The organism is Amycolatopsis rubida (genome assembly GCF_900115345.1).
Taxonomy (GTDB): domain Bacteria; phylum Actinomycetota; class Actinomycetes; order Mycobacteriales; family Pseudonocardiaceae; genus Amycolatopsis; species Amycolatopsis rubida.
In genome coordinates this window covers 1-201,624 of record NZ_FOWC01000016.1, presented here as the reverse complement: position 1 = coordinate 201,624, position 201,624 = coordinate 1, and the positions used below count along the sequence as shown (strand labels likewise).

Annotated in this window: 188 protein-coding genes, 2 tRNA genes and 5 pseudogenes; 123 read left to right on the top strand and 72 right to left on the bottom strand. The window is 71.1% G+C overall.

The features are described from left to right. Together BM362_RS39085 and BM362_RS39080 are read right to left on the bottom strand one after the other, a co-directional pair. The coding region (locus BM362_RS39085; RefSeq protein ID WP_208865467.1) for a peptide-methionine (S)-S-oxide reductase at positions 1-101 on the bottom strand (101 nt) is incomplete at its 3' end. 38 nt (positions 102-139) lie between these two features. Beyond that, complete coding sequence (locus BM362_RS39080; RefSeq protein ID WP_067595310.1) at positions 140-1,027, bottom strand: LysR family transcriptional regulator; 888 nt, start codon at positions 1,025-1,027, stop codon at positions 140-142. Positions 1,028-1,111: 84 nt separating this feature from the next. Here BM362_RS39080 and BM362_RS39075 point away from each other — a divergent pair, with 84 nt between their 5' ends. Further along, positions 1,112-1,966 (top strand): EamA family transporter, encoded by an 855-nt coding sequence (locus BM362_RS39075; RefSeq protein ID WP_244287422.1) that lies wholly within the window; start codon positions 1,112-1,114, stop codon positions 1,964-1,966. Positions 1,967-1,998: 32 nt separating this feature from the next. Here BM362_RS39075 and BM362_RS39070 read toward each other — a convergent pair whose 3' ends face one another. After that, positions 1,999-2,316 (bottom strand): winged helix-turn-helix domain-containing protein, encoded by a 318-nt coding sequence (locus tag BM362_RS39070; RefSeq protein ID WP_093576553.1) that lies wholly within the window; start codon positions 2,314-2,316, stop codon positions 1,999-2,001. Continuing rightward, the gene (locus BM362_RS39065) at positions 2,313-2,807 is read right to left on the bottom strand and encodes a hypothetical protein (RefSeq protein ID WP_167545595.1); all 495 of its coding nucleotides are present in this window, start codon (positions 2,805-2,807) and stop codon (positions 2,313-2,315) included. Before BM362_RS39065 ends, BM362_RS39070 begins: the two co-directional genes overlap by 4 nt. 93 nt (positions 2,808-2,900) lie before the next feature. Between BM362_RS39065 and BM362_RS39060 the strand changes: the two genes are divergently transcribed. Then, entirely contained in the window at positions 2,901-3,530 is a 630-nt protein-coding gene (locus tag BM362_RS39060; protein ID WP_093576565.1) for a DsbA family oxidoreductase, read from the top strand. A 48-nt stretch (positions 3,531-3,578) separates the two neighbouring features. Here the strand turns inward: BM362_RS39060 and BM362_RS39055 are convergent, their stop codons facing one another. Further along, complete coding sequence (locus tag BM362_RS39055; RefSeq protein WP_067595320.1) at positions 3,579-4,070, bottom strand: histidine kinase; 492 nt, start codon at positions 4,068-4,070, stop codon at positions 3,579-3,581. Between the two features lie 54 nt (positions 4,071-4,124). Between BM362_RS39055 and BM362_RS50840 the strand changes: the two are divergent. Then, positions 4,125-4,553: pseudogene (locus tag BM362_RS50840) on the top strand (nuclear transport factor 2 family protein); the annotation flags it as partial. A 212-nt stretch (positions 4,554-4,765) separates the two neighbouring features. Here the strand turns inward: BM362_RS50840 and lepB are convergent. Together lepB and BM362_RS47105 are read right to left on the bottom strand one after the other, a co-directional pair. Continuing rightward, positions 4,766-5,650, bottom strand: coding sequence for a signal peptidase I (lepB, locus tag BM362_RS39045; RefSeq protein ID WP_093576552.1), 885 nt, complete (start codon positions 5,648-5,650; stop codon positions 4,766-4,768). Positions 5,651-6,190: 540 nt separating this feature from the next. Beyond that, complete coding sequence (locus tag BM362_RS47105) at positions 6,191-6,391, bottom strand: hypothetical protein (protein WP_143132610.1); 201 nt, start codon at positions 6,389-6,391, stop codon at positions 6,191-6,193. A 105-nt stretch (positions 6,392-6,496) separates the two neighbouring features. Here BM362_RS47105 and BM362_RS39035 point away from each other — a divergent pair, with 105 nt between their 5' ends. Both BM362_RS39035 and BM362_RS39030 read left to right on the top strand, forming a co-directional pair. Continuing rightward, positions 6,497-7,060: an HD domain-containing protein gene (locus BM362_RS39035; RefSeq protein WP_093576550.1), complete on the top strand. Its 564-nt coding sequence runs from the start codon at positions 6,497-6,499 to the stop codon at positions 7,058-7,060. Positions 7,061-7,129: 69 nt separating this feature from the next. Further along, a complete protein-coding gene (locus BM362_RS39030; protein WP_093576549.1) occupies positions 7,130-7,564 on the top strand; it encodes a L,D-transpeptidase in 435 nt (144 codons plus the stop codon). A gap of 83 nt (positions 7,565-7,647) precedes the next feature. Here the strand turns inward: BM362_RS39030 and BM362_RS39025 are convergent, their stop codons facing one another. Beyond that, positions 7,648-8,805 (bottom strand): NAD(P)/FAD-dependent oxidoreductase, encoded by a 1,158-nt coding sequence (locus BM362_RS39025; protein ID WP_093576548.1) that lies wholly within the window; start codon positions 8,803-8,805, stop codon positions 7,648-7,650. Further along, the gene (locus tag BM362_RS39020) at positions 8,802-9,119 is read right to left on the bottom strand and encodes a bifunctional 3-phenylpropionate/cinnamic acid dioxygenase ferredoxin subunit (protein WP_067595338.1); all 318 of its coding nucleotides are present in this window, start codon (positions 9,117-9,119) and stop codon (positions 8,802-8,804) included. Before BM362_RS39020 ends, BM362_RS39025 begins: the two co-directional genes overlap by 4 nt. A 280-nt stretch (positions 9,120-9,399) precedes the next feature. On the opposite strand from BM362_RS39020, the gene BM362_RS39015 reads away from it, so the two are divergent. Beyond that, entirely contained in the window at positions 9,400-10,524 is a 1,125-nt protein-coding gene (locus BM362_RS39015; RefSeq protein WP_067595340.1) for an aromatic ring-hydroxylating oxygenase subunit alpha, read from the top strand. A 126-nt stretch (positions 10,525-10,650) separates the two neighbouring features. Here BM362_RS39015 and BM362_RS39010 read toward each other — a convergent pair whose 3' ends face one another. Beyond that, positions 10,651-11,313 carry a GntR family transcriptional regulator gene (locus BM362_RS39010; RefSeq protein WP_198545674.1) on the bottom strand — a complete coding sequence of 221 codons (663 nt, stop codon included), beginning with the start codon at positions 11,311-11,313 and terminating at the stop codon, positions 10,651-10,653. A gap of 71 nt (positions 11,314-11,384) precedes the next feature. Between BM362_RS39010 and BM362_RS39005 the strand changes: the two genes are divergently transcribed. The 8 genes from BM362_RS39005 (at position 11,385) to BM362_RS38970 (ending at position 20,922) form a co-directional block, all read left to right on the top strand. Continuing rightward, positions 11,385-12,629 (top strand): sarcosine oxidase subunit beta family protein, encoded by a 1,245-nt coding sequence (locus BM362_RS39005; RefSeq protein WP_093576547.1) that lies wholly within the window; start codon positions 11,385-11,387, stop codon positions 12,627-12,629. 8 nt (positions 12,630-12,637) lie between these two features. Next, complete coding sequence (locus tag BM362_RS39000) at positions 12,638-12,916, top strand: sarcosine oxidase subunit delta (RefSeq protein ID WP_009078042.1); 279 nt, start codon at positions 12,638-12,640, stop codon at positions 12,914-12,916. Further along, positions 12,913-15,672 carry an FAD-dependent oxidoreductase gene (locus BM362_RS38995; RefSeq protein ID WP_093576546.1) on the top strand — a complete coding sequence of 920 codons (2,760 nt, stop codon included), beginning with the start codon at positions 12,913-12,915 and terminating at the stop codon, positions 15,670-15,672. Before BM362_RS39000 ends, BM362_RS38995 begins: the two co-directional genes overlap by 4 nt. Further along, the gene (locus BM362_RS38990) at positions 15,662-16,210 is read left to right on the top strand and encodes a sarcosine oxidase subunit gamma (RefSeq protein ID WP_093576545.1); all 549 of its coding nucleotides are present in this window, start codon (positions 15,662-15,664) and stop codon (positions 16,208-16,210) included. The genes BM362_RS38995 and BM362_RS38990 overlap by 11 nt, the downstream gene beginning before the upstream one ends. Next, positions 16,207-17,052 carry a formyltetrahydrofolate deformylase gene (gene purU / locus BM362_RS38985; protein ID WP_093576544.1) on the top strand — a complete coding sequence of 282 codons (846 nt, stop codon included), beginning with the start codon at positions 16,207-16,209 and terminating at the stop codon, positions 17,050-17,052. Before BM362_RS38990 ends, purU begins: the two co-directional genes overlap by 4 nt. Positions 17,053-17,071: 19 nt before the next feature. After that, positions 17,072-19,495 carry a GcvT family protein gene (locus tag BM362_RS38980; protein WP_093576543.1) on the top strand — a complete coding sequence of 808 codons (2,424 nt, stop codon included), beginning with the start codon at positions 17,072-17,074 and terminating at the stop codon, positions 19,493-19,495. Positions 19,496-19,512: 17 nt separating this feature from the next. Beyond that, on the top strand, positions 19,513-19,995 hold the full coding sequence (locus tag BM362_RS38975; RefSeq protein WP_093576542.1) for a hypothetical protein: 483 nt from the start codon (positions 19,513-19,515) through the stop codon (positions 19,993-19,995). A 138-nt stretch (positions 19,996-20,133) separates the two neighbouring features. Then, positions 20,134-20,922, top strand: coding sequence for an aldo/keto reductase (locus BM362_RS38970; RefSeq protein WP_067595354.1), 789 nt, complete (start codon positions 20,134-20,136; stop codon positions 20,920-20,922). 127 nt (positions 20,923-21,049) lie between these two features. Here BM362_RS38970 and BM362_RS38965 read toward each other — a convergent pair whose 3' ends face one another. The 6 genes from BM362_RS38965 to BM362_RS38940 form a co-directional block, all read right to left on the bottom strand. Further along, the gene (locus BM362_RS38965) at positions 21,050-21,736 is read right to left on the bottom strand and encodes a substrate-binding domain-containing protein (protein ID WP_093576541.1); all 687 of its coding nucleotides are present in this window, start codon (positions 21,734-21,736) and stop codon (positions 21,050-21,052) included. An 89-nt stretch (positions 21,737-21,825) separates the two neighbouring features. Beyond that, positions 21,826-22,758 (bottom strand): 3-methyladenine DNA glycosylase, encoded by a 933-nt coding sequence (locus tag BM362_RS38960; protein WP_093576540.1) that lies wholly within the window; start codon positions 22,756-22,758, stop codon positions 21,826-21,828. A 76-nt stretch (positions 22,759-22,834) separates the two neighbouring features. Beyond that, a complete protein-coding gene (locus tag BM362_RS38955; RefSeq protein WP_093576539.1) occupies positions 22,835-23,878 on the bottom strand; it encodes a hemolysin family protein in 1,044 nt (347 codons plus the stop codon). Further along, on the bottom strand, positions 23,875-25,200 hold the full coding sequence (locus tag BM362_RS38950) for a hemolysin family protein (RefSeq protein WP_067595361.1): 1,326 nt from the start codon (positions 25,198-25,200) through the stop codon (positions 23,875-23,877). Before BM362_RS38950 ends, BM362_RS38955 begins: the two co-directional genes overlap by 4 nt. 501 nt (positions 25,201-25,701) lie before the next feature. Then, complete coding sequence (locus BM362_RS38945; protein WP_244287421.1) at positions 25,702-26,256, bottom strand: TIGR03086 family metal-binding protein; 555 nt, start codon at positions 26,254-26,256, stop codon at positions 25,702-25,704. Positions 26,257-26,327: 71 nt separating this feature from the next. Then, positions 26,328-26,915 (bottom strand): TetR/AcrR family transcriptional regulator, encoded by a 588-nt coding sequence (locus tag BM362_RS38940; RefSeq protein ID WP_037814298.1) that lies wholly within the window; start codon positions 26,913-26,915, stop codon positions 26,328-26,330. A 170-nt stretch (positions 26,916-27,085) separates the two neighbouring features. On the opposite strand from BM362_RS38940, the gene BM362_RS38935 reads away from it, so the two are divergent. The 4 genes from BM362_RS38935 to pip are packed head-to-tail and all read left to right on the top strand — an operon-like array spanning position 27,086 to position 29,949. Beyond that, complete coding sequence (locus BM362_RS38935; protein WP_067595363.1) at positions 27,086-27,418, top strand: hypothetical protein; 333 nt, start codon at positions 27,086-27,088, stop codon at positions 27,416-27,418. A 33-nt stretch (positions 27,419-27,451) separates the two neighbouring features. Then, the gene (locus BM362_RS38930) at positions 27,452-28,237 is read left to right on the top strand and encodes a WXG100 family type VII secretion target (protein WP_067595365.1); all 786 of its coding nucleotides are present in this window, start codon (positions 27,452-27,454) and stop codon (positions 28,235-28,237) included. A 24-nt stretch (positions 28,238-28,261) separates the two neighbouring features. After that, a complete protein-coding gene (locus tag BM362_RS38925) occupies positions 28,262-28,990 on the top strand; it encodes an ESX secretion-associated protein EspG (RefSeq protein ID WP_093576563.1) in 729 nt (242 codons plus the stop codon). Positions 28,991-29,001: 11 nt separating this feature from the next. Further along, complete coding sequence (gene pip / locus BM362_RS38920) at positions 29,002-29,949, top strand: prolyl aminopeptidase (RefSeq protein WP_093576538.1); 948 nt, start codon at positions 29,002-29,004, stop codon at positions 29,947-29,949. A gap of 73 nt (positions 29,950-30,022) precedes the next feature. On the opposite strand, the gene BM362_RS38915 is transcribed toward pip, so the two are convergent. Beyond that, positions 30,023-31,222: a Glu/Leu/Phe/Val dehydrogenase dimerization domain-containing protein gene (locus BM362_RS38915; RefSeq protein ID WP_067594356.1), complete on the bottom strand. Its 1,200-nt coding sequence runs from the start codon at positions 31,220-31,222 to the stop codon at positions 30,023-30,025. A gap of 120 nt (positions 31,223-31,342) precedes the next feature. Between BM362_RS38915 and BM362_RS38910 the strand changes: the two genes are divergently transcribed. From BM362_RS38910 to BM362_RS38860, 11 genes are all read left to right on the top strand, one after another. Next, a complete protein-coding gene (locus tag BM362_RS38910; RefSeq protein ID WP_067594353.1) occupies positions 31,343-32,269 on the top strand; it encodes a LysR family transcriptional regulator in 927 nt (308 codons plus the stop codon). Positions 32,270-32,744: 475 nt separating this feature from the next. Next, complete coding sequence (locus tag BM362_RS38905) at positions 32,745-34,073, top strand: glutamate-cysteine ligase family protein (RefSeq protein WP_244287420.1); 1,329 nt, start codon at positions 32,745-32,747, stop codon at positions 34,071-34,073. Beyond that, positions 34,070-35,419 carry an ergothioneine biosynthesis protein EgtB gene (gene egtB, locus BM362_RS38900; protein ID WP_067594350.1) on the top strand — a complete coding sequence of 450 codons (1,350 nt, stop codon included), beginning with the start codon at positions 34,070-34,072 and terminating at the stop codon, positions 35,417-35,419. The genes BM362_RS38905 and egtB overlap by 4 nt, the downstream gene beginning before the upstream one ends. A gap of 4 nt (positions 35,420-35,423) precedes the next feature. Continuing rightward, positions 35,424-36,188, top strand: coding sequence for an ergothioneine biosynthesis protein EgtC (gene egtC, locus BM362_RS38895; protein ID WP_093576537.1), 765 nt, complete (start codon positions 35,424-35,426; stop codon positions 36,186-36,188). Further along, positions 36,185-37,156, top strand: coding sequence for an L-histidine N(alpha)-methyltransferase (egtD, locus tag BM362_RS38890; RefSeq protein WP_067594344.1), 972 nt, complete (start codon positions 36,185-36,187; stop codon positions 37,154-37,156). Before egtC ends, egtD begins: the two co-directional genes overlap by 4 nt. Beyond that, positions 37,149-37,619 carry a nitroreductase family deazaflavin-dependent oxidoreductase gene (locus BM362_RS38885; protein ID WP_198545656.1) on the top strand — a complete coding sequence of 157 codons (471 nt, stop codon included), beginning with the start codon at positions 37,149-37,151 and terminating at the stop codon, positions 37,617-37,619. The genes egtD and BM362_RS38885 overlap by 8 nt, the downstream gene beginning before the upstream one ends. A gap of 166 nt (positions 37,620-37,785) precedes the next feature. Further along, a complete protein-coding gene (locus BM362_RS38880; RefSeq protein ID WP_093576536.1) occupies positions 37,786-38,190 on the top strand; it encodes an Imm7 family immunity protein in 405 nt (134 codons plus the stop codon). A gap of 42 nt (positions 38,191-38,232) precedes the next feature. Continuing rightward, positions 38,233-39,858 carry an alpha/beta hydrolase gene (locus BM362_RS38875; protein ID WP_167545594.1) on the top strand — a complete coding sequence of 542 codons (1,626 nt, stop codon included), beginning with the start codon at positions 38,233-38,235 and terminating at the stop codon, positions 39,856-39,858. A 117-nt stretch (positions 39,859-39,975) separates the two neighbouring features. Then, positions 39,976-41,115: an EfeM/EfeO family lipoprotein gene (locus BM362_RS38870; RefSeq protein WP_093576534.1), complete on the top strand. Its 1,140-nt coding sequence runs from the start codon at positions 39,976-39,978 to the stop codon at positions 41,113-41,115. Continuing rightward, positions 41,112-42,272, top strand: a complete 1,161-nt coding sequence (locus BM362_RS38865; RefSeq protein ID WP_093576533.1) for a Dyp-type peroxidase — start codon at positions 41,112-41,114, stop codon at positions 42,270-42,272. The genes BM362_RS38870 and BM362_RS38865 overlap by 4 nt, the downstream gene beginning before the upstream one ends. A 17-nt stretch (positions 42,273-42,289) precedes the next feature. After that, a complete protein-coding gene (locus tag BM362_RS38860) occupies positions 42,290-43,894 on the top strand; it encodes a phospholipase C (protein WP_067594332.1) in 1,605 nt (534 codons plus the stop codon). A 350-nt stretch (positions 43,895-44,244) separates the two neighbouring features. Here the strand turns inward: BM362_RS38860 and acnA are convergent, their stop codons facing one another. Beyond that, the gene (gene acnA / locus BM362_RS38855; RefSeq protein WP_202507642.1) at positions 44,245-47,070 is read right to left on the bottom strand and encodes an aconitate hydratase AcnA; all 2,826 of its coding nucleotides are present in this window, start codon (positions 47,068-47,070) and stop codon (positions 44,245-44,247) included. 342 nt (positions 47,071-47,412) lie between these two features. On the opposite strand from acnA, the gene BM362_RS38850 reads away from it, so the two are divergent. Beyond that, a complete protein-coding gene (locus BM362_RS38850; RefSeq protein WP_067594220.1) occupies positions 47,413-48,792 on the top strand; it encodes an NlpC/P60 family protein in 1,380 nt (459 codons plus the stop codon). Here BM362_RS38850 and BM362_RS38845 read toward each other — a convergent pair. After that, entirely contained in the window at positions 48,782-49,576 is a 795-nt protein-coding gene (locus BM362_RS38845; protein ID WP_093576532.1) for a GNAT family N-acetyltransferase, read from the bottom strand. The genes BM362_RS38850 and BM362_RS38845 overlap by 11 nt on opposite strands. 104 nt (positions 49,577-49,680) lie before the next feature. On the opposite strand from BM362_RS38845, the gene mobA reads away from it, so the two are divergent. The 4 genes from mobA to BM362_RS38825 all read left to right on the top strand — a co-directional run bounded on the left by mobA (position 49,681) and on the right by BM362_RS38825 (position 53,400). Then, positions 49,681-50,235 carry a molybdenum cofactor guanylyltransferase gene (mobA, locus tag BM362_RS38840; protein WP_067594216.1) on the top strand — a complete coding sequence of 185 codons (555 nt, stop codon included), beginning with the start codon at positions 49,681-49,683 and terminating at the stop codon, positions 50,233-50,235. Between the two features lie 112 nt (positions 50,236-50,347). After that, complete coding sequence (locus BM362_RS38835; RefSeq protein WP_067594212.1) at positions 50,348-51,412, top strand: AAA family ATPase; 1,065 nt, start codon at positions 50,348-50,350, stop codon at positions 51,410-51,412. A gap of 76 nt (positions 51,413-51,488) precedes the next feature. Beyond that, positions 51,489-52,370: a DUF58 domain-containing protein gene (locus BM362_RS38830; protein ID WP_232792023.1), complete on the top strand. Its 882-nt coding sequence runs from the start codon at positions 51,489-51,491 to the stop codon at positions 52,368-52,370. Positions 52,371-52,419: 49 nt separating this feature from the next. Continuing rightward, complete coding sequence (locus tag BM362_RS38825) at positions 52,420-53,400, top strand: VWA domain-containing protein (RefSeq protein ID WP_093576531.1); 981 nt, start codon at positions 52,420-52,422, stop codon at positions 53,398-53,400. Positions 53,401-53,404: 4 nt separating this feature from the next. On the opposite strand, the gene BM362_RS38820 is transcribed toward BM362_RS38825, so the two are convergent. The 6 genes from BM362_RS38820 to BM362_RS38795 are packed head-to-tail and all read right to left on the bottom strand — an operon-like array spanning position 53,405 to position 58,649. Next, positions 53,405-53,866, bottom strand: coding sequence for a tRNA (cytidine(34)-2'-O)-methyltransferase (locus BM362_RS38820; RefSeq protein WP_067594197.1), 462 nt, complete (start codon positions 53,864-53,866; stop codon positions 53,405-53,407). Positions 53,867-53,874: 8 nt separating this feature from the next. Next, on the bottom strand, positions 53,875-54,300 hold the full coding sequence (locus BM362_RS38815; protein ID WP_093576530.1) for an acyl-CoA thioesterase: 426 nt from the start codon (positions 54,298-54,300) through the stop codon (positions 53,875-53,877). 16 nt (positions 54,301-54,316) lie between these two features. After that, positions 54,317-55,258, bottom strand: a complete 942-nt coding sequence (locus BM362_RS38810; protein WP_093576529.1) for a TAXI family TRAP transporter solute-binding subunit — start codon at positions 55,256-55,258, stop codon at positions 54,317-54,319. Continuing rightward, complete coding sequence (locus BM362_RS38805) at positions 55,255-56,643, bottom strand: sensor histidine kinase (protein ID WP_067594192.1); 1,389 nt, start codon at positions 56,641-56,643, stop codon at positions 55,255-55,257. Before BM362_RS38805 ends, BM362_RS38810 begins: the two co-directional genes overlap by 4 nt. Positions 56,644-56,646: 3 nt before the next feature. Next, complete coding sequence (locus BM362_RS38800) at positions 56,647-57,312, bottom strand: response regulator transcription factor (RefSeq protein ID WP_067594189.1); 666 nt, start codon at positions 57,310-57,312, stop codon at positions 56,647-56,649. A 14-nt stretch (positions 57,313-57,326) separates the two neighbouring features. Beyond that, positions 57,327-58,649 (bottom strand): MFS transporter, encoded by a 1,323-nt coding sequence (locus BM362_RS38795; protein WP_093576528.1) that lies wholly within the window; start codon positions 58,647-58,649, stop codon positions 57,327-57,329. Between the two features lie 167 nt (positions 58,650-58,816). Between BM362_RS38795 and fabG the strand changes: the two genes are divergently transcribed. After that, a complete protein-coding gene (gene fabG / locus BM362_RS38790) occupies positions 58,817-59,521 on the top strand; it encodes a beta-ketoacyl-ACP reductase (protein WP_067594179.1) in 705 nt (234 codons plus the stop codon). A gap of 39 nt (positions 59,522-59,560) precedes the next feature. After that, a complete protein-coding gene (gene fabI, locus BM362_RS38785; RefSeq protein ID WP_067594359.1) occupies positions 59,561-60,328 on the top strand; it encodes an enoyl-ACP reductase FabI in 768 nt (255 codons plus the stop codon). A 50-nt stretch (positions 60,329-60,378) separates the two neighbouring features. Here fabI and BM362_RS38780 read toward each other — a convergent pair whose 3' ends face one another. Together BM362_RS38780 and BM362_RS38775 are read right to left on the bottom strand one after the other, a co-directional pair. After that, entirely contained in the window at positions 60,379-61,548 is a 1,170-nt protein-coding gene (locus BM362_RS38780; protein ID WP_067594176.1) for a Cmx/CmrA family chloramphenicol efflux MFS transporter, read from the bottom strand. Positions 61,549-61,893: 345 nt separating this feature from the next. Beyond that, complete coding sequence (locus BM362_RS38775; protein ID WP_093576527.1) at positions 61,894-62,478, bottom strand: TetR/AcrR family transcriptional regulator; 585 nt, start codon at positions 62,476-62,478, stop codon at positions 61,894-61,896. An 87-nt stretch (positions 62,479-62,565) separates the two neighbouring features. Between BM362_RS38775 and BM362_RS38770 the strand changes: the two genes are divergently transcribed. After that, positions 62,566-63,609: a ferrochelatase gene (locus BM362_RS38770; protein WP_067594164.1), complete on the top strand. Its 1,044-nt coding sequence runs from the start codon at positions 62,566-62,568 to the stop codon at positions 63,607-63,609. 132 nt (positions 63,610-63,741) lie between these two features. On the opposite strand, the gene BM362_RS38765 is transcribed toward BM362_RS38770, so the two are convergent. Continuing rightward, the gene (locus tag BM362_RS38765) at positions 63,742-64,539 is read right to left on the bottom strand and encodes a hypothetical protein (protein WP_093576526.1); all 798 of its coding nucleotides are present in this window, start codon (positions 64,537-64,539) and stop codon (positions 63,742-63,744) included. A 100-nt stretch (positions 64,540-64,639) separates the two neighbouring features. Between BM362_RS38765 and BM362_RS38760 the strand changes: the two genes are divergently transcribed. Next, positions 64,640-66,037, top strand: coding sequence for an ATP-binding protein (locus BM362_RS38760; RefSeq protein ID WP_093576525.1), 1,398 nt, complete (start codon positions 64,640-64,642; stop codon positions 66,035-66,037). Beyond that, positions 66,037-67,995, top strand: coding sequence for a vWA domain-containing protein (locus tag BM362_RS38755; protein WP_093576524.1), 1,959 nt, complete (start codon positions 66,037-66,039; stop codon positions 67,993-67,995). Before BM362_RS38760 ends, BM362_RS38755 begins: the two co-directional genes overlap by 1 nt. A 69-nt stretch (positions 67,996-68,064) precedes the next feature. Here the strand turns inward: BM362_RS38755 and BM362_RS38750 are convergent, their stop codons facing one another. Further along, complete coding sequence (locus BM362_RS38750) at positions 68,065-69,378, bottom strand: cytochrome P450 (protein ID WP_093576561.1); 1,314 nt, start codon at positions 69,376-69,378, stop codon at positions 68,065-68,067. Between the two features lie 117 nt (positions 69,379-69,495). On the opposite strand from BM362_RS38750, the gene BM362_RS38745 reads away from it, so the two are divergent. Both BM362_RS38745 and mshC read left to right on the top strand, forming a co-directional pair. Further along, on the top strand, positions 69,496-70,260 hold the full coding sequence (locus BM362_RS38745; RefSeq protein ID WP_093576523.1) for a MerR family transcriptional regulator: 765 nt from the start codon (positions 69,496-69,498) through the stop codon (positions 70,258-70,260). Between the two features lie 81 nt (positions 70,261-70,341). Further along, positions 70,342-71,580 carry a cysteine--1-D-myo-inosityl 2-amino-2-deoxy-alpha-D-glucopyranoside ligase gene (gene mshC, locus BM362_RS38740; RefSeq protein ID WP_067585650.1) on the top strand — a complete coding sequence of 413 codons (1,239 nt, stop codon included), beginning with the start codon at positions 70,342-70,344 and terminating at the stop codon, positions 71,578-71,580. A gap of 70 nt (positions 71,581-71,650) precedes the next feature. Here the strand turns inward: mshC and BM362_RS38735 are convergent, their stop codons facing one another. Then, positions 71,651-73,276 (bottom strand): ABC-F family ATP-binding cassette domain-containing protein, encoded by a 1,626-nt coding sequence (locus BM362_RS38735; RefSeq protein WP_093576522.1) that lies wholly within the window; start codon positions 73,274-73,276, stop codon positions 71,651-71,653. A 245-nt stretch (positions 73,277-73,521) separates the two neighbouring features. Between BM362_RS38735 and BM362_RS38730 the strand changes: the two genes are divergently transcribed. The 4 genes from BM362_RS38730 to BM362_RS38715 all read left to right on the top strand — a co-directional run bounded on the left by BM362_RS38730 (position 73,522) and on the right by BM362_RS38715 (position 76,827). Further along, positions 73,522-74,112, top strand: coding sequence for a dienelactone hydrolase family protein (locus BM362_RS38730; RefSeq protein WP_232791769.1), 591 nt, complete (start codon positions 73,522-73,524; stop codon positions 74,110-74,112). 83 nt (positions 74,113-74,195) lie between these two features. Continuing rightward, positions 74,196-74,780 (top strand): ArsR/SmtB family transcription factor, encoded by a 585-nt coding sequence (locus BM362_RS38725; protein WP_067585641.1) that lies wholly within the window; start codon positions 74,196-74,198, stop codon positions 74,778-74,780. Beyond that, the gene (locus BM362_RS38720; RefSeq protein ID WP_067585638.1) at positions 74,777-76,033 is read left to right on the top strand and encodes an MFS transporter; all 1,257 of its coding nucleotides are present in this window, start codon (positions 74,777-74,779) and stop codon (positions 76,031-76,033) included. Before BM362_RS38725 ends, BM362_RS38720 begins: the two co-directional genes overlap by 4 nt. Further along, positions 75,997-76,827: a metallophosphoesterase family protein gene (locus BM362_RS38715; RefSeq protein WP_067585635.1), complete on the top strand. Its 831-nt coding sequence runs from the start codon at positions 75,997-75,999 to the stop codon at positions 76,825-76,827. The genes BM362_RS38720 and BM362_RS38715 overlap by 37 nt, the downstream gene beginning before the upstream one ends. A gap of 319 nt (positions 76,828-77,146) precedes the next feature. Here the strand turns inward: BM362_RS38715 and BM362_RS38710 are convergent, their stop codons facing one another. Next, the gene (locus BM362_RS38710; RefSeq protein WP_067585632.1) at positions 77,147-78,058 is read right to left on the bottom strand and encodes a PAC2 family protein; all 912 of its coding nucleotides are present in this window, start codon (positions 78,056-78,058) and stop codon (positions 77,147-77,149) included. A 151-nt stretch (positions 78,059-78,209) separates the two neighbouring features. Here BM362_RS38710 and BM362_RS38705 point away from each other — a divergent pair, with 151 nt between their 5' ends. From BM362_RS38705 to hisG, 3 genes are all read left to right on the top strand, one after another. Beyond that, positions 78,210-78,896 carry an HAD family hydrolase gene (locus BM362_RS38705; RefSeq protein WP_255366189.1) on the top strand — a complete coding sequence of 229 codons (687 nt, stop codon included), beginning with the start codon at positions 78,210-78,212 and terminating at the stop codon, positions 78,894-78,896. A gap of 64 nt (positions 78,897-78,960) precedes the next feature. Then, the gene (locus tag BM362_RS38700; RefSeq protein WP_027927607.1) at positions 78,961-79,224 is read left to right on the top strand and encodes a phosphoribosyl-ATP diphosphatase; all 264 of its coding nucleotides are present in this window, start codon (positions 78,961-78,963) and stop codon (positions 79,222-79,224) included. 35 nt (positions 79,225-79,259) lie between these two features. Then, positions 79,260-80,105, top strand: a complete 846-nt coding sequence (gene hisG / locus BM362_RS38695) for an ATP phosphoribosyltransferase (RefSeq protein ID WP_093576521.1) — start codon at positions 79,260-79,262, stop codon at positions 80,103-80,105. 75 nt (positions 80,106-80,180) lie between these two features. On the opposite strand, the gene BM362_RS38690 is transcribed toward hisG, so the two are convergent. From BM362_RS38690 to BM362_RS38680, 3 genes are all read right to left on the bottom strand, one after another. Continuing rightward, positions 80,181-81,116: a ParA family protein gene (locus BM362_RS38690; RefSeq protein WP_067585626.1), complete on the bottom strand. Its 936-nt coding sequence runs from the start codon at positions 81,114-81,116 to the stop codon at positions 80,181-80,183. 62 nt (positions 81,117-81,178) lie between these two features. Further along, complete coding sequence (locus BM362_RS38685) at positions 81,179-81,970, bottom strand: thioesterase family protein (RefSeq protein ID WP_067585623.1); 792 nt, start codon at positions 81,968-81,970, stop codon at positions 81,179-81,181. Beyond that, complete coding sequence (locus tag BM362_RS38680; protein ID WP_067585620.1) at positions 81,970-82,860, bottom strand: RecB family exonuclease; 891 nt, start codon at positions 82,858-82,860, stop codon at positions 81,970-81,972. The genes BM362_RS38685 and BM362_RS38680 overlap by 1 nt, the downstream gene beginning before the upstream one ends. Before the next feature lie 246 nt (positions 82,861-83,106). Between BM362_RS38680 and BM362_RS38675 the strand changes: the two genes are divergently transcribed. The 4 genes from BM362_RS38675 to BM362_RS38660 all read left to right on the top strand — a co-directional run bounded on the left by BM362_RS38675 (position 83,107) and on the right by BM362_RS38660 (position 87,332). Next, a complete protein-coding gene (locus BM362_RS38675; RefSeq protein WP_067585617.1) occupies positions 83,107-83,844 on the top strand; it encodes an AraC family transcriptional regulator in 738 nt (245 codons plus the stop codon). Positions 83,845-83,963: 119 nt separating this feature from the next. Beyond that, on the top strand, positions 83,964-85,109 hold the full coding sequence (locus BM362_RS38670; protein WP_093576560.1) for a 4-hydroxybenzoate 3-monooxygenase: 1,146 nt from the start codon (positions 83,964-83,966) through the stop codon (positions 85,107-85,109). 156 nt (positions 85,110-85,265) lie between these two features. Beyond that, the gene (locus BM362_RS38665; RefSeq protein ID WP_093576520.1) at positions 85,266-86,420 is read left to right on the top strand and encodes a M50 family metallopeptidase; all 1,155 of its coding nucleotides are present in this window, start codon (positions 85,266-85,268) and stop codon (positions 86,418-86,420) included. Between the two features lie 81 nt (positions 86,421-86,501). Then, a complete protein-coding gene (locus tag BM362_RS38660; RefSeq protein WP_093576519.1) occupies positions 86,502-87,332 on the top strand; it encodes a tRNA (adenine-N1)-methyltransferase in 831 nt (276 codons plus the stop codon). Here BM362_RS38660 and BM362_RS38655 read toward each other — a convergent pair. After that, complete coding sequence (locus BM362_RS38655; protein ID WP_093576518.1) at positions 87,329-87,787, bottom strand: hypothetical protein; 459 nt, start codon at positions 87,785-87,787, stop codon at positions 87,329-87,331. The two genes, BM362_RS38660 and BM362_RS38655, sit on opposite strands and share 4 nt — an antisense overlap. Then, entirely contained in the window at positions 87,788-88,699 is a 912-nt protein-coding gene (locus BM362_RS38650; protein WP_093576517.1) for a hypothetical protein, read from the bottom strand. Between the two features lie 338 nt (positions 88,700-89,037). Between BM362_RS38650 and arc the strand changes: the two genes are divergently transcribed. Next, positions 89,038-90,840: a proteasome ATPase gene (gene arc / locus BM362_RS38640; RefSeq protein ID WP_067585601.1), complete on the top strand. Its 1,803-nt coding sequence runs from the start codon at positions 89,038-89,040 to the stop codon at positions 90,838-90,840. Positions 90,841-90,897: 57 nt separating this feature from the next. Here the strand turns inward: arc and BM362_RS38635 are convergent, their stop codons facing one another. Next, positions 90,898-91,803 carry a DMT family transporter gene (locus BM362_RS38635; protein ID WP_067585598.1) on the bottom strand — a complete coding sequence of 302 codons (906 nt, stop codon included), beginning with the start codon at positions 91,801-91,803 and terminating at the stop codon, positions 90,898-90,900. A gap of 120 nt (positions 91,804-91,923) precedes the next feature. Here BM362_RS38635 and BM362_RS38630 point away from each other — a divergent pair, with 120 nt between their 5' ends. The 3 genes from BM362_RS38630 to BM362_RS38620 all read left to right on the top strand — a co-directional run bounded on the left by BM362_RS38630 (position 91,924) and on the right by BM362_RS38620 (position 93,969). Then, complete coding sequence (locus BM362_RS38630; protein WP_067585595.1) at positions 91,924-92,262, top strand: hypothetical protein; 339 nt, start codon at positions 91,924-91,926, stop codon at positions 92,260-92,262. A gap of 95 nt (positions 92,263-92,357) precedes the next feature. Then, positions 92,358-93,281 (top strand): aldo/keto reductase, encoded by a 924-nt coding sequence (locus tag BM362_RS38625; RefSeq protein WP_093576516.1) that lies wholly within the window; start codon positions 92,358-92,360, stop codon positions 93,279-93,281. Between the two features lie 70 nt (positions 93,282-93,351). Further along, on the top strand, positions 93,352-93,969 hold the full coding sequence (locus BM362_RS38620) for a hypothetical protein (protein WP_093576515.1): 618 nt from the start codon (positions 93,352-93,354) through the stop codon (positions 93,967-93,969). 154 nt (positions 93,970-94,123) lie between these two features. Here the strand turns inward: BM362_RS38620 and BM362_RS38615 are convergent, their stop codons facing one another. Continuing rightward, positions 94,124-94,645, bottom strand: a complete 522-nt coding sequence (locus tag BM362_RS38615; RefSeq protein WP_067585588.1) for an NUDIX hydrolase — start codon at positions 94,643-94,645, stop codon at positions 94,124-94,126. Positions 94,646-94,685: 40 nt separating this feature from the next. On the opposite strand from BM362_RS38615, the gene dop reads away from it, so the two are divergent. From dop to BM362_RS50835, 5 genes and pseudogenes are all read left to right on the top strand, one after another. Continuing rightward, entirely contained in the window at positions 94,686-96,188 is a 1,503-nt protein-coding gene (gene dop / locus BM362_RS38610; RefSeq protein ID WP_067585586.1) for a depupylase/deamidase Dop, read from the top strand. Between the two features lie 89 nt (positions 96,189-96,277). Beyond that, a complete protein-coding gene (locus BM362_RS38605) occupies positions 96,278-96,472 on the top strand; it encodes a ubiquitin-like protein Pup (protein ID WP_037806475.1) in 195 nt (64 codons plus the stop codon). A 138-nt stretch (positions 96,473-96,610) separates the two neighbouring features. After that, positions 96,611-97,468: a proteasome subunit beta gene (gene prcB, locus BM362_RS38600; protein ID WP_067585583.1), complete on the top strand. Its 858-nt coding sequence runs from the start codon at positions 96,611-96,613 to the stop codon at positions 97,466-97,468. Between the two features lie 61 nt (positions 97,469-97,529). After that, positions 97,530-98,321 (top strand): proteasome subunit alpha, encoded by a 792-nt coding sequence (gene prcA, locus BM362_RS38595; protein ID WP_093576514.1) that lies wholly within the window; start codon positions 97,530-97,532, stop codon positions 98,319-98,321. Positions 98,322-98,537: 216 nt separating this feature from the next. After that, positions 98,538-98,804: pseudogene (locus BM362_RS50835) on the top strand (hypothetical protein); the annotation flags it as partial. Positions 98,805-99,194: 390 nt separating this feature from the next. Here the strand turns inward: BM362_RS50835 and BM362_RS38590 are convergent. From BM362_RS38590 to BM362_RS38575, 4 genes are all read right to left on the bottom strand, one after another. Beyond that, positions 99,195-100,430: an RNA polymerase sigma factor gene (locus tag BM362_RS38590; RefSeq protein WP_093576513.1), complete on the bottom strand. Its 1,236-nt coding sequence runs from the start codon at positions 100,428-100,430 to the stop codon at positions 99,195-99,197. Continuing rightward, a complete protein-coding gene (locus BM362_RS38585) occupies positions 100,423-100,773 on the bottom strand; it encodes a YciI family protein (RefSeq protein ID WP_067585577.1) in 351 nt (116 codons plus the stop codon). The genes BM362_RS38590 and BM362_RS38585 overlap by 8 nt, the downstream gene beginning before the upstream one ends. A 110-nt stretch (positions 100,774-100,883) precedes the next feature. After that, on the bottom strand, positions 100,884-102,104 hold the full coding sequence (locus BM362_RS38580; RefSeq protein ID WP_093576559.1) for an alpha/beta hydrolase: 1,221 nt from the start codon (positions 102,102-102,104) through the stop codon (positions 100,884-100,886). Between the two features lie 285 nt (positions 102,105-102,389). Further along, entirely contained in the window at positions 102,390-103,829 is a 1,440-nt protein-coding gene (locus tag BM362_RS38575; protein ID WP_425285762.1) for a bifunctional phosphatase PAP2/diacylglycerol kinase family protein, read from the bottom strand. Positions 103,830-104,034: 205 nt separating this feature from the next. On the opposite strand from BM362_RS38575, the gene pafA reads away from it, so the two are divergent. The 13 genes from pafA (at position 104,035) to BM362_RS38510 (ending at position 118,219) form a co-directional block, all read left to right on the top strand. Beyond that, entirely contained in the window at positions 104,035-105,393 is a 1,359-nt protein-coding gene (gene pafA, locus BM362_RS38570) for a Pup--protein ligase (RefSeq protein WP_037806466.1), read from the top strand. A gap of 395 nt (positions 105,394-105,788) precedes the next feature. Beyond that, the gene (locus BM362_RS38565; RefSeq protein WP_093576511.1) at positions 105,789-106,826 is read left to right on the top strand and encodes a WD40/YVTN/BNR-like repeat-containing protein; all 1,038 of its coding nucleotides are present in this window, start codon (positions 105,789-105,791) and stop codon (positions 106,824-106,826) included. 155 nt (positions 106,827-106,981) lie between these two features. Then, positions 106,982-107,974 (top strand): helix-turn-helix transcriptional regulator, encoded by a 993-nt coding sequence (locus BM362_RS38560; protein ID WP_093576510.1) that lies wholly within the window; start codon positions 106,982-106,984, stop codon positions 107,972-107,974. After that, positions 107,971-108,951 carry a helix-turn-helix transcriptional regulator gene (locus tag BM362_RS38555; protein ID WP_067585571.1) on the top strand — a complete coding sequence of 327 codons (981 nt, stop codon included), beginning with the start codon at positions 107,971-107,973 and terminating at the stop codon, positions 108,949-108,951. Before BM362_RS38560 ends, BM362_RS38555 begins: the two co-directional genes overlap by 4 nt. A 10-nt stretch (positions 108,952-108,961) precedes the next feature. After that, positions 108,962-109,174, top strand: coding sequence for a bacteriophage holin (locus tag BM362_RS38550; RefSeq protein WP_037370413.1), 213 nt, complete (start codon positions 108,962-108,964; stop codon positions 109,172-109,174). Positions 109,175-109,211: 37 nt separating this feature from the next. Further along, positions 109,212-109,526: a Sec-independent protein translocase subunit TatA gene (tatA, locus tag BM362_RS38545; RefSeq protein WP_067585568.1), complete on the top strand. Its 315-nt coding sequence runs from the start codon at positions 109,212-109,214 to the stop codon at positions 109,524-109,526. An 88-nt stretch (positions 109,527-109,614) separates the two neighbouring features. Further along, positions 109,615-110,589 (top strand): twin-arginine translocase subunit TatC, encoded by a 975-nt coding sequence (tatC, locus tag BM362_RS38540; protein ID WP_067585565.1) that lies wholly within the window; start codon positions 109,615-109,617, stop codon positions 110,587-110,589. Between the two features lie 2 nt (positions 110,590-110,591). Then, a complete protein-coding gene (locus BM362_RS38535) occupies positions 110,592-111,473 on the top strand; it encodes a diacylglycerol/lipid kinase family protein (RefSeq protein ID WP_093576509.1) in 882 nt (293 codons plus the stop codon). Between the two features lie 193 nt (positions 111,474-111,666). Beyond that, positions 111,667-114,432, top strand: coding sequence for a DEAD/DEAH box helicase (locus BM362_RS38530; RefSeq protein ID WP_067585559.1), 2,766 nt, complete (start codon positions 111,667-111,669; stop codon positions 114,430-114,432). A 127-nt stretch (positions 114,433-114,559) separates the two neighbouring features. Then, a complete protein-coding gene (locus BM362_RS38525; protein ID WP_067585556.1) occupies positions 114,560-115,270 on the top strand; it encodes a DUF4333 domain-containing protein in 711 nt (236 codons plus the stop codon). A gap of 51 nt (positions 115,271-115,321) precedes the next feature. After that, a complete protein-coding gene (locus BM362_RS38520) occupies positions 115,322-116,521 on the top strand; it encodes a GNAT family N-acetyltransferase (protein WP_067585553.1) in 1,200 nt (399 codons plus the stop codon). A gap of 37 nt (positions 116,522-116,558) precedes the next feature. Then, complete coding sequence (locus tag BM362_RS38515) at positions 116,559-116,945, top strand: DUF4333 domain-containing protein (RefSeq protein WP_093576508.1); 387 nt, start codon at positions 116,559-116,561, stop codon at positions 116,943-116,945. Between the two features lie 56 nt (positions 116,946-117,001). Continuing rightward, on the top strand, positions 117,002-118,219 hold the full coding sequence (locus tag BM362_RS38510) for a GNAT family N-acetyltransferase (RefSeq protein WP_093576507.1): 1,218 nt from the start codon (positions 117,002-117,004) through the stop codon (positions 118,217-118,219). A gap of 40 nt (positions 118,220-118,259) precedes the next feature. Here BM362_RS38510 and BM362_RS38505 read toward each other — a convergent pair whose 3' ends face one another. Continuing rightward, positions 118,260-119,204, bottom strand: coding sequence for a 5'-3' exonuclease (locus BM362_RS38505; RefSeq protein ID WP_067585545.1), 945 nt, complete (start codon positions 119,202-119,204; stop codon positions 118,260-118,262). A gap of 31 nt (positions 119,205-119,235) precedes the next feature. Continuing rightward, positions 119,236-121,317, bottom strand: coding sequence for an MMPL family transporter (locus tag BM362_RS38500; RefSeq protein ID WP_093576506.1), 2,082 nt, complete (start codon positions 121,315-121,317; stop codon positions 119,236-119,238). A gap of 75 nt (positions 121,318-121,392) precedes the next feature. Between BM362_RS38500 and BM362_RS38495 the strand changes: the two genes are divergently transcribed. The 5 genes from BM362_RS38495 to BM362_RS38475 all read left to right on the top strand — a co-directional run bounded on the left by BM362_RS38495 (position 121,393) and on the right by BM362_RS38475 (position 124,021). Next, positions 121,393-121,803, top strand: coding sequence for a MarR family winged helix-turn-helix transcriptional regulator (locus tag BM362_RS38495; RefSeq protein ID WP_244287419.1), 411 nt, complete (start codon positions 121,393-121,395; stop codon positions 121,801-121,803). Positions 121,804-121,887: 84 nt separating this feature from the next. Continuing rightward, on the top strand, positions 121,888-123,030 hold the full coding sequence (locus BM362_RS38490; protein WP_093576505.1) for a M24 family metallopeptidase: 1,143 nt from the start codon (positions 121,888-121,890) through the stop codon (positions 123,028-123,030). Continuing rightward, positions 123,027-123,479 carry an Lrp/AsnC family transcriptional regulator gene (locus BM362_RS38485; RefSeq protein ID WP_009078207.1) on the top strand — a complete coding sequence of 151 codons (453 nt, stop codon included), beginning with the start codon at positions 123,027-123,029 and terminating at the stop codon, positions 123,477-123,479. The genes BM362_RS38490 and BM362_RS38485 overlap by 4 nt, the downstream gene beginning before the upstream one ends. A gap of 19 nt (positions 123,480-123,498) precedes the next feature. Next, positions 123,499-123,735 carry a hypothetical protein gene (locus BM362_RS38480; RefSeq protein ID WP_037806448.1) on the top strand — a complete coding sequence of 79 codons (237 nt, stop codon included), beginning with the start codon at positions 123,499-123,501 and terminating at the stop codon, positions 123,733-123,735. Further along, entirely contained in the window at positions 123,722-124,021 is a 300-nt protein-coding gene (locus BM362_RS38475; RefSeq protein ID WP_067585532.1) for a hypothetical protein, read from the top strand. The genes BM362_RS38480 and BM362_RS38475 overlap by 14 nt, the downstream gene beginning before the upstream one ends. A gap of 441 nt (positions 124,022-124,462) precedes the next feature. On the opposite strand, the gene BM362_RS38470 is transcribed toward BM362_RS38475, so the two are convergent. Then, positions 124,463-125,539: a GDSL-type esterase/lipase family protein gene (locus tag BM362_RS38470; protein WP_067585529.1), complete on the bottom strand. Its 1,077-nt coding sequence runs from the start codon at positions 125,537-125,539 to the stop codon at positions 124,463-124,465. After that, positions 125,491-127,074, bottom strand: a complete 1,584-nt coding sequence (locus tag BM362_RS38465; protein ID WP_093576558.1) for an amidase — start codon at positions 127,072-127,074, stop codon at positions 125,491-125,493. Before BM362_RS38465 ends, BM362_RS38470 begins: the two co-directional genes overlap by 49 nt. A 115-nt stretch (positions 127,075-127,189) precedes the next feature. Between BM362_RS38465 and BM362_RS38460 the strand changes: the two genes are divergently transcribed. Beyond that, the gene (locus BM362_RS38460) at positions 127,190-127,792 is read left to right on the top strand and encodes a TetR/AcrR family transcriptional regulator (RefSeq protein WP_093576504.1); all 603 of its coding nucleotides are present in this window, start codon (positions 127,190-127,192) and stop codon (positions 127,790-127,792) included. Here BM362_RS38460 and BM362_RS38455 read toward each other — a convergent pair. The 5 genes from BM362_RS38455 to BM362_RS38435 are packed head-to-tail and all read right to left on the bottom strand — an operon-like array spanning position 127,770 to position 131,762. Continuing rightward, complete coding sequence (locus BM362_RS38455; protein WP_093576503.1) at positions 127,770-128,978, bottom strand: RNA polymerase sigma factor; 1,209 nt, start codon at positions 128,976-128,978, stop codon at positions 127,770-127,772. The two genes, BM362_RS38460 and BM362_RS38455, sit on opposite strands and share 23 nt — an antisense overlap. Then, entirely contained in the window at positions 128,975-129,313 is a 339-nt protein-coding gene (locus BM362_RS38450; protein WP_093576502.1) for a YciI family protein, read from the bottom strand. Before BM362_RS38450 ends, BM362_RS38455 begins: the two co-directional genes overlap by 4 nt. Before the next feature lie 15 nt (positions 129,314-129,328). Next, complete coding sequence (locus BM362_RS38445) at positions 129,329-130,039, bottom strand: SDR family oxidoreductase (protein WP_093576501.1); 711 nt, start codon at positions 130,037-130,039, stop codon at positions 129,329-129,331. Further along, the gene (locus tag BM362_RS38440) at positions 130,036-130,890 is read right to left on the bottom strand and encodes an oxidoreductase (protein WP_093576500.1); all 855 of its coding nucleotides are present in this window, start codon (positions 130,888-130,890) and stop codon (positions 130,036-130,038) included. Before BM362_RS38440 ends, BM362_RS38445 begins: the two co-directional genes overlap by 4 nt. A 41-nt stretch (positions 130,891-130,931) precedes the next feature. After that, the gene (locus tag BM362_RS38435) at positions 130,932-131,762 is read right to left on the bottom strand and encodes a helix-turn-helix transcriptional regulator (protein WP_067585511.1); all 831 of its coding nucleotides are present in this window, start codon (positions 131,760-131,762) and stop codon (positions 130,932-130,934) included. A 219-nt stretch (positions 131,763-131,981) separates the two neighbouring features. On the opposite strand from BM362_RS38435, the gene BM362_RS38430 reads away from it, so the two are divergent. After that, the gene (locus BM362_RS38430) at positions 131,982-132,872 is read left to right on the top strand and encodes a glycoside hydrolase family 16 protein (RefSeq protein ID WP_067585508.1); all 891 of its coding nucleotides are present in this window, start codon (positions 131,982-131,984) and stop codon (positions 132,870-132,872) included. 197 nt (positions 132,873-133,069) lie between these two features. After that, a complete protein-coding gene (locus BM362_RS38425; protein ID WP_067585505.1) occupies positions 133,070-138,526 on the top strand; it encodes an RHS repeat-associated core domain-containing protein in 5,457 nt (1,818 codons plus the stop codon). 19 nt (positions 138,527-138,545) lie between these two features. On the opposite strand, the gene BM362_RS38420 is transcribed toward BM362_RS38425, so the two are convergent. After that, the gene (locus tag BM362_RS38420) at positions 138,546-139,442 is read right to left on the bottom strand and encodes a LysR family transcriptional regulator (protein WP_093576499.1); all 897 of its coding nucleotides are present in this window, start codon (positions 139,440-139,442) and stop codon (positions 138,546-138,548) included. A gap of 97 nt (positions 139,443-139,539) precedes the next feature. Here BM362_RS38420 and BM362_RS38415 point away from each other — a divergent pair, with 97 nt between their 5' ends. Then, positions 139,540-140,382: an oxidoreductase gene (locus BM362_RS38415; RefSeq protein WP_093576498.1), complete on the top strand. Its 843-nt coding sequence runs from the start codon at positions 139,540-139,542 to the stop codon at positions 140,380-140,382. Positions 140,383-140,475: 93 nt separating this feature from the next. Here the strand turns inward: BM362_RS38415 and BM362_RS38410 are convergent, their stop codons facing one another. Further along, the gene (locus BM362_RS38410; protein WP_425285760.1) at positions 140,476-142,236 is read right to left on the bottom strand and encodes a hypothetical protein; all 1,761 of its coding nucleotides are present in this window, start codon (positions 142,234-142,236) and stop codon (positions 140,476-140,478) included. Positions 142,237-142,586: 350 nt separating this feature from the next. Between BM362_RS38410 and BM362_RS38405 the strand changes: the two genes are divergently transcribed. Both BM362_RS38405 and BM362_RS38400 read left to right on the top strand, forming a co-directional pair. Continuing rightward, entirely contained in the window at positions 142,587-143,363 is a 777-nt protein-coding gene (locus BM362_RS38405) for a lysozyme (protein ID WP_067585692.1), read from the top strand. Positions 143,364-143,409: 46 nt separating this feature from the next. Then, positions 143,410-143,928 (top strand): hypothetical protein, encoded by a 519-nt coding sequence (locus BM362_RS38400; protein ID WP_167545593.1) that lies wholly within the window; start codon positions 143,410-143,412, stop codon positions 143,926-143,928. A 235-nt stretch (positions 143,929-144,163) separates the two neighbouring features. Here the strand turns inward: BM362_RS38400 and BM362_RS38395 are convergent, their stop codons facing one another. The 4 genes from BM362_RS38395 to BM362_RS38380 all read right to left on the bottom strand — a co-directional run bounded on the left by BM362_RS38395 (position 144,164) and on the right by BM362_RS38380 (position 148,228). Beyond that, complete coding sequence (locus BM362_RS38395) at positions 144,164-144,976, bottom strand: arginase family protein (protein WP_093576495.1); 813 nt, start codon at positions 144,974-144,976, stop codon at positions 144,164-144,166. After that, positions 144,969-145,670 (bottom strand): GntR family transcriptional regulator, encoded by a 702-nt coding sequence (locus BM362_RS38390; protein WP_093576494.1) that lies wholly within the window; start codon positions 145,668-145,670, stop codon positions 144,969-144,971. The genes BM362_RS38395 and BM362_RS38390 overlap by 8 nt, the downstream gene beginning before the upstream one ends. Positions 145,671-145,806: 136 nt before the next feature. Next, positions 145,807-147,309, bottom strand: a complete 1,503-nt coding sequence (locus BM362_RS38385; protein WP_093576493.1) for an FAD-dependent oxidoreductase — start codon at positions 147,307-147,309, stop codon at positions 145,807-145,809. Between the two features lies 1 nt (position 147,310). Continuing rightward, complete coding sequence (locus BM362_RS38380; RefSeq protein ID WP_067585480.1) at positions 147,311-148,228, bottom strand: AurF N-oxygenase family protein; 918 nt, start codon at positions 148,226-148,228, stop codon at positions 147,311-147,313. Between the two features lie 193 nt (positions 148,229-148,421). Here BM362_RS38380 and BM362_RS38375 point away from each other — a divergent pair, with 193 nt between their 5' ends. After that, entirely contained in the window at positions 148,422-148,997 is a 576-nt protein-coding gene (locus BM362_RS38375) for a hypothetical protein (RefSeq protein WP_067585477.1), read from the top strand. Further along, a complete protein-coding gene (locus tag BM362_RS38370) occupies positions 148,994-149,491 on the top strand; it encodes a GNAT family N-acetyltransferase (protein WP_067585474.1) in 498 nt (165 codons plus the stop codon). Before BM362_RS38375 ends, BM362_RS38370 begins: the two co-directional genes overlap by 4 nt. On the opposite strand, the gene BM362_RS38365 is transcribed toward BM362_RS38370, so the two are convergent. From BM362_RS38365 to BM362_RS38345, 5 genes are all read right to left on the bottom strand, one after another. Next, complete coding sequence (locus tag BM362_RS38365) at positions 149,483-150,712, bottom strand: multidrug effflux MFS transporter (protein WP_093576556.1); 1,230 nt, start codon at positions 150,710-150,712, stop codon at positions 149,483-149,485. The two genes, BM362_RS38370 and BM362_RS38365, sit on opposite strands and share 9 nt — an antisense overlap. Next, complete coding sequence (locus BM362_RS38360; protein ID WP_093576491.1) at positions 150,709-151,683, bottom strand: alpha/beta hydrolase fold domain-containing protein; 975 nt, start codon at positions 151,681-151,683, stop codon at positions 150,709-150,711. The genes BM362_RS38365 and BM362_RS38360 overlap by 4 nt, the downstream gene beginning before the upstream one ends. Further along, positions 151,680-152,657: an alpha/beta hydrolase gene (locus tag BM362_RS38355; RefSeq protein WP_093576490.1), complete on the bottom strand. Its 978-nt coding sequence runs from the start codon at positions 152,655-152,657 to the stop codon at positions 151,680-151,682. Before BM362_RS38355 ends, BM362_RS38360 begins: the two co-directional genes overlap by 4 nt. Before the next feature lie 125 nt (positions 152,658-152,782). After that, positions 152,783-153,748 (bottom strand): aldo/keto reductase, encoded by a 966-nt coding sequence (locus BM362_RS38350; RefSeq protein ID WP_093576489.1) that lies wholly within the window; start codon positions 153,746-153,748, stop codon positions 152,783-152,785. A gap of 34 nt (positions 153,749-153,782) precedes the next feature. Further along, entirely contained in the window at positions 153,783-154,892 is a 1,110-nt protein-coding gene (locus BM362_RS38345; protein WP_093576488.1) for a zinc-binding dehydrogenase, read from the bottom strand. A gap of 104 nt (positions 154,893-154,996) precedes the next feature. On the opposite strand from BM362_RS38345, the gene BM362_RS38340 reads away from it, so the two are divergent. Beyond that, on the top strand, positions 154,997-156,358 hold the full coding sequence (locus BM362_RS38340) for an amidohydrolase (RefSeq protein ID WP_208865466.1): 1,362 nt from the start codon (positions 154,997-154,999) through the stop codon (positions 156,356-156,358). Between the two features lie 53 nt (positions 156,359-156,411). Here BM362_RS38340 and BM362_RS38335 read toward each other — a convergent pair whose 3' ends face one another. After that, positions 156,412-157,149 (bottom strand): SDR family NAD(P)-dependent oxidoreductase, encoded by a 738-nt coding sequence (locus tag BM362_RS38335; protein ID WP_093576486.1) that lies wholly within the window; start codon positions 157,147-157,149, stop codon positions 156,412-156,414. 86 nt (positions 157,150-157,235) lie between these two features. On the opposite strand from BM362_RS38335, the gene BM362_RS38330 reads away from it, so the two are divergent. From BM362_RS38330 to BM362_RS38290, 9 genes are all read left to right on the top strand, one after another. Further along, positions 157,236-158,192, top strand: coding sequence for an aldo/keto reductase (locus tag BM362_RS38330; RefSeq protein ID WP_093576485.1), 957 nt, complete (start codon positions 157,236-157,238; stop codon positions 158,190-158,192). A gap of 88 nt (positions 158,193-158,280) precedes the next feature. After that, entirely contained in the window at positions 158,281-159,258 is a 978-nt protein-coding gene (locus BM362_RS38325; RefSeq protein ID WP_093576484.1) for a methyltransferase, read from the top strand. 173 nt (positions 159,259-159,431) lie between these two features. Continuing rightward, on the top strand, positions 159,432-160,955 hold the full coding sequence (locus tag BM362_RS38320; RefSeq protein ID WP_093576483.1) for an ABC transporter substrate-binding protein: 1,524 nt from the start codon (positions 159,432-159,434) through the stop codon (positions 160,953-160,955). Positions 160,956-161,024: 69 nt separating this feature from the next. Further along, complete coding sequence (locus tag BM362_RS38315; RefSeq protein ID WP_067585447.1) at positions 161,025-161,966, top strand: ABC transporter permease; 942 nt, start codon at positions 161,025-161,027, stop codon at positions 161,964-161,966. Next, the gene (locus tag BM362_RS38310; RefSeq protein WP_093576482.1) at positions 161,963-163,789 is read left to right on the top strand and encodes a dipeptide/oligopeptide/nickel ABC transporter permease/ATP-binding protein; all 1,827 of its coding nucleotides are present in this window, start codon (positions 161,963-161,965) and stop codon (positions 163,787-163,789) included. Before BM362_RS38315 ends, BM362_RS38310 begins: the two co-directional genes overlap by 4 nt. Then, positions 163,786-164,601, top strand: coding sequence for an ABC transporter ATP-binding protein (locus tag BM362_RS38305; RefSeq protein WP_093576481.1), 816 nt, complete (start codon positions 163,786-163,788; stop codon positions 164,599-164,601). Before BM362_RS38310 ends, BM362_RS38305 begins: the two co-directional genes overlap by 4 nt. A 106-nt stretch (positions 164,602-164,707) precedes the next feature. After that, a complete protein-coding gene (locus BM362_RS38300) occupies positions 164,708-165,298 on the top strand; it encodes a TetR/AcrR family transcriptional regulator (protein ID WP_067585438.1) in 591 nt (196 codons plus the stop codon). Positions 165,299-165,694: 396 nt separating this feature from the next. Next, positions 165,695-166,423, top strand: a complete 729-nt coding sequence (locus BM362_RS38295; protein ID WP_093576480.1) for an alpha/beta fold hydrolase — start codon at positions 165,695-165,697, stop codon at positions 166,421-166,423. 46 nt (positions 166,424-166,469) lie between these two features. After that, positions 166,470-166,976, top strand: coding sequence for a helix-hairpin-helix domain-containing protein (locus BM362_RS38290; RefSeq protein WP_093576479.1), 507 nt, complete (start codon positions 166,470-166,472; stop codon positions 166,974-166,976). Between the two features lie 151 nt (positions 166,977-167,127). Here BM362_RS38290 and BM362_RS38285 read toward each other — a convergent pair whose 3' ends face one another. Then, complete coding sequence (locus BM362_RS38285) at positions 167,128-167,766, bottom strand: TetR/AcrR family transcriptional regulator (protein ID WP_093576478.1); 639 nt, start codon at positions 167,764-167,766, stop codon at positions 167,128-167,130. Between the two features lie 111 nt (positions 167,767-167,877). Between BM362_RS38285 and BM362_RS38280 the strand changes: the two genes are divergently transcribed. The 13 genes and pseudogenes from BM362_RS38280 to BM362_RS38220 all read left to right on the top strand — a co-directional run bounded on the left by BM362_RS38280 (position 167,878) and on the right by BM362_RS38220 (position 181,270). After that, a complete protein-coding gene (locus BM362_RS38280; protein WP_093576477.1) occupies positions 167,878-169,422 on the top strand; it encodes an acyl-CoA synthetase in 1,545 nt (514 codons plus the stop codon). Positions 169,423-169,433: 11 nt separating this feature from the next. After that, positions 169,434-170,624 carry an acyl-CoA dehydrogenase family protein gene (locus BM362_RS38275; protein ID WP_093576476.1) on the top strand — a complete coding sequence of 397 codons (1,191 nt, stop codon included), beginning with the start codon at positions 169,434-169,436 and terminating at the stop codon, positions 170,622-170,624. Further along, positions 170,621-171,943 (top strand): MFS transporter, encoded by a 1,323-nt coding sequence (locus tag BM362_RS38270; protein ID WP_093576475.1) that lies wholly within the window; start codon positions 170,621-170,623, stop codon positions 171,941-171,943. The genes BM362_RS38275 and BM362_RS38270 overlap by 4 nt, the downstream gene beginning before the upstream one ends. Next, on the top strand, positions 171,940-173,112 hold the full coding sequence (locus BM362_RS38265) for a serine hydrolase domain-containing protein (protein WP_093576474.1): 1,173 nt from the start codon (positions 171,940-171,942) through the stop codon (positions 173,110-173,112). Before BM362_RS38270 ends, BM362_RS38265 begins: the two co-directional genes overlap by 4 nt. A gap of 50 nt (positions 173,113-173,162) precedes the next feature. After that, positions 173,163-173,735 (top strand): TetR/AcrR family transcriptional regulator, encoded by a 573-nt coding sequence (locus BM362_RS38260; protein ID WP_093576555.1) that lies wholly within the window; start codon positions 173,163-173,165, stop codon positions 173,733-173,735. A gap of 100 nt (positions 173,736-173,835) precedes the next feature. Further along, positions 173,836-174,417 (top strand): hypothetical protein, encoded by a 582-nt coding sequence (locus BM362_RS38255; RefSeq protein WP_067585414.1) that lies wholly within the window; start codon positions 173,836-173,838, stop codon positions 174,415-174,417. A gap of 264 nt (positions 174,418-174,681) precedes the next feature. Continuing rightward, positions 174,682-174,822: pseudogene (locus BM362_RS49605) on the top strand (acetate kinase); the annotation flags it as partial. Between the two features lie 50 nt (positions 174,823-174,872). Beyond that, a pseudogene (locus BM362_RS38245) lies at positions 174,873-175,563 on the top strand (phosphoketolase family protein); the annotation flags it as partial. A 130-nt stretch (positions 175,564-175,693) separates the two neighbouring features. Continuing rightward, positions 175,694-176,680, top strand: coding sequence for an Acg family FMN-binding oxidoreductase (locus tag BM362_RS38240; RefSeq protein ID WP_093576473.1), 987 nt, complete (start codon positions 175,694-175,696; stop codon positions 176,678-176,680). A 372-nt stretch (positions 176,681-177,052) separates the two neighbouring features. Continuing rightward, complete coding sequence (locus tag BM362_RS50830) at positions 177,053-177,406, top strand: Rv1733c family protein (protein WP_425285761.1); 354 nt, start codon at positions 177,053-177,055, stop codon at positions 177,404-177,406. Between the two features lie 195 nt (positions 177,407-177,601). Then, on the top strand, positions 177,602-178,048 hold the full coding sequence (locus BM362_RS38230) for a CBS domain-containing protein (RefSeq protein WP_067585409.1): 447 nt from the start codon (positions 177,602-177,604) through the stop codon (positions 178,046-178,048). A gap of 31 nt (positions 178,049-178,079) precedes the next feature. After that, positions 178,080-179,369 carry an ArsB/NhaD family transporter gene (locus BM362_RS38225; RefSeq protein ID WP_093576471.1) on the top strand — a complete coding sequence of 430 codons (1,290 nt, stop codon included), beginning with the start codon at positions 178,080-178,082 and terminating at the stop codon, positions 179,367-179,369. A 110-nt stretch (positions 179,370-179,479) separates the two neighbouring features. Then, complete coding sequence (locus BM362_RS38220; RefSeq protein ID WP_093576470.1) at positions 179,480-181,270, top strand: chloride channel protein; 1,791 nt, start codon at positions 179,480-179,482, stop codon at positions 181,268-181,270. Here the strand turns inward: BM362_RS38220 and BM362_RS38215 are convergent. Further along, the gene (locus tag BM362_RS38215; protein ID WP_093576469.1) at positions 181,267-181,833 is read right to left on the bottom strand and encodes a TetR/AcrR family transcriptional regulator; all 567 of its coding nucleotides are present in this window, start codon (positions 181,831-181,833) and stop codon (positions 181,267-181,269) included. The two genes, BM362_RS38220 and BM362_RS38215, sit on opposite strands and share 4 nt — an antisense overlap. 78 nt (positions 181,834-181,911) lie before the next feature. Between BM362_RS38215 and BM362_RS38210 the strand changes: the two are divergent. Then, positions 181,912-182,437, top strand: a pseudogene (locus BM362_RS38210) (alcohol dehydrogenase catalytic domain-containing protein); the annotation flags it as partial. Between the two features lie 135 nt (positions 182,438-182,572). After that, positions 182,573-183,436, top strand: coding sequence for an alpha/beta fold hydrolase (locus BM362_RS38205; RefSeq protein ID WP_067585397.1), 864 nt, complete (start codon positions 182,573-182,575; stop codon positions 183,434-183,436). 132 nt (positions 183,437-183,568) lie between these two features. Here the strand turns inward: BM362_RS38205 and BM362_RS38200 are convergent, their stop codons facing one another. From BM362_RS38200 to aztA, 4 genes are all read right to left on the bottom strand, one after another. After that, positions 183,569-185,851 (bottom strand): hypothetical protein, encoded by a 2,283-nt coding sequence (locus BM362_RS38200; protein ID WP_093576468.1) that lies wholly within the window; start codon positions 185,849-185,851, stop codon positions 183,569-183,571. Positions 185,852-185,873: 22 nt separating this feature from the next. Beyond that, positions 185,874-185,946 (bottom strand) — tRNA-Asn (locus tag BM362_RS38195). A 14-nt stretch (positions 185,947-185,960) separates the two neighbouring features. Then, positions 185,961-186,032 (bottom strand) — tRNA-Pro (locus BM362_RS38190). Positions 186,033-186,122: 90 nt separating this feature from the next. Continuing rightward, on the bottom strand, positions 186,123-186,830 hold the full coding sequence (gene aztA / locus BM362_RS38185) for a zinc ABC transporter ATP-binding protein AztA (RefSeq protein WP_244287418.1): 708 nt from the start codon (positions 186,828-186,830) through the stop codon (positions 186,123-186,125). A 48-nt stretch (positions 186,831-186,878) separates the two neighbouring features. On the opposite strand from aztA, the gene aztB reads away from it, so the two are divergent. Genes aztB through aztD form a run of 4 tightly spaced genes read left to right on the top strand, consistent with a single transcriptional unit; the run spans position 186,879 to position 191,009 of the window. Next, positions 186,879-187,712, top strand: coding sequence for a zinc ABC transporter permease AztB (aztB, locus tag BM362_RS38180; protein WP_093576466.1), 834 nt, complete (start codon positions 186,879-186,881; stop codon positions 187,710-187,712). A gap of 12 nt (positions 187,713-187,724) precedes the next feature. Next, positions 187,725-188,909 carry a hypothetical protein gene (locus BM362_RS38175; protein WP_093576465.1) on the top strand — a complete coding sequence of 395 codons (1,185 nt, stop codon included), beginning with the start codon at positions 187,725-187,727 and terminating at the stop codon, positions 188,907-188,909. Then, the gene (gene aztC, locus BM362_RS38170) at positions 188,906-189,814 is read left to right on the top strand and encodes a zinc ABC transporter substrate-binding protein AztC (RefSeq protein WP_067585383.1); all 909 of its coding nucleotides are present in this window, start codon (positions 188,906-188,908) and stop codon (positions 189,812-189,814) included. Before BM362_RS38175 ends, aztC begins: the two co-directional genes overlap by 4 nt. A 40-nt stretch (positions 189,815-189,854) precedes the next feature. Next, positions 189,855-191,009: a zinc metallochaperone AztD gene (gene aztD, locus BM362_RS38165; RefSeq protein ID WP_093576464.1), complete on the top strand. Its 1,155-nt coding sequence runs from the start codon at positions 189,855-189,857 to the stop codon at positions 191,007-191,009. Between the two features lie 92 nt (positions 191,010-191,101). Here aztD and BM362_RS38160 read toward each other — a convergent pair whose 3' ends face one another. Next, positions 191,102-191,896 carry an IclR family transcriptional regulator gene (locus BM362_RS38160; protein ID WP_067585377.1) on the bottom strand — a complete coding sequence of 265 codons (795 nt, stop codon included), beginning with the start codon at positions 191,894-191,896 and terminating at the stop codon, positions 191,102-191,104. A gap of 104 nt (positions 191,897-192,000) precedes the next feature. Between BM362_RS38160 and BM362_RS38155 the strand changes: the two genes are divergently transcribed. The 7 genes from BM362_RS38155 to BM362_RS50130 all read left to right on the top strand — a co-directional run bounded on the left by BM362_RS38155 (position 192,001) and on the right by BM362_RS50130 (position 199,078). Continuing rightward, positions 192,001-192,951, top strand: coding sequence for a DUF1177 domain-containing protein (locus tag BM362_RS38155; protein WP_093576463.1), 951 nt, complete (start codon positions 192,001-192,003; stop codon positions 192,949-192,951). Then, entirely contained in the window at positions 192,948-194,288 is a 1,341-nt protein-coding gene (locus BM362_RS38150; RefSeq protein WP_067585371.1) for a cytosine permease, read from the top strand. The genes BM362_RS38155 and BM362_RS38150 overlap by 4 nt, the downstream gene beginning before the upstream one ends. Next, on the top strand, positions 194,285-195,574 hold the full coding sequence (locus BM362_RS38145) for a M20/M25/M40 family metallo-hydrolase (protein ID WP_093576462.1): 1,290 nt from the start codon (positions 194,285-194,287) through the stop codon (positions 195,572-195,574). Before BM362_RS38150 ends, BM362_RS38145 begins: the two co-directional genes overlap by 4 nt. Before the next feature lie 29 nt (positions 195,575-195,603). Further along, positions 195,604-196,338, top strand: a complete 735-nt coding sequence (gene pepE, locus BM362_RS38140) for a dipeptidase PepE (RefSeq protein WP_067585365.1) — start codon at positions 195,604-195,606, stop codon at positions 196,336-196,338. A 236-nt stretch (positions 196,339-196,574) separates the two neighbouring features. Then, complete coding sequence (locus BM362_RS38135; RefSeq protein ID WP_198545434.1) at positions 196,575-197,852, top strand: MFS transporter; 1,278 nt, start codon at positions 196,575-196,577, stop codon at positions 197,850-197,852. A gap of 32 nt (positions 197,853-197,884) precedes the next feature. Beyond that, positions 197,885-198,382, top strand: coding sequence for a MarR family winged helix-turn-helix transcriptional regulator (locus BM362_RS38130; RefSeq protein WP_067585362.1), 498 nt, complete (start codon positions 197,885-197,887; stop codon positions 198,380-198,382). 564 nt (positions 198,383-198,946) lie between these two features. Then, positions 198,947-199,078 (top strand): hypothetical protein, encoded by a 132-nt coding sequence (locus BM362_RS50130; protein ID WP_255366186.1) that lies wholly within the window; start codon positions 198,947-198,949, stop codon positions 199,076-199,078. Positions 199,079-199,137: 59 nt separating this feature from the next. Here BM362_RS50130 and BM362_RS38125 read toward each other — a convergent pair whose 3' ends face one another. Further along, positions 199,138-200,514 (bottom strand): sensor histidine kinase, encoded by a 1,377-nt coding sequence (locus tag BM362_RS38125; RefSeq protein ID WP_093576461.1) that lies wholly within the window; start codon positions 200,512-200,514, stop codon positions 199,138-199,140. Then, complete coding sequence (locus BM362_RS38120; RefSeq protein ID WP_067585359.1) at positions 200,511-201,191, bottom strand: response regulator transcription factor; 681 nt, start codon at positions 201,189-201,191, stop codon at positions 200,511-200,513. The genes BM362_RS38125 and BM362_RS38120 overlap by 4 nt, the downstream gene beginning before the upstream one ends. Positions 201,192-201,624: the final 433 nt, after the last annotated feature.

Here is a 201,624-nt window from a genome sequence, read left to right as displayed (position 1 = left end):
CTGTAGCCGACGCGGGTCGCGGTCACGCCGGGCTGGTGGCGGAACAGCTCCTCCATGCCCCAGAAACACCCGCCGGCCAGAATCGCCTTTTCCGTGGCCATTTCGCCTCCTCCGTGCTCGAACCGCTTCCGCCGCCATGCTAGTCGCCGGGCAGGAGCCCGAGGACGAGGGCGAGCGGCGGCCAGGCGTCGCGCCCGCGCCGGGTGCAGGCGAAGGCCCGCAGCCGGACGTCGGGCCCGGTCAGCGGCAGCACGGCGACGTCCGGCCGGGTCGCCCAGGACTCGGGCAGCAGGCCGACCCCGCCGCCCGCGGCGATCAGGTCCTGGACCAGGTCGAGGTTGTCCGCGCGGTGGGTGAACCGCGGCGCGAACCCGGCCATCGACGCCAGCGTCCCGACGACCGTTTCGTCCGCGCCGTTGCGGGAGTTGCCGATCCAGTCGCGGTCGCGGAACGCGGTGAAGACGTCGAGGGTTCCGGTGCCCCGCAACCGGTTCGCGTCCGCGCGCGGCACCGCGAGACCCCACGGCTCCGCCCACAGCGGACGGACGGCCAGCGACGGGTCGGCGGTCGCGGGCGCGAGGTCGTAGTCGTAGGTGAGGGCGAGGTCGACGTCGTCGGTCCGGAGCTGAGCGAGTGCTTCGGCGGGTTCGTGCTCGCTGATCACGACGCGGACCCGCGGATGCCGCTGCGCGAGGAGATCCGCGACCGGGAGCACCGCGTGCCGCACGCCGGTCCCGAACCCCGCGACCCGCACGGTTCCGGCGGGTTCGGCCTCGGGATCGAGGTCCACCCGGGCGGCCTCGACCGCGCCCAGGATCGTCACGGCGTGCTCGGCGAGCCGTCGCCCGGCGGGAGTCAGGCGCACGCGGCGGCCGTCCGGTTCGAGCAGCGCGACGCCGGTTTCCTTGGCCAGCACCGAGATCTGCTGCGAGACGGTCGACGTTGTGGTTTCGAGCACGTCCGCCACCGCGCGCATCGAGCCCAGCCGCGACAACTCGAGTAGGAACTGCAGCCTGCGGGTCTCCATCCCCCGATTGTCCAGGATATCCGGACGGTACGTCCAGGATTGGCAGGTGAACACGAACGGTCTGGATGCGTTCTCCTGGACAGCGTGCTTCCCTCCACTCCCCGGGCCGGTGTCGCCCTCGCTGTCGGCGCCATGCTGTCCGTCCAGTTCGGACTGGCGGTTTCGGTCAGTCTCGCGAACCAGATCGGGCCGGCCGGCGTCGCGTGGCTGCGGCTCGCGTGGGCCGGTGTGCTGCTCGTGGTGCTGGTGCGGCCGCGGCCGTCGGCGTTCCGCCGCCCGGCGTTGCTGACGTGCGTGGTGCTCGGCTTCGCGACGGCCGGAATGACGATTCTGTTCATGGTCGCGGCGACCCGGTTGCCCCTGGGCACCGCGAGCGCGCTGGAATTCCTCGGCCCGCTGACCGTCGCGATCGTGCGCGGCCGCGGCGGAACCCGGGTGTGGCCGGTCCTGGCGGCGGCCGGAGTGGTGCTGCTGACCCAGCCGTGGCAGGGCGGGACCGACCTGGCCGGCGTCGGCTGCGCGCTCGCGGCGGCCGTCTGCTGGGGCGCGTACATCGTGCTGACGCAACGAGTCGGCGACGAGGTGTCGGGCCTGCGCGGGCTGGCGGTGTCGATGCCGGTGGCCGGTCTGGTCGCCACCGTGGTGCACGCTCCGGCGGTGGCCGGCGAATTGACGTGGCCGCTGGTGCTCGCCGGGCTCGGGCTCGCGGTGCTCGTGCCGGTGGTGCCGTTCAGCCTGGAAATGCTGGCGCTGCGCCGGTTGACGGCGTCGGCGTTCGGGACGCTGATGAGCCTGGAACCGGCGATCGCGCTCGTGCTCGGGCTGATCGTGCTGCACCAGGTGCCGAACGTCGCCGCGGCGGCCGGGATCGCGTTCGTGGTGGCCGCGGGCATCGGCGCGGAACGGACCGGGGCACGGGAGCCGGTTGCGGTCTCGTGAGTGCCTGTGCCGGTTCTCACCGGCACAGGCACTCACGAGTCGTGCGGCCGCGGCGTGCGTTCGACAATGTCCCGCAACGCTTCGACGTGCCCGAGAAATCTTCGCCGCCCGTCCTCGGTAGCGCGGATCGAGGTTTTCGGGACCCGGCCGAGATACTTCCGCTGCTGCTCGATGTGACCGTTGGTGCGGAGCGTCGTGAGTTGCTTGGACAGTGCCGAATCCGAGAGCGACACGGAGTCCCGCAAGAACGCGAAGTCGCACCAGTCCACAGCGGACAGCACGGACATGATGGCCAGCCGGGTGGGGTCGGACAGCAGCCGGTCGAGCCCCGGCGGGGGAGCGGCGGTCATCGATCCCCTCGCCGCCGGGCGACGGCGAGCAGCGCCTGCGAGAGCGCGAACAGCAGGGTGAACGCGAGCCCGAAGAGCACCCCGGCGACGGTGTAGGGGTAGTCGCGCAGTCCGAGCGCGCCGGCGAGATCAGCGGCCGCGTCGGTGCCGTAGCGGGAAAGCAGCCAAGCCGCGGCGCCGCCGACGACCGCGACCACGACGAAGACCCACGGGACGAACTCCTGCCGCTGCTGTACTCCGCGCGCGTGGCTGAGCGGCGCGGACCGCAGCCGCGCGCCGACGGCGAGCGCGATCAGCAGCAGGCCGAGCACGACACCCGCGACGAACTTGCCGCCGTCGAGGTCGACGAAGTCGTTCACCGCGGTGAATCCGGCGGTGACCACGAAAATCACCAGGTAGACCCACCACGGCAGCCGCGCTGCGCGACGTGCGCGGTCTTGGTGGTCCTGAACAGTGGCGAGCGCCTCGGCGGCGCGTTCCTCGTCGGTCATGATGTCCTCCTCGACTACTTGCCTACGTGGAATGTAGCTACTTCTTTCCGCATCGGCAAGTAGTCGGCTCCGGTGGCGCTCTACGCTGGCGGCATGCAGGTGGAAATCTGGAGCGATGTCGTGTGCCCGTGGTGCTACCTCGGGAAGGCGCGGTTCGAGAAGGCGCTGGCCGGGTTCGAGCACCGGGACGAGGTGACCGTGACCTACCGGTCGTTCGAGCTGGATCCCGGTAGGGCCGGGACCGAGCCGTTGCTGGACATGCTCACCGCGAAGTACGGACCGCGGGCGGCCGGGATGGAGCAGCGGGTCGCCGGTCTCGCGGCGGCGGAAGGGCTCGGTTACCGGACGGACCGGGAGATCGGCAACACCTTCGACGCGCACCGCCTGCTGCATCTGGCCCGCGAAAAGGGGCTGGAGAACGAGATGGTGTCCGCGTTGTTCCGCGCGAATTTCGCTGAGGCCCGGCCGGTGTTCACCTCGGACGGTCTGGCCGAGGTCGCCGAGGAGGCCGGATTGCCGCGCGGCGAGGCCGAAGCGGTGCTGGCGGACCCGTCGCGGTACGCGGAGGCGGTCCGGGCCGAGGAGCGCGAGGCCGCGGAACTGGGCGCGGGCGGGGTGCCGTTTTTCGTGCTGGGACGGCGGTTCGGGGTGTCCGGCGGGCAGTCCGCGGAGGTTTTCGCGCAGGCGCTGGAGAAAGCCTGGGAGGCTTCGGCCGGGAGCTGAGCTCCGCCCGGCTGCCGGAGAACAGCCGGGCGTCCCTTCCGGAGCGCTTTACTCCGACCAGGTGCTGAGGCGGTTGAGCAGCCGTTCGAGCACCTGCGGGTCCGCGGTGACCGGTTCGCCGGAGACGGGTTCGTCCACCAGCGTGCGGCGGTCGCCCCGGCGCGGCAGCCGGACCTGCCCGGCGGAAATCCCGCCGGGCAGCGCCAGTTCGCACCACGTGGTGCGGCCGCCGCGCTCGCCGGGGCGCACGCCGATCCGTTCGTCGCGCGGCGGGGAGGGGGCGACGAGGTCGTCGTCGACCTCGATGACGAGCCGGTCTCCGCGCAGCTGGAGCCGTACGGTCACGAAGGCGGGCGCGGACGGGCTGCTCTGGTCGACGACGTCGCCGACGAGCCGGACCGCGGCGTTCGTGACCTGGTCCAGCATCGGCGTCAGGGACCAGTCGGTCAGGATCAGGCGGACGAACAGCTCGGTGCACGGGACCGCGCTCGGCTGCGCCACCAGCCGGAGGTCGTCCACCTGGGTAGTGCGCGTGCTCAAGCGTCACCTTCCTCCTCGGCGAGCGGTCCGATCGGCCGGGACCGTGCGGGCATCATGCCACCGCCGCCGGGACGCGCTGCGGCGGGAGGGCGGTGTCCGGGAGAACCGCAGGTCACGGGTCCGCCGCGGAACTCCTTGTGCTGGCCGGATCTCGGCAGAGCCTGCCCGGTGGGCGATCCAGGACCTGATCACGACCTGCGCCGCGCGCATCGACGCGGGCGATCTGGCCGGGGCGGGCGGGCTGTTCCGCGAGGGCGCCCTGCACCGCGGCGGCGGTGGAGAACTGGTTCCGCGACATCCGGATCATCCATCCCGAGGACCCGCCACGTGACGACGAACGTCCGGATCGCGGCGGGGGAGGACACGGCTTCCGCGCACAGTTGCTTCACCGTTTTCCCAGCCGCGGAAGACCTTCCGCCGCAACCGATCGCGACCGGGCACTACGACGACCGGTTCGTCCGGCGCGGGGACGAGTGGCGGTTCGCCGAACGGACGCCGGTGCCGCGGATGACGCGGCATCTCCGGACGGAGGTCGTGCGGGCGGCCAGTCCGGGCCGGTGCCCAGGTGGTCCAGACCTCGCCGACGTCGGTGCGGGGAACCCTGAAGGAATCAGATTCCCTCAGGGTTCCCCGCACGGACAACGCCGGCGGCGAGAAGCCGACGCAAGGCCCCGCGCCTTCGCCGCCCGCGAAAGTCAGTCCCGGTTGCTCAGCTTCCGCCGCACACCCCGCCCGGCCGCGAGCGCCGGGAACGCCAGCAGCGCCCCGGCCCCGAGCGGGATTCCCCGCTGCCACGCCGGAGCCCCGAGCGCGGCGGGCGCGGCTTGCGGGTCGTGGTCGCTGACACCGCCCCAGCGCGACGGCGGCAGGACGATCACCCGCGCCTTGCCGATGACGTCGTCCACCGGGACGGTGCCGTTGACCCCGCCGCCGCCCTGGCAGCGGGAGTCGCACGAGTTCTCGCGGTTGTCGCCCATCACCCAGAGGCTTCCCTTCGGGACGGTGACCGGGGGGAAGGCCTGCCGCACCGTCGGCGGCTGGTCCAGCCAGTGCACGTACGGCTCGTCGAGCGGTTTGCCGTCGACCAGGACGCGGCCCTGCGGGTCGCAGCACTGGACGGTCTGGCCGCCGACCGCGATCACGCGTTTCACGAAGTCGCGCTCGTCCGGCGGCGCGAAGCCGACCAGGGAACCGAGGCCGCGCAACGTCTTGGTGAAGAAGTTGCCCGGCTCCTGCGGGGCGATCTCGTTCGCGGTCCACGGCTGCGGGCCGCGGAAGACGATGACGTCGCCGGGGGCGGGATCGGTGAAATCGTAGGTGACGCGGTCGACGACGACCCGGTCGCCGAAGCAGCCGTCGCAGCCGTGCAGCGTCGTCTCCATCGACGCCGACGGGATCAGGAACACCTTCGCGACGAACTGCTGGATCAGGATCGTCAGCACCAGCGCGATCCCGATCAGGATCGGCAGCTCCTGCCAGAACGGGCGCTTGCGCCGTCCCTTCCTGGGCGGCTCGTCGGCGCCGGGACGCTCGGATCCGGACTCGCCGGGGGCGGGGACTGGGGGGATCGGGTCGGCCACGCCGTCAGGCTACCCAGATCCGCGCGCCCGGCGGCGGACCGCGCGCGGCCACGATCGGGGGGTCGTGCCGGTGAGCGGGACGGCAACCGGAGGATTCGCCCGCAGGGAAGGAAAACGGGCCGGAACCGGGGGAGGATTCCGGAATCCGGTGGAAGCGGGAGGGCTGGGGCGCGGTTGGCGTCCTCGCGAGACCGGAGCAGCACGCCGGTCGAGCGCGGTCAGCCGCTCGGCGAACTGCGCGACCCGATGGCTCCACGGGTACCGGCGGACGAGTTCGCGGGCATTCTCCCGGATCGCGTGCGCCAGCCCCGGGCTGCTCTCAAGACGGTCCAGCTCCGCAGCGCGGCAAGCGGGCCGACCGCCGGCTCGCCCACGCTTCGAGCAACGCCGTCGGGAAGGTGTCGTTCGGACTGGTCGGGCAGAGCGCGAGCGATCTCGCACTGCGGAGAGCCCGGAATCTCGCGTCGCCGCTGAGATTTCCGGCGATTCCGAGTTTCCGGGCGAGGGCTTCGTATCCGGGCCGTGCGGCACCGTGGCCGATCACCAGCAGGTGCCCGCGGCGGAGACGCATCGCGTGCGGGAGCTGGCCGAGGCCTTTCCCAGCGTGGGTGGGTTCCAGCCGGGCCAGGAAGGACGGTTGCCGCCAACAATGCCTCGGCGGTGGCGCGGTCGACGGCGCTCCGGACGGTTGATGCCGATGGTGGTGACCGGACCGTCGTGCTCGGCCAGCACAGTGCTCACGCGAGGCTTCCTGGGGACGAAGCGGCTGTCCGGGCGGCATGCCACGCCCCGTAGGCTCCGGCACTGGAGCCGGCGCCGGGACCGGCACGGGAAGGGGACTGCGGAATGGACGGCCTGGCCGCGTTCGGGTTCGAGCTGGGGGTGCTCAAGCGGGTCCGCCGCGCGGGCTGGTGGCAGGCGGGAGTCCGCGACCCGGAGTCGGTGGCCGAGCACAGCCTCCGCGCGGCGCAGCTGGCCGCGCTCCTCGCCGCCGAGGAAGGCGCGAACCCGGAGCGCGCGGCGTTTCTCGCGCTGTGGCACGACACCCAGGAGACCCGCACCGGCGACCTGCCGCACACCGCCGCGCCGTACCTCGCGAAGCCGGAACCGAGGGCGATCACGGCGGACCAGACTGCGGGTTTGCCGCGTGCCTCGGCGGAAACCGTGCGGACAGCGGTGAACGAGTACGAAACGCGCGAGACGCCCGAAGCGCGGTGCGCGAAGGACGCCGACAAACTCGAGATGCTTTTCCAGGCTCTCGAATACCGGGCGGCCGGAGTCTCCACAGTGGACGAATGGCTCGCGTCGGCGCAGGCCGGACTCTTCACCGAGACCGCCCGGCGCGTCGCCGAGGCGGCCTTGGCGACGTCGCCGCTGTCCTGGCGGTCCCGTGAGGGATCACCCACATAGGCGCACGTATGGTTTGAAACTGTCCTCGCTGGGAAAGATTCCCAGCACGACCGTCTCGGGAGGCACAGGATGAACCGGAAACTCACGGCAGTGCTGGCCAGTATCGCGGCGATGGCGGCAACGATCGGATTCACGGCAAGCGCGGAGGCGGCGGGACCGCCGTGCGGCGCGCAGGCGAAAGCGTGCTTGAAACTGTCGGCGAACACGGCGTGGCTGATGGACAACGGCAAGGTCACCCGCGGCGGGGTACGCGTGACCGTCGGCAAGCCCAAGTACCCGACCCCGGTCGGCACGTTCCGCGTGCAGTACAAGGACATCGACCACTACAGCAAGCAGTTCCACGGCCCGATGCCGTACTCGGTGTTCTTCACCAACACCGGGGTGGCGTTCCACCAGGGCAGCCTGAAGGTCCAGTCGCACGGCTGCGTCCACCTGTCGCACGCCGACGCGGTGGCGTTCTTCAACGCGCTGCAGCCGGGCGACGTGGTGCAGGTCGTGCGATAACCACCAACACCCGAAAGGCTCTTGATGTCCGTGCGGGCCGCCCTCACGGACCGCTCAAGCCCGCGTCGCCGGGCAGGCGGTGATCACCCGACGGGCATCGGCCGCCGCAGCGCTTGCCGGCGCAGGCGGCCGAACCCCCTCGGGTTGTTGAGCCCGAACACCGCCACGGTCCGGCCGTCGCGGTGGTAGGTGGCGAGGAGGGATTCGTCGTCCGGGCCGCCGTCGGCGAAGCGCACCTCGTCCTCGGGCAAGGGGTGCCCGGCGAGCTGGAGGGTCCCGGCGTACTGATCGGACCAGACGTAGCCGCTCGGCTCGTACTCCCGGACCACCTGCCCGGCCAGCAGATTGGCGACCGCGACCGACGCCTGTTCGGTGGCGTTCGTCCAGTGCTCGTTCCGGGCGCCCGCCGGTCCGTACGCCGCGACGTCGCCCGCCGCGACCACGTTCGGCAGCGAAGCGACCAGGCCGGCGTTGGTGCGCACGCCGTTGCCGACCGCCAGCCCGGAGCCGTCGAGCCACTCGACCGCCGGGGCCATGCCGATCCCGGCGACGACCACGTCAGCGGGCAGCTTCTCGCCGGTTTCCAGCTGCACCCCGGTGACCCGGCCGGCGAGCGTGGAAAGCCCGGCCACCGAAGCGCCGCAGCGCAGGGTGACGCCGTTCCGGTCGTGCAGGCGCGCACAGATCGCCCCGAGTTCCGGCCCCAGCACGCGCGCCATCGGCGTCGGCAGTGCCTCCAAGACGGTGACCTCCAAGCCCAAGCCGTGGCACGTCGACGCCACCTCCGCCCCGATGAACCCGCCGCCCACGATCACCACGCGCGCACCGGGAACCAGCTCCTCGCGCAGGGCGAGCGAGTCGTCCAAGGTGCGCAGAACATGAACTCCGGCAACAGATTCCGTGCCCGGCAAGGCGCGCGCACGGCCACCGGTGGCAAGGACGAGGCCGTCCGCTTCCAGTTCTCCGCCGGACAGGACGAGACGGCCGGTCGAGGGGTCGAGCCGTTCCGCGCGGGTCCCGAGCCGGATGTCCAGCGAGGCGAGATCGTCGGCATCCAGCAGGTCCAGCGACTCGCGCGACGCGGATCCGGCCAGGAAGGCCTTCGACAGCGGCGGCCGGTCGTAGGGGAGATGCGGCTCTTCGCCGATGAGCACCACGCGACCGTCGAACCCCTGGGCGCGCAACTCCTGCGCGGCTCGGGCACCGGCGAGCGAGGCACCGACGATCGCGACCGTTTTCACGCAGCGTCCTCGGCGGCTTCGGCGAGCACGTAGATCACGCCGTCGTGGACCTGCACCTGGTATGTGCGCACCGGCTGCTTGGCGGGCAGGCAGGACGGCATCCCGGTGCGCAGGTCGAAGAGCGCCGCGTGCAGCGGGCACTCCACGAAGCAGCCTTCGAGCCAGCCGTCGGCCAGCGACGCGTCCTGGTGGGTGCAGGTGTCCCCGATCGCATACAGCTCGCCGTCGGCGTTGAAGACGGCGATGGGCTCGGGCCCCGCGATCCGGACGGACTCGCCCGGGGGCAGCTCGTCCACAGTGCACGCGCGCAGCATTGATTCCTCCGAAGCCGGGTGATTGTTGCGTATTGAGGAACACTCGACGTGATACGCAACAGAGTCTGGGCGCGCCGGAGGGGTGCCGTCAAGGGGGCGCGGGGTGGAGTTTTTCGGAGCGCAGTTCCGGATGAAAGCCCTGGTCGAGAGCGGTTCCCGCGAACGGGTGCGGCACCGCCGGGGTGCTTGACAGCGCCCCGGTTGAGCCTCATCTTGTTCCGGAGAGGGCAACAAGACGCGTAATACGCAACTTCGATCGTGTGCGAGAGGAGCCCTGCCGGTGACCGCTATCGACCTCCCGCAGAGCCTGCTGCCGACTCTGCCCGGGCCGCACTACACCGACCCGGCGATCTTCGCCCGGGAGCAGGAGCGGATCTTCGAAGCGGGGTGGTTCTGCGCGGTGCGCAGCGCCGACCTGCCCTCGCCCGGCTCGTTCGAGACCGTGCAAGCCGGTCGCGAAAGCGTGCTGATCGCGCGCGGCCGCGACGGGGCGTTGCGCGCGTTCCTGAACGTGTGCCGCCACCGCGGCGCTCGGCTGTGCACCGACGAGAAGGGTTCGGTGAAGCGTGCTTTCCAGTGCATGTACCACGCTTGGACCTACGGTCTCGACGGAAAGCTCGTCGCCGCCCCGAATCTGACCGGCATGCCGGACGTCGACCGCGTCGAGTACGGCCTGACGGCGGTGCATCTGCGCGAATGGCTCGGCTACGCCTGGGTTTGCCTCGCCGGAGAAGCACCGTCCTTCGCGGACACCGTGCAGGCCGACGTGAGCGCACGGCTCGGCGGTCCCGGCGAGATCGAGGCTTACGGGATCGAGAACCTGTCGCTGGGCCGGCGCATCGAGTACGACGTGCGCGCGAACTGGAAGCAGATCATCGAGAACTTCATGGAGTGCTACCACTGCGCGACGATCCATCCGGAGCTCACCGAGGTGCTCCCGGAGTTCGCGGACGGGTACGCGGCGCAGTATTTCGTCGGCCACGGCGCGGAATTCGGCTCGGACGTCACCGGGTTCACTGTGGACGGCGGCGACGGCGTGCAGCGCCTGCCGGGCGTCGGCGAGCACCAGGACCGGCGGTACTACGCGATCACGATCCGGCCGCAGGTGTTCGTGAACCTGGTGCCGGACCACGTGATCGTGCACCGGATGTTCCCGCTCGCCCCGGACCGCACCCTGGTCCGCTGCGACTGGCTGTACCTGCCGGAGGTCGTGGCATCGGGCGCGGACCTCGACCGTTCGGTGGAGCTGTTCCACCGGGTGAACCAGCAGGACTTCGAGGCGTGCGAACGGTGCCAGCAGGCGATGGGCTCGCGCGCCTACGCCCGCGGCGGGGTGCTGGTGCCGAACGAACACCACATCGGCGAGTTCCACGCCTGGGTGCGCGCGCAGACGGGGGAGTCGTGAGCGGCGATCCCGGTTCTCGCCGGCATGAACACGCACGACCTCGCGCACCGGCAGCCGTCTGTGCGGCAGCCGGGGCTCTCCTGCGTGGTGATCCCGGTTCTAGCCGTGATCACCGCGCACGACACCCTAGATGAGCGCCCGGATCGCCTCCTCAAACCCCGTCACATGCTCCAGCGTCAACGCCGAAGCCTTCTTCGCGTCGCCCTCGGCGATCGCCGTCAGCAGCGGCGAGTGCTCGTCCACGTGCCCGGCCATGCCGCGCAGCCGGGGGAGGAACACGCACCAGATCCGGGTCGCGAGGTTGTCGTAATGGATCAGCGTGTCCTCGAAGAACGGATTGTGCACGCAGCGGTAGATCGCGCGGTGGAGTTCGAGGTCGGTGCGCAGGAGGTCGGCGTTTTCCCTCGGTGTGGCCGAATCCAGCTGGTCGCGCAGCCGGACCAGGCGCGCCCGGTCCTCGTCCGTCGCGCGGGTGGCGGCGGACGCGGCGGCCGTCGGTTCGAGGGTGCGCCGGACCTCGGAGATGTGCGCGAGGTCGGAGATGTTGACGTCCGTGGCGAACGTGCCGCGACGCGGATACGCCACCACGAGGCGTTCGGTTTCGAGGCGCTTCAGCGCTTCGCGGATCGGCGTGCGGCCCATCTCCAGCACGCCGCCCGCCCATTCCTCGTTGATCGGGTCGCCCGGCTTGATGTCGAGCATGACGAGACGGTCGCGCAGGAACTCGTAGGCGCGTTCGGCCAGCGACGGGGCGGCGGCCGGGATGACGTGGTTGACCGGGGTGCGCACCCGGCCTACTCTACAACGAAGATTGATATATCAGTAGTCGACCAGTTGTCCGATACGGGAGGCCAGCCGGAATGACCACGACGGACCAGCCTCGTCCCCCGGGCGCGGACCTTCCGGACCACCCGGATTTCCTGTGGCGGGACCCGGAGCCGCGGCGCGCGTACGACGTCGTCGTGGCGGGCGGCGGCGGGCACGGCCTCGCGACCGCGTACTACCTCGCCAAGGTGCACGGCATCACCAACGTCGCGGTGCTGGAAAAGGGCTGGCTCGCCGGCGGGAACATGGCCCGCAACACCACGATCATCCGCTCCAACTACCTGTGGGACGAAAGCTCCGGCATCTACGAGCACTCGCTCAAGCTGTGGGAAGGCCTCGAAGAAGAGCTCGGCTACCCGATCCTGTTCAGCCAGCGCGGCGTGCTCAACCTCGCGCACAGCCTGCAAGACGTCCGCGACAGCGTGCGCCGGGTGAACGCCAACCGGCTCAACGGGATCGACGCGGAATGGGTCGACGCGGACGGGGTCAAGGAACTCTGCCCGATCGTGAACACCTCGCCGGAGGTCCGGTACCCGGTGCTCGGCGCGACCTACCAGCCGCGCGCCGGAATCGCCAAACACGACTACGTGGCTTGGGGTTTCGCCCGCGCGGCCGCCGCGCTGGGCGTCGATCTGATCCAGAACTGCGAGGTCGCCGGCATCGACACGCGGGACGGCAAGGTCGTCGCGGTGGAGACCAGCCGGGGCCGGATCGCCGCCGGGAAGGTCGCGTTGTGCGCGGCCGGGCACAGTTCGGTGCTGGCGAAGACGGCCGGGATCGACCTGCCGCTGGTGTCGCATCCGCTGCAGGCGCTCGTGTCCGAACTGCTCGAACCGGTGCACCCGACGGTGGTGATGTCGAACGCCGTGCATGTCTACGTTTCCCAGGCGCACAAGGGAGAACTCGTGATGGGCGCGGGCATCGACTCCTACGCGGGCTACGGCCAGCGCGGCGCGTTCCACATCATCGAGGACCAGATGGCCGCCGCGCTGGAGCTGTTCCCGGTGTTCGCGCGGGCGCACCTGCTGCGGACCTGGGCGGGCATCGTCGACGTCACTCCGGACGCGTCGCCGATCGTCGGGCTGACCCCGGTGGAGAACCTGTACCTCAACTGCGGCTGGGGGACCGGCGGGTTCAAGGCCACGCCGGGTGTCGGCGACTGCTTCGCGCACACCGTCGCGAAGGGCAAGCCGCATCCGTACGCCGAACCGTTCACCCTGGACCGGTTCACCACCGGCGCGCTCGTCGACGAGCACGGCGCCGCCGCCGTCGCCCATTAGGAGCCACTGTGCAGCTGATTCCCTGCCCCTGGTGCGGTCCCCGCGAGGAGACCGAATTCCACTACGGCGGCCAAGCCCACGTCGCGTACCCCCAGGACCCGGCGGCGCTGTCGGACGAGGAGTGGGCGAAGTACGTCTTCTTCCGCGCCAATCCGAGCGGCCCGCTCGCCGAGCGCTGGACGCACAGCGCGGGCTGCCGCCGCTGGTTCAACGCCGTCCGCGACACCCGCACCCACGAACTCGCGGCGGTCTACCGCCTCGACGAACCCCGGCCGGTGATCCCATGACCTTCCGCCTCCCCAGCGGCGGCCACGTCGACCGCGACACCCTGCTCCGGTTCGCCTTCGACGGCCGCGAGCTCACCGGGCACCCGGGCGACACGCTCGCGTCCGCGCTGCTCGCCAACGGCGTGCACCAGGTCGCGCGGAGCGTCAAGCTCGGCCGTCCGCGCGGCATCATGGCGGCCGGTGTCGAAGAGCCGAACGCGGTGGTACAGCTGGAAAAGCCGTTCCCCGAACCGATGCGGACCGCGACCACCGTCGAGCTGTACGACGGCTTGGTCGCGCGCAGCCTCTCCGGCCAGGGCCGGTTGGCGGCCGAACCGGACCCGGCGCGGTACGACGCGAAGCACCTGCACTGCGACGTACTCGTGGTCGGTGCCGGTCCGGCCGGTCTGGTCGCGGCTCGCACGGCGGCGCGAGCCGGAGCCCGGGTCGTGCTGGTGGACGACCAGCCCGAGCCCGGCGGTTCGCTGCTCGGCTCGAACGAGTACGTGGACCTCAAACCCGCCGTCGAATGGGCCCGTGCGATCGGCGACGAACTGCGCGCGACCCCGGACGTGGACGTGCTCGACCGGACCACCGCGTTCGGCGCCTACGACGACGGTTTCGTCCTCGCCGTGCAAAACCGCACGTCCGGTGCGGCCCGGCAGCGAGTGTGGCGGATCCGCGCGGCGCGGACCGTGTTCGCGACCGGCGCGCACGAGCGTCCGATCGTGTTCCCGGACAACGACCGCCCCGGCATCTTCCTGGCCAGCGCCGCGCGGACCTACCTGCACCGGTACGGTGTCGTGCCCGGCCGCCGCGCGGTGGTGTTCACCATGGACGATTCCGCCTACGCCACCGCGATCGACCTCGCCGACGCCGGAGTCGAGGTCCCGCTGGTGGTCGACGTCCGCCCAACCGCGCCGGAAAACGCGGCCTGTGCGGAACGGGGGATCGAAGTCCGCACCGGCACCGCAGTGACCGGGACCGAGGGCACTGAACGCGTCACCGGCGTGCGCGTCGCCGGGGAACTGATCCCGTGCGACACGCTCCTGGTCTCGGGCGGCTGGACCCCCGCAGTCCACCTCTTCAGCCAGCTGCGCGGTGCCCTGCGCTACGAACCCGCCCTCGGCGCGTACGTCCCGGACGGCGACCTCCCGACCGCGCGGGTGGCGGGGAGCGCGAACGGCACCCTCGACTTCGCCGGTTGCGTGCGAGAAGGCCGCGCCGCCGCGGCGAAAGCACCGGTGGAAATTCCGCTCCCGGTCTCCGACGCACAGCCGCGCGAACTCGCCCCCGCCGTCGAATGGCAGATCCCCGGCGCGGAGTCCGATGTGGACACCAGCTTCGTGGACCTGCAGCGCGACGCCACCGTCTCCGACGTCCTCCGCGCGACCGGCGCGGGACTCACCTCGCTGGAGCACGTCAAGCGCTACACCACCATCGGCACCGCGCACGACCAGGGCAAGACCTCCGGCATGCTCGCCGCCGGGATCACCGCGGAAGCCCTCGGCGCCGACCTCGCGGACCGCCGTCCGACCACCTACCGCCCGCCGTACACCCCGGTCGCCTTCGCCGCGCTGGCCGGACGGAACCGCGGCGAACTGCACGACCCGGTCCGCGTCACCGCACTGCACTCCTGGCACGTCGGGCACGGCGCGGAGTTCGAGAACGTCGGCCAGTGGAAGCGCCCGTGGTACTACCCGCGGCCGGGGGAGGACCTGCCCGCCGCTGTCCGGCGCGAATGCCTCGCCGCCCGTACCGACGTGGCCATGATGGACGGTTCCACGCTCGGCAAGATCGACGTCCAAGGCCCGGACGCCGCCGAATTCCTCGACCTGCTCTACACGAACCTGATGAGCACGCTCAAGGTCGGCCGGATCCGCTACGGGGTGATGTGCGGGGTCGACGGCATGGTCATCGACGACGGCACCGTCATCCGCGTGGCCGAGGACCGCTTCCTCGTCACCACGACCACCGGCAACGCCGCGATGGTGCTGGACTGGATGGAGGAGTGGCTGCAAACCGAATGGCCGCACCTGCGCGTGTTCGCCACCTCGGTCACCGAGCACTGGGCCACCGTCGCGCTCGTCGGCCCGCGTTCGCGCGAGATCCTGGCCGGGCTCGCGCCGGAGCTGGACGTCAGCAACGAGGCCTTCGGCTTCATGGCCTGGCGCGACGCCGACGTCGCCGGAATCGCCGCGCGAGTGTGCCGGATCAGCTTCTCCGGCGAGCTGGCGTACGAGATCAACGTGCCCTCCTGGTACGGACTCGCGCTCTGGGAAGCGTTGGCGTCGCGGGGAATCACGCCGTACGGAACCGAGACGATGCACGTCCTGCGCGCGGAGAAGGGCTACCCGATCATCGGCCAGGACACCGACGGCACGGTCACCCCGCAGGACCTCGGCATGAGCTGGGCGGTGTCCAAGAAGAAAGCCGGCTTCCTCGGCAAACGGTCCTTCTCGCGGGCGGAAAACCTGCGCCCGGACCGGAAACAGTTCGTCGGCCTGCTGCCGGTCGATCCGACGGTGTTGCTGCCGGAGGGCGCGCAGATCATCGAAACCGCGCACGTCCCGCGCCCGCCGGTCCGCATGCTCGGCCACGTCACCTCCAGCTACCCGAGCGCCGTGCTGGACCGCACCTTCGCGCTCGCGCTCGTCCGCTCCGGCCGGGAACGAATCGGGGAGACCCTGTTCGTCCCGGTCGGCGACGAGGTGGTGCCGGTGACGGTGACCGAATCCGTGCTCTACGACAAGGAGGGGACCCGCCGTGACGGCTAAGACCCTGTCTCCGCTCGCGGAGCACGCGGGCCTGCTCTCCAGTTGCGCACCGGCCGTGCTCGCCGAAGAACGCCCGTTCCTCTCGCAGTTGAACGTCCGCATCCGCGAAGGCCACGACGCCGCGGCAGCCGTGCTCGGCACCGCCCTGCCCGACGCCTGCCGGTTTACCAGCGGCATCGGCGACGTCCTGTGGCTGGGGCCGGACGAGTACCTCGTGCTCGGCGCACCCGCAGGCACCGAAGACGCGCTGAGGGAAGCGATCACCGTCGGCGCGGTGACCGACGTCTCCGCGCAGCGCACCACCGTGCGGCTGGCCGGACCGGCGGCCCGCGACGTCCTGGCGCACGGCTGCGCCGTCGACCTCCATCCGAAGGCCGCGCCGCCGGGCACGTGCGTCCAGACGCTGTACGCCCGCACCGGAATCGTCCTGCTCGTGCGTGACCCGGAGTTCACCGTGCTCGTGCGCCAGTCGTTCGCCCCCTATTTCGCCGCCTGGCTCGCCGACGCGGCGCTGGAATACCGAGAGGAGGAGTCTTGACCCAGTTCACCTTGACCCTGCACTGCCCGGAGCGCTCCGGGATCGTGCACGCCGTGACGACGTTCCTCGTGAGCAACGGCTGCGACATCGTCGAGCACCAGCAGTTCGACGACGACGTGCACGGGGAACTGTTCCTGCGCACCGAATTCACCTGCGCCGGACGGTCCGCTGTGGACGATCTCACCCGCGAGTTCGACGTCGTCGCCCGCGACTACGCCATGCGGTACCGGTTCTCCGACCGCACCCCGGACCGGCTGCTGGTTATGGTGTCGAAGGCCGGGCACTGCCTCAACGACCTCCTCTTCCGCTGGCGCGCGGGCGCGCTCGGCGCGGAAATCGCGCTCGTGGCGTCCAACCACGAGGACCTGCGCCCGATGGCCGAAGCCGCCGGTCTGCCGTTCGTGCACATCCCGGTGACCCCGGCGACCAAGCCGGAAGCCGAACAGCGCCTGCTCGACCTGGTACGGGAACACGCCATCGACCTCGTCGTGCTGGCCCGCTACATGCAGGTCCTCTCGGACGAGCTGTGCCAGAAACTCCAGGGCCGCGCTATCAACATCCACCACTCGTTCCTGCCCGGCTTCAAGGGCGCGAAACCGTACGCGCAGGCTTACGACCGGGGCGTCAAGTACGTCGGCGCGACCGCGCACTACGTGACCCCCGAACTCGACGAAGGCCCGATCATCGAACAAGAGGTGCAGCGGGTCGACCACTCGCACTCGCCGCGCGCGCTCGCGACCGTCGGCCGCGACGCGGAAGCCCTCGCGCTCTCCCGCGCGGTGCGCTGGCACTGCGAACGGCGCGTTCTCCTCAACGGCACCCGGACCGTCGTCTTCCGCTGACCTATCCCAGGGAGTTCTCATGACCCGTGTCGTGATCATCGGCGCCGGAATCGTGGGCGCGAACCTCGCCGACGAGCTGACGCTGCGCGGCTGGACCGACGTCACCGTGCTCGACCAGGGCCCGCTGCCGCTGACCGGCGGTTCGACCTCGCACGCGCCGGGGCTGGTGTTCCAGACCAACCCGTCCAAGGCGATGACCGAATTCGCCGGCTACACCGTCCGCAAACTGCTCGACCTCGGCTGTTTCGAGCAGGTCGGCGGCATGGAGGTGGCGAGCACCCCGGCACGCTGGGAGGACCTGAAACGCAAGCACGGCTGGGCGACGTCGTGGGGCGTCGAGGCGCGGCTGATCGACCCGGACGAATGCGTGCGCCGCTGGCCGATGCTCGACCGCAACCAGATCTTCGGCGCGCTGTACGTCCCGTCCGATGGGCTCGCCGTCGCCTCGCGCGCGGTGGACGAGCTGATCAAACGGGCTTCCTCGCGCGGCGCACGGTTCGTCGGCTCGACCCGCGTGACCGGCATCGAGCAGGCGAACGGGCACGTCACCGGCGTCGAGACTCATGCCGGGGCGGTCCCGGCGGACATCGTGGTGTCCTGCGCCGGATTCTGGGGCCGGGAGATCGGCGAGATGGCCGGCCTGACCGTCCCGCTGCTGCCGCTGGCCCACCAATACGCGAAGACCGGCCAGCTCGCCGAACTGGCCGGGGCAGACCCGGTGTGCCCGGCGCTGCCGATCCTGCGCCATCAGGACCAGGACCTGTACTTCCGCCAGCACGGCGACCGGCTCGGCATCGGCTCCTACGCGCACCGCCCGATGCCGGTGGACAAGTTCGCCGAGCCCGGCGAGATCACCGCGTCCGCGATGCCGTCGATGCTGCCGTTCACCGAGGAAGATTTCGCGCCGTCGTGGGAGGAAAGCAAGCTCCTGCTGCCCGCGCTGGGCCGGACGAAGGCGGAGGAGGGCTTCAACGGCATCTTCTCCTTCACCCCGGACGGCGGCTCGCTCGTGGGCGAATCGAGCGACGTGCGCGGATTCTGGATCGCCGAGGCCATCTGGGTCACGCATTCCGCTGGCATCGCGAAGGCCGTCGCGGAGTCTATTGTGGACGGTCGCTCGGAAACCGACCTGCACGAACTGGACGTGCACCGGTTCGAGGACGTCCAGCTGGCTCCCGAGTACATCCGCGAAACCGCGCAGCGGAACTTCGTGGAGATCTACGACGTCCTGCACCCGTTGCAGCCCCGGCTTTCCCCGCGAGACCTGCGAGTCAGCCCGTTCCACGCCCGGCAGCGCGAGCTGGGCGCGGTGTTCCTGGAGGCGGGCGGCTGGGAACGGCCGCACTGGTTCGAGGCCAACGCGGCCCGGCTGAAGGACCTGCCGCACGACTTCCTCCCGCCCGCGCGCGACGCCTGGGCCGGGCAGTTCCACTCGCCGATCGTGGCGGCCGAGGCCTGGCACACCCGCAACCGGGTCGCGATGTACGACATGACGCCGCTGAAGCGCGTCGAGGTCAGCGGGCCGGGTTCGCTGGAGTTCCTGCAAGGGCTCACGACGAACCAGCTGGCGAAGTCGGTCGGCTCGGTGACGTACACGCTGATGCTCGACGACGCGGGCGGCGTCCGCAGCGACATCACCGTGGCGCGGCTGGAACCGGAGCTGTTCCAGGTCGGCGTCAACGGCAATATCGACGTCGCCTACCTGTGCGGCCGTGCCCCGGAAGGCGTCCGGGTGGTGGACACCACCGGCGGCACCTGCTGCGTCGGCGTGTGGGGCCCGCTCGCCCGCGACCTGGTGCAACCGCTGTCGGCGGAAGACCTTTCGCACACCGGGCTCAAGTACTTCCGCGGCCGCCGGGCGCGGATCGCCGGGGTGCCGGCGACCATCCTGCGACTGTCCTATGTGGGCGAACTCGGCTGGGAGATCTACACCTCCGCGGACAACGGCCAGCGCCTGTGGGACGCGCTGTGGCGCGCCGGGCAGCCACTGGGCGTCATCGCGGCCGGGCGCGGCGCGTTCAACAGCCTCCGGCTGGAGAAGGGCTACCGGCTGTGGGGGACCGACATGACCACCGAGCACGATCCGTACGAGGCCGGGGTCGGGTTCGCGGTGCGCCCGGCGAAGGGCGAGTTCGCCGGGCGGGCCGCCATCGAGGGCCGCAGCGAAGAGGCCTCGGCCCGGCGGCTGCGCTGCCTCACCGTGGACGACGGCCGGACTGTCGTGCTGGGCAAGGAACCGGTGTTCGTGGACGGCGCCGCGGCGGGTTACGTCACGAGCGCGGCCTACGGATACACGATCGGCCGCCCCATCGCGTACGCCTGGCTGCCCGGCTCGGTGGAGATCGGCGACCAGGTGGAAATCGAGTATTTCGGACGGCGGGTCGCCGCGACTGTGGCCGCGGAACCGCTGGTCGACCCCGGGATGGAGCGCATCCGGCGCTGAGCGGAAGGAAACCAGCCATGCGGGACCAGATCGTGAGCGACTTCCTGAACACCCTCGCCCGCCCCGCGATCCCGGCTCCGGCCGGGGCGACGGTCGCGGCGCTCGCCCTCGCCCAAGCGGCGGCACTGCTGAGCCGGGCCGCCGGCGGCGACGCCGAAGCGGACCACCTGACCCGGCATGCGTTGCGGCTGGCGGAGATCGACGCCCACGCCGTCACGCACGACGTGCCCGACCGCGCCCAGCCCGCCGCGGACGTGGTCGCCGCCGCGGGGGAGGTGGTCGGGGTGGCGGAACGCCTGCTGTCCACTGTGGACTCCGCTGCCCTGGCGGACGTTTCCGCGGCGGCGGAAATGGCGCGTTCGTCAGCGATGACCGCGCGAGTCGCGGTCGAGGCCCGGCACGGCGCCCTGCTCGCCGCGGAGCCCGACGAGGTCGCCGAGCGAGCCACCCGGGTCACGGCGGCGGTGCGGGTCGGTGAAGGACTCCTCGAAGGAATCTGATTCCCTCAGTGGCCCTTCACGGACGTCCGGGCAGCGGACTGCGGCAGGGGCCGGAAGCGGCGGCGGGCCGGCAGTGGCAAGATCTGCGGTGTTCCCCAGGAGAGCTGTCCCCGAGAACACCGCAGTGAGGATCGCCGCATGGCTGTGCCGCCCCTGCTCACGCTGAACAATTCGGTCCCCATTCCGCAGCTCGGACTCGGCATGTACCAGGTCCGGCCCGACCAGGTCGCGAAGGTCGTCGCGACGGCGCTCGAAGCCGGGTACCGCAGCATCGACACCGCCGCGATGTACGGCAACGAAGCCGAGGTCGGCGCCGCGGTGCGGGAGTCCGGGCTGCCGCGCGAGGACGTCTTCGTGACCACGAAGGTCTGGAACACCGACCACGGCTACGACAACACCCTGCGCGCGTTCGACCGCAGCGCGGAGGCGTTAGGCCTCGGTCCGGTCGACCTGTACCTGATCCACTGGCCGAAACCGGAGCTGGACCGGTACGTCGAGACCTGGCGCGCGCTGGAACTGCTGCTCAACGAGGGCCGCGTCCGGGCGATCGGCGTGTCGAACTTCGGCGTCGACCACCTGCGCCGCCTGCTCGACGAGACCGACGTCGTGCCGGTGGTCAACCAGGTCGAACTGCACCCGTGGCAGCAGCAGGCCCCGCTGCGCGCCTTCCACGCCGAGCACGGCATCGCGACCGAGGCCTGGAGCCCGCTGGCCCGGGGCCGGAACCTGAACGACCGGGTGATCACCGCGCTGGCGGCGAAGTACGGGAAGACGCCCGCCCAGCTGGTGCTGCGCTGGCATCTGCAGCTGGGGATCATCGCGATCCCGAAGTCGGCGACCCCGTCGCGGATCCGGGAGAACGCGGACGTGTTCGACTTCGAACTGGCCGAGGACGACCTGCTGGCGCTGGCCGAACTCGACTCCTGAGCGGCGGCGCCTGCGAGCCCCACGGCGGGCGCGCTGGCGCAGGGCAGCGCGGTCGGCAGGTGGCCGCCCGCGCCCCCGGACCGCCCCAGCCCGACCGGGGCCGGAGGCGGTGCTGACGTGCCGGGGATCAGGAAGCGCGAATCCCCGCCGCCGCGAAGTCCGCCAGCTGGGCCGGTTCCTTGAGGAACGCCCGGAAGCTCTGCGTGCCGCGCTGCTGGACCTCGTCGATCGACGTGCCGGACAGGCCGACGAACGGGTAGTCCGCGGGCGGCCCGGAGCCGATCGGCATCGCGGGGGAGCCGATGACGTCCGGGTTGGCCTTCGAGAGCTGACCGACCCAGTACGACGATTCGGGGATCCAGCCGTCGGGCAGGCCGCCGATCGTGGCGAGCGAGGACTTGCCGGTGAGCGCGTTCAGCACGGCGGAGGCGGGCTTGCTCTGCACGGCCACGTGCACGCAGCTGCCGTGCACCTGGGTCAGGTCCTGGTTCCAGCGCGCCGCCGCCGCTTCGACCGGCTTGGCGACCTGCGGGGTCACCACGATCCGGACGTCGGTGCGGCCGCCGTTGCAGCTGGCGGCCTGCGCCTCGGCGCGGTTGTTGAGCACGCTGTCGGCCCAGTTCCAGCCGACCACGCCGAGCGTGGCCAGCACCACGAGCCCGACGGCCACAAGAGGCCACTTCGCGATCCGCCTGCGAGGCGCCTTCTTGGCGACGATCCGGTGCGATCCGGTCGTCTCGCTGCGGCCGGCGGGCCGCTTCGGCGGGTCGAGAGGGTGCGGCACCGGCTCCTCGGGCAGGCTGTGACGCCCCATCGTTGTCCTTTCGTGACATGCACAACACGCTCAGTTATGCAATCGAACCGTTATCACTCTATCAGGCCAGCGACCTGCGGTGAATACCGTTACGCAGAGTTGTCAGCTCCGCGGGCGGGCGACCCCGGCACGGGGTCCGGCGGCTGGGCCGGGTCGGCGAGAAGACCGCGGCAGAGGCCGATCAGGCGGGCCCGCAGCGGCGCGGCCCGCTCGGCGAATCCGGCCTGGGCGCGGGCGTAGCTGGCCCGCCCTTCGGCGGTCTCGATCGGCACCGGCCGGTAGCCGTAGTCCGCTAGATCGTACGGGCTGGCCCGCATGTCCAGTTCACGGACGTCCGCGGCGAGCGCGAAACAGTCGCCGACCAGCTCGGCGGGCACGAACGGATCGAGCTTGTAAGCCCATTTGAAAAGATCCATGTTCGCGTGCAGGCAGCCCGGCTGCTCCAGCGCGACCTGCGATTCCCGGGTCGGCTCCAGCGTGTTGCGCGGCCGCGCCGGGCCGGTGAAGAACCGGAACGCGTCGTAATGCCCGCAGCGGATGTCCATCGATTCCACTACCTGGTCGGTCCCGGCCGAGCCGAGCCGCAGCGGGACCTGCGCGTGCCGCACCGAGTCCGCGGGCTCGCGGTAGACCATGGCCCATTCGTGCAGCCCGAAGCAGCTCAGCCGCGGCGCTCGCGACGCCGTGGCCGACAGCAGCTTCAGCACGAACTCGGCGGTGCGCGCCCGGCGGCCGGTGAAGGCCGCCGGGTCGAGCATCACTCCGTCCTCGGTCTCGACGTAGGCCGGACGATCGAGGAACCGCCGCGCGGACGCGCCCGCGAGCACCACGCCCGGACCCGGCTGCCAGCGTTCGAGATGCCCCGGCCGGTGCGAGTAGTAGGTGAACAGAAAATCCAGGACCGGGTGCTTTTCGCCGCGTGCCCGGCGTTCCTGGTGCGGCCCGGTCCACGCGCGCATCCGCTCGGCGTGCGCTCGCTCCCGGGCCTGCCAGTCCGCCTCGGCGAGCACGACCGCGCTCATGCCGCCTCCTTGACGAGTTTCGCGCTGGTCGTCCGGGAGGCGGCATGAGCGCCGATGATGCGCTCGCAAGCTGCGCTCATGCCGCCACGTGGGTGCCGTCGCGCACGGTCCCCACGTATTCCTCGACGAGGTCTTCCAGCGCCACCACGCCGACAGCCGCGCCGGACGCGTCGAGCGCCCGCGCGAGGTGGCTGCCTTCCTTGCGCATGGCCGAAAGCGCGACGTCGAGCCGTGCGTCCGACCGCAGTTCGGTGAGCGGCCGCGTCTTGTCGTCCGGCACCACCGTGGCGGGGTCCTGGCCGACGAGGTCGAGGACGTCCTTGACGTGGATGTAGCCGGTCAGCGAACCGTCGTCGGTGCACACCGGGAAGCGCGAGAACCCGGTGGTGGACACCGCGCGCTCGACGTCGCCGAGCGTCGGCCCGCAGGGGAGCGTGGTGAGTTCCGAGGTGGGCACCAGCACGTCCGCGACGGTCTTGGCGACCGACGACAGCGTCTGCGAAAGCCGCCGGTGCTCGGACTGGTCGAGCAGCCCTTCCTGCCGCGATTCGCTGAGCAGTTCGGCGAGCTCGTCGGAGCTGTACGCGGTCTCCAGTTCGTCCTTCGGCTCCACCTTCATCAGGCGCAGCAAGGAGTTCGCGACGAAGTTGAGGAACGCGATGACCGGGTTCGCCACCTTCACCCACGCCACGTGCACCGGCACGAGCCACAGCGCCAGCCGCTCCGGTTCGGCGATGGCGAGGTTCTTCGGCACCATCTCGCCGATCAGCACGTGCAGCATGGTGATGAACGCCAGCGCGATCGCGAACGAGATCGGGTGCAGCAGCTGGTCGGGCAGGCCGAGCAGGTCGAAGAACCCGGACAGCCGGTGCGCGACCGCGGGCTCGCCCAAGCGGCCGAGCAGCAGCGAGCAGATGGTGATCCCCAGCTGCGCCCCGGCGAGCATCTGCGAAACGTGCTTGCTCGCGTTGATGACGATCTGCGCGCGCGTCTTTCCCTGCTCCAGCAACGCTTCCAGCCGGTCGCGGCGCGAGGAGATCAGGGTGAACTCCGCGCCGACGAAGAACGCGTTGGCCAGCAGCAGGACGACGACGAGGGCGATGTTCAGCCAGTCGCTCACGCGGTCACCCCGCTTTCGGCCGGGCGCACCTGGACCTCGGCGACGCGGTGCCGGTCCATGCTGGTGACCGCGAGCCGCCAGCCGTCGACCTCGACGGCGTCGCCCTCGGCCGGGATGGCGCCGAGCCGCTCCAGGATCAGCCCGGCGATCGTTTCGTAGTCGCCCTCGGGCATCCGGAAGCCGGTGATGTCGCGGACCTCGTCCGCGCGCAGCTGCCCGGACACGAGCCAGCGGTCCGCGCCGAGCTGCTGCGCGGCCGGGGCCTCGCGGTCGTCGTGCTCGTCGCGGACGTCGCCGATGATCTCCTCGACCACGTCCTCCAGCGTGACCAGCCCGGCGGTGCCGCCGTACTCGTCGACCACGATCGCGAGCTGGTAGCGCGAATCGCGCAGCCGGTTCAGCAGGTCGTCGCCGGGCAGCGATTCCGGCACGGTCGGCACCGGCCGCATCGCCGAACGGATCCGCGTGGTCGCCCGGTCGGCGGCCGGCACGGCGAAGGCCTGCTTGACGTGCACCGCGCCCTGGACGTCGTCGAGATCCTCGGTGTAGACCGGGAACCGCGAGAACCCGGTGCGCCGGGAGATGTCGATCAAGTCGTCGATCGTGTCGTCCACGGTGAGCGATTCGACCTGCACGCGCGGGGTCATCAGCTCGTCCGCGGTGCGGTCGCCGAAGCGCAGCGAGCGGTCCAGCAGCTCCGCGGTGGACGTGTCGAGCTTCCCGCTTTCCGCGCTGGAGCGGACGATCGAGCCCAGCTCCTGCGGCGACCGCGCCGAACGAAGCTCCTCCTGCGGCTCGATGCCGAACTTGCGGACGAGGAAGTTGGCGCTGTTGTTCATCAGCGTGATGAGCCAGCGGAACAGCGCGGAGAACCGGGCGTGGTAGCCGGAAACCGCGCGCGCGGTCGGCAGCGGCCGGGCGATCGCGATGTTCTTCGGCACCATCTCGCCGAGGATCATCGACAGGAACGTGGCCAGCACGAGCGCGACCGCCACCGCCACCCCGGACGCCGCCGAAGCGGGCAGGCCCGTGGCGTCGAGCAGCGGGCGGACCAGGTCGCCGATGAGCGGTTCGGCGAGGAAACCGGTGATCAGCGTGGTGAGCGTGATCGCGACCTGCGCGCCGGAGAGCTGGAAACTCAGCGTGCGGTGCGCCTTCTGGACGGTGCGCGAACGCTTGTCACCGACCTGGCGGACATCCGCGTCGACCGTGCTTCGTTCGAGCGCGGTGAGCGAGAACTCGGCGGCCACGGCGAGGCCGGTGCCGATCGTGAGAAGCAGGAAGAGCAGCACGCCGAGCACGGAAAGCAGGACGTGGATCACAGCGCACCGTCCGGGACGGCGGAACCGACGGCGGGCGGGAAGCCGGGTCGATGCGGACCCGGCCCGGTACTGTCACCGGGCGATGGCGCAGCGCGCACGGATGGAAGTCACTCCTCGGCATAGCGGGTTTGTAGTGCGAAGATGCCGACAATCGTACCGGGTCCGGACAGCCGTGCGGCGACAGGACGCGAACCCGGCGCGCGTTTCCGCTCCCGCCGCGGCGGGAACCGCGCTTCCGCCAGCGGCATCCCGGCCGCGGACGTGCGCCCCCGCCCAACGCCGCATCGAGGTTTCCTGAGCAGCGCGGTGCGGAGGGTTCGCGGGAGCGGTGTCTGCCAGGGCTATGCGGAGCACCAGCCGACGAGACACGCCGGGCGGCTTCTCTCCCTCGCCAGCGCGCGAGCCCGCCACGGCAGGGCGAGAACCTCCGCAGGCGCGGTGCGCGAAGCTGCCCCAGGCCGCCGTCGAGCACGTGTGAATGTTCGTGAGGGGAACCGAACATCAGCGCGAGCCACGCGGCCCGGGCATCGGTCCACTGTGGTGGTTCAGCGCGGCCGTCTGCCCAGCAAGGCCACGAGCCGGTCGTGCACTGCGGCCGACCGCGACCGGCGGGTCGAACAGCCCGAGCCCCTGCCAGTCGTCGATCATCGGGCGCAGCACGTCGAGCAGCCGCCGGGCGAGGCTGTCCGGGACCGGGTTCGGGCGGCCGAGCGCGGTGGCGAGGTCCCAGCCGTGGACGGCGAGGTCGAGCGTCATCTGCCAGCCGTATTCCTCGGCGGGCACCAGCCCGAACGAGACGTGCACGGTGCCGCGCAGCGCGCCGGGGGAGAGCCACGCTTCGCGGGCGGCGGCGAACGCCTTCTCCCACCCCGAGAGCGGGTCGTCGCCGAGGACATCGCCGTCGTAGCGGGTGCCGACCTCGTCGAGGGTCGCCCCGGCGAGCAGATGCGGCGCCCAGAGCTGCTCGACGGCCAGATGGTTCACCAGATCGTGTATTGGCCAGCCGGTGCACGGCGTGCCGCGGGCCCAGTCGCCGGGACCGGCGGCGTCGAACACGTCCAGTGCGCTGCCGTGGGGCGGCGAGGAGATGCACAGTGACCACGAACCCGGCTGATCGCGCGGGAACCCTAGCTGCGCGCGCCCGGCCGGTGCCGCCGCACGGTCTCCTCGACCAGGTCCAGCACCGGGCCGAGGTCGTCGCCGGGAAGGCCCATCGCGAGGTGCGACACGAGCCCTTCCAGCACCAGTTCCAGGAACGCGGTCAGCACGCTGACGTCGACGTCGTCGCGCAGGTTGCCGGCCTTGCGCTGCCATTCGAGGCGGTCGCGGGTGGCCTCGGTCAGCTGCTGCGAGCGTTCCGCCCACCGGCCGCGGAACTCCGGGTCGGTGCGCAGCCGCCGCGACACCTCCAGCCGGGTGCCGAGCCAGTCCGCCGGGTGTTCGCTGTTCCCGGCCAGCAGATCGCGCATGACCTGGACCAGGCCCTGTTCGGCGACGACGTCGGCCATCCGCACCGCGTCGTCCTCGGCGAGGGCGAGGAAGAGCGATTCCTTGTCGCGGAAGTGGTGGAAGATCGCTCCGCGCGACAATCCGGTGGCTTCTTCCAGACGGCGGACCGTGGCACCCTCGTAGCCGTAGCGTGCGAAACACACGCGCGAGCCGTCGAGGATCTGCCGGCGGCGTGCGTCGAGGTGATCCTGGCTGACCCGTGGCATCCTGAAATCCTGACATCGAGGACCGGGTTCTCGCAATCCGTACGTACGTACTGTGACGTGACGGCGGAACGGATGTGCGCCGTCACACCGGCGGGTTCTCGGCTGACACGACCGGGCCGGTTGACTACGCTGTGCACATCACGACGTGAGCACCGGAAAAGGGAGCGGCCTTGGTCATCGGCGAGTCGGGCCCTGCGCGCGGCGGTTTCGCCATGGACGCGGCGGAGCTGACCGCGGTCATCCGGTTGTGGGAGGACCAGCTCGGGAAGATCGCCGCCGACGGCCGCGCGATCGACGAGATCCTCGCGGTCTTCGCCGCCCCCGGCGCGGACCCGGCGAGCGCGGAGTACGCCGCCGCCGGGGCGGACTCCCTGCGCACGCTGCGCGACCAGAACGAGGCGCTGCGCCGGTACGCCGCCGGGTACCTCGACAAGCTGCGCACCGCGCGGGACCGGACCGCCGAGGCGGACCGGGCAGGCGCCGACCTCGGTCGCGGCCGGTAAGCGAACGACCCGGCTGCGCACGAAGGGAACCAGGTGGACGGCAAGCAGATCTTCGACAACTTCCGCGGCGGCGACACGTCCGGTTTGCGTGCTGCCGCGGCGAAAGTCCAGGAGCTTTCAGCGGCCTACCTGGAACGCGCGCAGAGCGTGAAAGACCTTCAGGAGCGGATGGCGCGCTCGTGGACCGGCGACTCGGCGGACGCCGCGAAGGCGGGCGCGGGACCGGTCGAGGCCGGGTTCCGGGAGTCCGCCGATCCGCTCGACCTCACCAGCGCGTCGATGGACACCCAGGCCAGCAGCTTCGAAAGTTCCCGGCACGCGGTCGTCGACGTGCCGCCCCGCCCGGAGCGGCCGCAGCCGTGGGCCGGGCCGTTGCAGGCGGTGCTGCCCGCGCCGGCCGCGCCGGCGTCCTTTCAGGACGGCATCGACCGGTTCCACGGCGCGAACGAGAACAATGTCCGGGTGATGGAGCAGTACCACGGCGTCACCGCGAACACCAAACGCGTGCTGCCGAAGCAATACGGCCCGATCGTCCCCGACGGCGCCGCTGTCCGCCGGACCACTTCGGACAGTACGGCCACGCAAACCGCCGCGAGCCACGACCGGAGCGGCCCCGGCGCCGCGGTGCTGCCCGCTTCGGTGAGCGAACCGTCTCAGCGCGGCTCGGCCCCGGCGGCCGGCGGCGCTCCCGTCGCACCGGGCGGCCCCGGCGACGGCCTGCACTGGCGGCCGGAGTACCTCCTCGAATCCGATCCGGAGGGCACGTTCGGGGCGGACGGTTCGGCGACCCAGCCGGTTCTCGGCGACGAGGAGGAGTAGCCGGTGGCCGATCCGGCGGGCCGGGTGGATGTCCCGGTCGAAGCGCTCGCGGCGCTGGCCGAACGCGAGCAGGTGGGCCGGTTGCACGTGACGCTGCGGCCGGATCCGGCGTGGCTGTCGGAAACCGAGCGCGACGAAGCGGCCAAGCGGGTGGACGACGCGCTGGCGCTGGCCGGACTGGTCGACGCACGCGGCCGGGCCACCGTGGACTTCCTCGACTGGCTGCCGCTGCTCGTGCGCCCGGTGGTCGAGTACTACGGCTGGGTCGCGACCGGCGACCGCACGTACGGCGTGCTCGCCGCGGCGAGCGGATTGCAGGCAGTGCTCGCGGTGTCGGACGGCGAACACGTCGGCGTCCAGGAGATCGACCGGGAGCGCGTGCTGGAAACGCTCGTGGAGCAGTTGCCCGCGGTGGGGCCGGGCGGCGGGCACGTGCGCAGCGTGCGCGTCGCGGACCTGACCGAAGCCGCCCGGCGCGGCGAGGACGCTTTTCCGTTGGACCCGGTGCTGTCGGACGTGTTAACCCTGGTGCAGCGTCCGGTGCACGGAAGCGGAGAGCTGTACGCGGGACGACGCGACGATGTCGGCCGGTACGTCCGGCTGGAAGAACCTCTGCATTACGCGGACACGGACTGGGGCCGGTACCTGAGCTACACCGTCGGGGCCGGGCCGGACGCGGAAATCCGGATCGGGCCGGCCGGCCCGGCTGAACTGTGCGGTGCGCTGCGGGTTCTGGAGCGCACCCTGACCTGAGGGGACGCTCGGTGCGCTATCCGGAGATCGAACCGTACGACAGCGGCTTGCTGGACGTCGGCGACGGCCACCAGGTGTACTGGGAAACCTGCGGCAACCCCGGAGGCAAACCCGTGGCCGTCCTCCACGGCGGCCCGGGAACCGGCTGCGGCGAAGGCATGCGCCGATTCTTCGACCCGGACAAGTACCGGATCGTCCTGCTGGACCAACGCGGCTGCGGCCGCAGCACCCCGCACGCGGGCGACACCGTCGCAGCACTGAAGGCGAACACCGCCGGCCACCTGATCGCCGACCTGGAGCTGCTGCGGGAAACCCTGGGAATCAACCGCTGGCAGCTCTTCGGCGGATCCTGGGGCTGCGTACTGGGCCTGGCCTACGCGGAACGGCATCCCGAACGAGTGACGGAAATCGTCATGATGGGCCTGGCCACCGACCGCCGGATCGAAATCGGCCAGCTGACCGGCGGCCTGGGCGAACTGTTCCCGGAGGCCTACGCCCGTTTCCGCGAAGGCGTACCGGAAAACGAACGAACCGGCGACCTGTCAGCGGCCTACTACCGCCTGCTCACGAACCCGGACCCGGCTGTTCACGAGCCGGCCGCGCAGGGTTGGTGCGCTTGGGAATCCGCCATGCTCCCCGGCGTCCCGCCCTCCCCGAAATTCGAAGCCCCCCGCTTCCGCCCGGGCTTCGCCCGCCTGGTCACGCATTACTTCTCCCAAGGCTGCTTCCTGGAAGACGGCGGAATCCTCCGCGACGCGGGCAAACTGGCCGGAATCCCGGTAGTCCTGGTACAAGGCATCCTGGACCTGGGCAACCTGGTCGGCACCCCCTGGCTGCTGGAACGCGCTATCCCGGACGCGGACCTGATCCTGGTGGGCGGCGCGGGCCACACCACCGCCGTCCCCTCCATGGAAAACGCCCTGATCTCCGCAACCGACAAATTCGCCACCCGTGCGTGAGGGGAACCCTGAGGGAATCTGATTCCCTCAGGGTTCCCCTCACACACCACAGCCGGCCCAGGCGAAGAGCCGATCAGGGAATCATCAACGCGGGCGCCCCCACCGGACTCGACGCTTCGGCATTCCGATCCGCCCGAACCACCTCAGCCTGCCGCAAAGCAGTGACCCGAGGCGGAACCCGATCCAGATGCCACTCCGCGAGCACCAACGCCACCTTCGCCTGCATCTCCGTCCGCAACCGCAGGAACGAATCCGCCGGATCCGCCCCGACCTCCCCGAGCAGCAACCACCAAGCCCAAGCCGCGGCCCCGGCATTGGCGATGAAGTCCGGGATCACCGCGACCCCGCGAGCCGACAACGCCGCCTCGGCCTCCGGAGTCGTAGCGGCGTTAGCCGCCTCCACGACCACCTTCGCCTTGACGAGATTCTCGTTGTCCACCCGCAGCGCATAAGAAATAGCCGCCGGAACGAGAATATCCGCGTCCGCGGCCAGCACCGCCTCCCGCGGCAACGACTGGACCCCTTCCGGCAGCCGTCCCCGGTCGACCTCCCCGAAGCGGTCCCGCAACTCCAGCAACGCGGGCACGTCCAACCCCTCCGGGTCGTACAACGTCCCGGCGGCATCCGCGACGGCAACGACCTTCATCCCCGCCTCGTGCAGGTACCAGGCCGCGCCGCCGCCCATCGTGCCGATCCCCTGGACGGCGACAGTCGTCCCGGGAACGGCCCAGCCCCACGTGTTGGCCGCCCCCAGGCAGGCCTGCGCCACCCCGTACCCGCCGATCACGTCCCCGAGCAGCTGCCCGCCGGGAACCGGCGCGTTGAGCCCGGCCTGGACCCGCCGGAGCGTGCGCGCCGGATCGGCCGACCGGCGGATCGCGGCGTGGTACGACTGCTCCAGCCCGAGCGTCGCGAAAACCTCGTCGATGAGGTGCTGCGGCACGCCCAGGTCCTCGGCGGTCACCCAGCTGGCGTCCAGCCACGGCCGCAGGAACTCGCAGAAGCGGGTGAGCACGCCGGTCGCGCGCGGGTCCTTGGGGTCGAAGTCGATGCCGCCCTTCGCGCCGCCGACCGGGAGGTTGAACGCGGCCGTCTTGTTCGCCATGCCGCGCGCGAGGTCGGCCACCTCGTCGACGGTGCAGCCGGCGCGCATGCGCGTGCCGCCGGTGGCGACGCCGGAGACCAGGCTGTGCACGACCAGGTAGCCGTGCGCGCCCGTGACCGGGTCGGTCCACGTGAGCTTCATCAGCGGTTCGGCGATCCGCGGGTCCATCGAGCCACTCACCTCCTCAAGTCCTTGGCAGCGCGCTTCGCCGCCTGCTTCCGAGGGTGCGGCCACTGCGGGGCGCGCGTCTATTTACCGAATCTGGACGAAGTTGTTTAGGGTTCGTACATGGAGCTTTCGTTGCACCGCTTGAGGATGCTCCGCGAGCTGCACCGCAGGGGGACGGTCACCGCGGCCGCGGCGGCGTTGCATTACACCGCTTCGGCGGTATCCCAGCAACTCGCGCAGCTGGAACGCGACGTCGGAGCGAAACTGTTCGAACGGCTCGGCAGGCGGGTCCAGCTGACCGAACTCGGCATTCTGCTCACCGAGCACGCCGAGGAGATCCTGGGCTCGGTCGAGCGCGCGACGCTCGCGCTGGAGGAAGCGCAGGGCTCGATGTCCGCGCGGCTCACGGCCGGAGTGTGGGCGTCGGTGGCGTCCGGCCTGCTGCCGACCGCGCTCACCGCGCTGGCCGCGGACTACCCGGGAATCCAGGTGCGGACGAAGGAACTGGCCCCGGAGGCGACCGCGGACGCGGTGCGGGACGGCACGCTGGACCTGTCGTTCGTCATCGACTACTCGGATGCCCCGATGGAGTGGAGCGACGGGCTGGAGCGCGCGGTCGTGGCGGTGGAACGGCTGCACGCGGCGGTCCCGGCGGGCGCGTTGCCGTCGGCCACGGTGCCGCTCGACGCGCTCGCCGAGCATCCGTGGATCCTGGCGAGCGCTAAGTCCCATTTCGGCCGCGCGATCCGGATTGCCTGCCAGCGGCACGGTTTCCAGCCGAAAATCAATCACGAGGTCGAGGAACAGTCGACCGCGATGGCGATGGTGGGCGCCGGGCTGGGCGTGACCCTGGTGTCCGATCTGGGCCTGCGGCTGCTGCGCCCGCCGGGGATCGACGTCGTCGCGCTGGCCCCGCCGCTGCTGCGGACGGTGTCGATCGCCTATCGCCGCACGGAGATCCGGCGTCCGGCGTTGCATCTCGTGGTGGCGGCCGTGCAGGAAGCCGCGGCCGAGCTGGGGTTGGGGACCGAACCTGCGCTGCCGTGAGCCGGGCGCCGCGGGCCGGGTGCCGGGTAGGCGGCCGCGGACGGTGCCGATCGCCCGTCGCCGCACGGAGAATCGGTGGGTGCGGCGCAGGGAGGCGAGTCGGTGGGTGCGGCGCAGGGAGGCGAGTCGGTGGGTGCGGCGCAGGGAGGCGGAGCTGGGGCCGGGGACCGAGCCTGCTTTGCCGCGGGCTGGGTTGACCGCGGCGTCGGACGCGGGCTGCGACCGTACCGGGATCCGGCCCCCGCTCCGCACCTCGTGGCCGGCGCGGCACCGGACCTGCCCCGATCCGGGTGCCCCGGATGGAGCAGTGCCCGCCAGAGTGACCTGTTCGGCGAACTCCCAGGTCACCCTGGATTACGAGTTCCTTATCGATTGCCTCCGGCGCTTCGCGGCCCTGTTTTTGTCAGACCCCGCGTGTAGCGTCGCGAAGCGACGAGGTCCGGCCCGGCGGACCTCCCGACGCGGACGGCGGCAGATGACTGCAGTGCACGATTTTCCGGACAGATCCGGAAGTGCGGCGAACCGGACCGCGCGGGTGCTGGCCGACCGCGCGGAGGGGGAACAGTACGTCGCGTCGGTGTGTTTCAAGCACGGCCCGCCGAGACTGCTCGGGGTGGAACTGGAGTTCACCGTGCACCACGCCGGCGACCCGGCCCGCCCGCTCGACCCCGATGTCCTCGCCACGGCGCTCGGTCCGCACACCCCGCGGACGCTGCGCCCCGACAGTCCCGCGATCCCGCTCTCGGCCGGTGCGCCGGTGAGCCTGGAACCCGGGTGCCAGGTGGAGATCTCCGCTCCGCCGCAGGCCTCGCTGCGTGCCCTGCACGCGGCTGTGGAGGCCGATCTCGCTCATCTCACCGGTCTTCTCGCCCGCCGCGGCCTCGAACTCGGGGCCGCGGGCATCGACGAGCACCGTCCGCCCCGGCGCGTTCTGCGCACGCCCCGCTACGCCGCCATGGAACGCCGGTTCGCCCCGATCGGGGCGGGCGGCATCACCATGATGTGCAGTACCGCGGGCCTGCAGATCTGCGTCGACGCGGGCGAAGCGCACGAGGTCGCCGCGCGCTGGGCGGCCGCGCACGCGATGGGTCCGCCGTTGCTGGCGCTGTTCGCGAATTCCCGTGTGCACGCGGGATCCGACACCGGATTCGCGTCGGCGCGCTGGCTCGCGGTGATGGAAACCGAACCGGTCCGCACCCAGTCGCCCGAGCCCGGGGAAGACCCGGCGCGCGAATGGGCCCATCGGATGATGGACACGCCGCTGATGGTGTTCCCGCGCGGCGAACGGCCGTGGGACGCGCCGGAGGGGCTGACCTTCGCCGAATGGATCGGCGGCCGGGGCGCGGCCGCCGTGCTGCGCCGCCCGACGGCCGCGGACCTCGACTACCACCTCACCACGATGTTCACCCCGGTGCGGCCGCAGGGCTACCTGGAGCTGAGGTACCTGGACGGGCAGCCGCCGGGGGAATGGCTGCCGCCGGTGGCGCTGGTCGCCGCGCTGCTGGCGAATAAGTCCACTGTGGACAAAGTGCGCGAGGTGTGCGCGCCCGCGGCGGGCCGCTGGGGCGACGCCGCCCGGTGCGGGACGGCCGACGCGCGGCTGGCGGCGGTCGCCAGGGAGCTGGTGGAGCTGGGCATCGCCGAGCTGCCCGCCACGGGCCTTCCCGACGGCACCGTCGCCGGGCTGGCCGCCGGGCTGCGGGCGCGGGCCGCCGGAGTGCCGCGCCAGGACCGGCAAGCAGGACCGAGCACACCGCCGGGCCGGGAGCCCGGCGAACCGGACTCGAGGAGTCAGGAGCCATGAGCACCATCCCCGAACAGAACCCGTTGCTGGAGCTGAGCCCGCAAGACCTGCGGGCGCACGCGGCCGCCGCCCTCACCCGGGCGCGCGAGCGCAGCGTGGCCCTCACCGACGCGGTCGACGACGAAGACCTCGTGCGGCAGCATTCGAAACTGATGTCGCCGCTCGTGTGGGACCTCGCGCACATCGGCAGCCAGGAAGAACTGTGGCTGGTCCGCGACGTCGGCGGCCGGGAGCCGCTGCGGCCGGACATCGACGACCTTTACGACGCCTTCCAGCACGCCCGCGCGGACCGTCCGGCGCTGCCGCTGCTCGGCCCGGCCGAGGCCCGGGCGTATGTGCGGGAAGTCCGCGAAAAGGCGTTCGACGTCTTGGAAACCGCCCCGATGGAGGGGCGGCGGCTCACCGAGAGCGCGTTCGCGTTCGGCATGATCACCCAGCACGAACAGCAGCACGACGAGACCATGCTGGCCACCCACCAGCTGCGCAAGGGCGAACCGGTGCTGCACGCCCCGGAGCCGCCGCGCGCGCCCGCCCGGAAGCTGCCCGCCGAGGTCCTCGTGCCCGGCGGCCGGTTCACCATGGGCACCACCGCCGAACCGTGGGCGCTGGACAACGAACGCCCGGCGCACGAGGTCGACGTGCCCGCGTTCGTCCTCGACACCGCGCCGGTCACGTGCGGGGCGTACGTCGAGTTCCTGGAATCCGGCGGCTACCACGACCAGCGGTTCTGGAGCGAGCCCGGCTGGGCGTACCGCCAGGAGCACGACATCACCGCGCCCCGGTTCTGGCGCCGCGAACCGGACGGCTGGTGGCGCACCCGCTTCGGGGTGCGCGAGCGCGTCCCGGAGAACGAGCCGGTCGTGCACGTTTCGTATTACGAGGCGGAGGCGTACACGCGCTGGGCGGGCAAGCGGCTGCCCACCGAAGCGGAGTGGGAGAAGGCCGCCCGGCACGATCCGGAGAGCGGACGGTCGCGGCGCTTCCCGTGGGGCGACGAGGAACCGACCGCCGAGCACGCCAACCTCGGACAGCGCCACCTGCGCGCGGCCGAGGCGGGCGCGTACCCGGCCGGCGCGTCGCCGCTGGGCGTGCACCAGCTGATCGGCGACGTCTGGGAGTGGACGAGCACCGGCTTTCACGGCTACCCGGGATTCGCGGCGTTCCCGTACCGGGAGTACTCGGAGGTGTTCTTCGGACCGGAGTACAAGATCCTGCGCGGCGGGTCGTTCGGCACCGACGCGGCGGCGATCCGGGGCACGTTCCGCAACTGGGACTACCCGATCCGGCGGCAGATCTTCTCCGGCTTCCGGTGCGCGCGCGATCCGCGCCCGGGCGAGGCAGGCTAGCCGGATGTGCCGTCATCTCGCCTATCTCGGCGCGCCGGTGTCCCCGGCGGAGCTGATGTTCGCCGCGCCGCACGCGCTGCTCGTGCAGTCGTACGCGCCGCTCGACATGCGCGGCGGCGGTTCGGTGAACGCCGACGGCTTCGGCCTCGGCTGGTACCCGGAACCGGGTGCGCCGCCGCAGCGCTACCGCCGCCGCGAACCGTTGTGGACCGACCAGACCCTGCCCGCGCTGGCCGCGTCGGTGCGTACCACGGCGTTCGTCGCGGCGGTGCGCAACGGCACCACCGGAATGCCGGTCACCGAGGCGGCCGCCGCGCCGTTCACGGAGGGCCGCTGGCTGTTCAGCCACAACGGCGTCGTGCGCGGCTGGCCTGGTTCGATGCGCGGGCTGGCCGGGCGGCTGGACGTCGCCGAGCTGTTCACGCTCGAAGCGCCGACGGATTCCGCACTGCTGTGGGCGTGGCTGCGTGCCCGGCTGCGCGCGGGGGAGGAGCCGCTCGAAGCGGTGACCGGCCTCGTGCGGGAGGTCGAGGCGGTCGCCCCGGGCTCCCGGCTGAACCTTCTGCTCACCGACGGCGAACTGCTCGTCGGCACCGCGTGGACGCACGCGTTGTCCGTGCGCCGCACCGAAACCGGCGTGGTGCTGGCGTCCGAGCCGTGCGATCCGGACCCGGCCTGGACCGCCGTGCCCGACCGCCACGCCGTGCGCGTCACCGCGGCCGGCGTCGACGTTCTTCCCCTGACCCTGGAACGGAGCACCGCCCGATGACCGAAGCGGACCTGGAGAGCCATCGCCGCGACGTGACCGCCGAACTGCGCGCGGACGTGCGCGCGGGGCTCACTGCCGACCAGAAGTGGTTGCCGCCCAAGTGGTTCTACGACGCCGAAGGCAGCAAGCTGTTCGAGAAGATCACCGCGCTGCCGGAGTACTACCCGACCCGCAGCGAGCGCGAGGTGCTCGCGCAGCGGGCGGCCGAGATCGCGGAACGCACCGGCGCGCACACGCTCGTCGAGCTGGGATCGGGGTCGAGCGAGAAGACCCGGCTGCTGCTGGACGCGCTCACCGCGCACGGCACGCTGGAGGCGTTCGTGCCGATGGACGTGTCGGAAACCGCGCTCGCCGAGGCCGCCTCAGCGATCACGGCGGACTATCCCAAGCTCGAAGTGCGCGGGGTGGTCGGCGACTTCACCCAGCACCTGCGGCTGCTGCCCGGCACCGCGCCGCGGGTCGTCGCCTTCCTCGGCGGCACGATCGGCAACTTCCTGCCTGCCGAGCGAGCCGAGTTCCTGCGCTCGGTGCGCGACGTGCTCGGCGAAGGGGAGTGGCTGCTGCTCGGCACTGACCTGGTGAAAGACCGGGAAACGCTGGAACGGGCCTACGACGACGCGGCGGGCGTCACCGCGGCGTTCAACCGCAACGTGCTGCGCGTGATCAACGCCGAACTGGGCGCGGACTTCGACCCGGAGGAGTTCGACCACGTCGCCTACTGGGACCCCGGCCACGAGTGGATCGAAATGCGGCTGCGCGCCCGGCGCCGGACAGAGGTGCGCATCCCCGGCGCGGACCTGATCGTGCCGTTCGCCGAGGGCGAGCACATCCGCACCGAGGTGTCGGCGAAGTTCCGCACCGACGGCGTCGAGGCGGAACTGAACGCCGCCGGGTTCGCGCTGGAACGATGGTGGACAGACTCACCGCAGCGGTTCGGGGTGAGTTTGGCAAGATCGGTGCGTGCGTAACCCTCTCGCGGCACTAGCCCGCAAGCTCGGCACCCAGCCCCGGCTGATGGGCGCCTCGCGCGCCATCATCGCGACCGACCGGCAGCTGCACCGGTGGTTCGGCGGCCGGATCAGCCTGGTCGGCCTGGCCGGGCTGCCGTCGCTGCGGCTCACCACCACCGGACGCCGCAGCGGCCTCCCGCGGAGCACGAACTTGCTGTACTACCCCCACGGCAGCGAGTTCGTGCTCACCGGCTCCAACTGGGGCCGCCCGAAGAACCCGGCGTGGACGCACAACCTGCGCGACAATCCGGAGGCGACGGTCGCGCTGCGCGGCCGCGAGATCGAGGTCAAGGCGCGGGAGCTGGAAGGCGCGGAGTACGACCGGATGTGGGCGGAACTGCTCGAATTCTGGCCGGGCTACGCAATGGAACGCGACGCGGCGGGGCGGGAGCTGCCGATCTTCGTGCTGACCCGTCGCTGAACGTTTCCGGGGAGCCGGACGGGCCAGTTCCGCGGCTGGTTCGACCTCGCGGAATCCCCGGCCGAGCCCCCTTGGGGCGAGGAGAAGCCCGGCGAGCTGATCGCGGACGTCCGGCGAGGCGCGGCTCAAGGTCATCAACGGCAGGGACGTCCTGTGGGCGAACGGCATGCCGAATCGCACCGGGGTCCACCGAACCGAGCTGATCGAGCTGGCAGAGCTGATCGAGCTGATTGAGCTGGCCGAGGTGATCGAGCTGGCCGAGGTGATCGAGCTGGCCGAACCGACCGAACTGACCGAGCTGGCCGAACTGCTGGAGTGCAGCGCCCGGGTGCTTCCCGGCTCGGACGGCGTCTCGTACGAGCGGGACGAAGAGCCGAGCGAGTGGCACTGGCCGTACGGCTACCGGGTCAGGGCCATGGCGCGCGGCGAGATCACGGTCCGGCTCGATCCGTTCCCCTCGCCGCTCCAGCCGGTCGTCGAGGCCCCTGACCGTCGGCTGCCGCTCCCGGGAACGCGCACATCCTCCTTTTGGCCGGTGCCCGGCTTGGCCGGATTATGCCAGTCTCGGTGACGCCCCGTAATCAGACGGGTGCGCAACCAGGGGAGATTCCACGTGCGCGGAGCGAAAAGAGCACGAACCGGAGCACTGGTCGCGGCGATCGCGACCGCGCTGACCGGGCTGGCGGGCACTGCCGTCGCGGCGCCTGCCAGCCCGGCGGCACCGGCCAAACCCGCGGAGATCGCGCGCACCGCGCCGGTCAAGTGGGAGGACTGCACCAAAGAACAGCTGCGCGGGGTCCCGGCAGACCAGGTGAAGCTGTACAGCTGCGCGCTCTACCGCGTGCTGGTCGACCACGACGACGCGTCGCTCGGCAGCATCGACCTCGCGCTGATGAAGCGCGCCGCCAAGGTTCCCGGGCAGCGGATCGGGTCGCTGTTCCTCAACCCGGGCGGGCCGGGCGGGTCCGGGCTGCGGATGCCGATCTCCGGCGACCGGTACTTCCGTCCGCAGGTGATGGACCGCTTCGACCTCGTCGGGTTCGACCCGCGCGGCGTCGGGGCCAGCAATCCGCTGCGCTGCTTCACCACCGCCGAGGACGCCGCGGACGTGCAGAACCAGATGGTCGCGGTTCCGGTGTCGCGCAAGGAAATTTCCGGCACGCTCGCCGCGTACCGCGACTACGGCCAGTTCTGCCGCCGCAACGCGGGCGCGCTGCTGGACCACATGTCCACCCGCGACGTCGTGCGCGACCTCGACCAGCTGCGCGCCGCCGTCGGCGACAAGCAGCTCACCTACACCGGGTTCTCCTACGGCACCCTCGTCGGCTCCACCTACGCGGCGATGTTCCCGAAACAGACGCGGGCGATCGTGATCGACGGAAATGTCGACCCGCAGCTGCGCACCAATGAAGGCGTCACCTACGACCTCGCGCGAGCGCAGGGCTTCGAGATCGCGCTCGACGGTTTCCTTGAGCGATGCGCCCAGGCCGGCGACAAATGCGCGTTCAGCGCGGGCGACCCGCGCGCGAAGTTCGACGAGCTGCGCGAGCACGTGCGTACCGACCCGATCACGCTGCCCGGCGGTCAGAAAGTGGACCTGGGCACGTTGACCGGATCGGTATCGAGCGCGCTGTACTCGCCTGCCTCGTTCGGCGAGCTGGCGGAAGGCTTGCAGGAGGCGTACTCGGTGCTGCACCCGTCGCTGCAGGCGCAGTCCGGGCGGAAGGGCACCTTGTCCGCCGGCCGCGGCGGTCTGCTCGATCTCGCCCCGGACAGCCCGTACACCGGCGACGACTCGTACTTCGCGGTGAACTGCGCGGACAAGCCGATGCGGATCCGGCAGGAGCAGGTGCCGGGCATCGCGGGCAAGGCGGACCGGGAATCGCCGACCTTCGGCCGCTACCAGGTGTTCTCCGACATCGCCGCGTGCCCGGTGTGGCCCGCCGCGAAGACGTCCGACCCGTACCGCGGGCCGTGGCGCGCGAACACCGCGACGCCGGTTCTGGTGGTCAGCAACTTCTACGACCCGGCCACCCGGTACCGCTTCGGCCAGCGCATGGCCGAGGAGCTCGGCAACTCGCGGCTGCTGTCGGTCGACGCGTTCGGCCACTGCGTCATGGGCAAGGCGCGCGGCGTGGACGACGCGACAGCCGCGTACCTGATCGACCTGAAGGTGCCCGCCGACGGCCAGGTGTTCCAGCCGGACCAGCAGCCGTTCACGACGCCCGCGAAGGGCTGATCGGTTGATCTAGGGGCCGATCTTCCGCCGGAACCGGGCATATCGGCACAACCCTCTTGTCAGCGCCCGGCGGATCGGTGAAAGTGTCCGCCAGAAGTTCACCTGAGGGGAGTTGACGTGCGGCGCTGGGCGGGCGGGTTCGGCGCGGCCGCGGTCCTCGCCGGGACCGCGGCGCTCGCCGGTTGTTCCGGCTCGCCCGCCCAGCCCGGTCCGATTCAGGTTTCGCGCTCGGCCTGCGGCGACGGCTGGACCGCGCCGCGGGCCGGGCCGCAGACCCTCCAGGTCCGCAACAACGCCGCCGTCACGATGGAGATCGACCTCGTCGACCCGGCCACCGGCACGGTCTTCGGGGAACTGGAAGGCGTCGGTCCCGGCACGACGCGCGCGTTGCCGGTGACCTTCGGCAACGGCGCCTACGCCCTGCGCTGCGCGCCCGAGGACGGCACGCCGTTCGTCGGACCGGCCGTGCAGGTCACCGGCGGCGCGGACCGTCCGGGGCCGGCAGTAGTTCCGGTGACCAACGCGGATTTGCTCGGGCCGCTCAAGCAGTACCACGCTTATGTCGCCGAGGGCCTCGGCACGCTCACCGGCCAGACCGCCGCGCTGGCGCAAGCCGTCCGCTCGGGAAACCGGGAGGCGGCGCGCCAGGCTTGGCTCACCGCGCACCTCACCTACGAACGGCTCGGCGCCGCCTACGATGCCTTCGGCGATTCGGACGGGGCGATCAACGGCACCACCGCCGGGCTGCCCGCCGGCGCGGCCGATCCGGGTTTCACCGGCTTCCACCGGCTCGAAAACGGCCTGTGGCACAACGAAGCGATGCCCGCGCTGAGCCCGGTCGCCGATCAGCTCGACGAAGCGGTCCAGCAGTTGCGCACGTCGTTCGCCGACGCCCAGATCGACCAGAACGATCTCGGCCTGCGCGCGCACGAGATCATGGAGAACACCCTCCACTTCGAGCTGACCGGCCGCACCGGCTACGGCAGCGGCTCGAACCTCGCGACCGCGGGCGCGAACCTCGCCGGGACCCGGGCGGTGCTCGACGTGTTGCGTCCGCTGCTGACCACGAGATTCCCCGGGTTGAAAGACCTCGACGCCTGGATCGCCCGCACCGGCCACGATCTCCAGGCGGTCGCCGGGAAACCCCTCGCTGCCCTCGACCGGAAACAACGGCAGCGGATCAACGCCGACGTCGCCGAGCTGACCGAACGCCTGGCCCCGGTCGCGGCGATCGCGGAGCCGAGGAGGGTCTCGTGACCTTCGGACGCCGCGCGTTCTTGCGCGGAGCGGCAGCCGCCGGAGCGGGTGCGGGCCTGGCCGGCCTGTCCGGAAGCGCGACGGCCGCCGGGGAAGCGGTGCCGTTCCACGGTCCCCGTCAGGCAGCCGTGCTGGCGGAACCGGCGAGGCATTCGATCGTCGCGGCGTTCGACGTCGTCGCCGAGAACCGTGCCGAACTCGCCAGCCTGCTCAAGGAAATCACCGACCGCGCGCGGTTCCTGACCGGCGGCGGCGCGCCCGCGTCAGTCGGGATCACCGGGCCGCCCGCGGATTCCGGCGTGCTCGGCCCGGAAGTCCCGAAAGACCAGCTGTCGGTGCTCGTCGGCGCCGGTGCGTCGCTGTTCGACGACCGGTACGGGCTCGCCGCGCGCAAACCGCCGAAGCTCAAGCAGATGCCGATGTTCCCGGACGACGCGCTCGATCCGCAGTGGTGCCACGGCGATCTGTCCCTTGTACTCAACGCCGCCGAACCGGACACCGTGCTGCACGCGCTGCGCGACATCGCCCGCGCGACCCGGGGCGGCATGCAGCTGCGCTGGAAGATCGACGGGTTCAGCTCGCCGCCGCGTCCGGCGGGGACGCCGCGCAACCTGCTCGGGTTCAAGGACGGCACCGCGAACCCCGGACCGTCCGAAGCGGACAGTCTTGTGTGGACGGACGACGGCGGCAGCTACCAGGTCATCCGGCTGATCCGGATGCTGGTCGAGTTCTGGGACCGGGTGTCGTTGTCGGAGCAGGAGAACATGATCGGCCGCCGCCGCGACACCGGTGCGCCGCTCGACGGCGCGGCCGAGCAGGACGTGCCGCGCTACGCCGAGGACCCGATCGGCACGGTCATCCCGCTGACCAGCCACATCCGGCTGGCGAACCCGCGCACGCCGCAGACGGACCGGCAGCGGATCCTGCGCCGCGCGGTCAACTACGACCGCGGCGTGGATTCCAACGGCAACCTCGACATGGGCCTCGTCTTCACCTGTTACCAGCGCGATCTTGAGCAGCAGTTCGAGGCCGTGCAGAAGCGGCTCGCCGGGGAGCCGCTCACCGACTACGTCTCGCCGTTCGGGGGCGGGTATTTCCATCTGTTCCCGGGCGTGAGGGATCCGGCCGACCACTACGGCCGGGCAGTGCTGGGCTGAGCGGAAGGAGTTCTGCAGTGAGGCGGACCAGGAAGCGGGCCACCGCGGCGGCCGCGCTGGCGGCGACCGCGGCGCTGGCCGCGGCGTGCGCGAGCAGCGCGGCGTCGCCCTCGGCCCCGGCGCACGCGATCGCCGCCGAGACGTTCACGACGTCGACGCCGATCAAGCACGTCGTGGTGATCTTCGGCGAGAACATCTCCTTCGACCACTACTTCGGCACCTATCCGAACGCCACCAACGAAAACGGCACCCCGTTCCACGCCGCGCCCGGCACCCCGAAGGTCAACGGGCTCACCCCGGAGCTGCTGCAGCACAATCCGAACGCCTACAACCCGAAGCGGCTGAGCCCGGACCAGGCGCTCACCTGCGACCAGGCGCACGACTACAAGAAGGAACAGGCCGCGTTCAACGGCGGCAAGATGGACAAGTTCGTCGAGTACACCGAGAAGGACAAGTGCACCGGGCAGCCCGTGCTGTTCGGCGAGCCCGGACTGGTGATGAACTACTTCGACGGCAACACCGTCACCGCGATGTGGAACTACGCCCAGCACTACGCGCTGAACGACAACTCCTTCAACACCGTCTTCGGCCCGTCCAGCCCCGGCGCGATCGACCTCGTGTCCGGCCAGACGCACGGACTGCAGCCGGTCGATTCGGTCACCGGCGAGCCTGAGGTCGACCCGCACACCGCGGCCTCGCCGGACGCGCACGGGGTCGGCACCATGATCACCGACCCGGACCCGGCGTTCGACGACTGCTCGGACAAGAACCACACCGCCACGGACAATCTCGGGGCGTTTCAGGGACGGAATGTCGGCGATCTGCTGAACGCTCGCGGCGTGACGTGGGGGTGGTTCGAGGGCGGGTTCCGGCCTACCGGCGAGGCGAACGGATACGCCGTCTGCGGGACTGAGCATCCGAATGTGGGTGGGCAGGCTTCGGTCGACTACAGTCCGCATCACGAGCCGTTCCAGTATTACCAGTCGACGGCCAATCGGAAGCATGTGCCGCCGTCGTCGTTGCACGCGGTGGGGCAGCAGGACCAGGCGAACCATCAGTACGACGTCCGGGACTTCCATGACGCTCTCGCTGCGGGGACCATGCCTGCGGTGAGCTTCCTGAAGGCTCCGGAGTATCAGGACGGGCACGCTGGTTACTCGGATCCGTTGGACGAGCAGGCTTTTGTGGCCGAGGAGGTCAACCGGATCCAGGCTTCGCCGCAGTGGAAGAACACGGCGATCGTGCTGGCGTATGACGATTCGGACGGGTGGTACGACCATGTCGCGTCGAAGGTGGTGAATGGTTCGCACGATTCGGCGCAGGATGCTCCGGTTTGTTCGTCGAAGCCGGTGAAACTGGGCGGGTTCGCGGATCGGTGCGGGTATGGGCCGCGGCTGCCGTTGCTGGTGATTTCGCCGTACAGCAAGGTCAATCATGTTGATCACACGATGACGGATCAGACTTCGGTGTTGCGGTTTATCGAGGACAACTGGCATTTGGGGCGGATCGGCGGGGGGTCGTTCGATGTGCTGGCGGCGCCGTTGACGGGGATGTTCGACTTTTCGCACCCGAAGGCGAAGGTGCTGAAGCTGGATCCGAAGACGGGGGCGGTGGTGGGGTAGGGGGGCTCGTCGCCTGGGGGCGACATTGCCGTGGTCGCGGGGGCACCCCGAAGCCCGAGTGTGCTGACGGTTCGGGGGTGCTTGTCAAGGCGGGAAAGATGCCTTGACAAGCACCCCCGAACCGCAGGGAGGCTTCGTATCGGGGTGCGGGGGAGGGGCTGGGCGCCTCGGCTGGTTGGGTGCTTCGCCGCTGGTGGAGAGGTGGGGTAGCGGGCCAATGTGGCGCCGCGTCGCTGGCTGCTGCGGGCGGCGGGTCGTGAAGGTTTCCCTCAGTACGGGTGGCGGGGGCGGAAACCGGGCGTGGCCCGCTCCGGAAGAACCGGAGCGGGCCACGAACTGGGGTCAGACCGTCAGGACTGGGTCATCTTCCGCAGCACGTACTGCAGGATGCCGCCGTTGCGGTAGTAGTCCGCCTCGCCGGGGGTGTCGATGCGGACGACCGCGTCGAACTCGACCTTCGAGCCGTCTTCCTTCGTGGCCGTCACGTGGACCGTCCGCGGCGTTTCGCCGTCGTTCAGCTTCGTGATGCCTTCGATGTCGAAGGTCTCGGTGCCGTCGAGCTTCAGCGACGACGCCGACTCGCCCTCCGGGAACTGCAGCGGGATGACGCCCATGCCGATCAGGTTGGAGCGGTGGATGCGCTCGAACGACTCGGTGATCACCGCGCGCACGCCCAGCAGGCTGGTGCCCTTGGCCGCCCAGTCGCGGGACGAACCGGAGCCGTACTCCTTGCCGCCCAGCACGACCAGCGGGGTGCCTGCCGCCGCGTAGTTCTGCGCCGCGTCGTAGATGAACGCCTGCGGGGCTCCCTCGACCGTGAAGTCGCGGGTGTAGCCGCCCTGCACGTCGTCCAGCAGTTGGTTGCGCAGCCGGATGTTCGCGAAGGTGCCGCGGATCATGACCTCGTGGTTGCCGCGGCGCGAGCCGTAGGAGTTGAAGTCCTTGCGCTCGATGCCGTGCTCGGTCAGGTAGCGGCCGGCGGGAGTGTCGGCCTTGATCGCGCCGGCGGGGGAGATGTGGTCGGTGGTGACCGAGTCGCCCAGCTTAGCCAGCACCCGGGCGCCGGAGATGTCCCGCACCGGGGCCGGTTCGGCGGTCATGCCGTCGAAGTACGGGGGCTTCCGGACGTAGGTGGACTCGGCGTCCCATTCGAAGGTCTTGCCGGTCGGCGTCGGCAGCGACTTCCAGCGCTCGCCGCCGTCGAACACGTCGGCGTAGTCCTTGGTGAACATCTCCTGGGTGATCGCGGAGTCGATGGTCTCCTGGATCTCCTGCGGCGACGGCCAGATGTCCTTCAGGAACACGTCGTTGCCGCCGGTGTCCTGGCCGAGCGGCTGCGTCGCGAAGTCGAAGTCCATCGTCCCGGCCAGGGCGTAGGCGATGACCAGCGGCGGGGACGCCAGGTAGTTCATCTTGACGTCCGGGTTGATCCGGCCCTCGAAGTTCCGGTTGCCCGAGAGCACCGAGACCGCGGTGAGGTCGTTCTCCTGGATCGCGGCGGAGATCTCGTCCGAGAGCGGGCCCGAGTTGCCGATGCAGGTGGTGCAGCCGTAGCCGACCAGGTGGTAGCCCAGCTTCTCCAGGTACGGCCAGAGGCCGGCCTTGTCGTAGTAGTCGGTGACGACCTGCGAGCCCGGGGCCATCGACGTCTTGACCCACGGCTTGACCGAGAGGCCCTTGTCGACCGCGTTGCGCGCGAGCAGCGCCGCGCCCAGCATGACCGACGGGTTGGAGGTGTTGGTGCACGAGGTGATCGAGGCGATCACCACGGCGCCGTGGTCGAGCACGAACTCGCCGCGGTCGGCGGTGGACACCTTGACCGGCTTGCTCGGCCGCCCGGTGGCCCCGTTGGCCGCCGACTGCACCGGAACGGCGGTCTCGTCCGCGAACGACAGCGCGGCCGGGTCGGAGGCCGGGAAGGTCTCCTCCACGGTCTCGTCGACGTTGGTGTGCGGGGTGGGCTGCTCGTCCTCGGCGTAGTCGTGCACCGACTTGCGGAACGAGGACTTCGCGTCGGTCAGCTCGATGCGGTCCTGCGGGCGCTTCGGGCCGGCGATCGACGGGACGACCGTCGACAGGTCCAGCTCGATGTACTCGGAGTACTGCGCCTCGTGCGCCGGGTCGTGCCAGAGGCCCTGCTCCTTGGCGTACGCCTCGACCAGCGCGACCTGCTCGGCCGAACGGCCGGTCAGCTTGAGGTAGCGGACGGTCTCGTCGTCGATCGGGAAGATCGCCGCGGTGGAGCCGAACTCCGGGCTCATGTTGCCGATGGTGGCGCGGTTGGCCAGCGGCACCTGGGCGACGCTCTCGCCGTAGAACTCGACGAACTTGCCGACCACGCCGTGGCGGCGCAGCATCTCGGTGATCGTGAGCACGACGTCGGTCGCGGTCACGCCCGCCGGGATCTCGCCGGTCAGCTTGAAGCCGACGACGCGCGGGATCAGCATGGAGACCGGCTGGCCCAGCATGGCCGCCTCGGCCTCGATGCCGCCGACGCCCCAGCCCAGCACGCCCAGGCCGTTGACCATGGTGGTGTGCGAGTCGGTGCCGACGCAGGAGTCGGGGTAGGCCTGGCCGCCCCGGGCCATGACCGTGCGGGCCAGGTGCTCGATGTTGACCTGGTGCACGATGCCGGTGCCCGGCGGGACGACCTTGAACTCGTCGAAGGCGCCCTGCCCCCAGCGCAGGAACTGGTAGCGCTCGCGGTTGCGCTCGTACTCGATCTCCACGTTGCGCTCGAAGGCGTCCGCGCGACCGAACACGTCGATGATCACCGAGTGGTCGATGACCATCTCGGCCGGGGCCAGCGGGTTGACCTTGTCCGGGTCGCCGCCGAGCGCGGTCACGGCCTCGCGCATGGTGGCCAGGTCGACCACGCAGGGCACGCCGGTGAAGTCCTGCATGATCACCCGGGCGGGCGTGAACTGGATCTCGATCGACGGGTCCGCGTTCGGATCCCAGCCGCCGAGCGCGCGGATGTGGTCGGCGGTGATGTTCGCGCCGTCCTCGGTGCGCAGCAGGTTCTCGAGGAGGATCTTCAGGCTGTAGGGCAGCCGGGCGGAGCCGTCGACCTTGTCCAGGCGGAAGATCTCGTACGAGTTCTCTTCCACCTGCAAGGTGTCCTTGGCGCCGAAGCTGTCCTTGCTAGGTGCAGTCACGTCTAACTCCAGTGGCATGGATTCCACGCCGCGACCGGCGTGTCCTCCCGGGTCAGTTCGGTGTCGGATCCGGGTCGTCGGGCCGACCCGGGCGAGTCTTGCGCACCCCCACCGTAGAACCGGAACCGGGAGGGCACACCTCGTCTTCTCGACCCAAACAGTACGCGTGTCCTGTATTTCGTTCAAGACGACACGCGGAGTGACGTGCGCCATCCGGACACGCCACCCCGCCACGTCCCCCGAACAGGGGAAATGATCTCCGCGGTGTGTAAGTTCTTCCTGAGGCTTGTGATAGTGGTGTGACTGCAGAGGTACGCGGTGTGCCCGCGGGACGGCAGCGGGCGAGCGGAGGTGGCGGGCGTGAGGGTCCGGCGTGGACGGTCCGGGACGGCGGGCGCGCTGGTGCGCGGAGCCGGAGCCCGGCGCGGGCTGGCGATCGCGACGGTCACCCTGGCGGCGCTGCTCGGCGCGACGAGCACCGGGCTCGCGGCGCCCCCGCCGCCGCCGAACCCGAGCGACTCCTCGATCGACTCGGCCAAGGGCGACGCGAACGCGAAGGCCGGCGAGGTCGGCAAGCTCACGAACCAGCTCGCGCAGGCCGAGCAGAAGCTCAGCGCGCTGCAGGACGACGTCGAGCTGAAGCAGGAACAGGCCATGAAGGCCCTGGTCGACCTGCAGACCGCGCAGGACGAGGCGACCCAGGCGCACAACGACGCGAAGTCCGCGCGCCAGGAGGCGGACGCGGCGGTCGGCGCGATCGAAAAGGCCCGCGCGGACGCGAAGAAGTTCGCCGCCGCGAGCTTCGAGCAGGGCAGCACGATCGGGTCGATCTCGGCGTACCTGACCTCGGACAGCCCGAAGGACCTGCTCGCCCGCGCCCAGCTGCTCGACGCCATCGGCGGCTCGCGGCTCAACGCGATGGACCGGCTCCAGCAGGCGCAGACGGAGAAGGCCAACAAGGACTCCGCCGCGCGCAAGGCGCTGGAACTGGCGCAGCAGAAGCAGGACGCGGCCACCCGGGCGAAGGGCACCGCGGACGCCGCGCAGTCGGCCGCCGTGTCCGCGCAGCAGGCCCAGGCCGCGCAGAACACGCAGCTGGAAGCCAGCAAGAACTCGGTCGAGCAGCAGCTGTACGCCGCGCAGGCGAAGGTCAACGGGCTGCAGGGGCAGCGCCAGCGCTACCAGGACTGGCTCGCGCAGAAGCAGCGCGAGGACGAGGAGCGCGCGCGGCAGGCGGCCCTGCGGGCAGCCGCGGCGAACAACGACGGCGGCGGCGACAACGGCGGCGGAAGCCGCGGCCGGCCGTCCCCGGCGGCGGGCAGTTCGATCGAGGCTGTGATCGCGCGGGCGCTGTCCAAGGTGGGCATGCCGTACGCGTGGGGCGGCGGCAACGGCAGCGGCCCGACCCGCGGCATCCGCGACGGCGGCGTGGCCGACCGGTACGGCGACTACCGCAAGATCGGATTCGACTGCTCCGGCCTGATGATCTACGCCTTCGCCGGCGTGCAGGGCCTGCCGCACTTCAGCGGCTACCAGTACACCTCCGGCCGCCGGGTCCCGCTGTCGCAGATGCGCCGCGGCGACATGCTCTTCTGGGGCGGTTCGGGCGGCATCCACCACGTCGCCCTGTACCTGGGCAACGGGCAGATGGTCGAGGCCCCGCAGTCGGGCTCGTACGTCCGCGTGACGTCGGTCCGCTACGGCGGCATCATGCCGTACGCGACGCGCCTCATCGGCTGAGCGGGCTCCACACGTAGGGCGTCGTTTCGGTCACCGCGGTGAAGCCGAGCCGTTCGAGGATCGGCCGGCTCGTGGGCAGCGCGTCGACCTGGAGGTAGGCGACGCCGCGGGCCCGTGCCGCGTAGGCCCGGTGTGCCACGAGCGCGCGGTAGAGGCCGCGGCCGCGCCATTCGGGCAGTGTCGCGCCGCCCCACAGCCCGGCGAATCGCGTGCCGGGCACGAGTTCCAGGCGGGACGCGGCGACGAACCGGCCGTCCGCTTCGGCGACGACGTGCGTGGTGGTCCCGGCGTCGGCGCGGGCCCGGGCGAGCAGATCCGCGGCGACCGCGGCTTCGTCGTGGCCGAACACCGAGGCCGACAGCGTCGCGATGCGCAGCAGGTCGTCGCAGCTGTCGGCTTCTCGTACGACCACGTCGGTCGACGGCGGCGCCGAGGCGGCGACCGCGTCCAGCGGCGCGACCAGCACGGTCTCGGTTTCCTCCGGCGCGAATCCGGCGGCGAGCAGCCGCTCCGGCAGCTCGGCGGGACGGTCGTGGCTGCGGGTCTTCCACTCGAACTCCTCGCCGCGGGCGGCGAAGAAGGCGCGCTGGCGGGCGATCAGCTCGTCGAGCGGGCCGCCGGTCACGCCGAGGTCCGGCGGTCCGGAGACGAACCCGCGGCGGCCGCCGGTGAGGCGCGCGAGCGGGCCGTCGACGGTGAGTTGCTGTCCGGGTTCGGCCTGCGTCAGCTCGGCTCGGCGGACTTCGCGGTCGTAGGCGGCGAGCAGCCGCGCGGCGTCGGGCACGTCGGCAACTTAACCCGGGCGGCCCCGGAGTGCGCGCGGGGTGTCGTGGGCCACCCACGACACCCCCAGCGCGCCGGGCTTTCCGCACCGGGCACCCTGGAGCCATGACTCACCGCCCCCGGTTCGCGGGGATCGTGCTGGCCGGCGGGTCCGCGCGCCGGCTGTCCGGAGTCGACAAGCCGGAGCTGCGGGTCGGCGGGATCTCCTTGCTGGGCCGGGCGGTCGAGGCACTGACCGGGGCGGAGCCGGTCGTCGTGTGCGGGCCGCGGCGGCCGGGATACGACACCGTCGTCTGGACCCGCGAGGACCTTCCCGGCGCGGGGCCGGTCGCGGCGCTGGCCGCCGGACTGGAGGCGGTCGACGCGGAAATCGTCGTGCTGCTCGCCGCTGATCTCCCCGGCATCCGGCGCTCCACAGTGGACCGGCTGCGGTCCACTGTGGAGAACACCGACGGAGCCGTGCTCGTGGACGCGGCAGGGGCGCGGCAATGGCTGGTGAGCGCCTGGCACGCCGCGGCCTTGCGCGCAGCGATGCCGGAGCACCCGGAAAACGCGTCGCTGCGCCGGACGCTCGCCGGGTTGCGGATCGCCGAGGTCGCCGCCGAACCCGGCGAGAGCGAGGACATCGACACGCCGGAGGACCTGGAAAAGCACCGCTGACAGGGGCTTCACAGCTGTCACACCGGCGATGCGATTGGCTGCCGTCGCGGGAAGTTCTCGACCCATTAGGGTCTTGGGCGAGCACGCAGACGCGGAAACCCCTGGAGGAAGAGTGACCGAGCCCGGCTTCGCCGAGGGAGCGAACGGGCAGCAGCCCGGCACCCCGGCGCGGGACGCCCAGCTGCTGGAACGCACCGTGTTCGAGGTGAAGCGCGTCATCGTCGGACAGGACCGGCTGGTGGAGCGCATGCTCGTCGGGCTGCTGGCGAAGGGGCACCTGCTGCTCGAAGGCGTGCCCGGGGTCGCGAAGACGCTGGCGGTCGAGACGTTCGCGCGCGTGGTGGGCGGTTCGTTCTCCCGCGTGCAGTTCACCCCCGACCTGGTGCCCGCCGACATCCTCGGCACGCGCATCTACCGCCAGGGCGCCGAGCGCTTCGACGTCGAACTGGGCCCGGTCGTCGCGAACTTCGTGCTCGCCGACGAGATCAACCGCGCCCCGGCGAAGGTGCAGTCGGCGATGCTGGAGGTGATGGCCGAGCGGCACGTGTCGATCGGCGGCAAGACCTTCCCGATGCCCGATCCGTTCCTCGTGCTGGCCACGCAGAACCCGATCGAGAACGAGGGCGTGTACCCGCTGCCGGAAGCCCAGCGCGACCGGTTCCTGTTCAAGATCCTGGTCGAGTACCCCTCCGCCGAGGAGGAGCGCGAGATCATCTACCGGATGGGCGTCACGCCCCCGGAGCCGAACGAGGTGCTGAGCCCGGCGGAGCTGGTGCGGCTGCAGGGCGTCGCGTCGCAGGTGTTCGTGCACCACGCGCTGGTCGACTACGTCGTGCGGCTGGTGCTCACCACGCGCACCCCGAACGACCACGGGCTGTCCGACGTCGCGGGCTGGGTGTCCTATGGCGCGTCGCCGCGCGCGAGCCTCGGCATCATCGCCGCGGCGCGGGCGCTGGCGCTCGTGCGCGGCCGCGACTACGTGCTCCCGCAGGACGTCGTCGACGTCGTTCCGGACGTGCTGCGGCACCGGCTCGTGCTGTCCTACGACGCGCTGGCCGACGGCGTCCCGGTAGACCACATCGTCACCCGCGTGCTGCAGACCGTGCCGCTGCCGCAGGTTTCGGCCCGGCCGCAGGGCGGCGCCGGCCCCGTGCCGGCGGGCGCGCCCGTCAGGTAGCGGCGTGGCAGGCACCTCCTCGAAAGAACCGGGCGGACGGCCCGGCTGGGCCCCGCCGATCCTGCGCGGCGACCGGATGGAAGCGGGACTGCGCACCCTCGAACTCGAAGTGCGCCGCCGCCTCGACGGACTGCTCCAGGGCAACCATCTCGGCCTTGTCCCAGGGCCGGGTTCCGAGCCCGGCGAAGCGCGGCCGTACCAGCCCGGCGACGACGTGCGCCGGATGGACTGGGCGGTCACCGCGCGCACGACGACGCCGCACATCCGCGAGACGGTCGCGGACCGCGAGCTGGAGACGTGGGTGGTCGCGGACATGTCGGCGAGCCTCGACTTCGGCACCGCGCTGTGCGAGAAGCGGGACCTGGTCGTCTGCGCGACCGCGGCTGTCGCGCACCTGACCGGCGGCGGCGGAAACCGGATCGGCGCGCTCGTGTCGAACGGCGAAGCCACCACCCGGCTCCCGGCGCGCGGCGGACTTCCGCACGCACGCGGTCTCGTGCGGCGGCTGGCGGAGACGCCTCGCGCCGCCGAGGGCGTCCGCGGCGATTTCGCCGGTGCGCTGGAGCAGCTGCGCCGTCCGCCGCGGCGGCGAGGCCTGGCGGTGGCGATCTCCGACTTCCTCGGCCCGCTGGACTGGGAGCGTCCGTTGCGCGCGCTCGGCGGCAGGCACGAGCTGATCGCGATCGAGATCGTGGACCCGCGCGACGTGGATCTGCCGGATGTCGGCACCGTCGTGCTGGCCGACCCGGAGACCGGACGGCAACGCGAGGTGCACGCTTCAGCGTTGCTGCGCAAGGAATTCGGCGCGGCGGCGAACGCGCACCGGCAGGCGGTGGCGGCCGGTCTGCGCCGGGCCGGGGCCGCGCATCTGGTGCTGCGCACCGATTCCGACTGGATCGCGGACATGGTGCGGTTCGTGGTCGCCCGCAAGCGCCGCTGGTCGGGAGGTGCCGCATGAGCACGAGGCACGCGACCGCCGCCCGGGCAACCCGTAAGGAGGCGACGGCATGAGCCTCGCCGGATTCAGTTCGCCGTGGTGGTTCCTGCTGCTGATCGCGGTCGCCGCGGTGGCGGCCGCGTACGTGCTGGCGCAGCGGCAGCGGCGCCGCCGGGTGATGCGGTTCGCGAATCTCGAGCTGCTGGAGAAGGTCGCGCCCAAGGCGCAGGGCTGGATCCGGCACGTGCCCGCGGTGCTGATCGTGCTGTCGCTGCTGTTCCTGACGGTCTCGCTGGCCGGCCCGACGGCGGAGCAGAAGGTGCCGCGCAACCGGGCGACGGTCATGCTGGTGATCGACGTGTCGCTGTCGATGGAAGCCACCGACGTGGCCCCGACGCGGCTGAAGGCGGCCCAGGACGCGGCGAAACAGTTCGCGCAGAACATGACGCCGGGTGTCAACCTGGGCCTGATCTCGTTCGCCGGAACCGCGACCGTGCTCGTCAACCCGACGACGGACCGCGCGGGTGTGTCGAAGGCGATCGACAACCTGAAGCTCGCCCAGTCCACCGCCACCGGCGAGGGCATCTTCGCGGCGATGCAGTCGATCCAGAGCTTCTCCGCGGTGGTCGGCGGCGCGGACGGTCCGCCGCCCGCGCGCATCGTCCTGATGAGCGACGGCAAGCAGACGGTGCCGGAGGACCTGTACGCCCCGCGCGGCGCGTACACCGCGGCGCAGGCGGCGAAGCAGGCCCAGATGCCGATCTCGTCGATCTCGTTCGGCACCGAGCACGGGTCGGTCGACATCGAGGGCAAGCAGCAGGACGTCCGCGTGGACGACGAATCCCTGCACGAGATCGCCCGGCTGTCCGGGGGAGAGTTCTACAAGGCGGCGAGCGCGGACGAGCTGAAACGCGTCTACGCCGACCTGGGGGAGCAGATCGGGTACGAGCTGAAGAACGCCGACGCGAGCAAGCCGTGGGTGGTGCTGGGGACGATCATCCTCATGGCCGGAGCCGCCACCGCGCTCCTGTTCGGCCAGAGACTGCCGTAGTCGTTCACGGCGCGGCGAAGCCGTTCTGCCGCCAGCCCTCGTAGACGGCGATGGCGGCGGTGTTCGCCAGGTTCAGCGACCGGTTGTTGGGCAGCATCGGCAGCCGCAGCCGGTCGGTGACCTCCGGCGCGTGCTGAACCTCGTCCGGCAGCCCGGCCGACTCCGGCCCGAACATCAGCACATCCCCTGGCGCGTAGGAAACATCCGCGTACAGCCGGGTCGCCGCGGCACTGAACGCATACACCTTCGACGGCAGCAAGGCCTCCCACGCCGCGGCCAGATCGGCATGCACGTGGACCCGTGCGAGGTCGTGGTAATCGAGCCCGGCGCGGCGGAGCTGCTTGTCCTCCAAGGTGAACCCCAGCGGTTCGACCAGGTGCAGCTCGCATCCGGTGTTCGCGGCCAGCCGGATCGCGTTGCCGGTGTTGGGCGGGATTTCGGGGCGGTAGAACAACACTCGGAACACGGGACGCCTCACGCCGCCCCGGGAAGGTACTTCGCGTAAGCCGCGCGCACTTCCGGCGGCGGTTCCGCTTTGCGGTAGCTCTCGGTGTCGACGAACACGTACCGCAGCCGGATCTCGGTCGTCACCGTGTCGCCGCGGCGGACCTCCAGCTCGAACTGCATCGACGTGGTGCCCAGGTGCGCCAGATACACCGAGACCACCAGCTCGTCGTCGAAGCGGCACGGCGCGAAATACCGCAGGTTCGACTCGGCGACCACCACGTCGACCCCGGTGGCGAGCAGCGCGTCGTGCGAACCGAAGAGCGCTCTTTCCACCTCGAACGCCGCCATGTCCGCGTAGGCCAGGTAGTGCGCGTTGAAGACGATGCCTTGGGCGTCGCATTCGTGGTAGCGCACGCGCAGGGGCATTTCGGCGAGAGGGCGGCGTTCGGTCACCTGACCAATCTAGCGATCAGCCGTGGAGTGCGCGGTAGGTGTCGGCCGCGCCGCGATGCAGGGGCACCGGCTGGGTGCCGATGAGCGTCCGCACGTCCAGGAACTGCGTCCCGACCGCCTGCGCAGGCACGAGTTCGGCAGCACGCCCCGCAAGCACCCGGACCACCGCCGCGGCGACGTCGAAGGGCAGTTTAGGCGAGCAGACCAGCAGATTCGCCACCCCGATCGTGCCGAGCGCGCCAACCCCGCGATAAGCCCCGGCGGGCACCTGCACCTGCTCGTACAGCGGCCCGTACGCCTTCCGCAGCTGGGGGAGCACCGACGTCAGCGGGATGAGCGAGAGCGGCACCGTGCGGTTGAGGTCGGCGAGGGCGGGCGTCGGGATGCCGCCGGACCAGAGGAACGCGTCGATCCGGCGGTCGTGCAGGGCGGCGACCGCGTCGTTCAGCGGCAGGTGCTGGGCTTGGACCGGGATGCCGCTCGCGGCGAAGACCCGTTCGCCCAATTGCGCGGCGCCGGAGCGGCTCGCGCCGACCGAGATCGGGCGTCCGGCCAGTGAGCGCAGGTCGGTGAGCTGGTCCTCGGCGCGGACGACCAGCTGGAGGTAGTTCTCGTAGACGCGGCCGAGTGCTTGCAGCGGAACGGGTTTCCCGAACGGCGGGCCGCCGGTGCTCGCGGATTGCGCCACGTCGGCGAGCGCCAGGCCGAAGTCGGCCGTTCCGTCCTGGACGCGTTGCACGTTCTCGACGCTCGCCTCGGTGGGGAGCGCACTGCAGTGCAGCCGCGGTTCCGCGCGCGACAGCTCGGCGGCCAGGACTTCGGCGAAGGCCAGGTAGAAGCCGCCGGATTCGCCGGAGGCGATGGTGATCTTCCGGTCCGGGCCGCGGTAGGCGTCGGCGCAGGCGGCGAGTGTCAGGGCGAGGCCGCCGAGGATCGCGGCGCGGCGGGTGACCGTCACGGCGTCACCGCCGCGGGCAGCGTGATCCGGACTTGCAGGCCGTGCGGTTCGACCGCGCGCAGCTCCAGAACCCCGCCCCGGGCACGGGTTTGCTCCCGGGCGATAGCCAGTCCGAGACCGGTTCCGCGGGGTGCGCCGTCGCCGCCCGCGCGCCAGAACCGTTCGGTGGCCCTGGCGAGGTCCTCCGGCGGGAGACCGGGGCCGTCGTCGGCGACGATCAGCGTGACACTGTCCGGAGCGGACTCCCAAGCGGCGGTGATGGTCGCTCCCTGACCGGCGTGGTGGACGGCGTTGTCCAGCAGGACGTCGAGAATCTGCGCCAGTTCGCTTTCCGGCGTGCGCACCAGCAGCGGCTCAGTATGCACTTCGCACGGCACGAGGGTCGCGCCGGCTTCGTCGGCGGACAACCGCCACGCGTCGACCCGTTCCGCCACGACGGCCGCCAGATCAGCGGGCTCGTCGTCGGCGCGCGCGGCCAGCCGGGTCGCGGTGCTTTCCGCGGTGGCCAGGGCGAGCAGGCCGTCGAGAATCCGTTCCAGGCGTTCGACTTCCGCCACCGTGGCCTCGTAAGCCGGGCGGTTCCGGACTTCGGTGCCGAGCAGGTCGAGCCGCAGCCGGAGCGCGGCCATCGGGTTCCGCAGCTGGTGCGAGGTGTCCGCGACGAGCCGCTGCTGCTGGTTCGCCGATTCGACCACCGCGTCGGACATCCGGTTCACCGACGCCGCGAGCGACCGCAGTTCGCGCGGCCCGGACCGTTCCGGCACCTGCGCCCGGCGTCCGCCCGCGACCGCCAGCACGCCGGTTTCCAGCTCCACCAGCGGTCGCACCATCCACCGCGACAGCAGGACCGCGAGCAACACGAACAGCGCCGCGACCACCATCGCCCCGGCCGCGATCGCGCTCCACGCCGCTCCGACGTCCGACGCCGCGGCGGTCACCGAAGCACGCAGCAGGACCACGCCGGACACCCGCGTCCCGGTGCCGACCGGGCGCGCGAACAGCACCGGGTCGTCCGACCACGGCCGGATCCGCTCGACCGGCGCCTCCGGCTCGTTCCGCAGCGTCGCCTCGATGACGGTCCGCGCGCCGGGATCACTGCCGGTCAGGCCGCCGGTCTCGACCAGCGGCTGCCGCTGCGCGTCGACGATCAGCACGCCTTCGCTGTATAACGACGAATACTGCCGCGCGTCGGCGTTCAACGCGGTCGCGTCGCCGGAATCGACGGCCTGTTGCGCGAGCACCACGAAGCGGTCGACGTCGCTGCTGCGCGAAATCACCAGCTGCTGGGTCCGCTGATCAGCGGTCGCGGACAGCAGCGGAACCGCGAACGCCGCCACGACGGCGAGCGCGAGGGTGACCAGGACAGCCAGCAGGCGAGTGCGCACCGATCAGCTCCGGCCGAGCCGGTAGCCGAAGCCGCGGATCGTGGTGAGCAGGCCGGGCCGGTCGAGTTTCGCGCGCAGCTGCGTCATGTGGACGTCGAGCGAGCGGGAAACGGCGAGGTACGCGTCGCCCCACACCTCGTCCATCAGCTGCTGGCGGCTCACCGCGGTGCCGGGCCGCGCGGCGAGCACTGCCAGCACCGCGAATTCCTTCGTGGTCAGCCCGATGTCGCGGCCGCCGACCACGACCCGGCGCGCGCCCAGATCGATCTCGACGTCCTCGATCTGCACCACCGGGTCCTTCGGCGCGGGGGCGGAGCCGCCCGCCCGCCGCGCCACCGCGTCCATCCGGGCCAGCAACTCCGCCATCCGCACCGGTTTCGCCAGGTAGTCGTCCGCGCCGAAGCGCAGCGCGCGCACGACCGAACGCTCGTCGTCGCGCGCGGTCAGCACGATGACCGGCACCGGAGACACCTGGCGGATCTTGCGCAGCACGTCCAGCCCGTCGAGATCCGGCAGGCCGAGGTCGAGAAGCAGCAGGTCCGAGTCCCGGTGCCGGGTGAGGGCGTCCGAGCCGCGGCCGACCGCGGTGACGGAATGGCCGTGCGCCTGCAGCGTTTCGGCGAGTGCCCGGGCGACCCCGATGTCGTCCTCCACGAGCAGCACGCGCACGGCCGTCCTCCCGATCAGTCCTCGCCGCGTTCGAGGGCGGACGAACGCGAAGTTTCCCGCATTGTCGCGTACACGACGAGCGACACGAGGACGCAACCCGCGACGTACCAGAAGAAGAGCGATTCGTGACCTGCCTTCTTCAGCGCCTGGGCGATCAGCTCGGCCGTCCCGCCGAAGATCGCGACGGTGAGCGCGTAGGGCAGGCCGACGCCGATCGCGCGGATCCGCGTCGGGAACAGCTCGGCCTTCACGATCGCGTTGATCGAGGTGTAGCCGGTCACGATCACCAGCGCGCCGAGCAGCAGCAGGAAGGCGAGGAACGGCTGGCTGGTGCGTGCCATCAGGGTCATGATCGGCACCGTCAGCAAGGTTCCCGCGACGCCGAAGAACATCAGCAGCTTCCGCCGGCCGATCCGGTCCGAGAGCCGTCCGGCCAGCGGCTGCAAAATCGCGAAGATCAGCAGCGCGACGAACATGATCACGGTGACTGTGCGCCGGGGGATGTGCGCGGTGTTCTCCAGGAACTTCTGCGTGTAGGTGGCGTAGGTGTAGAACGCGACCGTGCCGCCGAGCGTCAGGCCGACGACGAGCAGGATCTCCCGCGGGTACTTCACGAGCTGGCGCAGCGTGCCGCGCTCGCCCTTGCCGGTCTCGGCCCCTTCGGTGACCCGCTGGTAGCTCTCGGACTCGTCCATCGACCGCCGCAGCGCCATCACGATCACCGCCGCGAGCGCGCCGACGACGAACGCGATCCGCCAGCCCCAGTCGCCCATCTGCTTGTCGGTGAGCACGCTCTGCAGGATCAGCTGCAGCCCCAGCGCGAGCAGCTGCCCGCCGACGAGCGTCACGTACTGGAAGCTGGAGTAGAACCCGCGCTTGCCGGGAGTGGCCACCTCGGACAGGTACGTCGCCGAGGTGGAGTACTCGCCGCCGACCGAAAGCCCTTGCAGCAGCCGGGAAAACACCAGCAGGATCGGTGCCGCGATGCCGATCGCCGAGTAGCCCGGCGTCACCGCGATGAGCAGCGAACCGCACGCCATCATCGAAACCGACAGCACGAGCGCGGAACGGCGGCCGTAGCGGTCGGCGAACCGGCCGAGCAGCCAGCCGCCGAGCGGCCGCATGAGGAATCCGACCGCGAACACCGCGGCGGTGTTGAGGAACTGCGCCGTGGCATCGCCGCCGGGGAAGAACGCCTTCGCGAAGTAGACGGTGAACGCCGAATAGGCGTACCAGTCGTACCACTCGACGAGATTTCCGATCGAGCCGCGCAGCACGTTGCCGACCACGCGCCGCTCGTCCCGCGCCGAGCCGGCGTCCTGGATCCGGGTAGTCATCCTTGACCTCCTGTGTCGCGACTCACGGTGACCAACCGGGCAGTAACCAGCAAGGTCGAGGCGCGGTTCCTTACCGTCGCTTAGGACGGGAGTGCCGGGTGCGCCGCCGGTCAGCGCAGCCGATAGCCTCAGGCGGGCGCAACCGCGAAGACGACGAGGAGAACGCAGTGGGACGGTCGGTCTTGGTCACCGGCGGCAACCGGGGCATCGGGCTGGCGATCGCCCGCGACCTCGCGGAGCAGGGCCACCGGGTCGCGGTGACGCACCGCGGGTCCGGCGCGCCGGAGGGGCTTTTCGGCGTGCGGGCCGACGTCACCGACGCCGAGCAGGTGGACACGGCGTTCAAGCTCGTGGAGGAGCAGCAGGGACCGGTGGAGGTCCTGGTGTCCAACGCCGGGCTCACCGACGACACCCTGCTCATGCGGATGTCGGAAGAGCAGTTCGAGCGCGTGCTGAACGCGAACCTCACCGGGGCGTTCCGCGTCGCCAAGCGGGCCTCGCGCGGCATGCTGCGCGCCCGCTGGGGCCGGTTCGTGTTCATCTCGTCCGTGGTGGGCCTCTCCGGCTCGGCCGGGCAGGCGAACTACGCCGCCTCGAAGGCGGGACTGGTCGGCTTCGCGCGTTCGCTCGCACGGGAGCTGGGCTCGCGCAACATCACCGCCAACGTGGTCGCGCCCGGTTTCGTGCACACCGACATGACCGACGCGCTGAGCGAGGACCGGCGCAAGGAGATCCTCGCCAACGTCCCGTCCGGCCGCTACGCCGAACCGGCCGAGATCGCCGCCGCGGTTCGGTACCTGTCCTCGGACGAGGCGGGCTACGTCAACGGCGCGGTGCTGCCCGTCGACGGCGGCCTCGGCCTCGGCCACTGACCTTTCCCGAGAAGAACCATCCACGACCTGGAGGACGTGTTGCCCGGATTGCTCGAAGGCAAGCGGCTGCTGATCACCGGCGTCATCACCGACGCCTCGCTGGCGTTCCACGCGGCCCGCATCGCCCAGCAGGAGGGCGCGAAGGTCGTGCTCACCGGTTTCGGACGGCTGTCGCTGGTGGAGCGCATCGCCAAGCGGCTGCCCGAGCCCGCCCCGGTGCTGGAACTGGACGTCACCAACCAGGAGCACCTCGACTCGCTCGCCGACCGCGTCCGCGAGCACGTCGACGGCCTCGACGGCGTGCTGCACTCGATCGGCTTCGCGCCGCAGAGCTGCCTCGGCGCGCCGTTCCTGGACGCCCCCAGCGACGACGTGAAGGTCGCGGTGGACGTCTCGGCGTTCTCGTTCAAGGCGCTCGCCGTCGCGACGCTGCCGCTGCTCGGCCGCGGCGCCTCGATCGTCGGCATGGACTTCGACGCGCGTGTCGCGTGGCCGGTCTACAACTGGATGGGCGTCGCGAAGGCCGCGCTGGAGTCGGTGAACCGCTACCTGGCCAAGGAACTGGGCCCGCAGGGCATCCGGGTCAACCTGGTCAGCGCAGGCCCGATGAAGACGATGGCCGCGAAGTCCATCCCCGGCTTCGGCGAACTCGAAGCCGGCTGGGGCGACCGCGCGCCGCTCGGCTGGGACTCCGCGGACCCGGAGCCGACCGCCAAGACGGTGTGCGCCGTGCTGTCCGACTGGCTGCCCGCCACCACCGGTTCGATGATCATGGTCGACGGCGGCGTGCACGCGCTCGGCATCTGAGCTTGGTGTGGAACGGCCCCGCGGGAATGCTCCCGCGGGGCCGTTCTCTTTTAGACGGCCACTGGGTTCGGCGCGATGTCGCGCTGGTGCAGGCGCAGCGCGAAGGTGAGGGCGGCCAGCGCGAGCGCTCCGAGTGCGACGCTTACCCACGCCACGCTGGAGAAGCCCATCCCGGCGCTGATCGTCGTGCCGCCCAGCCAGGGGCCCGCGGTGTTTCCGACATTGAATGCGGAGGTCGTGCTCGCGCCGACGAGGGTTGAGGTGCCGCCCGCTGCGGCGTACGCGCGCACATTGAGGGCCGGGTTCGCCGCGAATCCAGCGGCGCCGAGGACGAGTACGGCGGTCACTGCTACGACGGGGTTGGTTGCGAAGGCGAGCGCGACGAGAGCGGCTAGGGCGATGCCTAGGCTGCCGTAAAGCGTCGCGAACGGGTGCTTGTCAGCTAGCTTGCCGCCAGCGTAGATCCCGATTACCGCGCCGCCGCCGAAGAGCGCCAGCACCACCGGCACGGCGGATTCGGGCAATCCTGCTACGGAGACGAGCAGGGGAGCTAGGTAGCTGAATGTCGCGAACACCATTGCCTGCAGCAGCGCGATCACACCTAGTGCGAGCCATAGCCGGCTGCGGCGGAATACCCTTAGTTCTTCGGCGATCCGTGGCGCTTGGGTTTCCTTGGTGGCGCGGGGGACCGACAGCAGGACGGCGATGGCGGCGATGACGGTCAGCGCGGCCACGGCCCAGAAGGCGCTGCGCCAGCCTGCGTGCTGCCCGAGCAGTGTGCCTGCGGGGACGCCTACGACATTTGCGACTGTGAGTCCGCCGACCAGTACCGCGAGTGCTTGCCCACGCCGGGCTTCCGGGACGAGGTTGACCGTGGTCGCGGCGGCTACGGCCCAGAAACCGGCGCAGGCGACCGCGCTGATGATACGGGTGGCGAAGAGGAGGGCGTAGCCGCCGGAGATTGCGCCGAGGACGTGTGCGGTGCTGAAGACGGCTAGGAGTCCCAGCAGGGTGGTTCGCCGGGGGAGGCGGATCGTGCCGACTGCCAGCAAGGGGGCGCCGACGACCATGCCCGCGGCGAAGGCGGAGATCAGCAGGCCTGCGTCGGGGACGGTTACGCCGAGGTCAGTGGCCATTCCGGGGAGGAGGCCGGTGATCATGAACTCGGAGGTGCCCAGTGCGAAGATGCTGAGGCCGAGCACGAAGACGGCTGGGGGCACGGGGTCTCTCTTTCTGGAACTGGTAGTACAGAATGAGGGTGGGGACGGGTGAGGGTGGCGTCGGGGGGTTCGGCTCGTCGCCTGGGGGCGACATCGCTTGTGGGGTTGCGTGGGGCACCCCGAAGCTTGAGTGTGCTGACGGTTCGGGGGAAGGGCTGGGTGCCTCGATTGTTGGGTGTGTCGGGCGTGGGGGGAGGGACTGGTGCCTCGATTGTTGGGTGTGTCGGCTGCGGGGGAGGGCTGGGTGCCTCGATTCGGGGTGCGTGGGTAGGGCTGGGTGCCTCGATTGTTGGGTGTGTCGGCGGCGGTTTTCGGGTGGTGGGGCATCCCGGCTGGGGCGGCGGGTTAGCGTCGGGAGACGGCGCTTGTCGCTAGTTCTGCTACTGACGTCAGCGCTTTCCGTTCTGCTCCGCGGCGGGACATCGTGCGGATTCCGGAGATGGTGGCGTGGATGAAGGTTGCGATGTCGGCGGCGTCGCGGTCGCGGGTGACGCTGCCGTCTGCCTGGCCGGTGCGGGCGACGTGCGCCAGTGCGGACAGATGTGCTTCGGTGTCGGCGTTCACCTGTGCGGCGACTTCCGGGTCGGTGGTGCCGAACTCGGCGATGGTGTTCACCATCAGGCAGCCGCGTCTGCCGGTTTCGAGTTCGTCGTCGATGGCCGAGGCGAGGAGCAGGCGGATGGCGCCTAGTCCGTCGGGGGCGTTGTCCAGCAGGGTTTCCCGCATTCGGATGCCGCGGCGCGAGTAGTGGCCGAGCGCGCGCCGGAACAGTTCGTGCTTGCTGGAGAACGTGTTGTAGATGCTGCTGCGGCCGAGTCCGGTGGCGGCGCACAGTTCCCCGGTCGAGGTCGCTTCGTATCCGCGCGCCCAGAAGGCGTTCATGGCGCCTTCGAGCGCTTCGGTCTCGTCGAACTCTCGTGGCCTCGGCATGCCGGGCACGCTAACACATTTTAGATAGCTCAGTACATAACTGGGCCGCCGAGGCGTGCGGGGCGCCACAGGGGCAGGATGAGCACCGTGGGTTACGACGCGTTGCTATGGCTTTCGTTCGGCGGTCCGGAGGGGCCTGACGAGGTGATGCCGTTCCTGGAGAACGTCACCCGGGGCCGGGGCGTGCCGCGCGAGCGGCTGCTTGAGGTTGCCGAGCACTACCAGCACTTCGGCGGGGTTTCGCCGATCAACCGGCTCAACCGCGCCGCGATCGCGGCGGTCGAGAAGCAGCTCGCGGCGGAGAGCATCGGACTCCCGGTGCACTTCGGCAACCGCAACTGGGCGCCGATGGTCGAGGACACGTTGGCCGGAATGAAGGAGGCGGGCGTCCGCCGCGCCTTGGTGTTCCCGACGAGCGCGTACGGCGGCTACTCCGCGTGCCGCCAGTACGACGAGGACATCGAACGAGCCCGCACCGCCGTCGGCGACCATGCGCCGGAATTGGTGAAGCTGCGCCAGTTCTTCGACCATCCGCTGTTCGTCGCCGCAGTCGCCGACGCAGTCCGCGCCGCCCACGCGAAACTCGGCGACCGCCCCGGCACCCGTACGGTTTTCACTGCCCACTCGATCCCGGAAAGCGCCGACCTTGCCTCCGGCCCGCCGTCGGAAGGCGGCCGCCGCTACTCGAGCCAGATCGCCGAAGCCGCGCGCCTCGTGGCCGCCGAAGCCGGGATCGCCGAGTACGACGTCGTCTGGCAGTCGCGCTCCGGCCCGCCGCAGATTCCGTGGCTGGAACCGGACATCGTCGACCACATCGACGCCCTGCACGCGCAGGGCGTGGATTCCGTAGTGGTCAGCCCGATCGGCTTCGTCGCGGACCACCTGGAAGTAATCTGGGACCTGGACAACGAAGCCGCCGACCGTGCGGCGGAACACGGCATGGCCTTCGCCCGCGCCGCGACACCGGACGCCGACCCGAGGTTCGCCGAAATGGTGGTCGAACTGGTCCGCGAACACCTGTCCGACGCCCCCGCCCGGAAGCTGTCGCCCTTCCCGTCCGCGGGCTGCACCGTCAACGGCGCCCCCTGCGCAGTCTCCTGCTGCGAACCCCCGCGCCGCCCCACCCGCTGACCGTCACCCTCTTTGACTCTGATTCCCTCAGGGGTCCCCTCACGATCCCGCCGTCGTGCGTGAGGGGACCACCCCGCCCACGGCCGCCGCACCCAGCGATCGAGGCAACCGCCCTCCCGCCGGGAACAGGCATCAAACCTGCCGATCCCCCTGCTCGGCAAACACCCGCACCGCCTCATTGACCGAAGCAGTCCGAGCCCCCCGCACCGCCTCAGCCAGCGGCCGCAACGCTTCAGCCCGCTGATTCACCGCCGAAGCCGACAACGCCCCACCCGGGTCATCCGCCCGAGCCACAGCCACAATCGCCGAAATCTCCTCCGCCCGCTGCAACACCCGCAGCGCCCGCCCCGGCGTCCCGGCAGGCCACTCCACCTGAGGCCGGGCCCGCAAATGCGCCGACAACTCCGCCCGGACCCCTGGCCGATCGCTGGCCACATCCAACGTCTGCAGCGCCCCGGCACTGGCCCGGACGGCGTCAGTCAACCCGTGCTCGGCATCCGGCAACGGCTGATACTCCACCGCGACCGGCGCGGGAAGCGAATACACCGTCCACCGCATCAGCCCCTCGGCGATCGGCTCCGGCACCAGCCCGAACGCCAGCCCGCCGAGCACCACCGCCTCGCCGCACCGCAACGCCGCGTCGGCGAACGGGCCGGCACCGCCAAGACCCCGCACATCGCCAGGCACCGGCAGCACCAGCTGGGCGCTCGCCGCCCCCTGCGCCCGCAGTGCGAGCAGCAGCTGCACGGGAGTAGCCGCCCGATGGAACGCGAGCGGGAGATCGAACGCGTCGGCCGCGGCGGGATCGGCCGCGACCACGTCGTGGGCCTCGGCCCAGTCCTGCAAGGCGTCGAGGACGTCGTCGGACGCCGCGGCCCCGTTCAGCCACGCGGAGGACCAGACGGCGAGAGTCGCACTGGGTCGGCACACGACCGCTGATTTTACCGGTTCCTCCCGGCTGCGCCGATCCCCGCCCGGCTGGAGCCGCTCCACATCGACGGATGCCGGAACGGTCAGTAGCGTCGAAGGGGTGAACGCTGTTCCCGACGCTCTTCCCCGTACTGCCGGCGAGCTCCGCGCCGCCGGATACGCCCCGCGCCCGATCGCGCGCGAGATCCACGACAACCTGCTCGCCGCGCTGCGCGAGGGCCGCGACGCCTGGCCCGGCATCGTCGGCTTCTCCCGCACCGTGCTTCCCCAGCTCGAACGCGCGCTGCTGGCCGGCCACGACGTCGTCCTGCTCGGCGAACGCGGCCAGGGCAAGACCCGCCTGCTGCGCACCCTGGCCGGCCTGCTCGACGAGTGGACCCCGGTCATCGAGGGCTCGGAACTGGGCGAACACCCGCTCGACCCGATCACGCCCGCCTCGATCCGCCGCGCCGCCGAACTCGGCGACGACCTCCCGGTGGCCTGGCGGCACCGCAGCGAGCGCTACACCGAAAAACTGGCCACGCCGGACACGAGCGTGGGCGACCTGATCGGCGACGTCGACCCGGTGAAGGTGGCCGAGGGCCGCAGCCTCGGCGACCCGGAGACCATCCACTTCGGACTCGTGCCGCGCGCGCACCGCGGCATCGTCGCGATCAACGAACTGCCCGACCTCGCCGAGCGGATCCAGGTCGCGCTGCTGAACGTCATGGAGGAACGCGACATCCAGGTCCGCGGCTACACGCTGCGGCTCCCGCTGGACGTCCTCCTCGTCGCCACCGCCAACCCCGAGGACTACACCAACCGCGGCCGGATCATCACGCCGCTGAAGGACCGCTTCGGCGCGGAAATCCGCACGCACTACCCGATGGACGTCGGGTCCGAGGTCGCCGTGGTGCGCCAGGAGGCGAACCTCGTCGCGGAGGTCGGCGAGCCGCTGCTGGAGGTGCTGGCCCGGTTCGTGCGCAACCTGCGCGAATCGCCGGTGATCGACCAGCGTTCCGGCGTGTCCGCCCGGTTCGCGGTGGCAGCGGCCGAAACCGTCGCGGCGGCCGCGTTGCGCCGGGCGGCGGTGACCGGGGAGGACCCGGCGGTCGCGCGGCCGGTCGACCTCGAAGCCGTGCCCGCCGTGCTGCGCGGCAAGGTCGAGTTCGAGCCCGGCGAGGAAGGCCGCGAGGTCGAGCACCTCGTGCACCTGATGCGCCGCGCGATCGCGGAAACCGCTCGCGAACGGTTCGCCGGACTGGACCTGCGCCCGCTGTCCGACGCGGTCGCGGACGGCCATCTCGTCGCCACCGGCGAGCGCGTCCCCGGCGCGGAAGTCCTTGCCGCGCTGCCGGAACTGCCGGTGCTGCACGAGGTCGCCCAGCGGGCCGGAGTGTCCGCTGACGAACCGGCGGGCCGGATCGCGGCGGCGGTCGAACTGGCCCTGGAGTCGCTGTTCCTCGCCCGCAGGCTGGCGAAGGACTCCGACGACGGCACGACGGTGTACGGCCAGTAATGCCGCTCTTACCGGAGGGATATTCCTACGGCCCGTGGCACGACGGGCCGGATCCGCTGGCCCCGCCCGCGGACCTGCGGGACGCGCTGGACGAGATCGGCCGCGAGGTGATGGGCGGTTCGTCCCCGCGCTCGGCGCTGGAAGAACTGCTGCGCCGCGGCACCGAAGGCACCGCAGGCCTCGACGAGCTGACCCGTCAGCTGTGGCAGCGCCGTTCGCAGATCCAGCGGCGGCACCGGCTGGACGGCACGCTCCAGGAAGTCCAGCAGCTGCTGCGGGACGCACTCCAGGCCGAGCGCCGGGAACTGTTCCCGGACCCCGACGACGAGGCCCGCTTCCGCGAAGCCCGGCTGGACGCCCTGCCGCCCGGCACCGCCGCCGCCGTGCGCGAGCTGAACGAGTACGACTGGCGTTCGGACGAGGCCCGGCAGAAGTACGAGCAGATCCGCGACCTCCTCGGCCGCGAGATGCTGGACGCGCGGTTCCAGGGCATGAAACAGGCGATGCGGAACGCCGGCCCGCAGGACGTCGAGCGGATCAACCAGATGCTCGGCGACCTCAACGCGCTGCTGTCCGCGCACGCACAGGGCGCGAGCGACATCGGCGAACGCTTCAGCGAGTTCATGCGGCGGCACGGCGAGTTCTTCCCGGAGAACCCGCGGAACGTCGACGAGCTGATCGACGTGCTGGCCGCCCGTTCCGCCGCCGCGCAGCGCATGCTGAATTCGATGTCCGAACAACAGCGGGCCGAACTGGCCGAGCTGGCGCGGCAAGCCTTCGGCGATCCGAGGCTGGCGCAGCAACTGTCCGCTTTGGACTCCCAGCTGCGCGCGTTGCGGCCGGGGGAGGACTGGACCTCGTCCTCGCGCTTCCGCGGCCAAGACCCGCTGGGGCTCGGCGAAGGCGCGCAGGCAATGGCCGACCTGGCGGAACTGGACGCTCTCGCCGAGCAACTGGGCCAGTCGTATCCGGGCGCGCGCCTGGAAGACATCGATCTGGAAGCACTGGAACGCCAGCTCGGTCCGGACGCGGGCGTCGATGCCCGCCGCCTGTCCGAGCTGGAGCGTGAACTGCGTCAGCAGGGCCTGTTCGAGCGTGCGGCGGACGGCACCTTGCGGTTGTCTCCCAAGGCATTGCGCCGCCTGGGCGAGACCGCACTGTCCGATGTGGTCAATTCGCTGCGCGGCAAAACCGGGGAGCGCGAGACCGAATCCGCGGGCGCGGCGGGCGAACCGACCGGTTCGAGCCGTCCGTGGCGGTTCGGTGACCTGCAGCCCTGGGACGTTCCGCGAACAGTGCGCAACGCCGTGCTGCGCTCCACCGCGGCCGGCGCGGGGAGTGTGCGCCTCGACGTCGAGGACGTCGAGGTCATCGAGACCGAACACCGCTCCCGAGCCGCGGTCGCGCTGCTGGTGGACACGTCGTGGTCGATGGTCCAGGAGGGCCGCTGGCTGCCGATGAAGCGCACCGCGCTGGCCCTGCACCAGCTGATCAGCACCAGATTCCGCAACGACGCCCTGCAGCTGATCACCTTCGGCCGCTACGCGATGCCGGTGGAGCTGCCGGAGCTGGTCGGCTTGGAAGGCACCTGGGAGCAAGGCACCAACGCCCACCACGCGCTGCTGCTGGCCGGACGCCATCTGCGGCGGCATCCGGACGCCCAGCCGGTGGTCCTCATGGTCACCGACGGCGAACCCACCGCGCACCTGGAACCCGACGGCGAAGCGGAATTCTCCTACCCGCCCGAACCGGCGACTATCCACAAGACACTGTCCGAAGTGGACAGGATCGCCAAACTGGGCGCGTCGGTGACCGTTTTCCGGCTGGGCGACGACCCGCGTCTGGAGGCCTTCGTGGACAGCATCGCCCGCCGCTCCGGCGGCCGGGTCGTGGCCCCGGACCTGGACGGCCTCGGCGCGGCGGTAGTAGGCGACTACCTCCGCACCCGCCGCCGCTGACCCCGCTCCGCGAAGGTCCGTCCCGGGCTCCTTGGGGAATCCGATTCCCTCAAGGAGCCCGGCACGGGCTTACCGGCGGTGCACCATGATCCGCGCGCCGTCGCCGGGCACGAGCGTGATGTGCCGGGTCTTGACCCGCTCCGGGCGAGGGCTGGGCGCGCTGACCCGGTACCGCGCGAACAGCTCCCGCAGCACAATTGTCGCCTCCAGCAACGAAAACCCCGCCCCGAGACAGCGCCGCGCGCCGCCTCCGAAGGGGAACCAGCTGCCCGCAGGCGGGCCGCTGCCGAGGAACCGCGCCGGATCGAACACCTCCGGCGAGGGATGGTGCTCCGCGTCCGCGTGAATCATCGAAATCGAGGGCAGCACCATGTATCCGGCCGGAACCGTGTAGGGCCCGACCTGGACATCCTTCGTGAGCTTCCGCGAAACCTCGGAGATGATCGGCCGCAGCCGCATCGCCTCCTTCGCGACCGCTTCGAGGTACTTCTCGTCGCACTCGTCAGCGGCGCGGGCGGCCGCCGCGGCGGTGACCGGATCCCGGGCCAGCTCGTGCAGCGCCCAAGCCAGCGCGGTCGCCGTGGTCTCATGCCCGGCCAGCAGCAACGTGATCAGCTGGTCGCGCAGTTCGAGGTCGCTGAGCTGATCGTCCCCGGGCACGGTCAGCAGCCGGGACAGCACGTCGGTCCGCTCCGCCAGATCCGGTGCCGCGCGCCGCTCCGCGATTTCCGCGTACAGCAGCTGGTCGACCCGTTGCTGCCGTTCCCGGTTCCGCCGCCACGGCCCGAACTTCTGCAACGCCGGACTGTGCCAGCCGAACAGGTCGAGCGCGCTGATGTCGATGACCCGCTCCAGCGCCACGCGCAACTCCGCCAGCCGGGGTCCGTCGGCCACGCCGAAGACGACCCGCAGGATCACTTCCAGCGTCAGCGCCCGCATCCGGTCGTGCACCCGGAACGCCCGGCCCCGCGGCCACCGCTCCAGCTCCGCGACCGTCAGCTCGGTGACCATGTCGCGGTATCCGCGCATCGCCGCGCCGTTGAAGGCGGGCATCAGCAGTTTCCGCGCCCTGCGGTGCTGCTCCTCGTCGGTGAGCAGCACCGAATGCTCGCCCAGCATGGGTTTGAGCACCATGTTCCCCTCGCCGGCATGGAACGTCTCGACCGGACCGGCGAAGATCTCGCGGACCAGGCCGAGGTCGCCGACCAGCACCACCGAACGCTCCGGGTACAGCTTCAGCCGCACGACGTCTCCGTAGCGCCGTCGCAGCAGCGGCAGCAGGGAGTTGCGGAAAGCGCCGAAAAGGACGGTTTGGACCGCGAGCGGGAGGCGCGGGCCGGGCGGAAGCGCGGAATGGGCGCGGACGGGCGTGCGCAGAGCCATGCTTCGTTCGTACTCGCGCCCGGCGGCGGTGTCCACCAGACTTGACCCTCACGCGACGTGAGGCGCGATCGTGGGTTCTCGCAAGGGCCATTCGGCCGAAGAAACGGGGGGAGAGCGATGGGCTACCGGGTGGGCGAGGCGGCGGCGCTGGCCGGCGTCACCGTGCGCACGCTGCACCACTACGACGAGATCGGGCTGCTGTCGCCGAGCGGGCGGACCGCGTCCGGCTACCGGCGTTACGACGGCGCCGATCTCGACCGGCTGCAGCGGATCCTGCTCTACCGGGAGCTGGGCTTTCCCCTGGAGACGATCGCGTCCGTGCTCGCGGAGCCGGGGACCGACGCCAGCGCCCACCTGAAACGGCAGCGGGAGCTGCTGGTGGCGCAGGCGGACCGGATCGAGCGCATGGTCGCGGCCGTCGATCGATTGCTGGAGGCGAGAGCCATGGGCAACGCGTTGACGCCCGAGGAGAAGTTCGAAGTGTTCGGCGGGTTCCGGGAGCCGGAAGGCTATGCGGAGGAGGCCGTGCGCCGCTGGGGAGAAACACCGGAGTGGCAGCGGGCACGGCTGCCGGAGACCAGGCAGGAATGGGCCGAGGCGGAGCGGCAGCGGAAGGACTGGGTGCGCCGCCTGGTCGCGCTGGCCGGCGAAGGCGTGCCCGCGGACAGCCCGGCGGCCGGACAGCTCGCCGAGGAGCACCGGGCGATGCTGTCGGCGGCGATGGGGGAGTGCGGGTACGAGATGCAGCAGCGGATCGCGGACCTGTACGCGGACGAGCCCGCGCAGCTGGCGTTCCTCGTCCGGGAGGACGAGCAGCGGCCCGGCATCGGGGCGTACGTGCGTGACGCTGTCCGGGCGAACGCCGTGCGACAGCGGGCCTGATCGCTCCGGTGGGAGGGACACCACAGTTGTCTCTCCCACCGGGTGGGATAACGGACAGACGTCACGCTTACAGTCGGAGGCATGCAGACTTGGTCATCCGTCGCCGTGCCCCGGCTGCCCGGCACGCCCCGCCCCCTCCGGCTCCACGACACCGCGACCGGGCAGGTCCGCCCGACGGCGCCCGGCGCCGCTGCCCGGATGTACGTCTGCGGCATCACCCCCTACGACGCCACCCACCTCGGCCACGCCGCCACCTACCTCGCGTTCGACCTGGTCAACCGGGTGTGGCAGGACAACGGGCACGAGGTGCACTACGTCCAGAACGTCACCGACATCGACGAGCCGCTGCTGGAGCGCGCGGAACGCGATTCGGACGACTGGATCGTGCTCGGCATGCGCGAAACGGCGCTGTTCCGCGAGGACATGGAGGCGCTGCGGGTGCTGCCGCCGCGCGAGTTCGTCGGCGCGGTCGAGGCGATCCCGGAGATCGTCGAGGTCATCGCGAAGCTGCTCGCCGACGGCAGCGCCTACCGTGCGGACGACGCCGAGTTCCCGGACGTCTACTTCGACCACGACGCGACCGGCCGGTTCGGCTACGAGTCGAACTACGACGCCGAGACCATGGCGAAGTTCTTCGCCGAGCGCGGTGGCGACCCGGACCGTCCCGGCAAGCGGCACCCGCTGGACGCGCTGCTGTGGCGCGTCGCGCGCGAGGGCGAGCCGTCGTGGGAGTCGGAACTGGGCGCCGGACGGCCGGGCTGGCACATCGAATGCAGCGCGATCGCGGTGAACCGCCTCGGGCTCGGGTTCGACGTGCAGGGCGGCGGGTCCGACCTGATCTTCCCGCACCACGAGTACAGCGCCGCGCACGCCGAGGCGGTCGCCGCCGACCACCCGTTCGCCCGCCACTACGTGCACGCCGGGATGATCGGGCTCGACGGCGAGAAGATGTCGAAGTCGCGCGGCAACCTGGTCTTCGTGTCGCGGCTGCGCGCCGACGGCGTCGACCCGGCGGCGATCCGGCTCGCGCTGTTCGCCGGGCACTACCGCGAGGACCGGGCGTGGACCGGCCAGCTGCTGGCCGACGCGCAGGACCGGCTGGCCCGCTGGCGCGAAGCCGTCGCGCTGCCTGCCGGGCCCGACGCGGGGGACACCGTGGCGCGGCTGCGCGACCACCTCTCCGACGACCTGAACACGCCGAAGGCCCTCACGGCGATCGACGCGTGGGTCACCTCGGCGCTGCGCCGCGACGGCACCGATCAGGCCGCTCCGGGCCTGGTCAAGGAGGCCGTGGACGCGTTGCTGGGCATCGTTCTCTGAGTTTGCGGGGACCGGGCAGCGGCCGGAACGCGCTTCCGGCCGCTGCCCGCCGACTTGATTGTATAACGACCTATACATCCTGGCGCCGGCCATCGGCCAGCGCCAGGTGGTCGCCGTCCCAGCGACGGCGCAACCATCGGTCATGCGAAGCAAGGACAACCGCGCCCGGAGCGCTGTCGAGCGCTTCGGACAATTCCTCGGCGAGGCTGAGCGACAGGTGGTTGGTCGGCTCGTCCAGCAACAGCACGTCCGGCGGCTCCGCGAGCAGCACCGCCAGCGCCAACCGGCGACGCTGGCCTACTGAAAGCTCGCCGACCGGACGGTCGTGTTCCCTCGGCGGCAGCAGCCCGAGCGTGGACAGCGACGGTGCGCCTTCCCCGGCCGCGGCGCGGTACACCTCGTGCGCGGTCCGCTTGGGCCGGGCGAACGTGACGTCCTGTTCCAGCAACCCCACTCGCACGCCGGGTCCGAAGTGGACGGTTCCGGCCGGCGGCGTGAGCTGACCGGCCAGCACCGACAGCAGCGTGGACTTGCCCGCCCCGTTGCCGCCGGTCACGAGAAGCCGCGCGCTGCGGTCCACGTCCAGCTCGTCCAGCTGCACCCGGCCCGGAACGGCGACGCCGCGCACCGACACCGCCGGGCCTTCGCCGCTGGTGGCCGCGGTGAGCGCGGCCCGAAACCGCAGTGGCGCAGGGGGTTTGCGGACCTGCTCGCGCTCCAGCGTGTCGAGCTTGAGCTGGGCGTTGCGGACGCGGCGGGAAATCTGCTTCTGCACGCGACCGGTCTTGAAGTCGTAGAGCATCTTCGCGTTGTCCCGCGGCGCACGGTTGTGTGCGACGCGGCGCGCGGTTCCGTGCACGGATTCCCGCAGCTGCTTGAGCTCCTCCTGTTCTTCGGTGAACCGCTGTTCCCAGCGGGCCCGTTCGGCCTTCTTCTGGCCGAGGTAGTCGGTGTAACTGCCGCCGTAGCGCGTCGCGCCGCCGACGCGGCGGTCCGCCGGGACCGGGTCCAGGTCCACGATGTCCGTGCAGACCGCGTCGAGGAAGACGCGATCGTGCGAGGACAGCACGACGACGCCGGTCAATTCCGCGAGATGGCGTTCGAGGAATTCCATGGCGTCGTCGTCGAGGTGGTTGGTCGGTTCGTCGAGCAGCAGGATGCGCGGCCGCCGCACCAGCAGCGCGGCCAGCCCGAGCCGCGACCGCTGGCCGCCTGAGAGGGTGTGCAGCCGCCGGTCGTGCCTGATGTCGCCGAGCCCGAGACCGGCGAGGACGAGATCCGCGCGCCGGTCCGCGTCCCACAGGTCGTGGGCCTGCGCCCATTCCAGGACGTGGCCGTACTCGCTGAGCACCTCCGGGTCGTCGGGACGCTCGGCGAGCGCGGCGGCGAGCTTGTCGAGCGTCGCCGCGGCGGTGCGGATCTCGGCGAGCGCCTCGTCGAGAACGTCGGAGACCCGTGCGGTGCCGGCGAACGGCAGCTCCTGGAAGAGGAAGCCGAGATCGCCGTGCCGCACGACGTCGCCGCCGCGAGGGACTTCAAGCCCGGCGAGCAGCCGGAGCAAGGTGGATTTCCCGACGCCGTTCTCGCCGACGAGACCGATCCGCCTCCCGGGCGACGCGACGAGCGAAACGCCGTTGAGGACGGTGCGGGCGCCGTAGCCGAAAACGAGGTCGGAGGCGTGCAGGACAGTAGACATGAGTGAGCACCGGGCCTTCGCGGTGGAAGCAAAATCCCCGACGGGCAACGCGCGGCTTCCCGGGAGCAGGGCTCGACCGGGAGCGGCCTCGATACGGGGAGGGCTCGGTTCAGCTGTCCATGATGGCCGGGAGCATAACCCGGAGCGCGCCCTGCCCGGCAACTGGTTTTCCGCGGAGATCGGCCAGCGCTGGTCAGGATGCCTGCTGTGGCTAGTGTTGCCGGACGTTTCCGATAACCGCTTCAGTGACTGAGGGGATCGCCGACATGGCTGAAGTCGTGCTGTACCACCACATCCAGGGGTTGACCGACGGAGTGCGGAGCGTGGCCGACGAGCTGCGCCGGGCCGGGCACACGGTGCACACGCCCGATCTGTTCGAGGGCCGGACCTTCGCCGGCATCGAGGACGGGTTCGCGTTCGCCCGCGAAGCCGGGGTCGAGCGCTTGCGAGAGCGGGGGATCGCCGAAGCCGCGGCGCTGGGGCCCGAACTCGTGTACGCCGGGTTTTCGTTCGGCGTCACCATCGCGCAGCGGCTCGCGCAGACCGTCCCCGGCGCGCGCGGTGCGCTGCTCATGGACTCCTGCCTGCCGGTCACGGCGTTCGGGCCGGCCTGGCCGGCCGGCGTGCCGGTCCAGATCCACGGCAAAGAGAACGACGAGTTCTTCGAGGAGGACCTGCCGGCGGCCCGCGAACTCGTCAGCTCGGCGCCGCGGGCGGAGCTGTTCGTCTATCCGGGCGACCAGCACCTCTTCGCGGACTCCTCGCTGCCCGCCTACGACCCCAAGGCAGCCGGAGCGCTCATGGAGCGCGTGCGCGCTTTCCTCGCCTCGGTGTAACCGGGGCGGCTTGACGCCGGGACTGCGGCCTGCAACTCTGAAAGAATCGTTTCGAAAGAAACCCTTCATAGTTTGGACGGCCGATGACTGAACTGCCCCCGCGCAAGCGGGTCGACGACGTCGAGCTGCTGCGGGCCCTCGCGCACCCGCTGCGATCGGCGCTGGTGCACCACCTGATGGCAGTCGGCCCGTCGACCGCCAGCGAATGCGCGGACGCGGTCGGCTCGACGGCGTCGAACTGCAGCTGGCATCTGCGCAAACTGGCCGAACACGGCCTGGTCGAGCGAGCCGAGGGCGGCGACGGCCGGGAGCGGCCGTGGCGGGCCTGCCAGGTCGGGCTGGTGCTCGGCGGCCCGGGCGGCGACCCGGCGCTCGCAGCCGCGCGGCTGGCGGTCACCGGCACCGAACTGGCCGAAGAACAGGAGCTGACCCAGCGGTACCTCGACACGGTCGAGCAGCTCGACGAGGACTGGCGCGAGACGGGCGGGTTCTTCTCCTACGGGCTGAACGCGACGCCCGGGGAAGTCGCCGCGCTGACCAAGGCGATCGACGACCTGATCCGGCCGTACGTGAGCACGATCCGCGAGGACGCGCCCGCGGACGCCCGCGCGGTCTTCCTCGGGATGCGTGCCTTCCGCCGGATCGGGCACGACGGGAAACCGGCATGAGACGGCTGCTGGCCGCACCGGGATTCGCCCGGCTCTGGGTCTCCGCGTTCTTCGGCGAGACCGCCGAGTGGATGCTGCAGGTCGCGCTGCCGGTGTACCTGTTCGTCCGCACCGGCTCCGCGGTCACGACGGCGTTGAGCATCGTGCTCGGACTGCTGCCCGCGGTGCTGCTGAGCCCGGTCGCGGGGATCGTCGCCGACCGGTGGGACCGCCGGGTCGTGCTGGCGGCGGTGTGCGCCGGGCAGGCGGTCGTGGTGCTGCCGTTGCTGGTCGGTTCCGAGCTGCCGGTCGCGGCGGTCTACGCGGTGATGGCGGCGCAAGCGGGGCTGGCGTCGGTGTTCGAACCGGCGCGCAGTGCGCTGGTGCCGGAGCTGGTGGGCGTCGAGGACGTCACGCCGGCGAACGGGCTGATGAGCGTGAACGGCAGCGTCGCGCGGCTCGCGGGCGGCTGGGCCGGGGGAGCGTTGCTGGGCTGGGGCGGGCTGGACCGCGTGATCGTCGGCTACCTCGTCGCGCTCGCGGTCGCGGGGATGCTGCTCGCGTTCCCCTTCCGCCGGGTGGCGGTGCGCGAGACCGCGCCCGAACAGGCGGACTGGCTCGCGGGCGTCCGGGATCTGGCGGGCAAGCGGCTCCGGGCGACGAGCGTGTCGGCGCTGCTGACCTCGCTCGCGCAGGGCATGTTCCTGGTGCTGTTCGTGGTGTTCGTGCTCGACATCCTGCGCGGCAGCGAGGCCGACGCCGGGCTGTTGCGCGGCGTGCAGGCGATCGGCGGCCTGGCCGCCGGGTTCGCGGTGGCGACGCTGGCGCGCCGGGTCGCGCCGGTGCTGCTGCAGGGCTGGGGGCTGGTCGCCGCGGGGCTGATGTCGGTGGCGATCTGGAATCTGCCGGGCGCGACGACGGCGCTCGGGGTGTATGCCGGGCTGTTCATGGCGGTCGGCGCGCCCGCCGTGGTGGCCGGGGCCGGGCTGCTGTCGCACGTGCAGGCGGAGACCGGCCCGGACCGGGCGGGACGGGTGCTGAGCACGGTGTACGCGCTGATGGCCGCGGGGACGGCGGCCGGTTCGCTGCTGGCCGGCGCGCTCGTCGCGGTGACCGGGCCGACAGTGCTGCTGAACGTGCAGGCAGGCCTCCACGTGAGCGCCGGGCTGGTCGTTCTGGGGTGGGGGAATGGGCGGTTCCGGCGCTCCCGGGCGCGGAAAGTCGTTACGGTGGACAAGTGCCGTCTCTCTTCGCCACCAGCGACCTCCACGTGACCCACGAGGGCAACGGCCCGATCGTCGACCAGGTCGTGCCCGACGATCCCGGCGACTGGCTGCTCGTCGCCGGCGACGTCGCCGAGTCCGCCAAGGTCATCCGCGAAACGCTCGCGAGACTGCGCGAGCGGTTCGCGAAAGTCGTGTGGGTCCCGGGCAACCACGAGCTGTGGACCACGCCGAACGACGCGTGCCAGCTGCGCGGCCAGGCGCGGTACGAATTCCTCGTGGAGCAGTGCCGCGAGATCGACGTTCTCACGCCCGAGGACGAGTTCCCGGTATGGGACTTCGGCCCGGAGCCGCTGACCGTCGCACCGCTGTTCGTGTTCTACGACTACAGCTGGCGCACCCCGGCGACCGAGGGCAAGACCCGCGAAGAGGCGCTCGCGCACGCTCGCGAGATCGGCGTCGTGTGCACCGACGAGTACTACTTGCATCCGGACCCGTACGCATCGCGCGCGGCCTGGTGCGAGCAGCGTTTGAAGATCAGCCGCGACCGGCTGGACGCGCTCCCGGCCGGCCGCCGCACGATCCTGATGTCGCACTGGCCGCTGCACCGGCATCCGACAAACCCGTTGTACTACCCTGATTTCGCGCTCTGGTGCGGCACCACGCAGACCGAGGACTGGCACCTGCGCTACCGAGCCGAGCTGGCCGTGTACGGGCACCTGCACATCCCGCGCACGACCTCCGCGGACGGCGTGCGGTTCGAGGAAGTCTCGCTCGGCTACCCGCGCGAGTGGCGGAAGCGGGAGCGCGGCGCGGTTCCGGTGCGGAAGCTGCTCACCGCCTGAGCGCGACCGGCTCGCCCGTCAGGGGATCAGCCGAACGAGAGGCGGTCGCCGCGACCTGCGCCGGGACACCGCGTAGTCCATGCAGACGCCAAACCATCCGCGTTCACCGGCGAGACCGAGGCCGCCGCCGACGCGGTGGTCGCGGCGAGCACTGCCGCCACGAGAGCCTTGCCGAACACCTGGTCCGCGCGACGTCGCTCGCGCCAGGCCGGTCGACGAGACGGGCTCGGCACGGCACGGCACCAGAGCGGCGCGATCGGCGCCGTCATTCGGGCGAGCGGCCCGGTGCGTCCGCTCGCGGGGGTGGCTCGTGAGCGGGTCAGCGGAGGCCGAACCCGCCGTCCTGCCCTGGCCGGCGGCGGCGCAGGTAGCGCTCGAACTCGGCGGCGATCTTGTCGCCCGAGACCTCCTCCATGGTGAAGTCGGTCTCGGCGTCGCCGCGTTCCTCAAGGCCGCGCACGTACTCGCTGATTTCCTCGTCCTCGTCGGCCATCTCGCTGACCGTCTGCTGCCATTCCTCGGCCTGCTCCGGCAGCGCGCCCAGCGGGATCTCGACGTCGAGGACGTCCTCCAGCTTGTGCAGCAGCGCCAGCGTGGCCTTCGGCGACGGCGGGTGCGAGACGTAGTGCGGGACCGCGGCCCAGATCGACACCGCCGGGATGCCGGCCTGGACGCAGTAGTCCTGGAGGATCCCGACGATCCCGGTCGGGCCCTGGTAGTTGTTCACCTCGAGCCGGTACTTGCTCGCGGTGTCCTTGTCGTAGGCCGTTCCGGTGACCGGGACCGGCCGGGTGTGCGCGGTGTCGGCCAGCAGGGCGCCGAGCGCGACCACCATCGCCACGTCCAGCTCCTGGACGTGCTCGACGATCTCCGCGCAGAACTTCCGCCAGCGCATGTTCGGCTCCGGGCCCTGCACCAGCACCAGGTCGCGGTCGAAGCCCTCGGGACGGCACACCGACAGCCGGGTGGTCGGCCATTCGACCCGCCGGGTGATGCCGTCGACCATCTTCACCATGGGGCGGCTGACCTGGAAGTCGTAGTAGTCGTCCGGCTCGAGCTCGGCCAGCGGGGTCGCGTCCCAGGAAAGCTGGAGGTGTTCGATCGCCTGGCTGGCCGCGTCGCCCGCGTCGTTCCAGCCCTCGAAGGCCAGGATCATGATCGGGCGCTGGGCATCGGTGCGGTCCTGCTCCGGGTCGCCGGGCCGCGGGGTGTCGTCGACAGGCTCACTCACCTGACCAGCCTACGGCCTCGGCCGCCTACGCTGCGCGGCGTGTCCGCCCCCGCGTGTCACGGGGCGGGTGTGGCCCCGCTCACGGCGGTCGGCGTGGGACGCTGGAGGCGAGCGCGCCCGGCCGGGGCGCCGCACCGGACAAGGAGAAACTGTGACTGCACCGTCCTCTTCGGACGGACTGGCGGCTGTCCTCTGGGACATGGACGGCACCCTCGTCGATTCCGAGAAACTGTGGGACGTCGCGCTGTACGAGGCCGCCGAGGCGCTCGGCGGCACGCTTTCGGAGGAAGTCCGGATGACGCTCGTGGGGTCCAACATGGACGCCACCGCCACCGTGCTGCTGGAGCAGACCGGCCGCCCGGTCACCCCGGAAGCGGTCGCGGAAACGGGGGAGTGGATCCGCCGCCGCACCGCCGGGCTGTTCGACGACGCGCTGCCCTGGCGGCCGGGCGCGCGCGAGGCGCTGGCCGCGGTCCGCGCGGCCGGGCTCAAGTCCGCCCTGGTCACCTCCACCGAACGGGCGCTGACCGAACTCGCGCTCGACACGATCGGGCGGGATTTCTTCGACGTCACGGTCTGCGGCGACGAGGTCGGCGGCCAGAACAAACCCCTCCCGCGGCCGTACCTGAAGGCCGCCGAACTGCTCGGCGTGGCACCGGACCGGTGCGTCGCGGTCGAGGACTCGCCGCCGGGCGCGGAATCGGCCGAAAGCGCTGGCTGCGCGGTGCTCGTCGTGCCCAACGACGTGGCCGTCCCGGACGGTCCGCGCCGGGTGTTCCGCACGTCCCTGGCCGGAGTCGGCGTGCCCGAACTGGCGGCGCTGCTGCCGTCGCTGTGACCTCGGCGGCTTCCGGGTCACCCGGAACGGCGCGGACGAGCGCGGGATGAAAGGATCCGGCCCCGTGAAGACCTTCGATGAGCTGTTCGCGGAGCTTGCCGAGCGCGCGCGTACCCGTCCCGACGGGTCCGGCACCGTCGCCGCACTGGACGCCGGAGTGCACGCACAGGGCAAGAAGGTGCTCGAAGAGGCGGGCGAGGTGTGGATCGCCGCCGAGCACGAATCCGACGACCGGCTGTCGGAGGAGATCTCGCAACTGCTGTACCGGGTGCAGGTGCTCATGCTCGGCCGGGGAATCTCGACCGAGGACGTGTACCGCTACCTGTGACGCGCTCGCGCACCGGAGACCGAGGAGAAGAGCGAATGCTGCGTGTTGCCGTGCCGAACAAGGGAGCCCTCGCCGCCGCGTCGGCGGAGATGCTTTCCGAGGCGGGCTACCGCAAGCGACATGACGGCAAGGACCTGACCGTGCTCGACCCGGTCAACGAGGTCGAGTTCTTCTTCCTCCGGCCGAAGGACATCGCCATCTACGTCGGTTCCGGCGACCTCGACCTCGGCATCACCGGCCGCGACCTCGCGCTCGATTCGGGAGCGCCGGTCGACGAGGTGCTCGCGCTCGGGTTCGGCGCCTCGACGTTCCGCTACGCCGCACCGTCCGGACGGGACTGGAAACCGGCTGACCTGCACGGCAAGCGGCTCGCGACGTCGTACCCTCGGCTGGTCCGCGACGATCTCGCGCGCCACGGGGTCGAGGCCGAGGTCATCCGGCTCGACGGCGCGGTGGAGATCTCGATCCAGCTCGGGGTCGCGGACGCGATCGCGGACGTCGTCGAGTCCGGACGATCGTTGCGGCAGCACAATCTCGTCGCGTTCGGGGAGCCGATCTGCAGGTCCGAGGCGGTCTTGCTGCAGCGGGCCGGCAGCGAAGGCTCCCGGGCCAAGGCGCAGCTCGCGGCCCGGCTGCAGGGCGTGGTTTTCGCGCAGCACTACATGATGCTCGACTACGACTGCCCGCGCGACATCCTGGAGCAGGCCATTTCGATCACGCCGGGCCTGGAGTCGCCGACGGTGGCGCCGCTGGCGGACGAGAAGTGGGTCGCGGTGCGGGCGATGGTGCCGCGCAAGGAAGTCAACCGGATCATGGACGAGCTGGCCGAAACCGGCGCGAAAGCCGTGCTGGCCTCCGACATCCGGTCCTGCCGACTCTGATAGCGGCGGCTCCGCCGCGGCGGAGCCGCCTCCGGCCCGATCCCGCGTTGGTGTTGAGTCCGAAGTGGACAGTCTTCAGCGCGGGCGGTTCGGGCGCTTCGGCATCAGGTCGTACAGCTTCTTGCGCGCGCCGTTGTCGTTGACGTTGCGGGCTACCGCGACCTCGGAGATGAAGTCCTCGAAGACGAACTCGTCGTCGGCGGGAACCTCGGTGGGGCCGGGGTTTTGCGCCAGGTAGCCGTCCAGGGTTTCGGCGATTTCCCGGAACGACACCGCCTGGATGGTTTCCGGGGCGAACGTCGTGACCGGGACGCCGTGGGCCGCTGCCTCGTTCATCACGACGCCCAGCGGGACGTGCGAGAGCATGGGGACGCCGAAGGAGTACATCTCCTGAAGCGCGGCCGCGGCGTAGTGCGAAATGGGCCGCCGGTAGAGGCCGGGGACGATGCCGAACCACGAGATCGGGGCGCGGCCGGTGGTTTGTTCGACGTAGCGGACCTGTTCCGACAGCAGGCGCAGGGCCCGGATGCTCGTTTTGTCCGGCTGGACCGGCACCAGGATCCCGTGCGAGGCCGCCAGCGCGTTGTTCGTCAGCACGTCCTGGGCGGGCGGGCAGTCGATGATCACGTGGTCGTAGTGCGCGAACTGGATCACCCGCGCCAGCTGCCAGCCGGGCACCCGGAACTGGTCCAGCCTGCGGATCAGGTCGAACATCCCCGGCGACGTCGGGATCACGTCGAGCGCGCCGCCGCGGCCCAGGTTGCTGCGCGGATGCGGCACGGCCAGCTGCTCGATCGGGCCCTTCCACAGCTTGGTCAGCGCCTTCGCCAGGCTCGGCGCGTCCGCCGGGACCTCGTCCAGGCCGAGCATCTCGGTCGTCGCGTGCCCCTGCGGGTCGAGGTCGACGAGCAGCACCCGCCTGCCGCGTTCGGCGAGGGCCGCCGCCGCGCCCACGCTCAGCGAGGTTTTGCCCACCCCGCCCTTCTGGTTGACCACCGAGGTGATCTGCATGCCGGAGCGCTCCCTTGTCGGTCGTTCCGCGAAGGCTATCGGACTTGCCCGCCGCGGCGCGCTCATCCGCCCCCGGCCTGTCGCGGACGCACCAGCAAAGCCTGCGCGCCGGTGCCGACCGGACCGGAACGATCGTGCAGCGTACTGCTCGCCGTGCCGATCCCGTGCGGCCCGACCAGCGTGACCGCGTCAAGCCCGATCCACTCGCCCTCGGGGATCCGGCGCAGGTGCACGGTGAGTTCCGAGTTGATGAACCACCACTGCGCCGCCGGCAGGAAGTGCGACACCCCGTTGCCGGAGTCGGCGATGGCGAACAGCCGCTGCAGGCCCGTCGGCTCCTCACCGTCGACCAGCGGATACCGCTGCCGCGCCCACACCGCGGCCGGGCCCGGAGCGGAGATCGCGCCGCGGACCGAACGCCATTCGATCGCGTGCAGGTAACCGCCCTGCCAGTCCTCCGGGAAGGCCGCTTCGCTGCCCGCGTCGGCCGCGGGCAGCAGCGGACCGCCGTCGGTGGCGATCTCGGCGGTGTCGGACGTCGCGATCCGCCACCCGGACGCCCGCGCGACCGCCCGGCCGTTCGCGGACAGCTCGGACTGGACCAATTCGACCGTCCGGCCCGGCCGCTCGATCCACGACCGCTGCTCCAGCTCGCCCACCGGAGCCGGGCCGAGGATTTCGACCGTGACCCGGGCCAGCTGCGCCGGACGCGTCGACTCCAGCCGTTCGAGCCCGCGCACCAGCAGCGCCGAGGGCGGGCCGAAATGCTGCGCGCCGGGACTCCACGGGCCGCTGGTGTGTTCAGTCGCCTCGTACCGCTCGCCGCCGAGCGGGAGGAAGAACGCGTCGCCCATCAGTCGGCCCGGTCCAGGGCCGTCTCCTCGCCCGGATCCGGCTCGGGCCAGCCCGGATACTCCGGCGGCGTCCCGCCGAACTCCGGGCAATGCGCCTGGTGGTCGCACCACGAGCACAGCCTGCCCTTGTTCGGCCGGAAATCGCCGGTCTTGCCCGCCTTCAGGATCGCCTGCCAGATCGCCTCCAGCGTGCGCTCGAACCGGACCAGCTCGGCCTCGTCCGGCGTGTAGGCCAGCGACTGGCCGTCGGTCAGGTACATCAGCTTCAGCTGCCGCGGGACGACCCCGCGCAACCGCCACAGCACCAGCGCGTAGAACTTCATCTGGAACAGTGCTTTGGCCTCGCCGATTTCCCGCGGGGCAGCGCCGGTTTTGTAGTCCACGACCCGGATTTCGCCGGTCGGCGCGACGTCCACCCGGTCGATGTACCCGCGCAGCAGCACGCCCGAGCCCAGCTCGATCTCGACGTGCAGCTCGCACGCCTCCGGCTCCAGCCGTCGCGGATCTTCCAGCTCGAAGTACGAATCAAGCAGCTTTTCGGCCGAGGCCAGCCACTTGTCGGTCTCCCCGGGTTCGCCGCCCGCGAACAGCTCCGTCCACTCCGGACTGTCGCCGGACAGCTCGGTCCAGGTCGGCGCGAGCAGCTCTTTCGCCCGCGGCGCGACGCGTTCGGCGGCGGGCAGCGCGAAAAGCCGCTCCAGAACCGCGTGGACGAGCGTGCCGCGCAGCTGCGCCCGGGTGGGCGCCTCCGGCAGCCGGTCGACCGCGCGGAACCGGTAGAGCAGCGGGCACTGCTTGAAGTCGCTCGCCCGGGACGGCGACAACGCGGGCCGCCTCCTGGCAGGCGCGTCGGCCCCGGGAGGGGTGGTGACCGTGGCGGTGTCGGACATGGGGCAGAGCGTAACGCCGGGCACCGACAATTGTGTTGGCCCCGCCTTCGGCGGGGCGGCGGGATCGCCTTCAAGTCGGCGTGCGGAGGGGCAGCGCGCCCGGCCTGGGGGGCCGGGCACGCTGCCCCTCCGCACGCCGACGCGATCCCGCGTTGGGGTCGGGTCGGGGGGTGGCTGGGTGCGGGTGGTTGGGCGGGGGGCGTGTCGTGCGTGGGTAGGGTTGGTTGGGTGGGGGAGCCGGGCGGGATGACGCCGCAGGGGGCGGGGTGGCTGCCGGGCGGGTTCCGGATGGGGAGTCATTCCCATCCGGGCGGGCAGCTGGTTTACGCGGCCAGCGGGGTGTTCGCCACCACCACCGAGTTCGGGACCTGGGTCGCGCCTGCCGACCGCGTCACGTGGACTCCGCCGGGGTTCGAGCATTCCCACCGGTTCTACGGGCGCACCGACACGCGGATCCTCGCCGTTCCCTTCGAGGAGTGCGGGGCGTTGGCCCGGCAGCCTTGCGTGTTCGCGGTGTCGCCGTTGTCGCGGGCCGGCATTCTGGCGTTGACCGGCGAAAAGGAGCGGTCGGCCGAGGCGGCGCGGCGGGTGCGGGCGGTGGTGCTCGACGAGCTGAGGGAGGTTCCGGGGGAGCCGCTGCATCTTCCGGAGCCGCGGGACGACCGGTTGCGGGCCGTCACCGAGCTGCTGCACGAGGATCCCGGGCGGGAGGAGACCCTGGCCGGGCTGGGGCGGGCGGCGGGGGCCAGCGAGCGGACGCTCAGCCGGTTGTTCCATGCCGATCTCGGCATGAGTTTTCAGCGGTGGCGCACGGTGCTGCGGATCCACCACGCGTTGTTCCGGCTCGCCGAAGGCGAATCGGTGACGGACACGGCGATCGCGTGCGGGTGGTCGAATCCGTCGGCGTTCATCGGCGCGTTCACGGCGGTGGTCGGGCAGACGCCGGGGCGATACCAGGCGGGACTGCGCGGCCGCGGCGAGTAGCGGGCGCAAGTTGGCGGGTTTTCGTGATCGGGCGCCCGATGCCTGGTGGCCGCCGCTGCGGGACCGGGAAGAAAGTGGTGATCATCCAGTTCACCAGCACTCTTTCCGGGGAAGGAAACATGACACAGGCAGACGGGAAAACCACCGTGGTCATCGTGGGCGGCGGGGTGGCCGGGCTCGCGCTCGGCACGTTTCTTCTCCGCAGCGGGATCCCTTGCACGGTCTTGGAAAAGAACAGCCGCGAGTACGTCGAGCAGCGGCAGAGAGCCGGATCCCTCGACGGCCGCGGCGTGCGGACGCTGCACGACTGGGGAGTCGGCGAGGCCGTCGAGGGACACGGCGGCGGGCCGTCCGACGTCGTCCTGCCGCTGATCGTCCACGGCGAGAAGCGCGCCTGGCGGATGGACTCCGGCGAGGACGGCGCGGGCGCGTTCGTCCCGCAGCAGGTGCTCGTCCGGAACCTCGTCCGGATCTTCCTCCGCGACGGCGGCGACCTCAGGTTCGAGGCGGCGGACGTCACGCTGGAAAAGCTCGGCACCGAACAACCCAGGGTGCGCTACCGGGACGGCGAGGGCGCCAAGGCGATCGACTGCGCGTTCGTCGCCGGCGCCGACGGCTTCCACGGCGTCAGCCGGACGGCGATCCCGGACGGATTCCTGGCGTGCCACAGCCACGAGTTCGGGTACGCCTGGCTGACCGTCATGGCGGAAGTGCCCGCCGATCCGCTGGCCGTGATGGCAGTGCATGCCCGGGGCTTCGCTGCGCAGATCACCCGCGGGCCGGACGCGAGCCGGATCTATCTGCAGTGTCCGGTCGACGACGCCGTCGGTGACTGGCCGGACGAGCGCGTCTGGGACGAACTCGGCACCCGGCTCGCCGCGCCGGTGCCGCGCGGGCCGATCGCGACGAAGCAGGTGGTGCCGCTGCGCGGGGTCGTGTTCAGCCCGATGCGCTACGGCAGGCTGTGCCTTCTCGGGGACGCGGCGCACCTCATTTCGCCGATGAGCGCGGAGGGAATGAGCCTCGCGCTGCACGACGCGGAGGTGCTCGCGCACGCGCTCGTCCATCAGGTGGCGAAGGACGATCCGAGCTTGCTGGAGAGCTACTCGGACACCTGTCTGGCGCATGTCTGGGAACGGCAGGCGTCGGCGGTCTGGATGACGGACACTATGCACGACTCCGGCGACGCGTCCTATCGCGGGGAGTTCCGGAAGCAGGTAGCGCTGGCGAATCTGGAAAACCTCGTCCAGCCGCGATCCGCCTGACCGGCTGGGTCCGTGAAGGACTCCTTGAGAGAACCTGATTCCCCGAAGGAGTCCTTCACGGACGTTCGCGGACCGAGGCCGGGGCGAGACCGACACCACCCGTCCGGGGGGACCGGGTCACCGGCTTCCCACACGCGGCCCCCTACGCTGTCCGGCATGGCCGCGACCCCTCAGCACGGCGCCGGGCCCGCCCGGCGCGCCGGCGGGGACGGCGGCCTGCTGCTGTTCCGGGTCGGCGGGGTGCCCGTTTTGCTCGCCCCGTCGTGGTGGATCGGCTCGCTGATCATCGTGGTGCTCTACGCGCCGCTGGTCGGGCGGCTCCTGCCGGACGTTTCGACGCCGACGGCGTGGCTGCTCGCCGCCGCGTTCGCGGTGCTGCTCGGGCTTTCCGTGCTCGCGCACGAACTCGGGCACTGCCTCGTCGCGCTGCGGCTGGGGATCCCGGTCCGGCGGCTGCGGCTGTTCCTTCTCGGCGGACTGTCCGAAGTGGCCCGTACGCCGCGCCGGCCGGGTCAGGAAGGGCTCGTCGCCGCGGCGGGGCCGGCGGTTTCGCTGGTGCTGGGCGGGTTCTGTTCGCTGCTGCTGTTCGCGGTGCCGCCCGACGGTGCGGTGTGGCTGCTCGTCGCGGAGTGCGCGGTGGCCAACTTCGCGGTCGGCTTCTTCAACCTGCTGCCGGGATTGCCGCTGGACGGCGGACGGCTCGTGCGCGCCGGGGTCTGGGCGATGACCGGGTTGCGGGCCAAGGGGACCCGGGCCGCGGTCGCGGGCGGGGCGCTGGTCGCGACCGGGCTGATCGTCTGGGCGCTGCTCGGGTTGGCGATGCAGAGCCCGGACCGCTGGCTCCGGCTCGGGGTGTGCGTGGTGACGGCGTGGTTCGTGATCCTCGGTGCCCGCTCCGAGCTGGCGGCGGAAGCCCGGCGCGGCTGGCCTGCCGGGCTGGAACTGTCCGATTTGGTGCGTCCGGTCTTGCAGCTGCCCGCGGAAAGCCCGGTGTCGGACGCGTTGGCGGCCTCGGCGGGACGTGGCGTCGTGCTGGTGCGCGCGGACGGCGTCGCGGCGGGCTTGCTCGACGAGCAAGCCGCGCACCAGCTGGCGAGCGTCAGCCCGCACGCGCCCGCCGAGCAAGCGGCCGAGCCGATCCGGGCGGAGACTGTGCTGCTGGCGTCGGAGCCGGGGGAGGAGATCGCCGAGCGCGTGCGCGAGACGCCTGCCTGGCAGTTCCTCGTGGTCGACGACGAAGGCCGTCCCGCGGGCGTGTTGCGCCGGGAAGACCTGCGGACCGCGCTGATGCAGGGCCGTCGCGCTCAGTGACGGGCACCCGCGCACGACGGGCGCGGGACGACCTGCGAGGATTCGACGTCGGCGTTCCGGGTTTCGCAGTGGAGGAAGAAGTTGTCGGTCAGCGGACCGTTTCGTGCAGGTGACCGGGTTCAGCTGACGGACTCGAAAGGCAGGCACTACACCCTTACGCTCGCCGACGGCGGCGAGTACCACACGCATCGCGGCGCCCTCGCGCACGACGACCTCATCGGCCGTCCCGAGGGCAGCGTGGTCACTTCGGCCGGCGGCAGCACGTATCTCGCGCTGCGGCCGCTGCTGCCGGACTACGTGCTGTCGATGCCGCGCGGCGCGCAGGTGATCTATCCCAAGGACGCCGCGCAGATCGTGATGTGGGGCGACATTTTCCCCGGCGCCCGCGTCCTGGAAGCCGGTGCCGGTTCGGGTGCGCTCGCCTGCTCGCTGCTGCGCGCGGTCGGCTCGGCGGGGCAGGTGTTCTCCTACGAAATCCGCGACGACCACGCGGAGCACGCCGAGCGCAACGTCGTGAAGTTCTTCGGCGAGAAGCCGGGCAACTGGACGCTCACCGTCGCGGATCTGGCCACGCACACCGGCGAGGTCGACCGGGTCGTGCTGGACATGCTCGCGCCGTGGGACCAGTTGCCGAACGTCGCCGAGCACCTGGTGCCCGGCGGGGTGCTGACCGTCTACGTCGCCACCGTGACCCAGCTGTCGCGCGTCACGGAATCGCTGCGGGAACAGCAGTGCTGGACCGAGCCGGAGTCGTGGGAGACGCTGATGCGGCCCTGGCACGTCGTCGGCCTCGCGGTGCGGCCGGACCACCGGATGGTCGCGCACACCGCTTTCCTGCTCACTGCCCGTCGTCTGGCGGACGGCACAGTGTCGCCGCGCGTTTCACGACGGCCCAGCAAGGGCAAAGGCTAACCAGGGACGCACCAACGGCCGTTCTCGCGCCGCAGCGGGAACGGCGTCTCCTTGTGCCCGCCGGTGCCTTCGACTCGGACGGTCACTGTGGCGTCGTCGCCCGCGATCGCCGGTTGTCCGGCCAGTGAGACGCGAAGCGGGCCGGCGGCGTCCCATGTGGCCTGGAGTTCCTTCAACGCGGCGGCAGTCTGCGGTTGGCAGGTGAGAGTGCCGAACGCGGCCGAGTCGGCGCGCGCTATCGCGTCGGCGAGAGTGCGCGCCAGCGTCGCGATCGCGGCCTGATCCGCTGCGGGCGCGGGAGGCGAGGACGTGCTGCTTCGCGACGGAGGCGGGGGAGCGGGCGGTTCCGAGGCGGTGCGGGCGGGCCCCGGCAGGCCGATCGAGACCAAGCCGAGGACGCCGCCCGCGACAACGACTGCGAGCAGGCCGAGTGCCGTGCCGAGCCGGCGTCTCACCTAGTGGTCCGTGCTGACCTTCCCGAGGCACCAGGCCCCGCCCTGGCGCAGGGCGGTCAGGGTGCCGTCGGCGGTCTTGCTGGACATGGTGACGTGGTACTTCACCGTCGCCTGGTCGCCGTTCTCCTGCGGGCTGCTGGTCAGCTCGAAGTGGATGCCCGAGGGCATCTTCTCGGTCGGTTTCTGGCCCTTGGTGAGGCTGGTGCAGAGCATCGAGTACAGCCCGTCGGTGTCGGAGCTGTTGTACGCCTCGGACGCGGCCTGGAACAGCTCGCCCGAGCTCGCCTTCGCACCGGACGCGGCCGGGTAGTCGCCGCTGCCCGAACCCGACGACGAGGTCGACGGGGACGACGACGAACTGTCGCCCGGGCCGCTGGACTGGGGGCCCGCGGCCGGAGCCGAGGACGATGCGGGCGGAGCGGCCGTCTTGTCGTCCTTCTTGCTGTCTCCGGTCAGCCAGATGACCAGGCCGGTCGCGCCGCCGAGGACGACCACCGCGGCGATCGCGATGCCGACGATCAGGCCGGTCTTCTTCTTTGTGGGCGGCTCCTCGCCGAACCCGCCGAACTGCCCGCCCGGCTGCTGCCCGAACGGCCCGCCGGGCTGTCCCGGCTGGCCAGGCTGCCCGAACTGGCCGGGCTGCTGTCCGAACTGCCCGAACTGGCCCGGCTGCTGCCCGTACTGCTGGGGACCGCCCTGCTGCGGGTATCCGCCCTGGTAGGGGCCGCCCTGGCCGGGCGTGCCGGGGCCGGGCGCGGCCGGGAACCCGCCGGACTGCGGGCCCTGCGGCGGCTGCCCGCCCTGGTTCCATCCGCCCTGCTGAGGCTGCCCGTACTGCGGCTGGCCCCCGTACGGGTTCGGCTGCTGTCCGCCCTGGTCCCAGCCGCCGGGCTGCTGCGGCGGATAAGTCATCTCGGTTCCCCCTGCCGTGCTCGCGAAAGTCCAGGCCGCGCCGGAGCGCGGCCACCCGGGGATGCTAGCCAGCCGCGCGCCTTTCCGCGCAGTCAACCCGCAACTCGGGTTCGCGGACCGGCCGCGGCGGCATCCGCGGTGCGTCCAGTTCCGCGTTGCGGAAACCTGTGCGGAACGGATTCCCGTCCGCGGCACCGAATCGGCCGCTTGCGCTGCGCTCGCGGCCGTGCTTCGCCGGAAGAAAAAGCGCGACGCGCCGGTCTTGTGATGCGGAAAGGCCTTTTCTTGTCGGTGATCGCCGGTACCGTGGAATGAAAAGCACTCCGAGGAGGTGCCCGATGCATCATGACCTTCCCGGAGGTCGGCGCGAGGAGGCCGACCCTTCAGCAACCGGCGGAGCAGGGCAGACATCAGAGGAACAAGCCCGGCAGATCCGTTTTCTCGAGGAAGAAGTGGCGCTGCTGCGCCGCAGGCTCACCGATTCCCCGCGACAGAACCGCGTTCTCGAACAACGTCTCGCCGAGGCGTCGGAACGGGTGAGCCAGCTCACCGAGCGGAACACGAAACTCGTCGAAACCCTGCGCGAGGCGCGGGGTCAGCTGCTCGCCCTCCGCGAGGAGGTCGACCGGCTGGCCCAGCCGCCGAGCGGATACGGGGTGTTCGTCGAGGCGTACGAGGACAACACGGTGGACGTCTACACCGCGGGCCGCAAGATGCGCGTCTCGGTGTCGCCCGCGGTGGAGGTCTCGTCGCTGCGGCGCGGGCAGGCGTTGCGGCTCAACGAGGCGCTCACGGTCGTCGAAGGCGGCGATTTCGAGCGCACCGGCGAGGTGTGCGCGCTGCGCGAAGTGCTCGCACCGGAGGCCGAGGGCGGCGTCACGCGCGCCCTCGTGGTCGGGCACGCCGACGAGGAGCGGGTCGTCCTGCTGTCGGACCCGCTCGCCGAGCAGCCGCTCAAACCGGGCGATTCGCTCCTGGTGGACTCCAAGGCCGGCTACGCCTACGAGCGAGTGCCGAAGGCGGAGGTCGAGGACCTCGTGCTGGAGGAGGTGCCGGACGTCCGCTACGAGGACATCGGCGGCCTGACCCGGCAGATCGAGCAGATCCGCGACGCCGTGGAGCTGCCGTTCCTGCACGCGGACCTGTACGAGCAGTACCAGCTGCGCCCGCCGAAGGGCGTGCTGCTCTACGGCCCGCCGGGCTGCGGGAAGACGCTCATCGCGAAGGCGGTGGCGAACTCCCTGGCCAAGAAGGTGGCCGAGGCTCGCGGGGACAACGCGGACGGCAAGTCCTACTTCCTCAACATCAAGGGCCCGGAGCTGCTGAACAAGTTCGTCGGCGAGACCGAGCGGTCGATCCGGCTGATCTTCCAGCGGGCGCGGGAAAAGGCCTCCGAGGGCACCCCGGTCATCGTGTTCTTCGACGAGATGGACTCGATCTTCCGCACCCGCGGCTCGGGCGTGTCCTCCGACGTGGAGACCACGATCGTGCCGCAGCTGCTGTCGGAGATCGACGGCGTCGAGGGGCTGGAGAACGTCATCGTCATCGGCGCCTCCAACCGCGAGGACATGATCGACCCGGCGATCCTGCGGCCGGGGCGGCTCGACGTGAAGATCAAGATCGAGCGTCCGGACGCCGAGGGCGCGAAGGACATCTTCTCGAAGTATCTCGCCGAGGGCCTGCCGATCCACGCCGACGACCTGGCGGAGTTCGGCGGGGACCAGAAGGCGACCTTCGACGCGATGATCCAGCACACCGTCGAGCGGATGTACGAGGAGAGCGACGAGAACCGGTTCCTGGAGGTCACCTACGCCAACGGGGACAAGGAAATCCTGTACTTCCGCGACTTCAACTCGGGCGCGATGATCCAGAACATCGTGGACCGGGCGAAGAAGTCGGCGATCAAGTCGGTGCTGGAGACCCAGCAGCCCGGCCTGCGCGTGCAGCACCTGCTGGACGCGATCGTCGACGAGTTCGCGGAGAACGAGGACCTGCCCAACACCACCAACCCGGACGACTGGGCCCGGATCTCCGGCAAGAAGGGCGAGCGGATCGTCTACATCCGCACGCTCGTCACCGGCAAGAACCAGGAATCGGGGCGGGCGATCGACACCGCCACGAACACCGGTCAGTACCTGTAGGACAGTGCGAACACCGCGGGGCCGCCGGGATTTCCTCCGGCGGCCCCGCGGTGCGTCTCAGACGCGTTCCAGGACCGGTTGCCGCGCCCGGGAAAGCCGACCGTGCGATGCCAGGATCCCGAGCACCACGAGCAGCGCTCCGACGGGTTCGTTCCAGTGCACCGGTTCGTCGAGGACCAGCACGCCGAGCAGCACCCCGACCACGGGAGTGAGGTAGGTCACAGCGGACGCGTTGGCGGCGCCCCAGGCGGCGGCGATGGCGGTGTTCCAGGTGTAGGCCACCCCGGTGCCGAGCACGCCGAGCGCCAGCATGGACAGCACCACGGCGAGGTTCAGGTGCACCGGTTGTGCCGCGATCACCGGCGCCGCGGCCAGCAGGACGACCGTGGCGAAACCGGTTTGCCCGAACGCGACGACGACCGGGTCCGGATCGCGGGGCGACACGAACTTCCGCAGATACACGAAAGCCAGGCCGTAGCAGGTGGTCGCGCCGAGGCAGGCCAGCTGGGCGAGGACCTCGTGACTGAGGTCGATGCCGCGCCAGACGCCGACCAGCGTGAGCACGCCGGCGAAGCCGATCAGCAGCCCGGCGGTTTTCGGCCGGGTGAGCCGTTCCGCGGGCAGGGCGGCCGCGGCGAACAGCATGGTCAGCAGGGGAGTGGTGGCGTTGAAGATGCTGGCGAGCCCGGAGGCCACGTACTGTTCGGCCCACGAGTACAACAGGAACGGGCCCACGCAGAACAGCAGCGAAACCACCGCGAGATGCGCCCACAACGCGGGATCGCGGGGGAGCGACCGTCTGCGCAGCACCAGGAACGCGCCGAGCGTCAACGCGCCCAGCGCGACCCGCGCGAGCGACACCTGAGCCGGCGACAGCCCCTCCAGGCCCACCTTGATGAACAGGAAACTCGCGCCCCACACGACGGCGAGCGCGACGAACCGGACGGCGATGCCGAACCTCACTGAACCTCCGAAACGACCAGCGGACTGCTCCGGCCAGTCAACTTTCACGCCACGCCCGGAGTCCAGCGGTTTTCGGACATCGCGTTCGACGTCGATGTATAACGCCCTATACTGCGCCGCGTGAGCACAGACACCACCCGCCCGCGCCCCCCGATCACCGAAGCCGACATCCTGGCCTGGCTCGAAACGACCGCGGCCGCCGTCCACGCCGGCGACCTCGACGCCAACGACCTGATCGACCTCCTGGGAGAACTGCGCCGCGCCTCCGCGGCCTGCGCCGACGCCTCCGACTGGGCACTCCTGGCCGCCCGCGAAGAAGGAGCCAGCCTCCGCCAGATCGCCCCGGTCTTCGGCAAAGGCTACGTCCGCGCACCCGCCGCCCGCCTCGAAAAACTCCACCGCCAAGCCCAAAACGCCAGCCAATGGCTCGCCATCCTCCGGCACAAACAAAGTGTATAACGACCTATACATCTGGCGAGAGGAAAGCGCTCCACGCGGGCTCGCCTGAGCTTTTCCGCTCAATTCCCAAACTCAGCACAGACAAGGGGATCCCGATGGACCGCATCGCGGTGGGGCTGGCCGCGCTCGGCCGTCCGGCATACATCAATCTGGGGCGCGACTTGCCCGCAGTGCGGGATGTGCCGTCGATGCGAGCCGCGACGCACGAGGTGCTCGACGCGGCGTACGCGGCGGGAGTCCGGTGGGTCGACGTCGCGCGGTCTTACGGCCGTTCGGAGGAGTTTCTCGGCGGCTGGCTGACCGAACGCGGACACCGGGATGTCACTGTGTCCAGCAAGTGGGGTTACCGCTACGTGGGCGAGTGGCGGCTCGACGCGGACGTCCACGAGGTCAAGGAACACACGCTGCCGCGGTTTCGCGAACAGTGGGCGCAGACGCGGGACCTCCTGGCCGGGCACGTGCACCTGTACCAGGTCCATTCGCTCACTGTGGACAGTCCACTTTTCACTGATCCGGCGCTGATCGACGCGCTGGCCGGGCTTTCCGGCGACGGCGTCGAGGTCGGCTTCTCCACATCCGGACCGGCGCAGGCGGACGTGGTGCGCCGGGCGTTCGAGCTGGAATCGGCCGGGCAGCCGGTGTTCGCGTCGGTTCAGTCCACTTGGAACGTCTTCGAGCCGTCGGCGGGCCCGGCGCTGGCCGAAGCCAAAGCGGCCGGGAAACGGGTGCTGGTCAAGGAAACTCTCGCGAACGGACGGCTCGTCGCGGAGGCTCCGGAGCCGCTGCGGCGGATCGCCGGAGCACACGGCGCCGGCCCGGACGCGATCGCGGTGGCCGCGGTGCTCGGGCAGGAGTGGGCTCCGACGGCGGTGCTGGGTCCGTCGAGCCCGGCGCAGCTGGCGGCGAACCTTGCCGCGACGCGAGTGCGCCTCGGCGACGAGGACCGCGCTGTGCTGGGACAACTCGCGCAGGACGCGCGCGAGTACTGGGCGCATCGATCCCACCTCGGGTGGAGCTGAGCGATTGCATTACCCTCGGGGCCCAGCATGGCCCGGGGCGGACGGGCAACACTGAGCGCGGAGGGGCAACGTGCGTCGTCGGCAAGTGCCAGCAGTCGCGGTGCTGGTCGGGCTGGGCGCGCTGGCCGGGCTCGCCGGATGCGGCAACCGGCCCAACAATCTTGAGACCTACTACGACGATCCGGCTCCGGGCACGAGCGCTCCGGTCGCTCCGCCGGTGTCGCGGGCGGTCGATCCGCCGGTCGTTTCCTCTTCGGCGGCACCGGACCCGCGGCGCGCGGAGGCGGCTTTGCTGTCCGATCCAGACGTTGCCGAGGAGGGTGTGGCTCCGGGTTCGGGCCGGGTTTCGGGGTGTCTGAGCGGGTTGGCCGCGGGCGAGCGCACGTCGGTGAGCTGGGTGTATCCGAGCGGTTCGGCGTTGACGCACGAGGTCACGGCGTACGCGGACCGCTCGGGCGAGGATGTCGTGGCGGGCACGCAGTGCGCGGGCGCTGAGGTGTCGCTGCCGCCGCAGCCGGGGATCGCCGTGCAGCGGGCATGGTGCGAGGGCTCGACGTGCGCGGTGCTGGTGGCGAAGGGGAATCTGGTGTCGGCGCTGAGCGTTGCGGCGAGCACGCCGGCGCGCGCACAGGACGCCGCGAAACGGTTGCTGCCGAAGGTGGTCGCGAAGCTGACCGCTCAGCCGTAGCGACGGCTTGCCTCTAGTTCTTTTGGCACTGGACCGAAACGCGGGATCGCGTCGGCGTGTCGAGGAGCAGCGCGCCCGGCCTGGGGGCCGGGCACGCTGCTCCTCGACACGCCGACTTAAAGGCGATCCCGCCGCGACGGCGAAGCCGACGCCATCAAACACCGTAACGCCGGAACCATTCCTGGACGCCCGCGCGGCCGTCGGGGATGAAGGGCGGTTCGGGTTCGGGAGCGAAGACCCAGGCGCGGAGTTCGTCGAGCGGGATCCAGCGTCCTTCGACGATTTCCTCGGCCTGCAGCCGGACCGGGCCGTCCCAGCGGACTTCGAAGGCGAAGTTGTGGCAGCGGATCGAGCCGTCGTCGTAGATTTTGGCGAACAGCGGTTCCGGTTCCACTCCGTGGACGCCGAGTTCTTCGGCGAGTTCGCGGCGCGCGCAGTCGGCGGGGGTTTCGCCCGCGGCGACGACTCCGCCCGCCCAGCAGTCCCAGGTGGAGGGGAAGGTGTCCTTGTCCGCCGTGCGGAGGTGCACGTAGACCGACCGGCCGTCGCCCGATCGGACGAGAACGACGCCGGCGGCGTGCCAGAGTCCCTCCGCCCGGACCCGGGAGCGGAGCGCCTCGCCGGTCGCGCGGCCCGCGTCGTCATAGAGGGCAACGAGTTCGTCACTGCCTGGCATGGGGGCATCCTCGCACGCGCCGAACCCGTAGGGTGGTGGCATGCGTCGGATCATGGGAACCGAAGTCGAGTACGGCATCGCCGTGCCCGGGGACGCCACGGCGAACCCGGTGCTCACCTCGACTCAGGTGGTGCTGGCCTACGCCGCGGCTGCGGACATCCCGAGGGCGCGCCGGGCGCGCTGGGACTACGAGGTGGAGTCGCCGTTGCGCGACGCGCGCGGGTTCGATCTCACCGGGCCGGGCGGGCCAGGGCACGACCCGGACGTCGAGGACCTCGGGGCGGCGAACGTCATCCTCACCAACGGTGCGCGGCTGTACGTGGACCACGCGCATCCGGAGTACTCCGCGCCGGAGGTCACGAACGCGCGGGATGCGGTGATCTGGGACAAAGCGGGCGAACGGGTGATGGAGGAGGCCGCGCTGAAGGCGGCCACCGTGCCGGGGCAGCCGCCGTTGCAGCTGTACAAGAACAACGTGGACGGCAAGGGCGCGAGCTACGGCACGCACGAGAACTACCTGATGCAGCGGTCGACGCCGTTCACCGCGGTGATCGGCGGGCTGACGCCGTTTTTCGCTTCGCGGCAGGTGATGTGCGGTTCGGGCCGGGTGGGGGTCGGGCAGCAGAGCGAGGAGGCGGGTTTCCAGCTTTCGCAGCGCTCGGACTACATCGAGGTCGAGGTCGGGCTGGAGACCACGCTCAAGCGCGGGATCATCAACACGCGCGACGAGCCGCACGCGGACGCGGACAAGTACCGGCGGCTGCACGTGATCATCGGGGACGCGAACCTGTCGGAGTACTCGACGTATCTGAAGGTCGGGACGACGGCGCTGGTGCTGGACCTGATCGAGGCCGGCGTGCGGTTCGACGACCTGAAGCTGGACGAGCCGGTGCGGGCGGTGCACAAGATCAGCCACGACCCGACGCTGAAGACGAAGGTCGAGCTGGCGAACGGGAAGAAGTTCACCGGGCTGGACCTGCAGTTCGCCTATCACGAGCTGGCGGCGGCGAACCTCGAGCGCACGGGCGCGGACGAGGCGTCGAAGGAAGTGCTGCGGGTGTGGGGCGAGGTGCTGGACGCGCTGGCGCGGGATCCGCAGGAGTGCGCGGACCGGCTGGACTGGCCCGCGAAGCTGCGACTGCTGGAGGGGTACCGGGAGCGGGACCAGCTGGCCTGGGGCGCGCCGCGGCTGCGGCTGGTGGACCTGCAGTATTCGGACGTGCGGCTGGGGAAGGGCCTGTACAACCGGCTGGTGACGCGGGGTTCGATGAAGCGGCTGGTCACCGAGGAGGAGGTGCAGGCGGCGATCACGAATCCGCCGTCGGACACGCGCGCCTACTTCCGGGGCCGGGCGCTGGAGAAGTACGCGTCGTCGATCGCGGCGGCGTCGTGGGATTCGGTGATTTTCGACGTGGGCCGGGAGTCGCTGGTGCGGATCCCGACGCTGGAGCCGTTGCGGGGGACGAAGGCGCACGTCGGGAAGCTGCTGGACGCGGCGGCGACGGCGGAGGAGCTGGTGGAGGCGATCACCGGTTCGGACTAGCGCGATCCCGGCGTTTCGGGTCGAGGGAAGGCCCTTTTCGTCGGTACCGCTGGGTAGGCTAGGGAGCATCGGCCAGACCGGGAGGCGAGATGGCGCAGGAGAAGATCGAGAAGCACGGCGGCGGCGATTCCGACGAGGAGTTCGACGACGCCGGCGGGGCGGGCCAGGAGCGGCGGGAGAAGCTCGGCGAGGACGTGGACACGATCCTCGACGAGATCGACGACGTGCTGGAAGAGAACGCCGAGGACTTCGTCCGCGCTTACGTGCAGAAGGGCGGCGAGTAGCCGCCTGCCCGTCGCGGCCGCCCCGGGTGCGGGGCGGTGCGGCGGGCGCGCTGGGCCGGAGGTTTCGCGCGGTGGCGCCGGGGGCAGGTTGTGCTCGGCGTTGCCGGGCACGGGATGAGATGGGAACCGAGAGCACGTATGGACAACACCTCCTCTGGGGCGGGTTTTTCCGGGCCCGGACTGCCGTCGGCCTACTTTTCGCCGACGACGTCGTCGTTCGCGGATTTCGTGCGCGCGACCGCGCCGGAGCTGCTGCCCGCGCGGCGGGTGCCCGCGGGTGAGCTGGACGTGCCGCACGGCACGACGATCGTGGCGGTCGCGTTCGCCGGCGGGGTGCTGATCGCCGGCGACCGGCGGGCGACGTCGGGGAACCTGATCGCGAGCCGGGACATCGAGAAGGTGCACGTCACGGACGAGTACTCGGCGGTGGGCATCGCGGGGACCGCGGGGCTGGCCGTGGAGATGGTCCGGCTGTACGCGGTGGAGCTGGCGCATTACGAGAAGATCGAGGGCGTTTCGCTTTCGCTGGACGGCAAGACGAACAAGCTGGCCGGGATGGTGAAGGCGAACCTGGAGATGGCGATGGCGGGGCTCGCGGTCGTGCCGTTGTTCGTCGGGTACGACCTGGAGGCCGAGGACGCGAAGCACGCGGGCCGGATCGTGTCGTACGACGCGGCGGGCGGGCGGTACGAGGAGCACGCCGGGTATGCCAGCGTCGGTTCGGGTTCGCTGTTCGCGAAGTCGTCGCTGAAGAAGCTGTACGACCCGGACGCGGATGCGGACGCGGCGGTGCGGACGGCGCTGGAGGCGTTGTACGACGCGGCGGACGACGACACCGCGAGCGGCGGGCCGGATCTGGTGCGGCGGATTTTCCCGAACGTCATCACCATCACCGCGGAGGACGGCGCGGTGGTGCTTCCCGCGGAGCGGACGGGTGCGGTGGCCGAGGCGGTGGTGGCCGGGCGCGCGGAGCGCAATCACCACCGGCCGGTCTGAGGCCGCCGATGTCCGCTGAATCAATGATTGCCGAGTTTTCGGAGAACGTGGAGCCGACACCGTGACGATGCCGTTGTATGCCTCTCCCGAGCAGCTGATGCGGGAGCGTTCCGAGCTGGCGCGCAAGGGGATCGCGCGGGGCCGGAGCGTGGTGGTGCTGAAGTACGCGGGCGGCGTGCTGTTCGTGGCGGAGAATCCGTCGGCGACGCTGCACAAGGTGTCCGAGATCTACGACCGGATCGGGTTCGCCGCGGTGGGCCGGTATTCGGAGTTCGAGAATCTGCGGGTGGCCGGGATCCGGCACGCGGATCTGAAGGGCTACCAGTACGACCGGCGGGATGTGAGTGCGCGGGCGCTGGCGAACGCTTACGCGGCGACGCTGGGCAGCATTTTCACCGAGCAGCTCAAGCCGTTCGAGGTCGAGGTGTGCGTGGCCGAGGTCGGGGCGACCGCCGCGGAGGACCAGCTGTACCGGTTGACCTTCGACGGGTCGATTTTCGACGAGTCGCCGTTCGTGGTGATGGGCGGGACGACGGAGCCGATCAGCACGAAGCTGAAGGATGTCGTGGACCCGGAGCACGATCTGCGGACGGCGCTGGCGACCGCGATCGAGGGGTTGCGGGCGACCGCGGCGTCGTCGAACGGGAACGGGGCGGCGGCCGAGGCGGAGATCAAGCTCGAGGTCGCGGTGCTGGACCGGGCGAGGCCGCGGCGGGCGTTCCGGCGGTTGTCGGGGGCGGCGCTGGAGGCGTTGCTGCCGGAGAAGGAGGAGCCTGCCGAGAAGCCGGACGACTCCGGCGAGGGCAAGGACTCGGACAAGGGTTCCGGCGAGGGTTCGGCCGAGAAGGAATGACGTGCCGCGCTGAGGTTTCTCAGTAGCTGCCGCGCGCGGTCGACCGGCTGGGCTGCACCAGGTCGCGTCGCACTTCGCTCCCGCCAAGGTGCGTGAGGGCCGCCCTGGGGGAATCTGATTCCCTCAGGGTTCCCCTCACGCACAGCAGTTCACGGTGGGCGGCCGGATGAACCGGCGGCCCAGGGTTGTTTTTCGCGGATACTGGCGTGGTGACGTGTGCGCTGGTGTCGCCGGGGCCGGTTCCGCCGCGGGTGCCGGCGGCGATTCTCTACTTGGCGCGATCCGTGCGTGCAGCCGTTGGTGCGGGCGACCGCGTCCGAGGACCGGTTTGGCGGGTCGCGGGTGATCGGCGGCGCGGTGCGGCCGGTGTATCCGGTGCGGGAGCGGCAGCCGATCTCGCGGACGTTGCGCCGCGGGCGGGGTTCGTGCAGCCAGCGGCTGGCGATTCTGGCGGGAGTCGCGCGGGCGCAGGGGATTCCGGCTCGGGTGCGGGGTCGGCCGGTTCTGGTATCCGAGGTTTCCGCGGCTGAAGTTCCTGGTGCCGTCACGGGTGCTGGTGGCGCGGCTGGAGTTCGAGATCGGCAGGTGGGTCCCGGTCGGGGAGCGCTGTTCGGACAGCGGACCGAGCTGGCGGCGAGTCCGGGGTTTTCCGGCGACAGCGGGGAGACGCTGTTCGAAGCGGTGTCCCGCACGGCGATCGGCTGGGACGGCGTCGTCTGCGAGACCGGCGGGAGCGTGCGACCTGTCCGCGACCGTGCTGGCGGAGCTAGGCCGGTTCGATTCCCGCGCCGGCTTGTTCCGGCGGCACGGCCAGACGCTTTCCGGACCGCTGACGAGGCTCGTCGACCCGGTGCTGGGCCGGCGGGCACCGAGTCAGAGCGACTCCAGCCGCTGACGCAAATGCGCGCGTTCCGGCTCGGTTCCGGCGCTGGCCAACGCTTCCTGGTACGCCGTTGCTGCTTCGTCGTCGCGGCCGAGGCGGTGCAGCAGGTCTCCGCGAGCGGCGGCGTACGGGTGGTAGCCCCGCAGCCGAGGCTCGTCGGCTAACCCGTCCAGAAGGTCCAGTCCGGCTTCGGGTCCGTCGCGCATCGCCACCGCGGCCGCCCGGTTGAGCGCGACCACCGGCGTCGGTGTGAGAGTCAGCAGAATGTCGTACAGCGCGACGATCTGCGGCCAGTCGGTGCGCGCGACGTCCGGTGCTTCGGCATGAAGGGCGGCAATCGCTGCCTGCACCCCGTACGGCCCGGGCGGGCCGCCGGTCAGCGCGACCGGCACCAGCGTGCGCCCTTCGTCGATCAGCGCCGCGTCCCAGGCGGTCCGGTCCTGGTCTTCGAGCAGGACGAACTCGCCCGCCGGCCCGGTGCGGGCGGCACGGCGGGCGTGCGCCAGCAGCAGAAGCGCCAGCAGTCCGGTGATTTCGCGCTCGTCGGGCAGGAGACGGTGCAGGATGCGGGCCAGCCGGATGGCTTCCTCGGCCAGGTCCGGACGCTGGATGGCCGGGCCGGAACTGGCCGCGTAGCCCTCGGTGAACAGCGAGTACAGCACCTGCAGCACGCCGGGCAGCCGGGCGCGCAGCTCGTCGCCGGACGGGGCGCGGAAGGGGATGCGGTGGTCGCGGATCCGGTTCTTGGCCCGCGCGATCCGCTTCGCCGTCGTCGCGGTCGGCACCAGGAACGCTCGCGCCACCTCGGGCGTGGTGAGCCCGGCGAGGCAGCGCAGCGTGAGCGCGAGGCGGTCCTCGGCGGCCAGCGCGGGGTGGGCGCAGGTGAAGAACAGCTGGAGCCGGTCGTCGGGCAGGTCGCCGTCGGCCCCGGGCAGCGGGGGAGGGTCGCCGCGGTCGGATTCCGCTTGCAGGACGGCCAGTTTCGCCGCGTACGCCTGGTCGCGGCGGAGCCGGTCGACGGCCTTGCGGCGCGCGGTCGTCATCAGCCACGCGCCGGGTTTCGGCGGGACGCCGTCGACCGGCCAGCGCACCAGCGCGGCTTCCACCGCTTCGGCGGCGACCTCCTCGGCCAGGTCGAGGTCGCCGAAACGGCGGACGAGCGCGCCGAGCAGGCGGCCGTGCTCCTCGCGGAACACGGCCGCCACGGACGCTCGGGCGTCAGGCATCGAAGTCGGCGATCGGGCGCACCACGACCGAACCGTCCCGGGAACCCGGGCAGCGGGCGGCCCAGTCGAGCGCCGCGTCGAGGTCGGGCACGTCCAGCACGTAGAACCCGCCGAGCAGCTCGCGGGTCTCGGCGAACGGGCCGTCGGTCGTGATCGACCGCTCGCCGTCGGCGCCCACCTGGACCTTGGTCGCGGTCACGAGATCGGCGAGCGACTCCCCGCTGACGAACACCCCCGCGTCGCGGACTTCCTGGTCGTAGGCCATCCAGTCGGCGGGCTCGCAGCCGGCGGCCCCGCCCTGCTCGGTGGCCGCGGAAGCGTGGATCAGCAGCAGGTACTTCATGGTCGGGCTCCTTCGTCGGTCAGCGCGGCCGGAGTGCCGCACTGACCTCACCACGAACGGCGCCCGCCCGGATGGACAGGGCCCGGAAGATATTTTTCCGGAGGATCCGCTCAGGAGGCGGCAGGCGCGGTGCGGAAGTTCTGATCGGCGAAGGCGAGCATGTAGGGGAGCGTCGCGCGGGCGGTGTGCCAGGTGTGGTTGAAGCCGCGTTCGGCGTGCACCACGACCTCCTGGCCGCGCCGCTGGAGCGAACCGGCGATGCGGTGCGCGGTCGCGACGTCGGTCGGCGCGCCGGTGCCGACCGTGAGCATCACGGCGATCTTCTGCGGGAACGGCATCGTCGGGATGTAGCGGCGCGGGGTGTTCGCCGCGATCGCCGCCTGGTTGCCGCCGAGGACGCCGACCGAGTCGTTCAGGTCGTCATACGGCAGCGAGATCAGCAGCGTGCCGAACTCGCCGAGGTGGTGCAGCCCGATGTTCAGCGCGCCGAATCCGCCGCCGGACATGCCGCCGAGCGCGCGGTGGCCGCGGTCGGCGAAGGTGCGGTAGTGCTTGTCGACCGACGGGACGATGCTGCTGGCGAGATACGTCTCCAGCTGCGGTCCGCCCGGGACGTTCAGGCATTCCCAGTCGGTGCTCGGCCGGTTGGCGGTGAGGTCGACGCTCACGATGATCATCGGCTGGATCACGTTCGCGTCTTCGAGGCTCTTCAGCGTCTGCGGCGCGGAGCCGGAGGTGAGCCAGTCGCGCGGCCCGCCGTAGGGGTAGCCGTGGATGAGGTAGACGACCGGGTAGCGCTTGGCCGCGCTCGCCGGATCGTGGTAGCCGGCCGGGAGGACGACGTAGTTCTCGCCGTTCCGCACGCCGTGCGCCGGGTCGGGGACGTTCAGCACCTCGATGCTGCCGTTGGCGTTGGACGGAGCCGCCGGGCGGGCGGCGGGGGAGCCGCCGCTGGAGCTGCCGGCGGTGCTGGGGTCGGAGTCTTCGGCCGGATCGTCGCTGGTGCCGCGCAGGAGGGTGCCCGCGACGTTCATCGCGCCGGAACCGCGCTGCAGCAGCCTGCCGAGGTCGCTGGGCGTGCGGACGTAGCCGACGTAGCTGTTCACCGCGGTGATCGCGGCGATCAGGAACAGCGCGATCGACCCGCTGACGCCCCAGCGGCGCGCGCGGCGGCGGTGCGCGAGCGCGATGGTGACGGCCAGCACCGCCGTCGCGGCGCCGGCGAACGCGAGCCACAGCAAGGGGGATTCGAGCGGCCCGAGGTCCCTGGCCTGGGAGGTGACCGACGGGGGCAGGATGGGGTCGACAGCCTGCGGGAGCAGCCTGGTCATCCGCGGCCTGCCGGAGACGGGCAGCTGCGACCGCGGGAGGAAAAACGCACTGAAGAGACCCCTGCCGTGAACTGGCGCGGACAGGGCAGTCCGCACCTCGAAGATCACGCTATTGAGGGCTCGCTGTGGATTCGTTGAGAAAAGGTAAAGAAACAGTCAAGGGTCGCTCTCCGGTGCGGCGAGCTGACGGCAAACGCGCAGGTCGGCACCGGAGAGCCGGGCACTGCGGTGAAGCACACGGTGCCCGCCCGAACGCCGCCGGACGGACCTGAGGGCACGACGCGGTCAGGAGTCGCTGTCCGGATTGCGGTAGACGGTCAGCGCGCTGGGCCGCGACCGGAACCGGAACTCCCGCCCGAGCGGCCCGACCTCGCCGTCGGTGGCGACCCGGCGATTCCCGTCGAGCAGCCGCACGTGCAGTTCCGGCAGGTCCCGCTGCCGGTAGACGTGGCTCGCGTGCAGGCTGTCGGTGAGGCTCGCGAGCACGAATCTGATCCGCGACCAGCGCACGTCGGCCCGCACGTACCGGACGTCGAGCAGGCCGGTGTCGAGCGCCGGGCGCCGCGAGGGCGCGAACCCCTTCGGCGCGTAGGTGCCGTTGCCGATGAAGATCAGCCACACCTGGGCCGGCTTCCCGTTCAGCTGCACCCGCAGCGGTTTCGCGCGCCGCATCGCGCGCACCAGCGCGATCGCCGCGGACGGCCACTTCGGGAACCGGGTCTGGAGCTTTTCCCGCAGCCGCACCATTTCCGGGTACCCGCCTAGGCTGGCGGTGTTGACGAACCAGCGATGCTCGGGTTCGCCGGAGCCGTCGATCTCGACCTCGGCCAGGTCGATGCCGACCGCGTGCCCGCCCTCGGTCGCCTCGTCCGCGTCCGGCATCGACCGGACCCCGACGTCGCGGGCGAAGTGGTTGAGCGTCCCGGCCGGGATGAGCGCCAGCGGCAGCCCGCGTTCGGCGGCGACCGACGCCACGGCCGCGACCGTCCCGTCCCCGCCCGCCACACCGAGCGCGCGGACCGAGCCGTGCGCCTCGATCTCGTCGGCGAGCTGCTCGCGCAGATCCCGCGACGGGTCCGGGTAGATCAGCGACGCCTTCGGCCACGCGTGGCGGACGTCCTCGGCCGGGTCCTGGCCGTTGACCCCCGAATGCGGGTTCACCAGCGCCAGCATGTCCTCGCCGTCGCGCATCTCCGGTGCCTCCGCCGCATGGGCGGTGCGGGCGCGGACGTCGGGGCGCAACGGCCACCAGTGCCGGGTCAGCACGGCGACGCCGGTCCCGATCGCGAGCCCCGCGGCGACGTCGCTCGGCCAGTGCACGCCGGTGTGCACCCGCGAGTACGCGACCGCCCCGGCCAGCGGCACGATCGCCAGCCCGGCCCGCGGCGACTCCATCGCGACCGCGGTCGCGAACGCGGCGGCCGAAGCCGAATGCCCGGACGGGAACGACGACGACGTCGGCCGTTTGCGCAGCTGACGGTGTGCGGGAACCTCTTCCTCGGCCGGACGGCGGCGGGGGAACAACGGCTTCGCGACCAGGTTCGCCGCGGCGCTCGCCCCCGCGACGGCGGCGATCCCGCGCAGCGCGCCCCGCCGCGCCGGGCCCTTCCGGACTGCCAGCACGGCCGCCACGCCCCACCAGAGCCGCGATTTGTCCGCACTTCGGGACAACGCGGTCAGCACGTCGTCGGCCCGGGTGCGGGGGAGCGCCGCACTGCGCCGCATCAGGGCCCGGTCCCGCCGCCCTACCTGCCGGAACGCCCGGCCGACCTGCTGGAACACTGTCGTCCACCTCCGCTGGCCGCGCCGGCTCCGCACCCGGTCCCGACGACCGGTTTCCGCCGCAATGTCACCACTTGCAACGTACCGACCGCGTGTCGCCGCCCGAACGGCGCACCTTCCGCGGGGGTCCAGCGCCTACTCTGGTGGGATGCAGCGGCGGATCTTTGGCATCGAGACCGAGTTCGGGGTCACGTGCACCTTTCACGGCCAGCGCAGGCTCTCGCCCGACGAGGTCGCGCGCTACCTCTTCCGGCGGGTCGTCTCGTGGGGACGCTCCTCCAACGTGTTCCTGTCCAACGGCTCCAGGCTCTACCTCGACGTGGGCTCGCACCCGGAGTACGCGACGGCCGAGTGCGACGACCTGACCCAGCTCGTCACGCACGACAAAGCAGGCGAGCGGATCCTTGAGGACCTCCTCGTGGACGCCGAGCGCAGGCTCGCCGACGAGGGCATCGGCGGCGACATCTTCCTGTTCAAGAACAACACCGACTCCGCGGGCAACTCCTACGGCTGCCACGAGAACTACCTGGTGACCCGTGCCGGGGAGTTCTCCCGGATCGCCGACGTGCTGCTGCCCTTCCTCGTCACCCGCCAGCTCATCTGCGGCGCGGGCAAGGTCCTGCAGACCCCGCGCGGCGCGGTGTACTGCCTCTCCCAGCGCGCCGAGCACATCTGGGAAGGCGTCTCCAGCGCCACCACCCGGTCCCGGCCGATCATCAACACCCGCGACGAACCCCACGCCGACGCCGAGCGCTACCGGCGCCTGCACGTCATCGTCGGCGACTCCAACATGGCCGAGCCCACCACGATGCTGAAGGTCGGATCGGCGCACCTGGTGCTGGAAATGATCGAGGCCGGGGTCCAGTTCCGCGACTTCACCCTCGACAACCCGATCCGCGCGATCCGGGAGATCAGCCACGACCTCACCGGACGCCGCCAGGTCCGGCTCGCCGGCGGGCGCGAGGCGTCCGCGCTGGACATCCAGCGGGAGTACCACGCCCGCGCTGTCCAGCATCTGAAGGAGAACGGGTCCACGCCCGCCAACGAGCGCGTGGTGGAGCTGTGGGGCCGGGCGCTGGAGGCGGTCGAGGAGCAGGACTTCAGCAAGATCGACACCGAGATCGACTGGGCGATCAAGCACCGCCTGGTCGAGCGGTACCGGGCCAAGCACGACCTGGACCTGTCCAGCCCGCGGGTGGCCCAGCTCGACCTGGCCTACCACGACATCCGCCGCGGCCGGGGCATCTTCGACCTGCTGCAGCGCAAGGGACTCGTCCGGCGCGTCACCGACGACGGCGAGATCGAGGCGGCCAAGGACACCCCGCCGCAGACCACCCGGGCGAAACTCCGCGGCGACTTCATCGCGGCGGCGCAGGCGGCCGGGCGGGACTTCACGGTCGACTGGGTGCATCTGAAGCTGAACGACCAGGCGCAGCGGACCGTGTTGTGCAAGGACCCGTTCCGGTCGGTCGACGAGCGGGTCGAGCGGCTCATCGGCTCGCTGTGATTGTCGGCGCGGACTTCCTCGTCGCGGGCGGATCGCCGTTCAGCCCGGCGTCCGGAGGCGCGATGCGGCCCCGGCCCGCGGTCGCCGACGCCAGGACCTTCAGCCGGTGTCGCAGGTGCGTCGTGAGATGCACCTGCCCGGGTCAGCGGTGCCCTTGGGCCTGAACGCGGTGTTCGGACCTGAAGACATGGTCATCCGGGCAGCCCGCGGACGGTCATGAGCTGAATCGAGGCGGTCAAGTTTCGGCATGGGCCCGGTGGCCGCGCCGAAACTTGCCCTCCGCACGCCGCCGCGCTTCCGCGTCGGGGTGGTGCGAGCGGTTCGGGAACTGGAAACCGTTGCCGCGGGCGGAGAACCCGACGAAAGTCGTCACCCGGCTGCGGCAAGATCTCCGCATGCGTGCGTTCCGGAGCGTCCTGGTCCTCGTCGCGGTGCTGTCGATGTCCTTGGGCGGGGTCGCCGCGGCCTCCTCGCTGCCGTCGTGGCGGCTCCTGCCCGCGGACACCGCCGCGCAGTTCCGCGGCCTGTCCGCGGTGAGCGAGCGGGTCGCGTGGGTCAGCGGCACTCAGGGCACCGTGCTGCGGACGGTCGACGGCGGTAGCACTTGGCAGCCGGTCGGGCCGCCGGATACCGGGAAGCTCGAGTTCCGCGACATCGAGGCCTTCGACGCCGACCACGCGGTCGTGCTGTCGATCGGGCCCGGACCGGATTCCCGCGTCTACCGCACCGACGACGGCGGGAAGCACTGGCGGCAGACGTTCGGCAATCCCGATTCCGCCGCGTTCTACGACTGCCTCGCCTTCTTCGACCCGTGGCGCGGTCTCGCGATGAGCGACCCGGTCGACGGGAAGTTCCGCGTGCAGGCGACCTTCGACGGCGGCCGCAGCTGGAAGCAGATCCCGGACAACGCGTTCCCGCCCGCGGAACCTGGCGAAGCCGGGTTCGCTGCCAGCGGCCAGTGCATCACCACGTCCGGGCCGTTCGACGCGTGGCTTGCCACCGGCGGCGGAGCGCATGCACGCGTCCTGCACTCCGGCGACGGCGGGCGGCACTGGACCGCGGCCGAGACCCCGTTGCCGAGCAGTGCGTCGGCCGGAGTGTTCGCGGTTGCGTTCCGCACGCCGTGGCAGGGCGTCGCGATCGGGGGCGACTACGCCAATCCGACCGCGCCCGGTCCGGCTGTCGCGGTGAGCCGCGACAGCGGGCGCAGCTGGCGCACCCCGCCGGAGCATCCTGCCGGGTATCGATCCGGGCTTGCCTGGCGCGGCGGCACGGTGCTGGCTGTCGGGCCTGGCGGGAGCGATCTGAGCCGCGACGGGGGACGGCACTGGGCGTCGTTCGACAGCGGCAGTTTCGACACTGTCGACTGCACGCGGTCGGGTGCGTGCTGGGCCAGCGGGACCCAGGGACGAGTGGCGAAGCTGGTTCCGTAAGAGCGAACCCGTTCCGGGCAGGGAAGCCGCCCGCAACGGCGGTGCGTGACGGCGCGGGTGCGGAGGGTCCCGCCGCCGCACGCGGGCTGACCAGGCGCGATGCGCGAGGGCCGGACCTCGCGATCGCGCGCGGCGGGGAGAGCTAGAGTCGTCTGGTGTCCACCGCACGCGCCGAACGGCTGGTCAACCTCGTGCTGGCCCTGCTCTCCACCCGGCAGTACCTCACCGCGGAGCGGATCCGCGGGATCGTGCCCGGGTACGCCGACGCGGCCAGCGACGACGCCTTCTTCCGCACCTTCGAGCGGGACAAGACCGAACTGCGGGAACTCGGCATCCCGCTCGAAACCGGCCGCAACTCCGTCTTCGACCCGGTCGAGGGCTACCGCATCGCCCGCCGCGACTACGAACTCGGCGAGATCGACCTCGCCCCGGACGAGGCCGCGGCCGTCGGGCTCGCCGTCCGGCTCTGGGACTCGCCCGAACTCACCGGACAGGCCCAGGGCGCACTGGTGAAACTGCGCGCGGCCGGCGTCGAGGTCGACGACCAGGCGCCCACCGTGATCGAGCCGCGGGTGCGCGCGGAACCGGCGTTCGCGCCGATGCTCGCCGCCGTCCAGGCCGGGCAGGCGGTTCGCTTCGAATACCGGCGCAGCGGCTCGCCCGAACGCCGCATCCGCACGCTCGAACCGTGGGGCGTCGTGTCCTGGCGCGCCCGCTGGTATGTCGTCGGGCACGACCGCGACCGCGACGCGCCCCGCTGCTTCCGGCTCTCCCGCGTCACCGGAAAGGTCGCCGCGATCGGGAAACCGGGCGCGGTCGTCCGGCCCGAGGGCGTCAACCTGATGCAGCTGGTCTCGGTCACCGGCGGCGGCGAAGACCCGGCCCCGGTCACCACCGCCCGGATGTGGATCGCCGACGGCCGCGCCGCCGGAGTCCGCCGCCGCGGCGACGTCGTGGGCCGCGAGACCGTCGCGGGCGAGGAAGGCGACGTGATCGAGATCGGCCTGTACTTCCCGGAATCGGCCGCCGACTGGATCGCCGCCCAAGGACCGGACGTGCTCGTCCTCGAACCGGACGTGCTGGCCAAATCCGTGCAGCACCGGCTTGAGGCCGTGCTCGCCCGCGCCGGGCGGGGCAGCGTCCGATGAGCGCCTCCGGCGAACGCATGCCGAGACTGCTCGCGCTCGTGCCCTACCTGCTGGCGCGCCCCGGCATCCGGATCGACGAGGCCGCGCAGGACTTCGACGTCACCCCGCGCCAGCTGCGCAAGGACCTCGAACTGCTGTGGATGTGCGGGCTGCCCGGCTACGGCCCCGGCGACCTCATCGACCTGTCCTTCGAGGGCGACACCATCGTCGTCACCCACGACGCCGGGATGAGCCGCCCGCTGCGCCTCACCGGCGGCGAAGCCACCGCACTGCTGGTCGCGCTGCGCGCGCTCGCCGAAACGCCGGGCGTGGCCGACGGCGACGCGGTCCGCCGCGCCATCGCCAAAATCGAGGACGCCGCCGGGCAGGCCCGCCCCGCCGGAGTCGTCGTCGGGGGAGGAGTGCGCGAAGGAGCCCGCGCCGCCCGCACCCGCGAGACCGTCTCGGGCGCGCTCCAGGACGGCCGCGCGCTGCGGATGCGCTACTACACCGCCTCGCGCGACCAGATCACCGAACGCACCGTCGACCCGATGCGGCTGGTCATCGTCCAAGGCGTCGGCTACCTCGAAGCGTGGTGCCGTCGCGTCGAAGGCGTCCGGCTCTTCCGCCTCGATCGGGTGGACGCGCTCACCGTATTGGCCGAACCCGCGGCTCCGCCCGCCCATGCGCGGCCCACCGACCTGTCCGACGGAGTCTTCTCCGCCCGTCCCGATCAGCGGGTCGCCCATCTCGTGCTCGACCCCGACGCCCGCTGGGTCGCCGAGTACTACCCGTGCGAGGAACTGGCCGAACTCGACGGCGGGCGCCTGCGCATCGCCATGCGCTACAGCGACGAGCCCTGGATGGTCCGCCTCGTGCTCAGCCTCGGCGGGGACGCCCAGGTGGAGAGCCCCGCCACACTCGCCGAGGCGGTCGGTCGCCGGGCCGCCGACGCCGTGGCGCGTGCCCGTCACCTCATGTCCATCTCCGACCGATAAGGTGGTTTCAGTGCCGTACCTGCCCGTCTATGTGCTGCTCGCGGCCGGCCTGCTCGTCCTGGCCCTGCTGCTGGTACGGACCGCCGGAGTCTTGCGCCGCTTCCGCCGCACCATGAGCATGGTCAGTGCGGACACCCACGACCGGACCGGACTCCTCCGGGCCCGGTCCGCGGCACTCCGTGTGGCCGTGGCCGAACGCCGCCCGGCGCCCGGCAACAAGTAACATCGGCACAGACCCCAGACAAGGAGGGCAGCCGACCATGAACGCGCTGCAGCCGTGGCACATCATCGTTCTGGTGCTCGTGGTGGTTCTGCTGTTCGGAGCGAAGCGGCTCCCGGACGCGGCCCGGTCCATCGGCAAGTCCATGAAGATCTTCAAGGCCGAGACCAAGGACCTGACCGGCGAACAGAAGGCCGAAGCCGAGGCCGAGTCCGCCGACACCCGGCACATCGCCCCTCCCGCGCCGGCGCAGACCGCGCAGGACCAGCAGGTCGCCGACCTCCAGCGCCAGCTCGACGAACTGAAGAAGCAGCAGGCGGCCCCGGCCGACCAGCCGCAGAAGAACGCGAGCTGACCCTCCGCGCGCACCACCCGGTCCCCGGTCCACGGCGGCGCGCCGGTGCGGCGCGCCCCGGCGGGCTCTGACGAGAACGGAACGACCAGTGGCGGAAGCCGCCAACGGCAACGGCAGCCGGCCCAGCAAGCGGAGCCGGCGCAGCCGTCGGAAAAACCCCGACGGCACGATGACGCTCATCGAGCACATCTACGAGTTCCGCCGCCGCCTCGGCTGGGCGGTCGTTTTCGTCGTGATCGGCGCGATCTTCGGGTTCATCTGGTTCGGCCAGCGATTCGGGCCGATCCCGTCGCTCGGCGACATCATGACGCACCCGTACTGCGCCATCCCCGCCTCGCAGCGGTTCGGCGGCGAAACCGGCTGCCGCCTGCTGCAGACCGTCCCGTTCGAAGTCTTCATGCTCCGCCTGAAGGTCGGCGTCGCCGCGGGCGCGGTGCTGCTGTCCCCGGCCTGGCTCTACCAGCTGTGGGCGTTCATCGCCCCCGGCCTCTACGCCAAGGAACGCAAGTACGCGCTGACCTTCGTCGGCTTCGCCTCGGTGCTCTTCGCCGCCGGCGCGGTGCTGGCCTACCTGCTCGTCCCGCACGCGCTCGCGCTGCTCGCCGGGTTCGGCCAGGACCAGTTCGTCACCGCCCTCACCGGCGACAAGTACATCTCGTTCATCCTGTCGCTGCTGGTGATCTTCGGCGTCAGCTTCGAACTGCCGCTGCTCGTCGTGATGCTCAACCGCGTCGGCGTGCTCAAGTACCAGCAGCTCAAGAAGTGGCGCCGCGGCATCGTGTTCGCGCTGTTCGTGTTCGCCGCGTTCGCCACCCCCGGATCGGACCCGTTCTCGATGCTCGGCCTCGCCGCCGCGCTCACCCTGCTGTTCGAGATCTCGATCCAGCTCGCCCGCTTCCACGACCGCAAGCTCGACCGCGTCCGCCACGACGAGGGCTGGGACCAGCTCGCCGACGACGAGGCCGCGCCGTTCACCTACACGCCGACCAGCGCCGACGGCGAGGAACCGGCCGCGCGGAAACCGGCGTCCGGCCGCTCCGGCTCCACCGACGACATCACCTGACCGTGGGCCTGAACGCAGCACTGGCGGTGCACCCGGCCTCCGGTCGCGGCGCGGCCGCCCGCCTGGCCGAAGCGGTCGCGGCGCGGCTCCGGCCCGCCGTCGACCGGCTCGACCTCCTCAGCGCCACCAGCGTCGAGGAGTCCCGCGCACTCATGCGGTCCTCGCACGCCGAAGGCCTCGACGTGCTGATCGTCCTCGGCGGCGACGGAGCGGCCCACCAGGGCGTCCAGTTCTGTGCCGACCACGGCGTCGCGCTCGGCCTCGTCCCCTCCGGCACCGGCAACGACTTCGCCCGCGCCCTCGGCGTCCCCGCCGACCCGCGCGCCGCGACCGACGCCCTCGCCAAAGCCCTGCAAACCGGGCACCGCCGCAGCGTCGACCTCGGCCGCGTCGGCGGGACCTGGTTCGCCACCGTGCTGTGCGCCGGATTCGACGCCGCCGTCAACGCCCGCGCGAACGCGATGCGCTGGCCCGCCGGACCCCGCCGCTACGACCTGGCGATCCTCGCCGAACTCGCCGCGTTCCGGTCCAGCCCGATCGTCGTGCACACCGACCACGGCGTCCTGTCCGGGGACACGAGCCTCATCGCCGTCGGCAACACCCCGTACTACGGCGGCGGCATCCCGATCTGCCCGGACGCCGACCCCGGCGACGGCCTCTTCGACGTCACCGTCATCGGCGCACCCGGCCGCGTCCGCCTGCTCCGGATGCTGCCGCAGCTGCGCACCGGCGAACACGTGCACAAGCCCAGCGTCGAAACCTTCCGCACCCGGACGCTGCGCATCGAAGCACCCGGCTGGCCCGTCTACGCCGACGGCGAAGACCAAGGCCAGGCACCGGTCGAGCTGGCCTGCGTGCCCTCCGCGCTCACAGTGGTGTCGTGAGTGCTGACCACGGTTAGTACCGGAATCGCCACTCACGACCTGCCCGCGCGCGGCCCACGCGACGGTGGCCCGGCCACGGCGGCGCTGCGGTGGTGCCGTGAGTGGCGGCGCCGGTTCTCACCGGGATCGCCACTCACGAGGGCCTTGCCCACACCGCGTGCGGAATGTCGGGGGCGTGTGGAACCCTGACGGGGTGGCCACTAGCCCTTCACCATCGCCGGCCGAGGCCTACGCTGCCTCCCGTCGCCGCGCCAAGCACCCCCAGCTGACCCGGTTTTCCGCCGAATCGGCCTTCGAATTCGACGATTTCCAGATCCGCGGCTGCGAAGCGCTCGAAGAGGGCCACGGCGTCCTGGTCTGCGCCCCCACCGGGGCGGGCAAGACCGTGGTCGGCGAGTTCGCCGTCCACCTCGCCCTCGCCGAGGGCCGCAAATGCTTCTACACCACGCCGATCAAGGCGCTGTCGAACCAGAAGTACGCCGACCTCGTCGAACGCTACGGCAACGACGCCGTCGGCCTGCTCACCGGCGACACCTCGATCAACGGCAACGCCCAGGTGGTCGTCATGACCACCGAGGTGCTGCGCAACATGCTCTACGCGGGCAGCTCCGCCATCCCCGAACTCGGCTACGTCGTCATGGACGAGGTCCACTACCTCGCCGACCGCTTCCGCGGCGCGGTCTGGGAGGAAGTGATCCTCCACCTGCCCGGCCACGTCCGCGTCGTCGGCCTGTCCGCCACCGTCAGCAACGCCGAGGAATTCGGCGAATGGCTCGTCGAGGTCCGCGGCGACACCACCGTCGTCGTCGACGAGCACCGCCCGGTCCCGCTGTGGCAGCACATGCTGGTCGGCAACCAGCTGCTCGACCTGTTCGCCGGCCAGAACGAGGCCGACCCGGGGGAGCAGCTGCGGATCAACCCCACGCTGCTGCGCAAAACCGACGACATGGGCCGGTTCGCCCCTAACTTCCGCGGCCCGCGCGGCGGCCGCCGGGGAGGCCCGCCACGCGGCCCGAGGTTCCGGCCGCCCTCGCGCGTCGACGTGGTCGAACGGCTCGACCACGCCGGGCTGCTGCCCGCGATCGTGTTCATCTTCTCCCGCGCCGGCTGCGACGCCGCGGTCGCCCAGTGCGTCCGCTCCGGCCTGCGGCTCAACGGCCCCGACCAGGTCGAGGAGATCCGCCGGATCGTCGACGAGCGCACCGCCGAGCTGCCCGAGGGCGACCTCGGCGTCCTCGGCTACTGGGAATGGCGCGAGGCGCTCGAACGCGGCTTCGCGGGCCACCACGCGGGGCTGCTGCCCGCGTTCAAGGAAACCGTCGAGGAACTGTTCGTCCGCGGCCTGGTCAAGGTCGTGTTCGCGACCGAAACCCTGGCGCTGGGCATCAACATGCCCGCCCGCACCGTCGTGCTCGAACGGCTCGTGAAATACAACGGCGAGGCGCACGTCGACCTCACCCCGGGCGAGTACACCCAGCTGACCGGCCGCGCCGGCCGCCGGGGCATCGACATCGAAGGCCACGCCGTCGTCGCCTGGCAGCCCGGGGTCGACCCGAAGGCCGTCGCCGGGCTCGCGTCCACCCGCACGTACCCGCTGCGCTCCTCGTTCCGCCCCGGCTACAACATGGCGGTCAACCTCGTCGCCCAGGTCGGCGCGGACGCTGCCCGCGACCTGCTGGAACAGTCGTTCGCGCAGTTCCAGGCCGACCGGTCGGTCGTCGGCACCGCACGGCGGATCGAACGCAACAAGGAAGCCCTCAAGGGCTACACCGCCGCGATCTCCGGCGACTTCGAGCAGATGCTGGAGTACGTCGAGCTCCGCGCGCAGATCTCCGCCCGCGAGAAGATCCTGTCGCGGCAGAACACCTCCTCCCGCCGCGCCGAGACCGCCCAGTCGCTGGAGAAACTGCGCAAGGGCGACGTCATCCCGGTCCCGGCGGGCCGCCGCGCCGGGCTCGCCGTGGTCGTCGACCCCGGCCTCGACCCGATCCGCGAACCGCGGCCGGTCGTCGTCACCGAGGACCGCTGGTCCGGGCCGCTGTCGGTCGCCGACTTCCCGGCCCCGGTCGAAGCGCTCGGCCGGATCAAGCTGCCCAAGCACCTCGAACTGCGCTCGCCCAAGACCCGCCGCGACATCGCCTCGTCGCTGCGCAACGCCGGCATCGCCCTGCCCGGCCGCCAGCGCCGCCGCACCGCGGCCGCCGACGACGCCGAACTCGCCTCGCTGCGCCGCGCCCTGCGCGCCCACCCGTGCCACGGCCTCGCCGAACGCGAGGCCAACCTCCGCTGGGTCGAGCGCTACCAGCGCCTCTCCGCCGAAACCGAACAGCTCGAACGCAAGGTCGCGGCCACCACGCACTCGCTGGCCCGCGCGTTCGACCGGATCCTGCGGCTGCTCGGCGAACGCGGCTACGTCCGCCCCGGCGACGGCGAGGACCGCGTCACCGAACACGGCCGCCGCCTTACCCGCCTCTACAGCGAATCCGACCTGCTCGCCGCCGAATGCATCCGGCACGGCGTCTGGAACGGCCTCGGCCCGGCCGAACTCGCGGCCGTCGTGTCCACGCTCGTGTTCGAGGCCCGCCGCGACACGGCGGGCGAACCCCGCCTGCCCGGCGGCGCGGTACCCGGCGCGTGGCAGGAAACCAGCAGGCTGTGGGTCGAGCTGACCGAGGACGAACGCCGCCACCGCCTCGACCGCACCCGCGAACCCGACGCCGGATTCGCGTGGCCGGTCTACCGCTGGGCGCGCGGCGAATCACTGGAGAAAGTCCTCACCGCGGCCGAGACCAACGGACAGGAGCTGTCCGCGGGCGACTTCGTCCGCTGGTGCCGCCAGGTCATCGACCTGCTCGACCAGGTCCGCGACGTCCTCGGCAAACAGGACCCGGTCGGTTCGGCCGCCGCGCAGGCGGTCCGGGCGCTGCGCCGCGGCGTCGTGGCCGCGGGCGCGGCGTGACCGCGAGGGCACACGTTAGTAGCGACTGCGCGCGGACACGTGTGCCAGGTCCAGACCTGTGGTTGGATCGCGCACGACACCCGCGGCCCGGCCGGCGGATGCGGACACACGAAGGCGGAGGCTAACGATGAGCACGCCGTATGGCGGCAACGACCCGCGGCAGCAGCCCCAGTACGGGCAACAGCCCTACGGCCAGGACCCCAACTACGGGCAGCAGCCAGGCGGCGCGTACCCGCAGAGCGGGCCGCAGCAGCAGCCGTACCCGCCCCAGCAGTACGGCCAGCAGCCCTACGGTCAGGACCCGCAGTACGGCCAGCAGCCCGGCGGCTACCCGCAACAGCAGCAACCGCCGCAGCAGCCGCAGTGGGGCCAGCAGCCGCCGCAGTACGGGCAGCAACCGCCCTCCTACGGCCAGCAGCAGCCCTACGGCGAGCCGCAGCAGCAGTACGGCGGCCAGCAGCCCGGGCAGTACGACTACGGCCAGCCCGGCGGGGCAGCCCCGGAATCCTCGGGCGGGTCGAAGAAGGGCCTGTTCATCGGGATCGGCGCGCTTGTCGTCGTGGTGGCCGTCGTGGCGATCCTCGGCTTCGTCGCGCCCGGCTTCTTCAAGACCCAGGTCTTCAACAACAACCAGATGCAGACCGACGTCGCGAAGCTGCTCACCGGCACCTACAAGATCCAGGGCGTCAGCGGGGTCACCTGCCCGGCCGAGCAGAAGGTGGAGGACGGCGCGAAATTCGAGTGCACCGCCACCATCAACGGCAAACCGCAGCAGGTCCCGATCACGGTCAAGGGCTCCGACGGCAACTACGAGGTCTCGCCGCCCGCGGCGAAGTGACGCCGGGCAAATCGGTGGCGGTCGCGTGGCCGCCCCGGCGATGATCGGGGCATGAGCGACCACACCGTCCGGACCCTCCGCCCCGACGAGCACCGCGCGGCCTGGGACCTGTTCCGGGCCGCGCTGCACGTCCAGCCCGGCACCGACGAGGAATGGGAACCGGCCGCCCGGGCGCACCAGGACGGCCGCGTCCTGGGCGTGTTCGGCCCGGAGCTGATCGGCACCACCCGATCGTTCGACTCGGAAATGGTCGTGCCCGGCGGAGCGCGGCTTCCGCTGGCCGCGGTCACCGGCGTCGGCGTGCGCGCCGGACGCACCCGCCGCGGCGTGCTCAGCGCGCTGCAGGCCGCGCAGCTGGCGGACTTCGCCGAACGAGGTGTCGCGCTCGCGCTGCTGCACGCGTCCGAAGGCGCCATCTACGGCCGCTACGGCTACGGAATCGCGACCCTCGCGAACCGGGTCGTGGTGGACAAGCACCGGGCACAGCTGCGCCCGGACGTGCCGGACGGGGGAGAGGTCACCGTCCTCGGCATCGACGAGGCCGCCCCGAAATGGCCGGAACTGTACGCCGCGACCGCGATGGGCCGCGTCGCCGCGATGACCCGGTCGGAGATCTACTGGCCGGGTTACGAGGCCCAGCTGCGCCGCCGCGCGAAACTGGTCCAGACCGCCGTGCACCGGGGCCCGGACGGCGTCGACGGCTACCTGACCTACTACGTCGAGGAAGACTCCCACGAGCACGGGAAGCTGCAGGTGATGGCGTTCCACTACGCCAACCCGGCCGCGTTCGCCGGACTGTGGCGGTTCCTGCTCTCGGTCGACCTGGTCGACGAGATCGTCCTCCCGCTGCGCCCGCTCGACGAACCGCACGCGCTGCTGTTCGCCGACCCCCGGACGGCGAAAACCGAAAGCACCGACGACGAGAGCTGGCTCCGGCTGGTCGACGTGCCTGCCGCGCTCGCCGCCCGCGCCTACGGCCCGGCCGAACCGGTCGTCATCGAAGTGTCCGACCGGTCGCTGCCCGCCAACGACGGCCGCTACCTCGTCGGCCCCGGCGGCGCCTCCCGCACGGACGCGGAACCCGCGCTGCGGCTCACGGCGGACACCCTCGCGATGCTCTACTTCGGAACCTGGCGTGCGTCCGCGCTCGCGGACACCGGCCGGATCGAGGTGCTCGACGCGGCCGCGCCCGAAGCCGCCGACGTGCTCTTCGGCACGCGCGAATCGGTGTGGTGCGGTACGTTCTTCTGACCGTTGACCAGACGTTTCGCGCAGAGGAGCGGGTTTGATGCGCGCCGTGCGGGTGCTGCTGTTGTGCGGCTGGGGAATGCTCGCCGCCGCGGGCTGCGACAGCGGGACGCCGCCGCCCCCGGTCCACACCGTCACCGTCACGCCGAACAGCCCCGCGCAGCCGGGCGTCGCGTCGTCGTCGGCGCCCAGCTCTTCCTCGGCGATGCGCGTGTTCGACTCCCGGGCGATGGCCTCGGCCGTCACCCGGCTCCTCACCACCGACTACAAAGTGGCGAACGTCGGCACGGTGTCCTGCCCGGACCGGCAGCCCGTCGCCGACGGCTCGCGCTTCCAGTGCACTGTGGACGTCGCGGGCACGACGAAACACGTCCCCATCACGGTGACCGGCGCGGACGGCAACTACCGCGTCGACCCGCCCCAGTAGATCCGCCGCGCTAAATCCGATAGCCGCGCGTCGGCGGAAGTTGGTTCAATCGGGGCATGAGCGACTACGTGGTACGCCCGATCACCGACTCCGAAAGCCGCGCGACTTTCGACCTTCTGGTGCGGTCCCTGCACGGAAACCCGCCCTCGGACGAGCGCTGGGCACGGGTCGCGGATTCCTGGAAGGCGGACGGCCGGACCGGAGCGTTCCACGACAGCGAACCCATCGGCATCGCCAGCTCGTTCGCCGCCACGCTCACCGTCCCCGGCGGCGCCGCGGTGCCGATGGCGGCGGTCGACGGCGTCGGCGTCCGCGCCGACTGGACCCGCCGCGGCGTGCTCACCGCGATGATGGACCGGCAGCTGCACGACTTCGTGCGGCGCGGCCACGTCGTCGCCGCACTGCACGCCAGCGAAGCGCTGATCTACGGCCGCTTCGGCTACGGCGTCGCGACCCGCATGGCCACCATGCAGGTCAAGCAACCGGCTCCGCTGCGCGAAACGGTCGTCGCCCCCGGCCGGGTCCGGCTGCTTTCCACCGACGAGGCGATCGCGACGATTCCCTCGCTGTACCAACGGATCGACACCGGACGCCCCGGCCGGATCGCGCGTCCGGAACTCTGGTGGCCGATCGCGTTCACCTGGCACCTCCACCCAGACGGCGGCAACCACCGCGTCGCTGTCCACAGTGGACCGGACGGCGACGACGGCTTCGCGGTCTTCCACGTCGTGCCGCAGAACACCTACCTCGACCCGGAACGCGGCGCCGCGCTCGAAGTCCACGAACTGCACGCGGCGACGCCGGAAGCGCTGGCCGGGCTGTGGCGGTTCCTGCTGTCGGTCGACCTGATCGAGGTCGTGCACGCGCGCGGCCGTCCGGTGGACGATCCGGTCGGGCTGCTGCTCGTCGACCCGCGCCGGGCGCAGACCGTCGGCGTCGACGACGAGCTGTGGCTGCGGCTGATCGATGTCGAAGCGGCTCTCGCCGCCCGCGCGTACGGCTCCGCGGAACCCGTTGTGCTGGAAGTGAACGACCGGATGCTGCCGGACAACCAGGGCCGGTACCGGGTCGGCGGCAGCGGGGTCGAGCGCACCGAGGCCGACGCCGATCTCCAGCTCGACGTCGACACTCTGGCGATGCTGTACCTCGGCGCCTGGGAAGCCGGTCCGCTCGCGCTGTCCGGCCGGATCACCGGTGCGAGCGGGGAAACGCTGGCGCGAGTGGACGCGCTGTTCCGGACCGGGACGCCACCCTGGACCGGCACGCACTTCTGATCCACCGGGAGGGTTCCGGCACGGGAACCCTCCCCGACGGTCAAGCTCCGGGCAGCGCCGCCAGCAGCCGCTCCACCGAACGGCCCAGATTCCACCGCTCGGCCAGCTCCGCCACCCGGTCCGGGTCGGCGGGCGCGGTCGGCACCGCGTCCGGCCCGGACTGCACGACCGGCGCGTCCACCGCGACCCGCACCACGGCGGGTGCGACGGCCAGATAATCCGCGGCGTCGGAGAGGCGAAGCCGGGTCTTCAACGGCACCCGCGAATCCCCGGCCGAGGCCGCGGCGACGAGTTCCTCCAGCGAACCGAACTGCGTGATCAGCTTCGCCGCGGTCTTCTCGCCGATCCCCGCCACGCCCGGCAGCCCGTCCGACGGGTCGCCGCGCAACGCGGCCATGTCCGCGTACGCGGGCCCGGCGTGCTCGGCCGGAACGCCGTACTTCTCGGCGATTTCGCGCTGCCCCAGCACTTCCGCCTTCGCCCAGCCCTTCCCGACGTACACGACCGACGTCGGCGTCGGCTCCTCGCGCACCAGCTGGAACAGGTCGCGGTCGCCGGTGATCACCTCGACCGGCGCGTCCTTCTCCCGCGTCGCGAGCGCGCCGATGACGTCGTCCGCCTCGTACCCCTCGGCCTCCGCGACGGCGAACCCGAACGCCTCCAGCACTTCCAGGATGACCGGCACCTGCGGGGTCAGCGTGTCGGGCACCTCTTCGACGTCCGCCCCGCCGTCTCCGGGCTCCGCGACCCGGTGCGCCTTGTAGCTCGGCAGCAGATCGGTGCGGAACTTCGGCCGCCAGTCCGCGTCGAGACAGGCGACCAGCCGAGACGGGCGGCGGTCGGTCAGGATGCGCGCGATCGTGTCGGTGAACCCGCGCACGGCGTTGACCGGCGTCCCGTCGGGCGCGGTCATCGAATCGGGCAGCGCGTAGAACGAGCGGAAGTAGAGGCTCGCGGAATCGAGGAGGGCGAGTGGTCCGGTCACCCGGACAGCCTGCCACGCCGGGCCCGTCCGCTCATCCGACGCGCCGGTCCAGCCGGGACGGCCACCAGATCCGCCGGCCGAGATCCACGGTCAGCGCGGGCACCAGCAGCGACCTGACCAGCAGCGTGTCCACCAGCACGCCGAACGCGACGATGAACGCGATCTGGGCGAGGAACAGGATCGGGATCACCGCCAGCGCGGAGAACGTCGCCGCCAGCACCACCCCGGCCGAGGTGATCACGCCGCCGGTCACCGCGAGCCCGTGCAGCGTGCCGTCCCGGGTGCCGCGTCGTTTCGTCTCCTCGCGCACCCGGGTCATCAGGAAGATGTTGTAGTCGATTCCGAGCGCCACGAGGAACACGAACCCGAACAACGGCACCACCGGATCCGCACCGGGGAAGTGCAGCAGGTGGTTGAACACCAGCGCCGAGACCCCCATCGTGGCGGCGAACGACAGCACCACCGTCGCGATCAGCAGCAGCGGAGCCAGCAACGCGCGCAGCAGCAGGGCCAGCACGGCGAAGATCACCACCAGCACGATCGGGATGATCACCGCCCGGTCCCGTTGCGAGGTCCGCTGCGTGTCGAGCTGGATCGCGGTCTGCCCGCCGACCTTCGCCTCCGCGGACGGCACCGCGTGCACCGCGTCGCGCATCTTGCCGACGGTCGCGACCGCGTCCTCGGAATCGGCAGGCGCGGAAAGAACCGCGAGCAATTGGACCCGTCCGGCGACTTCGAGCGGACGCCGGTCGGGCCCGGCGAGCGGGAAGACCGTCGCGACGCCCGGCACGCGCGCGGCTTCGGCCACCTCGCCGGCGGCTCCGGCGTTGGCGACGATCACCGCGGGCGAGCCCGACCCGGCGGCGAAATGCCTGCCCAGCACTTCCTGGCCGGTCACCGAATCCACGGTGGCGAGGAACACGTCTGACTGCGCGGTGCCGGACGCCTTGAGCTGCGGGAGGAACACCGCCCCGGCGACGAGCACCAGCGCCGACAGCACCCAGACCGCGCGCGGGCGGGCGCCGACCATGCGGGAGACCCGGCCCCAGAGCCCGGACGTCTCCGGATGCGGCGAACCGTGCCGCGGCCGGAACGGCCAGAACGCGCCCCGTCCGCACAGCACGAGCATCGCGGGCAGGAAGGTGGTCGAGGCGAGCAGCGCGGCGCCGATCCCGATCGCGGCGACCGGGCCGAGCCCCTTGTTCGAATTGAGATCGCTGAACAGCAGGCACAGGACGCCGAGGACGACCGTGCCCGCCGAAGCCGCCACCGGTTCCAGCGTCGCCCGCCAGGCCAGCCGCATCGCCTCGAACCGGCTCGGGGTGTCGCGCAGCTGCTCCCGGAAGCGGGCGACCAGCAGGAGCGCGTAGTCGGTCGCGGCGCCGAACACGAGAATCGAGAGGATGCCCTGGCTCTGCCCGTTGAGCGCGAGGACGTCGTTTTTCGCCAGCAGGTACACCACAAGGCTCGCCAGGGCCAGCGCGAACACCGCCGACACCAGGACGAGCAACGGCAGCAGCGGGCTGCGGTAGACCACGAGCAGGATCAGCGCGACGACCGCGCCCGCGACGATCAGCAGCACCCCGTCGATCCCGCCGAAAGCGGTCACCAGGTCCGCGATCTGCCCGCCCGGCCCGGTGACCAGCACGGTCAGCCCGTCCGGGCCGCTGCCGAGCTTCGCCCGGACCTCCTTGACGACCTCCGCCGGATTCCCGCCCGCGTCGACCGGCACCGAGAGCTGCGCCGCCTTGCCGTCCTCGGAGAACGTCGCGGGCTTCACCGGACCGGCGACCCCGGCCACCGCGACGGTGCGGGCCGGCAGCGCGCCGAGGTACGCGCGGTCGGCGGCACTCAGCCCGGACTCGCGCTCGGCGACGACGACCGCGGGCAGCGTCGGACGCGGAGCGAACGCCTTCTGCTCGTCCTGCACCTGCGTCGCCTCGGCCGAGCGCGGCAGGAACGCGGCGTTGTCGTTTTTCGAGACGGTGCTCAGTTTTCCGGCGAACGGCCCGCCGGCTCCGCCGACGGCGAGCCAGACGACGACGAGCAGCGCCGGCAGCATCCAGCGGATCCGGCGGCGGCTCGACGCGGGCGGAAAACCGGGCTCGGCCATGGTGGATACAGTCCTTCAGGCGGACGACGGGGCAAAACGTTCAGTACGCTGAACATATCGCCCGGAAGAGGCCCGATGGACCCAGGGAAGACTGCGCCGGACACCGGCGAGCTGGCGTCCTGGCCGAACGGGCGGCTGCTCGCCGTCGCGGCACGGCTGGTCGAACAGCGGTGGACCGCGGTGCTCGCGGAGCTGGGACTGACCCACACGGGGCTGATCGTGCTCCACCTGCTCGGCGAAGGCCCGCTCGCGCAGCGCGCGCTCGCCCGCCGCTGCGAGGTGACCGACCAGACGATGAGCCGCACCCTCGAACGGCTTTCCCGGGAAGAGTTCGTCGCCCGCGCGCCTGACCCCGCCGGCTCGTCGCGGTCACCGCGGCCGGGCGCGAAGTGCACGCGCGCGCGATCCACGCCGAGCGGCACGGCATCGGCGCGTTCGGCGCCGCGGTCGCCGACGAACAGTTCCGCGAACAGCTGGTGCAGTTGATCTCCGGCCTGCGAGAAGACCGTCCCGGCGCATCCTCGGCCGGTCGGGACTGACGCGGCGGCGCCGGGTACTAGGCTCGGCGTCATGTCGAGCCGATCCCTCCACACGCCCGCTCCCGACGCCGCCGCGCTCCGCGCCCGTCTCGACCGCGCCGCGAAAGCGGCGGCCGCCGCGAACACCGACGCGCTGCTCGTCGCGCCCGGATCCGACCTGCGGTACCTGCTCGGCCAAGCGGGCGGTTCGTTCGAGCGGTTGACCACTCTCGTCATTCCCGCCGACGGCACCCCCGCGCTCGTGGTGCCGAAGCTCGAAGCCCCCGGCTACGCCGACGTGCCCACCGACGCCCTCGGCGTCGAGGTGCTCACCTGGGTCGACGGCGACGACCCCTACCGGCTCGTCGCCGACCGGCTCGGCAAGCCCGGCCGGATCGCGGTCAGCGACTTCACCCCGGCGCTGCACGTGCTGTCCCTGCGCGCCGCGTTCGGCGACGCCGAGCAGGCCCTCGCCGGGCCGATCGTGCGCGAACTGCGGATGCGCAAGGACGCCGCCGAGATCGAAGCCCTCCGCAAGGCGGGCGCGGCGATCGACCGCGTGCACGCGCGGATGGGCGAATGGCTGCGCGCCGGCCGCACCGAGGCCGAGGTCGGCGCGGACATCACCGCCGCCATCGTCGAAGAGGGCCACACGCACGCCGACTTCGTCATCGTCGGCTCCGGCCCCAACGGCGCCAGCCCGCACCACGACGTGTCCGAGCGCGTCATCGAACGCGGCGACGTCGTCGTGATCGACATCGGCGGCCCGGTGCCCGAGGGCTACAACTCCGACTCCACCCGCACTTACTCGATCGGCGAACCCCGCGACGCCGACGTCGCCGAGACCTACGCCGTGCTGCAGCGCGCGCAGCAGGCCGCCGTCGACGCGGTCCGCCCCGGCGCCAGCGCCGAGAGCATCGACAAGGCCGCGCGCGACGTCATCGACGCCGCCGGATTCGGCGAGTACTTCATCCACCGCACCGGCCACGGCATCGGCCTCGACGTGCACGAGGAGCCCTACATCATCAACGGCAACGCGCTGCCGCTTGAGGAGGGCATGGCCTTCAGCGTCGAGCCCGGCATTTACCAGCCGGGCCGCTGGGGCGCCCGGATCGAGGACATCGTGCTCGTCACCGGCTCGGGCGTCGAGCCGGTGAACACGCGGCCGCACGAACTGGTCGTGCTGGACGCATGAGCGGGCCGCTGGAACCGCTCGACCAGGCGATCGTGCAGGAGCTCGCCGCCGACGGGCGGCGCAGCTTCACCGATCTCGCCGAACGGGTCGGGCTGTCGGTCTCGGCGGTGCACCAGCGGGTGCGCCGTCTCGAACAGCGCGGCGTCATCCTGGGCTACACCGCCCGGCTCGACGGCGAGCAGATCGGCCTTCCGCTCACCGCGCTGATCTCGCTCACCCCGAACGACCCGGCCGCGCCCGACGACTACCCGCAGCGGATCCAGCACATCACCGAGATCGAGTCCTGCTACTCGGTGGCCGGCGACGAGTCCTACATCCTGCTGGTGCGCGTCGCTTCGCCGCTCGGCCTCGAAGACCTGCTCCGGCGGATCCGCGAGGCCGCGAAGGTGTCCACCCGGACCACCGTCGTACTGTCCACCCCGTTCGAGGGCAGGTCGCCGACGCTGTGAGAGTGGTACGGTAAAAGGTATGGCAACACGTAAGGTGACACTCTCGCTCGACACCGGTGCGCTCGAGTACGCCGAGCGGGCCGCGAAAGCGCACGGAATCTCGGTCTCGTCCTGGCTGTCGAAGGCGGCCCGGCGCGAGGCGGTTCGGACTGGGTACACCCCGCAGCGGGCTCCGGTCGCGCCTGCCGCTTCGTCGGCTGAAGCGGACGAAGCGGAGCGGGCGGCTGCGGAGAAGGAGATGCGTGCGCAGGGGTGAGGTTTGGACTTACCACCCGCCTACTGATCCTGCCCGGCAGCGGACTGTCGTGCTCCTGTCTTCGGACGGGGTGAACGAGTCCGAGCGGCCTTGGCTGCTGGGGACCGAGCTGCTGGATCGGGACCCGCAGGACATTCTCGGGGTGGCGGTGGATGCCCGGTATTGGGTGTCCACGTTGAATCTCACGCGGTTGTACCGGCCTTGGCTGGCTGAGCGGATCGCGGAGGTGGACGGGGATGTGCAGGAGCAGATCGATGTGGCTTTGAGGGCTGCGTTGGATTTGTGAGTTCCTGCTGGGGGCGGCTCGTCGCCTGGGGGCGACATTGCGCCCGGGGTGGGTGGGGCACCCCGAAGGGTGAGTGTGACGACGGCGCGGGGGTGCTTGTCAAGGCGGGAAAGATGCCTTGACAAGCACCCCCGCGCCGTGTTTTTGGCTTCGTATCGGGGCGGGGGGAGTGTGGCTGCCTGGGCGGGCGGGTGCGGTGGCTGCGGTGGGGTGGTGGGTGCGCGCGGGTGGGGTGCGTGGTCGCGGTGAGTTGTGCGGGTCTGGGTTGGGGTGGGGTTAGCGCGCCGATGGGGCATGGGGTGCATGTGGCGCACCCCAATGGGGCGCATCCCAGGCGGCGGGCGGGGTGGTCTGTGAAGGTCCCCTCACGCCCGGTGGCGGGGTCGTGAGGGGAACCCTGAGGGATGAGGGTGGCCCTCACGCAACGCTGGGGTGGGGTTGTTAGCTCGCTGGTTCGGGGATGGCGTGGAGTTTTCCGTCTGGGCCTGCCAGGCAGGAGGCGTTTCCTCGTTGCGTCGTCAGGAAGTCCGTGAGGCAGTCGGCGATGGCGGCGTGTCCGGCGGCGTTGGGGTGGAAGGATTCCTGCAGTGCGTGCGTCGCCCGGTCGACCTGGGTCAGGTCGTTCAGGTGCAGGGTGAGGCGGGTGAACCATTCTGTCGCCGGGTTCGGGCCGCCGGAGCAGGCTTCGTGGTTTTCGCCTGCTCGGGCCAGGTCAAGGAAACGGGCGCCGGACTGGGCGGCTGCTTGTTTGATTCCCGCGGAGAGGGTGCTGATTCCCGTGGTCGAAATCCACTGCAGGTCGTCGGTGCGGAAGGGGCAGCCGTTGAGGCTTTGCAGATCCGCTGGGATGTCCGGGCCGACTGGGGTGGCGTAGGACTGGAGCACCAGTTGGTAATCGGCGGGGACGTATCCGGCTTCGGCCAGTACCTTTTTCACGTCGCCTACTGCGTTCGCCACCTTGGGGACCATGGCGTCCACTTTGGACTTCCAGGTTTCCTTCAGCGCGACGTTGCAGGACGGGCCGTCGGCGGAGAACCAGGCCTTGAAGCATTCGCTGACCTGCGCGGAGAACTTCGGGTCGTCGTTCGCGCCCACGGCGATCACCACCGCCGCTACCCGGTGGTTCTTCACCACGTCGGCCAGTTGCGCGGCTTGGGAGCGTTCGCCCCACTGTTTGGCGTCGCCGAGGGCGACCTGGGCGGCGGGGGCTCCGGAGCAGGCCAGGTTGACTCGGGCGGCGACGCCGGGGATGCGGACCTTCTGCACGAACGCCGCCGACGAGCGGTGGCACCAGTCGCCGTTCCTGCCGTCGGTGTCGGGGCTGTAGGCGCCGGCTCCTTCGCCGGAGACGGTGCTGTCGCCGATCGACACGATGGTCAGCGGGCCGCGGCCGGGCGGGCCCTGCCGCGGGAAAGGCTGGCCTGTCCTGCTCTCGGTGCCGAAAAAGACGAAGAAGCCCACGAGCACAGCTACGCAGGCGAGGACCAGCGCCCCCCACCACCACCGGAATCGTCGCATCGCTTGCCCAGTCTAGCGAGAACCCGGACGTCGTCGTCAGGGTCGGTGAGGGGTGGGACGCGGGTCACCGGCAGCTGGGAATCCACTGTGGACTCCGGGGGTTGGCCGGCTGCCCAGACCGGGGGCTTGCGGTGGGTCCACGGGGCAGCCTGTTCCAGCTGCCCGGCCAGGCGGAACAGCAGGTCTTCGCGGCCGAAGGCGGCGGTGAACTGCATGCCGATCGGGAGTCCTTCGTCCTCGGCCAGCGGGACGGACATCGACGGAACCCCGGAAACGTTCGCCGCCGCGGTGTAGGGGGAGCGGTCCAGAATGCGCTCCAGCCAGCCGAGGCCGTCCAGGTGGTCCGCGCCTTCGCCGTAGACGCCGAGCGGGACCGGCGGCTCCGGCAGGGTGGGGGAGAGCAGCAGGTCGTGGCGGGCGAAGTGCTGGGCGAAAGTTCGGGACACCTGGTTGCGGATCGCCAGGGCGCGGACGAGTTCGTCGGCGGTGACCTGGTGGCCGTAGCGGTAGCTGGCGAGAGTGACTGGTTCCAGGGTGGTCTCATCGACCGGGCGGCCGGTCGCGGCGGCGATGCCGTCGATCCACGGGGCGAGGTTGGCGGTCCACATTCGTGCGTTGCCGAGGACGAAGTCCTCCCAGGAGACGCCTAGGGCCAGCGGGGTCTCTTCGATTGCGTGGCCAAGGGATTCCAGCAGTCCCACGACCTCGGACAGGGCGGCGGAGACTGCCTCGGCCGGCTGGCGGCCGCCCCATGGCTGGCGCAGGACTGCGATGCGCAGGCGGCCTGGGGCGAGTCGGGCTTCTTCGGCGTACGGGCGAGCGGGACGGGCGGCGAAATAGGGATCGCCGGGTTCGGGGCCTTCGATCAGGTCCAGCAGGACGGCGCTGTCGCGGACGGTTCGGCTGAGGCTGCCTTGCACGGCCAGGCCGCTGAAGACCTCGTCGGCGCCGGGGCCGTGCGAAACCCGGCCGCGGGTGGGCTTCAGGCCGAACAATCCGTTGCTGGAGGCGGGGACGCGGATGGAACCCGCGGCGTCGGTGGCGTGGGCGAGCGGGACGATCCCGGCGGCGACCGCCGCACCGGAGCCGCCGCTGGAGCCGCCTGCGCTTCGGGCGGGAGACCATGGATTGCGGGTCGCGCCGTAGAACTCCGGTTCGGTGGTGGTGCTGTAGGCCATTTCCGGGGTGGTGGTGCGGCCGATGGTCACCAGGCCTGCCTGACGGAAGCGGCGCATCAGGAACGAGTCTTCGGGCGACACGATGCCGGCGGCCAAGCGGCTGCCCAGTTCGCTGCGTTTGCCCGCCATGGTGACGCCGAGGTCCTTGATCAGGAACGGCACGCCCGCCAGCGGAGCGGAGCCGGGAGCGGGAGTGTCTTCGGGCGGCCAGGTTTCCGCTACTGCGTTGATGTGCGGGTTCACTGCTTCGACCGCTCGTGCGGCCGCGTCGGCGACCTCGGCCGCGGTCACCTCGCCGCGGGCGATCAGGTTCGCCAGGCCGACCGCGTCGCAGCTCGTGTATTCGGAGATTTTCACCAGCACGTCCTTCAAGATACTTATCCGTATTGCGTGATACCGAGTGGTATCACGGGGGACGGTTGTGTACCGTAGCTCGTGCCGAACCGCATTGCCAACCCCCTGGGAAGAACCGATGACGAGCACCTCCGCCCGGCGGCCGACGCGGGTCGCGACCTTGCCGCCTCGCGAGCGCATCCTCGACGCGGCCGAGGAGCTGTTCCTCAACGAGGGCGTCGTGCGGGTCGGGGTCCAGGCGATCGCGGACCGCGCCGGGACCACGAAGATGGCGATCTACCGGCACTTCGGCACGAAGGACGCGCTGATCGCGGAATGGCTGCGGATCGTGGTGCACGACTACTCGGCCGCGTTCGACGCGGCCGAACGGGCGCATCCGGGCGATTGCGCGGAGCAGATCCGCGCGGTGGGACGGTTCATCGTCGACGGGCTCCCGGACTTTTCCCACCGGGGCTGCCCGTTCACGAACTCGGTCGCCGAGCTGCCCGATCCGGAGCATCCCGCGCGGCGGTTGATCAGCGAGCACAAGACTCGTCAGTTCGGCAGGCTCCGGGCGATGTGCGAGGGGCTCGGGCTGCCCGACCCGGAGCTGGGCGCGGCGGAGCTGACGTTCGCGATGGAGGGGGCGCAGATCGCGGTGCAGAACGGCGGTGTCGAGAACGTCGGCGCGCATCTGACGAGGATCGTCGAAGGCGTGATCAGCCGAGGGAAGCCGGACTGAGGGCAGCGCGTTTTCGTTGCAGTAAAAGGCGTTCTGCCTCGTTGGCGACCAGGCGGAGAGCTTCGTCGTAAGCCTCGACGGCTTCGGCGGTCCGGCCAAGGCGGGCCAGCAGGTCGGCTCGGACGGCGTGGAAGAGGTGCCGGTTGCCGAGGCCCAGGCCGTCCACAATGGTCAGTGCGGCGGCCGGGCCGTCGACCTCGGCGACCGCGACGGCGCGGTTCAGGGCCACGATCGGGGTCGGCGCGACGGCCAGCAGCCGGTCGTAGAGGGCGAGGATCTGGACCCAGTCGGTGCCGTCGCTGTGCACGGCGTTGATCGCGGCTTGGAGCTGGTACGGGCCTGGGCGGTCGAGTCGCAGGCAGCGGCGGACGAGGTCTTGGCCTTCGGCGATCAGCGGCCGGTCCCAGCGAGCGCGGTCCTGGTCAGGCAGCAGCACCGGGACCCCGTCGGCGTCGAGCCGGGCCGCGCGCCGTGATTCGGTGAGCAGCTGCAGTGCGAGCAGGCCCAGTGTTTCGGGTTCGCCGGGCAGCAGCGCGGCCAGGATCCGGGTCAGGCGGATCGCTTCGGACGCCAGGTCCGGCCGGGTGAGGTCGGCGCCGCTGCTGGCGGTGTGGCCTTCGGTGAAGATCAGATAGAGCACCGCGAGGACGGCGTTGAGCCGGTCTGGGAGGTCGGCCGCGTCAGGCACGCGGTAGGGAATCCGGGCGTCGCGGATCTTGGCTTTGGCGCGCACTAGCCGTTGTGCCAGCTTCGATTCCGGTATCAGGAACGCGTGCGCGATCTCGGCGGTGGTGAGGCCGCCCAGCAGGCGCAGGGTGAGGGCGACTCGGGCGGCGGTGCCGAGGGCCGGGTGGCAGCAGGTGAAGATCAGCCGCAACCGGTCGTCGGGCACTGCGCCTTCGTCGGACGGTTCGCTCGCGTGCAGGAACGCGGCCTGCGCGTGGCGGTCGGCGCGGGTGGATTCGCGGCGGAGGCGGTCGACGCCGCGGTTGCGGGCAGTGGTGACGAGCCAGCCGGCGGGACTCGGCGGGAGGCCTTCCGCGCGCCATTTCACGGTGGCGATCGCGCAGGCCTCCTGGACCGCGTCCTCGGCGAGATCGAGGTCGCCGAAGACGCGGGCCAGCACGGCGACCGCGCGGCCGTGCTCGGCGCGGAAGATCCGCCCGAGCCCGGCCGTCGAGGTCAATGGAACTGCCGGAGTTCCACCGGCAGCGTGGTGATCTCCGAGATCCGCCGCGCCCACTCGGTCGCGGCCTCCGCGCCGGGCGCGGTCACGACGGTGAAGCCGCCCAGGTGTTCCTTGCCCTCGGCGAACGGGCCGTCGGTGCACAGGACGCCGTCGCCGGAGGCCCGGACCACCTTCGCCGCGGCCGCCGGGTGCAGTCCGCCCGAGAAGACCCAGACGCCTTTCGCCTTCATCTCCTCGGTCACCGCTTCGAGGCGCGCCGCGATGTCCGCCAGCACCTCCGGATCCGGGGCTCCGCCGTCGGGCTGGCAGATCCCGAGCAGGTACTGCGGCACGGCCTCCTCCTTGGCTCAGCGTTGCCGGGCCGGCCGCACGATCATCTCGCTGACGTCCACGTCGGCCGGCTGGTCGAGAGCGTAGGCGATGGCGTCGCCGATCGCTCGCGGTTCGAGGGCGTCCTTGCGGTAGATCCGCATGAACTCCCGCGTTTCCGGATCGCTGATCGTGTCCGCCAGCTCCGAGGTCACGACGCCGGGGGAGACCGTGGTGACGCGGATCGAGGGGTCGCATTCCAGCCGCAGGCCCTCGGTGATCGCCCACGCCGCGTATTTCGTGCCGCAGTACACCGCGGCGGTCGGCGTGACCTGGTAGGCGCCGATCGACGCGATGGTGACGAAGTGGCCTCGGCGCTGGCGGGTGAAGTGCGGCAATGCCGCGGCGATGCTGTGCAGCAGGCCCCGGACGTTGACGTCGATCATCCGGTCCCATTCCTCGACCAGCCCGGCGTCCAGCCGGGACAACGGCATCACCCCGGCGTTCGCGACGAACGCGTCGATCTCGCCGTGGTCGCGCACCGCGCGGGCGACGAACTCGGCGACGCCGGCCCGGTCGGTCACGTCGAGGCGGTGGACTTCGATGCCGTCGGCACTGGCGGCGAGTTCGGCGAGCCGGTCTTCGCGGCGCGCTCCGGCGATCACGCGCCAGCCGTCCGCGGCGAGCCTGCGGGCGGTGGCCTCGCCGATTCCGCTGCTGGCACCGGTGATCAGGGCGGTCTTGCTCATTGAGACTCCTTCGGGAAGTCGGCGGACAGGGTGACCTCGCGCCAGTCGTCGAACGTCGTGCGGAGGGTGTCGAGGCGGGCGGTGGCGAGGTCGTAGGCCGCTTGGCCGAGCAGCAGGCGCAGCGGCGGTTCGGCGGAGGAGACGGCGTCGATGACCGCGGTCGCGGCGCGGGCCGGGTCGCCGGGCTGCTTGCCGTAGGTGGCGAGCGTCGAGGTGCGGCGTGCGCCCGCGGTCTCGGCGTAGTCGTCGATGCGGATGGCGGATTCCCGCATGGACGGGCCCGACCAGTTGGTGCGGAACGCGGCCGGTTCGACGATCGTGACGCCGATGCCGAGCGGCCCCACCTCGGCGGCGAGCGATTCGCTGAAGCCTTCGACGGCGAACTTGGTCGCGTGGTAATAGCCGGTCGCGCCGAAGGCGGCCAGCCCGCCGAGCGACGAGACCGAGACGACGTGGCCGCTGCGCCGCGCCCGCATTCCCGGCAGGACAGCGCGGGTCAGCGCCATCAAGCCGAATACGTTGGCCTCGAACAACGCGCGGATCTCGGCGTCTTCGCCCTCCTCGGCGGCGGCGAGGTAGCCGTAGCCTGCGTTGTTGACGAGGACGTCGATCTGGCCGAAGACGCGGTGTGCCTCGGCGACCGCTTCGGTGATCTGCTGCTGGTGGGTCACGTCGAGCGCGACCGCCAGCGCGCGTCCGGGGTGCGCGGAGACGAGGTCCGCGACTCGTTCGGGATCGCGGGCTGTCACGACCGCGCGGAGGCCGCGTTCGAGAACTGCGGCCGCGAGTGCGCGGCCGAGGCCGGTGGAACACCCGGTGATGAACCAGACGGGTGCATTGTTTTCAGACATGGATCTGCCCTCGGAGGAATTCGTGAATTGCGGAAAATGCGTCAGCGGTGCGGGCGGTCGCCGGCGGCGAGACTGCCGAGCAGCCCCAGCGCGGCCTCCGACGGACTGCCCGGATCCGCTTGGTACACCACGAGTTGCTGGCCGGAAGCACTGTTCACGGTCATCGATTCGTAGTGCAGGGCGAGCATTCCGACCAGCGGATGCCGGAACCGTTTCGATTCGCGCGTTTTCTGCCGGAGATCGTGGCGCGCCCACAACCGGCGGAAATCGGCGCTCTTGAGCGACAGTTCGCCGACCGCCTCGATCAAGAGAGGATCGTCCAGATCGGTGCCCGCCGCCGACCGCAGCCCGCCGACGGTGTTGACCGCGACCCGTTCCCAATCCGGGTAGAAGTCCCGGGCGCCGGGGTCGAGGAACACCAGCCGCAGCAGGTCGCCGCTGTGCTCGTGCCCGGCGAACAGCGCCTCGCCGAGCAGATTCGACGCGAGCACGCTCATGCACCGGCCGAGCACGACCGCCGGCGTCTGCGGCCACGCGTCCATCAGCTGCACCAGCCGCGGGCTGACGCGTTCCTTCGCGGGACGTCGCCTCGGCCGCTTCGGCCGGGCCAGCGAGTGCAGGTGCGCGAGCGCCTCGTCGTCGAGTCGCAGCGCCCGGCCGAGCGCCTCGACGACTTGCGCGGACGGCGTGCGCTCCCGGCCCTGTTCAAGCCGCACGTAGTAGTCGGTGCTCACCCCGGCCCGCTGCGCGACCTCCTCCCGGCGCAAGCCGCTGACCCGGCGCCGGGTGTCGGCGAGCACGTCCGCGTCCGCCGGAACGGTGGTGCCGCGCCGGGCCCGCAGGAACTCGCCGAGGAGGTTGCTGTCGCTCACGGTCCCAGGCTAGATCGGGGATGGCGGCCGGCGGGGGACGCAAAGGGGGTGTGGTTCTCCCACCCTCTGCGGTACCCCGCGACGCAGTGGTTCAAACCTTTCCGGGCGCGCTCTGCCCGCGCGCACCGCCGCCGCGGAACCGGCAGGCAGACTGTTTTGACTGGTCAGCGGCACCGGCCGACCCTGCTGAGACCACCCCCTCCACCGGAAGGCGAACCCATGCGCCGAACCCCGCTGATCCTGGCCGCCGTGGCCGCCGTGTCGATGGCCGCCGCGCCCGCGCAGGCAGCCGAAACCTGGACCACGGTGTTCGAGGACACCTTCGACGGCCCCGCGGGCACCGGTCTCGACCCGCAGAACTGGCTCTACGACAAGGGAACCGGCTACCCCGGCGGCGCGGCGAACTGGGGCACCGGCGAAATCGAGACCTCGACCGACTCGACGGACAACGTCTACCACGACGGAGCCGGGCACCTGGTGATCAAGCCGCTGCGCGACGCGAACGGCGCGTGGACGTCCGGCCGGATCGAAACCCAGCGCACCGACTTCGGCGCGCCTGCGGGCGGGCAGATGGAAATGAGCGCGACGATCCAGCAGCCCGACCCCGCGCACGGCCTCGGCTACTGGCCCGCGTTCTGGGCGATGGGCGCGGACGCGCGGCCGGTCGGCGCGACGAACTGGCCGAGCATCGGCGAGCTGGACATCATGGAGAACGTGAACGCGCTGGACCAGCACTCCAGCACATTCCACTGTGGACAGTGGGCGGGCGAGTGCCACGACCCGGACGGGATCAGCAGCGAGCTGCAGGACTGCGCAGGCTGCAAGTCCGGGTACCACACGTACGCGGTGGTGGTGGACCGCCGGGACGCGGCGGCGGAGGAACTGCGGTTTTCCTTGGACGGCAAGGAGACTTTCGCGGTGAAGCAGAACCAGGTGTCCGATGCCACCTGGAAGGCGGCGGTGGACCACGGGTTCTTCGCGATCTTCGACGTGGCGATCGGCGGGTCGTATCCGAACAAGGTGTGCGGGTGCACCAGCCCGGGAGCGGACATCACGCCGGGGGCGGGGATGAGCATCGACGCGTTTTCGGTGAAGGTCAGCGAAAGCTGAGTTTCGGCCACCGGTCCGGCAACGCCGGAAACCTCAAGCGGACGTGCGGAAATGCGTGCCCGGCCGGGCACGCGGCCGCCCCGCTGCCTCTCCGGACTACCAGAGTTGCCCTCCTGGCCAGGCTCCCGCGTGCCGCGTGCCGTCCCGGAGCGCGGTAGGTACCGTGATCACCGCAGCTACGGGCAGGGGGAACAAACGTGAGCAATCCATTGGTCGCGCCGGTGAAGGAGACCTCGGCGGTGGCCGGGGTCCCGTTGCTGGAGGACGCCACCGGGCTCAAGGAGGCGATCGAGAGCAAGAACTGGGCCGCGGTCGCGATCGGGGCCGTCGGCACCGCGATCGACGTGCTCACCGCGGTGATGGACCCGTTCGGCGCGATCTTCGCGGCCGGGGTCGGCTGGCTGATGGAGCACGTCGGCCCGCTCAAGGACGCTCTCGACGCGCTCACCGGCAACGCCGACCAGATCAGCTCCCAGGCGCAGACCTGGACCAACGTCGCCAAGGAACTCGAAGGCGTGTCCGGCGAGCTCGGCGAGCTGGTCAAGAAAGACCTCCAGAGCTGGGAGGGCGAGGCCGCCGACAGCTACCGCAAGAAGGCCGAGGACACCTCCGCCCTGATCGCCAGCGCCCAGAAGGGCTCCGAGGGCGCGGCCAGCGGGGTCAAGACCGCGGGCGAGGTGGTCGCGGCAGTGCGGTCGCTGGTGCGCGACACCATCGCCGACCTCGTCGGGCACCTGATCTCGTGGGCGCTGCAGGTGCTGCTCACCGCGGGGATCGGGATGGCCTGGGTCGGCCCGCAGGTCGCCGCGGCCGTCGCGAAGACCGCGTCCCGGATCACCGAGATCACCACCAAGCTGGTCAAGGCCCTCAAGGCGCTCATCCCGCTGCTGAAGAAGGCCGGGACGCTGTTCGAGGACGCGGGCAAGGCGCTGAAGGGCCTCAAGGGCGGCAAAGGCGCCCCGTCGCCGAAGCCCAAGGACATCAACGTCAAAGCCGAGGGCGGCGGCACCCGGTCCCACCCCGGCGGCGGCGAGGGCACGCACACCTCTGGAGCCGAAGGCGGCGGAGGACACCAAGGCAACACCGGAAACACCCACTCCAGCAACGCGGAGGGCAACCAGGGCGGCGGGCACGAAGGCGGCCAAGGCGGCACCGGGCCGCACGAGTCCGGCGGCAACGAGGTGCATACCTCCTCGACGCAGCAGCCGAGGGGCAACCCGAGCGAGAACGCGGCCGAACACCACACGGATCCCCACGAGATCAAGGGCTGCGGCGACCCGATCGACGTCGCCACCGGCGCGGTGTACCTGGTCCAGGAAGACCTGAACCTGCCCGGCGTGCTGCCGCTGACGGTGGAACGCACCCACCGCTCGACCTACCGCTCCGGCGGATTCTTCGGCCCCACCTGGTCCTCGACGCTGGACGAACGCCTGGAGATCGGCGACGAGGGCCTGCACTACGCCGCCCCGAACGGCGTGCTCGTGCGCTTCCCGTTCCCGCGAGGCATCGAGGCCGTCGCCACCGACGACGGGCCCTACCTCGCACTGCGCCGGGTCACCACCGGGTTCATCGTCGGCGACCCGCAGAGCAGCGTCATCCGCCACTTCACCGGCGACCCCGGCGACCGCGTCCTGCGGCTGCACGCGCTGGTCGACAGCTCGGGCAACCGGATCGACTTCCGCTACGAGGACGGCGTGCCGGTCGCCATGGAGCACTCCGGCGGCTACCGCGTGACGATCGAATCGGCGGACGGCCTGGTCACCGCGCTGCGCGTGCCGGACGCGCCGGTGGCGGTCCGGGAGTACCGCTACGACTCCGCCCGGCGGCTGGCCGAGGTCGTCGACGCGGTCGGCACCTCGCACCAGTTCCGCTACGACGCCGACGGCCGGATGGTGCGCTGGGACGACGTCAACGGCCGCTGGTACCGCTACCAGTACGACAGCGACGGCCGGTGCGTGCGCGCGCGGGGCGACGGCGGATACCTCGACACCGAGCTGTCCTACGACCGCGAGAACCTGGTCACCACGGTCACCGACTCGCTCGGCGCGGTCACCCGCTACCAGCTCGACGAGCAGCTCAAGGTCGTCGCCGAGACCGACCCGCTCGGCAACACCTCGACCACCGAGTACGACGAGTTCGGCCGGGTCACCGCCAGGACCGACGCGCTCGGCAACGCCACCCGCTGGGAATTCGACGCGCTCGGCAACGTCGTCGCGGTAATCCGCCCGGACGGCTCCCGGCTGGTCAACGAGTACGACGAGCGGGGCCTGCCGGTCTCCGCCACCGGCCCCGCGGGCGAGGTCTGGCGCTACGAGTACGACGAACAAGGCAGCCTGGTCAAGGAAACCGATCCGGCGGGCGGGGTCACCGCCTACGCCTACGACCCGGACACCGGCGCGGTGGCGACGCGGACCGACGCGCTCGGCGGCGTCACCCGGTTCGAATCCGACGCGGCGGGCCTGCCCACGAAGATCACCGCCCCCGACGGCGCGGTCACTCGCTACTCCTACGACGCGCTCGGCGCCATCACCTCGATCACCGGCCCGACCGGCGCGTCCGTGGAACGGGTGCGCGACGCGGCGGGCAACCTGGTCCAGCAGCGCAACACCGACGGCACGGTCAGCAAGTTCGGCTTCAAAGCGGCGGGCAACGTCGAGGAGTCGGTCGACCCGCGCGGCGGCGTGCACCGCGTCGAGTACGGCGCGTTCGGCCTGCCGCTGTCCGCGCAGGACCCGGACGGCGGCGTCCGGCGGTTCGGCTACGACACCGAACTGCGGCTGACGACAGTGACGAACGAACGCGGCCTGGTCTGGCGCTACGAGTACGACCACGCGGGCCGGGTCGTCGCGGAAACCGACTACAACGGCCGGGTCCTGCGCTACGGCTACGACGCGGCGGGACGGCTCGTGCGCCGGGTCAACGCGGCGGGGCAGGCGATCGACATCGAATACGACGCGCTCGGGCGGCTGGTGCGGCGCACCGCCGCCGACGACGTCGCCGAATTCGCCTACGACCACGACGGCCGGATGGTGCTGGCGCGCAACGGCGAGACCGAGGTCCGGTTCGAGTACGACCCGCTCGGGCAGCTGGTGTCCGAGTCGATCAACGGCCGCGTCGTGCGGTCGGAGTTCGACGCGCTCGGCAGGCGGACCGGCCGCCGCACGCCCACCGGCGCGCAGTCGTCGTTCGGCTACGACTCCGCGGACCGCCCGACCGCGATCACCACCGCGGGCCGCACCCTGCGGTTCGAATACGACGCCGCCGGGCAGGAAACGGCGCGCCGGCTCTTCGCCGGGACCGCGCCGGTGGCGGAGCTGCGGCAGGACTGGACCTCGACCGGAAGGCTGCGCGGGCAGACCGTGCTGCGCGGCGCGGCCACCGTGCAGCAGCGCGACTACCGCTACCTGCCGGACGGCAACCTGTACGCGACCGGCGATCTGCTCGCCGGGCCGCGCGCGTTCGAGGTCAGCTCCGGCGGCCGGGTCAGCGCGGTCAACGGCCCGGACTGGCGGGAGAACTACGGCTACGACGCGGCAGGCGCGATCACCGAAGCGGGCTGGCCGGGCGACCCGGCCGCGGCGGGAGCCCGGACCTACCGCGGCACCCTGATCGAGTCCGCGGGCGAGACCCGCTACACCCACGACGCCGAGGGCCGCGTCGTGACGCGGGAACGCCGCGGGCAGCGGTGGGAATACCAGTGGAACTCGGCGAGCAGGCTGACCGGCGTGCGCACCCCGGACGGCACGGTCTGGCGCTACCGTTACGACGCGCTCGGCAGGCGCGTCGCCAAGCAGCGGCTCGATCCGGCGGGCGCGGTGGCCGAGCAGATCGAATTCGCCTGGGACCACTACCGGCCCGCCGAGCAGGTGCACAGCGCCCCCGGCCGCCCGCAGGTCGCGACGGTGTGGGATTGGCTGCCCGACTCCGACCGGGTGCTCGCGCAGACCGAGCGGAAGCTCGGCGAACGCGTCGACGAACGCTTCCACGCCATCGTCACCGACCTGGTCGGCGCACCCGCCGAACTGGTCGACGGCACCGGCGCGCTCGCCGGGCACCAGCGCACCTCGCTGTGGGGCGCGGTCGTGGCCGAAGGCGGAACCGCGCGCACCCCGCTGCGCTTCCCCGGCCAGTACTACGACCCGGAGACCGGGCTGCACTACAACATGCACCGCTACTACGACCCGGAAACCGGCCGCTACCTCTCGCACGACCCGCTCGGCCTCAGCCCGTCCCCGGATTCGATGGCCTACGTGGACAACCCGACCGCCATGATCGATCCGCTCGGCCTCAGCCCGCTGCCGACCGAGCCGTGCCCCAAGAAGCTGAAGGAAATGGAGGAACAGCAGGCCGGCAACAAGCGCAAACGCGACGACGACGCCACGCCCGACGCGCCCCCGGCCAAGAAGGCGTCCACCGAACCGTCGAATCCGCCCGGCACCTACGGCAACCGCAACCCCGAGGCGGCCCGGATCGGAGAGAACCACGGCTACGAGTTCGACGGACACCTGACCAACCAGCACGAGCACGTCGGCGTCCACCAGGCCGCCGCGGACAACGGCAGCGGCCTGCCGCGGAAGCGTTCCGACGAAACGGACCTCGAGCACGCGGCCTACAGCTACACCGAAAGCCACGACTTCCACCGCAAGCACCCGGGCACCGGGAGCGGCAACCGGATGCACACCTCCGGCTTCACCAGCGGGAAAGCGCACGACGAACACCAGCTGAGCTACGCCTACGCGCAGCGGCGGGCCTACGAGCGCAAGGACACGTCGGATCTGCTGCAGCTCAACCAGATGGGCTACGCGCACATGGACGGCAAGTACACCCGGCCGACCTATCAGGTGCCGGGCCGCCAGCCGCACAACACCTATCTGAGCCCGCAGGAAAAGGTCTACCACGGCGACGACCCGAACCACGTTCACCATCCGGATTTCCACGACCCGAAACACGGCATCCACACCTACGGGAACAAAACCGAACGGGTCCCCGGCGAGCATTACCCGGACGGTTCCGAAGTGCGGCACCGGATCGAGAACACCGACAAGCAACGGGAGGATTCGGCCGCCGCTTACAAACAGCGGGCCGAGGACGCGAAGGCCGAACAGGAACGCCGCGACTACCTCACTGAGCACCGCAGCGAAATCGAAAACGGCAACGACGCCAAGCTCAAAAAGGACCTCAGCGACTTCGACGAGGAGCAGAAGTACCTGCGCGGGTCCAAGGACTCCTACCAGCACATGGTCGACGAGATGTACGGCACCGGCAAGGGCATGCCGTACAACCCCGCTCCGGGCACCAAGGAGTACGACGACATGGTCAAGAACGGGGAGTCCTTCGCGCGCACCGACCCGCTCACCGCGGGCGGCCGGGCCGAGGCGCATCTGGCCTACGAACAGCGTCAGACCGGCCAATACCCGCAGGGAACCGCCGACGAACTGCTCGACAAATGGGGATTCCAAGCCCCGAAGGACAAGAACGACCCGACGTGGCAGCGGTGGCAGAACGGCGATTACGACCCGCCGGAGCTGCGCAAATACGACGGCGAGACACCCATTTCCGCCGAGAAGCGCGCGGAGATGAAGGAAATGGAGGAAAAGGCGCTCGCGCAGCAAATGCGGACCCTGGACCTGGACCGTCGCGAGGGCAGGGGCTGACGCGCTTTCCGGCGCGGGATCAGCCCGCGCCGGAAAGATCCGTCGTCTCGGCCAGGCGGGTCGCCACGTCCAGCAGCGCGGCCGGGCGCGGGCCGTCCGCGCGCCACACGACGACGGTGCGCGCGGATTCGCCCTCCAGCGGCACGAACACCACACCGGTGCGGCGCAGGCTGTGCGCTGATCGCGCCAGCCGCGTCACGCCGACCCCGGCCGCGACCAGCCCCAGCAAGCCCTGCACGGTCGCGGTGCGCTGCACGACGTCCGGGGTGAACCCGGCCGCGGCGAAATCGGCGTCGTACTTGCGGTGCCAGGGATCCCAGGACGCACGCGGCGTCAGCACCCATGGCTCGTCCGCGAGGTCGGCCAGGCGCAGCGCCGAACGGCCGGCCAGCCGATGGCCTGCGGGCAGCACCGCGCAGACCTCCTCGGTCAGCAGGATGTGCGTCGCCAGACCGCCGACCAGCGGCGGGCGGGTGAAGCCAGCGTCGAAGCGGCCGTCCAGGACACCGTCGACGAGCTCCGCGATCGAGACTTCCGCGGTCGTGACGGTCAGTTCCGGGAGCTGTTCCCGCACCGCGCGCACCACCGGTGGCAGCAGGTAATTCGCGGTGCTGGCAAGGAAAGCCAGCCGCAAGGTGCCGATCTCGCCGCGGACCGCGCGAGCGACCGTCGCCACCGCGGCGTCGGCGCGGGCGAGCACCGCGCGCGCTTCGGGCAGGAAGAGCTCGCCGACCGGGGTGAGCCGGGTGCCGCGGGCGTCGCGGTCGAAGAGCTGCGCGCCGAGCTGGCGTTCCAGCACGGAAATCTGCTGCGAGAGGGACTGCTGCGCGATGTGCAGGGCCGCTGCCGCGCGCGTGAAGCTCGTTGTCTCGGCGACGGCGAGGAAGTAGCGCAGCTGCCGCAGCTCAGGGGTCACAGGCTGAGACTGTAGCCCGCCAGCGAACCGGTGTTGGCGGACCCCGGCAGGCGCGCGCCACGATCGGAGCCGGAAGAACCACTGGAGGGACTGCTCAATGACCAAGGAAACCGACGGCCGCGTCTGGCTGATCACCGGGTGCTCAAGCGGCTTCGGCCGCGAACTCGCCCGGGCCGCGCTGGCGGCGGGGGACCGGGTCCTCGCGACCGCCCGCACACCGGAGACGCTCGACGACCTCGTCGCGTCAGGCGGGGACCGGGTGCGCACCGCCGCGCTGGACGTCACCGACCCGGCCCGGATCGACGCCGCGGTGCGGACCGCGCTGGACGAGTTCGGCCGGATCGACGTGCTGGTCAACAACGCCGGCCACGGCACGGTCGGCGCGGTGGAGGAACTGACGCTGCCCGACCTGCGCGCGGTGCTGGAGGTGATGTTCTTCGGCGCGGTCGCGATGACCAAGGCCGTCGTCCCGCTGTTGCGGGAACAGGGGAGCGGCACGATCGTGCAGATGAGCTCGATGGGCGGACTGCTCGCGCCGCCCGCGTTCGGGGCCTACTGCGCGGCGAAATTCGCCCTGGAGGGCCTGTCCGAGGCGCTCGCGGCGGAGGTCACGCCGCTCGGGGTCAAGGTGCTTATCGTGGAGCCGGGCGCGTTCCGGACGTCGTTCGGCGGCACGGCGATGCACCGCTCCGGCAAGATCGACGCCTACACCGAATCGACCGCGGCCACCCGCGCCGCGATCGAGGGGATGGACGGAACGCAACCCGGCGATCCGGCGAAGGCAGCGGAGGCGATCCTGCGCGCGGTGGACGCGCCCGACGCACCGCTGCGGCTCGCGCTCGGCGGCGACGCGGTGGACGCGATCCGCGGCAAAATCGCCGCGCTGACCCAGGATCTCGACTCCTGGGAGAAGGTCAGCCGGGCCACCGCGCTGGACTGAGGCGCGGGGTCCCGGTCGGTGAAGGGCTCCTTGAGGGAATCAGGCTCCCTCAAGGAGCCCTTCACCGACGTGGAGACCCGGCGCCAGACCGGGCTACGGATAGTTCGGGACGTTGACCGGTTTGGTGCCGTCCGGGGTCACGTCGCCCGTGTCGTTCACGACGTGGGTGATCGTGCCGCGGTGGTTCAGCGACACCGTGAGCAGGCTGTGCAGCTTCACCCCGCCGTTGTCCGGCACTTCGAACGCGTGGTAGCTCGAAACCGCCGGGTTGGTGTCGAAGAAGCAGTAGCTGCCCAAGCCCCACGCTTCGTGCGACTTCACGTCCGGGCCGACCTTGTACGCGGCGTACCCGGCGGTGCCGGGCGCGGAATTCCACGAGCCCTGGTCCGGGACGTCGTAGGGCATTTCGTTCTGGAAGAAGATCGTCTTCCCGTCCTGGCCGTTCCACACGACCTGGAACTTCTGGTAATGCTCCACGAACAGCCCGGTCGCGGTCACGTTGTCGCCGTTGACGAGCACGCCGGTGTCGGCGGTGTTCGTGGTCCAGCCGACGGTGCCGCTGTTGCCGTGGTCGGCGCGCCACGCCCAGACGTGGTCGACGATCGTGTCGTCGCTGTTCACCGCCAGGCTGGTGGTCGCCTTGCCGGCCAGATCGCCGCCGACGCGGAAGAAGACGTCCTGCAGCGACGTCGGATTCGCCGCGTGGCTCGTGTGCTTGCCGCTTTCGCCGACGGTCAGCAGCGCCTGCGAATTCTGGGTTCCCGCGTCGAACAGCAGGCCCTTCACCCGCACACCGTCCACATCGGACACGTGCATCGCGTCGACGCCGTTGTCCGGGATCAGCGTCGGATAGCCGATGCCGAGCACCGTCGTGCCCGGCCGGGTCACGTTCAGCGTCTGGTCGAGGTGGTAGGCGCCAGGGGTGAAGAACAGGTTGCAGCCGGAGTCGAGGGAGCTGTTGATGCTCTCCGCGGTGTCGCCGGGCTTCACGACGCGGAACTGGCTCATCGGGACGGAATCGCCGGGGGTGCCGCCGTTCGCCCAGCTCGGCCCGGAAGCGTTCGTGCGCAGGGACGGCAGGAAGACGCGGTAGTTGCCGCCGTCGTCCACGTACAGGTACGGCACGTCGCGCGACACCGGTGTGGAGTCGAGCGTCGTTTCCGGCGGGTTCGGGAACGAATTGGCCGGCGCGCCAGTGGTCCCGGAGAAGACCATGTTCCACACGCCGCCGTCCCAGCTGCCCAGCGCCGAATCCCGCGTGTACCACTGCTGCTGCGAGACGGACGCGGCCTGCCCGGACACGCGGGTGTCGGCGACGTAGCCGCCGCTCGCGTAGCCGTAGCTGGCGGGGAACAGCTGCAGTCCGCCCTTGATGTCCATCCGGCGGAACGGCGCGGCCTGCGACACCGCCCACCGGTCGCTGCCGTTGGAGGGCGTGACGGCCATGTTCTCCGCCGAACGCCAGAAGTTCTGCAAGGCGGAACCCTGGTCCGACTCGTTGAAGGCGTCCACGGTGATGTCGCCGTTGATCTGGACGTCGTCCGGGTTCTGCCCGAGCCCGGCGACGGAGGTGTAGAAGCCGACGTTGTCGTGCACCGCGTAGGAGCCCGGTTTGAACAGGTGCGCGACGCGGCCCGAGCCGAACTGCGCGGCCTGCGTGTCCTTCTGCGCCTCGAAGTCCTTGTCCAGCTGAGCCTGGATCGTCGAGGAGGGCATTCCCGGGTCGAAAATGTGCACGTTCGGCCCGAAGTCCGGCTGGTCGGACTGGCCGGTGCAGCCCGCCTGCGCGGACGCTGGGGCCGCGGCGGCGGGCACGGCGAGCCCGGCCGCGGCGAGCAGGGCCAGCGCGATCAATGCGGGTCCGCGGGATCGGGACGGCCGCCCGGGTGGTCGATGAGTCCGGTTCACGTGGGGACACCTCCGCCGGTAGGGAATTTGCCAACTAGTTTGTGGTCGGCCACAACAAATTAAACGCCCAGCTCGGCGGTGCTGGTCACAAATCGGTCACGGTTGTCTGGACCACCTGGGCGATTCCGGCTATCGGAAAACTGTTCACGTCCGGGTGACGCAGCCAGCCTCGCGCCGCGTTGTGCCCCACGATGGGCCCTGGACCTGCCGCCGTGGAGATCGGAGTCTCGGTGACCCGGACAGCAACGGACAACCCCTGGCGGCTCGGCTTGGCCGCCGTCGGGTCGGCAGTGGCGATGGCATGCGGCGTCGCCACTGCCGGACCGGCCGCCGCCGCGGACTACTCGAAGGCCGGCGAGAACGTTGCCGGTTCACAGATTCTGCGGCACGAGGGCGTGCAAAGCGGGAGCCCGCGGCTCGACCCGGCGACCGGGCAGACCCTCGGCCACGACGTCAGCGGGCACCAGGGCGCGGTCGACTGGGGCCAGGCCGCCGGCGCGGGCGCCCGGTTCGCCTACGTCAAAGCGACCGAGGGCACCGGATTCGTGAGCCCGCAGTTCGACCAGCAATACAACGGCGCGCGCAGCGCCGGCCTGATCCGCGGCGCCTACCATTTCGCCCGCCCGGACGTCTCCAGCGGCGCTCAGCAAGCCGACTACTTCATCGCCCACGGCGGCGCGTGGCGCGGCGACGGCAAGACGCTGCCGGGCGCGCTGGACATCGAGTACAACCCGTACGGCGACGCCTGCTACGGCAAAAGCCAGGCCGACATGACCGCGTGGATCGCCGACTTCACCCACCGGTACCTGGCGAAACAACGCCGCAGCGCGATCATCTACACCTCGACGTCCTGGTGGAAGCAGTGCACCGGCAACGCGGGCGGGTTCGGCGACACCAACCCGCTGTGGCTCGCCCGGTACGCCCCGCAGATCGGCGAACTCCCGGCGGGCTGGGACAAGCAGAGCATCTGGCAGTTCTCGCGCACCGGCAGCCTGCCCGGCGACCAGAACTACTACAACGGCCCGATGAACCGCGTGGAGGCGCTCGCCAGGGGAGGCGGGTCGTCGGCGTGATCGCCTGAAAGCCGTACCGGGGGTCCGGTCGCAGCTGGATCACCGGGTGACTTTCGCGATCGGACTCTTCGACCTCTTCACCTACGCGATCCCGGGCGCCCTGCACCTGGCGGTCCTGGCCTACCTCGCCGGAGCGCCGCACTGGATCGACCTCGCCGCCGTCTCGCGCGGACCGGGCGTGGTGCTGGTGATCGGGGTCGTGGTGGCGAGCTATCTGCTCGGATACCTGGCGTACCCGATGGGCGCGCGGGCGGGACGGTGGCTGCCGCGGCGGCGGAAGCGGAACGCGAGGGAGGAGTTCCTGCGCCGGAACCCGTCCGCGCGCGGCCAAGCGTTCGTCGAGGCGGATTCGTTCCTGCTGCTTTCGGCCCTGCGACTGCACGACGCCGACGCGGCTCTGGAGGCGACCCGGCTGCGCACCGCCGGGCTGATGCTGCGCAATTCCAGCCCGGCGCTCGCGGTGGCGTTCCCGGCGCTGGTCGCACAGGGCCGGCTGATGTCGCACTGGGCGAGCGTGAAGACGCTGGAGCTCAGTTTTTGGGTGCCGGAGGTGGAGCGACCCTGATGCGTTCGACGAGTGCGGGGCCGCCGAAGACGGTCACGCCCGCGATACCGTGCCGGCGGACGTCGAGGACCGCGCAGCCGAACGGCTCTCCGTGCGGCTAACGACGGCCGCGGGCTGACCGTCGACGACCATCCGGTACATCCGCCAGCCGCCTGGGTCGCGACGCGGCGCAGCCAGGCGCGGACTGAGGACCGCTCCTCGAATCGGTTCCTTGGTTCCCGCTGGTCTCGGCTGGTCAGCTGATGACGGCTTCGTGCCAAGCGACGTTGGCGCCGAGTGCGGCGGTGAGACGGGCGATGGTCTGTCGGGTGCTGTGGTCGTTGACGTGCTCGGGCAGCCAGGCGCAGGCGAGGTAAGCGCCGGCGACGTCGGCGGCGGCGCAAGCGGCGGCGAGGCATTCTTCGATCCGGGCGAGGGAAGGGCCGGGGCCGGACGGGAAGCGCGCGCCGGGCAGTTCGGCGCTGTCGATGACGTCGATGTCGAGGTGGAGGTAGACGGGGACCGGGCCGAGCCGGTCGAGGGCGGTGGTGATGGCGGCGGGGTCGGCGGGCACGCGGCGGACTCGGCTGGCGGCGAGGGCGTCGTGTTCGGCGGGGTCGAGGTCGCGGGAGCCGGCGAGCACGACGCTGGTGTCGGGGACCGGACGCAGGCCGAGCGGGTCGTCGAACAGGCCCGCGGTGCGGCCGGTGAGCATGGCCAGTGCCATGCCGCCGAGATAGCCGCTGGTGGAGATCGCGGGGGTGTTGAAGTCGCCGTGCGCGTCGAGCCACAGCACGGCGAGGTCGCGGTGGCGTCGCTGCAGCGCGGCCACGGCGGCGCGGCTGGTGGGGCAGTCGCCGGAGAGCACGAGGGGCTTGGCGGCGCGGGCCACCGCGTCGGCTGTCGCCTGGTGCAGCAGGTTCATCCGGACGGGGACGGGGGCCGAGGGCAGGACCGGCGGGACGACCTGGGCCGCGGCGGCGGGTACGGGGAACTCCGGGAGGCGCTGGTCGAGATGCCAGGGCGTGACGATCAGGTCCCACGGGCCGTCGGGGCGGTGGTCAGCCACGAGATTTCTCGCTTTCGTCGTGGTCGGCGAGCAGGTCGAGCAGCCGTCCCAGTTCGGCGGCGCCGGCTCGCAGGTGTGCGGTGATTTCGGCGCTGGCTTCGCTCGGGCTGCCGTGCAGGGCGTCCAGCAGCCGGCGGTGGTCGTCGGTGGTGCGGCCGAGCTCGCGGCGGGAGCGTTCGGCCAGTGCGAGGGCGAGGCGTTGTTCTTGCTGGAGCTGCGCGTGGAAGCGGCGCAGCCGGGGGCTGCCGGTGGCGGTGACGAGCGTGGCGTGGAAGAGGCGGTCGCTGTCCAGAGCGGTGGCGGTGTCGTCCTGGTCGAAGGCGTGTTCGATCCGGTCGACCAGGTCGGCCAGCTTCCGGTAGATCGCCGGGTCGCGGTGCTCGGTGAGGGCGTCGGCGGCGGTGAGTTCGACGGAGATGCGGGCGGCGTAGATGTCGGCGACGTCCGGGCCGGTGACGTCCGCGACGACGATGCCGCGGTTCATCTGATACCGGACCAGTCCTTCGCTTTCGAGGGTCCGCGCGGCCTCGCGGAGGGTGCTGCGGGAGACCCCGAGTTCGGCGGCGAGCGCGGTCTCGCGCAACGGAGTGCCCGGCGGCAGCCGGACGGACAGGATCGCCTGCCGGACGGCTTCGGCCGCCTGCTCGGCGGTGCTGCGCCGCTGGATGCGCGCCCCCAGGCCGTCGATCGTCATCAGTCCTCCAGTGCCGCGCTCGTTTGAGCTGACCGTGTGGACTAGATTGCCAGATTGTCCGACAATCGGGCAAGACTTGGGGGCAGGCGAAAAGTCCCGGCCGCGAAGCGCGGCCGGGACTCCGGAATGAACTGCCTCAGCGACCCCGGAACCGAGCCGCCAGCGCGGCGATCGGCGACCGCCGGCCTCGCAGGGGAACCTCGCCGGAGGTGATGTCCGCCAGCAGCGTCGCCACGGTTTCCTTCGCGCACGTCCGGTTCGCGCCGATCCCGCCCGACGGGCCGCGCTTGATCCAGCCCACCACGTACGCACCGGTCCGGCCCTCGACCCGGCCCGCGGTGTTCGGGATCGTTCCGGCGGCGTCGTCGAAGGGGAGCCCGGGCACCGGGCGGCCGCGGTAGCCCACCGCGCGCACCACCTGGCCGGCGGCGATCTCGACCGGTCCGGAAGGCGCGCCGACGCGCAGTCCGCGCACCTGCCGGTCGCCGGTGATCTCCGCCGGGGCCGAGTGGAACCGCAACACGATCCGGCGGGGACCGTCCGCGGGAGGGGCGGTCCAGTCGACCGTTTCCCGGGCCAGGTCCTTCAGCAGCGCGGCTTTTCCGGTGCCCGCGTCGATCGCCGCCGCGGTGCGCGGGTCTTCGGTGTCGACGACGAGCGGCACATTCGCCCGCTGCGCCAGCGCGATCAGCTCGGGCGAGGTGTAGGCGGCGTCTTCCGGGCCGCGCCGGGCCAGCAGCACTACCTCGCGGACCTTGCTGGAGCGCAACCGTTCCAGCGCGTGCGGGGCGATGGTCGTGCCGTCGAGATCGTCCGGGTCGGCGGTGAGGATCCGGGCGACGTCCAGCGCGACGTTGCCGGTGCCGATCAGCACGACTCGCTCCGCGGAGAGGTCGACCGCGTGCGCGGGGACGTCCGGGTGGCCGTTGTACCAGGCGACGACCGTCGTCGCGGCGAGGCTGCCGGGCAGGTCCTCGCCGGAGAGGCCGAGGGTGCGTGCGGAAGAAGCGCCGACCGCGTAGATCACCGCGTCGTGCCGCTCGGCCAGCTCGTCCACCGTCACGTGACGGCCGACCTCGACGCCGAGCTTCAGCTTCAGCCGCGGGTGGTGGTGGAACCGCGAGAACGCCTCGCCGATCCGCTTGGTGTCCGGGTGGTCCGGGGCGACGCCGAAGCGCACCAGACCGCCCGCGACCGGCAGCCGGTCGATCAGCGTGACGCGCGCGTTGGTGTGCAGCAACAGGTCTTCCACCGCGTACATCCCGGCCGGGCCGGTGCCGACGACGGCCACGTCCGCGGGCTCGAGGTCGCTCGGGATGTCCCGGTCGAACGCCGGCGGGCCCCAGCGGTGGAAGTTCGGCGCCGGGTTCGCGGCGACCGGCGGGCGGTCGGCGAAGAAGTCCGCGTTGATCCCCGCGTAGACCTTCATCGAGTCGGTCAGCAGGTCCACCGGGAAGATCGCGTCGACCGGGCACGCGTCGGCGCACGCGCCGCAGTCGATGCAGGCCGCCGGGTCGACGTAGAGCATCTCGGTGGTGCCGAAATCCGGCTCGTCCGGCGTCGGGTGGATGCAGTTGACCGGGCAGACCGACACGCACGTCGCGTCGTTGCAACAGGTCTGGGTGATCGCGAAGGCCATGTCAGATCAGATTCGCCCGCTTGTAGAACACCAGCGCCGGCTTCGTGAGCAGCCCGCAGGAGCCGAGGAACTCCATCAGCCCGGCACAGCTGGAGCGCATCATCGACTTGTGGTGCTCGTTGGCCTTCGCCTCGCGCAGCGCGCGCTCGGCGTCCAGCCCGGCGTTCTTGTACACGTCGCGGTTGACCATGCTGCTGACGATGAAGTACGACGCGATCGCGATGACCAGCGCGTTGAACTGGCGGCGCAGCGCTCCCGCGCCCTCCAGCTGCTCGCGCGTCTCCTCGCGGGCGAACTTCATGTGCCGCGACTCTTCGACGACGTGGATGTTGTTGATAGTGCGCACGAACGGGACCACGCGCTCGTCGCGCATCCAGTCGCGCTGCATCACGTCGAGGACCTCTTCGGCGACCAGGATCGCCGCGTACGCCGCTTCGCCGCCGGCGACCGCCTTGAAGACGCGGCCCAGTTCGACGGCGAGCTTGCGCGGCCGGTACGGGGGAGCGCCGAGCTTCTGCGCGCCGCGGGCGAACATGATCGAGTGGCGGCATTCGTCGGCGATCTCGGTGAGCGCCCACTGGAACGCCGGGTCGGTCGGGTCCTTGGCGTAGAAATCGCGCAGCACCATCTGCTGCAGGATCATCTCGAACCAGATCCCGGTGCTGGCGACCGACGCCGCCTCCTGGCGGGTCAGCTCCTTCTGCTGCTCCGGGGTCATCTCGGCCCAGTAGCTCGTGCCGTAGAGCGTGCTCCACTCCGGGCTGGCCCCGTGGAAGTCCTTGTCCAGCGGGGTTTCCCAGTCGACCTCGGTGGCCGGGTCGTAGGACAGGGTCGCGGAGGAGTCGAGCAGCCGCTGCGCGGTCTCGTGCCGGCCGGACGGGGCCGCTTCCGGTGCTCGCTGCACGTCTGCGCTGGTCATTCGGTCCTCCCTGAGCGACATTGATTAGGCGTTACCGCGATTCACTGTTACCTAAGGTAACACCTAACTGGCCGTATCGCGAGGGGCACCGGCGAACCGCGTGTCGTCCGTTCGGGCAATCGGGCCGGGGAGGGGCCGCTGACCTGGCAGGATGAGCCGAGAATGTCTTCCTGACCTCGGAGGAACCGCCGTCGTGACGCAACCGCCGCAGCCTTACCCCGGCATGGAGCCGCAGCAGTACTCGCCGCTGCCGCCTGCTTACGGAGGACAGCCCGCTCACAGCGGCCAGTTCCCGGCGCAGCCGCCGCCGACCGCGTACTTCGGGGCTACTGCCATTGCCGCGGCGACGCTGGCCTCGGTCATCGGACTGGTGGGCACGATCGGCTTCGTCGTGGCGGTGATCCGGATGGTCGGCCATCCGTCCTCGGGCAGGCTGCTTTCCAGCGGTATCGCCGGCGTGGTGGACCTGGCGATCGCGGCACTGACCGTCGCCGGCGCGATCGGGCTGTTCAGGCGCTCCCCGGCGGGCCGGATCTGCGTGCTCGCCGGCGGCGGCCTGGCAGTGCTGGACATCGTCGTCTTCATGATCGTCGGCCTCGGCTCCAGTTTCGTCCGGAGGAGCGCGCCGCCGACCCTGCAGATGACCTTCCCGAGCGGGTTCCTGTGGCTGATCGTCCCGGTGGCCGCCCTCGTGCTGGCAGCGCATCGGGCGACCGGCGCGTGGCTGCTGCGCAAAACCCGGCCGGCGCCGTACCACCCCGGCTGGTGACCGGCCGCGAGGAGATCCTCCGCACGTCTCGGCTGCGGCTGACGACCTGGCTGCCCGAGGATCTGGACGATCTCGCCGCACTGCACGCCGATCGCGAAGTCATGCAGCACATGACGAGCGGCCCGCAGACCCGCGAGGCGACCCGGGAACGGCTGGAGCGGTTCATCGCCGAGCACCGGACGCGAGGCTGGTCGAAGTGGCGGATCGAAGGCGCGCCGGGATTTCTCGGCCGGGCCGGGTTCGGCCTCGCCCATCGCAGCGGGCACCGGGAAGTCGGCTACCTGCTGGCCCGCGCGGCGTGGGGCGCTGGTCTGGCGACGGAGCTGACGCGGGCGCTCCGGCAGTGGCACGACGACCACCCGGAGCCCGCTCTCGCACCCGGGCTGCGGGCGTATGTGCTGCCCGGAAACGCGGCCAGCTGCCGGGTGCTGGAGAAGGCGGGGTTCCGGGCGGTCGGCGAGGAGGACGGCCAGCTCGTGTTCGAGTCAGGCTGATCGGCGCAGCCGGGGCAGCACCGCCAGCCACAGCAGCACGGTCGCGACGCCGTACGCCGCAGTCATGGTCAGGCTCATCGACAGCGGCGTGGTCCCGCCCAGCGACACCAGCGGCGCGACGACCGGCCCGATCGCGAACGACGAGGTTCCGAGCAGCGCCGCCGCCGTTCCGGCTCGTTTGCCGTGGTTGGCGAGGGCGAGCGCGTTGCCGTTCGCCTGTGTGGTTCCGCCCGCGAACATCAACAGCGCCAACGGAATCAGCAGCGCCGCCAGCCCGGCCCCGAACAGCACCGCGCCCGACATCGCCACAGCTGCCGCCGCGGTGAACGTCGTGCCCAGCACGTACATCCGGACCGGTCCCGCACGCCGTACCGCCGCGCGGTTCACCTGCGCGCCGAGCACCGACATCACCGCGTTCGCCGCGAAACACGCGCTGAACAGCTGCGGCGACAACGAGAATCCGTCCTGGAGCACGAAGCTGATCGACGCCAGGTAGGTGAAGAACGCCGCTCCGCCACAGGTGCTCACCAGCAGGAAACCCAAGAACAGCGGGTCTTTCAGCAAGATCCGGAACTCGCCGCCGCCCTGGCGCGGATGTCGTGCCTCGGGTGGCAGGCTCTCCGGCAGCGCGGTCGCGGCGACGATCAGCAGCGCCGCCCCGATCCCGGCCAGGACGCCGAAGATGCCGCGCCACCCGATGACGGCCGCCAGCTGGCCGCCGATCACCGGAGCGACGATCGGCGCCAGCGCCCCGACGGTGGTCAGCAAGGCCAGCAGGCGCACCAGTTCGACGCCCTCGGCGAGATCTCGCGCGACAGCCAGCGACAGCACGATTCCGGCCGAGCCGCACAGTCCCTGGAGGAACCTCGCCGCGAGCAGCACCTCGATCGACGGCGCGAACGCGCACACCACGGACAGCACGGCGAACAGCCCGGTCCCGGCCAGCAGCGGACGCCGCCTGCCGAACCGGTCGCTCAGCGGGCCCACGACCAGCTGGCCGAAGGCGAGTCCGAGCATGCAGGCAGACATGGTCGCCTGCGCGAGGCTCTGCCCGGCGTCGAGGTCGTCGGCGAGCTGGGGGAGTGCTGGCAGGTAGAGGTCCATGGAGATCGGGCCGAAGACCTCCAGCAGCCCCAGCACGACTGCCATCCGGAGCGCGCCTGGACGTTTGTTCGGCAACACCGGCTCGACCAGGTCTGCTTCGGTCTGGAGTCGCTTCATCCGGCGCGCAGGATCCGGCGCAGCCACGAAAGCCGGGTCGCGACCGCGGAGCGGGAGACTTCCGCGTCGGGGGAGAAACCGGCGAAACCGTGGTAGCCGCCCGCCCAGACGTGCAGTTCCGCCTGCCCGCCGGTAGCCCAGATCCGCAGGGCGTACTCGGTGGTCTCGTCGCGGAAGATCTCCGCGGCTCCGACGTCCAGGTACGCGGGCGGGAGGCCGGACAGATCGGTCATCCGGGCCGGGACCGCGTACGGCGACGCCGCGTCGGTGCCGCGCGCCGGGCCGAGCAGCGCATCCCAGCCGGTGTCGTTGTTGTTGCGGTCCCAGGCGCCGATTCCGTTGTACTGCCGGGTCGACACGGACTCGTTGCGGTCGTCGAGCATCGGGCACGCCAGCAGCTGCCCGGCGAGGGCTGGGCCGTTGCGGTCCCGGGCCAGCAGGGCGACGCCCGCGGCCAGGCCGCCGCCCGCGCTGGCGCCGGTGACGACGATGCGCGCCGGGTCGATGCCGAGTTCGCCGGCGTGCTCGACTGTCCACACCAGACCGGCATAGCAGTCCTCGACGGCGGCGGGGGCCGGGTTTTCCGGAGCCAGCCGGTATTCCACCGAGATGCCGACCGCGCCGAACAGCAGGACGTCGTCGATCAGGCCGTCGAGACCGAAGAACCGGTTGCCCAGCACCATTCCGCCGCCGTGAATGCTGTACAGGGCGGGCGCGCCGGCGGCACCCGCGGCGGGGCGGGCGACGGTGAGCACGATGTCCGGTGCGCCCTCGGGGCCGGGGACGGTGTGCTCGGTCAGTTCGACCGGGCGGTCGCCGGCGATCTGCTCGGCGGACGGGATGATCGTCGCGAAATGCGCGCGGTTGGCCAGGATCGTGTCGGCGCGCAGCGGGATTCGCTCGACCAGGTCGAGGAACGCGGCGAGGCCGGGCTCCAGTTCCGGGTCGTAGGGCACCGGAGGGACGCTCATCGGCCTGCCTTCCCGAAGATCCGGCGCAGCCAGGAGTTCCGGGTATCGAGGGCGGCCTTGCTGATCGGCCAGTCCGGGACGTACATGTCGAATCCGTGGAAGGCTCCCGCCCACACGTGCAGTTCGGCCTGTCCGCCGGTCGCCCAGATGCGCAGTGCGTAGTCGGTGTCCTCGTCGCGGAACGGTTCCGCGCTGCCGACCTCGATGAACGCCGGGGGCAGGCCGGACAGGTCGGCCGCGCGGGCCGGGGCGGCGTAGGGGGAGACGTCGACGGTGCCGACCGCGTCGCCCAGCAGAGACTGCCAGCCTGCGAGGTTGGATTCCCGCGTCCACGTGCCCAGGCCGGGGTACTGCTGGCTCGCGACGGTCGTGTTGCGGTCGTCGATCATCGGGCACAGCAGCAGCTGGCCCGCGATGGCGGGGCCCTTCCGGTCGCGGGCGAGCAACGAGACTGCCGCGGCGAGACCGCCGCCCGCGCTGCCGCCCATCACCACGACGCGCGCCGGGTCGATGCCGAGTTCGTCGGCGTGCTCGACTGTCCACACGAGACCGGCGTAGCAGTCCTCGACCGGCGCGGGGTGCGGATGCTCGGGCGCGAGCCGGTATTCGACGTTCACCGCGACGACGTTCAAATCCAGCACCAGTGCCAGCAACCGGCCCACGTCCATGTTGCGGTGGCCGACCATCATGCCGCCGCCGTGGATGTTGTAGAGGACGGGAAGCACGCCGTCGCTTTCGTGCGGGGACAGGATGGTGATTTCCAGGTCCGGCGCGCCGTCCGGGCCGGGGATCCGCTGCTCGACGACGGTCACCGGAGCGTCGCCGACGGCTTCCGCGGCGGGCGGGAACATCTCGGCCATCGCGCGGCGCAGGCCGGGGATCGTCTCTCGGGTGAACGGCGGCGCGTCGGCCGGGACGATCTCGGCGAGCGCGGGCTCGATCTCCGGGTCGAACGGGACGGGGGGATAGGTCAAGGCAGCCTCCTCGGGCAGGGCGGGCGAGTTCTGCGGCGGCGCGGGCGGCGCCAGGTGCGGTACGTGAGGGGGACCCTGACGGAATCAGATTCCCTCAGGGTTCCCCTCACGTCCGTAAACGGGGCTCAGGGACCTTCGGGGTCGACGGCGTCGCGGTCGGCCCAGAACGGCTCCGCCAGCGCACGGATCCGCTCGGCCCCGACCTTCTCGACCAGTTCGACCGCGGCGAGGTTGTCCTCCAGCTGCTCCATCCGGGTCGCGCCGAAGAGCGTCGTGACGTTCGCCGGATGCGTCAGCGTGAACGCGACCGCGAGCCGCGCCGCGCTCGTGCCGAGTTCCTGCGCGGCCTGCACGACTTTGGGGGCGTCGCGGGTGATCCGCTTCCGGACGTCGCCGGGGTCGCGGCCGATCTCGCGGGTCAGCTTGGTGCGCCCGGCGAGGATGCCGCCTTCGAGGACGTCCGAGGCCTGCATGACGAAACCGTCGGCGAACAGCCGGGCGAACGGCTCGCCGTCCGGAATGGACCGGCGGCCGATGCTGTACTTCAGCTGCGCGATCTGCGGACCCGGCACTTGCAGCGCTTCGGCGATTTCGCGCAGCCGCGCGATGTTCCCGGCCGACCAGTTGTTGACGCCCCACGCCCGGATCAGCCCGGAGCGGGTGAGCCCGGCGAGGTCCTCGACCAGGTCCTCCAGCGCGACGTCGTCACGGCGCAGGTCGCCGAGGATCACCAGATCCGCGACGTCGAAACCGCCGCGCAGGAACGCGTTTTCCAGTTGTGGCCGGAATCCCCGGTCGCCGAAACCCTCGATCCACAGCTTCGCCGAGACCAGGTAGTCCTCGCGCGGGATGCGGGCGGCGCGGATGATCGCGCTCCAGAGAACGTCGGTGAAGACCGGCGGGTGGCCGGGCATGCCGTAGACGCCGACATCGAACAGGTTCACGCCGGCCTCGACCGCGGCGCGGACCATCGCGACGGCGTCGGCGAAGTCCATCCGGTCGTAGGTATGCCACGAACCGAGCGACAGCAGCGAAACGTCCAACCCGGACTTGCCGACCTTCCGGCGGGGCAGGGGCGAGGATGCGGACACGAGACCTCCTTGGCTCGTAAGGGGAAACGGACGATCAGGGAAGACGCGGGTCGACGACGGCCTTGGTCTCGTCCAGCCGGTGCATGGCCGCGATCCGCTCGCTCGCGCCGGACAGCCCGACCGGGCTGCCGAACAGCCGGTCCCACGGCATCCGGGCGGCGAACGACCCGAAGAACTCGATCGCGCGGTGGTAATCGGCGATGTCGCCGTTGAGCGAACCGACGACGGTCAGCTCCTTGCCCATCACCGTGCCGAGCGGGACCGGCGTCGGCTCCGGCCCGGTGCTCCCGACGATCACGACGCGGCCGCGCTGCGCCGCCATCGCGACCGCCTCGCGGCCGACCGACGGCGCACCGGCGAAGTCCAGCACCAGGTCGCCGCCGTGCCCGCCGGTCAGTTCGGCGACGCGCTCGACGATCGCGTCCGAACCCCCGGCGACCTCGACCACGTCGTCGGCTCCGAACTCCTTCGCCAGCTCCAGCCGCGACGCGGGAGCGCCGACGGTGATGACACTGCCCGCCCCGCTGAGGTGCGCGACCGCGGTCGCGAACAGGCCCAGCGCGCCGGATCCCTGCACCACCACGCGAGATCCGGGCCGGACGCCGCCGACGCGGGCGAATGCGCGCAGCACGGTTTTCGCCGCGCACCCGGCCATCGCGGCCCAGGTGTCGGGCACCTCGGCGGGCAGCAGCAGCTTCGCCGCGCCTGGGACGACGTAGGCGTATTCGCACAGCCCAGCGGTCGCGAACGGGGCGACGTCGGACCGCTGCAGGAATCCGTAGCCACGCCGCGAGCACGCGACCGGCTCGCGCAGCACGGTGCAGCCGTAACACTCGCCGCAGGTCGATTCCGACCAGCCGATCCGGGATCCGGCTGTGACCTCGCGGCCGAGCGCGTCGCGCGTGTCCGGCCCGGCCGCCACCACTTCGCCGACCATTTCGTGGCCCAGCACCATCGGCAGCATGCCGGGAAAACTCATCTTCCCGGACCAGATCTCCACGTCCGTGCCGCACAGCGTCGCGCACGAGATGCGGACCAGCGCCGCGCCCGCTTCCAGCTCGGCGGGCAGCGGGAGTTCGGTCAGCTCCAGCGGCGCGCCGTGCTCGGTCAGCACCGCGGCGCGGGTGGAAGTCGGGACGGTCATGGGAAACCTTTCCGGGGACTGGCGGGCCCTGCGGGGCCGGGTGATGGGTTAGTCTACGGACGTCGACAAAAATGTCGAGTCCCCGAATTCCTCCAGGAGCGCCTGTGCCGACCTCAGTTGCGGACCTCGTCTTGCGGGCAGCAGCGGTGCACACCATGGCCGGTGCCGCGCCCGCGACCGCGCTGGCCGTGCGGGACGGACGCGTGCTGCGTGCCGGAACCGACGCCGACGTGCGGGAGCTGACCGGCCCCGGCACGACAGTGCTCGACCTCGGCGACCGCGCGGTGCTGCCGGGCATCAACGACGCGCACCTGCACGCCACATGGCTCGGCGCGCTCTGGCCGGACACCCTGTTCGCCGACGACGGCGCGCCCGGACCCGGCCCGGAGAAGCCGCTGCGCACCGCTGCCGAACGCCGCGCGGCCATCCTCCGCGCGGGCGAAATCCTTGCCGCGCTGGGCATTACGAGCTACACCGAACCCGGTCTCGGGCCGGGCGAGGACGACGGGCACATCGGCGCGTTCGGCATGTCCGTCGTCGAGCAGTACCGGGAACTGGCCGCCGAGGGACTGCTGCGGGCGCGGGTGACCGCGCTCTGGCTGTACGGCGAACTCGACGGCCCGAGCACCTTCGGCACGTTCCGCGCCGGACTGGCCACAGTGGACGGAGCGGGTGCCGACCCGCGCCGGCTGAACTTCCGCGGAGTCAAGATCTTCGCCGACGGCATCCCGCCGATGCGCTCGGCCTACACCCACCACTGCTACGCCGACGGCAGTCACGCCCACCTGCTCGTCGGCGGCGCGGACGACCCGGAGCGCGAGGAAAACTTCACCCGGATGGTCCGCACCGCGCACGAGGCCGGACTGCAGGTCGGCGTGCACGCGACCGGCGACCGGGCGATCGAGCTGATGCTGGACGCCGTCGAGCGCGCCCGGGAGGAACGCGACGTCGACCTCGGCCACTACGTCATCCACGGCGACCTGGTCAACGCGGCGCAGCTGAAGCGGATGGCCCGGCTGGGGGTCGGGCTGTCCGCCCAGGCCGGGATCGCGGTGCGCACCGCCGGCGTGGTCGACGAGGCGCTGGGGGCGGGCAGTTCGGTCGCCGCGTGGCCGCTGCGGGAGGCGCTGGACGCCGGGATCCCGCTGTGCCTGACGTCCGACGCGCCGGTCCTGCCGCCGGACTGGCGCAAGGAAATCGCCGCTGCGGACCAGTGGATGGGTCCCGCCGAGGACGTAGGGAAGCGGATGGAAACGCTGCTCCGCTGCTACACCGTGCACCCGGCCCAGCAGGACGGTGCCGCGTCGTGGAAAGGCACGCTGGAGCCGGGGATGGCGGCCGACCTCTGCGTGCTGTCCGCGGACCCGTTCGCGGTGACTCCCGGCGAGCTTCCCGCCGTCGAGGTGGACCTGACCGTCCTAGGTGGACAGATCGTCCACGAACGCTCGCCCGGAACAATCGCTTAACGTCCGTGAGGGGCACTCTGAGTCCCTCAGGGTTCCCCTCACGGACGGCTGGCTCAGGTGAGCAGCTGGCCGCCGTCCACCGGGAGGCTCGTGCCGGTGATGTGGGCGGCGGCCGGGCTCGCCAGGAACACCACCGCCGCCGCGACGTCCTCGACCGCGGCCATCCGGCCGTCCGGGATCCGTGCCACCCACGCGTCGTGCGCGGGCGATCCGGGCGGCATCGCGGCGGCGAGCATCGGCGTCGCGACCGGGCCGGGCGCGACGGCGTTGACCCGGATCCTGTGCTCCGCCAGTTCGAGCGCCGCCCACCGGGTCAGCGCGTCCACGGCCGCCTTGCTGCTTTCGTAACCGCCCATTCCCGGCGTGGGCTGCCGCCCGCCGATCGAGGACAGGTTCACCACGACGCCCGGCTCGCCGTGCCCGGCCGTCCGGCGTTCGACCATCCGGCGGGCGACCAGCTGCGTCATCAGGAACGTCCCGTGCACATTGGTCGAGAGAACGCGCAGCAGGTCCGCGCCGGGCAGGTCCAGCAACCGGCCGTGGACGCTGAGCAGACCGGCGTTGTTGACCAGGACGTCGACCGGGCCGACCTCGTCGAGCGCGGCGGAGATCGCCGCCTCGTCGGTGATGTCGAGCCGGATTCCGCGCCCGCCCACCGGTTTGGCGGCTTCTTCGGCGCCGTCGAGGTCGGCGAGCACCACGGAATCACCTGCTTGGGCGAAGGCGGCGCCGATCGCGCGGCCGATGCCGCCGGCACCTCCGGTGATCAGCACGGTACGGGCAGCGGGCATCGTCGTTTCCTTTCGCCGGGAGCGGGGTTCGCGGGCTTATAGTATACAAGCGTAGAAAATAAATCCCGTGGATCGCAGGAGGAATCGTGGCGACGGATCGATCTGGACTGGGCCCGGCGTTCCCGCGCGTGCCGGCGTTGTCGCTCGGCTCGTGGAACACCTGGGACCGGATGGAGTTCGGCGACGCGGTGGCGCTGATCGCTCGCGCGGCCGAACTCGGGCACGCCTTCTTCGACGTCGCGCACTACGACATGGGTCCGCACGCCGAGGGCTCCACGACCGACCAGATCTTCGGCCGCGCGGTGCGCGAAGCCGGTCTCGCCCGCGAAGATTGGCTCTACTGCGGGAAACTGTGGCTCTGGGACTACCCGAACGTCGGCTTCGCGCAGCAGCTGAACACCTCGCTGGAGCGCGTCGGCGTCGAGTCCGCCGATCTGGTCGTGGTCGGCGACTACTTCGGCGAAGTCGACCTCGAACGCGTCGTCGCGGACGTCGCGGAGCAGATTGAAGCCGGCCGGTTCCGCGCGTGGGGCGTGAACAATTGGCGCATTGACGATCTGCGCAAAGCTTTTGCCATTGCGCGCAAACGTGGTTTGGCGCCGCCGGTTTTCGCGCAGCTCAAGTACGGGCTGGCGCGCCGGTCGATGGCCGAGGGCGAGTTTTACGCGCCGCTGTTCGCCTCCGGAGAGCTGACGCTGCAGGCGTCGGACATTTTCGAAGGCGGGCTGCTCGTCGGGAATCTGAAGCCGAATCGCAAGATCGGCGCGGATGTCGGCGGCATCCGGGAGAAGATCGCGGACGCCTGGCCGATCGTGCGAAAGATCGCCGACGAGCTGGACGCGTCGCCCGCGCAGCTGGGAATTGCCTTCTGCCTGGCCAATCCCGCGACCGCGAACGTCCTTGTGGGCATCTCGCGGCAGGCGCAGCTGGAGGACAACGCGGGCGCGCTCGCCTTGCTGGAACGCGTCGGCGCGGACCGGATTCGCGAGCTGACGCGGGAGCTGTGGTTCGATCGCGAGGTCGCCGCCGACGGAACCTGGTGAAGGGGCTGGTGTTTTTTGTCGACGTGCGTAGACTAAAGCTCCCCGGGGTGCCCGGAGGGGCATCCCCGACGCCGTGAGGAGCCGCCACATGACGAAACCAGCGCCGGACCGCATCGTCGACATCGCCATCGGGTACATGGGCGCGAAGCAGTTGTTCGCCGCCTCGCGGATCGGTCTGTTCCGCGCGCTCGCCGACGGTCCGCGAACGGCGCCGGAACTCGCCGCGGCCACCGGCACGGGCGAACGGCTGACCCGGATCCTGGCCGACGCGATGAACGCGCGCGGCCTGCTGGAGCGCACCGACGGCCGCTACGCGCTGGCCGGGGACGCGCAGGAGTACCTGGGCGGGAACGGTGCCACGGATCTGGCGCCGTTCCTGACCTTCCTCAACGAAATCAGCTACGGCCACTGGCTCCAGTTCGACACCACTGTGGACAGTGGCAAACCGGGCGACCTCCAGATGGACGAGGGCCGCTGGGCGACGTTCATGGCGGGCGTGATGCGCTACAACTCGCTGCACGCCTCGATGCTCGCGCGCGCATTCGATTTCTCGCCCTACCGTTCCATGCTGGACCTGGGCGGATTGTCGCCGGAATTCGCGATCGGCGCGTTGCGGGCGAATCCCGCACTGACCGCTCGTTTCGTTTTCGGACCCGAGTCCACGCAGGGGATCACCGACGCGGTGAATGCGGCCGGCTGCGCGGATCGCACGAGCGTCGACCCCGCGCCGACCGAATCGGCGGAACCGGGCGGAGAACACGATCTGGTGATGGTGAACCACGTTGTGCACCGGTTTACCGCGGAGCAGAACCGAAAGATCCTCGCGAATGCCCGCGCGGCTGCCGGTGACGGAGCGACGTTGCTGCTGCTGGACTTCTTCCTCGACGACGACGAACGGCAGCGCCCGATCGACGCGCTGCACGCGGGCGAGTACTTCGTGATCGACGGAACCGTGGTGTATCCGGAGGCGGAAGTCCGCGAATGGCTCGACGGTGCAGGATGGCGCGTATGCGATGTCCTCGCACTGCCCGGGAGCCCGCGCGTTCTCGTCGCCGACGCGGTCTGAAAACGGCCCGCGAGGCCGGGAGATAACAAACGCATCCGGCCCGTTGATTTTTTAGCCGACAATCGTAGACTATCCCGCACCACGGCGAGCCGGGCCGCACTCGCAGGCCCGCCGTTCCCGGCGGGGCGCCGAGCGATCCCGCCGGCGGTCCAGCACCCTGAGAGAGGGACTCAATGACGAGGACAAGGACAGCGGCGTTGTTCGCGGCGGCGGCCGCGGCGCTGCTCGCGATCGCCGGATGCACCGGCTCGGGCGCCGCCGGGACGGGCGCGGGCACCGACGAGCTGAAGGCGGGCGTGTTCCTCGACGTGACGTCGTGGGACCCGGCCAACGCCGACATCGGCTTCGACGGCCCGTACCTGTCCGCGGTCTACGACCCGCTGGTCGCCCTGGACAAGGACGCCAAGCCGATCCCGGCGCTCGCGAAGTCGTGGGACTGGTCGGCCGACCGGCTGAGCCTGACCATGCACCTGCGCGACGACGTGGCGTTCGACGACGGCCAGAAGTTCGACTCCGCCGCGGCGGTCGAGAACCTCGACCATCTCAAGGCGGGTACTCGTTCCGGGCAGGCCTACGCCGACGTGAAGAGCGTCGAGGCGAAGGACGCCTCGACGGTCGTGCTCCATCTGTCCGAACGCGATGACGCGCTGCTGTACTTCATGGGCCTCGGGCGCAGCTGGATGGCCTCGCCCAAGGCGATCAAGGCCAACTCGCTCGCCAACGGCCCGGACGGCTCCGGTCCCTACACCTTCGACAAGGCGTCCTCGCAGCCGCAGGCGCAGTACGTCTTCAAGAAGCGCGCGAAACACTGGGACAGCGCCACCTACCCGTTCCCGACGGTGCGGCTGTTCCCGATCACCGACCAGGCGGCGAGCTTCAACGCGATGCTGTCCGGTCAGCTGAACGTCCAGTTCGCCAACGCGGCCAACCTCCCGAAGGCGCAGCAGAACGGCTGGAACGTCGCGAAGAAGCCGGCGTCGTGGGTCGGCGTGCAGTTCGCCGACCGCACTGGCAGCCAGGTGAAGGCGCTCGGCGACCAGCGCGTGCGGCAGGCGATCTCCTACGCCTTCGACGCGGCGGGGATCCTGAAGGCGGTCGGCAACGACGCTGGCACGGTCACCGACCAGCTGTGGCCGAGCGGCAGCGAGGTCTACGACCCGGCGGGCAACGGCAAGTACAAGACCGACCTCGCGAAGGCCAAGCAGCTGCTCGCCGAAGCCGGGTATGCCGGCGGCTTCAGCCTGAAGATGCCGATGTCCACGATCTTCCAGGCGTGGCAGCCCGCCGCCGAGCAGACCTTCGGGCAGCTGGGCATCAAGGTCGACTGGCAGAACATGTCGATGCCGGACTACCAGAAGAACGCGCCGACGTACCCGATGTTCCTCGCGGTGATCGCGATGGACGGCAACGACATGGCCACGCTGACCGACCAGGTCACCTCGAAGCAGTGGTACAACCCGAATCCGTCGGTGGAGGCCTTCCCGGAGGTGAAGGCGCTCGTGCAGAAGGCGCAGCAGGCCGAGCCGGGCCCGGCGCAGACCGCGGCGCTCAAGCAGCTCAACACCAAGCTCGTGGACCTCGCCTGGTGGAACGTCTGGTACCAGGCCGACAACCTCTACTTCAGCGTCAAGGGCATCACCGTCACGCCGATCACCGGCATGATGTTCCCGACGCTGCGGTTCATCCAGCGCGGCTGACGCGCCCGTCGTCCCCGGGTCCGTCCGAAGACTCCACAGTGGACGGACCCGGGGGAGGAGCCGAACGACATGCTCACATTCATCGTCAAACGCCTGGTGTCCGGGATCCTGCTGCTCGTGCTGGTCACCAGCGGCACGTTCTTCCTGGCGCACACGGCGGTGGGGGACCCGACCGCCGGTCTGCTCGGCAACAGCGCGACCCCCGCGCAGCAGGCGGCGCTGCGCGCCCAGATCGGGTACGACCGGCCGCTGCTCGTCCAGTTCTGGGACTGGCTGTCGCACGCGGCCACCGGCGACTTCGGGACTTCCTGGCGGAATTTCCAGCCGGTCGGCGAACAGATCGCGCTGCGCGTGCCGGTGACGCTTTCGGTCGTCATCGCCGCGACGCTGCTCGCGGCGATCTTCGGGGTGCTCGTCGGGGTCGTCTGCGGGCTGCGTCCCGGCGGCGTGCTCGACCGCGTGCTGAAGCTCGCCTCGGTCGTGCTGTTCGCGCTGCCCGGGTTCTGGGTCAGCCTCGTGCTCGTCACCTGGTTCGCGATCCAGCTGCAGTGGTTCCCCGCGGTCGGCTACGTGTCGCCGGACCAGTCGGTGGCGGGCTGGCTGCGGTCGATCGCGCTGCCGTCGATCTCGCTGTCGCTCGGCGCGATTGTGATGATCGCCGAACAGCTGCGCAACGGCTTCCTCCAAGTCGCGAATCAGGACTTCGTCCGCACGCTGCGGGCGCGCGGCCTGTCGTCGCGCCGGGTCACGACGCACGTGCTGCGCAACGCTTCGCCGTCCGCGCTGACCGTGCTGGCGCTGATGTTCGTCGGCCTGCTCGGCGGCGCGGTGGTCGTGGAGATCGTGTTCAACCTGCCGGGGATCGGCAGCCTGACGCAGTCGGCGTCGCAGATCGGGGACATCCCGGTGCTGCTCGGCCTGACCGCGGTGACCGTCGTGTTCGTCGTGATCGTCAACTTCCTGCTCGACCTCGTGCTCGGGTGGGTCAACCCGAAGGTGCGCGACCGATGACCGCTGCCCCGTTCCCCGCCACGCTCGCCCCGGTGAAGCGGATTTCCTTGCTGTGCCGGTACTTTCGCCGTCCGGTCGGCGTCGTCGCGCTGGTCGTGTTCGCGCTCGTCGTGGTCGCCGCGGTGTTCGCGCCGTGGCTGGCCTCCTACGACCCGAACCACGTCGACTTCGCGCTCACCCACGCCCAACCCGGCAACGGGCACCTGCTCGGCGGCGACTCCGCCGGACGCGACATCCTCAGCCGGCTGCTCTACGGCGCGCGGACCACGCTGTACGGCGGCGTGATCACCTGCGTCACCGGCGTCGTGCTCGGCGTCCCGACCGGCGTGGTCGCCGGGTACGTCGGCGGCGCGACGGACCGGATCTGCTCCTGGACCAGCGACGCCTTGCAGTCGGTGCCCGGGATGATCGTGCTGCTGGTCGTCGCGGCAGGCACCGGCCAGGACTTCACCGTGCTGATGATCGCGCTCGGCGTGTTCCTCTCGCCCGGCTACTACCGGATCACCCGCGCCCGCGCGCTCACGGTGCGCCGGGAGCCGTACATCGACGCCGCGCGCGTGGCCGGGGTCGGCACGCTGCGGATCCTGCGCACGCACCTGCTGCGCGCGGTGTACGCGCCGATCATCGTGCAGACCGCGCTGACCGCCGGGCTCGCCATCGGCATGCAGGCCGGTCTGCAGTTCCTCGGCATCGGCTCGGCGTCGACGCCCAGCTGGGGCCAGACGATGAACGACGGCTTCCTGAACATGCTGACGTACCCGCTGATCCTGCTGTGGCCGTCGATCGCGCTGGGCGTCACCATCGCCGCGTTGGCGTTCATGGGCTCGACGCTCGCTGATCTGGTCAGTGTCCGGGCCGAACAGCCGACTCGCCGGGGCCGGGCCCGGGTGCGGGAAGCCCTCGCGGCTCCGGCTCCGGACGCGCTGGGCGAGCGCACGGCTTCGGGCGCGCACGAACACGCGGCAGCGGATTGCGCGCTGCGGATCGAGAACCTGCGGGTCGGCTACGCGACCGACAAGGGCGTCAAGGAGGTCGTGCGCGGGGTGTCGCTGGACGCGGCACCCGGCGAGGTCCTCGGGATCGTCGGAGAATCCGGGTCCGGGAAGACACAGACGGTGTTCTCGGTGCTCGACCTCCTGCCGCCCGGCGGGACCGCCGTCGCCGACGGCATCTGGGTCGGCGGGCACGAGGCCGGGAACGCGGCCGCGCGGGCGAAACTGCTCGGCCGCGAGATCGGATACGTGCCGCAGGAACCGATGACGAACCTCGACCCGTGCTACCCGATCGGGCAGCAGCTCGTCGAGCCGCTGCGTCGCGTGCACGGGCTGGACAAGGCCGCGGCGAAGAAGCGGGCGCGCGAGGTGCTGGAGAGGGTCGGCCTCACTGACCCGGACCGCGTCATGGCGAGCTACCCGCACCAGATCTCCGGCGGCATGGCGCAGCGCGTGCTGATCGCCGGCGCGGTGGCCGGGCGGCCGTCGCTGCTGGTCGCCGACGAGCCGACGACCGCGCTCGACGTGACGGTGCAGGCCGAGGTGCTGGAGCTGCTGCGCGAACTGCAGGCCGAGTACGGCATGGCGCTGGTGATCGTCACGCACAACTTCGGCGTGGTCGCGGACATCTGCGACCGTGTCGTGGTGATGAAGGACGGCCGGATCGTGGAAACCGGTCCGGTGGAACGGATCTTCCGCGCACCCGAGAACGCCTACACCGCCGAGCTGATCAGCGCGTCGCTGGACGACACCGAAGGACGGGACGAGCTGGACGAAGCCTGGGAACGCCGCGGCCTTGCCCACGCGACCGGAGAGGAGGGCGGGCGATGACCGCACCGCTGCTCGCGATCGAGGACCTCGTGGTCGACTATCGGCTCAGCCGCCGGGTCCGATTCCGGGCCCTGAAAGGGATCTCGCTGGAGGTGAAGCCGGGCGAATGCGTCGGGCTGGTCGGCGAAAGCGGGTCGGGGAAGTCCACTTTGGGCAAAGCCGTGCTGGGCCTCGCCGCGCCGGAATCCGGCCGGATCACCTTCGACGGCGAGGACATCACCCACGCCCGGGGCGCGACGCGGCGGCGGCTGGCCAGTGACATCCAGGTGGTGTTCCAGGACCCGTACGGCTCGCTGGACCCGACCATGACCGTCGGCGAAGTCCTCGCCGAACCGCTGGTGGTGGCGGGAACGTCGCGCGCGGAAGCCCGGACGGTGGTCGCGGACATGCTCGACCGGGTGCGCCTGCCCGCCGACGCCGTGCACCGGTATCCGGGGGAGTTCTCCGGCGGACAACGGCAGCGGATCGCGATCGCCCGGGCGCTGGTCCGCCGGCCGCGGCTGATCGTGTGCGACGAGCCGGTGAGCGCGCTCGACCTGACCACGCAGGCGACGATCCTCGATCTGTTCCTGGAACTCCAGCGCGAAACCGGGGTGTCTTACCTGTTCGTGTCGCACGACTTGGGCGTGGTGCACCGGATCTGTCACCGGGTTTCGGTGCTGTACCAAGGAGAGATCGTCGAATCGGGTCCGACGGCTGTGGTTACCCGGGCACCGGAGCATCCGTACACGCGGCGGCTGCTGCTGGCCGCTCCGGTAGCGGACCCGGCCCGGCAGGCGGAGAGACGGGCGGCCCGGCTGGGGCTCGGGTAAGCACTCCTCGCGTTCGCCGGTGCCCGGATTCCGGGCTCGCCGCGCCCGCGGGCGGTCGAGCAGGGTCACATTCGTCGCGGGAGAATACGGGTTAGAGTCTGTAACCATGCCGAAGGTCATCGATCACGATCAGCGACGACGGGAGATCGTCGAGGTCGCCAAGAAGCTGATCATCGAGGGCGGGTTCGAGGCTGCCACGATGCGCAGCATCGTGACCGCGGCCGGGTTCGCGAACGGTGCCCTCAAGCATTACTTCCCCAGCAAGGACAGCATTATCGCGGCGACGTTCGAGAGCGTGCTGCAGGAGACGTCGCAGCGGATGTCCGAACTGGATCCGTCGCTGGGGCCCGCGGAGTCGTTGCGGGGGTTCGTCGAGGCCGCGATTCCGTTCGACGAGCATCAGATCGCGTCGGCTCGGGTTTTGCTGGTGTTGTGGGAGCATTCCGTGGCCAATCCGGATCTCGCCCGGCAGTATCGGGATTTGCTGGACAGCTGGCGGGGCGAGCTGACGGTGCGGATCGCTGCTGCTCGGGGGAAAGGGGAGGCGGCGGATGCTCCGGTGATCGGGGTGTTGGCGGATGAGATTATCGCCGTTTCCATCGGGGCGAATGTGACCAGTTTGATGCATCCGGTGGGGAAGGTTGCCGGGCGGTATCGGGCTTATGTGGACGGGTTGATGGCTCGGATCGGGGATTGAGTTCCTGCTTGGGAGGGCGGCTCGTCGCCTGGGGGCGACATTGCGCCCGGGGTGGGTGGGGCACCCCGAAGGGTGAGTGTGACGACGGCGCGGGGGTGCTTGTCAAGGCGGGAAAGATGCCTTGACAAGCACCCTCGCGCCGTGTTTTTGGCTTCGTATCGGGGGCGGGGGGAGTGTGGCTGCCTGGGCGGGCGGGTGCGTTGGCTGCGGTGGGGTGGTGGGTGCGCGCGGGTGGGGTGCGTGGTCGCGGTGAGTTGTGCGGAGGCGGGGCGGTCTGTGAAGGGGTTCCTCCCGCCCGGCGGCGGAGTCGTGAGGGGAACTCAGGGGATCAGCGTCAATGAGGGTGGCCCTCACGGAACGCTGGACCGGGTGGCGGGTTTTGTCTACGATTGTAGAATGACTTCCGCGTTTCCGGTCATCCGCACGCTTTCCGCGCGTCCTGTTACTGGGCCTCCGGTCGTGCTGATTCATGGGTTCGCGTCCTCGGCTGCGTGTGATTGGCCTGCGGAGTACTGGGCCGATCCGCTGGCGGCCGCCGGGCGGGAGACGGTTGTGGTGCAGTTGGCGGGGCATCCTGGCGGGCCCAGGGTCGCGAAAGCCGAGGAGGCGACCGCGACTCGGGTGGTGGACGCGTTGGCGGAATGTGCTGGCACGCAAGAGGTCGACGTCGTCGGTTACTCGCTCGGGGCGCGGCTCGCGTGGGATCTCGTTTCGCATCCCAAGGTGTCGGTGCGGCGGTTGGTGCTGGGCGGGTTGAGTCCGCAGGAACCGTTCGCGGCGGTTGATCTCGGGGCTGCGCGGCAGGCGGTCCGAGGCGGACCGGCTCCGGACGATCCGCTGACCGGGGCGATCACGGCGATGGCGGCGGCGGGGGATTCGGAGTCGCTGCTGAATCTTGTCGAGGGGTTGGCGAGCGAGCCGTTCGATCCGGGTGCGGGTGTTCCGCAAGTGCCGACGTTGTTCCTCGCGGGGCGGCAGGACTTCATGGCACACGGGATCGAGCAGCTGGTGGCGCGCGTGCCGGGTGCGCGGCTGCGGCAGGTCGCGGGGGATCACCGCGGTGCGCTGGTGGGCGTCGAGCTGCGGGAGGCGGTGTTCGACTTCCTCGGGGCCGCGGCGTTGTGAGGCGCCAGAATGGCCGCTGCGGCGCAGTCGTGCCAGCCTGGAGCGCATGACGACACCGGCGCAGCTCCGCAGAACCGCCCTGTCCTACCCGGAGACGGCCGAGCTGGCTGTTGCCGGCACGGTCGCGTTCACGGTGCAGGGCAAGGAGTTCGCTGCCCTGCGGCCGGACCGGCAGGTCGTGCTCCGGATGACGCCGTCCGATGTGGACGAACTGCGCGCCGCCCACCCGACCGCGCGCCGCGTCGCCAGGGCGGGGGCACGGTTGCCGATCGAGGACATCAACGGGCAGCAGCTCAACCACTGGGTGCGGCGCGCGTGGCTGGCTCGGGCCCCGAAGCGGCTTGCGGCTCCGGTGGCTGCCGCGGGGACCGCGGTGGCGGGGGAGGTCGGCGACTTGCCCAGGGCGATCGGCAGTCCGGCAACCCGGGCGCTGCACGGTGCGGGGATCACGACGCTGGCGCAGATCGCCGAGCGGAGCGACGCGGAGCTGCTCGCGTTGCACGGCGTGGGCCCGAAGGCGGTGCGGCTCCTTCGCGGGGAGGCCCAGGACTAAACCGGGCCGTCGCGGATTCGGTCAGCGGCCGCGGCCAGGACAGGTGCCCGCTGCGGCTCCGGGCGGGGTGCCCGTGGCGAGGATCTACCGAAGCTTGCCGACGGCTTGCCCGGCGGTGGGCCGATATCTCGGCGGCAGACGGGGCAACGCCTCAGGACTGCGGTGAATCCGCTCCGGTAGGCGCGGGGTCGGGCGGGTCGCCCTCGAAGCCGTTGGCCCAGTAGCGGCCGCGCAGCGAAAGGTTTTGCAGCATCCCGGTGGCCTCTTCCGCCGACATCGGCGCTGGGTCCGTTTCGAGCCACCACCGCAGGACGGCGAGCTGTTCCCCGACCCACGCCCTGGCCAGCACGCCGAGGTCGATGCGCGGCGTGACGTCGTGGTGGTCGGCGCGGGACTTGAACACCGAGCGCACCGCGTCCATGCGCGCGTCGGTGAACTGCCGCAGCGCCCGGCCGTCGCCCTCGCCGCGCAGGATGAGCAGGTAGAGATCCCGGTTCTCGCGGGCGTGCCGGAACAGTTCCAGCGCCGGTTTGCCGGTGAAGCCCACTGAAGAGGCCGGGACCAGCGGCCGCAGCCGTTCGTCCAGTTCCTCCTGGAGCTCGGTGACGACGTGCCGCAGCAGCGCGTCCTTGTCCGGGTAGTGGCTGTAGAACGTCGCGCGGCCCAGATCGGCCCGTTCGGTGATGTCCTCCACCGTCACGTTGGCGTATCCGCGTTCGAGCACCAGCGACACCAGTGCGTCGCGGAGCAGGCCGCGGGTGCGGCGGGTCCGTCGGTCAGTGGTCGGCAAGAGGCCCCCTTCGGTCGTTGCCGGCCCGAGTGTAGCGAACTGTTGACACCGCGACTGTTAATAGACACAGTGTTCAGCATTGGTCAATCTGACGGAAAACAGGGAGTCGGCGTGAACCTGGGCAGCTATGTCACCCGTGCCAGCACGTTCTGGCCCGATCAGCAGGCGCTGGTGTGCGGCGAGCGGCGGTGGTCCTACCGCGAGCTGGAGGAGCGGACGAACCGGCTGGCGTCCGCGCTGCTCGCGTCCGGCGTCGAGCCCGGGCAGGCAGTCGCCACCTTCTCCGGCAACAGCGCGGAGCTGGTGGAGACCGAGATCGCTTGTTACAAGGGCGGGTTCCTGCGCGTGCCGATCAGCGCGCGGCTGTCCGCGGGCGAGGTCGAGCACATCCTGGCGGACGCGGACGTGCGAGTGCTGCTGGTCGATGCCGAGCACGCCGAAGCGGCGCAGAAAGCGGCTGCCGGGACTTCGTGCGCGCTGATCGACTACGACGGCCGCACGCCGGATGCGCGGTCCTACGCCGACGTGCTGGCGGCGGGGTCGCCCGAGCCGGTCGCGGTCGAGGTGAGTGCGGACGATCCGTCGGTCCTGCACTTCACGTCCGGGTCCACCGGGAAGCTCAAGGCCGCGGTGCAGACGAACGGAAACCGGCTGGCGAACCTGCGCAAGCGGTTGATGAGCCCGGAAGGCGCGCCGTCCGCCTCGGAAACGTACCTGGCGGCGGGTCCGATCACGCACGCCACCGGAATGGGTTTGCTGGCGGCCTTTTCCCGCGGGGCGACCGCGGTGGTGCTGCCGCGCTTCGACGCGGTGGAGTTTTTGGCGGCAGTCGAGAAGGAGCGGATCACCTCGACGTTCCTGGTGCCGGTGATGCTGAACATGGTGTTGTCGCATCCCGCCGTCCACACCGCCGACCTGTCCTCGCTTCGTTGCCTTCGGGTGGGTGGCGCGCCGGTGTCGCCGCAGCGGTTGCGGGACGCGGTGGCGGCGTTCGGTCCGGTGGTGATGCAGGGGTACGGCCAGGGCGAGACCACCAGCGGCGTCACGGTGCTGACCTGCGAAGACGTGGTCCGCGGGATCGAGGAGGACGCGGAGTTGCTGTCCTCGGCGGGGCGGCCGTTGTTCGACTCCGAGGTCCGGGTGGTCGACGACGAAGGCCGTCCGGTGCCCGCCGGGGAACTCGGCGAGGTGGTGGTGCGCGGTCCGGACTGCGTGACGGAGTACTGGCACGAACCGGAGCTGTCCGCGGAGACGTTCCGCGACGGCTGGGTGTACACCGGCGACATCGGCTACCTGCGCGCCGACGGGTATCTGTTCATTGTGGACCGCAAGAAGGACATGATCATCTCCGGCGGCTACAACATCTTCTGCACCGAAGTGGAATCCGTCCTCTACGAGCATCCCGCCGTTTCCGAGGCGTGCGTGGTGGGCGTGCCCGACGAGAAGTGGGGCGAAGCGGTGAAGGCGGTTGTCGTCCGCCGCTCGGACGTCACTGCCGAGGAACTGATCGAGTTCTGCGCGGAACGATTGGCGCGCATCAAGAAACCCCGCTCGGTCGATTTCGCCGAGGAACTCCCGGTGAACCGCAACGGCAAGATCGACCGGCGCGCGGTGCGGGACCGGTATTGGGCGGGCGAAGCCCGGAAAGTCCACTGAGGAGGTCCCGCATGTCCTTCACCCTTGCCCCGGCTTACGACGACAACCCGCGGCTCGCTGAGCTTGTCGGCCGGTTGCGCGAATACCTGTCGGGCGAACTCGCCGAGTACGAGGCCACGCTCGGGCTGACCCCGGAGACCCCGTTGGCCCGGGCCGTGATCGAACCGGTCTGGAAACGCTGCCGGGAGCTGGGTTTCTACGGGGTCCACCTGCCCGGCGAGTACGGCGGCCTCGACCTGAGCTACACCGAACTGGCCGCGCTCAAGGAGGAGGTCGGCGCGTCCGGGCGGATCCTTTACCACTGCGTGCTCGGCGACCTCGGCGGTCCGCTGCGCGCGGGCGCGATCTTCGCCACGGCTACCGAGGAGCAGCGCGAGCGGTATTTGCTGCCGCTCGTCCGCGGGGAGCGCGCGTGCTGCTTCTCGCTGACCGAAACCAATGCCGGGTCGGATGTGCGGGCCATGCGCACCACGGCGACCCCGGAGGGCGACGGCTGGCGGATCAGCGGCCACAAGGTGTTCTCCTCGGCGGGTCCGATCGCCGATTTCTCCGTGCTGGTCGCCCGGATGGCGGGGGAGGACGAGAGCTACTCGGCGTTCCTGGTCGATCTGGACTCGCCGGGCTGCACGGTCGCCGACGGGGAGGTTCCGATGTCCGGCCAGCACATCGAGTCCGACATCATCCTCGACAACTGTTGTGTCGGCCCGCAGCAGCTGCTGGGCCGGGTGGGGGACGGGCTGCGCATCGGGCTCGGCCGGGTCACCACCAACCGGCTGCTGCACTGCCCGACAGTGCTGGGCCACGCCCGTCGCGCGCTGGAACTCACCATCGAATTCGCCCGCACCCGCCAGGTGTTCGGCGGTCCGCTGGCGGCGCTGCAGTCGATCCAGCACAAGATCGCCGACATGGCCACCGCGTACTACGCGGCCCGCGCCATGACCTACGACGCACTGTCCGCATTGGACTCCGGGAGCAAGCCGAGCACGGAGGCGTTCATGTGCAAGCTGTTCGTGGCGGAGAACGCCTTCCGCATCGCGGACGAGGCGGTGCAGATCCACGGCAAGGCCGGGCTCGTGCGCGGCGCGGAGGTGGAGTGGCTGTTCCGGCGGCTGCGGATGTTCCGCGTGCTGACCGGATCGTCGGAGATCCAGAAGAACGGCATTGCCAAGGCCCTGCTCCTGCCGTCCGGGACCCAGCGGTGAAGCCCGCCGGGACCCGGCAGCGTACGGCCGCGCCGGCGGGCGGCACCGCGGGGAACGCCTGGCTGCGCCGCTGGTCGGTGGTGGCGATGCTGCTGCTGTTCATGCTGATCAACTACGGCGACAAGGCCGTTCTCGGGCTGGCCGCACGCCCGATCATGCACGAATTCGGGCTGAGCCCGTCGCAGTACGGCCTGCTGTCCAGTGCGTTCTTCTTCCTGTTCAGCGTGTGCGCGCTGGCGGTCGGGTTCGCGTCGAGCCGGATCTCGACGCGGTGGATCCTGCTGGCGCTCGCGCTGGTCTGGGCGGTGACGCAGGTGTCCGTGGTCGCCGCGAGCGGGGTCGGGCTGCTGCTGATCAGCCGGATCGTGCTCGGCGCCGCCGAAGGGCCCGCGCAGCCGATGGCGCTGCACGCCGCCTACAGCTGGTTTCCCAACGCCAAGCGCAACATCCCGAGCGCGCTGATCGTCGGCGGCGGCGCGCTGGGCGGGGCGATCGCGACCCCGCTGCTCACCGTGGTGATCGTGCACTTCGGCTGGCGGGCCGCGTTTCTCGCGATGTTCCTGGTCGGCTGCGTCTGGTGCCTGCTGTGGCTGGTGATCGGCCGCGACGGGCCGGTCGACCTCGCTCCGTCCGGAGCGGCGCCGGTCCCGGCAGGCCGCGTCCCCTACCGGCGGATCCTGCTCTCCGGAACCTGGCTCGGCGGGTTCGTGGGCGCGTTCGGCGCGTACTGGACGTCCACGCTGATGGTCGCCTGGCTGCCGTCCTATCTTGAGATGGCGCTCGGCTACAGTGCGGGCGAGGCGGCCGCCATCGCCACGATCCCCTGGGTGGCCGGGCTGATCCTGACCTTCGCGCACGGCGCGATCACCCAATGGCTGCTGCATCTCGGCGTGCCCAGCCGGATCGCCCGCGGCATCCTCGGCGGCTGCGTGCTGGTCTTGGCGGGCTTGGCGATGGTGCTGCTGCCGACCGTCACGCAGCCCGCGCTGCGGATCGTCCTGATCGCCGTGGCGTTCAGCTTCCACGGCGTCACCTTCGCCAACGGCCAGACGGTCAACAGCGAGATCAGCCCGCCCGCGCAACGGGGTGCGGTGCTGTCGGTCAGCGTCGCGCTGGTCACCGTCGCCGGCCTGCTCGCGCCGTATCTCACCGGCAGGCTCGTCGAGTCCGCGGCCGGACCGGCCGCCGGTTTCGCCACCGCCTTCGCCATTCCCGGGGTCCTGATGCTGGCCGGCGGGGTAGCCGCATTGTTCTTCGTCCGCCCGGAACGCGACGCCCGGCGCATCGCGGCACTCGCCGCAGTCAAGGAGAAACCGTGACCAATCCGTATACAGTGGACAATGCTTATTGGAGCCGCGGCTACGTCGACCCGGCCTTTGTCCGTCTCGGCATGACCCGCGCCAGGGAAACCGGCCCGACCCGGCGGGTGTGGCGCGGCGCGGGCCCGCGCCGGGATCTGCCCGAGGACCACGAGGACCTGGACAACCTGCTCGTCGCCCCGCGGGCCGGGGCAGCGCCCGTCAAGCTGAGCGAGTTCCTGGCCGGTGCGGAAACCGACGCCATTCTGGTGGCGCACCGGGGGAAGATCGTCTATGAACGGTACTTCCACGGCATGCGGCCACACGACGTGCACCTGTCCGCGTCGGTGGCGAAGTCGTGGACCGGGCTGCTCGCCGCGCTGCTGATCGACGAGGGCGTGCTCGACGCCGATCAGCCGTTGGCCCACTATGCCCCCGAACTCGCCGGCACGGCGTTCGGCGACGCCACGATCCACCACCTGCTGCACATGGGCACCGTCATGGACTACGGTGGGCGGCCGTTCTGCAAACCCCTTGAAGCGCAACGATATTTCGCCGCTGTCGGCATCGTGCCCCGTCCCGCTGGCTACACCGGGCCCACGAGCGTCAAGGAACATCTGGCCACCGCGCGGGCCGTCGCACCGCCGGGAACCGAATTCCGCTACGACAACGGCAACACCGAGGCGGTCGCCGAAGCCCTTCGCCGCGTCACCGGCGTCAGCCTGGCCGAACTGTGGAGCGAACGGGTCTGGGCCCGGCTGGGCGCGGACGAGGACGGCGCGTACTGCCTGGATTCCACCGGCACGGAGATCGCCTGCGGCCGCTACAGCGCCACCCTGCGCGATCTCGCCCGGGCAGGGGAGATGCTGCGTCGCGGCGGGACGGTCGGCGACCAGCAGATCGTGCCGGAACGCGTCGTCGCCGACCTGACTGCCGTGCCGCCCGGGCCCGCGCGGCGCGCCCTGCCGACCGGTGCCGCGCGGCCGATCGGCTACCACAATTTCTGGTGGGTCCCGGACGAGGGCTACGGCACCTTTGGCGCGCGAGGCATCCACGGGCAACGGTTGCAGGTCAGTCCGGGGCGGGAGCTGGTCATCGCCCACTACGGATCGCATGTGATGTCGCCTTCGGTTCCGGTGCCGCGGCTGGAAGCGGTGTTCGCCCGGATCGGCGATCATCTGGCCGGGTAACGCCGGCCGCTTGCTCTGCTAGCGTTGCCGTTGTGGTGCAGAAGATCCGGGTGTCCGAGGCGAGGTCGAGGCTGCTCGCGACGGCCACCCGGATCTTTTACGCCGAAGGTCTCCACTCGGTCGGGGTCGACCGGATCGTGGCGGAGGCGAAGGTCACCCGGGCCACGCTGTACCGGCATTTCCCCGGCAAGGAAGACCTCGTCGTCGCGTATCTCCAGGGCGTCTCCGAGATGGAGCGCGCCGGGGTCGGCAACATCCTCGCCGGCCACCCGCCCGCGGCCGAAGCCCTGCGCGCGGTCGCCGAGTGGATCGCCGAGAGCATCCAGTCGGCGCACTTCCGCGGCTGCGCGTTTCTCAACGCGGCGGCGGAATACCCGGACCCCGGACATCCCGTGCACCAAGCGGTCCTGACCCACCGCGAGTGGTTTCTCCGCACGGTCACGGAGTTGTTCGCGCGGGTCGGTTCGTCCGCACCGGAGCCCGCGGGGCGGCATTTCGTGATGCTGCGCGACGGTGCGATGGCGTCGGGCTGTTTGACGGATCCGGCCGAGGTCGGCGACACCTTCCGGCAAGGGGTCGACGGCATCCTGCGGCACCGCCTCGGCTCCGGGGCGAGCCCGTAACACTTCTGAAAGCCCGGTTGGCGTTGACGCCGCTCGGGGTCTGCCGAGAAGCTGAGGGAGAACGAACGTTCTGTCTCATTCAGCTCTCGGAAGGATCACCGTGACCATCGTTGACTCGCCCGCCGGAACCGCTCCGGCGTTGCGCCGGCTGTACTTCGTGCGGTTCGCCTTCGCGGTCGTCTGGGCCGCGCTGCTGTTTCTCACGGCCAAGACGCACGTCGGCCCGATCGGAGTTGTCCTGGTCGTGGCGTATCCGCTGTTCGACGTCGCCGCCGCGGTCGTGGACGCGCGCTCGTCCCGTGCCGCGGGGTTGTCCGTGAACATCGCGATCAGCCTGCTGGCAGGCATCGGCCTCGCGATCGCCAGTGCGTCCGGCGTCCCGGCGGTGCTGCGGGTGTGGGGTGCGTGGGCGGTCGCCGCCGGTCTTGTCCAGCTGATCGTGGCCGTCGGCAGGCGCGGGATGGGCGGCCAGTGGCCGATGATCCTCAGCGGCGGCATCTCGGTGCTGGCCGGGGCGAATTTCGCGCTCAGTGCCGGCGCGCCCGACCCGTCGCTCGCCGCTGTGGCCGGATACGCGGTGCTGGGCGGGATTTTCTTCCTGGTCTCGGCGCTCCGGCTGGGCCGCACTGCCGCCCGCCTGGGGACCAAAGACTCCGGCAGCGCGGACGTCCGCCCGCAGTGACCGCGGGTCGCGCGGATTAGCGTCGAGGGCGGGACACCGAACGCGAGGAGAACCCAGTGCGAATCCTGACCCTCAACCCTGGTTCGTCCAGCTTGAAGGCAGCGGTCGTGCACGATGGCGCCGCGGTCGGCTGGGCGGCCTGGCAGAGCGAGATGACCCGCGCGGTCGTCGACGCCGTGGAGCGCTGGCCGCGGCCGGACGGGGTGGCAGTGCGGTTCGTCCACGGCGGCGCGCCAGAAAACGCCGGTTCTGGTAACCGACCAGGTGGTCGCGAATCCCGACCGGCTCGTCCCGCTGGCTCCGCTCCACCAGCCGCTGTCGCTGAACGTCACCCGGCAGGTCCGGGACCTGCCGGGTGTGCCGGTGGTGGCCTGCTTCGACACGGCGTTCCATGCGGACCTGCCCGACGCCGCCGCGCACTATCCGCTGCTGCGCGAGTGGACGCGGCAGAACCGGTTGCGCCGTACTTCCCGCCGGACACCAACACGCTCCTGGAAGTGGCCGCGCACTGCCTGCGCAGCCGGGACCTGGTCAACGTGGTGGTCGCGGGCAAGAACGAGACACCGGCCTGGCTCGACGCCGAGGAGGCCGCACTGCACTGCGCACGAGGTCTGGGCATCTGGGAATGGGCCGGCACGCACGCGGACCGCGAACCGGACGTCGTGCTCGCGTGCGCGGGCGACGCCCCGACCCTGGAAATCCTCGCCGCGGCGGCGATCCTGCGAGAGGAACTGCCGGAGCTGGCGGTTCGCGTGGTCAACATGGTGGCTGCAGCCGGAAACGGAGCACCGGCACGGACTGAGCGACTGGGAGTTCGACGCGCTGTTCACCCCGGACCGTCCGGTGATCTTCGCCTACCACGGCTACCCGTGGCTGATCCACCGCCTGGCCTACCGCCGCACGAACCACGCCGGGCTCCATGTCCGCGGCTACACCGAACACGGCACCACGACCACGCCGTTCGACATGCTGGTGCGCAACCGCATGGACCGGTTCCAGTTCGTGATCGACGTGCTGGACCGGGTTCCGGGACTGCTCGCCACGACCGGCCCGCTGCGGCAGCGGATGACGCGCACGCAGGAACGGCACCGGCACTGGATCACCGAACACGGCGAGGACCTGCCCGAGGTGCGGGAATGGCGGTAGTGGCGCGCTCGCGGGCTTCGATCCGGTTCGCTGAGGGCCGTTGGTCCCTCGAAGTCGGGACAGGTTCCGCTATTTCGCGGCGCTGCCGGGAGCGAGGCTCGGTTCAGTGCCCCCTCACCCGGAGACTGCCATGAACGTTTTCCTGCCGCTCGTCGTCGACCAAGCGCTCGCCGCCGCCGTGCGCGCGCCGTCCCCGCAGAACACCCAGCCGTGGCGGTTCGTCGTCGACGGCTCCCGGATCGAGGTGCGGCTCGACCGGGACCGGGTCCTCCCGATCGCCGACCCGGCCGGGCGCGAGGCACGGCTGTCCTGCGGCGCGGCGGTGTGCAATCTGCTGCTCACCCTGCGGGTCAACGGCGTGCGCGGCCGGGTGCGGATCGTCCCGGACCTGACCGACCGCGATCTGCTTGCGGTGGTCTCGATCGAGGGGAACACTCATCCGTCCACTGTGGACCGGAGCCTCGCGGAGGCGGTCTACCGGCGGCACACGAACCGGCGTCCGCTGTCCGATCGGCCGGTGCCGGTGTCCGCGCGGAGACTCCTGCGTTCGGCCGCACTGGGCGAGGGCGGCCAGCTCGAATTTCTGGACGCCTCGGGCCACTACGCGCAGGTCTCCGCGCTCGTCCGGCGCGCGGAGACCGAGCAGGCCACGGACGCGGCGTTCCAGGCGGAAACCGCGAAGTGGGCCGGCCGCGCCCCGGACTGCCCGGACGGCGTGCCCACCTCCGCGTTCGGGCCGCCCGCCGACGTCCCCGGCGTGGTGTCGCTGCGCTCGTCGCACGAGAACCGCTCGATCCCGCCGCGGCAGTTCGAACAGGACCCGGTGCTGGTCGCGGTGCTGACCCGCGACCAGGGCGCGGCGGCCGACGTCCGCGGCGGGATGATCATGGAACGCGTCCTGCTCGCCGCGACCGCGGAAGGCTTGGCGTCCTCGTTCCTGTCGCAGCCGTTCGAGGCCCGGTCCACGCGGGCGCAGCTGCTGGCGGCATTCCACGGCCTGGGGCACGTGCACACGCTGCTGCGCATCGGGTACGGGCTGCCGGCGCGGAGGACCGCGCGACGGCCTGCCGCCGAGGTGACGACGATGCGGAGTGCGCCGGAGGTCGCCGCGTTGTGAGGCGGTGGCGGAACCGGGCCGTTGGTCCCCGCCGCCGTGCCCTCCGGGACGGGTCGGGCGGTCCGCCTGCCCGGGGCGGAATTCCTCTGTGGACAGCGCGTTGCGCGGGCGATTCCGGAGCACGGGAGGTGCGGAAGATGGAAACATGGACGGACCCCCTCCTGCGGTGGTGGCACCTGCTCGTTCCGGGACCCGGTTCGGTGGCGCGCGCCTCGGACCGGGTCCAGTCCGGGCTCCTGCTTGCCGCGGTCCTCGTCGCGCTGACCGCTCTCCCGTTCGCGGCCGCCGTCGGCTCGGAGCTTTACGGGACGCGGAAACCGGTCTCGGCCGGACAGCTGACCGAGCGCAACCAGGCGACCGCGATCCTGCTGACTGACGGCCCCGCGACAACGGTCAACGGGCGCAGCGGGCTCGCCGCCGGACGACGCGACCTGGCGCGCACCGGACGGTTCGCGTCGAACCGGCCAGGTCGCGGCCGCCGAAGGCGCGCGGCGCGGCGACCGGATTTCGATCTGGGTGGACCGCGCGGGAAACCCCGTCCCGCCGCCGCTGACCGCCGGGGCGGTGCTGGCCGGCGCGGTGTGCGCGGCGGTCGGGCTGTGGGTGTCGGTGTGCTTGGTGCTGGCCCTGGGGTGCGGTGGCGCGGTGTTCGCGCTGAACCGGCGCCGGAGGGCCGAGTGGCAACGCGAGTGGGATGCCGAACAGGCCAAGCGCACCCATCCGTGACCGGCGGCCCGGTTTGCCCCGGGCCGGTCTTTGCGGCATCTTTACGCGTGGTGTGCCGGGAAGTCTGGTCGGCCTGCCCGTGCCCAGCCGGGCGGCGGGCGGTCCAGTCGACCCCGAGGAGCCCCGTGGCGTCAGGCGTGCGGAAAGAAATCCCGAGTTCCGGCGGAGCCGCGCGGGCGGCCGTAGCCTGGGGGCATGCGCGCAGCGGAGCTGGCCGAGGAGTTCCCGGTCGTCGATCTCGACGCGGACGCGCTGGCGGCCGCGCGCCTGCTGGCCGAGCACCGGCTGCCCGGGCTGGTGGTGACGGAAGCGTCCGGGCGCCCGCACACGGTGCTGCCCGCCTCCGACGTCGTGCAGTTCCTGGTGCCGCCTTACGTGCGCGACGATCCGTCGCTGGCCGGGGTGCTCAGCGAGTCGATGGCGGACCGCGTCGCGGACAAGCTGGGCGGACGGACGGTGCGCGAACTGCTGCCCGGCGAACCTCGCGAGCTGCCGAGGGTGGACGCCGACGACACGATCGTGGAGGTCGCCGCGACGATGGCCCGGCTGCGCTGCCCGCTCGTGGCGGTGATGCGGGACCGGACGCTGCTCGGCGTGGTCTCCGCGTCGCGGCTGCTGGAGCACGCGCTGACGCCTCGCTGATCCGCGCGCGCCTGCTCCGGGCGGTCCGCCGGTGAGCACGGTCATCGCGGTCGTCGTGTTCGTGGTGGCCTACGTGTTCATCGCGACCGAGAAGATCCCGAAGATGACCGCCGCGCTGGCCGGGGCGGGCGTGGTGCTCGCGACCGGGGTGAGCGGGTCGGCGGACGCGTTCTTCTCCGAGGACACCGGCGTCGACTGGAACGTGCTGTTCCTGCTGCTCGGGATGATGATCATCGTCGGGATCCTGCGCCGCACCGGGGTGTTCGAGTTCGTCGCGATCTGGGCGGCCAAGCGCGCCAAGGGGTCTCCGCTGCGGATCATGCTGCTGCTGGTGCTGATCACCGCGGTCGCCTCGGCGTTCCTGGACAACGTGACCACGGTGCTGCTGATCGCCCCGGTGACGCTGCTGGTGTGCGACCGGCTCGACCTCAGCCCGGTCCCGTTCCTGATCGCCGAGGTGCTGGCGTCCAACATCGGCGGCACCGCGACCCTGATCGGCGATCCGCCGAACATCATCATCGGCAGCCGCGCGGGCTTGGCGTTCAACGACTTCCTGCTCAATCTCGCGCCGATCGTCGCGCTCGAACTCGTCGCGCTGGGGCTGGTGCTGCCGTGGCTGTTCCGCGGCTCGTTCACCGTCGACCGGCAGCGGGTCGCCGACGTGATGGCGCTCAACGAACGCGAAGCGATCCGGCAGCCGAGGCTGCTGGTGAAGTCCGGTGCCGTGCTGCTGCTGGTGTTCGCCGGATTCGTGCTGCATTCGGTGCTGCATCTGGACCCGTCGGTGGTCGCGCTGCTCGGCGCGGGCCTGCTCGTGCTGCTCTCGGGCACGCCGCCCAAGCAGTATCTCGACGGCGTCGAGTGGGAGACCCTGCTGTTCTTCGCCGGGCTGTTCATCATGATCGGGGCGCTGGTCAAGACCGGGGTGATCGACTGGCTGGCGAAGCTCGCCGCCGGAGCCACCGGCGGGAACGCGCTGCTGGCGGTCTCCTTGATCCTCGGCGTGTCCGCACTGCTGTCCGGCGTGATCGACAACATCCCTTACGTGGCAACGATGAGCCCGCTCGTGCTCGCGCTCACCCACGACATCCCGGACCCCGCGCACGCGGAAGCACTGTGGTGGTCGCTGGCGCTCGGCGCGGACTTCGGCGGCAACATGACGGCGGTCGGGGCCAGCGCGAACGTGGTGGTGCTCGGTCTCGCCGCCCGGGCGGGTTCGCCGATTTCGTTCTGGGAGTTCACCAAGAAGGGCGCGGTCGTCACGGTGATCACTGTGCTCGTCGCCGCCCCGTATCTGTGGCTCCGTTACTTCGTGTTCTGACTCTCGATAGCGCGCAAAACGGATGAAAACCCTGACCGGGCTTGAGAAGTCCGCTCAGGTGTGAGCGATCCCGCAACCCTGTCCGTGTGCAATTGTTGCATACTGCATCAATGTCGTCGGGTGAGAGTGCGGGGAAACGCGGGCTGGTCGTACCGGTGCGCCGGCCGGTGGGCCGGTGGGTGCGGGAGAGCCGGGCCGGGCTGGTCGGGCTGGCGGTGCTGATCGGGGCGGGCGCGGGGCTGGGCGCGGTGGTGTTCCGGTGGTTGATCACGTCGTTCACGCACGTGTTTTCCGGGCACGCGGACTATTCCGCGGCCGGGCGTGCGGCGCATTCGTGGTTCCCGGCGCTGGGTCCGTGGTTCCTGCTGCTGGCTCCGGTGCTGGCGGGGTTGCTGTACGGGCCGCTGGTGCACCGGTTCGCGCCGGAGGCGCGCGGACACGGGGTGCCGGAGGTGATGTACGCGGTGGCGGAGCGGGGCGGGCGGATTCCGGTGCAGGTGAGCGTGGTGAAGGCGCTGGCGTCGGCGTTGACGATCGGCTCGGGCGGTTCGGTGGGCCGGGAGGGGCCGATCGTGCAGATCGGGTCCGCTCTGGGCTCGTCGCTGGGGCGGGCGGCGCGGTTGCCGGAGTCGCGGTTGCGGGTGCTGGTGGCGTGCGGGGCGGCGAGCGGGATCGCGGCGACGTTCAACGCGCCGCTGGCCGGTCCGTTCTTCGCGATGGAGCTGATCCTGCGGGATTTCGCCGCCGAATCGTTCGGGGCGGTAGTGCTCGCGAGCGTGACAGCGAGCGTGGTGGGGCGGGCGGTGCTGGGGAACGCGCCGTTCCTGGACTTGCCGCCGTTCACGGTGCGGAACCCGGTGGAGTATCTGCTGTTCGTGGCGCTGGGTTTGCTGGTGGGTGCGTGCGGGGTGCTGTTCGCCCGGGTGCTGTACTGGATCGAGGACCTGTGCGACCGGCTGTGGCGGGGTCCGGAATGGCTGCGCCCGGCCGTCGGCGGGCTCTTCCTCGGCGGGCTGCTGCTGGCGCTGCCGCAGATGTACGGGGTGGGGTACCCGGTGCTGCGGAACGCGGTCGAGGGCAAGTACGTGTTCGGGTTCCTGCTGGTGCTGATGCTGGGGAAGATCGTGGCGACCAGCCTGACGATCGGGATCGGCGGATCGGGCGGGGTGTTCGCGCCGTCGCTGTTCATCGGCGCGATGGCCGGGACGGCGTTCGGGATCGCGCTGCACACGTGGTTTCCGTCGGTGACCGCGTCGCCGGGAGTGTACGGGCTGATCGGGATGGGCGCGGCGTTCGCGGGCGCGGCGCGGGCTCCGATCACGGCGGTGATCGTGTTGTTCGAGCTGACCGGCCAGTACACGGTGATCCTCCCGATGCTGACCGCCATCGTGATCGCGACCGCGATCAGCCGCGCGCTGAGCCGCGACACGATTTACACGCTGAAGCTCCGCCGCCGGGGCATCGATCTGGACAAACACCCTTCCGCCGGGCGGTTGGCGGGCACGAAAGTCTCCGCGGTCACCGAACCGTTGCCGGAGCCGCTGCGCGAGAACCTGCCGCTGGACCTGGCTGCGCACGCGCTCGCCTTGTCCGGCCACGGAATCCTGCCGGTCATCGACGCGGGCGGCCGATACCAGGGCTGCGCGACCGCCCGCGCGGTCGCCGAAGCAGTAGCCGAGGACCAGACGGGCCGGGTGGGGGATCTCGCCGAGTTGCCGCCGTTGGTGACGAGCGATTCCACACTTGCCGATGCGCTGGACGCACTTGCCCAGGCTCCGGGGACCGGCCTGCCGGTGCTGACCGGCGGGGATGAGCTGACGGGGTGGATCACGCACCAGTCGGTGTTGAGTGCGCTGGAGCCCGCGGCGGCGAGTGCGACCGGCCGGAAATCGGGGGCCTAGGCGCAAGCCCGGAGCCCGTCCAGCAGAAGGTCCAGCAGCCGGCCCGCCATCGCTTTGTGCTCGGCGGAACCGGCCACGGTGAAGATGCCGATGAGCGCGGCGGCGATGTCTTCGGCGGGGACATCGCCGCGGAGTTCGCCGCTGGCGTGGCCGGCTTCGAGGAGGCCGTCGATGGCCGCGAGCAGTTCGGTTCTGGTGCGGGCGTGGGCGATCTCGCCGGATTCGACCATCGCGAGCAGCGTGTCGAGCATTCCGTTCTTGGTGGCGATCCAGTCCCCGAACAGGTCCATCCAGCGGCGCAGCGCGGCTGCCGGACCGAGGTGGGCGAGCAGGTCCTCGGCACCGGCGGTGAGGCGCGAGACCTGGTCCTGGTAGACCGCGTCGACCAGTGCCTCGCGGGTGGGAAAGTGCCGGTAGAGGGTGGCGATGCCGACTCCGGCCTCGGCCGCGATCGCGCGCATCGACGGCTCGGTCTCGGCTGCGGCGAACAGCCGGGTCGCGACGTCAAGCAGCTGCTGGCGATTGCGGGTCGCGTCTGCCCGAGGGGTCTTCGCGGCAGCCAAAACGGATCACGCTCCACTTGTGCTAGCTTCGAGGAAGTAAACGGAGCATAGTCCGTTTACTGAGCTCAAGGAGAACAGGTGAGCAGGAAAGAAGCGAGCCGGGCGGTTCAGTTCGAGTCGTTCGGCGGGCCGGAGGCCTTGCGAATTCGCGAAGTGCCGGTGCCGCGGGCTGGTCCGGGGCAGATTCGCGTACGGGTCGCCGCGGCTGGGCTGAACCCGATGGACTGGTTCATGACCTCGGACGCGGAGACTGCCGCGCGGTTCGGGCTGAGCCTGCCGTGCGGGTTCGGCACCGACCGGGATCGTGGACCAGGTCGGCGACGGAGCGAGCGAGTTCGCGGTCGGCGACCGGGTGTTCGGCGGCGCGCTGTCCCGCGCGGTCGCTGACTACGTCGTCGTGGACGTGGCAGGGACCATCGCGGTGGGCGGCGAGGCGCACCGCACCCCGGACGGTGTCGACGACCGCACCGCTGCCGCGCTTGCGATTGCGGGCTGCACGGCGGCCGCAGCGCTGGCGGTGGTCAACCCGGGCCCGGGCGACACGGTGCTCATCGGCGGCTCGGGAGGCGGCGTCGGCGTGTTCGCGGTCCAGCTCGCGCGCCTTCGCGCTTCGCTCTCATCGGACTGGGCGCCCCGTTTCCGGCTGGTCAAACATGGATTCGCGAGCACCTGCCGCCCTGCCCGGACAAGCGCACCGCCGCAGCGCGCGGGCGGGGCTCGGCAGTGAGACAGTGGCAGCGTGTTCGACACCTTCGCGGAATGGGACATCCCGGTCAGCGATTCAGTGACCCTCCACGGGCGAAGCGGGGGAGAAGGACCGCCCGTTGTGTTGTTGCACGGGCATCCTCGGACGCATACCACCTGGTACCGGGTCGCTCCGGCGCTTGCGCGGGCAGGGTTTGCTGTCGTCTGCCCCGATTTGCGCGGGTACGGCCGGTCGGCCAAACCCGATCCCGACGAAGAACACGAGGTCTACTGCGACCGCGCGATGGCAGCCGACACCGTGGCGCTGATGCGCGGTCTCGGGCACCGCCGATTCGCTGTCGTGGGCCATGACCGCGGCAGTTACGTCGCTTATCGGACGGCGCTCGACCATCCTGATTCGGTGTCACGCCTGGGTGTTCTGGACAGCGTGCCGATCATCGAGGCGCTCGAACGCGCCGACGCGAAGTTCGCCGCGGCGTGGTGGCACTGGTTCTTTCTCGGCGCCTCCCCGCACGCTGAGCGGGTGATCACGGCCGATCCCCTTGCCTGGTACCACCCCGACGAGCACGCCATGGGGTACGAAAACTGCCGCGACATGACCCGCGCGGTCACGAATCCGGCCACTGTGCGGGCCATGCTGGAGGATTATCGCGCCGGGCTGACTGTCGATCGCGCCCATGACGAGGCGGACCGGGCGGCGCGGCGCGTCATCACCTGTCCGACCCTCGTCGCCTGGTCCGTCAGGGACGACATGGAGGATTTCTACGGTGACCCGGTCGCCGTCTGGCGTTCCTGGGTCAGCGGCGAGCTTTCGTCCGGCCGCATCGAGTCCGGGCACCACATGGCCGAGGAAAACCCGGACCAGCTCGCCGAAACCCTGGTCCGGTTCCTCCGGTAGCCGCCCGGTTCTTCCGGCCCCCGAATCGGCGAAGCGGGTACCAGGCCCGTGTCCCCGGTGCGGAAGCGGGTGCAGCGAGTACAGCACTGCCATCGGCGCGGTCAGCCTGGGGCAGATCGGCCCCGCCGTTTCCTAGACGCGCGAGGTCGGGCGGACGTCTGGCAGACACCAATGCTTGCCAGTGGTCCAGCCGAGGAAACGCCGTCCGGTTCCGTTGTCCGTCCGGCCCTCCGGGGTGAACCGGCCGCCTTCCACGACGTGCGCCAAGCCGTTCACTGCCGGGGCGAACCGGTCGGCCAGGCCCGCTCGCGTCGCTTGCTCGGCGAGGTGACGGACGGTCGCGCGCTGAGTGTCGAGGTCGCAGAAGCTCAGGAAGAACAGCGCCTGCCGCCAGGCGTAAGCCGCGTTCTTGACCGCTTGCAGGGCCGTGTGGTGCTGGTCGGTGCGGGTCGCCAGCCGGGTCACCGCCCAGGTCAACGACTGGGCGGCCAGTTCGGGCGCCGCTGCCTGGAGCCGGGTCCGCAGATCGAGCGTGTGCACCAGGACTGCCAGGTTCTGCGTCGTGAGAATCTGGCTCTGCTCCAGCACTGTGCCGTTCGCGGCGACCGAGCGGAACCGCCACGACGGCCTGGCTTCGCCGGCTCGGGCCACGCACAGGCCGGCGAAGTCGTCGGCGGTGCGGTTGGCGAGCGCGCGGAACTTGCGAGGGGGTGGCTCCGACGTCCAGGACTCCGGCAGGTCGTAGTAGCGGGCGTAGAGCGTGCCCGCCATCGTGCGGCTCGTGAGTTCTGCTGCCGTGCGCCATTTCTCGGTGAACGTGCCCATGAAGATGTCGGCGGCGACCTCCTCCACCAACGGCATCGGCAGCCCAGCCTGCTTCGCCAGCGCGCCCAGTTCGCGCACCAGCGTGTTCGGCAGGATCGCTTGCGGGAACGCGCTGAGCGCCAGCAGCACTGTCTGGTCGAGGGTGTGGCGGGCCGCCCGGGTGGCGTCCGGACGCCGCGCTCGCAACGGGTCGATCGCGTGGACCCAGGGCAGTTCCTCGATCCGGACCTGGTGTTCGAGGTCGAGCAGCAGCAGGCCGCGTCGGCGGCGGAAGGCCGCGTAAGTCTGGGCGTACAGCGTCGAAAGCTGCTCATTGTCGAAGTTCGCGGCCAGCAGTTGCGCGGCGATCTGCGGCAGGACCGTCGCGAGGACGTCGGCCGAGGTGATCACGTTCCGCGCGACCAGTTCCTCGATCGGCGCCTCCAGTGCGCGCGCGACCTTGGCGACCAAGTGGGCCGGCGCGTCCTCGGCGACTGGCTCGATCGACGGCAGCCCGCCGTCGGCCGGGAAGCAGCCCAGCCGCTCGGCCAGCGCGGCGGCGAGTTCGGCGTGGGTGGGTCGCGCGGCGACCGCGGCCTGCAGCGCCCGCAGCGCCGCTCGCGGTTCCGAGCCCGGCTCGCCGTGCTTGGTGATCGTGTTCGCCAGGGCGCGGCGGATCCAGCCGACGTCCCGGCCGGTCAGTTCCGTGCTGTCGTGCTCGCACGCCAGCAGCGCGCGGTGCAGCCGGGCGAAGTTGCTTTTCGGGTGAGTGTGGGCGGTCGACGCGGTGTGCCGGAAGCGCGCCCTGGCGTAGTCCGCGAGCCACTCGGCGCGACGCTGCTGCCAGTCGGCCGGCCAGGTACGGCACGGCCAGCCGCCGGCGACGCCGGTTCCGTCCAGCCGCGGCGGCTCGCCCTCGACGGTGTCGCACCACAGCGCGACCAGCCGGTCGAACAGCGGGTGCCACACCGTCAGCGTTTCCAGCATCGCCGTGATCGCGGGCGGGGTGCTCGCCGACCGGAGTGATTCCCGGACTTCGCCGACTGTGCTCAGCCGGACCAGCGCGCCCGCCGGTCGCGGTGCCGCGCCGGGCAGCGGGGCCAGGCGCAGGCGATGCAGGTGCGGCCGCAGCTCGGCGATCAGGTCGAGCGCGGCTTCGGCGTATCCGTGGTCCAGCAGCCACGCCACGGTCGGCAGCGCGGCGTCCTCCGGGACCTCGATCCGATAGGACTCGGTGGCCAGCATGGCGCGCAGTGCGGCGAGCCCGGCGTCGGTGAGGTACCAGAGGTTGAGCCGTTCGCGTTCTGTGGTGCCCGGCCCTTCGGCGCACAGCGCGGCCTCGGCGGGGGAAAGCGCGACCTCGGCCAGGAATCGGCCGGTGGCGAACCCGCCGTGCACGACTTCGAGGGTCACCCACGCCGGAGTGTCCGCGACCGGGGTCCGCGAGCCGATCCGCAGGGAACCGGTGGCCATGCCGGTCAGGACGTCCTGCCACCGGCTGGCTTTCGCCCGCGCACGCCGGCGCGTCGCCCTGTCCTTCGCGGACATGGCGGTGCGGACAGCCCGTTCGAGCTGCCCGTAGGCGTACCCCGGCGAAGCGGTGTGTCCCATGTGGATTCCCCCTGTGGTCAAGACTTGGAGGCAGGATTCGAACCTGCGCCTTCCCGGGGAACAGCCGGGTGTTCTGCCTGCTGAACTACTCCAAGACGCGGCGGGAGGGACATGGAGGCGGGACTCGAACCCGCGCCCTCCCGGTCCCGAGCCGGGCGATCTGCCGCTGATCTACTCCATGCCGTTCCCCGCGCCGGAATCCTATGCCGCCGAGGGCCAGCGCCGCCATCGATATAGGGCTTTCGCTGTGGTGCAGGGGAAGTCCGGTTTCTTACTCTTCCGGCAAACCCCACCCCACAGCCACCCGCTCCCGGCTGAGCACCGCGGAGGGCGGGCCTTCGGCGAGCAACCGCCCGTCGCGCAGCAGCAGGCAGTGCGCCGCGCGGCGGGCAACGGCGAGGTCATGGGTGATCCGGACAACGGTCGCCCCGCCGCGAACGGTCGCGTCGAGAGCCTCGTCGATGAGGGTCTGGGCGTGCAGGTCCAGACCTGCCGCGGGTTCGTCGAGCAGCAGCAGATCCGACTGCTGGGCAAGGGCTTGGGCCACGAGCGTCCGCTGCCGCTGTCCGCCGGAGAGGGCGCCCAGCGGCTGGTCGGCGATGGCCGCGATGTCCAGCTGCTCAAGGCAGTCCTCGACGATCGTCCGGTCCCGGGCGGTGAGCCTGCGCCACGGGCCGCGGTGTGCCCAGCGGGCCATGGTCACCGTGGCGCGGACGGTGATCGGGAGTTCGCCGGACACCTCGCTGTGCTGGGTCGCGTAGGCGGCGCGGAGCCGGCCGGTGCGGTGCAGCGAGCCGGAGCTGATCGGCTGGATCCCGGCGATCACGTTGAGCAGGGTCGACTTCCCTGCCCCGTTCGCCCCGACGACGGCGGTGCTCCGCGCCGCGGGCACCTCGGCGGTGATCCCGCCGAGCACCTCGTGCGGCCCGTAGCCCGCGCGGACGTTTCGCAAGGTGACGGCCGGTTCGGCGACGTTCACTAAAGCCCCCTTAAAGAGAATGAAAACCATTTCCACTATAGTGGCGGCGTGACCTGGTTGCTGACCCCCTTCGACGTGTCGTTCATGCAGCGCGCGCTCCTCGCCGGGGTCCTCGTGTCGGTGATGTGCGCGCTGGCGGGCACCTGGGTGGTGTTGCGGGGGATGGCTTTCCTGGGCGAGGCGCTGTCGCACGGGATGCTGCCCGGGGTGGCGATCGCGTCGCTGGCGGGAGTGAACCCGCTGCTCGGCGCGGTGCTGAGTGCCGCGGTGATGGCCGGGGGCGTGACCGCGCTCGGCCGGTCGCGGCGGTTGTCGCAGGACACGATGATCGGGTTGCTGTTCGTGGGCATGCTCGCCACCGGCGTGATCATCGTGTCGCATTCGCAGTCGTTCGCGGTCGACCTCACCGGGTTCCTCTTCGGCGACGTGCTGGCCGTCGGTGCGGGCGATCTGCTGGTCCTGGCGATCGCACTGGGTTTGGTCGCCGCGGTCTCGCTGCTCGGGTATCGCCCGTTCGCCGCCGTCGCTTTCGACGTGCGCAAGGCCCAGACGCTGGGGTTGCGGCCAGGTCTCGCGAACGCCCTCCTGCTGGCGCTGGTGACCGTGACTGTGGTCGCGTCGTTCCGGGTCGTCGGCACCTTGCTGGCATTCGGGTTGCTGATCGGCCCGGCGGCCGCGGCCACGTTCTGGGCGCGCCGCATCACGACGGTCATGGTGCTCGCCGCGCTCATGGGAATCCTGTCCACGGTCGCGGGACTGCTCGTGTCCTGGCACTGGGGCACCGCCGCGGGAGCCAGCATCGCCGCCGCCGCGATCGCGCTCTTCTTCCTTTCCGCTCTGCTGTCCGTCGTCCGCGGCAGGAATTCTTTGTCCGACAACTGAAATCGAGGACGTATGACAACATCATCTGTCCGCCGGGCGGCGGGCGTGCTGGCGACGGTCGCGGTGCTGGCCGCCTGCGGGCACGATCCGGCGGAGCAACCCGCCGCCCCGCCGCACGGCTACGTCGAGGGAGCGGAGGAGACCGCCGAAGCACAGTCGAGGCTGGTCGTCGCCGACGCCTCGACTGGTGCGGCGCACGTGCTGGACCTGATCACCGAGCAAGTCACGCCCGTCGGAACAGTCGAGGGAGTGCACGCGATCACCGGGGACGGCCGGTTCGGGTACCTCACCGGACGCGCCGACGGAGTCCGGGTCATCGACAGCGGCGCCTGGATGGTCGACCACGGCGACCACGTGCACTACTACCGCGCCGCGGTGCGCGAGACCGGGACCGCTCCGGGGCAGCGGTTGCTGGCCGCTCACAGCGATCCCGCCGTCTCCGCACTGTCCTTTCCGGACGGAACCACCAAGCTGCTGGACCGGGCGAAGCTGGACCGGGGCTCGATCGCGGAACTCGGCACGATCGCGCGGAGTCCGCATGCCGGGGCGGCGGTGCCCTATCGCGAACGCGTCCTGGCCTCGGTTGCGGACGGCGTGCGAGTGCACGACCGGCAGGGCAAGCCGGTCGCGAAGATCGCGCAGCCGTGCCCCGAACTGAGCGGTGCGGCGGTCACCCGGCGTGGTGTCGTCTTCGGGTGTGCGGACGGCGCGTTGCTGGTCACCGAGAAGGACGGCACGTTCGCGGGGGAGAAGATCCGTTATCCGCGGCCGGTCCGCAAAGAGGAACGGGCCACCAAGTTCGCTCACCGGCCGGGCAGCACGACTCTCGCCGCCGCGGCCGGGGCTGACGCGGTGTGGTCACTGGACGTCCGGGCCCGGACGTGGTCCCGGGTCGAGACCGGACCGGTGGCCGCGCTGAACGCCGTCGGCGAGGACGCGCCGCTGCTGGTGCTCACCCGAGACGGCGTGCTGCGGGCCTTCGACCCGGCCACCGGGGCGCAGCAGGCGCAAGTCCCGTTGCTTCCCGCGGTCAACGGTCCGGTCGCCCCGGCGATCCAGGTCGATGCGACCCGCGCCTACGTGAACAACCCGGCCTCCGGCGAGATCTACGAGATCGACTACAACGATCACCTCCGCCGGGCCCGGACGCTCACCGTTCCCGGCAAGGCCAGCTACGTCGTGGAGACCGGGCGATGAGCAGAACCCGGACCGTGCTGTCGCTGTTCGCCGCCGCGCTTCTGGTGGTGTCCGGCTGTTCCGGTGCCCGCGCGAGCGCCGGTTCGGTGGTGGTGACCACGAACATCCTCGGCGACATCACCCGCCGCGTCGTCGGCGACCAGGCCGGCGTGACGGTGCTGATGAAACCGAACGCCGATCCGCACTCCTTCGGCATTTCCGCCCAGCAGGCGGCGGAAGTCGAACACGCGGGGCTGATCGTCTACAACGGACTCGGGCTGGAGGAAGGCATTCTGCGCACGGTCCAGGCGGCCGAACGCAGCGGCGTCCCCGCGCTGGCGGTGGGCGAGCGGGTCGATCCGATCAGCTACGCGGCCCACGGCGGCCCGGATCCGCATTTCTGGACCGACCCCGGCCGTGTCCGCGCCGCCGTGACGGTCATCGCCGACCAGGTCGTCGCGCGCGTGTCCGGAGTGGACGAAACCGCGATCCGGGCCAACGCCGAACGGTACCGGCGAGAAATCGGCGCGCTCGAAGACACGATGCGCCGGCGGTTCGCGGAAATCCCGCCGCACCGCCGGAAACTCGTCACCAACCACCACGTTTTCGGCTACCTGGCCCAGCGGTTCGGCTTCGAGGTCGTCGGCGCGGTGATTCCGAGCGGCACCACGCTCGCCTCGCCCAGCGCGTCGGACCTGAAGTCGCTGGCCGACGCGGTGCGGGCCGCCGGAGTCCCGGCCGTCTTCGCCGATTCCTCCCAGCCGGACCGCCTCGCCCGGGTGCTCGCCGACCAGGCGGGCGTGCGGGTGCGGGTGAAGTCGCTGTTCTCGGAGTCCCTCAGCGAACCCGGGCAAGGCGCGGCGACCTACCTGGACATGATGCGCGCCAATACCGACGCGATCGTCGACGGCTTGGCCGCGCCCTGATCGGCTGAACCGGAAAACCCATCCCCACCAAGGAGAATGAATGCCATTCAATCCGTACCGAACCGCTCTCGCCGTATCGAGCCTGCTCGTGGTGACCGCCTGCGGTTCCGCGCCGCAGCCCCCGGCAGCCGCGCCCCGGATGGTCGCCGACGCGGTCGCGATCACCTACGACGGCGGGATCTCCCTGCTGGACGGGAAAACCCTGAAGGTCGTCAAGGACCTCCCGCTGCCCGGCTTCAACCGCCTGAACCCGGCCGGGAACGACCGCCACCTGATCGTTTCCACGGCCACCGGATTCCGGCTCCTCGACGCGGCGGGCGCGGCGCTCACCGACACGGAAATCCGCGCCCCGAAACCAGGACACGTGGTGCGGCACGCAGGCAAAACGGTCCTCTTCTCCGACGGCACCGGCGAGATCACGGTGCTCGACCCGGCGGCGCTCGGGACCGGGAAACCGCCCGCGCCCCAGCACAAAACCCCGGAACCGCATCACGGCGTCGCGGTCGAACTGGCCAACGGCGAGCTGGTCGCCACGGTCGGCAACGAGGACGCCCGGAACGGCATCGCAGTGCGGGACAAGGACGGCAAGGAGATCGCGCGCAACGACCAATGCCCTGGAGTGCACGGCGAAGCGACCGCGCGGGGCGAGACCGTCGTCGTCGGCTGCGAGACCGGCGCACTGATCTACCGTGCGGGCACGATCACCAAGGTCACCAGCCCGGACGCGTACGGGCGCATCGGCAATCAGGCAGGCTCCCCGCACTCGTCGATCACGCTGGGAGACTACAAAACCGACAAGGACGCGGAACTGGAGCGGCCGGCGCGGGTGTCGCTGATCGACACCGAGAAGGCCAGCCTGCGACACGTCGACCTCGGCACCAGCTACACCTTCCGGTCCCTGGCCCGCGGCCCGCGGGGCGAAGGCCTGGTGCTGGGCACCGACGGCAAAATCCACGTGATCGACCCGGCCGCGGCCCGGGTGACCCGGACGATCCCGGTCATCGGCGCTTGGCAGGAACCGCTCGAATGGCAGCAGCCGCGACCGGCGCTGTTCGTCCGCGGCGGGACGGCGTATGTGACGGACCCGGGCAAGAAGGAAGTCCACGCGGTCGATCTCGGGACGGGGGAGAAGACCGCGACTGGAACGCTTCCTGGCGTGCCGAACGAACTCAGCGGAGTGGTCGCCGAAAGCTGAGCAAGGCGGCTGGCGGGCGGCGAAGTGCCGCCCGCCAGCCGCCCTCGAATCTGTCGAGGGTCAACGAGCGGCGGCGCCCGCAGCCCCGGTCTTCACCGCCGGGGAACCGGCCGGGAAAGCCGCAGTTCGATCAACTCCGCTCCCCGGCGCAGCACATCCACCCACTGCTCCGGATCGTGCTCGAAGCGCGAGGAAGACCAACCCACGGACAAGCTCCCGTACGGCTCCCCACGCAAGAACACCGGCACCGCGAGCGTGGCCACCCCGGCGTCGTACTCACCGGTGGTGAACGCCCAGCCCCGCTGAGCGACCTCGGCCAGCTGCTCCCGCAGGACGGCCAGGTCGGTGACCGTATCCGGGGTGAACCGTGCCATCGGGCGGTCGGCGAACAGGCGGTCGCGCTCCTCTTCGGGCAGGAACGCGAAGTACGCCTTGCTGGTCGCACCCGCGTGCGCCGGGTACAGCTCGCCGACCAGCGAGTAACCGCGCAGGCGGCCGTCCGCGCCTTCCGCGGCCAGCACGCACCGGGTGTGTGCGCCGTCGGGCAGGGACAGCAGGGCGGCGTGCCCGGTTTGGGCGGCGAGGTCGGACAGGACCGGGACCACGAGCAGGTCCAGCGCCCCGGCGCGGTCCCACAACCGGCCGAGGTGGAGGGCGGCCGGGCCGATCCGGTACTTGCGGGTGCTGTCGTCCCGGACGAGGAAACCGCGGTGGGCCAGCACGGCCAGGAGCCGTTGGGCGATCGAGGTGTGCAGCCCGAACTCGCGCGCCACCGCGGTGACTCCCCATTCCGGGCGGGCGCGGTCGAACGCGAGCAGCACCTGCAACGCGCGGTCCGCGGTCTGCGGCAGGCCGGGCGGGGTGGAGCGGTCGTCCGGATCCGGCATTCGGTCATTGTGCGAATAACGGGAAATGTTTGTCAAGTGGGGGCGCCCGGACGGAATCTGGTCGGACCAATCCCCGGCGGCTTTGCACTCTCCAGAGGAACCACATGCTCAAACACGTCCTGGAACTGCTCGAAATCCTCGACGACCCGGCGGTGACCGGGAAAGAGGTCGTCGCCTACCTCGACGCCGTCGCCGGCGCGGACGGCAGCGGCGCGGAGATCACCACGGTGCCCGGCCCTGCCGGGAAGACCGATTTCGTCCGGGTGCGCGTGTCCGGCAGCCGTGGCCGCACCGCGGGTGGCGACGCGCCCACACTCGGTGTGGTGGGGCGGCTCGGCGGGGTCGGCGCCCGGCCCGAGGTGACCGGGTTCGTGTCCGATGGGGACGGTGCGGCCGCGGCGCTCGCCGCCGCCGCCAAACTGCTGTCCATGCGGGCGCGCGGGGACGTGCTGGCCGGCGACGTGCTGATCGGCACGCATATCTGCCCGGACGCGCCGACCCTGCCGCACGACCCGGTGCCGTTCATGAACTCGCCGGTCGACATCGCCACGATGAACAGCTACGAGCTGTCCGCCGAGATGGCCGCCGTGCTGTCGATCGACACCACCAAGGGCAACCGGGTGATCAACCACCGCGGGCTCGCCCTCTCCCCGACTGTGCGCAGCGGCTACATCCTGCGGGTCTCCGAGGGCCTCGGCGAACTGCTGGAGGCAGTGACCGGTGCGCCGCTGGTGACCTACCCGATCACCACGCAGGACATCACGCCCTACGGCAACGGCGTCTACCACCTGAACTCGATCCTGCAGCCGGCGACGGCGACGGACGCGCCGGTCGTCGGGCTGGCAATCACCTCAGCGGCGACGGTGGCGGGCTGCGCGACCGGTGCCAGCCACGAGACCGACATCGCCGCCGCCGCGCGCTACGCGGTCGAGGTCGCCAAGCAGTTCGGCGCGGGCGCCCTGCATTTCCACGACGAGACGGAATTCGCCAGCCTGCGAGCCCGCTACGGCTCGATGGCGCACCTGCAGACGCTGGGTACGGAGGTGGCCGGATGAGCACCGCGACGAAAACCGCGAAACACACCAAGAAGCGGATCGGCAACGACGACTACTCGCTGCGCCGCGTCCCCGAAGACGCCCGCTACGGGTTCGGCTCCATGCTGCTGCAGTGGCTCGCGCAGTCCGGCTCGTTGTCGCAGTTCGTGCTCGGCGCGACACTCGGCGTGGGAATGCGGTTCTCCGACGCCTTCTGGGCGTTCACCCTCGGCGCGGTGATCCTGGAGGTGGTGATCTTCCTGATCGGCCTCGCCGGCCAGCGCGAGGGGCTCACCATGACCATGCTGACCCGGTTCACCGGATTCGGCCGCAACGGCTCCGCACTGGTGAGCCTGGTGATCGCGATCAGCCTGGTGGGCTGGTTCGGCGTGCAGAACGGCATCTTCGGCAAGAGCATGAACGCCCTCGTCGGCGGGCCGCCATGGCTGTGGTGCGCGGTGTCCGGCGTGGTCTTGACGCTGCTGGTGATCTACGGCTTCAAGTACATGATGTGGCTGGCGAAGATCGCGGTGCCGCTGTTCTTCGGCCTCGTCGCCTGGAGCGTCATCTCGACCCTCTCCGACCATTCGGTGGGCGCGCTGATGTCGGCCGCGCCGACCGCGACGGCGATTTCCATCCCGGCCGCGGCGACGATCATCGCGGGCGGCTACATGACCGGTGCCGTGGTCGCCCCGGACATGACCCGGTTCAACCGCAAGGGCTGGCACGTCCTGCTGCAGAGTTCCGCGTCGATCGTGTTGTCGGAGTACATCGTCGGCATGACCGGCGTGCTGCTCGGGCACCTGGTCGGCAGTTCGGACGTCACGCACATCGTGCTGTCCACGTCGGGCTTCGTCGGGCTGATCGTGGTGGTGCTGGCGACCGCGAAGATCAACGACTGGAACCTCTACGGCTCGTCGCTGGGCGTGGTGAACTTCGTGCGGACCGTGTTCGGCCGCCCGCTGCACCGCGGCGTCGTCACCCTGGTGATCGGCATCGCCGGGACGGTGCTGTCCGCGATCGGTTTCCTTCAGCACTTCACCGCGTTCCTGTCGGTGCTGGGCGTCGCGATCCCGCCGGTGGGCGGGATCATCGTGGCCGAGTACTTCCTGGTGCGCAGGCTCTCCACACCGCTGCGGGAGACCAGGGCCGCCGGCCGGGTCCCGGCGACGATGCCGGTGTGGGTGCCCGCCACGCTCGCGGTGTGGGCGGCGGCGTTCTGCGTCGGCGAGTTCGTGCACTGGGGCATCCCCGCGCTCAACTCGCTGCTCACCGCCGCGATCCTGTACACGGTGCTGGGCCGCGCCGGGCTGATCCGCCCGGTGGGCTCGGCGGAACTGGAGGAGGTGGCGCGGTGAGGAGCGCACAGGACGAGGTGGTCGACCTCTGCCGGGACCTGATCCGGATCGACACGTCCAACCCGGGCGCGACCGAGCGGCCCGCCGCCGAGTACGTCGCGGAGAAACTTTCCGACGCCGGGCTGGAACCGACGCTGGTGGAGAGCGCGCCCGGCCGCGCCAGCGTGTTCGCCCGATTGTCCGGAATGGACGCGTCGCGGCCTGCGCTGCTCCTGCACGGGCATCTGGACGTGGTACCCGCCGACGCCGGCGAGTGGAGCGTCCCGCCGTTCGCCGGGGAGATCGCCGACGGCATGCTGTGGGGCCGCGGCGCGATCGACATGAAGGACTTCGACGCGGCGATCCTCGCGCTCGCCCGGCAGTTCGGCCGCACCGGGGAGAAGCCGCCGCGGGACGTCGTGTTCGGCTTCCTCGCCGACGAGGAGGGCGGCGGCAGGTTCGGCTCGCACTGGCTGGCCGAGAACCGTCCGGACCTGTTCGACGGCGTGGGCGAAGCGATCACCGAGGGCGGCGGGGTGTCGTTCGACCTCGGCAACGGCAGCCGGCTGTACCCGATCGAGTGCGCGCAGCGCGGGCAGGCGTGGCTGCGGCTGACCGCCACCGGCCGGGCCGGGCACGGCTCCTCGCCCAACGACGAGAACGCGGTCACCGATCTCGCCGAATCGCTCGCCCGGATCGGGCGGCACCGGTTCCCCGTCCGGCTGATCGAACCGGTGCGGGCGCTGCTGGAACGCGCGGCGGACCTGCTCGGCGTGCCGTTCGATCCGTCCGATGTGGACGGAAGCCTGGCACGGATGGGCCGGGTGGCCGAGCTGGTGAACGTGATCCTGCGCAACTCGGCGAACCCGACCATGATCTCCGGCGGGTACCAGGTCAACGTCATTCCCGGCCGGGCCACCGCCGCGGTCGACGGCCGGTTCCTTCCCGGGTACGAGCAGGAGCTGCTGGACACCATCGACGAGCTGCTGCTGCCGTCGGTGCGCCGCGAGTTCATCCACCGGGACATCGCGATGGAAAGCGGCTTCGACGGCCCCCTGGTGGACGCCATGTGCGCGGCCATCACCGCGGAGGACCCGGACGGCCACCCGACGCCGTACTGCAACGCGGGCGGTACCGACAACAAGGCGCTGTCCGGACTCGGCATCCGCGGCTTCGGGTTCAAGGCGCTGCGCGTCCCGCCGGAACTGCCCTACAACCGGCTGTTCCACGGCGTGGACGAACGGGTGCCGCTGGAGTCGCTGCGGTTCTCCGTCCGGGTCTTGGACCGGCTGCTGCGGACTTGCTGAACAATGGCGGGCGAACCAAGGAGAATCGCGTGACTGACTTGTTGTTGCTGTCCAACTCGACCAACCACGGCCGCGCTCCGCTGGAACACGCGCTGGACGCGGTGGCCGAGGTGCTGGACGGGCGCACCGAGCTGGTGTTCGTGCCGTTCGCGCTGGCCGACCACGACGGCTACACCGAGCGCATCGCCGCGGCGGTGGCGCCGCTCGGGGTGCGGGTGCGCGGGCTGCACACCGCCGACGACCCGGTCGCCGCGGTGCGCTCGGCCGAGGCGGTCTTCACCGGCGGAGGCAATACGTTCCGCCTGCTGGCCGAGCTGTACCGGCGCGAGTTGCTGGAACCGTTGCGGGCAAGGGTGGCCGAGGGAATGCCGTACCTCGGTGCCAGCGCGGGAACCAACATCGCCGGGCCCACCGTGCGCACCACGAACGACATGCCGATCGTGGAGCCGCCGAGCCTGACTTCGCTGGGTCTGGTGCCGTTCCAGCTGAACCCGCACTACGTCGATCCCGACCCGGGCAGCACGCACATGGGCGAGACCCGGGAGAAACGGCTCGCGGAATTCCACGAGTGCAACGACGTTCCGGTGCTCGGCCTGCGCGAGGGCACCTGGCTGCGGGTGCGCGGCGACTGGGCCGAACTGGCCGGAGTGTCCACGAACGGCGGCGCGGCCGGGCGGTTGTTCCGGCGTGGCGTGCCTGGCGAGGACCTTTCCGGCGATGTGAGTGACCTGCTGACTCCGGCGCGCGAACCGGTGTGGGGCTGACCGCTCGACGCCTGCGACGGTCGGTGAAGGGCCCCTCGCGGGAAGCAGATTCCCTCAAGGGGCCCTTCACCGTGCTTGGCCGCGGAGCGGACTCCGCCGAGATAGCTTGACACAAGCATCTTAGTACAAAGATACTTCCGGGCGACCCCGCCGGCCGGGGCGGCCGGTCTGGCGGCGCGGCGGGTCCGCGCGGTCGCCGGCCGCCTCGCGATGGTCCGGCCCGGAAAGGAACCGCGGTGACCGTGCCGACGGAAGACCGGCGTCCCGGCGCGCCGATGACCGCGTGGCTGGGCGTGCTGGCGCTGCTGGCGGTCGTGGCGATCTCCTACATCGACCGGGTCAACGTGTCCGTGCTGATCACTGATCCGGATTTCACGCAGAACTTCGGGATCGCGGGCGACCGGGCGGCGCAAGGCGCTCTGATGACGCTTTTCCTGGCTGGCTACGGAATCGCGGCCATGCTGATCACGCCGTGGTACGAAGCGGTGTTCGGGGTGCGGCGCGGGTTGCTCGTCAGCCTCGGGTGCTGGGCGTTGTTCACTCTCGTGTCCCCGTACGCCGGGAGCGCGATGCTGCTGCTGACACTGCGGTTCCTGCTCGGGGCCAGCGAAGGGCCGCTGTTCTCGCTGAAGACCATGTACGTCAAGGACAATTTCGCCGAAGGCGCGTGGGGCAAACCCAACGCGGTCAGCTCGATGGGCGTTTCCCTTGGCACGGCGCTGGGCATCCCGGTGATCACCTTCGCCCTGGTGCACTTCGGCTGGCACGGCTCGTTCCTCCTGCTCGCGGCGCTCAACCTGGTGGTCGGGCTGCCGCTGGTCGCGGTGTTCGTCCGGGCGTCGCGGCGCCGGACGGCCGTCCGGGAACCGGCGCTGCGGCGGTTCGCGGGGGCGCTGCGCACCCCCAAGCTCGGCTGGATCCTGCTGATCGAGGTGGCCACGCTCGGCTATCTGTGGGGCAGTACGTCCTGGCTCCCGTCGTATTTGCTGCAGGCACGGCATTTCTCGCTGGCGCAGATGAGTGCGCTCTCGGCGCTGCCGTTCGTGGTCAGCCTCGGGTCCGGATTCCTCGGCGGGTGGCTCATCGACCGGATGCCGGGCCGCCGGGCGCCGCTCGTGCTGGTCGTGGGCAGCGTCGGCACCGCGCTGTGCGCGACGACGGTGACCTTCGCCGATTCGCGCTGGCTCGCGGCGGCGACCCTGATCCTCGCCAACGCGTTCTGGGGTCTGCAAGGCCCGGCGATTCCGACCCTGGTGCAGCAATACGCGCCGGCGGGCTCGGTGGGCAGCGCCTACGGCATGATCAACGGGGTCGGCAATCTGGTGTCCGCGCTGCTTCCCACCTTGATGGGCGTGGCGATCGCCGCGGGCGGCGACCACGGGTTCGCCGCCGGGTACGCGCTGCTCGCCGCGACGCAGCTGCTCACGCTGCTCGGTGCGGTCGTGCTGCTCCGCGGCCGCGCTCCGGCCGGGAAGGAATCCGCGGCGACCAGGACGGGCGCGCACACCGGATAGGCTCGGTCCGCATCCCGCGGAACAAGGAGCCGATGACGATGGACCCGGTCGACCAGGTGGTGGCGGACTGGGCGCGGGAGCGCCCGGACCTGGACGCCTCGCCGATCGCGATCTTCGGCCGGGTCCGGCGGATCGCCGACCTCGCCGCGGGCGGTCTCCGCGAGTACCTGGCCCCGTACGGCCTGACCCCGGGCGCGTTCGACATCCTGTGCAACCTGCGCCGGGCCGGCCGTCCTTATCGGAAGACGCCCTCCGAGCTGGCGGCCTCCTCGCTAGTCACCTCTGGCGCCCTGACCGGGCGGCTGGACGCTCTCGAACGCGACGGCCTGATCCGCCGCCGCGACCACCGAGGCGACCGGAGGGTCAGCTACGCCGAACTGACCGCCGCGGGCGGCAAGCTCATCGACCGGGTCCTCGAAGGACACCTCGACCGGGAAGAAGCACTCCTCGCCAACCTGGGCGAAGCAGACCGCGAGGACATCGAACGGGTGCTCGCGCTGCTGGAAAGCGCGGTCCGGCGCGGTAGCTGACTGAGCGGTGTTCGTTCGGGCAGAGAACCAAAGAACCCCAGGGTCGCCACTAGCGTGATCATCATGAGGGCGGAGAAGCTCAAGACGTTCGTTCTGGAGCCCGGAGCCTGGCACGGTCCGTGGTGCCGGGAGCGGGTGAGCGAGCACCTGATCGCGCGGTCAGAAGGTGGTGTGCCCGGCCCTGCCGTCCGACACGCCCGACGCGGTACGTCGCGGTGATCGAAGACGCGCTGCGAGACTGGTCCGACGCCGTCCTCGTCGCACACTCGATGAGCGGCGGGGCGGGGACGCTGGCAACCCAGCGGTCAGTTCGCTCGTCCTGCTCGCTGCCCTGATGCGCGCGCCCGGCACCGCGTGGTCGGACAGGGGGAAGCGCTGCTTCGCGAGCCGGTGCAGAAGGCGCTCGCCAGGGCTGTCGTGGACGCGTCCGGGTGCGTGATCTGGACCAGCCGACGCCGCTGACACGGTGAGCCGATTGCGACCCAGCGCGAACACGGCGGGCCAGCAGGTCGGTCCGGACCTGTCGCAGCGCCGTGTGCCGGGTCATGCCGCGAGGAGCATGCGATGGACAGCGAGCGGAATGCCGCGCTGGCCCAGGAGTTTCTCGGTGCCGAGGTACGGGAGATCGACGGCGGGCACTCGCCGTTCCGGTCGGCGCCGGAACGCCTCGCCGCCCTGCTGGTCGAATTGTCCTGACGGCGAGGTCAGCTCCGGTCCCAGCGTTCACCTGCGGTGCGGCCGATCGTACTGGAGCGTCACCCGGGTGCTTGGGGGAGTTCGACGACGAACCGTGCCCCGCCGCCCGGCCGTCCCTCCGCCCACACCCGTCCGTCGTGGCGGTAGACGTGGTCCGCGACGATCGCCAATCCGAGGCCGGTCCCCGAATCGGGATCCCGCCGTCCGGCGTGCACCCCCCGGGAGAACCGCTCGAAAATGCGTTCCCGGAGTTCGGCGGGCACCCCGTCGCCGGCGTCGTCCACTTCCAACCGGACGACGCCGGCGCACGCGTGCGCGGCCACGCGGACCGCACCGCCGCCGTAGCGGGCCGCGTTGTCGAGCAGGTTCGCCAGAACCCGGTCGAGGCGGCGGCGGTCCGCGGCTACCAGCAGGGGTTCCGGAGGGAGTTCGAGAGCCGGCCGTGGGCCGGGGCTGCTCGCGACGCCGCTGCGGACGAGCGGGACCAGATCGACCAGTTCGCGTTCCTCGCCGTTGTCGGCTTGGTCGACGGCCGAGATCTCCAGCAGGTCGAGCACCATGCCGCGGAACCGGTGCAGTTCGGCCAGCAAGAGCAGCAGCGCCTTCTGCGCGGGCACGGGCATGGCGTCGCGGCGGCGTTCGAGAACTTCCGCGACGGTCGTCATCGTGGTGAGCGGCGAGCGCAGTTCGTGACTGACGTCGGCGGCGAACCGGGCGTCGCGGCGGACCCGCTGTTCCAAGGCGTCGGCGGTGGCGTTGAACGTCGCGGCGAGGGGAGCGAGGTCGGGTCCGGCCGGTTCGGGCAGTCGCGCGCGCAGGTCGCCGCGGGCGATCCGGGCGGCGGTTTCGGTGAACGCGGCGAGCGGACGGAGCGCGCGCCGCGCCGCCCACGCGCCGAGGACGACGCCGAACAGCCCGCACGTCAGGGTGCCCGCGACGAGGATCAGGCGCAGGTTGCGGAAGGTCCGTTCGAGCCCGAGCAGCGGATGGAGCTCGACGTAGTAGCCGTTCGTCTGGGCGAGCGGTTGCGCGACCGCGAGGACCGGAACTCCGTCGGCGGTGAACTGTTCGTGCGCGGGCGCGCCGGGGCGGGCGCGGGAAAGCAGGCCGGGCGGGAGTTCCTCGGGCCCGATCGGGCGGCCCGCGGTGTGCCAGCCGCCGGGAAGGGACACCAGGATCGTCGAATTCGGTCCGGCGGCGAGGCCGGACAGCAGTTCGCCGAGACCGGCGGGCCGGTCGCGGACCTCGTTCTCGACCAGCCGCGCGTTGATCCGGGAATGGCGGTCGGCACCCTGCTGGCGCTGGGTGAGCAGGTAGCCGGTGGCGAGCTGCCAGGTCGCCGCCGACAGTGCGCTGACCACCACCAGCAGGCCGAGCCCGAACGCGGCGGAAACCCGGAAGCGCAAGGAAAGCCGGGACACGGAAGCGCGGCTCACGGCCGGGGCTCGGCGCGGTAGCCGATCCCCCGGACGGTGAGCACGAGACGCGGACAATCGGGATTCGGCTCGACTTTGCGCCGCAATCGCCGGATGTGGACATCGAGCAGGCGCGTGCCGCCGAAACAGTCGCGTCCCCAGATCCGGTGCAGCAACTGCTCCCGGGTGACGACCTCGCCTTCGGCGGCGGCCAACTCGGCCAGGAGGCGGAATTCGGTACGGGTAAGGCGAATGTTGGCGCCTTCGCGAGAGACGGTCTCGTCGTGCGTGCTCAGCAGCAGATCGCCGACCTGGAGACAACACCGGCGGACCGGCGCCGCGCGGCGCAACAGCGCGCGGATGCGGGCCGCCAGTTCGCCGGCGACCAGCGGCTTGGTCACGTAGTCGTCAGCACCGGCTTCCAGACCCGCGATGACGTCCTGGCTGTCGGCACGTGCGGTGATGACGATGACCGGCAGGTCGCCGCGCACGCGCAACTCGCGGCAGACGGCGAGCCCGTCCATGCCGGGCAGCATCAGGTCGAGCAGGACGACGTCCACGCTCACCGATTCGAGCATCGCCAGCGCATCCTCGCCGCACGCGGCTTGCGTCACCGTGCAGCCCTGGTCGGCGAGCGCGAGGGAAAGCGCTTCGCTGATCAGGGCGTCGTCCTCGACCAGCAAGACTCGGACCGTCATCGAGCCGCCCCTCCGCCGCGGAACCTGCCCTAGAAATTGTTCCCTATCGCGGCAAGGCCGCGGCGGATGCGGATTCCTGCGCACAACCCGGCGGACAGTGGGGTTTTCGGCGGTGTTCCGCATACCGACACTCGACGCGGCTCGTCATGCCCAGCCGCTGCGGTCCGTGCCGAGCAGCAACACCCCAGCTGGCAACCCGGACCGTCGTGAGCGCCGATGCCGGTTAGTACTCCAGCTGTAGTTCGTGATCGGTGACGTAGGCGTGGCGGCCACGCGATCATGGGTGTTTGTGAGGACAACTCAAGATCGTGTGGTGGCCGCGGCTGCCAGCGTGGACTCCGTGGTGTGGCGGGCGGTGCTGGGTGAGGCGTTCGCCCGGATCGCGGGCCGGTTCGGGCGTGTCGTGGCCCGCCGCGGCGCGGCGAGGTTCGTG

Bases quoted from the DNA above. Each gene is read 5' to 3' on its own strand.
- BM362_RS39080 (WP_067595310.1), bottom strand. From the start codon at position 1,027: ATGGAGACCCGCAGGCTGCAGTTCCTACTCGAGTTGTCGCGGCTGGGC.
- BM362_RS39070 (WP_093576553.1), bottom strand. From the start codon at position 2,316: ATGACCGCCGCTCCCCCGCCGGGGCTCGACCGGCTGCTGTCCGACCCC.
- BM362_RS39065 (WP_167545595.1), bottom strand. From the start codon at position 2,807: ATGACCGACGAGGAACGCGCCGCCGAGGCGCTCGCCACTGTTCAGGAC.
- BM362_RS39060 (WP_093576565.1), top strand. From the start codon at position 2,901: ATGCAGGTGGAAATCTGGAGCGATGTCGTGTGCCCGTGGTGCTACCTC.
- BM362_RS39035 (WP_093576550.1), top strand. From the start codon at position 6,497: ATGGACGGCCTGGCCGCGTTCGGGTTCGAGCTGGGGGTGCTCAAGCGG.
- BM362_RS39030 (WP_093576549.1), top strand. From the start codon at position 7,130: ATGAACCGGAAACTCACGGCAGTGCTGGCCAGTATCGCGGCGATGGCG.
- BM362_RS39020 (WP_067595338.1), bottom strand. From the start codon at position 9,119: ATGCTGCGCGCGTGCACTGTGGACGAGCTGCCCCCGGGCGAGTCCGTC.
- BM362_RS39005 (WP_093576547.1), top strand. From the start codon at position 11,385: ATGACCACGACGGACCAGCCTCGTCCCCCGGGCGCGGACCTTCCGGAC.
- BM362_RS38995 (WP_093576546.1), top strand. From the start codon at position 12,913: ATGACCTTCCGCCTCCCCAGCGGCGGCCACGTCGACCGCGACACCCTG.
- BM362_RS38980 (WP_093576543.1), top strand. From the start codon at position 17,072: ATGACCCGTGTCGTGATCATCGGCGCCGGAATCGTGGGCGCGAACCTC.
- BM362_RS38975 (WP_093576542.1), top strand. From the start codon at position 19,513: ATGCGGGACCAGATCGTGAGCGACTTCCTGAACACCCTCGCCCGCCCC.
- BM362_RS38970 (WP_067595354.1), top strand. From the start codon at position 20,134: ATGGCTGTGCCGCCCCTGCTCACGCTGAACAATTCGGTCCCCATTCCG.
- BM362_RS38965 (WP_093576541.1), bottom strand. From the start codon at position 21,736: ATGGGGCGTCACAGCCTGCCCGAGGAGCCGGTGCCGCACCCTCTCGAC.
- BM362_RS38960 (WP_093576540.1), bottom strand. From the start codon at position 22,758: ATGAGCGCGGTCGTGCTCGCCGAGGCGGACTGGCAGGCCCGGGAGCGA.
- BM362_RS38940 (WP_037814298.1), bottom strand. From the start codon at position 26,915: ATGCCACGGGTCAGCCAGGATCACCTCGACGCACGCCGCCGGCAGATC.
- BM362_RS38915 (WP_067594356.1), bottom strand. From the start codon at position 31,222: ATGGACCCGCGGATCGCCGAACCGCTGATGAAGCTCACGTGGACCGAC.
- BM362_RS38910 (WP_067594353.1), top strand. From the start codon at position 31,343: ATGGAGCTTTCGTTGCACCGCTTGAGGATGCTCCGCGAGCTGCACCGC.
- BM362_RS38905 (WP_244287420.1), top strand. From the start codon at position 32,745: ATGACTGCAGTGCACGATTTTCCGGACAGATCCGGAAGTGCGGCGAAC.
- egtB (WP_067594350.1), top strand. From the start codon at position 34,070: ATGAGCACCATCCCCGAACAGAACCCGTTGCTGGAGCTGAGCCCGCAA.
- egtC (WP_093576537.1), top strand. From the start codon at position 35,424: ATGTGCCGTCATCTCGCCTATCTCGGCGCGCCGGTGTCCCCGGCGGAG.
- egtD (WP_067594344.1), top strand. From the start codon at position 36,185: ATGACCGAAGCGGACCTGGAGAGCCATCGCCGCGACGTGACCGCCGAA.
- BM362_RS38880 (WP_093576536.1), top strand. From the start codon at position 37,786: ATGCCGAATCGCACCGGGGTCCACCGAACCGAGCTGATCGAGCTGGCA.
- acnA (WP_202507642.1), bottom strand. From the start codon at position 47,070: ATGCCACTGGAGTTAGACGTGACTGCACCTAGCAAGGACAGCTTCGGC.
- mobA (WP_067594216.1), top strand. From the start codon at position 49,681: ATGACTCACCGCCCCCGGTTCGCGGGGATCGTGCTGGCCGGCGGGTCC.
- BM362_RS38830 (WP_232792023.1), top strand. From the start codon at position 51,489: ATGGAAGCGGGACTGCGCACCCTCGAACTCGAAGTGCGCCGCCGCCTC.
- BM362_RS38825 (WP_093576531.1), top strand. From the start codon at position 52,420: ATGAGCCTCGCCGGATTCAGTTCGCCGTGGTGGTTCCTGCTGCTGATC.
- BM362_RS38795 (WP_093576528.1), bottom strand. From the start codon at position 58,649: ATGACTACCCGGATCCAGGACGCCGGCTCGGCGCGGGACGAGCGGCGC.
- BM362_RS38775 (WP_093576527.1), bottom strand. From the start codon at position 62,478: ATGCCGAGGCCACGAGAGTTCGACGAGACCGAAGCGCTCGAAGGCGCC.
- BM362_RS38755 (WP_093576524.1), top strand. From the start codon at position 66,037: ATGCCGCTCTTACCGGAGGGATATTCCTACGGCCCGTGGCACGACGGG.
- BM362_RS38750 (WP_093576561.1), bottom strand. From the start codon at position 69,378: ATGGCTCTGCGCACGCCCGTCCGCGCCCATTCCGCGCTTCCGCCCGGC.
- BM362_RS38745 (WP_093576523.1), top strand. From the start codon at position 69,496: ATGGGCTACCGGGTGGGCGAGGCGGCGGCGCTGGCCGGCGTCACCGTG.
- mshC (WP_067585650.1), top strand. From the start codon at position 70,342: ATGCAGACTTGGTCATCCGTCGCCGTGCCCCGGCTGCCCGGCACGCCC.
- BM362_RS38735 (WP_093576522.1), bottom strand. From the start codon at position 73,276: ATGTCTACTGTCCTGCACGCCTCCGACCTCGTTTTCGGCTACGGCGCC.
- BM362_RS38725 (WP_067585641.1), top strand. From the start codon at position 74,196: ATGACTGAACTGCCCCCGCGCAAGCGGGTCGACGACGTCGAGCTGCTG.
- BM362_RS38720 (WP_067585638.1), top strand. From the start codon at position 74,777: ATGAGACGGCTGCTGGCCGCACCGGGATTCGCCCGGCTCTGGGTCTCC.
- hisG (WP_093576521.1), top strand. From the start codon at position 79,260: ATGCTGCGTGTTGCCGTGCCGAACAAGGGAGCCCTCGCCGCCGCGTCG.
- BM362_RS38690 (WP_067585626.1), bottom strand. From the start codon at position 81,116: ATGCAGATCACCTCGGTGGTCAACCAGAAGGGCGGGGTGGGCAAAACC.
- BM362_RS38685 (WP_067585623.1), bottom strand. From the start codon at position 81,970: ATGGGCGACGCGTTCTTCCTCCCGCTCGGCGGCGAGCGGTACGAGGCG.
- BM362_RS38680 (WP_067585620.1), bottom strand. From the start codon at position 82,860: ATGTCCGACACCGCCACGGTCACCACCCCTCCCGGGGCCGACGCGCCT.
- BM362_RS38675 (WP_067585617.1), top strand. From the start codon at position 83,107: ATGACGCCGCAGGGGGCGGGGTGGCTGCCGGGCGGGTTCCGGATGGGG.
- BM362_RS38670 (WP_093576560.1), top strand. From the start codon at position 83,964: ATGACACAGGCAGACGGGAAAACCACCGTGGTCATCGTGGGCGGCGGG.
- BM362_RS38665 (WP_093576520.1), top strand. From the start codon at position 85,266: ATGGCCGCGACCCCTCAGCACGGCGCCGGGCCCGCCCGGCGCGCCGGC.
- BM362_RS38650 (WP_093576517.1), bottom strand. From the start codon at position 88,699: ATGACTTATCCGCCGCAGCAGCCCGGCGGCTGGGACCAGGGCGGACAG.
- arc (WP_067585601.1), top strand. From the start codon at position 89,038: ATGCATCATGACCTTCCCGGAGGTCGGCGCGAGGAGGCCGACCCTTCA.
- BM362_RS38625 (WP_093576516.1), top strand. From the start codon at position 92,358: ATGGACCGCATCGCGGTGGGGCTGGCCGCGCTCGGCCGTCCGGCATAC.
- BM362_RS38615 (WP_067585588.1), bottom strand. From the start codon at position 94,645: ATGCCAGGCAGTGACGAACTCGTTGCCCTCTATGACGACGCGGGCCGC.
- dop (WP_067585586.1), top strand. From the start codon at position 94,686: ATGCGTCGGATCATGGGAACCGAAGTCGAGTACGGCATCGCCGTGCCC.
- BM362_RS38605 (WP_037806475.1), top strand. From the start codon at position 96,278: ATGGCGCAGGAGAAGATCGAGAAGCACGGCGGCGGCGATTCCGACGAG.
- prcB (WP_067585583.1), top strand. From the start codon at position 96,611: ATGGACAACACCTCCTCTGGGGCGGGTTTTTCCGGGCCCGGACTGCCG.
- BM362_RS38590 (WP_093576513.1), bottom strand. From the start codon at position 100,430: ATGCCTGACGCCCGAGCGTCCGTGGCGGCCGTGTTCCGCGAGGAGCAC.
- BM362_RS38585 (WP_067585577.1), bottom strand. From the start codon at position 100,773: ATGAAGTACCTGCTGCTGATCCACGCTTCCGCGGCCACCGAGCAGGGC.
- BM362_RS38580 (WP_093576559.1), bottom strand. From the start codon at position 102,104: ATGACCAGGCTGCTCCCGCAGGCTGTCGACCCCATCCTGCCCCCGTCG.
- BM362_RS38575 (WP_425285762.1), bottom strand. From the start codon at position 103,829: ATGCGGCGCAGTGCGGCGCTCCCCCGCACCCGGGCCGACGACGTGCTG.
- pafA (WP_037806466.1), top strand. From the start codon at position 104,035: ATGCAGCGGCGGATCTTTGGCATCGAGACCGAGTTCGGGGTCACGTGC.
- BM362_RS38565 (WP_093576511.1), top strand. From the start codon at position 105,789: ATGCGTGCGTTCCGGAGCGTCCTGGTCCTCGTCGCGGTGCTGTCGATG.
- BM362_RS38555 (WP_067585571.1), top strand. From the start codon at position 107,971: ATGAGCGCCTCCGGCGAACGCATGCCGAGACTGCTCGCGCTCGTGCCC.
- tatA (WP_067585568.1), top strand. From the start codon at position 109,212: ATGAACGCGCTGCAGCCGTGGCACATCATCGTTCTGGTGCTCGTGGTG.
- BM362_RS38525 (WP_067585556.1), top strand. From the start codon at position 114,560: ATGAGCACGCCGTATGGCGGCAACGACCCGCGGCAGCAGCCCCAGTAC.
- BM362_RS38520 (WP_067585553.1), top strand. From the start codon at position 115,322: ATGAGCGACCACACCGTCCGGACCCTCCGCCCCGACGAGCACCGCGCG.
- BM362_RS38515 (WP_093576508.1), top strand. From the start codon at position 116,559: ATGCGCGCCGTGCGGGTGCTGCTGTTGTGCGGCTGGGGAATGCTCGCC.
- BM362_RS38510 (WP_093576507.1), top strand. From the start codon at position 117,002: ATGAGCGACTACGTGGTACGCCCGATCACCGACTCCGAAAGCCGCGCG.
- BM362_RS38500 (WP_093576506.1), bottom strand. From the start codon at position 121,317: ATGGCCGAGCCCGGTTTTCCGCCCGCGTCGAGCCGCCGCCGGATCCGC.
- BM362_RS38495 (WP_244287419.1), top strand. From the start codon at position 121,393: ATGGACCCAGGGAAGACTGCGCCGGACACCGGCGAGCTGGCGTCCTGG.
- BM362_RS38490 (WP_093576505.1), top strand. From the start codon at position 121,888: ATGTCGAGCCGATCCCTCCACACGCCCGCTCCCGACGCCGCCGCGCTC.
- BM362_RS38485 (WP_009078207.1), top strand. From the start codon at position 123,027: ATGAGCGGGCCGCTGGAACCGCTCGACCAGGCGATCGTGCAGGAGCTC.
- BM362_RS38480 (WP_037806448.1), top strand. From the start codon at position 123,499: ATGGCAACACGTAAGGTGACACTCTCGCTCGACACCGGTGCGCTCGAG.
- BM362_RS38470 (WP_067585529.1), bottom strand. From the start codon at position 125,539: ATGCGACGATTCCGGTGGTGGTGGGGGGCGCTGGTCCTCGCCTGCGTA.
- BM362_RS38460 (WP_093576504.1), top strand. From the start codon at position 127,190: ATGACGAGCACCTCCGCCCGGCGGCCGACGCGGGTCGCGACCTTGCCG.
- BM362_RS38445 (WP_093576501.1), bottom strand. From the start codon at position 130,039: ATGAGCAAGACCGCCCTGATCACCGGTGCCAGCAGCGGAATCGGCGAG.
- BM362_RS38440 (WP_093576500.1), bottom strand. From the start codon at position 130,890: ATGTCTGAAAACAATGCACCCGTCTGGTTCATCACCGGGTGTTCCACC.
- BM362_RS38430 (WP_067585508.1), top strand. From the start codon at position 131,982: ATGCGCCGAACCCCGCTGATCCTGGCCGCCGTGGCCGCCGTGTCGATG.
- BM362_RS38415 (WP_093576498.1), top strand. From the start codon at position 139,540: ATGACCAAGGAAACCGACGGCCGCGTCTGGCTGATCACCGGGTGCTCA.
- BM362_RS38405 (WP_067585692.1), top strand. From the start codon at position 142,587: ATGGCATGCGGCGTCGCCACTGCCGGACCGGCCGCCGCCGCGGACTAC.
- BM362_RS38390 (WP_093576494.1), bottom strand. From the start codon at position 145,670: ATGACGATCGACGGCCTGGGGGCGCGCATCCAGCGGCGCAGCACCGCC.
- BM362_RS38385 (WP_093576493.1), bottom strand. From the start codon at position 147,309: ATGGCCTTCGCGATCACCCAGACCTGTTGCAACGACGCGACGTGCGTG.
- BM362_RS38380 (WP_067585480.1), bottom strand. From the start codon at position 148,228: ATGACCAGCGCAGACGTGCAGCGAGCACCGGAAGCGGCCCCGTCCGGC.
- BM362_RS38365 (WP_093576556.1), bottom strand. From the start codon at position 150,712: ATGAAGCGACTCCAGACCGAAGCAGACCTGGTCGAGCCGGTGTTGCCG.
- BM362_RS38360 (WP_093576491.1), bottom strand. From the start codon at position 151,683: ATGAGCGTCCCTCCGGTGCCCTACGACCCGGAACTGGAGCCCGGCCTC.
- BM362_RS38345 (WP_093576488.1), bottom strand. From the start codon at position 154,892: ATGACCGTCCCGACTTCCACCCGCGCCGCGGTGCTGACCGAGCACGGC.
- BM362_RS38335 (WP_093576486.1), bottom strand. From the start codon at position 157,149: ATGCCCGCTGCCCGTACCGTGCTGATCACCGGAGGTGCCGGCGGCATC.
- BM362_RS38325 (WP_093576484.1), top strand. From the start codon at position 158,281: ATGACGAAACCAGCGCCGGACCGCATCGTCGACATCGCCATCGGGTAC.
- BM362_RS38320 (WP_093576483.1), top strand. From the start codon at position 159,432: ATGACGAGGACAAGGACAGCGGCGTTGTTCGCGGCGGCGGCCGCGGCG.
- BM362_RS38315 (WP_067585447.1), top strand. From the start codon at position 161,025: ATGCTCACATTCATCGTCAAACGCCTGGTGTCCGGGATCCTGCTGCTC.
- BM362_RS38310 (WP_093576482.1), top strand. From the start codon at position 161,963: ATGACCGCTGCCCCGTTCCCCGCCACGCTCGCCCCGGTGAAGCGGATT.
- BM362_RS38305 (WP_093576481.1), top strand. From the start codon at position 163,786: ATGACCGCACCGCTGCTCGCGATCGAGGACCTCGTGGTCGACTATCGG.
- BM362_RS38300 (WP_067585438.1), top strand. From the start codon at position 164,708: ATGCCGAAGGTCATCGATCACGATCAGCGACGACGGGAGATCGTCGAG.
- BM362_RS38295 (WP_093576480.1), top strand. From the start codon at position 165,695: ATGACTTCCGCGTTTCCGGTCATCCGCACGCTTTCCGCGCGTCCTGTT.
- BM362_RS38290 (WP_093576479.1), top strand. From the start codon at position 166,470: ATGACGACACCGGCGCAGCTCCGCAGAACCGCCCTGTCCTACCCGGAG.
- BM362_RS38275 (WP_093576476.1), top strand. From the start codon at position 169,434: ATGTCCTTCACCCTTGCCCCGGCTTACGACGACAACCCGCGGCTCGCT.
- BM362_RS38240 (WP_093576473.1), top strand. From the start codon at position 175,694: ATGAACGTTTTCCTGCCGCTCGTCGTCGACCAAGCGCTCGCCGCCGCC.
- BM362_RS38230 (WP_067585409.1), top strand. From the start codon at position 177,602: ATGCGCGCAGCGGAGCTGGCCGAGGAGTTCCCGGTCGTCGATCTCGAC.
- BM362_RS38220 (WP_093576470.1), top strand. From the start codon at position 179,480: ATGTCGTCGGGTGAGAGTGCGGGGAAACGCGGGCTGGTCGTACCGGTG.
- BM362_RS38200 (WP_093576468.1), bottom strand. From the start codon at position 185,851: ATGGGACACACCGCTTCGCCGGGGTACGCCTACGGGCAGCTCGAACGG.
- BM362_RS38175 (WP_093576465.1), top strand. From the start codon at position 187,725: ATGACAACATCATCTGTCCGCCGGGCGGCGGGCGTGCTGGCGACGGTC.
- aztC (WP_067585383.1), top strand. From the start codon at position 188,906: ATGAGCAGAACCCGGACCGTGCTGTCGCTGTTCGCCGCCGCGCTTCTG.
- aztD (WP_093576464.1), top strand. From the start codon at position 189,855: ATGCCATTCAATCCGTACCGAACCGCTCTCGCCGTATCGAGCCTGCTC.
- BM362_RS38160 (WP_067585377.1), bottom strand. From the start codon at position 191,896: ATGCCGGATCCGGACGACCGCTCCACCCCGCCCGGCCTGCCGCAGACC.
- BM362_RS38155 (WP_093576463.1), top strand. From the start codon at position 192,001: ATGCTCAAACACGTCCTGGAACTGCTCGAAATCCTCGACGACCCGGCG.
- BM362_RS38150 (WP_067585371.1), top strand. From the start codon at position 192,948: ATGAGCACCGCGACGAAAACCGCGAAACACACCAAGAAGCGGATCGGC.
- BM362_RS38130 (WP_067585362.1), top strand. From the start codon at position 197,885: ATGACGATGGACCCGGTCGACCAGGTGGTGGCGGACTGGGCGCGGGAG.
- BM362_RS50130 (WP_255366186.1), top strand. From the start codon at position 198,947: ATGGACAGCGAGCGGAATGCCGCGCTGGCCCAGGAGTTTCTCGGTGCC.
- BM362_RS38120 (WP_067585359.1), bottom strand. From the start codon at position 201,191: ATGACGGTCCGAGTCTTGCTGGTCGAGGACGACGCCCTGATCAGCGAA.